Genomic DNA, 230686 nt, shown 5'->3' with positions numbered 1-230686 from the left:
GACCGCCAGCGCCCGCGCGCGGGCCCAGGATCTCGGCCTTCACGGCCTCGTTGCGGGCGCCGGGGGTGAAGCGGCCCTTGTCGACCCCGAAGGGGAGGTACGTGACCCCGCGAACGCCGTGGGCGGTCAGCTTCTCCGCCTGCCACCGCGATGCCGCGAAGGTGGCGTCGCAGCCGTTCGCAATGGTACGCACCCACGCCCAGAGCGGCTCCACCACGACGTCCACCGTCGACGGAGAAAGCCGGCGCGTGAGAGCACCGCGCAGGTACGTGTCGATGAAGTCTGCATGCCAGACGAAGGTGCGGATACCGAAGTACTTACGCGGAAGGGAGAGCGACGACCCGGCCGCCACGTAGGGTGAGTGAATCTCTAAGACGTCGGGCCGCTCTTGACGAACGAGACGGTGAACCGCATCCACCCGCCACAACAAATGGTACGTGGGGTCGTAAGGTAGCGCAGGTCCGCCTACATACTGTAGTCTGCTCTGCCCGGTTGCATTTTCATCTTTCTCCACTACCTGGAGCGTGGTTTTCTCCCCCGGCGCGACGACCCAATGGTCGTGGCCCAGCTGGCACGAAATATGTCCCTTCTCCGAGAGATGGCTTCGAACTCCGCCTCCCCTTATCGAGTAGAACTCGGTCACGTCGACGACCTTCATGCCCACGACTCCGCAAGTGAAATGCCGCGTTCTGCAACCGGCATCGCCCAAAGCGGCGAGCCGGCGGCCGCAGCAGTCCGGCCGGTCGATGCGAGCGCAACCGTGGTGCGATTGCACGGGAAAACGGCAGCGAAGGGCGAGGCATCTAAAGCGCCAATTCCTGCTGGTAACGCGAGAAAGCAGGAGGAAACGGTCCTCGAGGACCTGCCTCCATTCGCGCGCTTGGCCGCGCGACAGGGGCGTCCTTTGAGGGTAGCGATTCTCAGTGACTTCACTCGGATCCCGTACGCCAACGGTGCAGCGTTTCAGACACGCTTTCTGTATCAGGAATTGCGTCGGTGTGGTCACGAAGTCACAGTCATCGGTCCACACGATCCGGATGCCAGACCGGAGGAACTCGCGCCGGGCACGGTGTCGCTTCCGAGTCTTCCACTGAAGACGTATCCGGGAGTGCACATCCCACTTCCACTCGCATCGTGGGTGTACGATGCGGATCGTTGGAATTTCGACATCGTCTTCGCGCAGACCACGTCGCTGCTGGTCGAATTCGGCCTGTGGCTGCGTCGCATGAAGGGCATCCCGCTCCTCATCGTGAATACGACGCACCTGGCGGCCGCGTACGACGTGTTGCTGCCCGAGAAGCTCTCGAAGATCGAGGCGGTCCACGGAGGCCTGGAGATGTTCCTGCGCCGCCCGTACGAGGAGCTTTTCGCGAGCATCTACAACGAGAGCGACGGCCTCGTGGTGCTCTCCGAGGGGCTGCGCCGCTACTGGCGTGAACGCGGGGTCACGGCGCCAATTCACGTCATCCCCCGCGCCGTCCAGCCGGACATGTTCGACAAGCCCCTCGGGGCCGACCCGTACGAGCACCTCGGCAGCGGCCGGCTTTCGCGTGGTCCGCGCCTCCTGTGCGCTGGGCGCCACACCCGTGAAAAATCGCAGGACCGGTTGATTCGCATCTTCGCGCGGCACATCGCCAAGGCGGAGCCCGATGCGACGTTGACCTTGCTGGGGCAGGGGCCCGACACGGAGTACTACAAGCGCGTCGCCGTCGAACAAGGCGTGGCCGACCGGGTGTTCTTCCCGGGCGAGGTGCCCTTCTCGAAGATGGCCGACTACTACGCGTACACCGACTTGTTCGTGCACGCGTCGCTCAGCGAAACCTACGGCAACGTCATGGGCGAGGCCCTCTGGTGCGGCACGCCGACCGTCGCGTTTGCGGACGGCATGGGCGTGAGCTCGCAGATCCAGGACGGCGTCAACGGCGTGCTCCTCGCCCCGGGCCACCGCGGTGCGAGCATCGACGAAGCCGACGAAGCCTTCGCCCGGGCCACCCTCGGCTTGATCCGCGATCCGAAGCGGCGTGGCCGCCTCGGTCAGACCGCCGCCAAAGTGGCGCGCGAGCGGGCGCACCCGCGCATCGTCGAAGAGCGCATCGCCGACGCGTTCCAGCACGCGCAGGATCACGCGGCCGCGTGCGGCCTCCGCCCCGTGGCCGAGCGCCCGAAGGCCCTGCAGTGGTACACGACCTTCCGCTATTTCCGGCCGTGGACGACGTTCATGGGCGGCATCTACCTCTTCGGCCATCTCCGTCCGGCGAAGGACAGCGAGAAGAACAAGAAGGCCGTGAAGCACCCGCAGATCAGCACCTGAATGGATCGCCGGCGCCTATGGAGCGCCGGCGCTCCATAGCGCGATGGCAAGATGCCGGCGCTCCATGTGGCGCTCGGCGCGTCTACAGCGTCTTGTACAGCCACCAGCCGCCGCGGTGCTCGGCCAGCGATAGCTGCTCGGGCGTGGCGGGGGCCGAGGACTCGGGGCGCGTGCGGATCAGGACGTAGTCCCAGTCGCCGAGGCGATAGGACGGCCAGTCGACCCCGTGCAGATCGCTCTCGCTGTAGCTCGAAGGAAGGCGCAGCGACGGGTTCTCTTTCGTCGGGTAGAGCGCGGAGCCCTGGTGGAACCAGATGTCGCTCACGACGGCGGGGCGCTCGGTCAAGAGCAGTTTGTCGTAGTGGACGAAGGGGTGGGCCGTGAAAATGTCGCTGTTCGGATCGAGCGGCACGTTGAGCACCCGCGCCTCGCTGGGCACGGCCGCCAAGATCTCATGGTAGCCGCGCGCCTCGTTCTGAAAGCGGTACGACGCCACCAGTGCTACCAGCGCCATCCCCGTCGCAAGGGCTGGCGCCATCCAGTCCAACGAGGTTGCCAGCAAGCGATCCAGAGAGCGGCGACGAATCGCCATCAGACAGAGGAAGAGAACCAGTGGCACCAGCCGCCCATCGACGAAACCGAACCAGCCGATGGCATGGGGAAGCACCAGGAACATTGCTCCGATGACGATGGCTCCGGCCACGAGCGCGCGCGTATGGGCGCTGCTCCCATCGGTGTCCACGCCCGCGGCGCGGGGAAGCTTCCGCACCGTGGCGACGGTACAGAGGACCACCAGCAGCCAAACCACGCAGCCAATGACGAAGTCGATCCCGGTGCGCGTCATCAACGTGGGCGTGATGAGCAGGGTGAACTTGTCGTACGGCCCTTGAAAATGCGGCTCCAGGCTCTTCGCGCTGACGTGGACGGAGCCAGCCGGCATCGTCGACGCGCGCTCCAACCAGGCCACGTAGGCCGCGAGGGACAGCGCTGGAACGAGGGTGCGCAGGCGCAGCAGACGCTGACGCCGGTGGCCGGTCACGATGGTGGCGAGGCCAGCCAGCACGAGGAACAGGATGAACGCGTGGCCGTGCGCGATGAAGATGAGGGGCGCGGCGGCCAGCATGACCAGCTCTTTCGCCGTCGTGTTTTCACCCCGGTCGGCGGCGAGCAGCAGCTCGAGCCACAAGGTCAGGCCGAAAAGCATGACCGCCAGACCGAGCAGGTAACTGGCAAAACCGAGAAGGGTCATCAGCCCGAACGAGAGGACGATGCCCATGAAGCCCATGGTCGGCGACATGTCGCCGTGCAAACGCCTACGCGCGAAAAGGAGCGCCGCGGGGGTCGCCACCAGGGGCAAGGTCCCGAGCGTCCGCACCGCCGCCAGGGGGCCGAACATGGACGTGACCTGTTCGCCGATGAAGCGAAACAGCGAATAGGGCCCGAGGTGGGGGGCCAATACGAAGAAGCGCTGGTCGAAGGGCGACTCGGCGAAACGATGACGCAATGCGATGAGGCCCGCGTGCGCCGGCAGATCCTGGAAGGGGAGCGCGTCGAAAGCCCAGAAAACGAGGATGCTGACCACCCCCACCAGCCCGAGGCCCGTCCACGCCCAACGGCTCTTCGTCGCGGGCTCCGCCGGACTCGACGAGCGCGCAAGGGCGTCCAGGTCGGCAGCATCGAGGCCGGACTTGGGGACTGCGGAGGCTTGCGGTGTGGCGTGCGTCGTCATCGGTTCAACGCGGACGCGAGTGTAGCTCGCGCCGGAGCGCAAGCCAGAGCAAAGACTGTGCGCACATCTTCGGATTTTCGGGCTTCAATGGTCGCGTAGGTTGCTTTCTTTGGCTTCGACCGCCTGCCCGAAAAGCTGCATGTACTGGGCGGCGCTGGCGACCGAAAAGACAAGCGAAAGATACACGAGCAAACGCCCGACGTGGACCAGGTCGACTACGCCGAGATCGATACCCAAGTATGCCAGATGATAGGGGTAACCCAGAACGAGGGCGATGATCCCAATCATTTGGAGCGCTGTTTTTGTTTTGCCTTCGCGGCCCGCCGAGATGACTACGCCCGAGTTGGCTGCGACGCTCCGCAGGCCCGTGACACTGATTTCACGCCCGAGCAGCACGACGACCACCCAGGCGGGGATTCGGCCCATGGGGACCATCCAGACCAGTCCGGCCATGACGATGAGCTTGTCGGCCAGGGGGTCGAGAAACTTTCCGAGGACACTAACAACCCCCATTTTTCGCGCCAAATAGCCGTCGAGCGCGTCGGTCAGGGCGGCCAGGGTGTAGACGATGGCTGCCCAAAAACAGTCGACCGGGGTCTGACGATCCAGCAGCACGAGAAAGACGGGGATCATCACGATGCGGGCCATCGTGATGAGGTTCGGAAGGTTCACCGCATCTTGCGCCAGGGTGCGGCGAAGCTCTTTCCGGTGCTCCTTCGTGTCCCGCGGCGCCGTCGGCTGGCCAGGAGTCCGAGGGTTGGCATGTTCGACCGTCATCGTCCGGCGACCAATACGGTTCCCGTGCCCGAGAAGCTGATGAGACCCCGCACGCCGCCCGGTGCTTCCCCGGGCGCGATGCTCTCGGGGGCGAGGCGGCCCATCCAGCCGAGAACCGAAGGGCCACGCACAGTCGCCGGCTGCGAAGGGGTGACCTCCAAGGTGGTGAGGGGCTCGATGTACTCGAAGGCGATGGGGCCCGGGCCCTTCAACTGCGCGACGAAGATGGGATCCTGCAGGATCTTTCCGTTCTCGAAGGGCATGGTGAGATCGAAGGCAAGGATCGCATCCTCGCGCAAGAAGAGGACGTCGTCCTCGCCGAGGGTGGAGGCGAGGGCGCTGCGTCCCGCGCGTGGGGCGAGGACGAGAAGGCCGTCGCCGGTGACCTGCATGACGGTGGCAGAGATCCCGCCGAAGGCATCGCTCGAGCCGCGACCGCGCCGTTCGAGGACGCTCGCGGAGAGCGCGCCCGTGTAGCTTCGCAGTGCGTCGAAGCGGATCGCGAACGGGGGCGCGGTCTCTTCGTTCTCGCGCTTGGCGAGGGAAACCACGACGTGCCCCGCATCGCGTGCGGCGGCCATGCTGCGATCGACCGGGGCCCCGATGCGCGCGGCGGCGAGGATCTGCGGCACCGTTCTCGGCGCCGGTGCCGGGGCGGATGCAGGAGCGGGAAGGCTCGATGCCCCGGGCATGTGCGCGGGAAAGCGAATGGCTTCGCCGATTTCCACGGGGTGCCACATTTCGCCGTCGGGCCGGCGCGTCTCGGCTTGGGCGAGCACAAACGAGAGCTCGCCCGCGTCCAGCTCTTCGAAAGCCTCTGCGGCGGCCGCGCGCACGTCCTCGATGGCTTCGCTGTGGGGGACGGGCGTGACGGTGGCGCCGAGGCTCGGCGGTTTGCCACTTTCGCTGTAGCGCCTCGGCGGCTCGCGCGAATCCCGCGCGGGATCCGAAGGTCGTATCGAGTACCCGAGCTCCGGGGAGACGGACACGATGGACGGCCGCCCGCCGCGGCGCTGCATCATGCGGCGAACCATGGCGGAGTGTCCGCCGCGTTCGAACGAGAGCTCGGCTTTGTCGTAGTCGCCGAGGCGCTCGTAGGCGAGGCCGAGGTAGCCCCACGCGCGGCGGTGATCGGGCGAGAGGCGCACGACCTCCTCGAGCTCCTCGCGGGCGAGCTGCGCCTGGCCGGTTTTCAAGTAGCAGAGCGCAAGGTTGAGGCCGAGCGAGGCGCGCCCGGGATGGTCGCGTTTGAGCTGCTCGTAGATCTGAATGGCCCGGGGGTAGTGGCCGATGCGGAAGTAGACGACGGCAAGGAGATCTTGCCCTTTGGGATCGCGCGGCTGGAGGAGGAGGGCTTGCTCGAGCTCTTCTTTGGCCTCGTGAACGCGGCTGTCTTGGAGCAGCTCGCTGCCGCGGAAAAGATGGAAGAGGAACTCCTCGCCCCCGGGATCGTGCGTATGGTCGGAGCGCTGCTGCGCGGACGCGCGACGCTCCGGCGTGAGCGATCGGGGGCTGCGTCGTCCAACGCTGTCGTCCATGACGGGGGGATCCTACCCTTAGAGGACGGCCTGCGCCCAGCTACCTTGCGCAACGCGAACATCGAAAACGGCGCCGTGCGTTAGGGTCGTCATGACGTAATGGAACGTGGCGTTGGCCCCCCAGGCCATCCAGGCCCCGCGGTCCATCTTCCAAAGCACCGCGAACCCTGCGCCGAACACCCCGGCGGCCACGATTTCGAGCGCCGGCGCGGCGCCTTCCTTCGATCCCCAGACCGCCGCCGCAGCCACCAGGCCGCAAACGACGAGCTCGACCGCGCGCGGGACGGCGCCGTCGAGGGCGCGCAGCACCATGCCGCGCAAAATGAGCTCGTCACGGACGGCGAGGAGCACGGAGACAATGAGCCCGTTCACGAGGGGAAGAACGCCAACGTGGGCCGCGCCGTGAAAGGAGGCCGCACGGGTGAGCAGGGCCGACCCCACGAGGAGCACGGCCAGGCCGAGCGCATAGCCCGCACCGCGCAGCGCCCGCAGGACGATGGCTTTCGACGTGGGGGCCTTCTGCAGCGGATCCGACCAGGCGACTCCGAATTGCCCCGCGCCGAATTCGGCGGCCGCCGCCTGCACCGCGGAGGCGCCCATGGCGTTGCGATGGAGCAGGGCGCCGACGAGCAGGATGCCCGCCTGCAGCGCCAGGGCCGAGGCGAGCGGCTTGGCCACCTGCGCGAGCGGCTTGGTGGCCTTCGCCGCCGTCATATGGCGCCTTCGAAGTTGGCCCCTTGCGCGAGGAGACCGGGGAGGCCGCCGGTGTGGATGAAGAGAACGCGCGCCCCACGCGGAATGGCACCGCGGGCAACGGCTTGTGCAAGGCCGAACAGCGCTTTGCCGCTGTAGACCGGGTCGAGCAGGATGCCGCCCGTCCGCGCGACGCGGATCAAGAAGGCGCGCTGCTCTTCGCTCATGACGCCGTAGGCCGGGCCCTTGGCGCTGTCGTCGACGGTGAGGGGCGCCTCACGGGTCAACGACGGCTCGAGCGTGCGCGCTTCGCCGACGATGCGGGCGATTTCTCGCTCGAAGTGTACGCGGTCGTCGCAGACGGCGAAGGTCCACACGTGTTTGGCGACCTCGTATTCCGCGGTGCCCAGAACGACGCCCGCCGCGGTGCCGCCGGATCCGCAGGCGTGGGCCACCAGGTCGAAGGCCGCCGCGCCACCGGCGATGCCGTGATCGAGCTGCATGCGCGTCTCGTGCATGGCCTCCACGTAGCCGAAGGCCCCGAGTCCGTTGGAGCCGCCCTCGGGGATGACGTACGGGCGCTCGCCGTCCTCGGCCAGGGCCTCGGCCGCTTCGCCCATGATGCGTGTGCGATCGCGGTAGTCCTCCGGCGAAATGGGGCGAATTTCTGCGCCGACGAGGCGATCGAGCAGGACGTTGCCCGTGTAGTCCCGGCGGAGCGCGTCGTGGTTTTCGCCGGTGCGGAGGTAGAGGATGCTGCGCAGGCCGAGCATCGCCGAGGCGATGGCGGTGCTGCGGGCGTGGTTCGATTGGGCGCCGCCGCAGGTCATCACGCAGGTGGTGCGATGCTCGAGGGCGTCGCCCAGGAGATACTCGAGCTTGCGCAGCTTGTTGCCCGATTCGGCGCCGCCGGTGATGTCGTCGCGTTTGATGTACAGCTCCACGCCGAGCATCGACGAGAGCGCCTTGGAGCGCACGATGGGGGTCGGCGCGTGAACCAGAGGGATGCGGGGCCTCACGCGAACGTGACCAACTTGGCGCCGCCTTCGACGGCGGTTCCCGGGGTAACGTGCACGTCGGCCACGGTGCCGGGCGCCTTGGCGCGGAGCTCATTTTCCATTTTCATGGCCTCGATGATCAGCAGCGGCTGGCCTGCGGCGACCTCGTCTCCTTTTTGGACCAGCACTTTCACGACGCGGCCCGGCATCGGCGATTTGAGGATTTTCTCGCTGGCCCCACCGCCCGTCTTTTTCGCCGCGTCGGCGGCGCGCTGGCGCTCGCTGACCACGCGTACGTAGGAGCGGTGCCCGCTGGCCACGACGCCGACGTCGGGCGGGGACCCTTCGGTCGTGAGATCGACGACCTGGCCGTCGACGCGCACGGAGATGAGCCCGCGGCCGGGGAGCGAGACACGGTCGACGTCGACGAGCTCGCCTCCGATGCGAACCTGCAGCTCGCCGCTGGGCAACTCCGTGACATCGACCTCGACGGGTTGGCTGTCGGAGGACGCCGCAGAATCGAGGGAGACGTAATAACGCATGCGCGGACGGACGTTACCCGAACTTTGCCGGGGGAAGTTACGTTTCGAATCAAGAACGCCCCTTAAGTCGAATCGCGGCAGCGCGACCATCCCGGCGAGACCGGCGCCTCTCTCCTGTCAAAGCGGGCATAGCGGCGGCCCCGCCGCGATTGTCGCGTTGCCGCGGTTCGAGATTCCACGAGAGTTTTGGCTCGGAACGTAACCTCACGCACAAGAGCGAAGGAGTCTTTGTCGGCCAGCGTTGCCTGCGCTATTGGGCTGTCCATGTCCGCTGTCCTCGTCGGCAAACCCTTTTCTCTGCGAGACCTGGAAGACGTAGCCCTCCGGGGCCGCGCCGTGGAGTTCCACCCTGAAGCCCGCGCAAAAGTCATTGCATCGCGCGCGGCCATCGACCGAGTTGCCCTTCAGGGCGACGATGCGCCGAGTATCTACGGCGTCAACACCGGTTTCGGTGCGCTGAGCGAAACGCGCATCGGTGCCAACGACATTCGCGCGCTCCAGCGAAACCTGGTGCGCTCCCACGCGACCGGCCTCGGCCCCGATCTGTCGATCGCCGAAGTGCGCGGCATGATGCTCCTGCGCGCGCAAGTGCTGGCCATCGGGCACTCGGGCGTGCGTCCGGTGCTCGTCGAGCAGCTGCTCGAGATGCTGAATAAAGGCGTGCACCCACGCATTCCGTCCCAAGGATCGGTGGGCGCCTCCGGTGACCTCGCACCGCTCGCGCATCTGGCGCTGGCGATGATTGGGGAAGGGGAGGCGTCGGTCGAGGCCTCGGTGCGCGCGAGCGCGGACCCGAAGGCGGGCTACCGGCCCGTGTACATCCCGGGCAGCGACGCGCTGGGCATGGCGGGCATCACGCCGCTGTCGCTCGAGGCCAAGGAAGGGCTCGCGCTCATCAATGGGACGCAGTTCATGGCGTCGCTCGGCACCTTGATGCTGCTCGAGGCCGAGCGTCTATGCACGGCGTCGGACATCGCGGGGGCGATGAGCCTGGAGGCGCTGAAGGGGACGAGCCGTCCCTTCGACGATCGGCTGCAGGCCGCGCGTCCGCATCCGGGGCAGGCCGCGGTGGCGAGCAATCTGCGCGCGCTTCTGACCGACAGCGAAATCATGGAGAGCCACCGCGACTGCGGCAAGGTGCAGGATGCCTACAGCCTTCGCTGCATGCCGCAGGTCCACGGTGCATCGCGCGATGCGCTCGGCTGGGCGCGCACGGTGCTCGAGCGCGAGGTGAACAGCGTGACGGACAACCCGAGCGTCTTCCTGGACGAGAAGGGCGAGCCGGACATCATCAGCGGCGGCAACTTCCACGGGCAGCCGCTGGCGCTGGCGCTGGATCTCGCGGCGATGGCGGTGGCCGAACTGGCGAACATCAGCGAGCGCCGAGTGGAGCAGCTGGTGAACCCGGCGTTTTCGACGGGCCTTACGCCGTTCTTGGCGCCGGGCAGCGGGCTTCACTCGGGCTTCATGATCGCGCAGGTGGCCTCGGCGTCGCTGGTGAGCGAGAACAAGGTGCTGTGCCACCCGGCGAGCGTGGATTCGATTCCGTCGTCGGCGGGCAAGGAAGACCACGTGAGCATGGGGAGCGTGAGCGCGCGCAAGCTGCGAGAAGTCGTGACGAACGTGCGCAACGCGATTGCCATCGAGACGATGGTGGCTGCGGCCGGGCTCGATCAGCGAAAGCCGCTGACCCCGAGCCGCGGCGTGCGCGTCGCGCATTCCAAGGTACGCGAGCTGGTGGCGCCCCTCACCGAGGATCGGCCGCTCTACAAAGACATCGCGGCGGTGTCGGCGCTCATCGCGTCGGGCGAGCTGGCCCGCGCGGTCGAGTCGGAGATAGGGACGCTCCAGTGACGTCGCGGACGTCCCACGCGACGGCGCCGTCCTTCATGACGAAGGTGACGTGACCGAGGGCGTGGATGTCCTTGGTCGGGTCGCCTTCGACGGCGACCAAGTCGGCGATTTTGCCCTTCTCGATCGAGCCGATGCGGTCGTCCCATCCAACGAGCTCCGCGCCGCGCAAGGTGGCGGCGCGGAGGGCTTCGACGGGTGAGAGTCCGTAGGCCACGAGGGTGATGGCCTCCATCGCGTTGTGACCGTCGTCTTTCGAGGTCGCGGCGTCGAAGCCGGTCGCGATTTTTACGCCGGAATCGCGAGCAGCGCGAACCAGTCGTTGTCCATCCGTGACGCGCTTGATGAGGCGATCGCGCTGTGGACCCGTTTTCGCCTCGGCGAGGAAGATGGTGAGGACCGCTTGGGTGGGGACGAGGAAAACACCGCGGTCGCGCATGAGGCGTAGGATTTCGGCGTCGGCGTCGGAGCCGTGTTCGATGGAGTCGACGCCGGCGGCGATGGCGTTGCGGATTCCCTGCTTCGACTGGGCATGGGCGGCCACCTTGCGACCGGCCGCGTGCGCGATGTCGACCGCGGCCTTCATCTCGTCAACGCTGAGGGTGGTGTGGACGGGTTGGCCCGGCCCGCCCGGAAAATCCGCGTAGAGCTTGAGGAGGTCCGCCCCGTGTTGAATTTGCTCGCGTGCGGCGCGACGCGCCTCTTCGACGCCGCTGACGAATTGAGCACCGGACGGTGGCTGCGCGAGATCGGGCGATACGCCAAAGGGCATGTACCCGCCGACGGCGGCGATGGCGCGCGTGGCAACGAACATGCGCGGTCCCTCGACGAGCCCTTTGGCAATGGCATCGCGGAGCGAGACGTCCGCCCATTGGAGCCCTTCGTTGCCACAGTCCCGCACGGTGGTGAACCCGGCCCGCAGCACGTTGCGCGCGTTGGCTGCGCCCTCGAGGGTGCGGTACGACTCGGACTTCTCGACGAGCATCTCCAGGTACGACTTCTCGTGGTTGGCGAGGACGTGCGAATGCGCATCGATCATCCCTGGGATGAGCGTGACGTCGCCCAAGTCAACGACAGTGGGATCGGGCGGTGCTCCTTCGCTCACCGACACGATGCGGTCGCCCTCGATCCGAACCACGACGTTGAGCACGATGCGTCCCGCCTTGGCATCGAACATCCGCGCCGCCCGAACCCCTCGAACGCGCCCCGGCGGGGGATCGGGCGCTTTGGCTGCTGCCACGTGCGCTTGGCAGCCCCCCAAGAGCCCCGCAAGCAGCAACATCCCGAACAAAAGTCGCCGCACGCCCTTCGAACAAGCCGTTCCCATGGGGCGAAGAAGCCCGCGATCTCGCCTCGCCGTCAACAGTCGTGACGGCTCGCGACACCACGAGCAACAGTGACTCATCGCGTCGGGTGAGGCCCGCGCGGTCGAGTCGGAGATAGGGACGCGCCAGTGACGTCGCGGACGTCCCATGCGACGGCGCCGTCCTTCATGACGAAAGTGACGTGACCAAGGGCATGGATTTCCTTGGTGGGGTCGCCTTCGACGGCGACCAAGTCGGCGATTTTGCCTTTCTCGATCGAGCCGATGCGGTCGTCCCATCCAATGAGCTCCGCGCCGCGCAAGGTGGTGGCGCGGAGGGCTTCTACCGGTGAGAGTCCGTAGGCCACGAGGGTGATGGCCTCCATGGCGTTGTGCCCGTCGTCTTTCGAGGCGGCGGCATCGAAGCCCGTGGCGATCTTGACTCCGGCATCGCGAGCGGCGCGCACGAGGCGGGGCTGGTCAGCGACGATCTTGAGCAGGCGATCGCGTCGCGGGCCAGGCGGGAAGTCTGTGAGCAGCCCGGCGTACGCCGCCACCGTGGGAACGAGGAAAACGCCTCGATCGCGCATCAGGCGGAGAACCTCCGCGTCGGCGTCGTGCCCATGTTCGATCGAGTCGACCCCCGCCGCGACGGCGTTGCGGATCCCCTGCTTGGAGGTGGCGTGGGCGGCGACTTTGTGCCCTGCCGTATGGGCGATATCGACGGCGGCTTTCATTTCGTCGACAGTGAGCGTAGGGCGGACCGGCAAGCCGCCAGGCCCGCCGGGAAAATCCGCATAGAGCTTGAGCAGATCTGCCCCATGTTGAATCTGTTCACGTGCGGCGCGCCGCGCTTCTTCGATGCCGCTGACGAGCTGCGCGCCGGAGGGCCGCTGCACGAGATCGGACGATACGCCAAAGGGGAAATACCCGCCGACGGCAGCAATGGCACGGGTCGCAACGAACATGCGCGGCCCTTCGACGAGCCCCTTGGCGATGGCGTCGCGCAGCGAAATGTCGGCGTACATGAGCCCTTCGTTGCCGCAGTCGCGTGCGCTCGTGAACCCGGCCCGCAGCATGTTGCGCGCGTTGGCGACGCCTTCGAGCGTGCGGTACGACTCGGATTTCTCGACGAGCATCTCGAGGTACGATTTGTCCCCGTTCGCCATGATGTGCGAATGCGAATCGATCATCCCTGGGATGAGCGTGACGTCACCCAAGTCGACGACAGTGGGATCGGCTGGTGCTCCTTCGCTCACCGACACGATGCGGTCCCCCTCGATCCGAACCACGGCGTTGCTCATGATGCGTCCCGCCTTGGGATCGAACAGCCGCGCCGCCCGAACCCCTCGAACGCGCCCCGGCGGCGGAGCCTCGGGCGCTTTGGCCGCGGCCACCGGCGCCTGACAGCCACCCAGGAGCCCTCCAAGCAGCAACATCCCGAACAGCAGCCGCCGCACACCCTTCGAACGAGCCGTCACCATGCGGCCAAGAAGCCCGCGATGCCCGCCACCGTCAACAGTCGCGACGAGTCGCGACAACTCCGACCAACATGGACGCCCGCGGTCCTGCTATAGGAGAAGGCGACCTCCAAGGCCCCTTGGCGGAATGGCATACGCAGTGAATTTAAAATTCACGGCTCGAAAGGGCGTGCGGGTTCGAGTCCCGCAGGGGCCACCGCCGCAAAGGCGGAATACGCCGACGTCAGATCACGTCGAGGTAGTCGCTCACGGCATACACGCGCCGACGTTTGAGCGGTTCCGGAGCGTTACGCTCGAGCGAAAGGCGAAGTTTCGCGCTTTTGGCCGCGTCGCCATCCAGGTAAACGGGAGATTCGGCGGGGCCTACACTATAGAGAGCGAACGTCCTCGGTGACTTGAGTCGGAAGGAGGTTCGCGTGCTTGGCGCGTTCGTTCAGCCATCCAGGAGGCAACTGAAACTCGGGAGCAATCGCGTCGGCTGCAGAAAAGGATGCGCGCCGCCTCTGGAGGCTCGAGAACGGCGTCCAAGTCCTTGGTCGTTCTGCGCGAGCCCAGCGCGAGCGCAAAGGCCACCCCGCCGATGACGATGATCCGGACGGGAGGACCATCTCCAAGTCTTTCGGCGAGCCTTTCGAGACGCTTCGAGCGAACTACGTGCGAAAGATCCTATCCACCCGTGCGGTGCGCGGAGCCAGCGTTGTGCGTCTTGCTTCGGAGCCAGGAGAGGGCTTGCGATAGGAACGTCGGGTCCACCGTGTGGCCGGCGGGGCGTTCTTCGACGCGGTGGGGCCAGCCCATGGCGGCGAGGGCGTGGGCGTAGTGGCGGGAGTCGTCGGCGGTTTGGCGATCGGAGGCGGAGACGCCAACGAAGATGGGGGCTCGGTTTTTCGTCGCGGCGAGGTGCTGGCCCGGGGAGGCGCCGCCCGCGAGGATGACGTAGCCGTCGACGTCGGAGAGGGCGCCGCGGACGGCGACGCCGCTGCCGTAATAGGCGCCGCTCGAAAAGCCTACGACGAAGGTCTCGTCGAAGTCGTGGCCTATGCGCTGCGCGAGCTCTTTGCGTTCGCGTTGGATGTCGGCGAGGACCTTGGCCTCGTGTTCACGTTGGGCGGGGATGGACGTGGGCCACAAGTAGCCGTTGCCCGCGCCGTTCTTCGGCGACGTCGGGAGAAGAACGGTGAAGCCGTGTCGCTTCGCGTAGTTCGCCATCGAGCGCTGTTGGAGCCAGGCAAAACCGGGCGTCGTGGCGAGCGAGCCATGGAGATAAATCACGAGCGTGTGGCGTCCCTCGGACTTCGCCGGGTCGTCTCCGTCGAAGTAGCAGACGTGCTCTTCCAGCTCCGTCACCTCGGGGGCGCACCAGGGCTTTGGCCCTTCGGGATCGCTGTTCGGCTTGCTCGAAGCGTGCTTTGCGCTTTTCGTCTTCGGTGCGTTGGTCGCGTTTTTAGCGCTTGCCGGTACCGCGAAGGCACACGTCGCGAGAGCCAGTCCCAGCCATATCGGACGCATTGGCACACCTTGTATCACGAACCGGGCCGCCCATGCCGCTTTGCATCCCACGGAATAGCTGACCCCGGCCATACGCTTTTGGTCACCGATGAACCGACGCACGTGGATCGCTTTGGGCGTCCTGGCAGCAGCGCTGTTCGCGTTCGCCGTGTACCGCTTCCGACACCGCGGTGACGTGGCGGCTTCGGGCGAGCGAGGCGATCCTGCGGTGTCCGAGTCCACCGCTTCCGAAGTCACCGCGAGCGATCGCGATCTTCCGCGCGGCAGCGTTTCGGGCCGTGTGACCGACACCGCGACGAAGCCCATCGCCGGAGCCCAGGTCTGTGCCTTCGCTTCGTCGGATCGGCTCGTGTCGATCGACAAACGCGTCCCGCGTTGCGTGACTACCGGCGCCGATGGCCGCTACCGCATCGAGGACCTGCTCGTCGCGAGCTACGAGGTGACCGCGTCGGCGACGAATTACCAGCCGGCGCGCTGGGTCAACCCGGAGAAGACGGGACGCGCGCTCACCCTTGCCTCCGGCGAGGCTCGTGAGAACGTCGACCTGGTTCTCACCGCCGGCGGCGTCGAAGTGCGCGGCCGCGTGCAGGACATCGGCGGCGGCCCCGTCGTGGGGGCGCTGGTGACCGTGCTGTCGACGGAGCAAGCCATGTTCGGTCCAGGCGGCGCCGCCAACGCGGTGGCCCAAAGCGACGGCAAAGGCGAGTGGCAAGTCTGGGTCGCGCCGGGCCGAATCGCCGCGCAGGTCACCGCGGAAGGCTACGCGGATGGCTCGAAGGATGGCATCGCACCGGGGCAGTTCATCGAGATCTCGCTGACCCCGGAATCGGTGCTCCAAGGCCGCGTCGTCGAGGCAGGCACCGACACCCCGGTGGCCGGGGCGCGCGTCGCCGCGAGCGGAGACTCCATGGGGTTCGGCCCGGGCGGTGGAGGCGAGCACACCGCGCTCACCGATGCGGAAGGGCGCTTTCGCATCGCGCGCCTCGAGCCCGGTCGTTACAAGCCGGACGCGAAAACGCCGCATCGATGGGGAACCGCCCGGGAGAGCGTCCTGCTCGGCGTCGGCGAGACGTCGGGCGAGGTGCTCATCGAAGCCCACCCGGCGGCCACCGTCAGCGGCCGCATCAGCTTCCGCGACGGCAAAGACGGAAAGGGCTGTGCACAAGGCGCGGTGAATCTCTCGGAGAAGGGCAAAAGCGAATTCCGCTGGGCGAAGGCCGACGACGAGGGCAAGGTGCGCGTCGAGGGCATGCTTCCCGGCACGTACCAGGTGGAAGTCTGGTGCAAGGACGCGGCCCTCGAAGAGAAATACGAACCGGTCACGCTCGCTGACAAAGACGTCGATGGTCTCGTGTGGAAGGTCAACGGGGGGCTTTCCTTGAGCGGCGTCGTCGTCGATGCCAAAGGCGCGCCCGTCGCTGGCGTCACGCTTTTCGCGCGCACGCGCGGAGGCGACGGCCGCGATCCGCGCAGCCGCACCGGGTGGGGCAACACCGAGAGCGAGAAGGACGGGACCTTCCGCATCCGCGGCCTGCTCGCGGGAACGTACAGCGTCGATGTTCGGCGTGAGGGTATCGCCTCTCCGAAGGAGCCCACCGAGGTCAAAGTCGATCGCGACGTCAGCGGCGTGCGCATCACGCTTCCGGCCGGCGGCTCCATCGAAGGCACCGTGGTCGATGGCTCGGGTGCCCCCGTGTCGGCGGCCAACGTGCAGGCCAAGGGCGGCACCTGGGGCTGGAACCAGACGACCACGCGCGACGACGGCACCTTCGCCATCAAAGGCGTGAATCCCGGCGACTACCGCGTTTCGGCCTCCCACGGCTGGTCGGCCATGCGCGCGCCCGGCACCAAGGACGACGACGTGCAAGGCGTCTCCACGGCCGTGAAGGCTGGGGAAACGGCCCGCGTGAAGGTCATCGTCGAGTCCCAACGCGACGAGATCCGCGGGCGCGTCGTCGACGACGGCGGCCAACCGGTCACCGACGCCTTCGTCGACGCCGAGCGCGAATCGGACAGCGCGAGCAAGGCGCAGGGGCAGGCGGGGCGCGCCATGCGCTGGGCGTGGGGGCGTCGCACACCGGTCCTCACGGAGCTCGACGGGCGCTTCACCCTGACGAAGCTCTCTCCGGGTACGTACACCGTGCGGGCGTTTCGCAAAGGGGGAGGCGAGACGATCTCGGAGAAGATCCGCACGGGGACGGAGGTCACGCTGACCATTCGCCGCACGGGATCCATCTCGGGCACCGTCGTCGGAAGCAAAGGCGCGTCGCCCGAGCGCTTCTCGGTGACGTTGCGCGACGAGAAGACGGGCGTCTCGCGCGACGAGAGCTTTTTCCGCACGGGTGGCAGCTTCGTGCTGCGCGACCTTCCCGCGGGCGACTTCATCCTCTCCGCCGAAGCGCCCGATGGCCGCGCGCAAACCAAGGTGCAACTCGAGCAGGGGGCCAAGCGCGAAGGCCTACGCCTGGAGCTCGAAGGCAACGCCAGCCTGCGCGGCCGCATCGTTGCGCTCGACAACGGGCAACCCGTGCCGGGCATGGTCGTCATGGTGCGCCCGGCGAAAGGAGGCTCCGGAATGATGGCCATCGGCGGCTCGATGGGGGACCAGGACCGCAAGAATGTCACCGATGCCGAGGGCCGCTTCGAGGTGGAGCGCTGTCCCGCGGGACGGGTCACCTTGAGCGCGTACCCCAACGACTACCGCGGCTCGGAGTTCTCCTCCATCTACCTGCCCCTCACCGTCGACGCGGGACGAACCACCGAGCTTGCCCCGCTCCGTGCACCGCGCAAGCGCACCAAGGGATTCGACGTGGGCGGCGATCTGGGCTTCGTCCTTCAAGAGCGATCGCCGGACGCCGACCTCGAGCAGGCGCGCAACATCGTGAGCGTGGTGCGACCGGGCAGCGCCGCGGCGAAGGCGGGGCTCGTGGTGGGCGACGAAATCGTGAGCGTCGACGGGCAGGACGTCGTCGGCGCGAACGGCTACCTCTATCGCTCCTTGAGCAACGTCCCCGAGGGAACGAGCATAGCGCTCGGGCTAAAGCGCGGTGGCCAAGTGGTCATTCAGGCGGCGAAGCCTCTGTAGGATCACCGAGCGCGGCCGTGACCAGTGCGGTGTCGGCGTATTCGACGAGCTCGCGCACCTTGCCCCCGGCCAGGCGGTACACGAAGCAGTAGGCATTGTTGTAGGGCATGTTGCGCTTGGTCATCACATCGCCGCGCGCCTCCACGACGACGAAATCGCCTTCGGCGATGACGCGAATCGCCGTGGATTTGTAGGAGGTGGCGAATTTCGTCCGAAGTGGCGCGAGGAGATCGCGGAGCGCGGATTCCTTTCCCTCGTAGGTCTTGGACCATGGCGTCGTGCCCGTCACCGTCCAGCGCACGTCGTCCGCCAGGCACTCCACGAACGGCCGCGAGTTGCCCTTGGCCATCTCCGAAAAAACATGCTGCAAGAGACGCTTGTTCTCGTTCGATTCCATGCGGGCAAGCATGGACAACGGGCGCCCGCGGCTCCAATCCATAGGTGGCATAGAGTCCTTTCGTCCCATGAATCTTGCTTCGCTCGACCTGAACCTTCTCGTGGCCCTCCAGGCGCTCCTCTCGGAGGAAAGCGTCAGCCGCGCTGCACAGCGCGTGGGTCTTTCCCAGCCGGCCACCAGCCACGCCCTGCAGCGGCTGCGCGACATCATGGGCGATCCTTTGCTCGTGCGCGTGGGCTCGCGCATGGAGCTCACTCCGCGCGCACTGGCGCTGCGGGCGCCGTTGGCCGACGCGCTCGCGCAGGTGCAGGGGCTCTTCGTGGCCGACACCTTCGACCCCGAGGTGAGCCAGCGCCGGTTCAGCGTGATGATGCCCGACCACGTTCTCAACTTGCTCGTGCCGCCGCTTCGCGAGCGCATTCGCACCGAGGCGCCCGGTGTCCGCGTGGACGTGGCGCCTTGGCGCGGCCCCGGCGTGATGACCGCGGATTTCGCGCGCACGATCGACTTGGTCATCGCCTGTACCGGGTCGGAATTTCCAGGCTTCCACGGCCAGCGCCTCTTTTCGGATACGGACGCCATCGCCATCCGGAAGGACCACCCGCAGCGCGCCTGTATCGGGCAGATGGAGCCTTTTCTCACGACGCCGCACGTGGCCGTCTTCGGCCGCGGCCAGCGCGAAGATCCCGTGGACACGTGGCTGCGCGAGAACGGCGTCGAACGGCGCGTCGCACTCGTGGTGCCGAGCTACCTGCAGGCCCTGCACATGGTCTCGTGCTCCGATCTCGTCGCCGTCGTTCCCCGCCGGCAGATCGAGGTGCTCGGGGGCGTGCTCTCACTCGATGCCGTCCAGCCGCCGCTCGATCCGGGGTCGTTCGAAGAGATCATGTTCCACCCGACCCGGGCGCAGGTCGATCCGGGATCGATCTGGCTGCGCAAGCACGTGCTCGCGATTGGTGGGCGGTTCGGCTAATTCTCGATGCTCGGGAGGTACGTCGGCTTCGTGCGAAGGTGCGTCGCTTGCTCGTACGCGTAGGCGATGCGCAAGAGCGAAGGCTCGGACCACGCGGGGCCGAACAAGAGAACGCCCGCCGGCAGGCCATGCACCGCGCCGCACGGGACGGTGATGCTCGGGTAGCCGGCGACCGCGGCCAAGGTGGACATCGAGCCGGTGATGGCGTCGCCGTTCACCAGATCCGTGGCCCAGGCCACCCCGCCGGTGAGCGTCATGATGGCGTCGAGCTTGTTCTCGCGCACCGTGCGATCGATCCCTTCGTCGCGTGCGAGCTTGCGGCACGCGGCCAAGGCTTCGCGGTACGCCGGCGTGTCGAGCGGGCCCTTTTTCAGGGCGCGGTCGAAGAGATCCTGCCGGAACCAGGGCATCTCCTCGCGGGCGCGCTGCACATTGAACTTCACGAGATCGTCCAGGGTGCGCAAGGGCTGGTTCGTGCGCGTGGCCAGGTACGCGGCCATGTCGGCCTTGAGCTCGTAGAGCAGCACCTCCACCTCGGGGTCTTCCACGGCCTTGGCGATGTCGCCCAGGGCACGGGCGCCCGCGCGTGCGGCCTCCGCCGGAGCGTGCGCTTCGATCTCGACGACCGTGGCGCCGAGCTTTCGCAACGCGGCGACGGCGTCATCCAGGGTGGCCATCAGGGGCGGCGTCATCCAGCGTTCACCGCGCAGCACACCGATGCGTGCGCCGCGGGCACCGTCTTTCGAGAGGAAGCGCGTGTAATCGCGCTCGACGCGGGCGCCGCTCGTCGCCGGATCGCGTGCGTCGGCGCCGGCGATGGCGCCGAGCACGATCGCGGCGTCGGCGACGGTGCGGGTCATGGGGCCCGCGGTGTCCTGCGAGTGCGCGATGGGGATGATGCCCGCGCGGCTGACCAGGCCCACCGTCGGCTTGAGCCCCACGAGCCCGCAGAGTTGCGCCGGGCTCACGATGGATCCGTCCGTCTCGGTGCCGAGGGCTGCGGCGGCGAGGTTCGCGGCGATGGCGGAGGCGGAGCCCGAGCTCGAGCCGCTCGCGTTTCGATTGAGCACGTACGGATTCTTCGTGAGCCCGCCGCGGCCGCTCCACCCGCTGACCGAGTGCGAGTCGCGCATGTTGGCCCACTCGCTCAAGTTCGTCTTGCCCAGGATGACCGCCCCGGCCTCCCGCAAGCGCGCCACCACGTGCGCGTCGCGCAAGGCGGGCGTGCCGAGCAGCGCCAGAGAGCCCGCCGTCGTTTGCATGCGATCGCCCGTGTCGATGTTGTCCTTCACCAGCAGCGGGATGCCATGCAGCGGGCCCCGCGCGCCCTTGCTGCGGCGCTCTTCGTCGAGGCGGGTGGCGATGGCCTGGGCATCGGGGTTGATCTCGAGCACGGACTTGAGCGCCGGCCCTTTGCGGTCGATGGCCTCGATGCGCGCGAGGTACGCGTCGACCAGCTCGCGTGACGAACAGTCGCCCCGTGCCATGCGTCCGGAGAGATCGGCGATGGTGGCCTCCTCCAGCTCCTCCAAGCGGAGCGCGCGCGGGCGCGGGGCGCTCGTCAAATGGGGCGCGGCCCCTGGGTTCCGGGCACAGCCACTGCCAAATTGGGCCAAAATGCCGGAAATCGTCGCACCGAGGAACGCACGTCGATCCATGGGGTCGGCACGATACCAGATCCGGCTTTGGACCGAACCTCGGGCAGGCCATACTGCGCGCCATGCTCCGTCGCATCTTCGATCCCACTCGCTGGGCGCGTACTGCGCTCGCCGCGGTGACCGCCTCCGTCACCCTGGTGGCCGCACCGACTGCCCAGGCCGAGCCGCCATCGTTATCGCTCGAAAAGACCCACCTCGCGAACGGTCTCGAGGTCATCCTGCACGAGGACCACCGGACGCCGATCGTCACGACCAACATTTGGTACCACGTGGGCTCGAAGGACGAGCCGGCGGGCCGCAACGGCTTCGCGCACCTCTTCGAGCACCTCATGTTTCAAGGCTCGAAGCACGTTCCCGAGGATGCGTACTTCCGCTTTTTGGAGCGTGTCGGCGCGACCGACGTGAACGGGACCACCAGCACGGATCGAACGAACTACTACGAGACGGTGCCGAAAAATCGGCTGAATCTGGCCCTATGGCTGGAGAGCGACCGCATGGGATTCTTGCTCTCGCACGTCGACGAGTTGACCTTCACCGGCCAGCGCGACGTGGTGAAGAACGAGCGTCGCCAGAACTACGAGAATGCACCGTACGGCTTGGTGGGGCAGTACATCTACGAGCGGCTCTACCCCGTGGGGCATCCGTACCACTTTCTCACCATCGGCACGCCGCGCGATCTCGATGCGGCGTCGCTCGAGGACGTGAAGGCCTTCTTCCGCACCTGGTATGCGCCCAACAATGCGACGTTGGTGATTGCCGGCGACTTCGATCGAACGAAGACGCTGGAGCTCGTGGGAAAGTACTTCGGGCCGATCCCGTCGGGGCCTGTCCCGGCGCGTGGCCCGGTGCCTCCGGTGACGTTGGCCAAGGAGGTGCGGCTCGACGTGTCCGCCGGGGTGGAGCTGCCGCGCGTCTACATCACGTGGCCGACGCCGCCGATGTTCGCGCCCGGCGATGGGGATTTGGATTTGCTGTCCCATGTGCTTTCCAGCGGAAAGACGAGCCGGCTGTACAAGAAGCTCGTCTACGATCTTCAAATCGCGGCGGACGTTTCGGCGTCGCAGGACTCGAGCCAGCTCGGCTCGACGTTCGGGATCGTGGCCACGGCGCAGCCCGGGCATACGGCGCAGGAGCTGCTCAAAGCCATCGACGAGGAGCTGGCCCTCGTGCGCTCCGGCGGTGTGAAGGGTGAGGAGCTTGCGCGGGCCAAGACGTCGGTGCTCTCCGGGCTCACGTTCAGCCTGGAGCGGACCGCGTCACGGGCCGATCGCATCAATCTGTACAACCAATACATGAGCGATCCGCGGTACCTCCCGAAGGACATCGCCCGCTACGAACAAGCGACGGCGAGCACCGTGCAGGACGTCGCGCGCCGGTACCTTCCGGCGGACAAACGCATCGTGACGGTGGTGACACCCGAAAAAGGGGCGCCGGTGGCGGGCCGCCTTAAAGGAGGTTCGTGATGAGGCGCGTTTCGTTGGGGGCCGTCGTGCTTGCGGGTTTGGTGGGCGTCATGGGGGCGGCCTGCGGTGGCACGCCGAAGCTTCCTCCGGCGCCGCCAGCACCGTCGCCCGTAGAGCCTCCCAAGCCACTCGAGCCGAGTTCACCGGTGGCCCCACGCGGGGAGACACCCGATGCGGCATTTCGCGAGAAGGCCCCGGACGAGGACGGCACCGTGGTCTTCACCCCGCCCAAGGTGGAGTCGTTTCGCCTGAAGAACGGGGTGCGCGTTCTCTTCGTGGAGCGGCGTGATCTGCCCATCGTGAGCGTGCGTCTGGCGCTGAAGGCCGGGGCGGGGGACTACCCTGCGCTCAAGCCAGGGGTTGCATCGTTCATGGGCTCGATGCTGGAGCAGGGAACGAAGAGCCGCAGCGCACTGCAGCTGTCGGACGACTACGAGGAGATTGGCGCGCAGCACGGGGCGTGGTGCGGGTGGGACTCGTGCGGTGGTTCGGTGAAGACGCTGTCGCAGCATCTCGATCGGGCGCTGCAGCTGTTGGCCGACGTGGTCACGCACCCGACGTTCCCCGATGCCGAAATCGAGCGGTTGCGCGCGCGGCGTTTGGCGGGGCTCGCGCAGGAGAAGACGCAGCCCGGTGCCATGTCGCAGAACGCGGTGTCCGCGGCGCTGTACGGGCGCAACCATCCCTACGGGAACGCGCTGGGCGGACGGGCGGAGGACGTGAAGGCGCTCGCGCGCAAGGATCTGCTCAAGGCTTACGAGACGATGTTTTCGCCGAAGAATGCGACGTTGGTGGTCGCGGGCGACATCACGCAAAAGGCGCTCGTGGACAAGCTGGAGTCGTCGTTCGGCGGGTGGACGGCGGCCGGTGCGGCGCAAGCTCCGAAGACGCCGGCGGTGCCTGCCGCGTCGAAGGGGCCGCGGCTCGTGCTGGTGGACAAGCCGGGGGCGGCGCAGTCGCAGGTGGCGTTGGTCGAGGTGGGAGTGCCGCGTCGCAATGCCGATCGCGATGCCATCACCGTGATGAACGCGATTTTGGGCGGCATCTTTTCGAGCCGCATCAATTTGAACCTGCGTGAGGCGAATCACTTTACGTACGGTGCGGGGTCGCGCTTCGCGATGCGGCACGGTGCGGGGCCGTTCTTGGCCGGTGGTGCGATGGTGGCCGAGAAGACGGCGGCATCCGTGGGCGAGCTGTTTCGCGAGATCCGGCGGATGATCGACGAGGACGTGAAAGACGAGGAGCTTGCAGACGCCAAGTCGGACATCAAGCATGGCCTGCCCGGGCGGTTCGAAACGGTGAGCGCGGTCACGTCGGCGGTGGAGGACATCTCCATTTACGACCTTCCGTTGGACGAGTTCGTGACCTTGCCCAAGCGGATTGATGCGGTGACGGCGAAGGACGTCCGCCGGGTGGCCAAGAAGTACCTCCACCCCGAGGCGCTGAAGGTCGTCATCGTGGGCGATCGCGCGAAGCTCGAGTCGGAGTTGACGCAGACCCTGCGGCTCGGCGCACCCGAAGGGCGCGACGCGTACGGGGATCTCGTGCAGTAGGCGGCGATCACTCGCGCACGGCGTACGTGACGGGGGGGAGTGTCCCGAGGGTGAACCGGTCCGCCCCCCCGAGCACCTCGATGTCGTAGCGTCCTTTGGCGTTCGCGAAGTCGGGGGATGCCCAGTCCGTCTTTCCGCCGACGGCGCCCAGATGGAGCGTGTCGATGGTGAGGCCGGAGGCGCCGCTCTTGACGACGAGCCGCGCGGGCACGCCCTCGGGCCGCAAGAGCGTGACCCTCTGGACACCGCCGCGGATGCGGACGATGATCGTGTCGGCGGGGCAGGGGAGCTCCAGGGTGACGTCCACCGCGCCGCCCGAGATTTCGAGCTCGCGCAGGGTGAGGGCGCGCAGGTCCGCGTCGACCTTGGTGACGCCGCCGCGAATGAGGATATGCCACGGAATGGACGGGTGGATGGCAAGCTCCGAGGGGCCCCGCTTCGACATCAGGCCGCGCAGCGTGGACCGCGCGGGCTCGACGACGATGTGACCTTCGTGGGCGGTGATGCGGGGTTCCGCTCCGGCGAACCGCGCGCGGTAAAGATACGGGCCGACCTCCGCGCGGAGCTTCCAGTCGGAGCACCCGCGCAGGAACTCCAGGTAGCCCACGCGGTCGCTCGAGAGCGGCGCGGAGAGCTCCGTCGTGTCCTGTGCCGGCGGGCTCGTTTCCGTGGCGGGGCCCATGGCCCGTACGCGCTCCGTTTCTTGGCGCATGAAGTCGAGCGTCGTGCGGAAGAAGTCGTGCACACGGGCGAGTTCTTCCACCGTGTAACGTGAGCACATCTCCTCCCAGGCCTTGGCGAAGGGGGCGAAGACGGCCATCAGCTCGGGTACGCGGTCGGGAAGCAGGCGGACGAGCACCTGCCGGCGATCGTCGGGATCTTTTTCGCGGCGGACGAACCCTGCCTTCTCGAGCCGATCGAGCACGCCGGTGACGGCGCCCGTGGTGAGACCCGTGAGCTCGGCCAGGCGCCCCGCGTTGAGTGGCCCCTCCATGGCCGCACGACTCGCGATGTCGAGGCACTTGTGATCGGTGACGCTGAGCCCCACGCGCTCCGCGATCGCCTGATGGAACAGGATGGTTCGTGCACTGAGCTCGCGGCCGAGCTCCTCGCCGATCGTGCGCGCCCAGTCCGCGCTGGTCACGGCGGAGGTTGGGGCTCTCTTATAGATGGGGTCGGTTGTCCTGTTGGCCACGAAGGATCTCCATGGATGCCTTAGTCGCTAAGATATATAGGCCGCCGAGATGAACCTGTCGACGTTTGTGCGGATTTTTCGACTATGGATATTAACTTAGTAACTAAGACACTTGACTAGTCAGATAACACGGTCCATTAGATATCTACCTTAGATACTAAGACAATTCGCTTTCGACGGCCGGCGTATTGAATTTCTCAAAAGTTATATTACCAATGGGTGATATTAAAAAGAAGGGAGCGCCCATCGTGGCACGCGTCCAAAACGATTCTCTTTCCGCGGAGCTGGCGTCGCTTCGCATCGATCGCGCCGACCGCAACGGCGTTTCACGGCCCACGTCTTCTCCCTCACCCCCGGCAGGCCGCGCGCGCCGCGGCCTTTCGAAACGTTGGATCGCACTGCTCGCGATGGTGGGGGTCGGCGCGGTCTCGGCCGTGTCGGCGCGTCCGCTGCTCGCGCGCGTGCAGCGCCCCGTCGTGCGCGCGACCGAGATTGCGCAGGTGGCCCCGTCGCAGGCCTCCGTCGAGCTCACCGCCACCGGGTACGTCGTCGCCCAGCGCACGGCCAAGGTCGGCGCCAAGGTGCAGGGCCGCATCACGAAGACCAACGCCCGCGAGGGCGATCGCGTCCGCCAGGGCGATGTTCTCTTCGAACTCGACCCCACGGATCAACGCCGCGAGCTGGCCGCCGCACGGGCGCGCGTCGACGTTGCGCGCGCCAAAGTGCAGGTGGCCCGCGCCACCCTCGCCGAGACCGAGCGCTCCTTGGCCCGCGAAAAGAAGCTCGCCGCCAGCGGCGCGGTGGCCGCCGCCACCGCGGAGGACATGGAAACGCGCTCCACGTCGCTCTCGGCGGCCGTTTCGGCGGCCGAGGCGGAAATCAGAGCCGCATCGGCCGACGCCGCCCGCATCGAAGCTGCCCTGCACGACATGCGCGTCCTCGCCCCCATCGACGGCGTGCTCACGACCAAGCCCCTCGAGGTGGGCGAGGTCGTCACCAACGAGACCCCGCTGGTCGAAATCCTCGATCCGGCTTCGCTCCTCGTCGAGGTCGACGTGCCCGAAGGTCGCGCGGGTGCCGTGGCCACCGATGCCCCGTGCGAAGTCGTGCTCGACGCCTTCCCGAACGATCGCCACCGCGGCCAGGTCGTCATGGTCGGACCGCGCCTGAATCGCGCGAAGGCCACGGCCATGGTCAAAGTGAAGTTCCTCGACACCGTTCCACAGCTGCGCGCCGAAATGGCCGCGCGCGTGGGCTTTCTGCGCGAAGCGCTCGACCCGGAGAAGCTTCACGCGGCGCCCAAGTCGGTGGTGCCCAAATCGGCCGTCGTCGAGCGGGGCGGGCAAAAGGTCGTCTTCGCCCTTCGGGGCGATGCCGTGCACCTCGAGCGCGTGACGCTCGGCGAGGCATTTGGCGCGGGATTCGTTCTGGCGGAAGGCCCTTCGCCGGGAACGCGCGTCGCGGAGAACCCGGGCCCGGATCTCGTGGATGGCCAGATGGTCAAGGAAAGCGAAGCCAAGTGATGGAACTGGAACTCGAACGACAACGAATGAACAACGCGCAGCCGAAGGCCGCCAACTCGGTGCGCATCGCACCCTTTGCCGACGGCCCTCCGGTCATCCAACTGCGCGGCGTCGCCAAGGAGTACCAGCGTGGAGGCGAGACCTTGCGCATCCTGAGCGATCTCGATCTGGACGTCGGCCAAGGCGCCTTCGAAGCCCTCATGGGCCCGTCGGGCTCGGGCAAGACCACCTTGCTCAACCTCATCGGCGGCCTGGATCGCCCCACGCGCGGCACCTTGGAAGTCGCCGGCGTGCGCCTCGACCAATTGAGCGACGCCGAACTCTCCGAGTGGCGCGCGCAGACCCTGGGCATCATCTTTCAGGCGTACAACCTGCTGCCCGTGCTCACGGCGCTGGAGAACGTCGAGCTGCCGCTGCTCCTCACGTCGCTCCCTTCGTCCGAGCGGCGCAAGCGTGCGCAGACGGCGCTGAAAATCGTAGGGCTCGAGCAGCGCATGGACCACTACCCGCGTCAGCTCTCCGGAGGGCAGGAGCAGCGCGTGGCCATTGCGCGCGCCATCGTCAACGATCCCCTGGTCATCATCGCCGACGAGCCCACAGGCGATCTCGATCGGCAGAGCGCCAACGAGGTGCTCGAGATCTTCGAGAAGCTTTACCGCGAGATGGGCAAGACCATCGTCATGGTCACCCACGATCCCACGGCCGCCGAGCGCGCATCGGTCATCCGCCGCCTCGACAAGGGAGCGTTGATATGAACCTCGGGCACTTGGTCGTGCGGAACGTGTTCCGCAACAAGGTTCGTCTCGGCCTGACCGTCCTCGGCGCGGCCATCGCGGTGATGACCTTCATCACCCTGCGCACGGCGCTGCGCTCGTGGACGGTGGCGCAGGAGTTCGCGCAGAAGGATCGCCTGATGACCCGGCACAAGGTTACCTTCGTTTTGCCGCTGCCCAAGCGCTACGCCGAGGACGTCGCCCATGCCAAAGGCCCCGACGGCCGGCCTCTCGTGCGCGCGGTGACCTACGCCAACTGGTTCGGCGGCCGCGAACCGAACCACCCGAACGACTTTTTTGCCAGCATCGCCGTCGACGGCAAGACGTACTTCGATGTCTACGACGACGTTCACGTGCCCAAGGACGAGTACGACGCGTTCCTGAAGGATCGCTCGGGGGCCATCGTCGGAAAAGGCCTGGCCGACAAGTTCGGCTGGAAGGTGGGCGACCGCATCAACCTGGAAAGTCCGCTGTATCCCGCGCCGGAAGGGGCAGGGTGGACGTTTACCGTCTCGGGCCTCTACACCGCGCCAGCACACGTCGGGCAGCAGACGTTCCTCTTTCACTGGCAGCGACTCGACGACACCTTGCGGCCCGAGCAGCGCAACATGATCGGCTGGATCACCAGCCGCACCACGGATCCCGACGGCGCGGTCAAGGCCAGTGTGGCGCTGGACCGCATCTTCGGCGAGCGCGACGTGCAGACGGTGAGTCAGGACGAGCGGACCTTCAACACGGGCTTCGTCGGCATGATCTCCTCCGTGCTCGACGTGCTCAGCGTGCTTTCGCTGGTCATTCTGGCCATCATGGGGCTCATTCTGGCCAACGCCGTGGGCATGAGCACCCGCGAGCGAACGGGCGAGTATGCTGCGCTCAAAGCGGTGGGCTTCAAGCCGCGCCACATCGCCTTCATCGTGGCCGGCGAGGCGGCGCTGATCGGCTTTCTCGGGGGGCTGGTCGGTCTCGTGCTCTCGTACCTGGTCGTCGACCGCGGTGTGGGGAGGTTCTTCGAGGAGAACATGACCCAGTTCTTCCCCGTCTTCCGGGTCGACGGCAGCACCCTCGCCATGGCGCTGGTCGTTGCCATCGCGCTGGGCCTCTGCGCGTCGCTCCAACCGGCGATCCGCGCGTCACGTTTGCGTGTCACCGAAGCGCTCCGGCGCGTGGCTTAGAGGAGCTGACCATGCTCATTGCCAAGTACAATCTTCGTAGTTTGTTCGCGCGCAAGACCACCGCGGTGGCCACGGCGCTCGGTGTGGCCCTGGCCACGTTGGTGTTCGCCGCATCGTGGATGCTTGCGGCCGGCGTGACCAAGACGCTGGGCGAAGGGGGAAGGGACGATACGGCGGTCGTGCTCCGAAAGGGGAGCGATGCGGAGTTGAACAGCAGCTTCGACGCGCAGGTTCTCGGGCTCCTTCTCTCCGCGCCCGGTGTGAAAAGCGAGGGCGGTGCGCCGCTCGGTGCCGCGGAAACGGTGGTGGTGGCCGCCGTGCCCAAGGTGGGGGCCGCGGGGATGAGCAATGTGACCCTGCGCGGTGTGGATCCGCCGTCGTATGCGCTTCGCTCGGATCTCGTCATCGTCGAAGGGCAGAAGCCGCGACCGGGCACCGACGAGGCGATCATCGGTGCGCGCCTGCGCGGGCGCTTCGAGGGGCTCGATCTCGGGAAGTCGTTCGAGCTGAGGAAAAACCGCCCGGTCACCATCGTCGGCGTCTTCGAGGATCGCGGACACGCCTCGGAGTCGGAGGTGTGGATCGATCGCGCGGTGCTTTCTGCGGCCTTCGGGCGTACGGCCACCGTGTCGTCGGTGCACGTGCGTCTGACCGACAAGTCGCAGTTCGCGGCCTTCGAATCGGCGGTGGAGCACGACAAGCGGCTCGCGCTGGATGCCATCGAGGAGCCGGTGTTTCTCGAGCACCAGTCCGAAGGCCTCAGCTTGTTCTTACGGGTCATGGGCACATTGATCGGAGTCTTCTTTTCGCTGGGCGCCATGTTGGGCGCCACCATGACGATGCATGCCGCGGTGGCCAACCGCGAGCGCGAGATCGGCACCTTGCGCGCCCTCGGATTCCCCAAGCGGCAGATCCTCGCCGGCTTCCTCGTCGAGGCGATGACCCTGACCGCCGCAGGCGGCGCCGTCGGTGTGCTTCTCTCGACGTGCCTCTCGCGCGTGAAAATCTCGATGATCAACTACGCCACGTGGTCCGAGCTCGTCTTCACCTTCTCACCGACCACGGAAATCCTGGTGAAGGCCGTCGTATTTGCCGCGCTCATGGGCCTCGTCGGCGGCTTCTTCCCCGCTTACCGCGCCTCGCGGATCTCACCTCTCGCAGCACTCAAAAGCTAAGAGAGAGAGTCACAGGAAGACGGGAAGACGGGAAGATTTTTTGTTGTTGGAGCAGTACCTTCGGAAAAAGATCGCTGCTCAAAAATACAAAAAAACTCCGGCCTTCCCGTCTTCCCGTCTTCCTGTGAATTTCTGGGAGGGCTTAGAGGGTGCCGATGGTTGCGTTCGTGCAGACCGAGGGGCAGTTTTCGCCGTTTGGGTGCGTCTCTTGGTAGTTGGCGCGCTCGGAGAGGCCTTTGACCTCGGTGCTGCCGCGTCGGACGCGAAGCTCGTACTTGTCGTTGGCCTTGTCGACCTGGAAGTCGTCGATGGGGATGATGGCCTCCACCGAGTACGATTGGCCCGCCTCCGCCACATCGAGCGTGGTGTCGTTCGGAACGCCGCCCGCGAGGAGCACCGTGCGCTTCTCTCCGCGGACGGTGGGCACGGCGTCCACCTTGCCCTCGCTGCATGAGCCGTTGCGGCACACTTGGAGTGACGTTCCCGTCATCTGGTCCGCGGGCAAGGTGACACGAAGACGCAACGTCACGTTGTTGATGCACTGGAGCTCGGTGCAGTCGTTGTTTTCGGAGGAGCACGCCCCCGCACCCGGGATGAGCAGGAGCCAACCTGCCAAGAGAACCAACCCAGCAAAACCATAGCGACGGGGAACGATCGGCGAGCGCATCTTCGACGAACTCTACGGAACTTCGATCGCGATTTGTATGGAGCACGGGATATCCATGGGATCCCGATGTCCCAGGCCGTTTCGGGGCGTGCAATCGGACCGCGCGAGAGGGCCGCAATTGGACGGCGTGTCATCGGGGCTCCCCATCAGGAAGAACCCTGGTACTCTGCCAACCTACCGGCGGGTGAACGCCCGCTTCCCACACGCATGGCGGCCGCCCTCGAGAACCAGTCCCTTCACGTTCGTCTCGCCCAAATCGCTCGTACGCTCGAAGGATTTTTCCTCGGCAAGGAAGAGGTCATCCGGCTTCTCCTGATTTCGACGCTGGCGGGTGAGCATGCCGTGTTGGTCGGCCCGCCCGGCACCGCGAAGAGCGCGTTGATCCGCATGTTCGCGCGGCTCATTCACGCGAACTACTTCGAGTACCTGCTCACGCGCTTCACCGAGCCGAACGAGATTTTCGGTCCGGTCGACATCGCCGCCTTCCGGGAAGGCCGCTACGAGCGGCGCATTGATGGCATGCTTCCGCGCGCCGAGATCGTCTTTCTCGACGAGGTGTTCAAGTCGAATTCGGCGATCCTCAACGCCCTGCTCACGTTGCTGAACGAGCGGCGCTACACCAGCGGCGGCACTGTGCTGCGCTGCCCGCTGCTCTCGTGCTTCGGCGCCTCGAACGAGGTGCCCACCGACGAGACGCTCACCGCGATCTTCGATCGGTTCATCCTGCGCATCCGCAGCGACAACCTCGACGCGTACCACTTCCAAGATTTGCTCGAGAAGGGCATCCGCAACGAGGCCTACGCCGACGCGCCCATTCAGCCTTTGGCCAGTGCGCAGGAGATGGCCCAGTTCCATCGCACGTTCGCGCGCAATCTGCAGTTTTCCGAGGAGTTTCTCTCGGCGTACAAAGGCTTGGTCTTCCAGATCCGCGCCGAGGGCATCACCCTTTCCGATCGCCGCGTGGTGAAGATCCTCAAGTTGTTCGTCGCGAGCGCGTTTCTCGATGGGCGGCAGCAGGCCGACGCGTCGGATTTCTTCGTGCTCAAGCACATCTGGAACAACCAGGACCAGGCGGCGATCCTCGAAGGCATCGTGACGCCCGTGCTGGAGGCGCACTACCGCGACCACCCGAACCTCAAACGGGTCGGGGCCATGGGCATCGGCATCGAGGCGCTCGCCGGGGAGATCGACCGCATTCGCCAAGTGCTCACCGGCAGCGCGGGCCTCGGCGACGTGCAGCTCTTCAGCCAGCTGAAAGCGCTCAACGAGATCAAGGTCGCCCTCGGGCAGTCGCCCGATCCGCGTGCCCGCGAGCTCACCGCGCGCGTGGATCAATTGCTGGAGGCGGCGTTTCGCAGCGGCCGCTTCGCCCAGCTTTGACGGTGGGCATGCGCATCGTGGCCGTCGATACCTCCACCGCCCTCGGGTCGGTGGCGCTGCTCGAAGGGGAGCGCATCGTCTTCACCTCGGAGCGACGGCTCTCGAATGCCCATGGCGAATCGCTGCTCTTGGCCATGGATGAGGCCATGCAGCACGCGGGCTGGACGCCGCGGGACGTCGAGCGGTGGGCCGTGGGCATCGGGCCCGGTTCGTTCACCGGCACGCGCATCGGTGTGGCGACGGTGAAGGGGATCGCACTAGGGACCGGGCGCGAAATCGTCGCGGTCACGTCGTTCGAGGCGGTGCGCTGGGGGCTCGACATCGCGCCGGACGAAACCGCGGTGAGCGTGCTTCCGGCGATGCACGGCGAGGTCTTCGTCCAATGGGGCGACGCCGAGCCGTTGCACCTGCCGCAGGCCACGGCGGCGGCGCGCATCGTGGAGCTCGTGGGGGGCGCGGGGCCGCTGCTCATCGTGGGAAGCGGAGGCCCGCTCGTCGATTGGGGCGGGGCCTCCGTTCGCCTCGTGAACGAGGCCCCCCACGACGTGCCGCACGCCGCATCGATTGCGCGCATCGCCGGGCAACGCGCGCCATCGACGGAATCGGAGCCTTCGCAGCCTTCGCAAATCGAGCCGCTCTACGTGCGGCCGCCGGATATCACGCTGCCTAAAGGCTCGTCGTAAAGGCGCGCTCGGGGCTCGAGGGCGCCGCGACGAAGAGTTGCAGCGCCGCACCGCCGACGCCGCCTTGGAAATAGTCGAGCCGGATCCGGTGCGTGCCGGCATTGAGGTTCATGTTGCGCGCACCACCGCCGACGCCGTGGAGGCCGTCGTTGTCGAGCTGCTTCACGTCGTCGATGTACAGGTTCGAGCCGTCGTCCGAGAGCATTCGGAAGCTGTAATTCCCGGTGCGGGCGACGGTGAACGTGCCCTCGTAGCGGATGGCGAACCACTCGTTGCGCGTGTTGTCGATGCCGGGGAAGCCGTCGCGGAAACTGCGGCTCGGGACGTCGATCGAGCGCGTGTAGAGGACGCCGATGGGGCGCATGCTCGAGAGATCGGGAAGGCGAGAGGTCCCCACCGGGAGGGCGTAGACGAAGCCGCGCAGCGAATCGGCCGATGCCTGGCCGTTGCCAAACGCGTTGCCCGAGGTGGCGATGGGCACCGAGTCGCCGCCCGGCAAGGTGTAGCGCGGCGCCTGCGGCCCGGGGTTGTACGGAGGCGGATTGTACGGCGGCGGGTTGTTCGTCGTCGGCCCGCCGTAACCCGGCATGGGCGCACGGCGCGGACCGCGACCACCCTCCTGGGGCGGCTCGTTGTACGAAGGCGGCGGGTTGTAATTCGAGGGTTGCCCGCTGCCTCCGGTGGTTGCCTTGAAAGACGCTTGACATCCCGTGGTCGCAACCAGGGCAACGACCCCAGCAAACGCGACGACGCACCTACGGCCAATATTCAATTCGTATCGCATGGACTCTCCAGGGGCAGCCTATTCGCCGCGTTGGACGGGTCATCCCCGCCGATCAGTCAATTTCCGTGCGTCCTCAGTCGAAGTCCTCGATTTTCCAGAGCCCGTGCTCGCGCACGAGCTGCATGGTGCCTGCCCCGTAGGGCATGGTCGCTCGGTCGCCCGCCTCTTCGATGGACGCGGCCGGGAGCGCTTGCCGGAGGGCGGCAATGAGCTGGGCCATCTCTTCCTTGTCGTAGCCCTCCCAGGCCTGTTTCAGCTTGGCGCCGTCAAGCCCCTCTTTGTGGCCGTCGGGCACGTAGCGCAAGATGACGTCGTAGCGCCGCCGCTCGAGCGCGCGCACGAAGCCTTGCACCGCGTGGCGGGGCGTGTCTTGTGCGTAAAGGTCGATGGCGTTGGACTCGACCTTCCACTTGCCCTTTTCGAGGACCAGCTCCAGCTCCTGGCCCGACGGGCTCGTTACCACGGCCGTAACCACCGGCGGGGCGGTGGGGCGTTGCAGCGCCCGACCGATTTCGCGCACCTCTTCCGGGCTGTCCTTCAGCATGCGGCGGAAGGCGTCGGGCGAGATGCCGCGCCGTGCTTCATCGCTCAGCATGCGGTAGGCGTCGTCGGAGCGGCCTTCTTCGAGGGCGCGGGCGTACCCGCGCAGGGCGCTTTCCGGGTCTTCGGCTTGGCCCGCACCACAAGCCGTGAGGGCCGAGACAGCCGCCGCCCACGCAACCATGGCCAAGAAACGGGACTTCGTCCGCATTGGCGCGAAGGAGTACCACGACCGGCCTCCACTGTCATCGCCTCGCGCTTTTCCGTTCGTTACGTTTGTCGCTAAGATCCTCGATTCGCGGTATCACCAGAGTGTGAGCGAAACGCGTTCGAGCGAAGGCGAAATGGTCCCGATTCTGCCGCTGAGGAACAGTGTCGTGTTCCCAGCGAGCGTGGTTCCCATCAACGTGGGGCGTGCGCGAAGCGTGCGACTCGTCGAGGATCTGCTCGGCCAAGAGCGCGCGGTCGTCGGCATCGTCAGCCAGCGCGACGCCGAGGTCGACGAGCCCGCGTTCGGCGACCTGTACGACGTCGGTACGGTCGCCCGCGTGGTGAAGGTCATTCGCTTGGGACCGAGCAACTACTCCGTCGTGCTTCATGGGGTGTCGCGGCTGAAGATGGTCGCCCCGCTGGGGCTCGAGCCGTACATGCGGGCGCGCATCCGCCGCATCCCCGAGAACCTCGAGCGCGACGTGGAGCTCGACGCCTTGGGCGCGAGCCTGCGCGAATCGATGCGCGAGGCCCTGGCGCTCATGCCCAACCTGCCCAAAGAGACGGCGGGCATTTTGGACAACGTGCGCGAAAGCGGCGCCCTGGCCGACTTGATCGCCTCGAACCTCGCGGCCGAGCAGGCCACGGTGGCGGACAAGCAGCGCATCTTGGAGACCTTCGACGCGAAGGCGCGCGTGCGGGCCGTCGCGGCCATCGTGGGCAAGCAGCTCGAGCTTCTGCGGGTGCGCCGCGAGATCTCGACGATGGTGGCCGACGAGGGCAAATCCCAGCGCGAGCTCATCCTGCGCCAGCAGATGAAGAGCATCAAAGAGGAGCTCGGCGAGGGCGGGGAAGACGACGAGGTGGAGGAGCTGCGCGAGCGGCTGCGCCTGGCCCAGCTTTCGGAAGACGCGCAAAAGATCGCGAAAAAGCAGCTGTCGCGGCTCGCAGGCATGCAGCAGCAGTCGGCCGAGTACAACGTCACCCGCAGCTACCTCGAGTGGCTGGCGGACATGCCGTGGAACAAGACCACGCACGACAAGCTCGACGTGGCGGACGTGCGCCGCTGCCTCGACGAAGATCACTTCGGCCTGGAAAAGGTGAAGAAGCGCATCGTCGAGTACATCGCCGTGCGCAAGCTGCGGGCCGACAAGAAGGGGCCGATCCTCTGCTTCATCGGCCCGCCCGGCGTGGGCAAGACGTCGCTGGGTCGGTCCATCGCGCGCTCGATGGGGCGCCGCTACCACCGCATTGCGCTCGGCGGCGTGCGCGACGAGGCGGAGATCCGCGGGCACCGGCGCACCTACGTGGGTGCGCTCCCGGGCCGCATCGTGCAAGGCTTGAAGAAGGTCGGCGTGCGCAACCCCGTGTTCGTGCTCGACGAGGTCGACAAGCTTGGCGTCGACATGATGGGCGATCCGGCGGCGGCCCTGCTCGAGGTGCTCGATCCGGCACAGAATGGGACCTTCCAGGATCATTACCTGGACACGCCGTTCGACCTTTCGCAGATCACCTTCCTGGCGACGGCGAACAACCCGGACACCATTCCGGCGCCGCTCTGGGACCGCCTCGAGGTCATCGAGGTGCCCGGCTACACGCGCATGGAGAAGCGCAGCATCGCGCGTGAGTTCTTGGCGCCGAAGCAACTCTCCGCGCACGGGCTGACGCCCGAGCGGCTCGAGTTCACCGAGCCAGGTATCGAGACCATCGTCGACAACTACACGCGCGAGGCCGGAGTTCGCGGGCTCGAGCGCGAGATTGGTGCGGTGTGCCGCCACGTGGCCATGCGCCTGGCCGAGGGCGAGGACGTGCACGAGGTGGCGACGACCGAAATGGTCGAGAAGGTGCTCGGCGCACCCCGCTACTCGCGGGAAACGGCGGAGGATCAGCTCGTCCCGGGTGTGGCGACGGGGCTCGCATGGACGCCGTCGGGGGGCGACGTGCTCTTCATCGAGGCGACGCGCATGCCCGGCAAGGGATCGGTGGTGGTCACGGGCAACCTGAAGGCGGTGATGCAGGAGTCGGCCACCGCCGCGGTGACGTTCGTGCGCAGCAAGGCGTCGTCGCTCGGGCTGGAGCAGGAGTTCCTGCGCTCGATCGATCTGCACTTGCACGTGCCGAAGGGCGGGACGCCGAAGGACGGGCCCAGCGCGGGAATCACCATGTTTTCCGCGGTGGCGTCGCTGCTTCTGCATTGCCCGGTGAAGCGCGATGTGGCCATGACCGGCGAGATCACGCTGCGCGGGAACGTGCTGCCCGTCGGCGGCATCAAGGAGAAGCTCCTCGCGGCGCACCGCGCGGGCATGAAAGAGGTGCTCATCCCGGCGCGCAACGAGCGCGATCTGGACGATGTGCCGAAGGACGTGCTGGCCGAGTTGCATATCCACTTGGTGAAGCGGGTGGACGAGATTCTGCCCCTGGTGCTGGAGCCCCCGGTGGCCGCACCGCCCGAGACTCCGAGCACCCCGCCGCCCGAAGGCGACGACGGCGTCCACGCGGTGTAACTGCGCGGCGATGCCGTCGATCTGGCGTTCGCGCCCGCAGCGCATGGCGGCCGCCGTGGTGGCGGTGCTGCTCTTCGCGGTGGGCTTTTTGCCGCTGTTCGGCGGGCCAGGGTACGAGCATGCCCTGGCCAGCGGCATCCTCGTGCCCAACGCGGCCGCCATCGCGACGGCGCTCGAGTCGAGGCGGTGGCGGCCCCCGCCCGTACAGGCGGCCGTGCGGGGGGTGGCCAGTGGCCTCGGGCTCGCACTCATTGCCTGGGCAACGGCCATCGTGCATGGCTTGCGTGTCGGCTTTTGCGATGCGGCACGCGGGACCTTGGGCTTCGTTCTGACGGCGGCCATCGGGGCGGTGCTCGGTGGCGTGTGGGGCGCGTGCGCGGCGGAGGTGACGCGAACGCGCTCGCGCAGCGGGGTCGTGGTGGTGGCGGCCCTCGCGGGGCCCCTTTCGGGCGTGGTGGTGAGCCTGTGGCGCTTCTACGCCTCGCCCATGGTGTTCGCCTTCGATCCGTTCGTCGGGTACTTCAGCGGCACGCTGTACGACACGGTCATCGACTCGGGGGCCGCGCTGCTCACGTACCGGCTGGGCAGCCTGGCGAGCCTCACGGCCGCGCTGTTCGGCGCATCGCTGCTCGCGCGAAACGACGATGGATCGCTGGCCTGGGCTGCGAAGGATGGCACGAGCATCGCGCGGGCCGCGTGTGGGGCGCTGGCATTGGCCGCGAGCGTGGCGGTGACGGCGTTCGGTCCCGAGCTGGGGCACTGGCAGACGCCGGCCACCATCGCGCGCGAGCTCGGTGACAAAAAGAGCGGGCCGCGCTGCGACGCCGTCTATCCGGACGACCTTCGCGAGGAGGAGGCGCTGCTCGTGCTCAAGGACTGCGAGGAGCAAATCGCCAGTGTGGAGCACACGCTGGGCGCGCGCGGGCCGGAGCGCATCACGGCGTTCTTCTTTCGGGATGCCGGCGAGAAAAAGCGCCTCATGGGGGCAGGGGACACGTACATCGCCAAACCCTGGCGGCACGAAGTTTATCTGCAGATGCACGGATACCCGCACCCCGTGCTCGGGCACGAGATCGCCCACGTCATTGCGGGAAGCTTCGGCCGCGGGCCCTTTCGCATCGCCGGTGCGTGGGGTGGCCTCTGGCCGAATCCCGGGTTGATCGAGGGCGTCGCCGTCGCCGCATCGCCCGACGAGGACGAGCTCACCGACGAGAGCTGGGCGCACGCCATGCTGGATCTCGGCATTTTGCCGCGGGCGCGGGCGGTGTTTTCCATCGATTTTCTCGGGCAATCGGCGGCCAAAAGCTACACCGTTGCGGGCGCCTTCATCCGCTGGATGATGCAGCGCTACGGCGTCGACAAGGTGCGCGCCATTTACGGCGGGGCGCGTGTCGAGGATGCGGTGGGCAAAGGGTGGGATGCGCTCGACGACGAGTTCCGCGCGTCGTTGGCCGCCGTTCCTTTGGCGCCGGAGACGCAGGCGTACGCCAAGGCCAAGTTCGATCGGCCGGCCATTTTCGGCCGCCGGTGCCCCCACGTCGTCGACGCACTGCTCCACGAGGCCGACGCCTGCCGAGACTCCCACCGCGAGGAACGGGCCCGGGAGCTCTACGACGACGTGCTCCGTCGCGATCCCGAATCGTACTCGGCGCGCTACGGGCGCGGGCTGCTCGAGCTTCGGGAGCCGGCCCATCGCGGTGAGGGGCGTGCGGCGTTGGAGCGCATGGCCGCCGATCCGGCGACGCCGCGGACCTTTCGCGATCGCGCCGAGGAGGCCGTCGCCGACTGGGACTTTCTCTCCGGCGCCTACGACGCCGCGTCCGATCGCTATCGGGCTCTTGCTTCGCGCACCGTCGACGAAGATCTGGCGCGGACTCTGGAGGTGAAGGCGCTTGCCGCGCACGAGCCTGCGGCCCGCGAGCCGATGGCCACGTTCCTGCTCGGCACGAAGACGCGGTCTCCGGAGCCGCTGCTCGCGGGTGCGAGAATCGGCGCCTGGTCGGAGCGTACGCACGATGCCCTTGCCGATTACATCCTCGGCAAGAACCTCGCGCAGCGCGGCTGGCACGAGGAGGCCCTGGCCTACCTCGATCGCGCCCTTGCTGCGGGGCCGCCCACGGTCCGCATCCACCGGGAGACGCTGCGGTCGATGGCCCAGTGCGCGTGTGCCCTCGGCGATCGCGCACGCATCGACCGCGTGCGCGCACAGCTGGCGGCCCCCACGAGCCCCTTTCCAAAGAGCGGAAGCGGCCGCCTCGAGTCGGTGGAGATGCTGCTCACTCGCTGCGCGCCGCCTTAGCGGCAGGATCGACGACGGCCATGAGGTCGATCTCGATGAGGAATCCGGGTTGCGAGAGTCGCGTGACACCGATCAAGGTGCTCGGCGGGCGGCCGTCGCCGTACTTGGGCAGCTCGGGATCGTGGAAGACTTTGAGAAACTCGTCGACGTCGCGCACGAAGGTGCGGCGAAACACGACGTCGTCCCAGGTGGCGCCGGCTGCCTTGAGTTGAATGTCGAGGTTGTTCATCACCTGCAGGTACTGCCCGCGGTAGTCGCCGGCGGCGACGCACTTGTAATTCTCGTCGGACGGCGTTTGGCCGGCGATGAATACGAACTTCACATCGCCTTGCACGGTGACGACACGCTTGAAACCGGGGTGCGCGTAGATGCCCGGTACATCGAAGTCTTCGCGTTTCATGAGGATTCCTCGGTGCGCAGAACGGCGGTGGCCTCCACCTCGAAGAGCATTCCCTCGAGCGCGAGCCTCGGAACGGGGATCAAGGTGCAGGTCGGTTTCATGTGAGCTTCCCACACGCGATCCAACTCGGCGCCCAAAATGTGCAGTTTGTCCTCGGTATGGTCGACGATCAACACGGTGAGCTTGGCCACGTCGCGTGGGGCTGCGCCCGCAGCCGCCAAGGCCGTGCGCACGTTGTCGAGCGCTTGGCGCACCTGCCGCTGAAAATCGGGTTCGAGTTTTCCTTCCGCGTTCTCGCCGCCCTGACCGGCGACGAACACGAGGCGCGCGTTGGGCGCAACCAGCGCCAAATGCGAATAGCCATTGGGGGTCGGATCGTAGAGGCCGGCGGGATTTTTGAGCTCCAGATTCGTTCGGCTAGTGGACATGGTTCTCCTCGACAATACGGATACGTATTGTCCGTAGAGCCGAACGCCCCGATGTCGAGCCCCGCGAACGCGTTACGCTACGCGAGCAGTTCGCTCGCGAGCTCGCGCAAGATGGTGCCGGCGCCGCGGTGGCGGTGCCAGTTGCAGGCGATGCAGACGGCGGCCGTGCGCCCCGTGGCGAGGACGCGACGAAGCGCAGACCGCACGGCGGTGAGCGAGGGGCCGTCGTTGGCGGGAAACGTCAGCCCGGGGAGGTCGCCGGGATCGATGACGTCGACGTCGAGGTGCAGGTAGATGGGGCCGTCGGGGAGCTGCGCTTCGTCGAGGTCTTCCACGGTGCAGCGCCGGATTTCCGAGTTTGCGAGGTAGGTGACCTCGGGCGGATCGAGATCGCGGGCGCCGACGAGGCGGATGCGGCTTTCGCGCACGGTGCGCAGGCCCAACGGGTCTGCGAGGTAGGGGCGCCCATAGCCGGCTAGCATGCGGAGCGGCATCCCCGCCAGGTAGCCCGAGGTGCTGGTCTCTAGGGTTTGCACGTCCCCGTGTGCGTCGAACCAAACGACGCTCGGGTCGAGGCCGCGGCGTTGCAAGCCCGCGACGATGCCAAGGGAGGCCATGCAGTCGCCCGCGACGACCGCAGTTCGCCCGGTCTCTTGCGCGACCGCGGAGGCCACCTGCTCATAGAGCGCACGGAGCGGCTCCCACGTCGTGGCGCCGGGCGGGCTTTCGGGGCGCGTGACCGTGCGCGTGGCCTCGGCGGGCCAGTCGAAATCGGCCAAGTGCTCGTCGAGATGGTACGGAACGAGGAGGGGCATCGTGGCAACGATAGTGCGATTTCGCCCGTCGCGACGTCGCGAAATTCGTATCGGCGTCCCGTGATATCACGAGAAAGCGATCCATGCTCGTGACGTGATGCCCCATGCTCGTGACGTGATGGCTGAGGGATAAAGGGGGTTACGGGCCATTCGCGATTCGCGATTCGCGATTCGCGATTCGCGATTCGCGATTCGCGAATTGCGAATCCATGAATCCCCCTCCGGCCGCGACGTTGGCGCTTTCAATGCGACCCGGGGGGCCCGCCCCTGCGGGCGCGGAATGCCATGCGGAAGGGGCGGTGTGCGATGAATCGGGGAAGCATGGCATGAGCACCCGCTTTGGGGCGGGCAGCAGCGCGAAATGAGGACATGGAGAACACCGGAGAGCGCTGCCGGGTGGGGCAGCATCTCCTCTTCGAAGGACTCTAGTGGCGGAGGCGCTGGGGCGTGATGCCCTGGTGCATCCAGTGTTCGTCGGTGGTGACGTGGTCCTTGCGGACCCACTTGGCGAGATTCCGAGGGAAATCCGTGTTGGCGAAGGAGGCGGCGCGGCGGACGACCACGCCCTCGCGCGTGCCGCCGAAGGTGGAGGGCTGGGCTGCCAAGTCGCCGGTGAGCTCCTGGAGCTGGCGCTCGGTTTCGACCGCGCCGCGGAAGAGAACGGGCACTGTGGGAAGGCCGAGATCGGCCGCTTGGGTTGCCACCATGTCCCATTCCCACCAGATGCCGGCTTCGTCGTCGCGAACGCCGAAAACCAGGGAATGGTTGGGGAGTGCCTCGTATTCGATCGAGTGCACAGCGTAACAGTATTCGCAAAAGATGGAGGTGCCCTCGGAAATCAAATAGCTCAATCGCGCGTGCGTGGCCTTGGCCAGGTCGAAGCTCGGGTGCGAAGGCGGGCCCGCGTGCGAGCGCGAAAAGACGCTATGGCGCGTGTACGTGAGGTTGCTGCCATCGCATTTCTCGGTCACCACCAATTCGACGCCGAGCAAACCGGAGACGTCGCGCAGACGTTTGTCGTCCGACGTGCCCCCGGGCGACCAGGGGAGGTGAAATGAGCGCGGATACTTGGAAGACACGGCCCGGAACGGTAGCAGATCGCGCCCGTGGATTCGCCCGGTGCGCAGGCTGGCGCTATAGAGACGGCATGGTTCCCATCGATCTTCCCCAAGCACCCGATTACCGCGTGCCGTGGGACGCGCTGCAGGTTTTTCCCTGGGTGCGTGCGCTGGAAGCTTGTCCGCAGGATCCGATTCACCACGCCGAGGGCAACGTGTGGATTCACACGCGCATGGTGTTGGAGACGCTCGCGGGGATGACGTCTTGGCGCGAGTTGCCCGAGGAAGACCGCCGCGCGGTGTACCTCGCGTGCCTTCTGCACGACGTGGCCAAGCCGGCCACCACACGCACCGAGGACGACGGGCGCGTGACGGCCAAAGGGCATTCCCGTCGCGGTGAGCTCATGGCTCGAAAGATCCTATGGGAGCTCGGCGAGCCGTTCGGCCTCCGCGAAAGGGTGTGCGGCCTGATTCGTTATCATCAGATTCCCTTTTATCTCATCGAACGCGAGGACGCGCGCCGCATGGCCGCCGAAATAAGTCTCGTGGCCCGCTGCGATCTGCTCTCGTTGGTGGCCGAGGCGGACATCCGTGGGCGGGTGTGCCAGGACTTGCAACGCATTTTGGACAATATCGATTTGTACCGCGAATATTGCCGCGACGAAGGCTGTTTCAATGGCCCGCGCACGTTCGCGTCTCCGCACACGCGCTATACGTTCTTTCATTCCGAGGGCCGCCATCCCGACGTGGAAGCGTGGGACGACACCAAGGTGAATGTGGTGGTCATGTCGGGCCTTCCGGGCTCGGGCAAAGACACGTACGTTAAAACGCATTTCCCGAATTGGCCCGTCGTATCCTTGGATGGATTGCGCGAAGAGCTCGATATCGATCACTCCGACAATCAGGGCCAGGTGGTTCAAACCGCGCGCGAGCGTGCCAAGGAGCATTTGCGGCGCGGTGAGCGGTTCGTATGGAATGCGACGAACATCTCGCGGCGTTTTCGCGCGCCGTTGTTGTCGCTGTTGGCCGATTACCATGCGCGAATCACCATCGTGTACGTCGAGGCGCCGCGCGAGGCGCTCTGGTCGCAGAATCGCTCCCGCGACGCCGTCGTTCCCGAGCGGGTCATTCGAGCCATGATGGATCGCTGGGAGGTGCCCGACGGCACCGAGGCCCACGAGATCGTGTACGCGGTGCCGTCAGGGCACGGGGCGTAAAAGGTGTAGAATGCATACGGCCGCATTGGCGGCCATCAGGGTGAAGTCCACGGCGAAAATGAGCCGCATGGGGCCGCGCCACACGGGCCAAAGCGAGCTTCGACCGAGCGCGATGGGGACGTTGCCGGCAAATTGTGTCCCATGCCCCATCGCAAAGACGGCGGCGAACAGCGCGCGCTGAACGGGCAGGGGAAACAGGTGTCCGAAGAGCAGGAGAAGGACCGCGAACAGGGCCATCGCCAGGTTCATCCCCCCGAGGAAGCGGAGCGATGCGGCGACGATCTCGAACAGCGGTGATGAGCGCGTATGCGGCGGGACGAGCAACTTGGCCGCAGGCAGCGGCCGCAGGGAAAAGGAGCCGAAGGCAATGCCGAACCAGAGCGCGTTCAACCCGAGGACGGTGTTGAAGAGGAAAGCGTGCATCCTCGGCGCAAATTAGCACCGTGCGCTCTCAGGTCAATATGATTGACCTGAGGATGGCAGGGCGAAAGGCTACGCGCGGCGGGCCAGCACGGCCATGATCTCGAACCATGCGCGGCGATGGCTCGGTTTGACGACCTTCAGGGCTTCGCCAATGGCCTTTCGTTCGCGTTTCGACGCGGCATTCTCGATGCGCGCGCCCTTCGCGGTGAGCCGCAGGATCTTGCTGCGATGTTGCGCGGGGTCTCTCTGCGCAACGACATAGCCTTCGTCCTGAAGCTGTTTGAGCGGTTTGTGCAGCGCCTGCTTGCTGACGCCGAGAAGCTCCAGCAGCGCGCCGACGGACAGGCTTTCGCTGCGGGCGATCGCGTAGAGCACGCGGTGATGCACCCGCGACAGGCCGTGGTGCTGCAGAAAAAGGTCGGCCTCGGCGACCAGGCCGCGAAAGCCGAAGTGCATGAGCAGCAGCGCGCCGTCGAGCGAATGAAGCTCCCGCATGCCCGAGCTTTTGACGGGGGGCAGCTCGAACGCGGGGTTCTCCCCGACCTTCTTCTTTTTCATCGACGTGAGGATTAGCCGCTGCAGGCGAAAAATTCACGGAATCGAGAAGTCCGAGATGCCTTCGTCCCGCGCGATGGTTATTGAAGTGGGATGATCCTGCGCGATGTGACGGAGGACGACCTACCCACCCTGTTCGAACACCAACGCGAGCCGGAGGCGCAGCGCATGGCGCAGTTTCCCGGGCGCGAGCGCGAGGCGTTCATGGTGCACTGGCGGGACAGGATCCTGGCCAACCCCGCCAACACCAAGAAGGTCATCGAGGTCGGCGGCGTGGTGGTCGGCAACATCACGAGTTGGGACGGGGAGGGCATGCGCCTGGTCGGCTACTGGCTGGGCAGCGCCCACTGGGGCCGAGGCCTCGCCTCCGCCGCCCTGGCCGACTTCGTGGCCCACCACGAGCGGACCCGCCCCCTGCACGCCTTCGTGGCCGTCCAAAACATCGGCTCCATCCGCGTCCTGGAAAAGGCCGGCTTTCGCCCCGTCGGCGCCCCCACCACGGGCTCCGACGGCGTCACCGAGCTCCTGATGCAGCTCGAGAGCTCGCCACCCGCCTGACGCCCGACCCCGCCTCGAAAATGTTTGGGTCGCTGCGCGATCTCGTTGACAAGGGGTCCCACGCTCGGGCATGAATCGCAGCCCGGAGCCCAGGTAGCTCAGTTGGTAGAGCAGGGGACTGAAAATCCCCGTGTCGGCGGTTCGATTCCGTCCCTGGGCACTACGATGTGCGCGTGATCTCCCCCCGCGGACCGTGGTGTGTGATGAAGGGCACGAAGGTTGCTGTTCGTGTCCTGGATGGCCTGGTTTGCCTCCGTCACCATACAGATTCGACACAGGCTCCGCGTCGCTAGTGGCGGCGTGCTCGGTGGCTGGTCACGAGTGCGATCGACGAGCGGTCAAGGAAGAGAAGGAGGTTCGGCGCAAGCTCGAGGTATCTCGCGTCGACCTTTCGGCTTGCGAGGCTCGGCGGGTGTTTCCCGTCGAGCCGGGCGGCGATGTCTCGCAAGCGCGAGGAAGACGTTTCAAGTCTGAATCTCGACGTCGATGTAAGATGGGAATTTTTGCACATTGGAAAAGTCGTTTTCCAAAATAGAACGATTCCCGTTACGATCCACTTCGCGAAAGCCCGCGAATTTGTAGGTGATGTACATTTGCCGATTGCGGTTGGTGGCGACGAACTCGGCGCGTAAGAGGGCGCCGGCATCTCGCGCCCGTTCGATGATGTGGTTCAAGAGGACGGTGCCCACGCCGCGGGACATCACCCGGCAGGACATCAAGAGCAATTTGAGCGTCCACACCGCGGCGGTTTTCTCGAGCAGGGCGAGTCCAATCTTTCCGTAAGTTCCGTATTTGTCGGTCAAGCTTGCGATGAGCAAGTCGTGATTCGTTGATTGCCGAAATGCGGCCAATTCGTCGTACGAATAGGTGTAGCCCGTTGCGTTGAGTTGGTTGGTGCGCACGGTGAGCTCTTCGGCGCGTTTCAAATCTTCTTCCTGGGCGCTGGCAATGACGAATTGCATGTCCAGCGAGGCGAGGAATTCGTCCGGGCTGCCCTGGTGGGCATCCTCCACGGTTTTACGTTCGATGTCCGCCTGGTACATCTTGCGCCGCACGCGCGAGTCGTCGGTCACGAATCGCGGATTCATTTCAGGAAGATCGGCCATTTTGGCCACGTCGGCGGCGTCGATGCACCGGACCTGGGGGTGGGCGAAGCTCACCTCGTCGCGCTCGAAGGGCTGGTCGTCGACGAAGGCGATGGCATCGATTCCGAAGTTCAGGGCCTTGGCAATTTCCTGAATGGAGGTCGATTTGCTTCCCCAATGGATCTGCGGATACAGAAAATACTCCGCCAAGCCGAGCTCGCGCAGTTTGGCCATGGCCGTCGCCGGATCGTTGCGGCTGGCGATGGAGTGCAGAATGCCACGTTCATCCAAGGTGCGGATGACGCGGATGGCTTCTTCGCGCACCCGGACGTTCACATCCTCGAGCAAAATGCCGTCCCAGATGGTGTCGTCGAGGTCCCACACGACACACTTGACGGTCTTCTTCTCGTCATTCCGCGCTTTCGATTCCACCGCCGCGCCGGTCGTCATCACTTCCTCCACGAGTCCGTTCCGCTGGGGATTCCATGGCTGCGAGCGTGCTCTTGGTAGGCATACTCGGCGATGGTGATTTGCTGAATTTGTGAGCTTCCTTCGATGATTTCCATGATCTTCGCATCGCCCAAGTAACGCTGGAGCGGGTAATCGCCCGCCGCGCCGTTGGCGCCATGGAGCTGCAGTGCGTCGTTGGCCGTGCGCACGGACGCCGTCGATGCGAAATATTTCGCCATCGACGTGGCGGCGAGGGCCGCGGGATCTTTGCCGTCGCGCAGGCGGCCCGCCTCCATGCAGAGCAGCTCGGAGGCGTGCAGATCGGTGAACATGTCGGTCACCTTCTGGCGTACGAGTTGATGCTCTTTGAGAAGCACGCCGAACTGCTCGCGCCGGCCGGTGTACGCGATGCATGCTTCCACGCACGCCCGCTGGATGCCGACGCAGCCCCAAGCGACGGTGTAGCGTCCCGAATCGAGCGCCATGGAGGCCACTTGGGAGATGCCCAGCCCGCGCCGGCCCACGATGTTGTCCGCGGGCACGCGGCAGCCTTGGAGGCGCACGCTCGCGGTCATCGAGGCGCGGATGCCGACGAGATCCATGATGGGATCCGTGCGAAGGCCGGGCCGTTCGCGTTCGACCAGCAAGGCGGTGGGCCCTTCTTCGGTGCGCCCGAAGACGAGAAAGAGATCGGCCACGGACCCGTAGGTAATCCACGTCTTGTGCCCGTCGACGATGAAGGCATCGCCCTCGCTTCGCATGGTGGTCGTGACGCTTTTGGCGTCACTTCCCACGTCCGGCTCGGAGAGCGCGAGCGCGCCGATTCGCGCCCCCGAGGCGAGCTGGGGAAGCCACGTTTCCTTCTGCGCGCGGCTTCCCCAGCGCAGAACGGCTTGCGCCACCATGGTGTGAACCGTGAGAAGGCTGCGCAAGGACGAGCAGCCGCGCCCGAGCTCGGCGGCCAAAAGGCCCAGGGTGACCGCGTCATTGCCTCCACCGCCGAAGCTCGCGGGAATGGACAGCCCCAGGTAACCACGCTCGGAAAGCCGCCGGATGATCTCGGGCGGGGTGGCCTGGGCGCGATGCCAATCGCCGGCGAAGGGCGCGATGTGGTCGTCGACGAAACCGCGAAATTCGGCGTGTGCCGCCTCGTGCGCTGGGGTCAAGGAAAGCGTCATGCGGCTTTCTTTTGCACGAGGGCCACCAGGGCCCGAACCGAGCGAAAATTGTCGAGTTCCATGTCCTCGTTGTCGATCTCGATGCCAAACTCGTGCTCGATGAAGTTGACGAGCTGAATGGCGAACATCGAATTGACGAATCCCAGACTGAAGATATCGTCCTCGTCCCGGAGCTCGTGCCCGGGGAAGAATTTGGTCAAGTAATTGCGGATCTTCGTTTTGCGGTCATCCGACGTCATGGCTTTCCTCAGGAGTAATCGTAAAACCCGCGCCCGGATTTGCGGCCGTGCAGGCCTGCGTCCACCATCTTCTTGAGGAGCGGACAAGGTCGATATTTGTCGTCGTTGAAGCTCTCGTAGAGAACCTCGATCGAATAAAGAATGGTATCGAGCCCAATGAGGTCCGCCGTCTCCAGCGGACCCATTTTGTGCTCGAAGCAGCCTTTGAAAATCTTGTCGACGTCGGCCGCGCTGGCCACGCGGTCCTGCACGAGGAAGACCGCCTCGTTGATGGTCAGCATCAGGACGCGGTTGGAGACGAATCCGGGAACGTCTTCCACGACGACAGCCGCCTTGTTCATCTCGGCGAGCAGCCGCTTGCCGGTGTCGATGGTCTCCGGGGTCGTGTGAAATCCGCGAATGACCTCGACCATGGGCTTGAGTGGCACCGGGTTCATGAAGTGCATACCCAAGACCTGCGAGGGGCGTTTGGTGACGGAAGCGACGCGGGTGATGGATATGGCCGACGTATCGACGGCGAAGACCACCTCCGGCCGGCAAATGGGATCGATGCGCTCGTAGACCTCTTTTTTGATGGGCCACTTCTCCGTCACGTTTTCGATGACGAAGTCGACATCCGACAAGCGTGCGTAGTCGGTGGTAAAGGTGATGCGCTTGAGCACTTCTTTGACGTCGACCTTCTGGGCCGACTTGCCAAAAAGGGCGAACGCACGAACCCCGTTACGTATTTCTTTGCGGGCGCGTTCGAGCACGTTGTCGGAGATGTCGACCAGCACCACGTGGTGGCCCGTCTGTGCGAGGTCTTGCGCGACGCCGACCCCCATGACGCCGGCGCCCACGACGCCGACGGAGGTAAATTCCAATGTGCGCGTCGGGGCCATCACGATCCTTTGCGAATGGCGTAAATGTTGAAAATGTTGGTTCCCACGTACAGTGCGTCCTGCTCGGCGATCACCGAGAAGCCGCGGCGCTCGAACAGTTCGACGAGCTTGCCGACGCGACCGCCCTCGTCGTGGGCTTCGAGGACGATCTGCGAGAATTTCGGCCAGTCGGCATCGTCGATGCCTTCGATGACCTCGAGCTCGCACTTTTGCACGTCGACCTTCATCAGGTCCACGCGCTCGATGTTCTGCTCGCGCAGGACGTCGCTCAATCGGCGCAGCTTAGCGTCGAAGGTCGTGGCGGCAAAGCGCACGTCCAGAAGCTCGCTCGCGTGTTCGCCGATCTGGTCCACCGCGGCGTCGCCACTCCGGCGTTGATTCTCGATGATGGTCTGGAGGTTGTGCCGTTCTTCCGCTTCGTTCGGGTGGAACGACGACATGCCGGCGCTGTGCGGATAGAAGGTGAACGGAGCTTCGCACTCGAGATTGGACAATCCAACATTGAATACGGTGGCTCGGATCCCATGTTGGGCGACGTTGCGCTGGATGATCTCGAACAGCGGTGGTGCGGGTTCGAAGGTGAAGATGCGGACGTTCTTCGCTTCGGTGTGGGCAAACACCGTAAAGAGGCCAATGTTGCCTCCGACGTCGAGCACGCAACCGCCATCGGGGATTCGAATGCCGTGTTTGACGTAGGACCGATGGGCGAAGATATCGTCGTAGAAATGCCGCGTCTCGGCTTCGTTCTGGTGCGCGATCGACAAGCCATTGGGCAGCCGGAAAAGCGAGCCATTCACGGATTTGGGCGAGGCGGACGACCGAGTGGGGAACGACCCACTGCGCGGGGCGTCGAGGGCCGCGGCCATGAGCTCGAGGGTTGGCACTTCGTAGATGCGCCGGAGCGGGAGTCGAACGCGGAAGGTTTTGGAGAGACGATCGAGAAGCCGGGTGGCCTGCAGTGAGTTGCCGCCCAATTGAAAAAAGTGTGCATCGAGGGCGGGGGCCTCGCATTTCAATACAGCCTGCCAAATGGCGGCGAGCTCCTGCTCCGTCTTCGTGAAGGGCCGCTTCGCCGTTGATTCCTTTTCGAGCCCGTCGAGACGCGCGGTGGCCTTCTGGAGCACCGACGTATCGGACTCTGGATCCAAGGCGTGGCGCATCGAAGGAACGACGATGCGTGCCGGGGCGGGGGAGACGAGGCTGCTCAAGGTCTGTCCGGGGCCGACTTCGAGCAGGGCCTGCGACGTCAACGCACCGAGGCCCTCGGCGAAGCGCACGGGGCGGCAGAGATGCGCGGCCCAGTAGGCGGGATCCGTGGCTTGCGCGGCCGTAATCCATGTGCCGGTGACGTTGGAGACGTAGGGGATCTTCGGAGCGTGACGCGCGAATCCCCGCACCAGATCGGTGACGCGTCCGGCGATGGGCTCCATCATGTTGGAGTGGAAGGCATGCGACGATTGGACGCGCCGGAACGCCGCACCGCGATCGCGCAGGCGCGTTTGAAGTTCCTGCACGGCCTCGGGTGAGCCCGATGCGACGCAAAACTCCGGACCATTGACCGCCGAAAGCGACACGTGTCCGCCGAGAAGCGGCTCGAGCTGCGCTTCGGAGAGCATGACCGCGAGCATGGCGCCCGCCGGGAGGGACTCGACCAGGAGCGCGCGCCGGGCCACCAGGGTGAGCGAGTCTTCGAGCGAGAGCACGCCCGCGAGGCACGCGGCGACGTATTCCCCGAGGCTATACCCGATCATGGCCTCCGGCTCTGCACCCCACGCTTGCCATTGCTTGGCCAGTGCGTATTCGAGGACGAAGAGCGCGGGGTGCGCATTCCGCGTTTCATTGAGCCGGCTCTCCTCGGGGGTCGGTGCGCGGCCGTCGCGCCCGAGCATCCTTCGAAGATCGAGCTTCTTGCCCGCGCTAGCTGGCAGCGGCGGCGGCGCACTCTGTGGATGCATGAGCGTGCGGATATCGACGCCGAGTTCGGGCTCGAGGAACGCGGCGCAGCGATCGATCTGCTCACGGAAAACGGGGAGCGTGCGATACAGCTCGAGCCCCATGCCGACATGGTGATCGCCGAGGCCGGGGAACATGAACGCGATGGATCTCGTACTCATTCGAGAAGGTCCTCGTTGACGGTAAAAATGGGAAAATACGAATCAAGACGCCCGTGCGCATATTCTTCCGCCAGTTCGGGAATCCGATCCCAAGGGTATGCCTCCTCGGGAACCGGCGGGAGCCACCCGTTCTCGTGGGCAAACCGGACGGACTCGACGCCCTCTTCGTAGCGTGCGTAATGCGTATGCACGTGAATGTGGCGGCCGATGCATTCCATGGCGCGCGAGTTCGCAAACGTGGCGCCGTGCTTCCAGCCCGAGGTGGTGATCACCCCTTGCCGCGCCAGCGCTTTGAGCGCTGTCTTGTACGCGATACCGAGATTGTCCACGAAGATGGATACCCCGAGGCCGCCGCTTTTCGCCTCGACGGCTTTCAAGAACTCCTTCTCGAAGCTCGCGTCGGACCATCCGCTGCGGTCGATGGGGTCGATTCCCAGCTCGCTCAGGAGCGCGAGCCGGCTTGCCTTCGACGTGACCATGGCCACCGAGCAGCCCATCGCCCGGGCGAGCGAGAGCTCGGCGAGCGCGACGCCGCCACCCCATGCACACACGAACTGGTCCTTCGGCGGCGAGCCATCCATCTGCGATTTCCAGCAGGCGTACGCCACGCGCCAGTTGGCCCATGCCGTCACGTAGCGTAGGGAGAAGGCGGCCCATTGCTTCAAGGAAGCGCGCGACTCCTTCGGGATGGGAACGAGCTGCCGGTGGTGCATCTTGGTCGTCTTGGCGAGCACGCCCACCGTTCCCGGTGCGTCGTAACCAAGAATGCGCACGGGATATCCGTGGGCATCCCACGTCCCGTTGCAAAAGACGATGCAGTCATCGCCGGGCTGAAGGGTCGATACGTTCTCGCCAACCTCGACGACCCGAACCACGCCAGCATTGCCGATGACGACGGCGTCTTCGCCGCGAAGGGTGCAAATGTCCACCGGACTCCTTCGCAGCGCGTGATCCATATTTCCCTCCCAGCAGCCGTAGATCGGCCGGACGAGCACCTCGTCGGGGGAAATGGGCGGCAAGGTGAAGGTCTCGAGGCGCAAGGGGTCAAAGCTCCTGCTCTCGTCACCTTTTCGCAAAACCCAGGCTTCGGTCGTCGTGGGGGTCATCTCGCGTTCGCGGCACGACCCGCCGTACGGGCGCTGGCGCAGTCGATCATGTCCTGAAGGGTGCGCAGCCGGCTGGCCTCCGTGGGAGAAATGGAGAATTGGTAGGACTGCTCTAGCTGAAAGAGCAGATTCGCCATATCGAGCGAGTCCAGCCCTTGCTGCGCCAGGGGCGCGTGATCGTCCAGCTCGGACCCGGTGACGTGAATTTCGGCTGCGATGAACAATCGAAGAATGTCGTCTCTCGTAATCATGTTGACTCCATCATGGTTGCAACTCGATCAAATTGGTTCCCCACGAGAAACCGACCCCGAATCCGCTCAATACGACTCTTGCGTCCCGGTTCCGGCGCAGGTTTTCCTTCAGCAAGATAGGTATGGACGACGATACGGTGTTGCCGTACCTCTCGATCTCGAACGGGACCTTCGTCGCATCGAGCCCCAGCGCCCCGCGCAGAAAGTCGATGATGTATTTGGACCCGGGGTGCAGAAGAAACCGGTCGACCTCGCGGGTGCTGAGGCCATTTCGCTCGAGCACGCGCTGGATGCTTTGCGGCACCTCGCGGGCGGCATGAGAGAAGACTTGGCGCCCATCCATGTTCAGCCGTTGGCCGTCGTGGATCAGGCACTCGTAGCTATTGGGGGCCGTGCCGAAGTCCGAATCGATCAGGGCGTACCCCGGTTCGTCCTTGGAGAGAACCGAAACGGACGCCGCATCTCCGAAGATGAGCGCCGTTCCTTTGTCGTTCGGGTCCACGATGGTCGAATAAGGATCGCAGGTGAAAAGCAGCGCTTTGCCCGGGGCCAGCGTCTCGAGAAGGGCCGTGGTGATCGCGAGCCCGTGCGTATAGCCCGCGCACCCTTGGGAAATGTCGAACGTCGCGCAGGACTTTTCGAGTCCGAGCTTTTGATGAACGATGGCGGCGGTGTGCGGGACCCTGCGGTCCGGATTCTGGGTGACCACGCACGCGAGCTTGATCGAGCCGAGATCGATGGGAGTCTTCTCGGTCAGGTCGTGGAACGCCTTGACGCAAAGGTCGCTCGCGGCCTCCGATTCGTCTTTGATGGATCGCTCCAGTACGCCGATTTTGTTCTCGAGGAATGTCGGGTCTATTTTGAATGCAGGCGCCCGTTCGACGTTCGAGATTCGGCGCGACGGAATGTGCGTGCCAATGGCGACGATGCGCGCGCGGTCTTTCGGTGCGTTCATAGGTGATCGACCTTGGCTGAAATCAAGTCGCGCATCTCTGTCCGTCAGCTTCTAACGTGGATGGGGTCCCATGAGCGTCTGCGGCGCTGGCAGTGTTTCGCTGCCGGCGGCGGCTTTGGACGGAGTGGCGACAGCGGCTTTGAATAAAGGTAGAGCAAACGAGTAACGCGTCTTCTCGAGATCGAGACGTGCTCGAACGTGATGGTGCGAGGCCTCCTGCTCGTCAGTGCAAGCGACGCTTGGCTTCAATCCTCGATGTGATTTGTCTGGCCAAAATCCGAACGTGAGGATTCTGGAGCATCGATAGGTGATCCCCGTCGGCCTCGACGACTGTAAGTTGTCCTTCGACGAGCGGCGCCCAATCCCGCTCGGGGGCCTTCGACAAGGACCGCCCCCTGTCCACGGGGCGGAAGAGGATCGTGTCTGCCGCGTACGGCGTGGGCTCGTACGTGATCATCAGCTTCTCGCACTCCTGGAAGTTGCGGAGAAACTCCGCAGTGTCGGGCGTGAGCTCTTCCAAGCCGAGCGACTGCATCATGACCTCGGTCGTCAGCCGAGACTTCGCCGTCGGATCGGGAAGCTCGCTGTCGAACAAGAGAACGGCTTCGACCAGCTCGCCGCGTTCCGCCAGATATCGCGCCATCTCGTGCGCCACGATTCCACCGAACGATGCGCCGCCGAGGAGATAAGGACCCTTCGGAATACGCGCGCGCACCGTTTCGACGTAGCGCGCCGAAAGGCGCGCGATGGAATCGTCCATCGCGTCATAGGCCGCGGTTATCCCATAGACGGGTTGATCGGGCGGGAGGTGCGCCGCGAGGGCATAATATTCGGCGCCCGTGCCTCCGGCTCGGTGAACGAGGATCAGCGGCACGCGCGTCGGGCTGCCTCGCTTGATCTCGATGAGCTGGGGCGAGCGGTGGCCGGCGCCGACCGGGCGCACGTGGCTGTCCGAGGCGCCCGAACGGCAATGCGTGACGATCGCTCGCAGTGCGGCCACGAATGCGCCGGCGACGCTCTCGATCGTCGATCGGTCGTGGAGGTGCTCGCTGTAGGACCAGACGAATCGGAGGCTCCCCGCGGTGACCCACCCGTCGATCTCCAGCAGATGCGTCCTCCGGTCGACAGGGCTTCTCCATGGGCCGGTCGACTCGCTCGCCGCAGCGAACGGCGACGAGGCGGACGCGATCCCATCGATTTGGCCGAGGTAGTTGAAGCTCATCTCCGCTCGCGGAAGGGCGGCGAGCTCCGTGCGCATGTCTGCCTCGCCACCATCCCGCATCGGGTAGCGCAATAGGCCGTATCCGAGCCCGCGACGCGGAATGCGCCGTAGCTGCTCCTTGATCGCCTCGAGGGACTCGGCCATCGACGTCTCTGGCGACTCCAGCACCACGGGGAACATCGTCGTAAACCAGCCCACCGTGCGCGATACGTCGACCTCCGCCCCGATCTCTTCGCGACCGTGGCCTTCCAAATCCACGCAGATGCGGCGCGTCCCGGTCCAGGCCGCGACCGCTTGCGTCAGCGCCCAAAGCAGCACGTCGTTGATGTGTGTGCGGTAGGCTTCGGGCACCTCGCGCAGCAGGGTGCGGGTATCTTCGTCGTTGAGGGCGACGTCCACGGTTTTCGTGGAAGCCACCGTGTTCTCGCCGCCGTCGCGGTCCAACGGAAGGCGATCACGCGGATGAGACGATCGCCAATAGGCGAGCTCCTTCGCCACGTCCTCCGACTGCGCATACGTCGACAGCTGCTCCGCCCACTCCTTGAACGACGTTGTCTTTCGAGGCAGCGCGAGGCTTTCTCTCCGACGCGCTTGCCCATAGACGGTTGCCAGATCTTCGAGGAGAATTCGCCACGAGACGCCGTCCACGGCGAGATGGTGAATGACGATCAAGAGCCGGTTCGTGCGCAGTGGTCCAAGGTTCATCACCGCGACACGGAGCAGCGGTCCAGTCTCGAGGCACAAGCTGGCTTGAGCCTCGGCGGCGGCCTTTTCGATTGCAGGTGCTAGGTGCTTGTCGGGGATGGCCGACAAGTCCGTCGTGGCGACCGTCACCTCGTCGTCCGCCGCGGCGTTGATCTGCGACATGCTGGCTCCGTCTCGCACGAAGCGCAGCCTAAGCGCGTCATGGTGCTGCACGAGGTGGCCAATCGCGCGCTGGAGTGCGTCCACGTCGAGGGGCTTGCGAACCTCGAACATGAACGCCTGATTGTAGTGATGCGGTTCGGCGAGATCTTGCTCGAAGTACCACCGCTGGATTGGCGTCAATGGCACGGGGCCGGTCACAACGCCTTGCTCTGCCGGGCAGGGCGCGCCCCCAGCGGCCCGAGTGGCCAAGCCGGCAATCGTCTGGTGTTCGAAGAGGTGCCGCACCGACAGGGTGAGTCCAGCGTGCTGCGCCTTGCTGATGACCTGAATGGCGAGGATGGAATCGCCGCCCAAGGCGAAGAAGTTGTCCTCGACACCCACGCGATCGAGCCGGAGCACCTCCGCCCAGATCCGCGTCAGCTCCGCCTCCACCGGTGTGCGGGCTGCCACGAAGTCGTGCTCCTGTTCCGGCCTCTGGCCATTCGGTGCGGGCAACGCACTCCGATCGACCTTGCCGTTCGTGGTCAGCGGCATGGTGTCCAGCCACACGAATGCTGACGGGATCATGTAAGGCGGCAGCTTGCTCCCAAGGTAGTCTCGCAGATCGGCCGCCCCCGGCACGGTCGCGTCTTTCCGCAACACGAGGTAGCCCACTAGGCGCTTGTTCCCCGGCGTATCTTCTCGCGCCGTCACGACCGCGTCCCTCACCGACGGGTGCTTTCCGAGCACTGCCTCGATCTCTCCGAGCTCGATCCGGAAACCTCGGATCTTCACCTGATGATCCGCGCGACCCAGGAATTCGATGCTCCCGTCGGGCAGATAACGGCCCAAATCGCCGGTCCGATACAGTTTTCCTTCCCCGAAGGGGTTCCGAAGGAAGCGCTCGGACGTCAGTGTTGGTTCGTTCAGATAGCCCCGCGCCACACCGTCGCCACCGATGTAGAGCTCCCCGGGCACGCCGATGGGCACCGGCTCGAGAGCGGCATCGAGCAGGTAGATCTGCGTGTTGGCGATGGGGCGCCCGATGGTCGGGTCCGCGCTCGTGAGGCGCGCGAGGGTCGACCAGATGGTGGTCTCCGTCGGGCCGTAGAGGTTCCACACCTCGGGGACCTCCTTCAGGAGCTGCTCGGCCAGGCTTACGGGGAGCGCTTCACCGCCGCAGAGCACCTTGAGCGCGTGCGGCAACGACGGCCACGGCTCCTGGGTGAGCATGCGCCAGGTGGAGGGCGTGGCCTGCATCATGGTGACCCCAGCGCGCTCGAGCAACGCCTTCAACAGCTCGGCGTTGGCGGCCTCCTCGCGCGTGGCGACGACGATGCGTGCGCCGCAGACCAGGGGCAGGAACATTTCCAGCGCGGCGATGTCGAACGACAGCGACGTGACCGCGAGCAGCACGTCGTCGGCGGAGATGCCCGGTGCCTCGCGCATGGTCCACAAGAAGTTGACCACGTTGCGATGCTCGATCATCACGCCCTTGGGCCGCCCAGTGGAGCCCGAGGTGTAGATGACGTACGCGAGCTGCTCCGGCTTATGCCCCGCGGAATCGGGGTTGTCGCTGGGGTACGCCTCGAGCTCGATCGCGCGGAGATCGGCCTCGCGGAGCACGCAGGTCGGCTCGGCGTCGGTCAGCATGTACGCCACGCGCTCCTCCGGATAGGAGGGGTCGAGCGGTACGTACGCGCCACCGGCTTTGAGAATACCCAGGAGGCCAATCACCATCTCCAGCGACCGCTCCACGCAGATGCCGACCAAGGTCTCCGGCCCCACGCCGAGTGTTCGCAGGTGGTGCGCCAATTGGTTGCTGCGACGATTCAGCTCGCCGTACGAGAGGCTCTCGTTTCCGAACACGACGGCATCCGTGCCGGGCGTCCGCGCCGCCTGCGCTTCGAACAGCTCGTGAACGCAGCGCGGTTCGCGCGGGGCCGAGGTCGCATTCCATTCGACGAGGAGCTTTTCGCGTTCGGCGTCCGAGAGGATCGACAGCTCCGAGATCGGCGTATCCGGGCGCGCCGCGAGATCGTCGAAGAGCCGAGCGAGGTGGCCGGCCATGCGCTCGATCGTCGCGGCATCGAACAGCGCTGTCGAGTATTCGATGAACGCGCCGATGGCGTCCCCCTCTTCTTTCATGACGAGGCTGAGTTCGAATTTGGCCGTTCCTTTTATGCTTGCATCGAGCAGATCGACGAGCAGCCTTCGATTGTCGGACCCGAGCCCCGCGTCCAGAACCGGGGCATTCTCGAAGACCAGCGTGGCCTGAACGAGCGGGTTGAGGCTCAGCCCTCGGGGAGCACCGACGGCGTTCACCACGTCGATGAAAGGTAGCTCGTTCTCGAGCGACGACTCGGCCTCGTCGCGCAAGCGTCCGATCGCCGCCGCGACCGTGGGATCGCCGGACAGATCACACCGCAGCACGACGGTGTTAGCGAAGAGGCCGATGAGATCGCGCAGCTCGCTCCGATCGCGACCGGCGGAGACCGTGCCAATGGGGAAGTCGGTCTGGCTTCCATAGCGGTGCAGCAGGATCGCCCATCCGGTGAGGAGCACGGCGAACAGCGTGCACCGCTCTCGGTCGGCAAGGGCCTTGAGGCGCGATGTCGTGGTAGGGGATAGCGAGAAGGCGTGGATGTCCCCTTCGTCGCCTCCAACGCCCGCCGGCGCACGGTCATACGGCAGCTTGAGTCGAGGTAGTTTCTGGAGGTGTTCTTTCCACCACGTGAGCGATTGCTTGTAAGTCTCTTGGGTTCGGCGCTGATCCAGCCAGCGAGCGTAGTCGGAATAGCGCACCTCGGGTTCGATCGGGGACGGGAGCTCGCCTTGCGCGAAGGCGTGGTAATTGCGACTGAGCTCCGTCATGAAGATCCCGATAGACCATGCGTCCGTGATGATGTGATGCTGGGTGACGAGAAGGATGTGCTCGTCGTCGGCGATCGTGATCACCTGCGCGCGCAGGAGCGGGCCGCGCGCCAGATCGAAGGGCGTATCCCGATGGACTCGGATCAAGCGCTCTGTTTCGGTCGCCCTCCGCTCGGGTGAGGCATCGCGCAAATCGACGTGAGGCAGTTCGACCGTCGCCTCAAGTCGGGTGATCGCGCACGGCTTTCCGTCGATCTCGGGGAACGTCGTCCGCAGTGCGGTATGGCGGGAGACGATCGCCTCGAGGCTGCACGTGAGAATTCTGCGGTCGAGAAGGCCCTTCCATTGCAGACCGATGTGGACGTTGTACATCGAGCTTTGGCCGACGACGCGGTCGACGAGCCAGAGCCCCTTTTGACTCGGAGAGAGCGGCGCGGGCTCTGTCTCCGGGACGGTCGCGCGCGGGATCGGTGACGCGGTCGCATGGAGACCGCCCCGCTTCAGGACGGCAATCAGGTCCTTCTTGCGCGCCACGATGGCGTCGCGGAGCTCTTTGGTCATCGCGCCTTTCGGCGCGCGGTAGGTGAGATTTTCGCCGTCGACGGAGAGTTTTACGCCGTTTGTGACGGAGAGAGAGAGGATGTCTTGAAGGTTCACAGCGTCTCCTGTTCGTACGCGTCGCCGGCGAGAGGTCCGGTCGGCGCCGCGTTGGCACGGAGCGACATCGCTTCGCGCAGCAGCCACTCCCCGAGGACGTACCGGGAGAGCGCGTCTACGGTGTCGTGCTTCCAGACAGCATCCGCCGGGAGCTGCAGTCCGACGACGGTGCCAAGTCGGTTTCGCAGCTCCACGCCCATCAGGGAGTCGAGTCCGAGCTCACGGAGAGGCCGGTTGACGTCGAATGTGCTGGGAGACGGAAAGTCGAGGATGGAGGCGACCGAGGTGCGCACGAAGTCGAGCATGAAGGTCCCGCGCTCCTCGGGAGACAGGGCGAGGAGTCTCTGCTTGAGTATCGCGGCGTTCATCGTGTCGGCGCGCGTGCTGCGGGCTCGGACGAGCCCGCGGAGCATCGGGGGCAAGGCGTGGCCGTGAGCTTGGAGGCGGACGAGGTCGAACCGTACGGGAGCAAGGCCGGCTTCGGAGCGAGCCAGCGCCTTGTCGAAGAGCGCGAGGCCCTTTTCCGCGGAGAGGGGGAGGACTCCAGCGCGGCGCATGCGTGCGGTGTCGGCGTCGCGGAGGTGGGCGGTCATGGCCGATGAGTCGGCCCAAAAGCCCCAGGCGAGGGAGGAGGCGGGCAGGCCGATGGCGTGGCGATGCTGTGCGAGGGCATCGAGGAAGGCGTTGGCGGCCGCGTAGTTGGATTGACCGGCGCCCCCGAGGACGCCCGCGACGGAGGAGAAGAGGACGAAGGCGGAGAGGTCCTTGTCTTTTGTGAGCTCGTGCAGGTTCCAGGCGGCATCGACCTTGGGGGCCAAGACGCGGTCGATGCGCTCGGGGGTCATGCCGGAGAGAATCCCATCGTCAAGGATTCCGGCGGTGTGGACGAGGGCGGTGAGGGGATGGGCCTCGGGGATGGCGTCCAACAGAGCTTGCAGAGCGGAGCGATCCGCGACGTCGCATGCCACGAGGGTGACGGAGGCGCCAGCGACTTCGAGCTGGCGTCGCAGGTCCTCGGCACCGGGAGCAGCCGGTCCCTTACGGGAGGTCAAGAGCAGGTGCTTGACGGCGTGGTTTTCGACGAGATGCCTCGCGACGAGGGCGCCGAGGGTTCCGGTCCCTCCGGTGATGAGGACGGTGCCTTGGGGATGGATGGGGCGGGAAAGCGCGGGGAGCTGACGCGGGCGCATCAATCGAGGAGCGAGTCGTTGACCGTCGCGCAGAGCGAGCTGCTTGTCGTCGAGGGGGAGAGAGTCGAAGAGAGCCCGCTGGGAAGCGTCGGATTGGTCGGAGTCGAGGAGGAAGAGAGGGAGGTTGGGGTATTCGTTCTGAGCGGAGCGGACGAGGCCCCAGATGGGAGCATGAGGGAGGTCGAGGACGTCTTCGTCGGTGTGGGTGGCGATGGCCCGGCGTGTGAGGAGCACGAGCGGAGTGGAAGCGAGGCGCTCGTCGCTTACCCAGGCCTGCAAAAGGGCGAGAGCGAGTGCAGTCGCGTCGTGGGCGCCAGCAACGACGTTTGCCGACGCGCGGGAGATGAAGGGAACGACGACGCCGTCGGGAGGGGAGGCACCTTGGTCGAGCGCGTGCCTTAGCGCATCGAGGTCGGGGTAGCGTTGGACGTGCTGGACTTCGAGCGCGGAGTCGACGTCGGCGGTTCCGAGGCGGGCCCAGGTGAGGGACTTGCTAGGCGAAGCGCTCGGTAGCGGAGTCCAGGAGACGTGAAACAGTGCATCGCGATGGGCGTCGAGGTTCCCGCGCAGTTGCTCGGCGGAGACCGGGCGCGCGGCAAGGGCCTCGACGAAGGCAACGGGCTCGCCGGTGGCATCGGCGATGGCGAGGGAGACGCCGCCTTCACCTTGCTGAAAGCGCACGCGGAGCGTGGATGCCCCCACAGTCCGTAGGGAGACGTCGCTCCACGAGAAAGGCAGTGCGACATCGCCCGAGTGCGCTGCACTCGCGTGCGCCGCAAACGCGTGGAGAGCAGAGTCGAGGAGGGCGGGATGGATGGCGAAGCGAGAGGCATCCTTGGCGATGGTTTCGGGCAGCGTGGCTTCGGCAAAGAGCTCGTCGCCGCGTTTCCAAACGGCGCGCAGGCCTTGAAAATCGGGACCGTAGGCGAGCCCGGAAGCCGCGAGGGTTTCGTAAAGCCCATCGAGCGGGACGGCGATGGCGCCCGGAGGAGGCCAGGCGCGGAGGTCGAAGCCCATGGAATCGGTGCTGCCGGGAGCGAGAGTGGCGCGAGCATGGCAGGTCCAGGGCACATCGTCGGAGGCGTCGTGGGGGCGGCCATGGATGGTCAAGGGCCGTCGACCCGTATCGTCGAGGGAACCGACGGACATCTGAATCAGGACCGCTCCGCTTTCGGGAAGCGAGAGGGCCGTTTCGAGGGTCAACTCCTCGAGGAGGTCGAGACCGACGCGGTGAGCGGCAAGAAGCGCGAGCTCGACGAAGGCGGTGCCGGGTAAGAGCACCGAGCCGAAGACAGCATGGCCGGCAAGCCATGGGTGCTCGGCGAGGGAGAGCTTTCCCGTGAACAAGAACCCATCGTTCTGCGCGAGCGAGATGGCCGCTCCGAGGAGTGGATGCTCGGCGGAGGATTGGCCGATGGAATGGACGTCGGCGCGATGGGCGGTGTTCTCGAGCCAGAAGCGCTCACGCTGAAAGGCATAGGTGGGCAAGGAAACACGCCGCGCGGCATGCGGTGCGAAGAATGCAGACCAGTCGAGCGCGACGCCGCCGGTGTGCAGCGCCCCGAGCGCCGAGGTGAGGGATTCGACCTCGTCGCGCTCCTTGCGCAGTGCCGTCACGAAGATGGGCGAGGGGCTGTCCTCGGTCAGAATATCGTGAGCGAGAGCCGACAGTTGAGCGACAGGACCCAGCTCGACAAATGTGCGTCCGCCCAAGCCGTGCAACGTCTGAACCGCGTCGGAGAAACGCACGGTCTGGCGAACCTGCTGGACCCAATAATCGGGGGAGCCGAGCTGCTGGTCCGTAGCGAGTTGGCCGGTGACATTGGAGACGATGGGGATGCGTGCAGGATGGAAGGAGAGAGTTTGTGCGACGCGGCGGAAGTCTTCGAGCATGCCGTCCATAAGCGGTGAGTGGAAGGCATGGCTGACGCGCAGGCGAGAGGTCTTACGCCCGAGAGCCTCGAAGTGACGCGCGATGGCCGAGATGGCGCCGTCGTCGCCCGAGACCACGACCGAGTGGGACCCATTGATGGCGGCGAGGCTGGCGCGGTCTTGGTGAAAAGCCATTAGCTCCCAGACTTCGAGTTCGGAGGCCTGAATGGCGAGCATGGCGCCGCGTTGCGGGAGCGCTTGCATGAGGGAGGCACGCGCGGCAACGAGCGAGCAGGCATCCTGGAGGGACAACACACCCGCAACGTGCGCGGCGACGACCTCGCCGATGGAGTGACCGACAAGAAATTCGGGGCGCAAGCCGAAGGATTGAAGGAGGCGGAAGAGCGCGACTTCGAGAGCGAAGAGAGCGGGCTGAGTATAGCCCGTTTGGTGGAGGAGAGGAGAGCTCTGGAGCCCGAAGGTGACGTCGCGAAGAGGGACGTCGAGCCGAGGGTCCAAGAGGGCGCAGACGGAGTCGAAGGCAACACGGAAGGCCGGGAAGGCCTGGTAGAGGGCGGAGCCCATGCCGGAGCGCTGGCTACCTTGCCCTGTGAAAAGCACGGCGAGTTTGCCGTCGGTGCCGCGGCGCCCGAGGACGGTATGCGGTGTAGATTGAGCGAGAGCGACGGAATGGAGGGAATCGAGAAGCACGTCGCGGTCATAGGCGACGAGAGCCGCGCGATGGTCGAAGTGAGCGCGCGAGGTGGCGAGGGAATAGGCGACGTCGTGGAGGAGGAGATCGGGATGCTTGAGGAGGTGGTCGCGGAGGCGCTCGGCCTGCGCCCGCAAGGCCGTCTCGGACTTAGCCGATAGGAGCAAAGGCAAAGGCTGCGGTACGGGGGCCGAGGAGGCCTTGGCTGCGAGCGAGCTTTCGAGGTGCGGGGCCTCTTCGAGAATGAGGTGGGCGTTGGTGCCGGAGATGCCGAAGGACGAGACTGCCGCACGGCGCGGGTGCCCATTCGTGGCCCATGGAATCGGCTCGTTGAGGAGGCGGATGGATCCGGAAGACCAATCGATGTGCGGAGATGGAGTTTCGGCGTGAAGGGTCCTTGGCAAAAGCCCGTTCTGCAGCGCGAGCACCATCTTGATGACGCCACCGACGCCTGCGGCTGCCTGCGTATGGCCGATATTGGATTTGAGGCTTCCGAGCCAGAGTGGGTTGTCTTCGGAATGGGCCTGGCCGTACGTCGCGAGAAGCGCGTGCGCCTCGATGGGATCACCCAAGGTGGTGCCGGTTCCGTGAGCCTCGACGGCATCGACATCTTGGGGAGAGAGACAAGCGCTGGCGAGCGCCTGCCGAATGACGCGCTCTTGGGAGGGACCATTGGGAGCCATGAGGCCTTGGCTCTTGCCATCTTGATTGACGGCGGAGCCCTTGATGACGGCGAGGACGGGATGCCCATTGCGGACGGCATCGGAGAGCTTCTCGAGGAGCAACATGCCCGACCCCTCGGCCCAACCCGCGCCATTGGCGTCGGCGGAGAAGGACTTGCAGCGCCCATCGGGGGCGCCCGCGCTCTCGGAATCCATCATCACGAAGATGGCGGGAGTAGCCATGACGGTAATACCGCCTGAGAGAGCGAGGGAGCATTCACCGAGACGGAGTGCTTGGCAGGCGAGATGAATGGCGACGAGCGAGGAGGAGCAGGCGGTGTCGACGCTGAGAGTGGGGCCTTGAAGGCCGAAGGTGTAAGCGATGCGTCCGGAGGCCACGCTGGCGGCACTACCGGTCCCGAGGAAGGTTTTGAGGTCATCCAGAGCAGGGGAAGAGGAGGCAAGGCGAGCGGCGTAATCGCTGTACATGATGCCGACGAAGACGCCTGTAGGAGAGCCGTGGAGAGAGGCGGGGTCGATGCCGGCGCGTTCGAAGGCTTCCCAGGAGTTTTCGAGTAAGAGTCGTTGCTGGGGATCGATAGTGAGGGTTTCGCGGGGACTGATGCCGAAGAAGGCGGGGTCGAAGCGATCGGCATCGAGGAGGAAGCCACCATGGAGGGCGTGGCGAGATGCCGCCTCATCGAGCGCATGGAGATCCCATCCGCGGTTTTGAGGGAAGGCGGAAATGGCATCATGGCCTTTGCTCACCAGGCTCCAAAGGTCTTCTGGGGAGGAGACGCCACCAGGGAAGCGGCAACTCATGGCGACGATGGCGATGGGGTCGAGGCCCGAAGCGGGCTCGAACCGCACCGCGGGTTGCTCGGGGATGCGTCCGAGGACCTTGGTGGTCAAGAACTGCGAGAGGGTGGTCGGCGTGGGGTAGTCGAAGAGGAGAGTGGGTTGGAGCTTCAGGCCGGTGGTGGCGGCGAGCCGATTGCGGAGCTCGACGGCCATGAGGGAATCGAGCCCGAGCTCCTGCAGAGGGCGATGGGTTTCGAGCGCAGCGGGTGATGGCAGTCCAAGGACGGCCGCCGTCTCGGCGCGTACGAGCCCGAGGACGAAGGCATGTTGCTCCGTGGGAGAAAGCCCGAGGAGGTGGTGGGCGAGTGAGGAAGCGGAGGCCTGGGCGGCGGTAGGACGTGCCGAGTGCGCGTGAACGAGGCTGCGGAAGAGAGACGGGAGGGAGGGAGCTTGAGCCTGAAGAGCGGAGCGATCGAGGAGAGTGGTGACGAGAGCGGGCTCGGAGCGAGCAAGTGCCTTATCGAGGAGCGCGAGCCCCTTTTCGGCGGAGAGGGGGAGGACTCCAGCGCGGCGCATGGGTGCGGTGTCGGCGTCGCGGAGGTGGGCGGTCATGGCCGATGAGTCGGCCCAAAAGCCCCAGGCGAGGGAGGAGGCGGGCAGGCCGATGGCGTGGCGATGCTGTGCGAGGGCATCGAGGAAGGTGTTGGCGGCCGCGTAGTTGGATTGACCCTGGCCACCGAGGACGCCTGCGAGGGAGGAGAAGAGGACGAAGGCGGAGAGGTCCTTGTCTTTGGTGAGCTCGTGCAGGTTCCAAGCGGCATCGACCTTGGGGGCAAAGACCCGGTCGATGCGCTCGGGGGTCATGCCGGAGAGAAGCCCATCATCGAGGATGCCGGCGGAGTGGACGACGGCGGTAAGGGGATGGTCGTGGGAGATGGTGTCCAACAGAGCTTGCAGAGCGGAGCGGTCACTGACGTCGCAGGCGGCGAGGGTGACGGAGGCGCCAGCGACTTCGAGCTGGCGTCGCAGGTCCTCTGCACCGGGAGCAGCCGGTCCCTTACGGGAGGTCAAGAGCAGGTGCTTGACGGCGTGGTTTTCGACGAGATGGCGGGCGACGAGGGCGCCGAGGGTTCCGGTCCCTCCGGTGATGAGGACGGTGCCTTGGGGATGGATGGCGCGGGAAAGCGCGGGGAGCTGACGCGGGCGCATCAATCGAGGAGCGAGTCGTTGCCCGTCGCGCAGAGCGAGCTGCTTGTCGTCGAGGGGGAGAGAGTCGAAGAGGGCCCGCTGGGAAACGTCGGATTGGTCGGAGTCGAGGAGGAAGAGAGGGAGGTCGGGGTATTCGTTTTGCGCCGTGCGGACGAGGCCCCAGAGGGGAGCATGAGCGAGGTTGAGGACATCTTCGTCGGCGTGGGTGGCGATGGCCCTGCACGTGAGGAACACGAGCGGCGTGGACGCGAGGCGCTCGTCGTTCACCCAGGCCTGCAAAAGGACGAGGGCGCGGGAGGTCGCTTCGTGGGTGTCTGCAACCACGTCCGTGGTTGTCGGCGCGATGCAGGGAACGATGACGCCGTCGGGCGCGGAGGCACCTTGGTCGAGCGCGTGCCTTAGTGCATCGAGATCGGCGTAACGTTCAACCTCGAGTGTAGGGTCGACGTCGCCCGTACCGAGGAGTGCCCAAGCCAAGGATTTGGACGGGGTTGCGGACGAAGCGTTCGGCAGCGGAGTCCAGGAGACGTGAAGCAATGCATCGCGGTGGGCGTCGAGGCTCCCGCGTAGTTGCTCGGCGGAGACGGGGCGGCTGGTAAGGGCCTCGACGAAGGCGACGGGCTCGCCGATGGCATCGGCGATGGCGAGCGAGACGCCGCCTTCACTTTGCCGAAAGCGCACGCGGAGCGTGGAGGCGTAGGCCGTTCGCAGAGAGACATCGTTCCACGAGAAAGGCAGTGCGACATTGCCCGAGTGAGCTGCACTCGGGTGCGCCACAAAAGCGTGGAAAACGGAGTCGAGGAGGGCGGGATGGATGGCGAAGCGGGAGGCATCCTTGGCGATGGTTTCGGGCAGCGTGGCTTCGGCAAAGAGCTCGTCGCCGCGTTTCCAAACGGCGCGCAGGCCTTGAAAATCAGGACCGTAGGCGAGCCCGGAAGCCGCGAGGGTTTCGTAAAGCCCATCGAGCGGGACGGCGATGGCGTCCGGAGGAGGCCAGGCACGGAGGTCGAAGCCCATGGAATCGGTGCTGCCGGGAGCGAGAGTGGCGCGAGCATGGCAGGTCCAGGGCACATCGTCGGTGGCGTGGTGGGGGCGGCCATGGATGGTCAAGGGCCGTCGACCCGTATCGTCGAGGGAACCGACGGACATCTGAATCAGAATGGCGCCGGTTTCGGGAAGGGAGAGGGGGGCTTCGAGAGTGAGCTCCTCGAGGAGGTCGAGACCGACGCGGTGAGCGGCAAGAAGTGCGAGCTCGACGAAGGCGGTGCCGGGTAAGATCACCGAGCCGAAGACAGCATGGCCGGCAAGCCATGGGTGCTCGGCGAGGGAGAGCTTTCCCGTGAACAAGAACCCATCGTTCTGGGCGAGCGAAACGATGGCACCGAGGAGCGGATGCTCGGCCGAGGACAGCCCGGCGGCGGAGACGTCGGCGCGATGGGCCGTGCTTTCGAGCCAGAAGCGCTCACGCTGGAAGGCGTACGTGGGCAAGGGGATGTGTCGTGCCTTAGGGAGGACGAGGTTCCAGTCGAGCGAGCGCCCACGCGTGTAGAGCTCCCCGAGCGAGAGAAGGAAGCGAGCGAGATCTCCTTGATCGCGACGTAGGGAGGAGACGAGCACGGCGTCCGTGCCAGAGCGCTCGAGGGAGGCGAGCAGTGGGACGTTGAGGACGGGATGTGGGCTGACCTCGACGAAGAAACGATGGCCGTCGTTGAGGAGCTTGTCGGCGGCCTCGACGAAGCGGACGGTTTGGCGGAGATTTTGAAACCAATACGCAGCGTCGAGCTCGGACCCGTCGAGGGTGGCGCCGGTGACGGTGGAGTAGAGAGAGATGCTGGAGGAGCGAGGGGAGATGGGAGCGAGATTTTGGAGCAGCTCGTCCTTGATGGCGTCTACGTGAGCGCAGTGGGAGGCGTAGTCGACCCGGACTTTGCGAGCGAAGATCTGAGCGTCGGAGAGCGATTGGAGGAGGGCGTCGATGGCGTCGACGTCACCGGAGACGAGTGTGGCGTGAGGGCTGTTGATGGCGGCGATGGCGATGCGCTGCCCGAAGGGAGCGAGAAGGGGCTGGAGAGCGTCGACCCCCCGCTCGATGGCAGCCATGGCACCAAGGCCTGCGAGTTTGACGAGCGCGCGGCTACGGACGGCGACGACGGAGGCGGCATCCTCGAGGGAGAGAGCGCCAGCGACGAAGGCGGCGGCGACTTCACCTTGGCTGTGGCCGACAACGGCGTCGGGGACGATGCCGAAGGAGCGCCACAAGGCGGCCAAGGAGACCATGACGGCGAAGAGAGCCGGCTGGACGACGTCGATGCGATCGAGCCAGTCGGAGCCGAGCTCGCCGCGCAGGAAAGGGAGAAGAGAGAAGGAGAGGTGGTGGGAGAGCGCTCGGTCGCAGGCTTCGAGCTGTTCGCGGAAGGGCGCGGACGTCTCGAGCAGGGAGCGGGCCATGCCGTCCCATTGCGAACCTTGTCCAGGGAAGACGAAGACGAGTTTGCCGTCGGAGGTGTCGCGGCGCCCGAGAACGGCGTGGTGTGTGGATTGAGCGAGAGCGACGGAATGGAGGGAATCGAGGAGCTGGTCGCGATCGTGCACGATGAGAGCGGCGCGGTGGTCGAAGTGAGCGCGCGTGGTGGCGAGGGAATAGGCAACGTCGTGGAGCTCGAGCTCCGGATGCTCGAGGAGGTGGTCGCGGAGCCGCTCGGCCTGAGCGCGCAAGGCCGTCTCGGACTTGGCCGACAGGAGCAAAGGCAAAGGCTGCGGCACGGGTGGAGCCGAGGAGGCCTCGGGAGTGAGCGAGATCTCGACGCGCGGAGCTTCTTCGAGAATGAGGTGGGCGTTCGTACCGGAGATTCCGAAGGAGGAGACGGCCGCGCGGCGACGCCGTCCATTCGGAGCCCAGGAAACGGGCTCGTTGAGGAGGCGGAGGTAGCCGGAAGACCAATCGATGCGCGGGGAAGGATTTTCGGCGTGAAGAGTCTTCGGCAAGAGCTCGTTCTGAAGTGCGAGGACCATTTTGATGACCCCACCGACGCCGGCGGCTGCCTGCGTATGGCCGATATTGGACTTGAGGCTCCCGAGCCAAAGAGGATTGTCTTCGGAATGGGCTTGCCCGTACGTCGCGAGAAGCGCGTGCGCTTCGATGGGATCGCCCAAGGTGCTGCCAATCCCGTGGGCTTCGACCGCATCGACATCTTGGGGAGAGAGGCAAGCACTGGCGAGCGCCTGCCGAATGACGCGCTCTTGGGAGGGACCATTGGGAGCCGTGAGGCCTTGGCTTTTGCCATCTTGATTGACCGCGGAGCCCTTGATCACGGCGAGGACGGGATGCCCGTTCCGGTGGGCATCGGAGAGCTTCTCGAGAAGCAGCATGCCCGCACCCTCGGCCCAACCCGCGCCATTGGCGTTGGCGGAGAAGGACTTGCAGCGCCCATCGAGCGCACTTGCGCCCTCGGAATCCATCACCATGAAGACGCCGGGAGTAGCCATGACGGTGACACCGCCTGCAAGAGCGAGCGAACATTCACCGAGACGGAGTGCTTGGCAGGCGAGATGAATGGCAACGAGCGAGGAGCTGCACGCCGTGTCCACACTCAGGGCGGGACCCACCAAGCCCAAGGTGTAGGCGATACGGCCCGAGGCAACGCTCGCCATATTGCCTGTGGCGAGGTAGTACCCTACCTCATCGAGGGACGTGGCGGACCGCCCCAGCCGGCTGGCGTAGTCACTTTGGGTAATACCGACGAAGACCCCGGTGGGGCTCGAGTGGAGGGATGCGGGATCAATTCCTGCACGTTCAAGAACTTCCCAGGAGGTTTCGAGAAGCAAACGTTGCTGAGGATCGAGTGCGAGGGTTTCGCGCGGGCTGATGCCGAAGAAGGCGGGGTCGAAGCGATCGGCATCGAGCAGGAAGCCACCGTGGAGGCCGTGGTGAGGAGCCGCCTCTTCGAGCGCATGGAGATCCCATCCGCGGTTTTGAGGGAAGGCGGAAATGGCATCTTGGCCTTTGCTCACCAGACTCCAGAGGCCTTCTGGGGAGGAGACGTTACCCGGATAGCGGCAACTCATGGCGACGATGGCGATGGGCTCGCGATCGCGCTGCTCGGCGGCGCGCAGGCGCTGCTCGGACGCCTGTGCCTCGAGCAACAAGAGCTTTAGATGTTCACGGAGTTTCGATTCGATGGTTGTCATGTGGACCCGCGGGAATTGGTGCTGTTGGAGAGGCGTGGTCGTGGCGTGGCGCTATCGGAAGGTTCTGTCCCTGATCATCTCGAACAACTCCTCATCCGTTGCTGTATCCAATCGGTTCGCCAAACTCTGACCCGTCGTCGGTTCTGCAGACGGAGCCGAAGCGTCCTCCAACGGATTCACGAGGCTCAACAAGATATCGACCAAACCCGTCTCTCGAAGACGGCTCGGAGAAATCGAAGCCAGTGCGCTGCGTATTTGGATGTCGCTGATATGGGGTTTCGATTTGGTGGATTGTGAATTCGCTAGCTTCGTGAGTAGGAAGCCTGCGAGTTCACGTACCGTCGAATAATCGAATAGCAGAGTGGTTTGGAGTTTCAAGCCGGTGGCGTTTGTAAGTCGGTTGCGTAGCTCGACGGCCATGAGGGAATCGAGCCCGAGCTCCTGCAAAGCGCGCTGGGGCTCGAGCGCACCCGGCGAGGAAAGTCCAAGGACGGTCGCTGTCTCGGAGCGAACGAGATCGAAGACGAGCGTGTTTTGCTCGGCGGGGGCAAGGGAGAGCAGGCGCTGGACGAACGACGACGATGCGGCATTCGGCGTGGCAGCGCCGGGGCCGTGCAAGTCGGCCACGGCGGCCTCGGGCAAATCGAAGAGCAAAGGCCGGGAGCGCATCGCGGAGAAGGTCGTGGCAAAGCGCGGCCAATCGATGTCGGCAACCACGAGGGACGTCTCGTCGTCATCGAGCGCCTGTTGCAACGCAGCGATCGCACGGTGGGGTGACATCGGAGCCATCCCTCGACGGCGAAGCTCGCGGTCGGCGTCGGAATGCTCGGCCATGCCACCGCCGGCCCAGGAGCCCCAGGCGATGGAGGTGGCGACGAGACCGCGAGTGCGGCGGTGGTCGGCGAGTGCATCGAGGAAGGCGTTGGCCGCGGCATACGCGGCGTGTCCACCGCTCCCCCAAGTGCCCGCGCCGGAAGCGAAGAGGACGAAGGCATCGAGGGGACGAGTTCCAAGCAACTCGTCGAGGTGTCGAGCGCCGAGTGTTTTCGCGGCGGCGGTGACGGCGAGGTGGTCGAGGTGGAGATGGGAAAGGGGCTCGAGCGGCAAGGCGACACCGCTGGTATGAAAGACGGCGCGGAGTTCGTCGCCGCGGGCCTCGAGCTCGTCGAGTAGATTGGCAAGCGCGGAGCGGTCGGCGACATCGCAAGCCGCGAGGGTCACGCGGGTACCGCGCGCCGTGAGCTCGTCGTGGAGTTGGCGAGCGCCGGGAGCATCTGGGCCGCGTCGGCTGGTGAGGACGAGGTGTTGGGCTCCGAGGTCGGCGAGCCAGCGGGCGACATGGCCTCCGAGGGCGCCGGTGCCGCCGGTGACGAGAATGGTACCGCGGGGGCAAAACGCCGACGGTGGCGAGTTGGTGCGTCGCGGAGCACGCACGAGGCGCCGGGCAAAGAGCCCTGCGGGTCGGAGCGCGAGCTGATCTTCGGCATCGCGTTGGGCGAGTGCCGGAAGGAGGAGGGAGAGATCGGAGCGAGAGAGGGTATTGGAGATATCGACGAGGCCTCCCCACAGGGCGGGCAACTCGAGGCCGATGACGCGTCCGAGCCCCCAGGTCAGCGATTGGAGCGGCGTGAGGAGCGGATCGGAGTCTCCGATGGAGACGGCATCGCGAGTAAAGAGCCAAAGAGGAGCCATGGAGTCACGGAGCGCTTGGACGAGAGAGAGCGAGAGGGCCAGGCCCGCGGGCAAGGCCTGGTGTGCAGGCAGAGGAGACTCGTCGAGTGCGAGAAGGGAGAGCACGCCGCGCCAGGTCGACTCGGGGCAAGGCAGCGCGTGAATGCGCTCGGCGATGGACGCAGGGGTGTCGTCGTGGCGCAGCGCGAGACAAACGACGGATGCACCGTGCTCGGTGAGGGCGCGGGTCAGGGTCTGTGCAAAGGCCTGTTCCGGCGCGGCTTCGGAAGTGACGAGGAGCCAAGAGCCGGAAAGATCGAGAGCGGAGGCCGATATCGAAATAGGCTTCCAGGTAATCCGGTATCGGAGTAAATCGAGTGCACGCAGCTCTGTGCTCTGACGGTGCCAGTTGGAAAGCGAGGGAAGGAGGGTGGCCAGTGCGGAGTGAGCGTCGCCTTGGTCGAGCTGGAGAGTGGAAGCGAGGGAGGAGAGATCGGCCCGTTCGACGGCGTTCCAGAAGTTCGTTTCGTCGGAGGAGGCGGATGCGAGGCGATGGTCGGCCGCCCGGGGAGCTTCGAGCCAGAAGCGCTCACGCTGAAAGGCGTACGTGGGCAAGGGGACGCGGCGCGGGGCATAGGGTGCGAAAAAGGATGGCCAGTTGAGCGTGGCGCCGGCGGCATGCAGGGCACCGAGAGCGGAGGTAAGCGATTCGACGTCGTCGCGGTCTTTGCGCAGCGATGTGACGAAGACGGGTGAGGACTCGTCCTCGGACAGGACGTCGTGAGCGAGGGCGGACAGTTGACCGACAGGACCCAGCTCGAGAAAGGTGCGCGCGCCGAGGGCGTGTAGAGTGCGAACGGCGTCGGAGAAACGGACCGTCTGGCGAAGCTGCTGGACCCAATAATCGGGCGAGCCGAACTCTTTGTCGGTGACGAGTTGGCCGGTGACGTTGGAGACGATGGGGATGCGTGCAGGATGGAACGAGAGAGTATGTGCGACGCGTCGGAAGTCCTCGAGCATGCCGTCCATGTGCGGCGAGTGGAAGGCATGGCTGACGCGCAGCCGAGAGGTCTTTCGCCCGAGAGCCTCGAAGTGATGCGCGATGGCGGAGACAGCTCCGTCGTCGCCCGAGACCACGACCGAGTGTGGCCCATTGATGGCCGCAACGCTGGCGCGGTCTTGGTGAAGAGGCAGTAGCTCGAGAAGCTCGAGTTCGGAGGCCTGAATGGCGAGCATGGCGCCACGTTGCGGGAGCGCCTGCATGAGAGAGGCGCGCGCGGCGACGAGCGAGCAAGCATCCTGCAGGGACAACACGCCCGCAACGTGCGCGGCAACGATCTCGCCGATGGAGTGACCGACAAGAAACTCGGGGCGCAAGCCGAAGGATTGCAGGAGCCGGAAGAGGGCGACTTCGAGTGCAAAGAGCGCGGGCTGGGTATAGCCCGTTTGGTCGAGGAGAGACGCGCTCTGGAGCTCGAATGTCAGCTCGCGAAGAGAGACGTCGAGCCGAGGGTCCAACAGGGCGCAGACGGAGTCGAAGGCCTCTCGGAAGACAGGAAAACCGTCGTAAAGGATGGAACCCATGCCGGAGCGCTGGCTGCCTTGGCCCGTAAAGAGGATCGCGAGCTTGCCGGCATGGGAGCTGCGGCCGACGGTCGCGGCCGGAGATGCCTGGGCAAGTGCGAGAGACTGCAGGGAGGAAAGCAGCTGGTCGCGGTCGCGCGCGACGAGAGCCGCGCGATGCTCGAAGTGGTGGCGCGAGGTCGCAAGCGAATAGGCGACGTCCGAGAGGACGACATCGGGATGCTCGAGCAGATGCTCACGGAGCCGTCCGGCCTGCGCACGCAACGCCGTCTCGCTCTTGGCCGACAGGAGCAAAGGCAAAGGCTGCGGCACGGATGCCGAGGAGGCCTCGGGCGCGAGCGAGCTTTCGAGGTGCGGGGCCTCTTCGAGAATGAGGTGGGCGTTGGTGCCGGAGATGCCGAAGGAGGAAACCGCCGCACGGCGCGGGTGTCCATTTGCGGCCCAGGGAATCGGCTCGTTGAGCAGGCGAATGTGGCCGGAAGACCAATCGATGTGCGGAGATGGAGTTTCCGCGTGAAGGGTCTTCGGCAAGAGCCCATTCTGGAGCGCGAGGACCATCTTGATGACCCCGCCGACGCCGGCAGCCGCCTGCGTATGCCCAATATTGGACTTGAGGCTCCCGAGCCAAAGCGGATTGTCTTTGGAATGGGCCTGCCCATACGTGGCGAGAAGCGCGTGCGCCTCGATGGGATCGCCCAGGGTGGTGCCAGTCCCGTGAGCCTCGACGGCATCGACGTCTTGTGGAGAGATCCGAGCGTTGGCGAGAGCCTGCCGAATGACACGCTCTTGAGACGGCCCATTGGGAGCCATCAGTCCTTGACTCTTGCCGTCCTGATTGACGGCGGAGCCTTTGATGACGGCGAGGACGGGGTGCCCGTTGCGAACGGCATCGGATAGCTTCTCGAGAAGCAACATGCCTGCACCCTCACTCCAAGCGACACCGTCGGCGTCGGCGGAGAAGGACTTGCAGCGGCCATCGGGCGAAAGCCCGCGCTGCCTGCTGAACGCGATGAAGGCGCCTGGAGTGGCCATGACGGTAACGCCGCCTGCGAGAGCGAGGGAGCATTCGCCGTGGCGAAGTGCCTGGCAGGCGAGATGCATGGCGACGAGGGACGACGAGCAGGCCGTATCGATGGTGACACTAGGCCCGTGCAAGTCGAAGGTGTAGGCGATACGGCCCGAGGCGAGGCTGGGCGAGCTGCCCATGCCGACGTAGCCTTCGAGGTCGTCGGGAGCATCGAGCAAACAGACCCCGTAGTCGCTGTACATCACGCCGACGAAGACACCGGTCTGAGAGCCGTGCAAGGAGGCCGGGTCGATGCCAGCTCGTTCCAGGGACTCCCAGGAAATCTCGAGCAAGAGGCGTTGCTGGGGATCGACGGCGAGCGCTTCACGCGGACTGATGCTGAAGAAGGTTGGGTCGAACAAGTCAGCATCGAAGAGGAAACCGCCTTCACTCGTGTAGACCTTGCCTTTTTGATCGGGGTCAGAGTGATAGAGCGAGGAGACATCCCATCCGCGGTTTTGAGGGAAGGCGGAGATGGCATCCTGGCCTTCGCGCACCATGCTCCAAAGGTCTCCCGGGGAGGAGACGCCGCCCGGAAAGCGGCAACTCATGGCGACGATGGCGATGGGTTCGTGCTGCCTATCCTGAGCTTCAATCAACGATCGTCGTTGCTTGCGAATCTCGATCAGCAACTGTTCGAGGCGTGTGCGGAGCTGAGTTTCAATGATCGTCATGGTGAGGTTTCCTCGGCTTTCACGAGTTCGTTGTCGATCAGAGCCAAAAGCTCCTCATCGGACACAGCCGTGATCGTGCTCGTCATGGCCTCGTCGACGAATGCATCTCTGGATGTCCACTTCGTGAAAAGCGCTTGCAGGCGCCCCAAGAGCGCTTCACGGATGCTTTCGTTTTTATGGAGAGATGAAAGCGTCGCTTCGATTTTGTCGAGTTCGGCCGAGACATGGAAAGCGTCGCGCTCTCCTTGCTTCAGCAACCGTCCTTCGAGGAATTCGGAGAGCGCCGCGGGAGCTGGGTAATCGAATAGGAGCGTAGTTTGGAGTCTTAGGTCGGTGGCGGCCGCGAGCCGGTTGCGGAGCTCGAGGGCCATGAGGGAATCGAGCCCGAGCTCGTGCAACGGTCGATCCGGCTCGAGCGCATCGGGCGAGGGGAGTCCAAGGACCGTCGCGATCTCGGCGCGGACGAGATCGAAAACGAACGCGCGTTGGTCCGTCGGCGAGAGGGCGAGTAGGCGCTGGGCGAGGGAGGAAGCGGAGGCATGGGCAGCGGCAGGACGTGCCGAGCGCGTGTGAACGAGACGCCGGAAGATGGCGGGAAGTGCGTGCGCATTGGCGAGAAGCGCGGTGCGGTCGAAGAGAGCGGTGACGAGAGCGGGCTCGGAGCGAGCTAGCGCCTTGTCGAAGAGGGAGAGGCCCTTTTCGGCGGAGAGGGGCAGGACGCCTGCGCGTCGCATGCGGGCGGTATCGGCGTCGCGGAGGTGGGCGGTCATGGCCGATGAGTCGGCCCAAAAGCCCCAGGCAAGGGACGACGCGGGCAGGCCCATGGCGTGGCGATGCTGGGCGAGGGCATCCAGGAAGGCGTTGGCGGCGGCATAGTTGGATTGACCGGCGCCTCCGAGGACCCCCGCGAGCGACGAGAAGAGGACGAAGGCGGAGAGCTCCTTGTCTTTGGTGAGCTCGTGCAGGTTCCAGGCGGCATCGACCTTGGGGGCAAAGACGCGGTCGATTCGCTCGGGGGTCATGCCGAAGAGAAGCCCGTCATCGAGGACACCGGCGGTGTGGACGACGGCGGTGAGGGGATGGTCGTGGGGGATAGCGTCCAACAGCGCTTGCAGCGCGAAGCGGTCGCTGACGTCACACGCCGCGAGGGTGACGGAGGCGCCAGCAACTTCGAGCTGGCGTTGCAGATCCTCGGCACCGGGTGCTGCCGGTCCCTTACGGGAGGTCAAGAGCAGGTGCTTGGCGGCGTGGTTTTCGACGAGATGCCGCGCGACGAGGGCGCCGAGGACGCCCGTCCCTCCGGTGATGAGCACCGTGCCTTCGGGACGCATCCGGTGGGAAGACGCGGGGACCTGACGCAGACGCATCAATCGAGCAGCGAGGAGTTGACCGTCGCGCAGAGCGAGCTGCTTGTCGTCGAGGTCGAGCGGGGCGAAGAGAGCACGCTGGGAAGCGTCGCTCCGGTCGGAGTCGAGGAGGAAGAGAGGGAGGTCGGGGTATTCGTTTTGTGCCGTGCGGACGAGGCCCCAGATGGGAGCATGAGCGAGGTCGAGGACGTCTTCGTCGGCGTGGGTGGCCATGGCCCGGCACGTGAGAAACACGAGCGGCATGGACGCGAGGCGCTCGTCGTTCACCCAGGTCTGCAAAAGGACGAGGGCGTGGGAAGTCGCTTCGTGCGCGTCTCCAACCACGTCCGTGCTCGCCGGCGTGATGAAGGGAACGACGACGCCGTCGGGCGGGGAGGCTCCGTGGTCGAGCGCATGCCGTAGCGCATCGAGGTCGGTGTAGCGTTGGATCTGGAGCGCAGGGTCGACGTCGGCGTTTCCGAGGAGAGCCCAGGAGAAGGACTTGCTCGGCGAAGCGCTGTGCAGCGGAGTCCAGGCGACGTGAAGGAGTGCATCGCGGTGGGCGTCGAGGCTCCCGCGCAGTTGCTCGGTGGAGACGGGGCGCGTGGCAAGGGACTCGATGAAGGCGACGGGCTCGCCGATGGCATCGGCGATGGCGAGGGAGACGGAGCCTTCACCTTGCAGAAGGCGGACGCGGAGTGTGGAGGCTCCCGCGGTCCGCAGGGAGACATCGTTCCACGAGAAAGGGAGTGAGATCGGGATGTCCTCGCTCGAGTGGGCCGCAAGCGCGTGGAGAGCGGAGTCGAGGAGGGCGGGATGGATGGCGAAGCGGGAGGCATCCTTGGCGATGGATTGGGGGAGTGAGGCTTCGGCAAAGAGCTCGTCGCCGCGTTTCCAAACGGCGCGCAGGCCCTGAAAATCCGGACCGTAGGCGAGCCCGGACGCCGCGAGCGTTTCGTACAGCCCTTCGATGGGGACGGGGACGGCACCCGGAGGAGGCCAGGCGCGGAGGTCGAAGCCCATGGAATCGTTGCTAGCGGGAGCGAGTGTGGCCCGCGCATGGCAGGTCCAGGGCGCATCGTCGGGGGCGTCGTGCGCGCGCCCATGGATGGTCAAGGCCCGCCGACCGGCATCGTCGAGGGGGCCGACGGACATTTGAATCAGGACCGCTCCGCTTTCGGGAAGCGAGAGGGGCGTTTCGAGGGTCAGCTCCTCGAGGAGGTCGAGGTCGACGCGATGCGCGGCAAGAAGCGCGAGTTCGACGAAGGCCGTGCCGGGCAAGAGCACGGAGCCGAAGACCGCATGGCCGGCAAGCCATGGGTGCTCGGAGAGGGAGAGTCGCCCCGTGAACAAGAACCCATCGTTCTGCGCGAGCGCGATAACGGCACCGAGGAGCGGATGCTCCGCCGATGATTGGCCGGCGGCGGAGACATCGGCGCAACGGGCGGTGCTCTCGAGCCAAAAGCGCTCACGCTGAAAGGCATACGTGGGCAAGGAAACACGCCGTGCAGCATGCGGTGCGAAGAAGGCAGTCCAATCGATGGCGACGCCGCCGGTGTGCAGCGTCCCGAGCGCCGAGGTGAGCGATTCAACCTCGTCGCGCTCTTTGCGCAGCGCCGTCACGAAGACGGGCGAGGGGCCGTCGTCGGACAGAATGTCGTGAGCGAGCGCCGACAATTGACCGATAGGCCCCAGCTCGACGAACGTGCGCGCGCCCAAGTCGTGCAACGTCTGAACCGCGTCGGAGAAACGCACGGTCTGGCGAACCTGCTGGACCCAATAATCGGGGGAGCCGAGCTGCTGGTCCGTCGCGAGTTGGCCGGTGACATTGGAGACGATGGGGATGCGTGCAGGAAGAAAAGAGAGAGTATGTGCGACGCGTCGGAAGTCCTCGAGCATGCCGTCCATGTGCGGCGAGTGGAAGGCATGGCTGACGCGCAGCCGAGAGGTCTTTCGGCCCAGTGCCTCGAAGTGGCGTGCGATGGCGGAGACGTCGCCGTCGTCGCCCGAGACCACGACCGAGTGCGGCCCATTGATGGCGGCGAGGCTGGCGCGGTCATGGTGAAGAGCCGGTAGCTCGAGAAGCTCGAGTTCGGAGGCCTGAATGGCGAGCATGGCGCCGCGTTGCGGGAGCGCCTGCATGAGAGAGGCGCGCGCGGCGACGAGCGAGCAAGCATCCTGCAGGGACAACACACCCGCAACGTGCGCGGCGACGATCTCGCCGATGGAGTGACCGACAAGAAATTCGGGGCGCAAGCCGAAGGATTGCAGGAGCCGGAAGAGGGCGACTTCGAGTGCAAAGAGGGCGGGCTGGGTATAGCCCGTTTGGTCGAGGAGAGACGCGCTCTGGAGCTCGAACATCAGCTCGCGAAGAGAGACGTCGAGCCGAGGGTCCAAGAAGTTGCAGACGGAGTCGAAGGCCTCTCGGAAGACAGGAAAACCGTCGTAAAGGGCGGCCCCCATGCCGGAACGCTGGCTGCCTTGGCCGGTGAAGAGCACGGCGAGCTTGCCGGCATGGGAGCTACGGGCGAGGACTGCGTGGTGTGTGGATTGAGCGAGTACGACGGCCTGGAGGGAAACGAGCAACTCGTCGCGGTCACGCGAGATGAGAGCGGCACGGCGCTCGAAGTGGTGGCGCGTGGTCGCGAGCGAATAGGCGACGTCGTGGAGGGGGACGTCGGGATGCTGGATCAGATGCTCACGGAGCCGTCCGGCCTGCGCACGCAACGCCGTCTCGCTCTTGGCCGACAGGAGCAAAGGCAAAGGCTGCGGCACGGATGCCGAGGAGGCCTTGGGTGCGAGCGAGCTTTCGAGGTGCGGGGCCTCTTCGAGAATGAGGTGGGCGTTGGTGCCGGAGAGCCCAAAGGAGGAAACCGCCGCACGGCGCGGGTGTCCATTGCTGGCCCAGGGAATCGGCTCGTTGAGCAGGCGGAGGGAGCCAGAAGACCAATCGATGTGCGGAGATGGAGTTTCCGCGTGAAGGGTCCTCGGCAAGAGCCCATTTTGGAGCGCGAGGACCATCTTGATGACCCCGCCGACGCCGGCAGCCGCCTGCGTATGCCCAATATTGGACTTGAGGCTCCCGAGCCAAAGCGGATTGTCTTTGGAATGGGTCTGCCCGTACGTCGCGAGAAGCGCGTGCGCCTCGATGGGATCGCCCAAGGTGGTGCCGGTGCCATGGGCCTCGACAGCATCGACGTCTTGTGGAGAGAGCCGAGCGTTGGCGAGAGCCTGCCGAATGACACGCTCCTGAGAGGGCCCATTGGGAGCGGTGAGGCCTTGGCTCTTGCCGTCCTGATTGACGGCCGAGCCCTTGAGCAGCGCGAGGACGGGGTGAGCACGGCGTTGGGCATCGGAGAGGCGCTCGAGGAGCAACATGCCCGCGCCCTCACCCCAAGCGACACCGTCGGCGTCGGCGGAGAAGGACTTGCAGCGGCCATCGGGCGAAAGCCCGCGCTGCCTGCTGAACGCGATGAAGGCACCGGGCGTGGCCATGACGGCAACCCCGCCGGCAAGAGCAAGAGAACACTCCCCGGATCGAAGGGCCTGAGAGGCGAGGTGGATGGCGACAAGCGAAGAGGAGCAGGCCGTATCGACAGTGACCGTGGGCCCGTGCAAGCCGAAGGTGTAGGCGATACGGCCCGAGGCGAGGCTGGGCGAGCTACCCATGCCGACATAGCCTTCGAGATCGTCGGGCGCATCGAGCAAACGTGCGCCGTAGTCGTTGTACATCACGCCGACGAAGACGCCGGTCTGAGAACCGTGCAAGGAAATCGGGTCGATGCCGGCACGCTCGAAGGACTCCCACGAGGTTTCGAGAAGCAACCGTTGCTGAGGATCGATGGCGAGCGTTTCGCGGGGACTGATGCCGAAGAAGCCGGGGTCGAAGAGGTCGGCGTCGAGGAGGAAACCTCCGTGGCGGGTGTAGACCTTGCCTTTTTGGTCGGGGTCGCGGTGGTAGAGAGAGGAGAGATCCCATCCGCGGTTTTGGGGGAAGGCGGAAATGGCATCTTGGCCTTCGCGCACCAGGCTCCAGAGGCCTTCCGGAGAGGAGACGCCACCCGGAAAGCGGCAACTCATGGCGACGATGGCGATGGGCTCTTGGTCGGAGGCGGGCTCGATCCGCACCGCAGGTTGCTCGGCGGTGCGTCCGAGGATCTTGGTGGCCAAGAACTCCGAGAGGTCGGCCGGCGTCGGGTAGTCGAAGAGGAGCGAGGCTTGGAGTTTCAGGCCACAGGCAGCGGCGAGCCGGTTGCGGAGCTCGACGGCCATGAGCGAGTCGAGCCCGAGCTCCTGCAGCGGGCGATGGGGCTCGAGCGCAGCAGGTGATGGGAGCGCGAGGACGGCCGCGACTTGGAAGCAGACGAGATCGAGGACGAAGGCGTGTTGCTCAGGGGGGGCGAGTGTGAGTAGGTGGTGGGTGAGTGAGGACGCGGAGGCCTGGGCGGCGGTACGTCGTGCCGAGCGTGTGTGAACGAGACCTCGGAAGAGAGAGGGCAGAGAAGACGCCTGAGCGTGCAGAGCGGAGCGATCGAAGAGCGCGGTAACGAGAGCGGGCTCCGAGCGAACTAGCGCCTTGTCGAAGAGCGCGAGGCCCTTTTCGGCGGAGAGGGGCAGGACGCCTGCGCGCCGCATGCGTGCGGTATCGGCATCGCCGAGGTGGCCGGTCATGGCGGACGAGTCGGCCCAAAAGCCCCAGGCCAGGGAAGATGCGGGGAGGCCCATGGCGTGGCGATGCTGGGCGAGGGCATCGAGGAAGGCGTTGGCGGCCGCGTAGTTGGATTGACCAGCGCCTCCAAGGACCCCCGCGAGCGACGAGAAGAGGACGAAGGCGGAGAGCTCCTTGTCTTTGGTGAGCTCGTGCAGGTTCCAGGCGGCATCCACCTTGGGAGCAAAGACGCGGTCGATGCGCTCGGAGGTCATGTTGGAAAGAAGCCCATCGTCGAGGACTCCCGCGGTATGGACGACGGCGGTGAGCGGATGGGCCTCGGGGATGGTGGCCAACAGGGCGCGGAGGGCGGAGCGATCGGAGACGTCGCAGGCGGTGAGCGTGACGGAGGCCCCGGCGACTTCGAGCTGGCGACGGAGGTCATCGGCACCGGGAGCAGCCGGTCCCTTACGGGAGGCCAAGAGCAAGTGCTTGACGCCGTGGTTCTCGACGAGATGCCGCGCGAGGAGAGCGCCGAGGGTACCGGTGGCTCCGGTGATGAGCACGGTGCCTTCGGGATTCATGGTTCGGGAAGATGCGGGGACAGGTTGATGCGGGCGCATCAATCGCGGGACGAGTCGTTGACCGTCGCGCAGCGCGAGCTGCTTGTCGTCGCTGGGGAGAGGGGCGAAGATTTGAGACAGGGAAGCGTCGGTTTGGTGGGAGTCGAGGAGGAAGAGAGGAAGGTCGGGGTATTCGTTTTGCGCCGTGCGGACGAGTCCCCAGATGGGTGCGTGAGGGAGGTCGAGGACGTCTTCGTCGGTGTGTGTGGCGATGGCACGCGACGTCAGGAAGACGAGCTGAGTGGACGCGAGGCGCTCGTCGCTTACCCAGGCCTGCAAAAGAGCGAGTGCGAGAGCGGTCGCGTCGTGGGCGCCTGCAACGACGTTCGCCGATGCGCGGGAGACGAAGGAAACGACGACGCCGTCGGGCGGGGAGGCTCCGTGGTCGAGCGCATGCCGTAGCGCATCGAGGTCGGTGTAGCGTTGGATCTGGAGCGCAGGGTCGACGTCGGCGTTTCCGAGGAGAGCCCAGGAGAAGGACTTGCTCGGCGAAGCGCTGTGCAGCGGAGTCCAGGCGACGTGAAGGAGTGCATCGCGGTGGGCGTCGAGGCTCCCGCGCAGTTGTTCGGCGGAGACGGGGCGCGTGGCAAGGGCCTCGATGAAGGCGAGGGGCTCGCCGATGGCATCGGCGATGGCGAGGGAGACGGAGCCTTCACCTTGCAGAAGGCGGACGCGGAGTGTGGAAGCGCCCACGGTTCGCAGGGAGACATCGTTCCACGAGAAAGGGAGTGAGATCGGGATGTCCTCGCTCGAGTGGGCCGCAAGCGCGTGGAGAGCGGAGTCGAGGAGGGCGGGATGGATGGCGAAGCGGGAGGCATCCTTGGTGATGGATGGGGGGAGCGTGGCTTCGGCAAAGAGCTCGTCGCCGCGTTTCCAAACGGCGCGCAGGCCTTGAAAATCCGGACCATAGGCGAACCCGGAAGCCGCGAGCGTTTCGTACAGCCCTTCGATGGGGATGGCGACGGCACCCGGAGGAGGCCAGGCGCGGAGGTCGAAGTCCATGGAATCGTTGCTAGCGGGAGCGAGTGTGGCCCGCGCATGGCAGGTCCAGGGCGCATCGTCGGGGGCGTCGTGCGCGCGCCCATGGATGGTCAGGGCCCGCCGACCGGCATCGTCGAGGGGGCCGACGGACATTTGAATCAGGACCGCTCCGCTTTCGGGGAGTGAGAGGGGCGTTTCGAGGGTGAGCTCCTCGAGGAGGTCGAGGTCGAGGCGATGAGCGGCAAGAAGCGCGAGCTCGACGAAGGCCGTGCCGGGCAAGAGCACGGAGCCGAAGACCGCATGGCCGGCAAGCCATGGGTGCTCGGAGAGGGAGAGTCGCCCCGTGAACAAGAACCCATCGTTCTGCGCGAGCGCGATAACGGCACCGAGGAGCGGATGCTCCGCCGATGATTGGCCGGCGGCGGAGACATCGGCGCGACGGGCGGTGCTCTCGAGCCAAAAGCGCTCACGCTGGAAGGCATACGTGGGCAAGGAAACATGCCGTGCGGCATGCGGTGCGAAGAAGGCAGGCCAATCGATGGCGACGCCGCCGGTGTGCAGCGTCCCGAGCGCCGAGGTGAGCGATTCAACCTCGTCGCGCTCTTTGCGCAGCGCCGTCACGAAGACGGGCGAGGGGCCGTCGTCGGACAGGATGTCGTGAGCGAGCGCCGACAATTGACCGACAGGCCCCAGCTCGAGGAACGTGCGCGCGCCCAAGCCGTGCAACGTCTGAACCGCGTCGGAGAAACGCACGGTCTGGCGAAGCTGCTGGACCCAATAATCGGGGGAGCCGAGCTGCTGGTCCGTCGCGAGTTGGCCGGTGACATTGGAGACGATGGGGATGCGTGCAGGAAGAAAAGAGAGAGTATGTGCGACGCGTCGGAAGTCCTCGAGCATGCCGTCCATGTGCGGCGAGTGGAAGGCATGGCTGACGCGCAGCCGAGAGGTCTTTCGGCCCAGTGCCTCGAAGTGGCGTGCGATGGCGGAGACGGCGCCGTCGTCGCCCGAGACCACGACCGAGTGCGGCCCATTGATGGCGGCGAGGCTGGCGCGGTCATGGTGAAGAGCCGGTAGCTCGAGAAGCTCGAGTTCGGAGGCCTGAATGGCGAGCATGGCGCCGCGTTGCGGGAGCGCCTGCATGAGAGAGGCGCGCGCGGCGACGAGCGAGCAAGCATCCTGCAGGGACAACACACCCGCAACGTGCGCGGCGACGATCTCGCCGATGGAGTGACCGACAAGAAATTCGGGGCGCAAGCCGAAGGATTGCAGGAGTCGGAAGAGGGCGACTTCGAGTGCAAAGAGGGCGGGCTGGGTATAGCCCGTTTGGTCGAGGAGAGACGCGCTCTGGAACTCGAACGTCAGCTCGCGAAGAGAGACGTCGAGCCGAGGGTCCAACAGGGCGCAGACGGAGTCGAAGGCCTCTCGGAAGACAGGAAAACCGTCGTAAAGGGCGGCCCCCATGCCGGAACGCTGGCTGCCTTGGCCGGTAAAGAGGATCGCGAGCTTGCCGGCATGGGAGCTGCGGCGGACGGTCGCGTCCGGAGATGGCTGGGCAAGTGCGAGAGACTGCAGGGAGGAAAGCAGCTGGTCGCGGTCGCGCGGGACGAGAGCCGCGCGATGCTCGAAGTGGTGTCGCGAGGTCGCAAGCGAATAGGCGACGTCCGAGAGGGCGACATCGGGATGCTCGAGCAGATGCTCACGGAGCCGCCCGGCCTGGGCACACAACGCGGTCTCGCTCTTGGCCGACAGGAGCAAAGGCTGCGGCACGGATGCCGAGGAGGCCTCGGGCGCGAGCGAGCTTTCGAGGTGCGGGGCCTCTTCGAGAATGAGGTGGGCGTTGGTGCCGGAGATGCCGAAGGAGGAAACCGCCGCACGGCGCGGGTGTCCATTTGCGGCCCAGGGAATCGGCTCGTTGAGCAGGCGAATGTGGCCGGAAGACCAATCGATGTGCGGAGATGGAGTTTCCGCGTGAAGGGTCTTCGGCAAGAGCCCATTCTGGAGCGCGAGGACCATCTTGATGACCCCGCCGACGCCGGCGGCCGCCTGGGCATGTCCAATATTGGACTTGAGGCTCCCGAGCCAAAGCGGATTGTCCTTGGAATGGGCCTGCCCATACGTGGCGAGAAGCGCGTGCGCCTCGATGGGATCGCCCAAGATGGTGCCCGTCCCGTGGGCTTCGACCGCATCGACGTCTTGGGGGGAGAGGCAAGCACTGGCGAGAGCCTGCTGAATGAGGCGTTCTTGAGAGGGCCCATTGGGAGCGGTGAGGCCTTGGCTCTTGCCGTCTTGATTGACGGCGGAGCCCTTGATCACGGCGAGGACGGAATGCCCGTTCCGAAGCGCATCGGATAGCTTCTCGAGAAGCAACATGCCCACACCCTCGGCCCACCCCGCGCCATTGGCATCGGCGGAGAAGGACTTGCAGCGTCCATCGGGCGCACCTGCGCTCTCGGAATCCAGCAGCATGAAGGTGGCCGGGGTGGCCATGACGGTGACACCGCCTGCGAGCGCGAGCGAACATTCACCGTGACGGAGTGCCTGGCAGGCGAGATGAATGGCGACGAGCGAGGAGCTGCAAGCGGTGTCCACACTCAGGGCGGGTCCCACCAAGCCCAAGGTATAGGCGATGCGGCCCGAGGCGACGCTCGCCGTGTTGCCGGTGGCGACGTAATCCCCTACCTCTTCGAGGGACGTGGCAAATGGCCCGAGCCGGCTCGCGTAGTCACCTTGGATGATGCCGACGAAGACTCCGGTGGGGCTTGCGTGGAGCGATGCGGGATCGATGCCTGCGCGTTCGAGAGCCTCCCAGGTGGTTTCGAGAAGCAAACGCTGCTGAGGATCGAGTGTGAGCGCTTCGCGGGGACTGATGCCGAAGAAGGCGGGGTCGAAAAGGTCGGCATCGAAGAGGAAGCCCCCCTGGTGCGCTTGATGATCGACACTCTTCCTATCGATATCCCTCGTCCAATCGCGGTTTTCGGGAAAGCTCGCGATCGCATCCGATCCATCGCGCAAAAGCTCCCAGAGCTCCTCTGGTGTGCAAACGCAACCCGGGTAGCGGCAACTCATCGACACGATCGCGACAGGTTCCGCCTTGTCGATCTCCAGATTGCGAAGTCGTTCCTTCGTGCGTTTGAGCTCGAGAGCCGTCTCTTTGAGAAATTTGCGCAGTTTTTCTTCGATGTTCGACATTTTCATTCCTTTAGCGACTGGACGAACTCGAAGAGTTGATCGTCCGAAAAGGTATCGACGGTCGCGTCGAGATTGCCGTCGGGCGTTGCTCGTTCCGCATCGCCCCACTCCGCGAGTAGCCCTTGCAAAAGCGTCCTCACCGATCTGCGCGTCTGCGCATTCGAATAGACGCGAAGCAGTGCATTCTTGACAGCAACGAGATCGGACGCGTCGCCCTTCGGCAGTGAGTTTGCGTTCGATTCCGGCGAAAGCTTCTTCGCGAGCATCGTTGCCAGGGCTTCAGGGGTTGGATAGTCGAAGAGGAGCGTGGCTTGGAGCTTCAGGCCGGTGACGGCGGCGAGCCGGTTGCGGAGCTCGACGGCCATGAGGGAATCGAGCCCGAGCTCCTGCAGCGGGCGATGGGGGTCGAGCGTTGCGGTCGAGGGGAGTCCAAGGACCATCGCCGTCTCGGCGCGTACGAGATCGAGGACGAAGGCGTGTTGCTCGAGGGGAGCGAGTGCGAGCAGGCGCTGGGCGAGGGAGGAAGTAGAGACCTGGGCGGCGGTAGGACGTGCCGCGCGCGCCTGAACGAGACCTCGGAAGAGAGACGGGAGGGAGGGAGCATGGGCCTGAAGAGCGGAGCGATCGAGGAGAGCGGTAACGAGTGCGGGCTCCGAGCGAGCGAGCGCCGTATCGAGGAGCGCAAGCCCCTGTTCGGAGGACAGGGGGAGAAGTCCTCCGCGTCGCATGCGTGCGGTATCGGCGTCGCGGAGGTGGCCGGTCATGGCGGACGAGTCGGCCCAAAAGCCCCAGGCCAGGGAAGAAGCGGGGAGGCCGATGGCGTGGCGATGCTGGGCGAGGGCATCGAGGAAGGCGTTCGCGGCCGCATAGTTGGCTTGACCGGTGCCTCCGAAGACGCCCGCGAGCGACGAGAAGAGGACGAAGGCGGAGAGCTCCTTGTCTTTGGTGAGTTCGTGCAGATTCCAGGCAGCATCCACCTTGGGGGCAAAGACGCGGTCGATGCGCTCGGGGGTCATGCTGGAGAGAAGCCCATCGTCGAGGACTCCCGCGGTATGGACGACGGCGGTGAGGGGATGCTCGTCAGGGATGCTGTCCAACAGGGCGCGGAGAGCGGAGCGATCGGAGACGTCGCAGGCGGTGAGCGTGACGGAGGCCCCGGCGACTTCGAGCTGGCGACGGAGGTCATCGGCACCGGGAGCAGCCGGTCCCTTACGGGAGGCCAAGAGCAGGTGCTTGACGGCGTGGTTCTCGACCAGATGCCGCGCGAGGAGAGCACCGAGGGTACCGGTGGCTCCGGTGATGAGCACGGTGCCTTCGGGATTCATGGTTCGGGAAGATGCGGGGACAGGTTGATGCGGGCGCATCAATCGCGGGACGAGTCGTTGACCGTCGCGCAGCGCGAGCTGCTTGTCGTCGCTGGGGACAGGCGCGAAGACTTCGGGCGAAGCGACGCCTTGGTCGGAGTCGAGGAGGAAGATGGGGAGGTCGGCGTATTCGTTCTGAGCGGAGCGGACGAGACCCCAGATGGGCGCGTGAGGGAGGTCGAGAACGTCTTCGTCGGGGTGGGTGCCGATGGCACGCGACGTCAGGAAGACGAGCTGTGTGGACGCGAGGCGTTCGTCCCTTACCCAAGCCTGCAAAAGAGCGAGGGCGAGGGAGCTCGCATCGTGGGCGTCTACAACGACGTCCGTGGTATTTGCCTCGATGAAGGGAACGACGACGCTGTCGGGAGGGGAGCCACCTTGGTCGAGGGCGTGCCTTAGCGCATCGAGGTTTTCGTAGCGTTGGACGTGTTGGCCTTCGAGCGCGGAGTCGACGTTGCCGGTTCCTAGGAGAGCCCAGGTGAGGGACTTGCTCGGCGAAGCGCTGGGTAGCGGAGTCCAGACGACGTGAAGCAGCGCATCGCGGTGGGCGTCGAGATTCCCGCGCAGTTGCTCGGCGGAGACGGGGCGCAAGGCAAGGGACTCGACGAAGGCGACGGGCTCGCCGATGGCATCGGCGATGGCCAGCGAGACGGAGCTTTCACCTTGCTGAAAGCGGATGCGGAGTGTGGATGCTCCCACGGTCCGCAGGGAGACATCGTTCCACGAGAAAGGCAGTGCGACACCGCCCGAGTGAGCCGCACTCGCGTGCGCCGCAAGCGCGTGGAGAGCGGAGTCGAGGAGGGCGGGATGGATGGCGAAGCGGGAGGCATCCTTGGCGATGGATGGGGGAAGCGTGGCCTCGGCAAAGAGTTCGTCGCCGCGTTTCCAAACGGCGCGAAGGCCTTGAAAATCCGGACCGTAGACGAGCCCGGAATCCGCGAGGGTTCCGTAGAGTCCCTCGAGCGGAACCGATTCCGCACCCGGAGGGGGCCAGGCACGAAGGTCGAAGTCCGTGGGTTCGGAGGTGCTGGGAGCGAGTGTGGCCCGCGCATGGCAGGTCCAGAGCGCATCGTCGGAGGCGTCGTGCGCGCGCCCATGGATGGTCAAGGCCCGTCGACCGGCATCGTCGAGAGGGCCGACGGACATCTGAATCAGAACGGCGCCGGTTTCGGGAAGCGAGAGGGGAACTTCGAGCGTGAGCTCCTCGAGGAGGTCGAGACCGACGCGGTGAGCAGCAAGAAGCGCGAGCTCGACGAAGGCGGTTCCGGGCAAGAGCACCGAGCCGAAGACCGCATGACCGGCAAGCCAGGGGTGCTCGGCGAGGGACAGTCGACCCGTGAACAGGAGCCCATCGTTCTGCGCGAGCGCGATGGCCGCTCCAAGGAGCGGATGCTCGGCGGGCGATAGGCCGGCGGCGGAGACGTCGGCGCGTTGGGCCGTGCTCTCGAGCCAGAATCGCTCACGCTGGAAGGCGTACGTGGGCAAGGGGACGCGACGTCCCTTGGGGAGAACGAGGCTCCAATCGAGCGAGCGCCCGTGCGTGTAGAGCTCCCCGAGCGAGAGAAGAAAGCGCGCCAGCTCCCCTTCGTCGCGACGGAGCGAGGAAAGGACAACGGCCTCCGTGGCAGAGCGTTCGACGGAGGCGAGCAACGGCACATTGAGGACGGGATGTGGGCTGACCTCGACGAAGAAACGATGCCCGTCCTCGAGAAGCTTGTCGGTGGCCTCGGCGAAGCGCACCGTTTGGCGGAGATTTTGGTACCAATACGCCGCGTCGAGCTCGGAGCCCTCGACCGTCGTAGCCGTGACGGTGGAATAGAGCGGGATGCTGGCAGCGCGAGGCGTGATGGGAGCGAGCTCTTCGAGCAGCTCGTCCTGGATGGCGTCCACGTGGGCGCAGTGGGAGGCGTAGTCGACGCGAATTTTGCGAGCGAAGATCTGAGCGCCGGCGAGAGATAGGAGGAGCTCGTCGATGGCCTCGACGTCACCGGAGACGAGGGTGGCCTGGGGGCTGTTGATGGCGGCGATGGCGATGCGCTGCCCGAAGGGAGCCAGGAGAGGCTGCAGAGCATCGACCCCCCGCTCGACGGCGGCCATGGCGCCAAGCCCCGCGAGTTTGACGAGCGCGCGGCTGCGGACCGCGACGACGGAGGCGGCATCTTCGAGGGAGAGCGCTCCGGCGACGAAAGCGGCGGCGACTTCACCTTGGCTATGGCCGACGACGGCGTCGGGGACGATGCCGAAGGAGCGCCACAAGGCGGCCAAGGAGACCATGACGGCGAAAAGAGCAGGCTGGACGACGTCGATGCGATCGAGCCAATCGGAGCCGAGCTCCCCGCGCAGAAAAGGAAGAATCGAGAACGAGAGATGCGGCGCGAGTGCTCGGTCGCAGGCTTCGAGTTGCTCGCGGAAGGGCGCGGACGTTTCGAGCAGAGAGCGGGCCATGCCATCCCATTGGGAACCTTGGCCAGGGAAGACGAAGACGAATTTGCCACCGGTGTCACGTCGACCGAGAACGACGTCGGGTGTGGATTGAGCGAGAGTGACGGCTTGGAGGGAATCGAGGAGCTGGTCGCGGTCGCGCGCGACGAAAGCGGCGCGGTGATCGAAGTGAGCGCGCGTGGTGGCGAGGGAATAGGCGACGTCGTGGAGCTCGAGCTCCGGACGCTCGAGGAGGTGGTCGCGGAGCCGCTCGGCCTGGGCGCGCAAGGCCGTCTCGGACTTGGCCGAGAGGAACACGGGCAAGGGCTGCGCTGCGGGTGGAGCGGAGGCCTCGGGCGCGAGCGAGCTCTCGAGGTGTGGAGCCTCTTCGAGAATGAGGTGGGCGTTGGTGCCGGAGATGCCGAAGGAAGAGACGGCCGCACGACGAGGGCGCCCGTTGGTGGCCCAGGGAACGGGCTCGTTGAGGAGGCGGATGTGGCCGGAAGACCAATCGATGTGTGGAGATGGAGCTTCGGCGTGAAGGGTCCTTGGCAAGAGCTCGTTCTGAAGCGCGAGGACCATCTTGATGACCCCACCGACGCCGGCGGCTGCCTGCGCATGCCCGATATTGGACTTGAGGCTCCCGAGCCAAAGCGGATTGTCTTCGGAATGGGCCTCTCCATACGTGGCGAGAAGCGCGTGCGCCTCGATGGGATCGCCCAGGGTGGTGCCGGTGCCGTGAGCTTCGACGGCATCGACGTCTTGAGGAGAGAGGCGAGCGCTGGCGAGCGCCTGTCGAATCACGCGCTCTTGAGAGGGCCCATTGGGAGCGGTGAGTCCTTGACTCTTGCCGTCCTGATTGACGGCGGAGCCCTTGATGACGGCAAGGACGGGGTGCCCATGGCGGAGCGCATCGGAGAGCTTCTCGAGGAGCAACATTCCCGCCCCCTCGGCCCAACCGGCGCCATTGGCATCGGCGGAGAAGGACTTGCAGCGGCCATCGGGTGCGCCTGCGCTCTCGGAATCCATCACCACGAACATGGCGGGAGAGGCCATAACGGTGACGCCGCCGGCAAGAGCGAGCGAGCATTCGCCGAGGCGGAGTGCTTGGCAGGCGAGATGAATGACAACGAGGGAGGAGCTGCAAGCCGTGTCCACGCTGAGGGCGGGACCTACCAAGCCCAAGGTATAGGCGATGCGGCCCGAGGCGACGCTCGCCGTGTTGCCGGTGCTGAGGTAGTCCTTAAGCTCATCGAAGGATGTAGCGGATGGCCCCAGCTGGCTGGCGTAGTCACTTCGGAAAATACCGACGAAGACCCCCGTGGGACTCGCCTGGAGGGATGCCGGATCGATTCCTGCGCGCTCCAAGGCTTCCCAGGAAGTTTCGAGAAGCAAACGTTGCTGGGGATCGAGTGCGAGCGTTTCGCGCGGACTGATACCGAAGAAGGCGGGGTCGAAGCGATCGGCATCGAGGAGGAAGCCACCATGGAGGTCGTGGTGAGACGACGCCCCATCGAGCGCATCGAGATCCCAGCCGCGGTTCCGAGGGGCGGCGGAAATGACATCCTGGCCTTTGCGCACCAGGCTCCAGAGGTCTTCTGGGGAGGAGACGCCACCCGGAAAGTGGCAACTCATGGCGACGATGGCGATGGGCTCTTGGTCGGAGACGGGCTCGATCCGCACCGCAGGTTGCTCGGCGGTGCGTCCGAGGATCTTGGCGGCCAAGAACTCCGAGAGGGCGGCCGGAGTGGGGTAGTCGAAGAGGAGCGTGGCTTGGAGCTTCAAGCCGGTGACGGCGGCGAGCCGGTTGCGGAGCTCGACGGCCATGAGGGAATCGAGCCCGAGCTCCTGCAGCGGCCGATGGGGTTCGAGCGCTGCGGTCGAGGGGAGTCCAAGGACCGTCGCCGTCTCGGCGCGTACGAGATCGAGGACGAAGGCGTGTTGCTCGAGGGGAGCGAGTGCGAGCAGGCGCTGGGCGAGGGAAGAAGTAGAGACCTGGGCGGCGGTAGGACGTGCCGCGCGCGCCTGAACGAGACCTCGGAAGAGAGCGGGAAGGGCATTCGCGTTGGCAAAGAGAGCGGAGCGATCGAGGAGAGCGGTGACGAGTGCGGGCTCTGAGCGAGCCAACGCCTTGTCGAAGAGCGCGAGCCCCTTCTCGGCCGAGAGAGGCAGGACACCTGCGCGGCGCATGCGTGCGGTATCGGCGTCGCGAAGGTGGCCGGACATGGCCGACGAGTCGGCCCAAAAGCCCCAAGCAAGGGAAGAAGCGGGGAGGCCGATGGCGTGGCGATGCTGGGCGAGGGCATCGAGGAAGGCGTTGGCGGCCGCGTAGTTGGATTGACCGGCAGCCCCAAGAACGCCCGCGAGCGAAGAGAAGAGGACGAAGGCGGAGAGTTCCTTATCTTTGGTGAGCTCGTGCAGGTTCCAGGCGGCATCGATCTTGGGGGTAAAGACGCGGTCGATGCGCTCGGGGGTCATGCTGGAAAGAAGCCCATCGTCGAGGACTCCCGCGGTGTGGACGACGGCGGTGAGGGGATGCTCGTTGGGGATGGCGTCCAACAGCGCTTGCAGGGCGGAGCGGTCACTGACGTCGCAGGCGGCGAGGGTGACGGAGGCGCCAGCGACTTCGAGCTGGCGTCGCAGATCCTCGGCGCCGGGAGCTGCGGGTCCCTTACGGGAGGTCAAGAGCAGGTGTTTGGCGCCGTGGTTTTCGACGAGATGCCGCGCGACGAGGGCGCCGAGGGTGCCCGTCCCTCCGGTGATGAGCACCGTGCCCTCTGCGCGTAGAGGCCGAGGGAGGGAAAGGACGAACTTTCCGACGTGATGTGCGCGAGCGAGAGCTCGGAAGGCATGCGGAGCTCGGCGAACATCCCAGACCGTGATGGGAGGAGGGTGCAAGACGCCGCGCTCGAACAGAGCGAGAAGGTCGGTGAGCATCTGGTGAATGCGTTCCGCCCCTGCTTCGATGAGGTCGAAGGCGCGGTAGAAGACCTCTGGATGGGCGAGGCGGACCGCGTTGGGATCGCGGACGTCGGTCTTTCCCATCTCGATGAAGCGCCCCCCGCGTGGCAAGAGGCGCAACGAGGCGTCGACGAACTCGCGGGTCAGCGAGTTGAGTACGACGTCCATCCCGCGGTCTTGGGTGGCATCGAGAAAGTGAGCTTCGAAGTCGAGGGTGCGGGAGGAGGCGAGATGCGCGTCATCGAATCCGAGAGCGCGCAGGTGGTTCCACTTTGCCGGGCTCGCCGTGGCGAAGACTTCGGCTCCGAGGTGGCGAGAAATCTGGACGGCGGCCGTACCAACGCCACCGGCAGCGGCGTGGACGAGAACGCGCTGACCTGGCTGGAGATGCGCGAGGTCGACCAGTCCGTAATAGGCAGTGAGGAAGACAATCGGGACGCTGGCGGCTTGGGTGAAAGACCACCCCTCGGGCATAGGGACGAGCATGCGCGCATCGGCGATGGCGGTGGGCGCGAAGGCCGAGTAAAACAGCCCCATGACGCGATCGCCGACGGCGAAGTCGAGGACGCCGGGTCCTACTTCGGTGACGACGCCAGCACCTTCGCCACCGAGGGGCCCCGAATCGCCGGGGTACATTCCGAGCGTGCCGAGCACATCGCGGAAATTGAGCCCCGCGGCATGCACGTCGATGCGGACTTGGCCCTCGGCGAGAGGCGGCAGGGGCTGAGCGATGAACGCGAGTGCGTCGAAACTTGCCTTGGTTGGAATGTGCAGGCGCCAGTAGGCATCGTGCGGAATGACGAGCGCGCCGCCAGCGCGGGGGTTGGTCAATCGAGGAACGAGTCGTTGCCCATCGCGCAGAGCGAGCTGCTTGTCGTCGCTGGGGAGGGAGGCGAAGACTTCGGGCGAAGGGACGCCTTGGTCGGAGTCGAGGAGGAAGAGAGGGAGGTCGGGGTGTTCGTTTTGAGCGGAGCGAACGAGGCCCCAAATGGGAGCATGAGCGAGGTCGAGAACGTCTTCGTCAGGGTGAGTGGCGATGGCGCGTGAAGTCAGGAAGACGAGCTTTGTGGAAGCGAGGCGCTCATCGCTTACCCAGGTCTGCAAAAAGGCGAGGGCGAGCGCGGTAGCGTCGTGGGCGTCTGCAACGACGTCTGTGGTTGCGGAGGAGTCCGTGTTCTTTTTAGAGTTGAAGGGAACAACGACGCCGTCGGGAGGGGAGGCACCTTGATCGAGCGCGTGCCTTAGCGCATCGAGGTCGGGGTAGCGTTGGATCTGAAGCGCGGAGTCGAGGTCGGCGTTTCCGAGGAGAGCCCAGGAGACGGCCTTGCTGGGGGAAGCGCTCGGTAGCGGAGTCCAGGAGACGTGAAGCAGTGCATCGCGGTGGGTGTCGAGATTCCCGCGCAGTTGCTCGGCGGAGACGGGGCGCAAGGCAAGGGACTCGACGAAGGCGACGGGCTCGCCGATGGCATCGGCGATGGCCAGCGAGACGGAGCTTTCACCTTGCTGAAAGCAGATGCGGAGTGTGGATGCTCCCACGGTCCGCAGGGAGACATCGTTCCACGAGAAAGGCAGTGAGACCGGGATGCCCTCGCTCGAGTGGGCCGCAAGCGCGTGGAGAGCGGAGTCGAGGAGGGCGGGATGGATGGCGAAGCGGGAGGCATCCTTGGCGATGGATTGGGGAAGGGAGGCTTCGGCAAAGAGCTCGTCGCCGCGTTTCCAAATGGCGCGCAGGCCTTGAAAATCAGGACCGTAGGCGAACCCGGAAGCCGCGAGGGTTTCGTAGAGTCCCTCGATCGGGACGGCGACGGCACCGGCAGGGGGCCAGGCACGAAGGTCGAAGCCCATGGAATCGGTCGTGCCGGTAGCGAGAGTGGCGCGAGCATGGCAGGTCCAGGGCACATCGTCGGAGGCGTCGTGAGGACGGCCATGGATGGTCAAGGCTCGTCGACCGGCATCGTGGAGAGGGCCGACGGACATCTGAATCAAGACCGCTCCGCTTTCGGGAAGGAAGAGGGGTGTTTCGAGCGTCAGCTCTTCGAGGAGGTCGAGCCCGACGCGGTGAGCGGCAAGAAGCGCAAGCTCGACGAACGCAGTACCGGGCAAAAGCACCGAGCCGAAGACAGCATGGCCGGCAAGCCATGGGTGCTCGGCGAGGGACAGCCGGCCCGTGAACAGGAACCCACCGTTTTGCGCGAGCGCGATGGCGGCACCGAGGAGCGGATGCTCGGCCGAGGATTGGCCGATGGAATGGACATCGGCGCGATGGGCCGTGCTCTCGAGCCAGAAGCGCTCACGCTGGAAGGCGTACGTGGGCAAGGGGATGCGGCGCGGCTTTGCGGACTGAAAGAAGGCGTTCCACTCGAGGCGCAGGCCGCGCGTGTGGAGTTCGCCGAGCGAGAGCAGCAGACGTTCGAGCCCGCCTTCGTCTTGCCAGAGTGAGCCCACGGCGACCGCCGTCTCGCTCGAGGAGGCTTCGAACGTCTCTTGCAAGGGCAGCCCGAGCACGGGATGCGGACTCACCTCGACGAAGAAGCGATGCTCTTCTTGAAGGAGCCTCAGGATGGTGTCGCCGAAGAGCACGGGGTGGCGAATGTTGTCGAACCAGTAGGCGGCATCGAGTTCGGCGCCATCGAGCCGCGTGCCGGTGACGGTGGAGTAGAAGGGGACGAGGGCCTTTTGGGGTCGAATGTCGCCGAGCTCACGCAATAGCTGCTCGCGGATGGAGTCGATTTGAACGGAGTGAGAAGCCACGTCGGAGCGAAGCTTGAGGGCGAAAATCTGACGAGCCCGGAGTTGGCGAAGCAAGGCGTCGATGGCGTCAGGCTCCCCGGCCACGGTGGTGGCACGGGGACTGTTGACGGCGGCAACGGCGATGCGGTGTCCGAACGGAGCGAGGTAGGGCTCGAGCTGGTCTCGCGATAGTTCGACGGCGGCCATGCTTCCCAGGCCGACGAAGGGCACCAGAGCGCGGCTTCGCAGGGCGATGATCTTGGCCGCGTCGACGAGCGATAGGGCACCGGCGACGAAGGCCGCGGCGACCTCCCCCTGGCTGTGACCGACGACGGCGTCGGGGGAGACCCCGAAAGAGCGCCAAAGCGCGGCGAGGGAGACCATGACGGAGAAGAGGAGGGGCTGGACGACGTCAACACGGTCGGTGGAGGGCGCGCCGTCGTCTCCGCGAAGCGCCGCGAGGATGGATCCATGGAGGTAGGGAGAAAAGACGTGGTCGCAAGCCTCGAGCTGCTCGCGGAAGACGGAGGACGAAGCGAGAAGCGAGCGGGCCATGCCGACCCACTGGGAACCTTGGCCAGGGAAGACGAAGACGACTTTGCCAACGGTGTCACGGCGACCGAGGACGGCGTCGGGTGTGGATTGAGCGAGAGCGACGGCATGGAGGGAATCGAGGAGCTGGTCGCGATCGTGCGCGACGATGGCGGCGCGGTGGTCGAAGAGTGTGCGCGTGGTGGCGAGGGAATAGGCGACGTCGTGGAGGTGGAGGTCGGGCCGTTCGAGGAGATGCTCGCGGAGGCGCTCGGCCTGAGCGCGCAAGGCCTGCTCGGACCTGGCCGACAGGAGCAAAGGCAAGGGCTGCGGCACGGATGCCGAGGAGGCCTCGGGCGCGAGCGAGCTTTCGAGGTGCGGGGCCTCTTCGAGAATGAGGTGGGCGTTGGTGCCGGAGATGCCGAAGGAGGAAACCGCCGCACGGCGCGGGTGTCCATTCGCGGCCCAGGGAATCGGCTCGTTGAGCAGGCGAATGTGGCCGGAAGACCAATCGATGTGCGGGGAAGGATTTTCGCCGTGAAGGGTCTTCGGCAAGAGCTCGTTCTGAAGCGCGAGGACCATTTTGATGACCCCGCCGACGCCCGCGGCTGCCTGCGTATGGCCGATATTGGACTTGAGGCTTCCGAGCCAAAGAGGATTGTCTTCGGAATGGGCCTGGCCGTATGTCGCGAGAAGCGCGTGCGCTTCAATGGGATCGCCCAAGGTGGTGCCGGTTCCGTGGGCTTCGACCGCATCGACGTCTTGGGGAGAGAGACAAGCATTGGCGAGTGCCTGCCGAATGACGCGCTCTTGGGAGGGACCATTGGGAGCGGTGAGGCCTTGGCTCTTGCCATCTTGATTGACGGCGGAGCCCTTGATGACGGCGAGGACGGGATGCCCGTTCCGGTGGGCATCGGAGAGCTTCTCGAGGAGCAACATGCCCGCCCCCTCGGCCCAACCCGCGCCATTGGCGTCGGCGGAGAAGGACTTGCAGCGCCCATCGGGCGCACCTGCGCTCTCGGAATCCATCACCATGAAGGTGGCCGGAGTGGCCATGACGGTGACACCGCCTGCGAGCGCGAGCGAACATTCACCGTGACGAAGTGCCTGGCAGGCGAGATGAATGGCGACGAGCGAGGAGCTGCAAGCGGTGTCCACACTCAGGGCGGGTCCCACCAAGCCTAAGGTATAGGCGATGCGGCCCGAGGCGACGCTCGCCGTGTTGCCGGTGACGACGTAATCCCCTACCTCTTCGAGGGACGTGGCAAATGGCCCGAGCCGGCTCGCGTAGTCACCTTGGATGATGCCGACGAAGACTCCGGTGGGGCTTGCGTGGAGCGATGCGGGATCGATGCCTGCGCGTTCGAGAGCCTCCCAGGTGGTTTCGAGAAGCAAACGCTGCTGAGGATCGAGTGTGAGCGCTTCGCGGGGACTGATGCCGAAGAAGGCGGGGTCGAAGCGATCGGCATCGAGGAGGAAGCCACCGTGGAGGGCGTGGTGAGGTGCCGTCTCATCGAGCGCATCGAGATCCCAGCCGCGGTTCTGCGGGAAGGCGGAAATGGCATCTTGGCCTTTGCTCACCAGGCCCCAGAGGTCTTCTGGGGACGAGACGCCACCCGGAAAGCGGCAACTCATGGCGACGATGGCGATGGGCTCTTGGTCCGAAGCGGGCTCGATCCGCACCGCAGGCTGCTCGGCGGTACGTCCGAGCACGAGCGTCGTCAAGAAGCGCGAGAGGGCGAAAGGCGTTGGGTAATCGAAGAGGAGAGTCGTTTGGAGTTTCAGGCCTGTGGCAGCGACGAGCCGGTTGCGGAGCTCGACGGCCATGAGAGAATCGAGCCCGAGCTCCTGCAGGGGACGATGGGGCTCGAGCGCCGCGGGCGTGGGGAATCCAAGGACCATCGCGGCCTCGGCGCGGACGAGATCGAGCACGAACGCGTCTTGCTCAGCGGGTGCAAGTGAGAGCGCGTGCTGGACGAACGACGAAGGCGCGGCATTCGGGGAGACAGCGCCGGCGCGGTCCGAGTCGGCGATGGTGGCTTCCGGCAAATCGAAAAGCAAAGGCCGGGGGCGCATCGCCGAGAAGGCGGCCGCAAAGCGCGGCCAATCGATGTTTGCGACAACGAGGGAAGTCTCGTCGTCATCGAGCGCCTGATGCAGAGAGGCGATGGCGAGCTGGGGAGGCATCGGGGCCATCCCACGACGGCGAAGCCCGCGGTCGGCGTCAGGATTGTCGGCCATTCCACCGCCGCTCCAGGAGCCCCAGGCGATGGACGTTGCGACAAGCCCGCGAGCGCGCCGCTGCTCGGCGAGGGCATCGAGGAAGGCGTTGGCGGCGGCGTAGGCGGCTTGTCCGCCGCTACCCCAAACGCCCGCACCGGAAGCGAAGAGGACGAAGGCATCGAGGGGACGAGTGCCGAGCAACTCGTCGAGGTGACGAGCACCGAGGGTTTTCGCAGCGGCTGTGAACGCAAGGTCGTCGAGGTCGAGATCGGAAAGTGGCTCCATGGGCAAGGCGACGCCGCTCGTATGAAAGACGGCGCGAAGCTCGTCACCCCGCGTATCGAGGTCGGCGAGCAAAGCGGCAAGCGCCGAGCGGTCGGCGACATCGCATGCGGCGAGGGTAACGCGCGTGCCGCGCGCGATGAGCTCATCGCGAAGTAGGGACGCGCCTGGTGCATCGGGTCCGCGCCGGCTGGCGAGAACGAGGTGTTGGGCACCGAGATCGGCGAGCCAGCGTGCGACATGTCCTCCGAGAGCGCCGGTGCCTCCGGTGACGAGAATGGTGCCGCGCGGGCAAAACGTCGACGGGCTCGAGCCCGGGCGTCGGGGTGCATGCACGAGGCGACGGGCGAAGAGTCCCGTAGGCCGGAGAGCGAGCTGGTCTTCGTCGTCGCGTTGGGCGAGGGCAGGAAGGAGATGCGAGAGATCGGAGCGCGTAACGACATTCGAGATATCGACGAGGCCACCCCACCGAGCAGGGAACTCGAGACCCACGACGCGCCCGAGCCCCCAGGTAAGCGATTGGAGCGGAGCGAAGAGAGGATCGGCGCGACCGATGGAGACCGCACCCCGAGTAAAGAGCCAAAGGGGTGCCAGCGAGTCATGGAGCGCTTGGACGAGAGCGAGAGACATCGCGAGGCCCGCGGGCAAGGCGGTGTGGTCGGGGAGTGGAGTCTCGTCGAGTGCGAGAAGGGAGAGCACGCCGCGCCAGGTGGTATCGGAGCCAGGCAGGGCGCGAATGCACGCGGCGACGGAAGCGGGCGTGGCCTCGTGGTCGAGCGCGAGGGAGACGACGGTTGCCCCGTGCTCGGAGAGAGCGTGCGTCAGGGTCTGTACGAAGGCTTGGTCCGACGCGCGTTGGGAAGAGACCAGCAGCCAGGTACCCGAGAGACTGAGTGCGGTGGGGCGTGAGGAGAGAGGCTTCCAGCAAACCCTGTATCGGAAGGAGTCGAGAGCGCGAAGCTGTTTGCGATGACGGTGCCAGTTGGAAAGCGAGGGAAGGAGGGAGGCAAGAGCGGACTGTGCGTCGGGTTGGTCGAGAAGGAGAGTGGAAGCGAGGGAGGAGAGATCGGCCTGATCGACGGCGTCCCAGAAGCTGATTTCGTCAGCAGAAGCGGAGTCGAGGCGGTCGTCGGTCGCCGGGGGAGCATCGAGCCAGAAGCGCTCACGCTGGAAGGCGTACGTGGGCAAGGGGACGCGTCGCGCCTTGGGGAGGACGAGGGACCAATCGAGCGAGCGTCCGTGCGCGTAGAGCTGCCCGAGTGAGAGAAGGAAGCGATGGAGATCTCCTTCGTCGCGACGGAGGGAGGGGACGACCACGGTCTCCGTGGCGGAGCGCTCGAGGGAAGCGAGGAGAGGGACGTTGAGGACGGGATGGGGGCTGACCTCGACGAAAAAGCGATGCCCGTCGTCGAGAAGCTTGTCGGTGGCCTCCGCGAAGCGCACCGTTTGGCGGAGATTTTGGAACCAATAGGCGGCGTCGAGCTCGGAGCCCTCGACCGTCGTAGCCGTGACGGTGGAATAGAGAGGGATGCTGGCAGCGCGAGGCGTGATGGGAGCGAGGTATTGGAGCAGCTCGTCCTGGATGGCGTCCACGTGAGCGCAGTGGGAGGCGTAGTCGACGCGAACTTTGCGAGCGAAGATCTGAGCGTTGGCGAGAGATAGGAGGAGCTCGTCGATGGCCTCGACGTCACCGGAGAGGAGGGTGGCCTGGGGGCTGTTGATGGCGGCGACGGCGATGCGCTGCCCGAAGGGAGCCAGGAGAGGCTGGAGAGCATCGACCCCCCGCTCGATGGCGGCCATGGCGCCAAGCCCCGCGAGTTTGACGAGCGCGCGGCTGCGGACCGCGACGACGGAAGCGGCATCTTCGAGGGAGAGAGCGCCCGCGACGAAGGCCGCAGCGACTTCACCTTGGCTATGGCCGACAACGGCGTCGGGGAGGATGCCAAAGGAGCGCCACAAGGCGGCCAAGGAGACCATGCCGGCGAAGAGAGCAGGCTGGACGACGTCGATGCGATCGAGCCAATCGGAGCCGAGCTCCCCGCGCAGGAAAGGGAGAAGGGAGAAGGAGAGGTGTGGAGCGAGAGCGCGGTCGCAGGCTTCGAGCTGCTCTCGGAAGACGGAAGACGTTTCGAGCAGGGAGCGTGCCATGCCGTCCCATTGCGAGCCTTGTCCCGGGAAGACGAAGACGAGTTTGCCGTCGGAGGTGTCGCGGCGCCCGAGGACGGCGGAGTGCGAGGATTGAGCGAGAGCGACGGAATGGAGGGAATCGAGGAGCTGGTCGCGGTCGCGCGCGACGATTGCGGCGCGGTGGTCGAAGTGAGCGCGTGTGGTGGCGAGGGAATAGGCGACGTCGTGGAGAGGGACGTCGGCCCGCTCGAGGAGGTGGTCGCGGAGGCGCTCGGCCTGAGCGCGCAAGGCCGGTTCGGACTTGGCCGAGAGGAACACGGGCAAGGGCTGCGCTACGGGTGGAGCGGAGGCCTCTGGAGCGAGCGAGATAGCGGACTGCGGAGCTTCTTCGAGAATGAGGTGCGCGTTGGTGCCGGAGATGCCGAAGGAAGAGACGGCCGCGCGACGAGGGCGCCCGTTGGAGGCCCAGGGGACGGCCTCGTCGAGGAGGCGGATGTGGCCGGAAGACCAATCGATGTGCGGAGATGGAGATTCGGCGTGAAGGGTCTTCGGCAAGAGCTCGTTCTGGAGCGCGAGGACCATCTTGATGACGCCACCGACGCCGGCGGCTGCCTGGGTATGCCCGACATTGGACTTGAGGCTTCCGAGCCAAAGCGGATTGTTTTTGGAGTGTGCCTGCCCATACGTGGCAAGAAGCGCGTGCGCCTCGATCGGATCGCCCAAAGAGGTGCCGGTCCCGTGAGCTTCGACCGCATCGACGTCTCGAGGAGAGAGGCGAGCGCTGGCGAGCGCCTGCCGAATCACGCGCTCTTGAGAGGGCCCATTGGGAGCGGTGAGCCCCTGGCTCTTACCGTCTTGATTGACGGCGGAGCCCTTGATGACGGCAAGGACGGGGTGCCCATGGCGGAGCGCATCGGAGAGCTTCTCGAGGAGCAACATGCCCGCGCCCTCGGCCCAACCGGCGCCATTGGCGTCGGCGGAGAAGGACTTGCAGCGCCCATCGGGGGCGCCTGCGCTCTCGGCATCCATCATGACGAACATGGAGGGAGAGGCCATGACGGTAACGCCGCCTGCGAGAGCGAGGGAGCATTCGCCGAGACGAAGAGCCTGAGAGGCTAGATGAATGGCAACGAGGGAGGAGGAGCAGGCGGTGTCGACGCTGAGGGTGGGGCCTTGAAGGCCGAAGGTGTACGCGATGCGTCCGGAGGCAACGGAGGCGGCGCTACCGGTACCGAGGAAGCTTTTGAGGTCATCCTGAGCAGAGGAAGAGGAGGCAAGGCGAGTGGCGTAATCGCTGTACATGATGCCGACGAAGACACCTGTAAGAGAGCCGTGAAGAGAGGCAGGGTCGATGCCGGCGCGTTCGAGGGCTTCCCAGGAAGTTTCGAGCAAGAGTCGTTGCTGAGGATCGACGGCGAGGGTTTCGCGGGGACTGATGCCGAAGAAGCCAGGGTCGAAACGGTCCGCATCGAAGAGAAAGCCCCCCTTGTTGACCTGCCCCTGTGCGGCGTCGAGTGCATCGAGCTCCCATCCGCGGTTTTGGGGGAAGTGGGAGATGGCGTCCTGGCCATCGCGGAGCAAGTTCCAGAGATCGGCCGGAGAGGAGACGCCACCTGGGAAGCGGCAGCTCATGGCGACGATGGCGATGGGGTCGAGGTCCGAAGCCGGATCGAGCCTCATGGCGGGTTGCTCGGCGTTGCGTCCGAGGACCTTGGAGGTCAAGAAGTGGGAGAGTGCGGCGGGCGTGGGGTAGTCGAAGAGGAGCGTGGCCTGGAGTTTCAGGCCGATGGCGGAGGCGAGCCGATTGCGGAGCTCGACGGCCATGAGGGAATCGAGGCCGAGTTCGAACAGCGGGCGTTTCGGCTCGAGGGCATCGGGCGTTGGGAGTCCAAGGACCGTCGCGGTCTCGGCGCGGACGAGATCGAGGACGAAGGCATGTTGCTCGGCGGAAGGAAGTGCAAGCAGGCGATGGGCGAGGGAGGAAGCAGAGGCCTGAGCGGCGGCGGGACGTGCCGAGCGTGTGTGAACGAGACCCCGGACGAGAGCGGGAAGTGCATTCGCGTTGGCAAGGAGAGCGGAGCGATCGAAGAGAGCGGTGACGAGAGCGGGCTCGGAGCGAGCGAACGCCTTATCGAAGAGCGCGAAACCCTTTTCGGCGGAGAGGGGCAGGACGCCTGCGCGCCGCATACGCGCGGTATCGGCGTCGCGGAGGTGGCTGGTCATGGCCGACGAGTCGGCCCAAAAGCCCCAGGCCAGGGAAGATGCGGGCAGGCCGATGGCGTGGCGATGATGGGCAAGGGCATCGAGGAAGGCGTTGGCGGCGGCGTAGTTGGCTTGACCCGGGCCACCGAGGACGCTTGCAAGGGAGGAGAAGAGGACGAAGGCGGAGAGATCCTTGTCCTTGGTGAGCTCGTGCAGGTTCCAGGCAGCATCGACCTTGGGGGCCAAGACGCGGTCGAGGCGCTCGGGGGTCATGCCGGAGAGAAGCCCATCGTCGAGGATGCCTGCGGAGTGGACGACGGCGGTGAGGGGATGCTCGTCGGGGATGGTGTCCAACAGCGCTTGCAGCGCGGAGTGATCGGAGACGTCGCAGGCGGTGAGTGTGACGGAGGCGCCGGCGTCTTCGAGCTGGCGACGGAGGTCATCGGCGCCGGGAGCAGCAGGGCCCTTACGGGAGGTCAAGAGCAGGTACTTGACGGCGTGCTTCTCGACGAGATGCCTGGCGAGGAGAGCGCCGAGGGTACCTGTGGCTCCGGTGATGAGCACCGTGCCTTCGGGATTCATGGTTCGGAAAGATGCGGGAACGGGTTGATGCGGGCGCATCAATCGCGGGACGAGTCGTAGTCCGTTGCGCAGAGCAAGCTGCTTGTCGTCGAAGTCGAGAGAGGCAAAGACTCCGGAGAGAGAAGCGTCGGTTTGGTCGGAGTCGAGGAGGAAGAGAGGGAGGTCGGGGTATTCGTTCTGAGCAGAGCGGACGAGACCCCAGATGGGGGCGTGAGGGAGGTCGAGGACGTCTTCGTCGGGCTGGGTGGCGATGGCGCGAGACGTCAGGAAGACGAGCTGTGTGGACGCGAGGCGCTCGTCGCTTACCCAGGCCTGCAAAAGGGCGAGTGCGAGTGCGGTCGCATGGTGCGCGCCTGCAACGACGTCCGTGGTATTTGCGTTGATGAAGGGAACGACGACGCCGTCAGGCGGGGAGCCACCCTGGTCGAGCGCGTGCCTTAGCGCATCGAGATCTTCGTAGCGTTGGACTGCGGGGAGGATGCCGTCGTTTCCGAGGAGAGCCCAGGAGAGGGACTTGCTCGGCAAAGCGCTGGGTAGCGAAGTCCAGGAGACGTGAAGCAGCGCATCGCGGTGGGCGTCGAGATTCCCGCGCAGTTGCTCGGCAGAGATGGGGCGGGTGGCAAGGGACTCGATGAAGGCGACGGGCTCGCCCATGGCATCGGCGATGGCGAGGGAGACGGAGCCTTCACCTTGCAGAAGGCGGACGCGGAGTGTGGAAGCTCCCACGGTCCGCAGGGAGACATCATTCCACGAGAAAGGCAGTGAGACCTGGGTGCCCTCGCTCGAGTGGGCCGCAAGGGCGTGGAGAGCGGAGTCGAGGAGTGCGGGATGGATGGCGAAGCGGGAGGCATCCTTGGCGATGGATGGTGGGAGAGAGGCTTCGGCAAAGAGCTCGTCGCCGCGTTTCCAAACGGCGCGCAGGCCTTGAAAATCGGGACCGTAGGCGAGCCCGGAAGCCGCGAGGGTTCCGTAGAGTCCCTCGAGCGGGACGGCGCCGGCACCCGGAGGGGGCCAGGCGCGGAGGTCAAAAGGCGTGGGCTCGGAGGTGCTGGGAGCGAGTGTGGCACGCGCATGGCAGGTCCAGAGCGCATCGTCGGTGGCGTCGTGGGGACGGCCATGGATGGTCAAGGCGCGTCGACCGGCATCGTCGAGGGGGCCGACGGACATCTGAACCAGGACCGCTCCGGTTTCGGGAAGGGAGAGGGGGGCTTCGAGGGTGAGCTCCTCGAGGAGGTCGAGGCCGACGCGGTGAGCGGCAAGAAGCGCGAGCTCGACGAAGGCGGTGCCTGGCAAGAGCACGGAGCCGAAGACCGCATGGCCGGCAAGCCAGGGATGCTCGGCGAGGGAGAGTCGACCCGTGAACAAGAGCCCATCGTTCTGCGCGAGCGCGATGGCGGCACCGAGGAGCGGATGCTCCGCCGAGGATTGGCCGATGGAATGGACGTCGGCGCGTTGGGCCGTATTCTCGAGCCAGAAGCGCTCGCGCTGGAAGGCGTACGTGGGCAAGGGGACGCGACGACCCTTGGGGAGAACGAGGCTCCAATCGAGCGAGCGCCCCCGCGCATAGAGCTCTCCGAGCGAGAGAAGAAAGCGAGAGAGAGCCCCTTCGTCGCGACGGAGGGAGGGGACGACCACGGTCTCCGTGGCGGAGCGCTCGAGGGAAGCGAGGAGAGGGACGTTGAGGACGGGATGGGGGCTGACCTCGACGAAGAAACGATGCCCGTCGAGGAGAAGCTTGTCGGTGGCCTCCGCAAAGCGCACCGTTTGGCGGAGATTTTGGAACCAATAGGTGGCGTCGAGCTCGGAGCCCTCGACCGTCGTAGCCGTGACGGTGGAATAGAGAGGGATGCTGGCAGCGCGAGGCGTGATGGGAGCGAGGTTTTGGAGCAGCTCGTCCTGGATGGCGTCCACGTGAGCGCAGTGGGAGGCGTAGTCGACGCGAACTTTGCGAGCGAAGATCTGAGCGCCGGCGAGAGATAGGAGGAGCTCGTCGATGGCCTCGACGTCACCGGAGAGGAGGGTGGCCTGGGGGCTGTTGATGGCGGCGACGGCGATGCGCTGCCCGAAGGGAGCCAGGAGAGGCTGGAGAGCATCGACCCCCCGCTCGACGGCGGCCATGGCGCCAAGCCCCGCGAGTTTGACGAGAGCGCGGCTGCGGACCGCGACGACGGAAGCGGCATCTTCGAGGGAGAGAGCGCCCGCGACGAAGGCCGCAGCGACTTCACCTTGGCTATGGCCGACAACGGCGTCGGGGACGATGCCGAAGGAGCGCCACAAGGCAGCCAAGGAGATCATGACGGCGAAGAGAGCAGGCTGGACGACGTCGATGCGATCGAGCCAGTCGGAGCCGAGCTCGCCCCGCAGGAAAGGGAGAAGCGAGAACGAGAGACGCGGCGCGAGTACTCGGTCGCAGGCTTCGAGCTGCTCTCGGAAGACGGAAGACGTTTCGAGCAGGGAGCGTGCCATGCCGTCCCATTGCGAGCCTTGTCCCGGGAAGACGAAGACGACTTTGCCGTCGGAAGCGTCGCGGCGCCCGAGGACGGCGGAGTGCGAGGATTGAGCGAGAGCGACGGAATGGAGGGAATCGAGGAGCTGGTCGCGGTCGCGCGCGACGAAAGCGGCGCGGTGATCGAAGTGAGCGCGTGTGGTGGCGAGGGAATAGGCGACGTCGTGGAGCTCGAGCTCCGGATGCTCGAGGAGGTGGTCACGGAGGCGCTCGGCCTGAGCGCGCAAGGCCGGTTCGGACTTGGCCGAGAGGAACACGGGCAAGGGCTGCGGCACGGCGAAAGGCGAGACCTCGGGCGCGAGCGAGCTCTCGAGGTGCGGGGCCTCCTCGAGAATGAGGTGTGCGTTGGTGCCGGAGATACCGAAGGAAGAAACGGCCGCGCGACGCCGGTGCCCGTTGGAGGTCCAGGGGACGGCCTCGTCGAGGAGGCGGATGTGGCCGGAAGACCAATCGATGTGCGGAGATGGAGCTTCGGCGTGAAGAGTCCTTGGCAAGAGCTCGTTCTGAAGCGCGAGGACCATCTTGATGACGCCACCGACGCCGGCGGCTGCCTGGGTATGCCCGACATTGGACTTGAGGCTCCCGAGCCAAAGCGGATTGTCTTTGGAATGGGCTTCCCCATACGTGGCAAGAAGAGCGTGCGCCTCGATCGGGTCGCCCAAAGAGGTGCCGGTCCCGTGAGCTTCGACCGCATCGACATCTTGAGGAGAGAGGCGAGCGCTGGCGAGCGCCTGTCGAATCACGCGCTCTTGAGAGGGCCCATTGGGAGCGGTGAGCCCCTGGCTCTTACCGTCTTGATTGACGGCGGAGCCCTTGATGACGGCAAGGACGGGGTGCCCATGGCGGAGCGCATCGGAGAGCTTCTCGAGGAGCAACATGCCCGCGCCCTCGGCCCAACCGGCGCCATTGGCGTCGGCGGAGAAGGACTTGCAGCGCCCATCGGGGGCGCCTGCGCTCTCGGCATCCATCATGACGAACATGGAGGGAGAGGCCATGACGGTGACGCCGCCTGCGAGAGCGAGGGAGCATTCGCCGAGACGAAGAGCCTGAGAGGCTAGATGAATGGCAACGAGGGAGGAGGAGCAGGCGGTGTCGACGCTGAGGGTGGGGCCTTGAAGGCCGAAGGTGTACGCGATGCGTCCGGAGGCAACGGAGGCGGCGCTACCGGTACCGAGGAAGCTTTTGAGGTCATCCAGAGCGGAGGAGGAGGAGGCAAGGCGAGCGCCGTAATCGCTGGACATGATGCCGACGAAGACGCCCGTGGGAGAGCCGTGAAGAGAGGCAGGGTCGATGCCGGCGCGTTCGAGGGCTTCCCAGGAAGTTTCGAGCAAGAGTCGTTGCTGAGGATCGACGGCGAGGGTTTCGCGGGGACTGATGCCGAAGAAGCCAGGGTCGAAACGGTCCGCATCGAGAAGGAAGCCCCCCTCGTTGACCTGACCCTGTGCAGCGTCGTCGAGGGCATCGAGCTCCCATCCACGGTTTTGGGGGAAGTGGGAGATGGCGTCCTGGCCATCGCGGAGCAAGTTCCAGAGATCGGCCGGAGAGGAGATGCCACCTGGGAAGCGGCAGCTCATGGCGACGATGGCGATGGGGTCGAGGTCCGAAGCCGGATCGAGCCGCACGGGGGGTTGCTCGGCGATGCGCCCAAGGACCTTGGAGGTCAAGAAGTGGGAGAGCGCGGCAGGCGTGGGGTAGTCGAAGAGGAGCGTGGCCTGGAGTTTCAGGCCGATGGCGGAGGCGAGCCGATTGCGGAGCTCGACGGCCATGAGGGAATCGAGCCCGAGCTCCTGCAGAGGGCGATGGGTTTCGAGCGCAGCGGTCGAGGGGAGTCCAAGGACCGTCGCGGTCTCGGCGCGGACGAGATCGAGGACGAAGGTATGTTGCTCGGCGGAAGGAAGTGCGAGCAAGCGCTGGGCGAGTGAGGAAGCCGAGGCCTGGGCTGCAGTAGGACGTGCCGAGCGCGCGTGGACGAGAGCCCGGAAGAGAGCGGGAACGGCATTCGCGTTGGCAAGGAGAGCGGAGCGATCGAAGAGAGCCGTGACCAGAGCGGGCTCGGAGCGAGCAAGGGCGTTGTCGAAGAGCGCGAACCCCTTTTCGGCCGAGAGAGGCAGGGCTCCTGCGCGCCGCATACGTGCGGTATCGGCGTCGCGGAGGTGGCCGGTCATGGCGGAGGAGTCGGCCCAAAAGCCCCAGGCGAGGGAAGATGCGGAGAGGCCGATGGCGTGGCGATGCTGTGCAAGGGCATCGAGGAAGGCGTTGGCGGCCGCATAGTTGGCTTGAGCGGCGCTTCCTAGGACGCCCGAGAGCGACGAGAAGAGGACGAAGGCGGAGAGATCCTCGTCTTTGGTGAGTTCGTGCAGGTTCCAGGCGGCATCTACCTTGGGAGCAAATACGCAGTCGAGGCGCTCGGGGGTCATGCCGGAGAGAAGCCCATCGTCGAGGATGCCTGCGGAGTGGACGACGGCGGTGAGGGGATGCTCGTCGGGGATGGTGTCCAACAGCGCTTGCAGCGCGGAGCGATCGGAGACGTCGCAGGCGGCGACCGTGACGGAGGCGCCGGCGTCTTCGAGCTGGCGACGGAGGTCATCGGCGCCGGGTGCTGCCGGTCCCTTTCGTGAGGTCAAGAGCAGATGCTTGACGGCATGGTTTTCGACCAAATGCCGCGCGACGAGGGCGCCGAGGGTCCCTGTGGCGCCGGTGATGAGCACGGTGCCTTCGGGATGCATTCCGTGGGAAGACGCGGGGACCTGACGCAGACGCATCAATCGCGGGACGAAGCGTTGCCCATCGCGCAGAGCGAGCTGCTTGTCGTCGCCGGGGAGAGGGGTGAAGACTTCGGGCGAAGCGACGCCTTGGTCGGAGTCGAGGAGGAAGAGAGGGAGGTCGGGGTATTCGTTTTGGGCCGTGCGAACGAGGCCCCAGAGGGGCGCATGAGGGAGGTCGAGGACGTCTTCGTCGGAGTGGGTGGCGATGGCGCGCGAAGTCAGGAAGACGAGCTGTGTGGACGCGAGGCGCTCGTCGCTTACCCAGGCCTGCAAAAGGGCGAGTGCAAGGGCGGTCGCATGGTGGGCGTCTGCAACGACGTCCGTGGTATTTGCGTTGATGAAGGGAACGACGACGCCATCGGGCGCGGAGGCACCCTGGTCGAGCGTGTGCCTTAGCGCATCGAGGTCGGTGTAGCGTTGGATCTGGAGCGCAGGGTCGACGTCGGTGTCTCCGAGGAGAGCCCAGGAGAAGGCCTTGCGAGGCGAAGCGCTGGGCAGCGGAGTCCAGGAGACGTGAAGCAGCGCATCGCGATGGGCGTCAAGGTTCCCGTGCAGTTGCTCGGCGGAGACGGGGCGGGTGGCAAGGGACTCCACGCAGGCGACGGGCTCGCCGATGGCATCGGCGATGGCGAGGGAGACGGAGCCTTCACCTTGCAGAAGGCGGACGCGGAGGGTGGAAGCGCCCACGGTTCGCAGGGAGACATCGTTCCACGAGAAAGGCAGTGAGACCTGGATGCCCTCGCTCGCGTGGGCCGCAAGGGCGTGGAGAGCGGAGTCGAGGAGAGCGGGATGGATGGCGAAGCGGGAGGCATCCTTGGCGATGGATGGTGGGAGAGAGGCTTCGGCAAAGAGCTCGTCGCCGCGTTTCCAAACGGCGCGCAGGCCCTGAAAATCGGGACCGTAGACGAGCCCGGAAGCTGCGAGCGTTTCGTAGAGTCCCTCGATCGGGACGACGATGGCGCCCGGAGGAGGCCAGGCGCGGAGGTCGAAGCCCATGGAATCGGTGCTGCCGGTAGCGAGAGTGGCGCGAGCATGGCAGGTCCAGGGCACATCGTCGGTGGCATCGTGGGGGCGGCCATGGATGGTCAAGGCGCGTCGACCGGCATCGTCGAGAGGGCCGACGGACATCTGAATCAGGACGGCGCCCGTTTGGGGAAGGGAGAGGGGGGCTTCGAGGGTCAGCTCCTCGAGGAGGTCGAGCCCGACGCGGTGAGCGGCAAGGAGCGCGAGCTCGACGAAGGCGGTGCCTGGCAAGAGCACGGAGCCGAAGACCGCATGGCCTGCAAGCCATGGGTGCTCGGCGAGGGAGAGTCGACCCGTGAACAAGAGGCTATCGTTTTGTGCGAGCGAAACGACGGCCCCGAGGAGCGGATGCTCGGCGGAGGATAGGCCGGCGGCGGAGACGTCAGCGCGATGCGCCGTGCTCTCGAGCCAAAAGCGCTCGCGCTGGAAGGCGTACGTGGGCAAGGGGATGCAACGCCCCTTGGGAAGAAGGCTCCAATCGAGCGAGCGCCCATGGGTGTAGAGCTGGCCGAGGGAGAGAAGAAAGCGAGGGAGATCCCCATCGTCTCGCCGGAGGGATGGGACGACCACGGCCTCCGTGGCGGAGCGCTCGAGGGAAGCGAGGAGAGGGACGTTGAGAACGGGGTGGGGACTGACCTCGACGAAGAAACGATGGCCGTCGAGGAGAAGCTTGTCGGTGGCCTCTGCGAAGCGGACGGTTTGGCGGAGATTTTGGAACCAATAGGCGGCGTCGAGCTCGGAGCCGTCGAGCGAGGTGGCGGTGACGGTGGAATAGAGAGGAATGGTGGAAGAGCGAGGGGAGATGGGCGCGAGGTTTTGGAGCAGCTCGTCTTTGATGGCGTCGACGTGGGCGCAGTGGGAGGCGTAGTCGACGCGAACTTTGCGAGCGAAGATCTGAGCGTCGGCGAGCGAGAGGAGGAGCTCGTCGATGGCGTCGAGGTCACCGGAGAGGAGTGTGGCGTGAGGGCTGTTGATGGCGGCGATGGCGATGCGCTGCCCGAAGGGAGCCAGGAGAGGCTGGAGAGCGTCGACCCCCCGCTCGACGGCGGCCATGGCACCCAGGCCTGCGAGTTTGACGAGAGCGCGGCTGCGGAGGGCGACGACGGCTGCGGCATCTTCGAGGGAGAGGGCGCCCGCGACGAAGGCAGCAGCGACTTCACCTTGGCTGTGGCCGACGACGGCGTCGGGGAGGATGCCAAAGGAGCGCCACAAGGCGGCCAAGGAGACCATGACGGCGAAGAGAGCCGGCTGGACGACGTCGATGCGATCGAGCCAGTCGGAGCCGAGCTCGCCGCGGAGGAAAGGGAGAAGGGAGAAGGAGATATGGGGGGCGAGAGCGCGATCGCAGGCTTCGAGCTGTTCGCGGAAAGGCGGGGATGTTTGGAGCAGGTCTCGGGCCATGCCATCCCATTGGGAACCTTGACCCGGGAAGACGAAGACGAGTTTGCCGTCGGAGGTGTCGCAGCGCCCGAGGACGGCGTGGTGTGTGGATTGAGCGAGAGCGACGGAATGGAGGGAATCGAGGAGCTGGTCGCGGTCGTGCGCGACGAGGGCGGCGCGGTGGTCGAAGTGAGAGCGCGTGGTGGCGAGGGAATAGGCGACGTCGCGGAGCTCGAGCTCCGGATGCTCGAGGAGATGGTCGCGGAGGCGCTCGGCCTGAGCGCGCAAGGCCGGTTCGGACTTGGCCGAGAGGAACACGGGCAAGGGCTGCGCTGCGGGAGCGGAGGGCTCTGGAGCGAGCGAGCTCTCGAGGTGTGGGGCCTCTTCGAGAATGAGGTGCGCGTTGGTGCCGGAAATGCCGAAGGAGGAGACGGCCGCACGACGAGTGCGCGCGTTGGCGGCCCATGGAACGTGCTCGTTGAGGAGGCGGAGGGAGCCGGAAGCCCAATCGACGTGGGGCGATGGATTCTCGGCGTGAAGGGTCCTTGGCAAGAGCTCGTTCTGAAGCGCGAGGACCATCTTGATGACCCCGGCGACGCCGGCGGCCGCCTGGGTATGACCGAGATTGGACTTGAGACTCCCGAGCCAGAGAGGGATGTCTTTGGAGTGTGCCTGCCCGTAGGTGGCGAGAAGCGCGTGGGCCTCGATGGGATCGCCCAGGGTGGTGCCGGTGCCGTGGGCTTCGACGGCGTCGACATCTTGAGGAGAGAGTCGAGCGCTGGCGAGCGCCTGCCGAATGACGCGCTCTTGAGAGGGCCCGTTGGGAGCGGTGAGGCCTTGACTCTTGCCGTCCTGATTGACGGCGGAGCCCTTGATGACGGCGAGGATGGGATGCCCATTGCGGATGGCATCGGAGAGCTTCTCGAGGAGCAACATGCCCGCGCCTTCGGCCCAACCGGCGCCATTGGCGTCGGCGGAGAAGGACTTGCAGCGTCCATCGGGGGAGCCCGCGCTCTCGGAATTCATCACCACGAATATGGCTGGAGTAGCCATGACGGTGACGCCACCTGCGAGAGCGAGGGAGCATTCACCGTGACGGAGCGCTTGGCAGGCGAGATGAATGGCAACGAGGGAGGAGCTGCAAGCGGTGTCCACACTCAGGGCGGGACCCACCAAGCCCAAGGTATAGGCGATGCGGCCCGAGGCGACGCTCGCCGTATTGCCCGTGGCGACGTAGTCTCGTATCTCTTCGATGGACGTGACGTAGGGCCCTAGCCGGCTGGCGTAGTCACCTTGGATGATGCCGACGAAGACCCCCGTGGGGCTTGCATGAAGCGATGCGGGATCAATGCCTGCAAGCTCCAGAGCTTCCCAGGAGGTCTCGAGCAGGAGGCGCTGTTGAGGGTCGAGAGAGAGGGTTTCTCGGGGACTGATGCCGAAGAAGGCGGGGTCGAAAAGGTCCGCATCGACGAGAAAACCTCCTTCGCGCGCCTGGCAATCGCCCGCTCCGCCGAGCGCATCGAGATCCCAATCGCGGTTCTCTGGAAAGGTCGATATCGCGTCTTGCTCTTCGCGCAAAAGCTTCCAAAGGTCTTCTGGAGAGCGAACGCCGCCCGGAAAGCGGCAACTCATCGACACGATCGCGATGGGTTCGTGCTGCCTATTCTCGGCTTCGGTCAATGATTGCCGCTGCTTACGAATCTCGAAAATCGACTGTTCGAGGCGTGTGCGAAGCTGAGTTTCAATGTTTGTCATGTCGAGATTTCCTCGCTGCGCAGGATTTCGCTGTCGAACAGGGCCAAAAGTTCCTCATTGGTCACGGTTCCGAGCTCGCTCGTCACGGCCACGTCGGTAGACGCATCTCTGGACTTCCACTTCGTGAAAAGCGTTTGCAGGCGCGCCATGAGCCCTTCACGGGTATTTTTATTTTCATAGAGCGACGAAAGCGTGGCTTCGATTTTGTCGAGTTCGGCCGGGATTTGAAAAGCGTCGTGTTCCCCCTGCTCCAACAGCCGTTGTTGGAGGAACCCAGAGAGCGCCGCAGGAGCTGGATAATCGAACAAGAGAGTGGTTTGGAGTTTCAGGTCGGTGGCGGCGGCGAGCCGGTTGCGGAGCTCGACGGCCATGAGGGAATCGAGCCCGAGCTCCTGCAGCGGTCGATGAGGTTCGAGCGCTGCGGTCGAGGGGAGTCCAAGGACCGTCGCCGTCTCGGAGCGGACAAGATCCAAGATAAAGGCATGTTGCTCGTGCGAAGAGAGTGCGAGCAGGCGATGGGCGAGTGAGGAAGTAGAGGCCTGGGCGGCGGTAGGACGTGCCGCGCGCGCCTGAACGAGACCTCGGAAGAGAGCGGGAAGGGCATTCGCGTTGGCCAGGAGAGCGGAGCGATCGAAGAGAGCGGTGACGAGTGCAGGCTCCGAGCGAGCCAGCGCCGTATCGAGGAGCGCGAGACCCTTTTCGGAGGACATCGGGAGGAGTCCTCCGCGGCGCATGCGTGCGGTATCGGCGTCGCGGAGGTGGCCGGTCATGGCCGAGGAGTCGGCCCAAGAGCCCCAGGCTAGGGAAGAAGCGGGGAGGCCGATGGCGTGGCGACGCTGCGCGAGGGCATCGAGGAACGTATTGGCCCCCGCGTAGTTGGACTGACCGGCAGCCCCAAGAACGCCCGAGAAAGAGGAGAAGAGGACGAAGGCGGAGAGATCCTTGTCCTTGGTGAGCTCGTGCAGGTTCCAGGCGGCATCGACCTTGGGGGCCAAGACGCGGTCGAGGCGCTCGGGGGTCATGCCGGAGAGAAGCCCATCGTCGAGGACGCCCGCGGTGTGGACGACGGCGGTGAGGGGATGGGCCTCGGGGATGGCGTCCAACAGCGCGTGCAGCGCGGAGCGATCGGAAACGTCGCATGCCGCGAGGGTGACCGAGGCGCCGGCGTCTTCGAGCTGGCGACGGAGGTCATCGGCACCGGGGGCCGCCGGTCCCTTTCGTGAGGTCAAGAGCAGGTGCTTGACGGCGTGGGCATCGACCAGATGCCGCGCGACGAGGGCGCCGAGGGCGCCCGTCCCTCCGGTGATGAGCACCGTGCCCTCAGGATGTAGAGGCCGAGGCAGGGAAAGCACGAACTTTCCGACGTGGTGTGCGCGGGCGAGAGCTCGGAAGGCATGCGGTGCGCGACGAACATCCCAGACGGTGACGGGAGGCGGATGCAAGATCCCGCGCTCGAACAGAGCGAGAAGGTCCGTAAGCATCTGGTGAATGCGTTCAGTCCCTGCTTCCACGAGGTCGAAGGCGCGGTAGAGGACATCTGGATGGGCGAGGCGGACCGCGTCGGGATCGCGGATGTCGGTCTTGCCCATCTCGATGAAGCGCCCCCCGCGGGGCAAGAGGCGCAACGAGGCGTCGACGAACTCGCGCGCCAGCGAGTCGAGTACGACGTCCATCCCGCGGCCTTGGGTGGCATCGAGAAAGTGTGCTTCGAAGTCGAGGGTGCGGGAGGAGGCGAGATGAGCGTCATCGAACCCAAGGTCGCGCAGGTGGTTCCACTTTGCCGGGCTGGCCGTGGCGAAGACTTCGGCTCCAAGGTGGCGAGCAATCTGGACGGCGGCCGTACCAACGCCACCGGCGGCGGCGTGGACGAGAACGCGCTGACCTGGCTGGAGATGCGCGAGGTCTACCAGCCCGTAATAGGCAGTGAGGAAGACAATCGGGACGCTGGCAGCTTGGGTGAAGGACCACCCATCGGGCACGGGGACGAGCATGCGCGCATCGGCGATGGCGGTGGGGGCGAAGGCCGAGGGAAACAGACCCATGACGCGATCGCCGACGGAAAGGTCGAGGACGCCGGGACCCACTTCGGTGACGACGCCAGCACCTTCGCCGCCGAGCTGCCCCGGGTCGCCCGGGAACATGCCGAGGGAGACGATGATGTCGCGGAAATTGAGTCCAGCAGCGCGCACGTCGATGCGGACTTGTCCCTCCGAGAGAGGCGTCGGAGTCTGAGGGATGAACGCGAGAGCGTCGAAGCTCCCTTTGGGATGAATGTGCAGGTGCCAGGAGGAATCGGGCGGGATGACCAGCGCCTGGTCGGCGCGCGGTTTGGCCAGTCGCGGGACGAGTCGTTGGCCGTCGCGCAGAGCGAGCTGCTTGTCGTCGCGGGGGAGAGGGGCGAAGACTTCGGAGAGGGAAGCGTCGGTTCGGTCGGAGTCGAGAAGGAAGATGGGGAGGTCGGGGTATTCGTTCTGAGCGGAGCGGACGAGACCCCAGATGGGCGCGTGAGGGAGGTCGAGGACGTCTTCGTCGGTGTGGGTGGCGATGGCACGCGAAGTCAGGAAGACGAGCTGAGTGGACGCGAGGCGCTCGTCGCTTACCCAGGCCTGCAAAAGCGCGAGTGCGAGTGCGGTCGCGTCGTGGGCGCCTGCAACGACGTTCGCCGATGCGGGGGAGATGAAGGGAACGACGACGCCGTCGGGCGCGGAGGCACCCTGGTCGAGCGCGTGCCCTAGTGCATCGAGGTCGGGGTAGCGTTGGACGTGGTGGACTTCGAGCGCGGAGTCGACGTTGCCGGTTCCCAGGAGAGCCCAGGTGAGGAACTTGCGAGGCGAAGCACTGGGTAGCGGAGTCCAGGCGACATGAAGCAGTGCATCGCGGTGGGCATCGAGGCTCTCGCGCAGTTGCTCGGCGGAGACGGGGCGGGTGGCAAGGGACTCCACGCAGGCGACGGGCTCGCCGATGGCATCGGCGATGGCGAGGGAGACGGAGCCTTCACCTTGCAGAAGGCGGACGCGGAGGGTGGAAGCGCCCACGGTTCGCAGGGAGACATCGTTCCACGAGAAAGGAAGTGAGAGCTGGATGCCCTCGCTCGCGTGGGCCGCAAGGGCGTGGAGAGCGGAGTCGAGGAGAGCGGGATGGATGGCGAAGCGGGAGGCATCCTTGGCGATGGATGGTGGGAGAGAGGCTTCGGCAAAGAGCTCGTTGCCACGTTTCCAAACGGCGCGGAGGCCCTGAAAATCGGGACCGTAGACGAGCCCGGAAGCTGCGAGCGTTTCGTAGAGTCCCTCGATCGGGACGACGATGGCGCCCGGAGGAGGCCAGGCGCGGAGGTCGAAGCCCATGGAATCGGTGCTGCCGGTAGCGAGAGTGGCGCGAGCATGGCAGGTCCAGGGCACATCGTCGGTGGCATCGTGGGGGCGGCCATGGATGGTCAAGGCGCGTCGACCGGCATCGTCGAGAGGGCCGACGGACATCTGAATCAGGACGGCGCCCGTTTGGGGAAGGGAGAGGGGGGCTTCGAGGGTCAGCTCCTCGAGGAGGTCGAGCCCGACGCGGTGAGCGGCAAGGAGCGCGAGCTCGACGAAGGCGGTGCCTGGCAAGAGCACGGAGCCGAAGACCGCATGGCCTGCAAGCCATGGGTGCTCGGCGAGGGAGAGTCGACCCGTGAACAAGAGCCCATCGTTCTGCGCGAGCGCGATGGCGGCACCGAGGAGTGGATGCTCGGCCGAGGATTGGCCGATGGAATGGACGTCGGCGCGTTGGGCCGTATTCTCGAGCCAGAAGCGCTCGCGCTGGAAGGCGTACGTGGGCAAGGGGACGCGACGACCCTTGGGGAGAACGAGGCTCCAATCGAGCGAGCGCCCCCGCGCATAGAGCTCTCCGAGCGAGAGAAGAAAGCGAGAGAGAGCCCCTTCGTCGCGACGGAGGGAGGGGACGACCACGGTCTCCGTGGCGGAGCGCTCGAGGGAAGCGAGGAGAGGGACGTTGAGGACGGGATGGGGGCTGACCTCGACGAAGAAACGATGCCCGTCGAGGAGAAGCTTGTCGGTGGCCTCCGCAAAGCGCACCGTTTGGCGGAGATTTTGGAACCAATAGGTGGCGTCGAGCTCGGAGCCCTCGACCGTCGTAGCCGTGACGGTGGAATAGAGAGGGATGCTGGCAGCGCGAGGCGTGATGGGCGCGAGGTTTTGGAGCAGCTCGTCCTTGATGGCGTCGACGTGGGCGCAATGGGAGGCGTAGTCGACGCGAACTTTGCGAGCGAAGATCTGAGCGTTGGCGAGAGATAGGAGGAGCTCGTCGATGGCCTCGACGTCGCCGGAGAGGAGGGTGGCCTGGGGACTGTTGATGGCGGCGACGGCGATGCGCTGCCCGAAGGGAGCCAGGAGAGGCTGGAGAGCGTCGACCCCCCGCTCGACGGCGGCCATGGCACCCAGGCCTGCGAGTTTGACGAGAGCGCGGCTGCGGAGGGCGACGACGGCTGCGGCATCTTCGAGGGAGAGGGCGCCCGCGACGAAGGCAGCAGCGACTTCACCTTGGCTGTGGCCGACGACGGCGTCGGGGAGGATGCCAAAGGAGCGCCACAAGGCGGCCAAGGAGACCATGACGGCGAAGAGAGCCGGCTGGACGACGTCGATGCGATCGAGCCAGTCGGAGCCGAGCTCGCCGCGGAGGAAAGGGAGAAGGGAGAAGGAGATATGGGGGGCGAGAGCGCGATCGCAGGCTTCGAGCTGTTCGCGGAAAGGCGGGGATGTTTGGAGCAGGTCTCGGGCCATGCCATCCCATTGGGAACCTTGACCCGGGAAGACGAAGACGAGTTTGCCATCGGAGGTGTCGCGGCGCCCGAGGACGGCGTGGTGTGTGGATTGAGCGAGAGCGACGGAATGGAGGGAATCGAGGAGCTGGTCGCGGTCGTGCGCGACGAGGGCGGCGCGGTGGTCGAAGTGAGCGCGCGTGGTGGCGAGGGAATAGGCGACGTCGTGGAGAGGGACATCGGCCTGCTCGAGGAGGTGGTCACGGAGGCGCTCGGCCTGAGCGCGCAAGGCCGGTTCGGACTTGGCCGAGAGGAACACGGGCAAGGGCTGCGGTGCGGGTGGAGTGGAGGCGTCTGGAGCGAGCGAGCTATCGGAGTACGGAGCTTCTTCGAGAATGAGGTGCGCGTTGGTGCCGGAGATGCCGAAGGAGGAGACGGCCGCGCGACGCAGGTGTCCGTTCGCGGTCCAGGGAACGTGCTCGTTGAGCAAACGGAGAGAGCCGGAAGCCCAATCGATGTGGTGGGAAGGATTTTCGGCGTGAAGGGTCCTTGGCAAGAGCTCGTTCTGAAGCGCGAGGACCATCTTGATGACACCCCCGACGCCGGCGGCTGCCTGCGTATGTCCGATATTGGACTTGAGGCTCCCGAGCCAGAGTGGCGTGTTCTTGGAATGGGCCTCTCCATAGGTCGCGAGAAGCGCGTGGGCCTCGATCGGGTCGCCCAAGGTGGTGCCGGTGCCGTGGGCTTCGACGGCGTCGACATCTTGAGGAGAGAGTCGAGCGCTGGCGAGCGCCTGCCGAATGACGCGCTCTTGAGAGGGCCCATTGGGAGCGGTGAGCCCCTGGCTCTTACCGTCCTGATTGACGGCGGAGCCCTTGATGACGGCAAGGACGGGGTGCCCATTGCGGATAGCGTCGGAGAGGTTCTCGAGGAGCAACATGCCCGCGCCCTCGGCCCAACCGGCGCCATTGGCATCGGCGGAGAAGGACTTGCAGCGGCCATCGGGTGCGCCTGCGCTCTCGGAATCCAACACCACGAACATGGCGGGAGAGGCCATGACGGTGACGCCGCCGGCAAGAGCGAGCGAGCATTCACCGTGACGGAGCGCTTGGCAGGCGAGATGAATGGCGACGAGCGAGGAGCTGCACGCCGTGTTCACGCTGAGGGCGGGACCTACCAAGCCCAGGGTATAGGCGATGCGGCCCGAGGCGACGCTCGCCGTGTTGCCCGTGCCGAGATAGATCTTAACGTCCTCCAGGGACGTGGCGGATGGCCCCAGCCGGCTGGCGTAGTCAACTTGGCTAATACCGACGAAGACCCCCGTGGGACTCCCTTGGAGAGATGCGGGATCGATTCCTGCGCGCTCCAAGGCTTCCCAGGAAGTTTCGAGAAGCAAACGTTGCTGAGGATCGAGTGCGAGCGTTTCGCGTGGGCTGATGCCGAAGAAGGCGGGGTCGAAAAGGTCGGCATCGAGGAGGAAGCCACCGTGGAGGGCGTGGTGAGGTGCCGTCTCATCGAGCGAATCGAAATCCCAGCCGCGGTTCTGAGGGAAGGCGGAAATGGCATCATGGCCTTTGCTCACCAGGCTCCAGAGGTCTTCTGGGGAGGAGACGCCACCCGGAAAGCGGCAACTCATGGCGACGATGGCGACGGGCTCTTGGTCCGAGGCGGGCTCGATCCGCACCGCCGGTTGTTCGGCGGTGCGTCCCAGGATCTTGGTGGTCAAGAACTGCGAGAGGGTCGCCGGAGTGGGGTAGTCGAAGAGGAGCGTGGCTTGGAGCTTCAGTCCGGTGGCGGAGGCGAGCCGGTTGCGTAGCTCGACGGCCATGAGGGAATCGAGCCCGAGCTCCTGCAGCGGTCGATGGGGTTCGAGCGCAGCGGTCGAGGGCAGTCCAAGGACCGTCGCCGTCTCGGTGCGGACGAGATCCAAGACGAAGGCATGTTGCTCGGGGGGAGCGAGTGCGAGTAGGCGGTGGGCGAGTGAGGAAGCAGAGGCCTGGGCGGCGGTAGGACGTGCCGCGCGCGCGTGAACGAGTCCTCGGAAGAGAGAGGGCAGAGAGGAAGCCTGAGCGTGGAGAGCCGCGCGATCGAAGAGAGCGGTGACGAGAGCGGGCTCGGAGCGAGCTAGCGCCTTGTCGAAGAGCGCGAGTCCCTTTTCAGCCGAGAGAGGCAGGACTCCTGCGCGGCGCATACGTGCGGTATCAGCGTCGCGGAGGTGAGCGGTCATGGCGGAGGAGTCCGCCCAAAAGCCCCAGGTCAGGGAAGAAGCGGGGAGACCGATGGCGTGGCGATGCTGTGCGAGCGCATCGAGGAAGGCATTGGCGGCGGCGTCGTTGGCTTGACCGGCGCCTCCGAGGACGCCCGCGAGCGACGAGAAAAGGACGAAAGCGGAGAGCTCTTTGTCTTTGGTGAGCTCGTGCAGATTCCAGGTGGCATCGACCTTGGGGGCGAAGACGAGGTCGACGCGCTCGGGGGTCATGCTGGAGAGAAGTTCATCGTCGAGGATGCCGGCGGTGCGGACGACGGCGGTGTGGACGACGGCGGTGAGGGGATGCTCGTCGGGGATGGTGTCCAACAGGGCTCGGAGAGCGGAGCGATCGGAGGCGTCGCAGGCGGTGACCGTGACGGAGGCGCCGGCGTCTTCGAGCTGGCGTCGGAGGTCATCGGCACCGGGAGCAGCAGGGCCCTTACGGGAGGCCAAGAGCAGGTGCTTGACGGCGTGGTTTTCGACGAGATGCCGCGCGACGAGAGCACCGAGGGTACCGTTGGCGTCGGTGATGAGCACGGTGCCTTCGGGATTCATGGGTCGGGAAGATGCGGGGCCGGGTTGATGCGGGCGCATCAATCGCGGGACGAGTCGTTGACCGTCGCGCAGAGCGAGCTGCTTGTCGTCGCCGGGGAGAGGGGCGAAGACTTGGGGCGAAACGACGCCTTGGTCGGAGTCGAGGAGGAAGATGGGGAGGTAGGGGTATTCGTTCTGAGCGGAACGGACGAGTCCCCAGATGGGCGCGTGAGGGAGGTCGAGGACGTCTTCGTCGGTGTGGGTGGCGATGGCACGCGAAGTCAGGAAGACGAGCTGGGTGGACGCGAGGCGCTCGTCGCTTACCCAGGCCTGCAAAAGCGCGAGTGCGAGTGCGGTCGCGTCGTGGGCGCCTGCAACGACGTTCGCCGATGCGCGGGAGAAGAGGGGAACGACGACGCCGTCGGGCGCGGAGGCACCCTGGTCGAGCGCGTGCCCTAGTGCATCGAGGTCGGGGTAGCGTTGGACGTGGTGGACTTCGAGCGCGGAGTCGACGTTGCCGGTTCCCAAAAGAGCCCAGGTGAGGGACTTGCGAGGCGAAGCACTGGGTAGCGGAGTCCAGGCGACGTGAAGCAGTGCATCGCGATGGGCGTCGAGGCTCTCGCGCAGTTGTTCGGCGGAGACGGGGCGCGTGGCAAGAGCCTCGACGAGGGCGACGGGCTCGCCGATGGCATCGGCGATGGCGAGGGAGACGGAGCCTTCACCTTGCTGAAAGCGGACGCGGAGCGTGGAGGCACCCACGGACCGCAGGGAGACATCGTTCCACGAGAAAGGCATTGAGATCTGGATGCCTTCGCTCGAGTGGGCTGCAAGCGCGTGGAGAGCGGAGTCGAGGAGAGCGGGATGGATGGCGAAGCGGGAAGCATCCTTGGCGATGGATGGTGGGAGAGAGGCTTCGGCAAAGAGCTCGTTGCCACGTTTCCAAACGGTGCGGAGGCCTTGAAAATCAGGACCGTAGGCGAACCCGGAAGCCGCGAGGGTTTCGTAGAGTCCCTCGAGCGGAACGGGGACGGCACCCGGAGGGGGCCAGGCACGGAGGTCGAAGGGCGTGGACTCGGCGGTGCTGGGAGCCAGCATTCCGCGCGTATGACACACCCAGGGCACATCGTCGGAGGCGTCATGGGCACGGCCATGGATGCTCAAGCCCCGTCGACCGGCATCATCGAGGGGGCCGACGGACACCTGAATCACGACGGCGCCCGTTTGGGGAAGCGAGAGGGCCGTTTCGAGGGTGAGCTCCTCGATGCGCTCGAGCCCGACGCGATGTGCGGCGAGAAGTGCGAGCTCGACGAAGGCGGTGCCTGGCAAGAGCACAGAACCGAAGACGGCATGCCCAGCAAGCCAGGGATGTTCGGCGAGAGAGAGCTTCCCTGTGAACAAGAAGCCATCGTTCTGGGCGAGCGAAACGACGGCCCCGAGGAGCGGATGCTCGGCGGAGGACAGCCCGGCGGCGGAGACATCGGCGCGTTGCGCCGTACTCTCGAGCCAGAAGCGCTCACGCTGAAAGGCGTACGTGGGCAAGGGAACACGGCGCGGCTCGAAGGAACCGAAAAGAGCGCCCATATCGAGGCGGTAGCCGCGGGTATGAAGCTCGCCCAACGCGAGCATGACGCGCTCCAAGCGCCCGTCACCCCGCCGCAGAGAACCGACGACAGCTCCTTCGAGGTGCGCGCTCTCGAGCGTCTCGTGCAACGCGAGCGCGAGCACCGGGTGAGGACTGATCTCTGCGAACAAGCGATGTCCGTCGCTCAGAAGACAGTCTGTGGCGTCCCAAAAGCGAACGGGTTGCCGGAGATTGCGGAACCAATAGCCTGCATCGAGGTCGGTTCCGGCGATGGGGGCGCCGGTCACCGTGGAATAGAGGGGGATGCTGCACGGACGGGGGCGGATGGTGGCGAGAGCCGACACAAGCTCGCCTTCGAGCGAGTCCACCAGAGCGCAGTGGGAGGCGTGATCGGCGCGAGCTTTCTGTGCATAGACGTGCGCGGTCGCGAGGACCTTCAGCAGCGCATCGATGGCCTGTGGATCGCCCGAGAGCAACGAGGCGCGGGGGCTGTTGATGGCGCCAACGGAGAGCCGCTCGCCGAACGGCTCGAGATAAGGAGCCAGCTCGCGCACGCCGAGGTCCACGGCAGCCATGGCGCCTTTGCCGGCAAGATCGAGCAGAGCGCGGCTGCGCAGGGCGACCACTTTGGCGGCATCCTCCAGTGAGAGCGCGCCGGCCACGCAGGCGGCGGCGACCTCCCCTTGGCTGTGACCAACGACCGCGTCCGGCTGAACACCGAGCGAGCGCCACAAGGCGGCCAGCGACACCATGACCGCGAAAAGAAGGGGCTGTGCGACATCGACCCGGTCGAGGGACGCACGAGAGCCTTCGTCCGCCGTCCCATCTCCGCCGGATGCGCGGAGCAACGAGAGCAAAGACCAATCGACGTAGGGAGCGAGAGCACGTTCGCAGGCTTCGAGTTGCTCGCGGAAGACGCAGGAGGTTTCGAGCAGGTCTCGGGCCATGCCGTCCCATTGCGAGCCTTGACCCGGGAAGACGAAGACGAGCTTGCCGTCGGAGGTGTCGCGGCGCCCGAGGACGGCGGAGTGCGAGGATTGAGCGAGAGCGATGGATTGGAGGGAATCGAGGAGCTGGTCGCGATCGCGCGCGACGATCGCGGCGCGGTGGTCGAAGTGAGCGCGCGTGGTGGCGAGGGAATAAGCGACGTCGTGGAGAAGGACGTCGGGATGCTCGAGGAGGTGGTCGCGGAGGCGCTCGGCCTGAGCGCGCAAAGCCGGCTCGCTCTTGGCCGACAGGAGCAAAGGCAAAGGCTGCGGTACGGGGGCCGAGGAAGCCTCTGAAGCGAGCGAGCTATCGGAGTGCGGAGCCTCTTCGAGAATGAGGTGCGCGTTGGTGCCGGAGATGCCGAAGGAGGAGACGGCGCCGCGACGCGGGTGTCCGTTGGCGGTCCAGGGAACGGGCTCGTTGAGCAAGCGGAGAGAGCCGGAAGACCAATCGATGTGCGGGGAAAGATTTTGCGCGTGAAGGGTCTTCGGCAAGAGCTCGTTCTGGAGAGCGAGAACCATCTTGATGACGCCCCCGACGCCGGCGGCCGCCTGGGTATGGCCGATATTGGACTTGAGGCTTCCGAGCCAAAGCGGATTGTCTTTGGAATGGGCCTCTCCATAGGTGGCGAGAAGCGCGTGGGCCTCGATGGGATCGCCCAGGGTGGTGCCGGTGCCGTGGGCTTCGACGGCATCGACATCTTGAGGAGAGAGGCGAGCGCTGGTGAGCGCCTGCCGAATGACGCGCTCTTGAGAGGGCCCGTTGGGAGCGGTGAGGCCTTGGCTCTTACCGTCCTGATTGACGGCGGAGCCCTTGATGACGGCAAGGACGGGGCGCCCATGGCGGAGCGCGTCGGAGAGCCTCTCGAGGAGCAACATGCCCGCCCCTTCGGCCCAACCGGCGCCATTGGCATCGGCGGAGAAGGACTTGCAGCGGCCATCGGGTGCGCCGGCGGACTCGGAATCCATCACCACGAACATGGCGGGAGAGGCCATGACGGTGACGCCACCTGCGAGAGCGAGGGAGCATTCGCCGAGGCGGAGTGCTTGGCAGGCTAGATGAATCGCAACGAGGGAGGAGGAGCAGGCGGTGTCGACGCTGAGGGTGGGGCCTTGAAGGCCGAAGGTGTACGCGATGCGTCCGGAGGCAACGCTGGCGGCGCTACCGGTGCCGAGGAAGTTTTTGAGGTCATCCAGAGCGGAGGAAGAAGAGGAGGCAAGGCGAGCGGCGTAATCGCTGTACATGATGCCGACGAAGACACCTGTAAGAGAGCCGTGAAGAGAGGCAGGGTCGATGCCGGCGCGTTCGAGGGCTTCCCAGGAAGTTTCGAGCAAGAGTCGTTGCTGGGGATCGAGAGCGAGGGTTTCGCGGGGACTGATGCCGAAGAAGGCCGGGTCGAAACGGTCGGCATCGAAGAGAAAGCCCCCCTTGTTGACCTGCCCCCGTGCGTCGTCGTCGAGTGCATCGAGCTCCCATCCGCGGTTTTGAGGGAAGAGGGAGATGGCGTCTTGGCCATCGCGGATCAAGTTCCAGAGATCGGCCGGTGAAGAGACGCCACCCGGGAAGCGGCAGCTCATGGCGACGATGGCGATGGGGTCGAGGTCCGAAGCCAGTTCGGGCCGCACAGCGGGTTGCTCGGCGATGCGTCCGAGGACCTTGGAGGTCAAGAAGTGGGAGAGTGCGGCGGGCGTGGGGTAGTCGAAGAGGAGCGTGGCCTGGAGTTTCAGGCCGGTGGCGGAGGCGAGCCGATTGCGGAGCTCGACGGCCATGAGGGAATCGAGCCCGAGCTCGAACAGCGGGCGTTTCGGCTCGAGGGCATCGGGCGTTGGGAGTCCAAGGACCGTCGCGGTCTCGGCGCGGACGAGCTCGAGCACGAACTCGTTTTGGCCGGCTGGAGAGAGAGAGAGCAGGCGCTGGGCGAGGGAGGAAGCGGAGGCCTGGGCAGCGGCGCGACGTGCCGAGCGCGCGTGAACGAGACCCCGGAAGAGAGCGGGAAGGGCATTCGCGCTGGCAAGGAGAGCGGAGCGATCGAAGAGAGCGGTGACGAGAGCGGGCTCGGAGCGAGCAAGGGCGTTGTCAAAGAGGGAGAGTCCCTTTTCGGAGGACATGGGGAGGGCGCCTGCGCGCCGCATGCGTGCGATATCGGCGTCGCGGAGGTGCGCCGTCATGGCGGAGGAGTCGGCCCAAAAGCCCCAGGCGAGGGAAGTGGCGGGGAGGCCGATGGCGTGGCGATGCTGTGCGAGGGCATCGAGGAAGGCATTGGCGGCGGCGTAGTTGGCTTGACCCGGGCCACCGAGGACGCCCGCGAGGGAGGAGAAGAGGACGAAGGCGGAGAGCTCCGTGTCTTTTGTGAGCTCGTGCAGGCTCCAGGCAGCATCGACCTTGGGGGCCAAGACGCGGTCGATGCGCTCGGGGGTCATGCTGGAGAGAATCCCATCGTCGAGGACACCCGCGGTGTGGACGACGGCGGTGAGGGGATGCGCGTCGGGGATGGTGTCCAACAGCGCTTGCAGCGCGGAGCGATCGGAGACGTCGCAGGCGGTGAGTGTGACGGAGGCGCCGGCGTCTTCGAGCTGGCGACGGAGGTCATCGGCGCCGGGGGCTGCCGGTCCCTTTCGTGAGGTCAAGAGCAGGTGCTTGACGGCGTGGTTTTCGACCAGATGCCGCGCGACGAGGGCGCCGAGGGTGCCGGTGGCGCCGGTGATGAGCACGGTGCCTTCGGGATTCATAGTGCGGGAAGATGCGGGGGCGGGTCGATGCGGGCGCATCAATCGGGGAACGAAGCGTTGCCCATCGCGCAGAGCGAGCTGCTTGTCGTCGCTAGGGAGAGAGGCCAAGACTTCGGGCGAAACGACGCCTTGGTCGGAGTCGAGGAGGAAGATGGGGAGGTCGGGGTATTCGTTTTGGGCCGTGCGAACGAGGCCCCAGAGGGGCGCGTGAGGGAGGTCGAGAACGTCTTCGTCGAGGTGTGTGGCGATGGCACGCGAAGTCAGGAAGACGAGCTGTGTGGACGCGAGGCGCTCGTCGCTTACCCAGGCCTGCAACAGGACGAGGGCGTGGGAAGTCGCTTGGTGCGCGTCTGCAACGACGTTCGCCGATGCGCGGGAGAAGAGGGGAACGACGACGCCGTCGGGCGTGGAGGCACCCTGGTCGAGCGCGTGCCTTAGCGCATCGAGGTCGGGGTAGCGTTGGATCTGGAGCGCAGGGTCGACGTCGGCGTTTCCGAGGAGAGCCCAGGAGAAGGACTTGCTGGGGGAAGGGCTGGGTAGCGGAGTCCAGGAGACGTGAAGCAGAGCATCGCGATGGGTGTCGAGGTTCCCGCGCAGTTGCTCGGCGGAGACGGGGCGCGTGGCAAGGGCCTCGACGAAGGCTACGGGCTCGCCGATGGCATCGGCGATGGCGAGGGAGACGGAGCCTTCACCTTGCAGAAGGCGGACGCGGAGTGTGGAGGCACCCACGGACCGCAGGGAGACATCGTTCCACGAGAAAGGCAGTGAGAGCTGGATGCCCTCGCTCGAGTGGGTCGCAAGGGCGTGGAGAGCGGAGTCGAGGAGTGCGGGATGGATGGCGAAGCGGGAGGCATCCTTGGCGATGGATGGTGGGAGAGAGGCTTCGGCAAAGAGCTCGTTGCCACGTTTCCAAACGGTGCGGAGGCCTTGAAAATCAGGACCGTAGGCGAACCCGGAAGCCGCGAGGGTTTCGTAAAGTCCCTCGAGCGGAACGGGGACGGCACCTGGAGGGGGCCAGGCACGGAGGTCGAACGGCGTGGGCTCGGAGGCGCTGAGAGCGAGAGTGGCGCGAGCATGGCAGGTCCAGGGCACGTCGTCGGTGGCCTTGCGTGCGCGTCCATGGATGGTCAAGGCGCGTCGACCGGCATCGTCGAGAGGGCCGACGGACATCTGAACCAGGACCGCTCCGGTTTCGGGAAGGGAGAGGGGGGCTTCGAGGGTGAGCTCCTCGAGGAGGTCGAGGCCGACGCGGTGAGCGGCAAGAAGGGCGAGCTCGACGAAGGCGGTGCCTGGCAAGAGCACGGAGCCGAAGACCGCATGGCCTGCAAGCCATGGGTGCTCGGCGAGGGAGAGTCGACCCGTGAACAAGAGGCCATCGCTTTGTGCGAGCGTGATGGCGGCACCGAGGAGCGGATGCTCGGCGGAGGATTGGCCGGCGGCGGAGACATCGGCGCGATGCGCCGTGCTCTCGAGCCAGAAGCGCTCACGCTGAAATGCGTACGTGGGTAGAGGGATACGGCGAGGCTTGGCGGACGGAAAGATGGAGTTCCACTCGAGGCGCAGGCCACGCGTGTGGAGTTCGCCGAGCGAGAGCAGCAGACGTTCGATCCCTCCTTCGTCTTGCCAGAGTGAGCCCACGGCAACGGCCGTCTCGCTCGAGGCGGCGTCGAACGTCTCTTGCAAGGGCAGCCCGAGCATGGGATGCGGACTCACCTCGACGAAGAAGCGATGCTCTTCTTCAAGGAGCCTCAGAATGGTGTCGCCGAAGAGTACGGGGTGGCGAATGTTGTCGAACCAATACGCGGCATCGAGTTCGTCGCCATCGAGCCGCGAGCCCGTGACGGTGGAGTAGAAGGGGACGAGGGCCTTTTGGGGTCGAATGTCGCCGAGCTCGCGCAAGAGTTGCTCGCGCAAGGAGTCGATTTGAACGGAGTGAGAAGCCACGTCGGAGCGGAGCTTGAGGGCGAAAACCTGACGAACCCGGAGTTGGCGAAGCAAGGCATCGATGGCGTCAGGCTCCCCGGCTACGGTGGTGGCACGGGGACTGTTGACGGCGGCAACGGCGAGGCGGTGTCCGAACGGAGCGAGGTAGGGCTCGAGCTGGTCTCGCGATAGTTCGACGGCGGCCATGCTTCCCAGGCCGACGAAGGGCGCCAGAGCGCGGCTTCGCAGGGCGATGATCTTGGCCGCGTCGACGAGCGATAGGGCACCGGCGACGAAGGCCGCGGCGACCTCCCCCTGGCTGTGACCGACGACGGCGTCGGGGGAGACCCCGAGGGAGCGCCAAAGCGCGGCGAGGGAGACCATGACGGAGAAGAGGAGGGGCTGGACGACGTCAACACGGTCGGTGGAGGGCGCGCCGTCGTCTCCGCGAAGCGCCGCGAGGATGGATCCATGGAGGTAGGGAGAAAAGACGAGGTCGCAAGCCTCGAGCTGCTCGCGGAAGACGGAGGACGAAGCGAGAAGCGAGCGGGCCATGCCGACCCACTGGGAACCTTGACCAGGGAAGACGAATACAACTTTGCTACCGGTGTCATTTTGTCCGAGGACGGCGTGGTGTGTGGATTGAGCGAGAGCGACGGAATGGAGGGAATCGAGGAGCTGGTCGCGGTCGCGCGCGACGAAGACGGCGCGATGGTCGAAGAGTGCGCGCGTGGTGGCGAGGGAATAGGCGACGTCTTGGAGGTGGACATCGGGATGCTCGAGGAGATGGTCGCGGAGCCGCTCGGCCTGCGCGCGCAAGGCCGGTTCGGACTTGGCCGAGAGGAGCACGAGGAAGGGCTGCGGTACGGATGGAGAGGAAGCCTCGGGAGCGAGCGAGGTCTCGACGCGCGGAGCTTCTTCGAGAATGAGGTGCGCGTTGGTGCCGGAGATGCCGAAGGAAGAGACGGCCGCGCGGCGCACGTGTCCGTTCGCGGTCCAGGGAACGGGCTCGTTGAGGAGGCGGATGTGGCCGGACGTCCAATCGATATGGTGGGAAGGATTTTCGGCGTGAAGGGTCCTCGGCAAGAGCTCGTTCTGCAGCGCGAGGACCATCTTGATGACACCCCCGACGCCCGCGGCTGCCTGCGTATGACCGATATTGGACTTGAGACTCCCGAGCCAAAGAGGCTGGCCTTCGGAATGGGCTTGTCCGTACGTGGCAAGAAGCGCATGCGCCTCGATGGGATCGCCCAGGGAGGTTCCGGTCCCATGGGCCTCGACGGCACCGACATCTTGAGGAGAGAGGCGAGCACTGGCGAGCGCCTGCCGAATGACGCGCTCTTGAGAGGGCCCGTTGGGAGCGGTGAGGCCTTGGCTCTTGCCGTCCTGATTGACGGCGGAACCTTTGATGACGGCGAGGACGGCATGCCCGTTCCGGAGCGCGTCGGAGAGCTTCTCGAGGAGCAACATGCCCGCGCCTTCGGCCCAACCGGCGCCATTGGCATCGGCGGAGAAGGACTTGCAGCGGCCATCGGGTGCGCCGGCGGACTCGGAATCCATCACCACGAACATGGCTGGCGTAGCCATGACGGTGACGCCGCCTGCGAGAGCGAGCGAGCATTCGCCGAGGCGGAGTGCTTGGCAAGCTAGATGAATGGCAACGAGGGAGGAGGAACAGGCGGTGTCGACGCTGAGAGTGGGGCCTTGAAGGCCGAAGGTGTACGCGATGCGTCCGGAGGCAACGCTGGCGGCGCTACCGATACCGAGGAAACCTTTGAGGTCATCCAGAGCAGAGGAAGAGGGGACAAGGCGAGCGGCGTAATCGCCGGACATGATGCCGACGAAGACGCCTGTAAGAGAGCCGTGAAGAGAGGCGGGGTCGATGCCGGCGCGTTCGAAAGCTTCCCAGGAAGTTTCGAGCAAGAGTCGTTGCTGGGGATCGAGAGCGAGGGCTTCGCGGGGACTGATGCCGAAGAAGGCAGGGTCGAAACGGTCCGCATCGAGAAGGAAGCCACCATGGAGGGCGTGGTGAGGTGCCATCTCGTCGAGCGCATCGAGATCCCAGCCGCGGCTCCGAGGGAAGACGGAAATCGCGTCTTGCTCTTCGCGCAATAGACTCCAGAGATCTTCCGGCGAGGAGACGCCCCCTGGAAAGCGGCAACTCATCGAGACGATGGCGATGGGGTCTTGATCCGAAGCGGGTTCGACCCGCACGGCGGGTTGCTCGGCGATGCGCCCGAGGACCTTGGAGCTCAAGAAGTGAGAGAGTACGGCGGGAGTGGGGTAGTCGAAGAGAAGCGTGGCTTGGAGTTTCAGGCCGATGGTGGCAGCGATCCGGTTACGGAGCTCGACGGCCATGAGGGAATCGAGCCCGATCTCCTGCAGCGGTCGATGGGGGTCGAGCGCAGCGGTCGAGGGGAGTCCAAGGACCGTCGCCGCCTCGGCGCGTACGAGCTCCAAAACGAAGGCGTGTTGCTCGGCGGAAGGAAGCGCGAGCAGGCGATGGGCGAGGGAGGACGCGGAGGCACGGGCGGCGGTAGGACGTGCCACGCGCGCCTGAACGAGACTTCGGAGGAGAGAGGGCAGAGAGGAAGCCTGCGCCTGAAGAGCGGCGCGATCGAAGAGAGCGGTAACGAGAGCGGGCTCCGAGCGAGCTAGCGCCTTGTCGAAGAGTGCGAGGCCTTTTTCGGCGGAGAAGGGCACGACTCCTGCGCGCCGCATGCGTGCGGTATCGGCGTCGCGAAGGTGAGCGGTCATGGCCGACGAGTCGGCCCAAAAGCCCCAGGCCAGGGAAGATGCGGGCAGTCCCATGGCGTGGCGATGCTGCGCGAGGGCATCGAGGAACGTGTTGGCGGCCGCATAGTTGGCTTGACCGGCGCCTCCGAGCACACCCGCGAGCGACGAGAAGAGCGCGAAGGCGGAGAGCTCCTTGTCTTTGGTGAGTTCGTGCAGGTTCCAGGCGGCATCGACCTTGGGAGCAAAGACGCGGTCGACGCGCTCGGGGCTCATGCCGGAGAGAAGCCCATCGTCGAGAACGCCTGCGGAGTGGACGACGGCAGTGAGGGGATGAGCCTCGGGAATGGTGGCCAGCAGCGCTTGCAGCGCGGAGCGGTCGCTGACGTCGCAGGCTGCGAGGGTGACGGAAGCGCCAGCGTCTTCGAGCTGGCGTCGCAGATCCTCGGCACCGGGTGCTGCCGGTCCCTTTCGTGAGGTCAAGAGCAGGTGCTTGACGGCGTGGGTTTCGACCAGATGCCGCGCGACGAGGGCGCCGAGGGTGCCGGTCGCGCCGGTGATGAGCACCGTGCCTTCGGGATGCATGGTGCGGGAAAGCGCGGGGCCCTGACGCAGACGCATCAATCGAGGAGCCAGGCGTTGTCCATTGCGCAGAGCGAGCTGCTTGTCGTCGTCGGGGAGAGGGTCGAAGAGAGCACGCTGGGAAGCGTCGCTTCGGTCGGAGTCGAGGACGAAGAGAGGGAGGTCGGGGTATTCGGTTTGTGCCGTGCGGACGAGGCCCCAAAGGGGGGCGTGAGCGAGGTCGAGGACGTCTTCGTCGGCGTGGGTGGCCATGGCCCGGCACGTGAGAAACACGAGTGGCGTGGAGGCGAGGCGCTCGTCGTTCGCCCAGGCCTGCAAAAGGACGAGGGCGCGGGAAGTCGCTTCGTGCGCGTCTGCAAGCACGTCCGTGGTTGTCGGCGCCATGAAGGGAACGACGACACCCTCGGGCGCGGAGGCACCTTGGTGGATCGCGTGCCTTAGCGCATCGAGATCGGCATAACGTTCGACCTGCAGCGCCGGCTCGACGTCGCCCGTTCCGAGGAGTGCCCAAGCCAAAGACTTGGGCGGGCTCGCGGGGGACGCACCTGCCAGCGGAGTCCAGGCGACCTGAAGCAGTGCATCGCGGTGGGCATCGCGTGCCCCGCGCAAATGCTCGGCGGAAACCGGGCGTGACGTAAGGGACTCGATGAAGGCGACGGGCTCGCCCGTGGCATCGGCGATGGCGAGCGAGACGGAGCCTTCACCTTGCTGAAGGCGCAGCCGGAGTGTGCAGGCTCCCACGGTCCGCAGGGAGACATCGTTCCACGAGAAAGGCAGTGCGACATCGCCCGAATGAGCTGCATTCGCGTGCACCGCAAGTACGTGAAGAGCAGCGTCGAGGAGGGCGGGATGAAGCGCGTAGCGCGAGGCTTCCTTGGCGATGGTTTCGGGCAGTGTGGCTTCGGCAAAGAGCTGGTCGTCTCGTTTCCAAACCGCGCGAAGACCCTGAAAATCTGGACCGTACGCGAGCCCGGAAGCTGCGAGCGTTTCGTACAGCCCTTCGATCGGAACGGGGACGGCACCCGGAGGGGGCCAGGCACGAAGGTCGAAGTCCGTGGGTTCGGGCGTTCTGGTAGCAAGCGTGGCGCGAGCATGGCAGATCCAGGGCACATCGTCGGTGGCATCGCGCGCGCGCCCATGGATGGTCAAGGGCCGTCGACCGGCATCGTCGAGAGGGCCTACGGACATCTGAATCAGGACCGCTCCGCTCTCAGGAAGCGAGAGGGCCGTTTCGAGGGTCAGTTCTTCGAGATGCTCGAGGCCGACGCGGTGAGCGGCGAGAAGTGCGAGCTCGACGAAGCCCGTGCCGGGGAAGAGCACCGAGCCGAAGACCGCATGCCCGGCGAGCCAGGGGTGCTCGGTGAGTGAAAGCTTTCCCGTGAACAAGAACCCATCGTTCTGCGCGAGCGGGATGGCGGCACCGAGGAGCGGATGCTCCGCCGACGACTGGCCGATGGAATGGACGTCGATGCGTTGGACCGTGCTCTCGAGCCAGAAGCGCTCACGCTGGAAGGCGTACGTGGGCAAGGGCACGCGACGCCCATTTGGCGCGATGAGGCGCCCATCCAGCGAGCACCCACGTGCGTAGAGCTCCCCGAGCGAGAGAAGGAAGCGAGTGAGATCGCCTTGGTCGCGACGGAGCGAGGGGACGACACTGCCCTCCGTGACCGAGCGCTCGAGGGACGCGAGCAGGGGCACGTTGAGGACGGGATGGGGGCTCACCTCCACGAAGAAACGATGCTCGTCCTCGAGAAGCTTTTCCGTGGCCTCCGCAAAGCGCACCGTTTGGCGGAGATTTTGGTACCAATAGGCCGCGCCGAGCTCACGACCCTCGACCGTGGTGGCCGTGACCGTCGAATAAAGAGGGATGCTGGCCGCGCGCGGCGTGATGGGAGCGAGCTTTTCGAGCAGCTCGTCCTGGATGGCCTCCACGTGGGCGCAGTGGGAGGCGTAGTCGACCCGGACTTTGCGGGCGAAGATCCGAGCATCGGCAAGTACTTGGAGGAGGGCATCGATGGCCTCGACGTCGCCAGAGACGAGGGTGGCATGCGCGCTGTTGATGGCCGCGACGGCGATGCGCGGTCCGAAGGGAGCGAGGAGCGGTTCGAGGGTGTCGAGGCCCCGCTCGATGGCCGCCATCGCGCCAAGCCCCGCGAGTTTGACGAGTGCGCGGCTGCGGACCGCGACGATCGTTGCGGCGTCTTCGAGCGAGAGCGCTCCGGCGACGAAGGCCGCAGCGACTTCACCTTGGCTATGGCCGACGACGGCGTCGGGGACGATGCCGAAGGATCGCCACAAGGCGGCCAAGGAGACCATGACGGCGAAGAGAGCAGGCTGGATGACGTCGATGCGATCGAGCCAGTCGGAGCCGAGCTCCCCGCGCAGAAAAGGAAGAAGAGAGAACGAGAGATGCGGCGCGAGTGCTCGATCGCAGGCTTCGAGTTGCTCTCGGAAGGGCGCGGACGTCTCGAGCAGGGAGCGGGCCATGCCGTCCCATTGGGAACCTTGGCCAGGGAAGACGAAGACGATATTGCTACCGGTGTCACCACGGCCGAGGACGGCGTCGTGTGTGGATTGAGCGAGAGCGACGGCTTGGAGGGAAACGAGCAGCTGGTCGCGGTCGCGCGCGACGAGCGCAGCGCGATGCTCGAAGTGATGGCGCGAGGTGGCGAGGGAATAGGCGACGTCGTGGAGGCCGACATCGGGATGCTCGAGCAGATGCTCACGGAGCCGTTCGGCCTGTGCCCGCAAGGCCGTCTCGGACTTGGCCGACAGGAGCAAAGGCAAAGGCTGGGGTACGGGTGCCGAGGACGCCTCGGGCGCGAGCGAGCTCTCGAGGTGTGGGGCTTCTTCGAGAATGAGGTGGGCGTTCGTGCCGGAGATGCCGAAGGAGGAGACGGCCGCGCGGCGACGCCGCCCCTTCGCGACCCAGGGAACGGGCTCGTTGAGCAGTCGGACGAAGCCGGAAGCCCAATCGATGTGCGGAGATGGAGTTTCGGCGTGAAGGGTCTTCGGCAAGAGCCCATTCTGAAGGGCGAGGACCATCTTGATGACGCCGCCGACGCCGGCGGCTGCCTGCGTATGGCCGATGTTGGACTTGAGGCTCCCGAGCCAAAGAGGATGGTCTTCGGAATGGGCCTGCCCGTAGGTGGCGAGAAGTGCGTGGGCTTCGATGGGATCGCCCAAGGTGGTGCCGGTCCCGTGGGCTTCGACGGCATCGACGTCTTGGGGAGAGAGGCAAGCACTGGCGAGCGCCTGCCGAATGACGCGCTCTTGGGCGGGGCCATTGGGGGCGGTGAGTCCTTGGCTCTTGCCGTCTTGATTGACGGCGGAGCCCTTGATGAGGGCGAGGACGGGGTGCCCATTGCGTAGAGCGTCGGAGAACTTCTCGAGGAGCAACATGCCCGCGCCCTCCGCCCATCCCGCACCATTGGCCTCGGCGGAGAAGGATTTGCAGCGACCATCGGGCGCGCCTGCGCTCTCGGAATCCATCATCACGAAGAGGCCCGGAGTGGCCATGACCGTGACGCCACCCGCGAGGGCGAGAGAACATTCACCGTGACGGAGCGCTTGGCAGGCGAGATGAACCGCGACGAGCGAAGAGGAGCAGGCGGTGTCCACGCTGAGCGCGGGACCTTCCAAGCCCAAGGTATAGGCAATGCGCCCCGAGGCGACGCTGGCCGTGTTGCCCGTGCCGACGTAATCTCTTATCTCTTTGAGGGACGCGGCGTATGGTCCGAGCCGGCTGGTGTACTCACCCTGGATGATGCCGACGAAGACGCCCGTGGGGCTTGCGTGGAGCGATGCGGGATCGATGCCTGCCCGCTCCAGCGCTTCCCAGGTAATCTCGAGCAAAAGCCGCTGCTGAGGATCGAGTGCGAGGGTTTCGCGCGGACTGATGCCGAAGAACGCAGGGTCGAAGCGATCCACCTCGAAGAGGAAGCCGCCCTCATGGGCACGGTGAGCGGCGGTCTCGTCGAGCGCATCGAGATCCCAGCCACGATCCCGAGGAAAGGCGGAGATGGCGTCGTGACCTTCACGCACCAGGCTCCAGAGATCTTCCGGCGAAGAGACGCCGCCCGGGAAGCGGCAACTCATGGCGACGATGGCGATGGGCTCTTGGTCCGAAGCGGCTTCGAGCCGCACCGCGGGCTGCTCGGCGATGCGTCCGAGGACGAGCGTCGCCAGGAAGCGCGAGAGGGCCAAAGGCGTGGGGTAGTCGAAGAGGAGCGTGGTTTGGAGTTTCAAACCGGTGGCCGCAGCGAGCCGGTTGCGGAGCTCGACGGCCATATGGGAATCGAGACCGAGCCCCTGCAGCGGGCGATTCGCCTCGAGCTCACCCGGGGCCGCAAGTCCAAGGACCGTCGCCGCCTCGGTGCGGACGAGATCGAGCACGAACGCATTTTGCTCGGCGGGCGAGAGCGCGAGCAGACGCTGGGCGAGCGAGGACGCGGAGGCCCGAGCCGCTGCAGGTCGAGCGGCGCGCGCGTGAATGAGGCCTCGGAAGAGCGACGGGAGGAACGAAGCGTTGGCGTGGAGCGCCGCGCGATCGAGGAGAGCGGTGACGAGTGCGGGCTCGGAGCGAGCAAGGGCCTTATCGAAAAACGCAAGCCCCTTTTCGGCCGGCATGGGGAGGATGCCTCCGCGCCGCATGCGGGCGATATCGGCGTCGACGAAGTGGGCGCTGATGCCAGACCTATCAGCCCAAAAGCCCCACGCCAGGGAGGAAGCGGGCAGTCCCATGGCATGGCGACGCTGTGCCAGGGCGTCGAGGAAGGCATTGGCGGCCGCATAGTTGGCTACTCCCGCACCTCCGAGAATGCCTGCGAGCGAGGAGTAGAACACGAAAGCGGAGAGCTCCTTGTCCTTGGTGAGCTCGTGCAAGTGCCAGGCGGCATCCACCTTGGGGGCAAAGACCCGGTCGATGCGTTCGGGGGTCATGCCCGAGAGAACCGCATCGTCGATGACGACGGCGGCGTGGACGACCGCCGTGAGGGGATGGGCGTCGGGAACGCTGTCCAACAGCGCTTGCAGCGCGGAGCGATCGGCGACGTCGCACGCCGCGAGCGTGACGGAGGCGCCGGCGTCTTCGAGCTGGCGTCGCAGCTCCTCGGCACCAGGCGCAGCGGGCCCTTTCCGGGAGGTCAGGAGCAGGTGCTTGACGGCATGATTCTCCACCAGATGCCTAGCGAGCAAAGCGCCGAGCGTGCCGGTGGCGCCAGTGATGAGCACCGTGCCTTCGGGATGCATGGCCCGGGGAGATGCGGAGACCACCTGACGCAGGCGCATCAATCGAGGAACGAGGCGCTGTCCGTTGCGCAGAGCGAGCTGCTTGTCGTCGACGGCAAGAGAGGCGAAGACGTCGGGCTGGAACGCGGCGTGTTGGTCGGAGTCGAGGAGGAAGATCGGCAGATCGGGGTATTCAATCTGGGCGGATCGGACGAGGCCCCAGAGGGGCGCGTGAGCGAGATCGAAAACGTCTTCGTCGGGATGGGTGGCGATGGCGCGACACGTGAGAAACACGAGCGGAGTCGACGCGAGGCGCTCGTCGTTCACCCAGGCCTGCAAAAGGGCGAGCGCCAGCGCGGTCGCTTGGTGGGTACCTGCAACCACGTCCGTGTTCTTGGGGGCGATGAAGGGAACGAGAACCCCATCGGGCGCGGAGGCACCTTGGTCGAGCGCGTGCTTCAGCGCATCGAGGTCGGAATAGCGTTGGACCCGGAGCGCCGGGTCGACGCCATCGGTCCCGAGAAGAGCCCAGACGACGGTCGGCGAGGTCGCGGGCGAATCACTGGGCAGCGGAGTCCAAGCGACGTGATGCAGTGCATCGCGATGGGCATCGAGGGCCCCGCGCAGTTGCTCGCGCGAGACGGGGCGCGAGACAAGGGATTCGACGAAGGCGACCGGCCCGCCCATGGCATCGGCGATCGCGAGGGAGACGCCGCCTTCTCCTTGCCGATAGCACACGCGGATCGTCGAGGCTCCCACGGTGCGCAGGGAGACGTCGTTCCACGAGAAGGGCATCGCGATCTGGACGTCCTCGGCCGAGCTGGCGATGAGCGCATGCAACGCAGCGTCGAGGAGGGCAGGATGAAGCGCGTAGCGGGAAGCCTCGTTGGCAAGGCTTTGCGGGAGCGTGGCCTCGGCAAAAATCTCGTCGCCACGTTTCCAAACCGCGCGAAGACCCCGAAAATCGGGACCATAGGCGACCTCGAAAGCTGCAAGCGTTTCGTAGAGCCCATCGATCGGAACGGGGACGGCCCCCGGAGGCGGCCAGGCGCGTAGGTCGAAGCCCATGGATTCGCCGCTGCTGGGAGCGAGCGTGGCACGGGCATGGCACGTCCAGGGCACATCGTCCGAAGCATCGCGGGCGCGCCCATGGATGCTCAAGGCCCGTCGACCGGTATCGTCGAGCGGACCGACGGACATCTGAATCAGGACCTCGCCGCTTTCGGGAGGAGCGGGAAGAGAGAGAGCCGCTTCGAGGGTCAGCTCCTCGATGTGCTCGAGCCCGACGCGGTGAGCGGCGAGAAGTGCGAGCTCGACGAACGCCGTGCCCGGCAAAATCGCAGAACCGAAAACCGCATGCCCGGCGAGCCAGGGATGCTCGGCGAGCGAGAGCTTTCCCGTGAACAAGAGCCCATCGTTTTGCGCAAGCGAGATGGCTGCACCGAGGAGCGGATGCTCCGCGGACGATTGGCCGATGGAAAGCACATCGGCGCGTTGGGCCGTATTCTCTAGCCAGAAGCGCTCGCGCTGAAAGGCGTACGTGGGCAAGGAAACGCGTTGCGGAGCATAGGGAACGAAGAAGGCAGACCAGTCGAGCGCAACGCCGGCCGTGTGGAGTTCGCCGAGGGAGAGCAGCAGGCGCTCGAGCTCGCCTTCGTCTTGCCAGAGAGAGCCCACGGCGACCGCCGCCTCGCTCGAGGAGGCTTCGAACGTCTCTCGCAAGGGCAGCATGAGCACGGGATGCGGGCTCACCTCCACGAAGAAGCGATGCTCCTCTTCGAGGAGCCTCAGGGTGGCATCGCCGAAGAGCACGGGGCGGCGAATGTTGTCGAACCAATAGGCGGCATCGAGTTCGGAGCCATCGAGCCGCGTGCCGGTGACGGTGGAGTAGAAGGGTACGATGGCCCTTTGGGGCCGAATGTCGCCGAGCTCCCGCAAAAGCTGCCCGCGCATGGAGTCGATTTGGACGGAGTGAGAAGCCACGTCGGCGCGGAGCTTCAGCGCGAAAACCTGACGAGTCTCGAGTTCGCGAAGCAAGGCGTCGATGGCGTCGGGCTCGCCGGCAACGGTGGTGGCATGGGGACTGTTGACGGCGGCAACGGCGACGCGGTGACCGAACGGAGCAAGGTAGGGCTCGAGCTGGGCGCGCGGAAGTTCGACCGCGGCCATGCTTCCGAGGCCGACGAAGCGCACCAGAGCGCGGCTTCGCAGAGCGATGATCTTGGCGGCGTCGTCGAGAGAAAGAGCACCCGCGACGAAGGCAGCCGCGACTTCACCCTGGCTATGCCCGACGACGGCGTCGGGGGCGATGCCGAAGGATCGCCACAAGGCGGCCAAGGAGACCATGACGGCGAAGAGAGCGGGCTGGATGACGTCGACACGATCGAGCCAATCGGAGCCGAGTTCGCCGCGCAGGAAAGGAAGAAGCGAGAAGGAGAGGTGAGAGGCGAACGCGCGGTCGCAGGCCTCGAGCGTTGTGGCGAAGACGGGCGACGATTGGAGCAGGGCTCGGGCCATGCCGTCCCACTGGGACCCTTGACCCGGGAAGACGAAAACGACTTTGCCATTGGCGGAGCTGCAGCCGAGAACGGCGTCGTGGGTGGTTCGAGCGAGAGCGACGGATTGGAGGGAATCGAGGAGCTGGTCGCGGTCGCGCGCGACGAGGGCGGCGCGGTGGTCGAAGTGGTGCCGCGTGGTCGCCAGGGAATAGGCGACGTCCGAAAGCTCGAGCTCCGGATGCGCGAGGAGATGATCTCGGAGCCGCTCGGCCTGCGCGCGCAAGCCCGTCTCACTCTTGGCCGAGAGGAGCACGGGGAGGGGCTGTGACACGGATCGATCCGAGGCCTCGGAAGCGAGTGAGCTATCGAGCCGTGGGGCTTCCTCGAGAATGAGGTGGGCGTTGGTGCCGGAGACGCCGAAGGAAGAGACGGCGGCCCGACGCGGTTGCCCGTTGGCGGCCCATGGAACGGGCTCGTTGAGGAGGCGGAGGGAGCCGGAAGACCAATCGATGTGCGGGGAAGGATTTTCAGCGTGAAGGGTCCTTGGCAAGAGCTCGTTCTGAAGGGCGAGGACCATCTTGATGACCCCGCCGACGCCTGCGGCCGCCTGCGGATGACCGACGTTGGACTTGAGGCTCCCGAGCCAGAGTGGTTTGTCTTTGGAATGAGCCTGCCCGTAGGTCGCGAGAAGCGCGTGGGCCTCGATGGGGTCGCCCAAAGAGGTGCCCGTCCCGTGAGCCTCGACCGCATCGACATCTTGGGGAGAGAGGCGAGCGGAATCGAGAGCTTGCTGAATGACGCGCTCTTGAGAGGGCCCATTGGGGGCCGTGAGTCCCTGGCTGCGGCCGTCTTGGTTGACGGCGGACCCTTTGACCAATGCCAAGACGGAGTGCCCGTTCTCGAGTGCGTCGGAGAGGCGCTCGAGCAAGAGCATGCCCACGCCCTCGCCCCAACCCGCGCCATTGGCATCGGCGGAGAAGGACTTGCAGCGCCCATCGGGGGCGCCTGCGCTCTCGGAATCAATCACCACGAACGTGGTGGGCGTGGACATGACGGTGACGCCGCCGGCGAGAGCGAGTGAACACTCGCCATTGCGCAGCGCTTGGGAGGCGAGATGGACGCAAACCAGGGACGAGCTGCAGGCGGTATCGACGCTGATGGCGGGGCCTTGGAAGCCGAACGTGTAGGCGATACGCCCGGAGGCAACGCTCGCGTAGCTGCCGGTGCCGATGTATCCTTTCAGATCCTCGAGGGAGTCCGCCGATGGATCCAGTCGAGCGCCGTAGTCGTTGTAGCTGATGCCGACGAAGACGCCGGTGAGACTCCCCTGAAGCGAAGAAGGCGTAATGCCCGCGCGCTCGAGAAGTTCCCACGAGGTTTCGAGCAAGAGGCGTTGCTGGGGATCGAGGGCGAGGGTCTCGCGAGGGCTGATGCCGAAGAAATGTGGGTCGAAGTCGGCGGCGTCGTGAAGAAAGCCTCCCTCGTGACCGGAATGGCCCTGGATCGATGGCTCCCAACCACGATTGACGGGGAAGGGGGATATGGCGTCTTGGCCATCGAGCAAAAGTTGCCAGAGATCTTCCGGCGTGCGAACGCCACCGGGAAAACGACAACTCATCGACACGATGGCAATCGGCTCGTGCGCTTTGGATTCGGAGTCACGCAACCGCGATTCGGTATCGGCCAGGCGCCTATCGGAACGGTGCAACTCGGAGAGAAGCTGCTGCAAATGTTGCAAAAGCTCTTGTTCGCTCATTGGATATCTCCGTTTTCCACGATGCCGAGGCGCCGTTGCACCATCGCAAGCAATTGATCACGACCGACCGCCTCCGGTTCATCGGAAGGTGCGGCTCGCGTCCGCAGCCAGTTGGACAAGATATCCTTCAGGCGGACCGTGAGCGCGTCGCCCGCGCGCTCGTCATCTCGGACCTCCTCGAGGAGCGTCTCCAGGTGCCCCATGACGGTTAGCAATTTCTGGATCGGATCGGGAGCCGCTTGCCGGCCACGGTATGCCTGGAGTTTACGTGCAAGCGCCGCGGTCGTGGGATGATCGAATACCAGCGTAGCAGGCAATTTGAACCCCGTGGCTTTTTCCAATCGATTGCGCAGTTGCTGCGCTGCGAGCGATGTAAGTCCCAGCTCGGCGAGGGGACGATTCGAATCCAGACACGACGAAGGATGCAGTTCGAGCACCGCTGCCGCTTCCTCGTTCACGAGGTTCAGTAAATCGTCACGTTCATCCAACTTCACCGTGGACTGCACGGAAGCGGCTATTGGATTGGGCAGGGCGCCGCGATCGATCTTCCCATTCGAGGTTAGCGGTAAAGCGTCCAACACGAGGACGTGTGCGGGGACCATGTACGTCGGAAGATCTCGGCGCAGCCAAGTGCGAATTAGCTCCGGCCCGATCTCGGAATCGCTCGATGATTCCGTATCACGCCGCAAGACCACGTAGGCAGCCAATTGTCGAGCACCGCGTGGATCTCCGACGGTACTGACGAATGCCCGCTGCACGAGCGGATTCTGTTCGAGTCGAGCCTGGATTTCACCGAGCTCGACGCGATGACCGCTGATTTTGACCTGACCGTCGTCCCGTCCGAGAAACTCGATGTCTCCGCTCGGCAGGTACCGACCGAGATCTCCAGTTCGGTAGAGTCGCTCTCCGGTACGCGGATGGACGAAAAACCGCTCCGCGGTTCGTGCGGGATCTCCGTAGTACTCGCGGGCGAGTCCGATGCCGCCGATGAAGAGTTCACCGGTGACGAAGTCGGGCCGGGGTCGCAGTTGGTCATCGAGAACGTGAAACGTTTGGTTCTGCATCGGGCGCCCATAAGGAATGCTCGTCCAATCCGGATTCACCGACTCGATGGGATACGTGATGGACCAAATGGACGCCTCGGTGGCGCCTCCGAGGCTGATCACCTGGCAATCGGGAAGGAGTGCGCGAACCGCGTCGGGGAGGGCGACGGGAATCCAATCCCCAGAGAGCAGGCTCAATCGGAGGCTACGCGGAAGGTGGTCCCCGCGGCTGCGTGCGTGCTCCACCAGCATCTGCAAGAGCGTCGGTACCGAGTTCCACACGGTGATCCCTTCCGCCTGGAGCCACGCGACCCATCGCTCGGGATCTCGCATGGATCTCGGCTCGGGCAGAACGAGGGTGCCCCCCGCACCGAGCACTCCGAAGATGTCCCACACGGATAGGTCGAACGAGAGCGACGAGATCCCGAGGACGCGGTCTCGCTCGGTGATGGCGAAGCGTTCGTTCATGTCGACGACGGTGTTGAGCGCTGCGCGGTGTTCGATGGCCACACCTTTGGGAACCCCGGTGGAGCCCGACGTAAAGATCACGTAGGCAAGGTCGTCCGGCGTGCCGAGGGGCTCGAGTGGAGCATCCGGAAGGGCGAGCCAGGGTCCTTCGGCATCGATGACGAAAGTCTGCACGTCGTCCATCTCGGGCCAATGCGCCGCGCGCACCGCTTGCTGCGTGAGTGCAAATCGAACATGACCGAGCGACATGAGCTCGCGCCGGCGAGCGAGGGGTAGCTCGGCGGCGATGGGCAGATAGGCGCCGCCTGCGTAGAGAACCGCAAGGGCACCCACGATCTGGGCCCACCCCTTGTCCATCACGATAGCGACCAGCTCGTCGCGACGGACACCGACCTCGCGCAACCGGCGCGCTACCCGTCGCGCCAGGCCCGTCAACTCCGCGTACGTGAGGCGGCGGTCGACATCGATCACCGCCATGGCGTCCGGCCGTTCTCGCGCCTGTCGGTCGAGCGGAGAGTGCAGGAACCCGAGCGGCGCAGGAGCTCTCGTGGCATTGACGGCTGCGCGCCGTTCGAGCTGTTCGGATGGCAGGTGCAGAAGCGCATCCCGCGACGTGAAGACGTCGTCCGAAGCCGCCAGCCCGTTCAGCAGGCGGCTGTACGCGTCCGACATGGCCGCGATCACACCTGGAAGGAACAACCCTTCCACGACGTCCCAGTTGTAGAAAAGTCCTTCGTCGGTCTCGATCACCTGATGATCGAGCCACACTTGGGGTGTTTGGGTTTTGATACAGGACTTGCCGATCGGCTCGAGACCGGGCGGATATTCGAGTTGCGTCACATTCGACAGCCCGATGCCGCTCGTGAACACCACCGGGAAACCGGTTCGGTCGCCACGCCGGTTGAACACCTCGCGCATGACGTCCACGCCATCCAAAAGGTGATGATCCAGATCGTCGTGCATCTGTTTCTGATGGCGCCGTGCACGGTCGGCAAACGTGGTTTCCTGCCCGAGATCGATCTCGACGAGCGCAAGCGAAGTGAAGTCTCCAATGACTGCGCGAAGCTGGGGGTGAATCTCGGGTCGCTGGAACAGCGTAAGATTCAGCGTGAAACGATTGCGACGGCTCCACGCGCCGACCACTTCGGCGAATGCAGCAAGAAGAATCGCCGAGGGCGATAGCCCAAATGAACTAGCGCGCGCTTTGAGCTGCTTCCAGGTTTGGGCGTCCAAGCAACCGGGATGGCGCTTGAACGACGGAACTCCGAGCGAGTCCGGGCTTACCGCCAGCGGAAGCTCCGGTGGCGGAGGCAGATCATCGACGCGTTCGACCCAATAGGTGCGGGCCCGTTCCAGCGCCGGCGATCCGGCAAGGCTGCGCATCCAGAGCACATAATCGCGAAACGTGACCTGCAGTGGTGCGAGAACGCGCTCGGGATGGGCGTAGAGCTGCAGAAGGTCCCTGGCAAAGGTGAACGCGCTGTGGAGGTCGACGAGGAGCATGTCGATGCCGATGTGCACTCGGACCGCCCCACCTGGGAGCCTCGTCGCGCGCAGGGCGAAGAGCGGCCACACATCGGAGCGCCGGGCGCGCTGCCACACTTCCTCGCGGACCACGTTGGCGCGTGCCTCGGCTTCGTCCTCGGCCAGGTGCGAAATGTCGAGAACGTCGAGCTCGAACGGCGGCACCTGCGCCAAGACCTGCTGCTGCCCGTCGGTCCGTACGATCGCCCGGAGCATGTCATGATGGGCGATCAGGCGACGCAGAGCCGTCTCGAGACGAGACGTGTCCAATTCGGCGAAGTCCGTCTCGTAGTACAGACTGGTCGCCACTCCACCGAGCACATGGGATGTCGTTTGCCCCACCCAATAGGCCGCTTGGACGGGGGTTAGCGGAAACGGATCGTTGCGACGGTCGAGCGTCGCGACGAAGGGAGGCGCGGTAACGTCTTCTCGCGTTGTGAGGAGGAGCGAATCGAGACGGTTCACGAGTGTGAGCAGGCTATCGTTGAAGATCGTGGAGACTGGCAAGATTTGGCCGGTGACGCCACGCAGACGATTGCGCAACTCGAGGGCCGTGAGGGAGTCGAGTCCGAGTTTGTGGAAGGGGCGGTGAGGCTCGAAGGACGCATCCGACGGAAGCCCGAGCACGGTGAGGGCCTCGGTGCGTACGAGGTCGAGCAGGGTGTGTTCGCGCTCGGTTGGAGACAGCGCGAGGAGTCGCTGGGAGAGCGAGGAAACGGTGGCGGTGTTGGACGCGAGCGGACGTGGAGGGCGAGAGCGGGCGGAAGGATGCACGAGAGAGAGCGCGTGAGCCTGGGCGGCCAAAGCGTCGCGCAGTTGCTCGACGGTCGATGAACGCGTTTCGAGTGTTTGGACGGAGCCAACAGGCTCGCCCGCGGTATCGGCAAAGGTTAGTGCAACGGTGTTCTCAGCGTGCTGTGGAGTGATGCACACACGCAGCGAAGTCGCGCCAACGGAGCGCACGGAGAGACCGGACCAGGAAACGGGAAGCGCGATGGCAGCGCAGGAGTCGGATTGCAGGGTGAGGGCGTGGAGCGCGGCATCGAGAAGGGCCGGGTGCAGAGCAAATCGGCCGGCGTCTTTGGCGGAAGTTTGGGGGAGGTGTACCTCGGCAAAGAGCTGGTCGCCGTGTTGCCAGAGTGCGCGCAGGCCTTGGAAGCTTGGTCCGTAGGCGAGCCCCGATGCGGCGAGGTGTTCATAGAACCCGTTGACGGGTACGGAGACGGCAGCAGGGGGAGGCCAGGCGCGCAGATCGAAGGAGGGCGCGGGGATGCACGGTGCCAGTGTGCCGTTGGCATGACGCGTCCAAGGTGCGTCGTCGGATGCGTCGCGAGGGCGGCTATGAAACGAGAGCGCACGTCGTCCGGCACCATCACCGGGAGCGAGGGACAATTGGACGACGATAGCGCCCCGTTCGGGCAGAGCGAGGGGGGCCTCGAGTGTGAGCTCTTCGATGCCGTCGAGACCGACGCGGTGCGCGGCGAGGAGAGCGAGTTCAACGAACGTGGTGCCGGGTAAACTCACCGTTCCATGAACGCAGTGATCGGCGAGCCATGGATGCTCTGCCAAGGAGAGGTTGCCGGTGAAGAGAAGGACACCGCTTTCCGCCAGTGTGACCGCTGCACCAAGCAGCGGGTGGTCGGCGGACGTCAGCCCCGCAGAGGCCACATCGCCGTGGTGGCCTTTTGGGTCGTCGAGCCAGAAGCGGTCGCGTTGGAAAGCGTAGGTGGGAAGAGGAATTCGACGGGGCGAGAGTGGAGCAAAGAAGGCATTCCAGTCGAGGGCGACGCCGGAGGTGTGGAGGGACGCGAGTGCCGTAATGAAGCTTTCGACGTCGTCTTTGCCTTTACGAAGGGTGGAAATGAACGAGAGGTCTTCGTCGTGAGGGAGAGCCTCTTGAGCCATGGCGCAGAGGGCGGCGCGAGGGCCGAGCTCGAGGAAGGTCCGGACGCCTTCGTGGTAGAGCGATTGAACTCCGTGTCCAAAACGGACGGCGTGCCGGACGTGTTGGACCCAGTAGTCGGGGGAGCGCAGCTCGTCGTCGGTAGCGCGTGAGCCGGAGAGATTGGAGATGATGGGGATACGCGCCGAATGAAAGGTTACCGATTGTGCGACGCGGCGGAAGTCGTCGAGCATTCCGTCCATGTGATGGGAGTGGAAGGCATGGCTGACGCGCAAAGGAGAGGCCTTGCGCCCGATGGACTCGAAGTGACGAGCCAGGAGAGAAACGGCATCGGGGTCGCCGGCGACGACGGAAGAGTCGGGGGAATTGAGCGCGGCGATGGAGACGCGGCCATGAAAGGGGTCGAGGAGGGGAAGCAGCTCGTTCTCGGATGCGGGGACGGCGAGCATGGCGCCGTGCAAGGGGATGGCTTGCATGAGGCGAGAGCGAGCGGAGACGAGGGAGCAAGCATCTCGGAGAGAGAGCACTCCTGCCACGTGAGCGGCGACGAGCTCTCCGATGGAGTGACCGAGGAGGAAGTGTGGCTGGAGGCCGTAGGCTTCGAGAAGGCGGAAGAGCGCGACTTCGAGAGCAAAGAGCGCGGGTTGGGTAAAGCCGGTTTGGTGAAGGCGAGAATCGAGATTGGAATCCAAAGGCGCGAAGAGGACGTCTTTGAGCGAGATCTCGAGGTCGGGGTCGAGAAGGGAGCAGACAGCATCGAGGGCGAGACGAAAGAGAGGAAAGGCTTGGTAGAGCGCCCGGCCCATTTCGGGGCGCTGGGTACCCTGCCCGGAGAACAGTAGAGCAATCTTTCGGTCCGCGGTGACAGGCGCAGTGAGTGCGTTGGGGGAGGACCCCGCCGGGGCAATCGAGGCGAGGGACGCGAGGAGATCGGCGCGGTCGCGAGCGATGACTGCGGCGCGATGCTCGAACTGCGCTCGCGTGGTGACCAATGAATGGGCCACATCCGCCAGGGCGATCTCGGGCCGCTGCTCAAGATGCGCGCGCAACTTCTCGGCCTGAGCGCGCAGGGCCGCCTGGGTGCTTGCCGACAAGAGAATCGGGAGGGGTAGCACTGCTTCTTGGGCAGCGTTTGGCGCGCCGAATGCGGCCTCCACCTCTTCGAGCAGTCCCGCCGGCAGCGGCTGCCACGCGGCGTTGTTACTGAGGACTTTCCTCCAGTCTGGCGTGAATCCCAGCTCATAGAGGGTCGCCAGTGTCGTGAGCAACGAGCTGCGCTCGTCTTCTCCTCGCCAGCACGACGCCAGACCCCATGACGTGGCGCCTCCTGTCTTCAGCGTATCCTCGATGGGCCCCAACAGTGCCGGATGCGGACCCAATTCGAGGAAGACCGTTGGTCCCTCGTTGGCCAGCGCTTCGACCGCATGACGGAATCGTACCGGCTGACGCAAGTTGTCGACCCAATGATCGGGGCCACATTCGGGGCCCCGTAGCCATGCGTCGCGGACCGTGGATCGAACGGGAATTCGTGCGAACTGAGGCGATAGACCCTGCAGGGCGTCGCGCAAGGGGTCGAGGACGGGGGCCATCTCGGGGCAGTGGCTCGCGAAGTCCACGTTCACACGGCGGAACTGCCACCCATCATCTCGGAGGCGGGCCTCGGTGCGTGCGATGGCGTCGAGGGAACCCGCGAGCAAGACGGACGAAGGGCTATTGCTGCCGGCGATCCACAGCTCGTCCACGAGGGGAAGAAGCGTCTTCTCGATATCCCCCTCGGGCAACGAGACCAGCAGCATCGCGCCGCGCCGTGCCACCTTGTCACGCACCAGCCGCGCGCGCTCAGCAACGATTCGAACGCCCTCGTCGATTCGCAGGACACCGCCAAGTACGCAGGCGGCCACCTCGCCCACACTGTGACCGACGAGCGCATCGGGCTCGATTCCCCATGATCGCCATAGCTCCCCGAGTGCGATCGCGATACTGAACATCGCAAGCTGCGAAACATCGGTTTCCTGCAAACGAGATTGCTTCGGATCGGCCAACAGCTCGCCCATGAGCGACCACCCGCACCGCGCTTGCACCTCGCGCTCGCAGATCGCGATGTTGGCGCGAAAGACGGCTTCCGAAGCCAGCAGCGAGCGGGCCATTCCCAACCACTGCGCGCCCTGTCCGGGGCACACGAAAACGAGGCGAGGGCGGGGAGTTCCCCACCGCCCGACCATCGCGGATTCTAGGGATAGTCGCGCGGGCAGCACCCCGGCCATCGCGCTCGCATTTGGAGCGGTCAACACCGTACGATAGACGCCACCATCATCGCGCGCGGCCAGCTCTCGACACAAGGTGGCGGCTCGGCCCCCACCCTTTGCGCGAGAGAACAACCCGAGCGCATCGAGCAGTCGTCGGCGGAGTGCCTTCTCGGAGGGAGCTGATACTGGTATCGCAACGGCCGTGCTTGCAGGTGCAGCCTCGAGCACGATGTGACAATTGGTACCGCCGAAACCAAACGAGCTGACCCCGGCGCGAGGAAGCTCCTCGGGGCAAGGCCAATCCTCAATCTCAGTTTGGACTTTGAGGTGGAGTTCGTCGAAATCGATGTAAGGATTGGGCCGCTCGAAATGCAAGTTCGGGACGAGTTGCCCATGATGTAGGCAAAGCGCGACCTTCAGTAGCCCTGCGACTCCGGCCGCCGCCTCGGTATGGCCAACATTGGTCTTGATCGAACCAATTCGAAGTGGCCGCTCCGCCGTATGACAGGGGCCGAGCACGGAGCCGAGCGCCTCGGCCTCGAGCGGATCTCCCAAAATCGTGCCCGATCCGTGTGTCTCCACATAATGGATTTTGATCGGATCCAAACCCGCATTGGCATACGCCTTCGCCAGTACATCTTTTTGCGCTTCGGGATTCGGTGCGGTCAATCCATTGGAGAACCCATCATTGTTAACCGCGCTACCACGGATGACGCAGTAAATGCGATCGCCGTTCGCAACCGCATCGCGGAGACGCTTTAGTACGATGATACCGACGCCTTCGCCCCGTACATAGCCGTTGGCGGATGCATCGAACGCTCGGCATTCGCCAGCGGGGTTCATCGCTCCGATCTTGCTCATCGCAACCGTGCTGTGCGGTGACGACATCAGGTGAACGCCGCCGGCGAGTGCCATGTGGCTTTCGCCGCAGCGCAAGCTCTGACAGGCGAGATGGACAGCCACCGCGGACGACGAACTGGCGGTGTTCACGGTGAGGCTGCCGCCCTGAAGACCCAAGAAGTAGCTGACGCGCGCCGATATGATGGACGTGTCTTGACCCGTGGCCGTGTGCGCATCGATGGCCTCGGCGTTACCGTACGTCAGTCGGGCGTAGTCGCTCCACATCGCGCCGAGGTACACGCCGACCGCAGAGCCGCGCAGGCTGCGGGGATCGATGCCGGCGTCTTCGAGGGCCTCCCACGACACCTCGAGTGCGAGCCGTTGCTGCGGGTCCATCTGCCGCGCCTCCCTGGGAGAGATCCCGAAGAAAGCCGCATCGAAGTTCGCAGCATTCTCGAGAAATGCGCCCCAGCGCGTCGTCATCTTACCGGGACAGCCAATGTCGTCGTCGAGGTATTGGGATGCATTCCACCGATCGGCGGGAACTTCGCGGACGCCATGGCGTCCTTCGCAAAGCATGGCCCATAGAGCATCGGGGGAATTGACGCTGCCGGCGAATCGACAGCCTAGTCCGACGATGGCGATTGGTTCCAACGGAGACTCGACACGGTCCTGACCCTCGTCGATAGCCGCTAGTTGCGAAGTGCCGCCGCCTTGGGCCAGGGAGGCGACGTGTCGAACCAGTGCAGCGGGGGTGCGCAGCTGCCATGCGACGGTGGGCAATACCCTATGCCCAATTTGCTCGGACAGTAGAGATACGAGGGTTGAAACTTGTAGACTGCGAAGACCGAGGTCCCAAAATCGAATATCGAGATCAACGGTTTCCGGACAGACGCTCGAGAGCTCGCCGATGATTCTCCCCATCCACGCACAAAGCGAAGCCTCGACATTTCTGGTATCTGAGTCGAGAGGCTTTTTCATCCGTGGGTACCCTTTTCTCCGCGCGCCATGATGTGTCCGGTCGGTGATTTATTGTTGCGCCTTGGCCCCGCTTGCAGCGCAGGTACTTCCGTGTGCCACAAAATCCGTGGGTATTCGTCGTGCGTTATGAGAGAACAGATAGCATGCGGTCCGACATCTCCCGGACTGCCTGGTCCGAGTTGCCCGGTTTGCCAATTGACGACTAATTTGAAGTCTTCCTCACGTAGTGGCCCTACGGTCGATATGGACCAAGGCGAAGCGAACGACGCTGATGCTCAGCGTTGATAGTGCGAGTGGCGCAACGTTATATGAAATATCCAATTTCCAACTAGTCGATATGGCGAATGTTTGTTGCCTATGTTGGTTTCCGATGCAGCCATGACCGCGCGTCCATGACCGCCGGCAACACTGCCAATGTCATATTGGTAAGGAGATGATGTTTGGCCAACCGTTCGGATAAAGAGACTGCCATCATCTGGCCGCTGATGACGACAAGTGACTATAATCGCGCCACCGCGATGTGTTTCGTAGAATAGCGGAAGGCAGATGATATAGTCTATTTCGTTAAATTGCCAAGCACATTTGGTTAATTCGTTTTGATGTATGCGTGTTCGCTATAGCGGACGATCGACGGCGTGGGCACTCGTTTCGCCCGGTGCGCTCGAAGCGGCGCGAGCTGGGCATCTCAACGTATTCGGTATCCAGCGATGTGAATTCGGGTGCAGCAAACGCTCATGGCAACTCATGGATGCGATTTGCTGTTTGCTACTCCTGCAGCGCGTGAATCTTGCTGTCCGGGACGACGGGGATAGTTGCATTTGCTCGAAAAGGCTCTGCTGGGCGCGGGAATCGGCATATCCGAGCCACGCTCATGACTTCCAACTGGTTGCTCGTTGATTCCGCAGCGAGATATCCCAGTTGACGCACCTTATGGTAGCGAGGATCGATGGCATCAGCGGCATACGCGAACTTGACGTGCGACCGTTGGCAACCCGGCGATCAAGTGCGGACTCCGAGGACGAATGGCTATGTCCTTCCCCGACCGCACGGGCAGGTTCGCGAAATTCGTTCTTGCCCCATCTCTTCTCATTATCCATTTCGGGGCCGTGGTTCCGTTCACCGCGGAGCGTCTCCTTCAAAGAATGGACGCACCCCCGCGTGTCTTGGTGCACACAAAGTCCGCTCGAAATGGCAGTAGCCATCTCGCACGACTCGGGGCATCGTCCGGCTCGACCAAGAAATGGAGGCGGTGCCGTGGTGACTCTCGTGCACCTCGGCGCCCGAGGGCAGCTCGGGTCGTGGGTCGCAACGATTCCGTTCGTTGCAATGCGGATCCGATGGACGCCCCGACGCAGAGTTAGTTGTTCACCTGCTTCGACGGACAAAAGAATCGATCGAGATTTTCGCACGGGGAGCAGCTGGCAAGTGCCGACGTTACAACGAAGCGCTCACGGCGAAATGGTGCAACGCATGGCAGGATCACGGACCCGCCAAGTGCCTGCGTGAAGCAAAACAGAGGTCGATGGTCGACCGGACGAAGCCCGCCAAGAAGGGAATGCGCCCAGAAGACGTGGACCCCGGAGCGGAAGTTTGCCGCCGTCATCGAGGGGGGCGCGACTCGGTGCGCCATGACGCTGCGGCCCCTACCTGTAATCGGACGATACCACCGTGTTGCGAGCGCACGAAGGTTGGCTATGCAGAAATGAAATACGGAGATCGACGATTTTTGGCGAGCCTTCCGCCAGTACGCGGATGCTCCCCCCATCCGCGTAGAGCGAGGCGTCGCCGTTGCTGGTATTCGAGTCGAGAGCTCGCTCGCGAACAACGTGTCGGTGGGCTTCTCGATACGCATCTAGTTGTTGCCATTACATACGAACCTTGTAACGAGGATCCACCTCCGCGAAACCGGTGCAAGAAAGACCAGCATTCGCCACCGTCCCCGTTCTTGGCATTGCACTCTTCGCTGGAACCTCGTTGTTGTGTGAGATGCAAACATCCGATGTCTCGAGAGTCTCCTCGTTGAGTCCTCCTCGCAGTCAGCTAGGATTGGATCAAAGGAAACCGGTGTCAAACGCCAAATCTGCTTTGCATTCACTTTGTCAAGCTCTCCGTTCCAACCGGTCGTACATGATAGACATAGCGGCCGCAACGGACGAACAGTCATCCGATGATGCCTGTCATTATTGTGACGTTCGTGAAGGCGAAGTGGCGGCAAGAAATGCCTAGAAAGGATTACTGCGCGAGCGCGTTGCTCGTTCCAATTTTGAAATCGCGCGTCACGCTCAAGCAGCATTGGCACAATGAGCCATCTTCAACAGCGGTTGCTGCTTACATCGGAGCAGTTTCCGCATGGCGTGTGGGGTGCGGTGCTGCTCGTGCAGCGGATACTGGTTCGCGTTCAGCCCGCGGAAGGTGCAATCGAAATGCGTACCAGCCGAAGCATACGAGCGACGCGGTTTCCGGCGATATTGCGAGACCTATCCGGCTACATCCAAGCGGATGCTCATTGTGTATGATTCACGTTTCGAGAGAGGCTCGCGCCCACCCGGAAGACAACGCTCCCGAGGAGGTTGCCGCCACCAAGTAACGTCTCCGGTCGGCCTTCTTCGCATGAAGAAGAAAGCGGTGCCGGGAGCGATCGAATGACATGGGACTCATATTCCGTGTAGCTCGACGAGCGAATCGCCGAACTTCACAATTGGGTTCATCGAGGATGCGTAGGCGCGCGGGCGTAGCAGCCGAATGAGCACCACGGTCACGCGGAGCATGTCGCCGCCATCGCGCACGCCCAAGTGCCGTCCTGCGGGTGACCACGGCGTGCAACGTGGCGCGCCGACGAGGAGATCGAGCCCGGCCCGGCGACCATCCATGTCGGACCTCCCGGTTGCCCATAGGCGCGGCAGGCGAACGCGAGCGCCGCCCGTGCGCTGGAGAACGCGTCTTGTCAAGGTTGCCGGCATCGATGGCAAGCCCTCTTCGGGGGCGCTCTCCGCCGCCCTCGGTGGCCATGGAGGCCGTCCAAATACAGCACAGCCCCGCAAAATTTGGCTCTTCTCCCGGCGAAATTCGCACCTCCTCGGGGACTGAAAATCCCCGTGTCGGCGGTTCGATTCCGTCCCTGGGCACTACGAGGTCGGCGTGATTTCCACCGCCGACCGTGGTGTGTCGCGAAGGGGCACGAAGGTCGCTGCTCGTGGCCTGGTTTGCTTCCTGTGCCGCACGAATTGGTCCTGCGCCCGCAGGATCTAGCCTGGCGAGATCATCGTCGTGCGCCTGGAACCTTGGCATGTGGGTCGACCATGTTGTTGCGCAGCACAATCGCGTGACCCGCAGGGTCGTAAAATCCCCAGCCATCGAAGAGGATCGCGTCGAGTGCGCGCGCTGCCTTCTTTGACGCTGCGAGCTGCCTAGGCTCCAAAGGACGCGTCGTTGCGATTCGTAGAGCCGCCTCGGATGCAACGAACGGCTCGATGGCCGCCCGGCGATAGCGGCCCTTGCCGACCTTCTTCACCGCGTCGAAGACGTCAAGCTCTCGCGCCAAGCGCTCGTCCCGGCGAGCGCCGTGCAATTCTACGACGGAGACCTCCGTTTCGTCGTCGATGACCAAGTTTTTGGCAGCGTCGCGTAGATCACTTGGTGACGATTTTGCCGAAAGGAGCCAAAGCGATCGCGGGGTAAGTGCGCGCGGGTCGAAGTCGCGTGAGGCGGAGAGGACGAGGCGGTCCACCTCATCTCGGATCTCCGTCTTCGAAACGACGATGCCGTGGATCACACGAGCAACCGTGCGCAACATGGATCCGTCACGATCCCCGAATGAGCCGCGGACTTCGACGGACACTTTCGAACTCGACAAGGCGAACAGGACTTTGTCGCGGCGCTCTTGGGCCTCGGGAGGCACACCCACGGCGAGCAGCTTGTCTCTCAAGTCGAGCACGCGGTCCGTTAGCTCGGACGCCATGCTCTCGGTCGACGTGTCGAGGATCACGAGGTTGCGGTGTGCGGACGCGATCGCCGAGCGGATGGCGTCCGGCCGCTCCCCCGACAGCACGAACCCCTTTTCGGTCCAGCTCCCTGCGGGGCCTGGCCGCGCGGGTGGCGATGGGAGGTGCGGAGAACCTGCTTGATGAAGTAACGGTTTTGCTCGCGTCAGCATTGGTCTCCCTGTTTCTGTGTCCGTCGCAACATGCGCCTCGCGCTTGGATTTCTACGGCTTCCGGTCCAGTGCGCTTGCAATGTTGGTTCGCCTATCATGCGCGGAAGTGAGCTCCGAGCCAATCCGTGTTGCGAAGCCCAGTGTTTTCCCGAGCGCAGCACACCACGGACGTGCGGCATCGCTTGCCTCCCACGCCGTAAACGCTCCCGTGGCACCGTCCGCGGCCGGGCCAAGGGAAACGTAGCAACTGTATTCGCCGGACCGACCGATGTCGAGAGCATGAGGCAGCAGCGGCGCAACGCCGTGCGGTAGATCATGGACGCTGTCCGTCGAGCCTTGGGCACCCAGAGAAGGTTAGACGGAACCGCTGGAACTTGCACTCATGCGTTGCCGCCGTGGCCTCTCACGCACGAGTGCGGCGACTCCGAGGCCATGACCGCGGAAGAGCGCGACTTGGCGAAAAGAGGCGGCGTGCCCGGCGGGACCGAGCGCGAAGGAATGGCGCCCGACGCGGGCTTCCTTCGCCCGACGCTTCCAACGAAGTTCCCCTCCGACGCCGCGCAACGATCCACCACCACCTTCCGGCAGGGTGCAGCTGAGCCTCCGATAGCCCGCCCGACACGCGGCGACTCGCTCGATGTCGTCCGCGGTGGAGAAGCGCAGTTGATGGATGGTGGCTCTCAAGGTCGAAGAGCGGCTATTCCCTCTCGAGCAAAATGTCAGCGAAAGCAGAAATTCGATATCGCGGTTTGAGTCACCCGCGGGTAGGTCGGCGGGAACCAAGCCCGCCTGGAGAATGAGCAGGCACCGCGAGCGGCCGTCGATTGTATCGGATGGACCGCTCGTGCGCCGGCTCGTCATCTTCCGACGTCCACCAATATATTACCTATCGCATTGATCGGCCTCGCCGGCTACCACGGTTTTCCCGTTGCTGCAGGCACACTCGTAGCGGCAGATTCCATGCGAGAAAGGCGGTTCATTGCTCCAATTGCACCAGTGGATTCCTCTGCTTCCTACGCCCGCGCCATAAATCTGTGGGCAATCCCAAGTCCGGCAGTTTCTCTGAACCGTCCGAATCTCCGCATTGGAACATCCGGACAAAAGGGCTTCTGTCGACGACGCGGTTTGGTCGGGTTCCTCGATTCGACTCGATTCGGCGGTATTCTCCTCATCGAGTTCGGTCGCGGCGCAACCAGCCAGGGGAAGCGAGAGCAGCATAGCGGCGATGATGGCTTTTGCGAATTTCATGGGTACCTCCCAGTTCGTCAATAGGCGGCGCTCCTCGAACAGGCTGCCGCGAATGGTTCGACGGATGCCGACAGCAATCGACGTGCCGGTGCACGAGACCGCCGTCAGGGTGGAAGGCTTCCAGGTGGAGCATGAAGAAGGACAAAAAGCGGCCTGTCGGACGCAGACCGCGTCAACGCCGTGTACCGCTACGGTGTACCGTCTGTCCCAGCCCGTCGGTACATCGAACCATGGTGGTACACCGACGTGCGGGGCACCGAGATTCTGAATCGGATTTAGAACTCGTGCGAGGGGGTCGCGAGGCCGGGTTTCGATCCCGGAATGGTGGTGCGCCCCTTCTCTTCGGGAACCCCATTGCCTCCCGGGCCAACCTTGATGACGGTGTCATTCAAAATCGGCGATAGTCCTCTGTAAAGAACGCCGATCGAAGGGCCACCACCGCCACTGCCACTCGCGCCGGCCAAGCCGCCGGCGCCGCCGGCGAATCCGCGGAGGGCATCTCCAAAAAGTGGAAGTGCCGGACCGGCCTCGCCTCCGGCCGTGGGCGCGCTTCCAAAGGTGCCTCGGCCTCCGGCGCCGCCGGAGGATGTCTCGACGGAGGCGTTACGAAGTTGAAAGGGGCTGTTCAGCGACACGATGGCCAAACTTGCGCCGCCGCCCTGGCCGGGCATACCGGCGATGCCCGGGCAGCCGCCGGCGCCCCCGCCGGAACCGGGTGGGCCCATGGCGATGGTTCCCTGCTTCGGGGTCAAGCCATTGCTCGTGGCGTTGCGGCCGCCGCCGCCGCCGCCCGCTTGGCCAGGCCGCCCATCCGTTCCAGGGGAGCCGTCGCTTGTGACGTACACGCTGTTTGGCGTCAGGAGGATGCCGCCGAAGTCACGACCACCGGACCCGCTCGTTCCCGGATCGCCGGGGTGTCCGTCGCGCCCGTTCGTGTTCGTATTGGCCTGGCCACCGGAGGCACAGGCTTCCGTTCCTCCGCCGAATGGCCGTCCGTCTTCCACCCATCCGTCCGTCCGTCGCCAGCCGGATAGGAGGTCGTACACGAACCAGGCGCTTCCCCCCGAAATCCCGCCCGAAGGCGTACCGTAGGTACGGCCATTGTCGTCGACGCATCCGCCGACTCCCCCGGGGCGGCTCGAATGCGTGGCCTCACAACTCGTCTTACGACCCGAGCAGGCACCGGTGACGTCGTAGAGGCAGCAGTCTTCCGTGCTCGGGGCACCGGCTCCGTCCATATTGGCCGCGGGCCGCAGGGTGGGACCTTCTTTGCCGTCGGCTCCGTTGCCCCCCACGCCTGCGTGAATCTTCGTGTTGACGATGGAGAGGCCCATCGAATCCGTGGCCAGGAGTCCGACCGAACTTCCCCCGGGCTCCCACGCGTCGGGCGCGACGATCTCGAAGCCATCGAAGTAGACGTTTTCAGCCAACACGGCGCGCACGGCAGGGCTCGTACGGGGCGCAATTTTCGCTCGCTCTTGGGTGACCTTCCAATGGCCGCCCGCGCAATCGAAGTAGCCAAACAACGAGACCTTGCCCGAAAGTACGATCGGCTCGACGTATTTTCCGGAGCACACGTAAACGCGCCGCCCTGTGTCCAGCGCGGCATAGATCGCCTTCTGCAGCGAGCCATACGGACGCGCCATGGTGCCATCCCCGGCGTTCGCCGCCGCACCGGCCGAGACGAACAATCCGCACCGATCGCTGATGCCCATCGGATCGTCGGCCGGGAACGCCGCCGGGCAATTCTCGGGAACTGGCCCGGGGTTGCCATCCGGTGCGTCGATCCCCCCGTCGGGCGGGGCAGCGCCCTCCTCCGAATCGGAGTTCCCACAGCCGTAAGCGAGAAACCAAGCTACCGAAAACGACGCAAGAAGGGCGACGTGTCGCATAAGAATTCTCCAGGGTTGCGTTGCAGCACCCTCGATATCGACCGCCACCCCCGAGCCGTTGCCAAAAATCGACGCCGTGTGTTGTCGAAAGTGGGTGTTCAATTTTGGCGCCACCGCACACGAGATCGCCTCGGTTGAAACGTTTTGTCCGGGGCCAGCGGTCGCTCGAAACACTGTGCGACGGCATGGCTGGGTTTGAAACGCATCTCATGCCACCATGGAGCTCGGGGGAGAGATGGTGGAAGGATTCACGATCGAGGCGACGATCTCCGCGAGCACGCGCTCCGTCGTTTATCGTGCGCGCCGTGCAGCAACGAGCGCCTCGGAATCCGGAACGGTCGTCCTGAAGGTGCTGCAAGGAACGAGTGCGCGCCGCGAAGACCGTGCGCGCTACCGCCACGAATTCGAAACGGTTCGGCGCGTTCGCTCCTCTTCCGTCATACGAGCGCACGAGCTTCGCACCGACGAAGGGACGACCTTTCTCGTGCTCGAAGATTTCGGCGCCACGTCCCTCGACAAACTTGCAGCCGAGCGGGCGTTCTCCCTCGAGCAGACGCTTCGAATCGTCGCCCAAGTCTGCTCGGCGCTCGATGCGATCCATGGCGCCCAAATCGTTCACAACGACGTCAAGCCGGCCAACATCGTATTCTGCCCCCAGTCGGGCGAGGCCAAACTCATCGACTTCGGAGCCAGCACGACGCTCACCACACCCGTCTCCAGCGATGCGAACCAGCAGGTCCCGCTGGAGCGTGAGTTCACGCTTGCCTATATTTCGCCCGAGCAGACGGGGTGTATGAATCGGGCCATCGATCACCGGACCGATTTGTATTCACTGGGGGTGACGCTGTACGAGCTCTTGACCCACCGCGTCCCGTTCCTCGGCAGCGATGCGCTCGAATGGGTGCATGCCCACCTGGCGCGACGCCCAAAGCCTCCGGCCGACGTCGACCCGACCATTCCGCGGGCCGTTTCCGAGGTCGTCATGAAGTTGCTCGAGAAGAATCCCGAGGACCGATACCAGAGCGCCATCGGCGTCAAGGCGGACCTCGAGCGCTGCATCGCCATCGGGCTCACGAACCGCGAGCAGTGTTTTCCGTTGGGGGAGGACGACATTCTCGACGCCTTCTCCATCCCGCAAAAGCTGTATGGGCGCGAATGGGAGATTGCGCGGCTGGTGGCTGCGTTCGAGCGTACGGTGGATGGGCCGTGTGAGTTGGTCCTCGTTTCAGGTTATTCGGGAATCGGAAAAACGTCGCTCATCCGCGAGCTTCACGTACCCGTCGGCCGCCGCCGCGGCTACCTCATCTCGGGAAAATTCGATCAGCTCCGCCGCAGTGTTCCGTATGCGGCCATTTCCGAGGCGTTCCATGAGCTGGTCCAGCAGCTCCTGTGCGAACCGCAACAGAGCCTCACGAGGTGGCGCAGCGAGATCCTCGGCGCCCTCGGCAACAAGGCGCGCGCGCTCTTCGACGTCATTCCCGATCTCGAACGGCTGCTCGGCCCGCAACCGGAGGTGCCGAAGCTCGGCACCATCGAGACGCAAAATCGCTTCGACCTCGTTTTTGGCAGCCTTCTCGACGTGCTTTGCCGGCCCGAGCATCCGCTCGTGCTCTTCATCGACGACCTCCACTGGATCGACTCTGCGTCGCTCCACCTTCTCGAGATGCTCGTGGCCGCGGGCGAGCGGCGCAATCTCTTGGTCATCGGTGCCTATCGCAACAACGAGGTCGGCCCTGCCCATCCGCTCAAGGGGTTCATCGACGGCAGAAGGGCCGCACAACTCGTTTTGGAGGACATCGCACTCGGTCCCCTCGAGCCGGCCGACATGGGCGCGCTTTGCGCCGACGTGTTCCATCGCAGCAAGGACGACGTCGAGCCCCTCGTCGAGCTGCTGCGGCAGAAAACCGATGGCAATCCCTTCTTCGTCAATCAGTTCCTCCGCGCTCTCCACGCCGACGGCGTGCTCACATTCGATGCGTCGGCACGCCATTTCACCTGGACAGCCGAGGCCATTCTCGAGCGCAACGTCACCGAGAACGTCGCCGATCTGTTGGCCCGTCGTCTCTGCTCCCTTTCGCCCGAGTGCCTTCGTACCGTGCACCTCGCCGCCTGCATTGGCAATCAGTTCGACATCAAGACGCTGGCCTGGATTTGCGATGCATCCGAGGAGGCTGCGTACGCCAAGCTCCTGCCGGCGCTCCACGACGGCTTCGTTCTCCCGACCTCCGGTCTCGAAACCACCACGGGCGATACCACTCCCGTACTCGTGCACCGCCAATTTCGCTTCTTGCACGACCGCGTCCAGCAGGCCGCTTACGATGCCGAGGACGTCGAAGCCCGAAAGCAATCGCATCTGCGCATCGGTCGCCGGTTGCTCGAGCACGCCGGGGCCGGCGAGGAGCACATCTTCGCCATCGCCGACCATCTGAACGCGGCCCGGGAGCTCGTCACCCCCGCCGAGCGACCCACGCTCGCGCATCTCAATTCGTTGGCCGGGCAGCACGCGAAGCGCGCCAATGCCTATGCTGCGGCGAGTGCTTATTACCAAGCGGGCTTTGCATGCGTTGGCCCCTGGGAACGAGAGCACGAGGCCAACATGAGCATGCGCCTCGAGTTGGCGGAGATCGAATACCTACTTGGCCACTTCGAGCTCTCCGAAAAGATCAGCCTCGAGCTCATGGATCGCGCGCGCACGCCGATCGAACGTGCCGAAGTTTGCAAATTGCTTTTGTGGCTCTATACACTCGAAACGAAGCATCGAGACGTTCTCCGATGGGGCTGCACTGGATTGCGCGCGCTCGGCATCGACATCGACGAAGATGGGGATCTGGACGCGGCACTCGACATCGAATTGACGGGAATCGAACGCGGCAGGGCCGGGCGCCCCATTGCCTCTCTCATCGATCTGCCGGAAATGACGGAACCCGCGATTCTCGTTGCGATGCGACTGCTCGTGGGCATGCTCCCGAGTTCGTACATGACGAACCAAGAGCTCGACGGAGTTCTGGCCGCCAAACTCGCCAATCTGTCGATCACTCATGGGAACTGCCCGGAGTCGTCGACCGCATATGCCATGTTCGGCATTTTCCTGAGTTCACGATGCGATGCTTACCGCGCGGGCTACGAGTATGGCATGCTCGGCTGGCGACTCAGCGAAAAACACGGCGAGCGCTCGCACACGTGCAAAGACGGCACGCACATGGGGGCATTTCTCTCGCCGTGGATGGAGCACCTTCAAGCGAGCCTGCCTTTCTTCGACGAAGGGTATCGCTGCGGGCTCGATGCTGGCGAATTGCAATGGGCCGGGTACAATCTGATGTTCCGGGCCATCAATCTTCTTCATCTCGGGGAACCGCTCGCGGAGGTCAATCGAGAAATTGGCGAAGCTTTGCGCTTTTCGGTCCAAACACGCAACGACGTGGCGCGCAGCTTTCTCGAAGCCATTCAGTTCCGGGTTCTCAATCTTCTCGGCAAAACCTCGGGCGAGAGCGTCTTCTCGCTCGGCGACGTCGATGTCACGTCGTGGTTGAAGAAGAACGAAGGGCAGGGGACCCAAGTTACGATTCTCCATATCGAAATAGCGCAGGCGCTGTACATTCATGGTGATGTCCCGCGCGCCCTCGAATGGTGCCGGAAGGCCGAGGAAAATCTGCCCTACATGCGGGGCCTCGTTCAAAACGCCCCGCACGCGCTCTTCCATGCGCTCGCATGGCTCGATGTCGGGGCCGCCGGGGAAGGTGCGGAGGCCATCGAGCAGTGCCGGCAAAGGCTTTCGCGCTGGGCCGAGACATGCCCGGCCAACTTTCGGCACATGCACTGGATCCTCGAGGCCGCCCTGGCGCGCGTGGCCGGCGATTCATGGCGCGCGCTCACCTTGCTCGACGATGCGAGCCGCGCGGCGAGCCGGCAAGGCTTTCGGCAGTACGCCGCGCTCGCATCCGAGCTCGCGGGCAAGCTCCTGATCGAGTCCGGCCGGCGCGAGATGGGCCTCCCCTACATCACCGAGGCGCGCGAGGCCTACCAGGCCTGGGGCGCCACGCGCAAAGTGGCACAACTCGATCGCATGTATGCACAAGTGTCGATACCTCGGCCGAAAGATAGCCGTCCCTCCGCGCCCTCGGCGGAGTGGAGTAGCTCGGGAAACCTCTCCGAGTCGATCGATCTCGCGGCGATTTTCAAGGCTTCCCAGACGATTTCCAGCGAAATGGAGCTCGATCGCGTCTTCGGCGTGCTTCTCGAAATGTGCCTCGCGGCCGCCGGCGCCGAAGCCGCCGTCTTAATGCTCGCCGAGGAGCGGGCCAGCGTTTCCTCCGGAGACCTGGAGCTTCGGGTCGTCGCCCGCGCCCGCGCGTTCGAGCAAGCCGAGGTTCGAGCCATCCCGCTCGAGGAGTGCTCCGACCTGGTCCCCGCCGTTGTCCATTTCGTCGCGAGAACGGGCGAGCCTCGCGTGCTCCACGACGCGATCTCCGACCCCATGTTCGGACGCGACGAGATCGTCCAGCGGCGCGTCCCCAAGTCCATTCTGTGCGTCCCCATCATGCGCGGTGGCGGTCTGATCGGCGTCCTTTATTTGGAGAACAACCAGACCACCGACGCCTTCACGGTGGCTCGAGTCCGGGTGCTCACCGTCCTCGCTTCCCAGGCCGCCATCTCCCTGGACAACGCCCGCTTGTATTCTGCACTGAAAGACAACAACGAGAAGCTCACCGTCGCACTCGACGCGGCGCGGGAGAGCGCTCGCCTCAAAACCGAGTTTCTCGCCAACACGTCGCACGAGCTCCGTACGCCGCTCAACGCCATCGTCAACATCCCCAACGGCCTCGCGGCCCGCCTCTCCGAGCGGGTCGCGTGGACGTGCTCCTCGTGCCACCAGCTCCTCATTGCACGAGCTCTTCCCATGGGTGAGGCCGCGTCGGGCTCGGGCGACGCGAATTGGTCACCGGATCATTGCCCCCGGTGCGGCGCCGTCGCAGCCTTTTCCAAGCAGAAGGTGTGCCTGTATCGCGGACAATGGGCGGACGCCATCGGATATCTCCGTGTCGTTCGCACCAACGGCGAGCAACTCATTGGCCTCGTGGAAGATCTGCTGGACATGAGCCGCCTCGATGCCGCGCGCATGCGCATCGAGCCGACGGAAGTCGATGCGCAAGACGCCGTACGCCAGGTGGTCGACAAGATGCGCGGGCTTGGCGAAGCGCGGCACATCGTCGTTCGACGCAGCGCGGACGGGAGCGCGTCCATGCTCGAAGCCGATCCGGGCAGGCTGCAGCAGGTGCTCATCAACCTGGTGGACAATGCCATCAAGTTTTCCCGCGAAGGGAGCACGGTCGAGGTCGGGGTCTCCAAGGAGCATGGCTTCGTGGTCTTCCGCGTTCGCGACGAGGGGATAGGTATCGCCGCGTCGGAGCAGGAGAAGATCTTCCAGAGCTTTTACCAAGTCGATGGAACGAACACGCGTCACGCGGGCGGCGCTGGACTGGGGTTGGCGATCTGCCGGGAAATCGTGCACCTCCATCACGGCAAGATATGGGTCGAGAGCTCGCCCGGACAGGGGTCGACCTTCTTCGTCCGACTCCCTTGCATCGAGGAGGCCCAGCGTGCCCGACGTCCCTGAAAGCATGCCCGCGCCGCGACCACTCGTGCTCTACGTGGACGATGATGCGGGCAACCTCGCGGCGGCTCGACTGCTTCTCGAGGATCACTATGAACTGCTCGAGGCTGAAAATGACGAGCAGGCGTGCACGTGCCTGAAACGCGAAGGCGAGCGCCTCGACATGATCCTGATGGACATCCAGTTGAAACGCTCGCACCTCGATGGCGTCGGGCTGGTGAAGTTGATACGTGGCACCCTCGATCGCGCCGGTCTCCCTGGGTACACACTCGACGTACCGGTTCTTGCGACGCCGGTCATCTTTCTCACCGCCTACGGTCGTCTGTATCCGTCCGACGAATTGTTTCGCGCCGGAGGGGCCGACATCGTCATCAAGCCGGTCGACTTCATCAAGCTCTCCAACGCCATGGCCCGCTACTTGACCCACCGGGCACTGTCCCGTCTCGGTTAGGCATCGAACGATGGGCTCCCTCGCAGGATTCACGATCGAAGCGGTGCTTTCCGAGAGCGCACGCTCCGTCGTTTGTCGCGCGCGCCCCGCGGCAAGGGGGACCATCGAATCCGAAACGGTCGTCCTAAAGGTCCTGCAAGGGGCGAGCGCGTGCCGCGAAGACCGTGCGCGCTACCGTCACGAATTCGAAACGGTTCGGCGCCTTCGCTCGTCGTTCGTCATTCGAGCTCACGGGCTCCGCACGGACGAGGGAACCACCTTTCTGGTGCTCGAAGATTTCGGCGCCACGTCCCTCGACAAGCTTGCAACCCAGGAGGCGTTCTCCATCGAGCAGACCCTTCGAATCGCAGCCCAAATCTGCACGGCGCTCGATACGATCCATGGCGCCCAAATCGTTCATAACGACGTCAAGCCGGCCAACATCGTCTATTGCCACAGATCGGAACGGGCGAAGCTCATCGACTTTGGGGCCAGCACCACGCTCAGCGCGCCGGTCTCCAGCGATGCAAGCCAGCAGGGCACCCTCCGGCGCGAATTTACACTTGCCTATATTTCGCCCGAGCAGACCGGGCGCATGAATCGGGCGATCGATCATCGGACCGATTTGTATTCGCTGGGGGTGACGCTGTATCAGCTCCTGACGCGGCGCCCCCCGTTCACGTGCAACGACGCGCTCGAATGGGTGCACGCACACTTGGCGCGACGTCCCATGCCGCCGGTCCAAGTCGATTCGAACATTCCGCGGTCCGTTTCCGACGTCGTCATGAAGTTGCTCGAGAAGAACCCCGAGGACCGATACCAAAGTGCCATGGGCGTCAAAGCGGATCTCGAGCGCTGCCTCGCGATCGGCCTCGCGAACCGCGCGGCGTGTCTCTCGCTGGGAGAAGATGACGTTCTCCAGGCCTTCTGCATCCCGCAAAAGCTCTATGGACGCGCCCGGGAGAGCGCGCGCCTGGTCGCCGCGTTCGAGCGCACGGTGGATGGCCCGTGCGAGCTCGTGCTCGTGTCGGGTTATTCGGGTATCGGGAAAACCTCGCTCATCCGAGAGCTTCACGTGCCGGTTACCCGCCGCCACGGATATTTCATTTCGGGGAAATTCGATCAACTTCGTCGCAGCGTCCCGTATGCGGCCATCACCGAAGCGTTCCACGAATTCGTTCAGCAGCTCCTGTGCGAGGCAGAACAACACTTGGCCAAATGGCGGAGTGAGATCCTCGGGGCGCTCGGCGACAAGGCGCGTGCGCTCTTCGACGTCATCCCCGATCTCGAACGACTCCTCGGGCCGCAGCCCGAAATGCCGAAGCTCGGTACCATCGAGACGCAGAATCGCTTCAACCTCGTTTTTGGCAAATTTCTCGATGTGCTCTGCCAACCCGAGCACCCGATCGTGCTCTTCATCGACGACCTCCAGTGGATCGATTCCGCTTCGCTCCGCCTTCTCGAGATGTTCGTGCCCGCCGAGGGGCGCCGCAATCTCTTGGTCATCGGCACCTACCGCGACAACGAGGTTGGCCCGGCCCATCCCCTCAAGGCATTCATCGAAAACAGGAGAGCGCAGCAACTCGTCTTCGAGGACGTCTCACTCGGCCCCATCGAGCCTGCCGACATGGCCGAGCTCTGCGCCGATGCCCTTCATCGCAGCAAAGACGATGTCGCGCCCCTCGTCGAGCTGCTGCGGCAGAAAACCGATGGCAATCCCTTCTTCGTCAATCAGTTCCTCCGGGCCCTCCACGCCGACGGCGTGCTCTCCTTCGATTCCAGTGCACGCCATTTCACCTGGACACCCGCGGCCATTCGCGAGCGGAGCGTGACCGAGAACGTCGCCAATCTCCTGGCACGACGCCTTTCCTCGCTTTCGCCCGATTGCCTTCGCACCTGCCATCTGGCGGCCTGCATCGGCAATCAGTTCGACCTCCCGACCCTGGCCTGGATTTGCGACGCAACCGAGGAGGCCACCTACGCCAAGCTCTTGCCCGCTCTCCACGCTGGCTTCGTTCTGCCGACCTCCGGCCTCGAGAGCACCGCGGGCGATGCCGCCCCCTCGCTCGTCCACCGTCAATTCCGCTTCCTGCACGACCGTGTCCAGCAGGCCGCCTACGACTCGGAGGAGGTGGAAGCGCGCAAGCAGTCGCACGTGCGCATCGGGCGACGTTTGCTCGAACGCGCCGGGGCCGACGAAGATGGCATCTTCGCCATCGCCGACCATTTGAACACCGCGCGCGAGCTCCTCACCCCCGCCGAGCGCGGCACCCTCGCGCACCTCAATCTCTTGGCCGGGCGTCGCGCCAAGCACGCCAATGCTTACGCGGCCGCAGGCGCCTATTACCAATCTGGGCTCGGCTGCGTCGACGGTTGGGAGCAAGAGCACGAGGCCAACATGAGCATGCGCCTCGAGCTGGCCGAGATCGAATACCTGCTCGGCCACTTCGAGATCTCCGAGAACATCAGCCTCGACCTGATGAATCGCGCCCGCACCCCCATCGAACGGGCGGAGGTTTGCAAGCTCCTCGTCTGGCAGTACACGCTCGAAATGAAGCACGAAGATGTCATTCGCTGGGGCCAGATCGGCTTGCGGGCGCTCGGCATCGACGTGGATGAGCGAGGCGATCTCGCTGCGGCGCTCGCCGCGGAGATGGCCGAGATCGAACGCCGGGTTGGCGGGAGGCCGATTCGGTCGCTCATCGACCTGCCGCAGATGACCAACCCTACGATCATCGCGGCCTTGCCCTTGCTCGTCGGCATGCTCCCGAGCGTGTACACGGCGAGGCAGCCGCTCCATCCGCTGCTCACGGCGACGTTGGCCAGATTGTCGATCACCTACGGCAATTGTCCGAAATCGGCCAATGCCTACACGGGATTCGCCTCATTCCTCGCCTACGGGCCGGGCGACTACCGCACCGCCTACGAATACGGCATGCTCGGCTGGGAACTCGGCCGGAGGCTCCACGGACTTGCGGAGACCTGCAAGGACGCGGTCATGTTCGGTGCATTCGTCTTGCCGTGGGTGAACCACCTTCAGGCGAGCCTGCCGATCTTCGACGAGGGTTACCGTTGCGGGCTCGATGGTGGAGACCTGCAATGGGCGTGTTACAATCTGCAGTTCAAGATCGAGTTGACGTTTCATCTGGGCGAGCCACTCGAGAAGTTCAATCGGGAGATCGGCGAGGCCTTGCGCTTCATCAAGCAGACGCGAAACGCTATCGCCATCGCGTTGACCGAGGCCGTCCAGTTTCCGGTCGTCAACCTGCTCGGGGAGACCGCCTCGGAGACGACGTTCACCCTCGGCGACGTCGACGTACCGTCGTGGTTGAAACAGAACGAGTCGCAAAAGAACCAAATCGTCATTCTGTACGTCGGTCTCGCACAAGCGCTGTACATCCATGGCCACGTCGAGCAGGCCATCGCGTGGTGCCGAAAGGCGGAGGAGATGCTGACCTTCGTGCGGGGTCTCATCACGAGTGCCGCGCACGAGCTCTTCTTCGGCCTCTGCCTGGTCGACACGGGCGCGGACGATGCCGTCTCCACGGCACGGCTCGAGGCATGCCGCGCGAAGCTCGCCCGTTGGGCCGGATCGTGCCCGGCCAACTTCCGGCACATGCATGGGATCCTCGAGGGCGCCGTGGCGCGTGCCGCGGGCGATTCATGGCGCGCGCTCACCCTGCTCGACGATGCGAGCCGCGCCGCGAACGACGAGGGCTTTCGCCAGTATCTCGCGCTCGCGTCGGAGCTCGCGGGCAAGCTTCTGATCGACTCCGGCCGGCGTGAGATGGGCCTGCCCTACATCGCCAAAGCGCGTGACGCGTACCGCGCCTGGGGCGCGGAGCGCAAAGTGTCGCAGCTCGATGGCATGTGCCCGCGGGGTCCGTCGGTCGCGCCGCGGCCCATGGAAAGCCAACCGTCGGTGACGACGTGGAGTAGCTCCGACAAGCTGGGCGAGTCGCTCGATCTCACGGCGATCTTCAAGGCTTCTCAGGCCATTTCCAGCGAGGTGGAACTCGATCGGGTCTTCGGCGTGCTTCTCGAAATGTGCCTCGCGTCGGCGGGCGCCGAGACGGCGGTCCTGGTGCTCGCCAACGGCGGAGATCTGCGCGCCGTTGCTCGTGCACGCGCCTTCGAGCGAGCCGAGATCCGATCCGTACCCCTCGACGAATGCCCTGACGTCGTGCCGGCCGTCGTCCGGTTCGTCGCGAGAACGGGCGAGTCCCGCGTCCTGCACGACGCGATCTCCGACCCCATGTTCGGGCGCGACGAGATCCTGCAGCGCCGGGCCCCCAAGTCCGCGCTCTGCGTTCCCGTCATCCGCGGCGGAAGCCTCATCGGCGTTCTCTATTTGGAAAACAACCAGACGACCAACGCCTTCACCGTCGCTCGCGTCCTTATCCTTTCCGTCCTCGCTTCCCAAGCCGCGATCTCCCTGGACAACGCTCGCTTGTACTCTGCACTGAAAGACAACAACGAGAAGCTCAGTGTCGCACTCGACGCGGCGCGCGAGAGCGCTCGCCTCAAAACGCAATTTCTCGCCAATACGTCCCACGAGCTCCGCACGCCCCTCAACGCCATCGTCAATATCCCCAACGGCCTCGCCGTCCGCCTTTCCGAACACGCCGCCTGGGCCTGCTCCTCCTGCGAGTCCCTCGTCGTCTCCACACCTTCGGAATCCGGCGAGGTGACTTGGTTACCCGAGCGTTGCCCACGCTGCGGTGCGGTCGGGCTCCTTTCCAAGCAGAAGGTGTGCCTGTATCGCGGACACTGTGCGGACGCGATTGGATATCTCGGCGTCGTTCGCACCAACGGCGAGCAACTCGTTGGCCTCGTCGAAGATCTGCTGGATATGAGCCGCCTCGATGCCGCGCGCATGCGCATCGAGCCGACGGAAGTCGATGCGCAGGACGCCGTGCGCCAAGTGGTCGACAAGATGCGTGGGCTTGGCGAAGCGCGGCACATCGTCGTCCGATGCCGCGCGGACGGGAGCGCGGCCAAGCTCGAAGCCGATCCGGGCAGGCTGCAGCAGGTGCTCATCAATCTCGTCGACAATGCCATCAAGTTTTCCCACGAAGGGGGCACGGTCGAGGTCGGGGTCTCCAAGGAGCATGGCTTCGTGGTTTTCCGCGTTGGCGACGAGGGGATAGGTATTGCCGTGTCGGAGCAGGAAAAGATCTTCCAGAGCTTTTATCAAGTCGATGGAACGAACACGCGTCACGTGGGCGGCGCTGGACTGGGGTTGGCGATCTGCCGAGAAATCGTGCACCTGCACCGCGGCAAGATCTCGGTCGAGAGCTCGCCCGGACAGGGGTCGACGTTCTTCGTCCGACTCCCTTGCGTCTAAGGCAACGGTCGATTGAATGTGTCAGGTATCACATGACCTGATCCATGAACCGCGGCAGCGGAACAAAACCGGCGAGCCCGGAGCGATGTGTGGTTCAGAAAATCGGGATCGCCATATCTTGGCGATCCTGGCGCTGGGCACGGACTAAGGCGCCGGTCTCGCCGGGAGTGTCCCGCTGCCGCTGCTCGCCAGCTAGCGACGCGCGAGTCCGCCATAATCAATCGACTTTTGCGTTAGGCGGGCTGGCTCGGCGCCGGGATGGTTTCCCGGCGGCGCACGCGCACCCGAACCCCCACCGGCTGCAGCGCAATCACCGGGCGCGGGCGAACGGCGGACGGGTCGACGAGCTCGAGTCGAAAGCGGCGGTTGATCTCCGCGAGGAGGATCACCGCTTCGGTGGTCGCGACGGCGGCGCCGATGCAGGCGCGTGGACCCAGCCCAAACGGGAAATACGAGCCACGAATCGGTGGATTCGACGAATCGAGCCACCTTTCGGGGACGAATCGATGGGCATCCGAAAAGAAGCGCGGATCGCGATGGGTGACCCATTGGCTCACCGTGACGGTGGTCCCTCGGGGGATGCGATGGCCTGCGTATTCGACATCGCAAAGGCAATCGCGGCTGGTGATCCAGACCGGAGAATACAGACGCATCGCCTCCTTCAGCACGGCGTGCGTGTACCGGAGCGATTCCATTCGTTCGACGCTCGGCGCCTTCTTCTGCGTCGCCGCGTCGGCTTCTTCCGCGACGCGCTGGGCGGCGTTTGGATGTTGTGCGAGCAGATAGGATGCCCAAACGACGGCGTCGTTGGTGGTCTCGTATCCGGCCATCACCAGCGTGGCGAATTCGTCCCGCAGCTCCGCACTGGAGAGCTTGGGCGTTGCGCTCATCAGCGCGTGAAGTACGGGAGCCCGCTCGCGATCGCGCGCGAGTGGCGATGTGGCGACCCGGGCCAGGACTTCGTCGAGCTGCCGCAGTGAGCGGCGGATGCGCACGACCTTCGGCGTCGGCACCCACTCGGGCAAAATGATGGGGGTGGTGGCCAAATCCATCACGGCGGCGACCAACTTCGCGACAATCTCCACGTCGGAAGACGAAAAGGACTCCCCGAACAGAAGCCGCGTGACCACGCGCAAGGTAAGCCGAGCCACGTGCTCTTGCAGATCCTGCACGCTCCCCAATGCCCAGCCATTCAGCGTCCGTTCGGCCTCGACCCGCACCACCTCGGCGGCGGTCGTGGTCATATGGCGCGAAAAGGACGGTTGCAGACGGTCGCGTTTGGTGCGCCAGTCGTCTCCGTCGCTGTTCATCATGGCGTGGGGAAAGCCCTGGCCACGACGGCCCTCGCTGCTGCCCGGCACCCTCGCCTTCGAAAAGCGGCCCTCGCGGTCGACGAGCATATTTTCAATGTCGCGTGGGTGGGTGAGCAGCACGTTGTGCGAGCCGATGGCGACGACATCGCCATGTTCTCGCGCCGCGTGCGTGAGAAATGTCAGCGGGTCGGACGAAAAATCGAAGAGATTACCGAGCACCCGGCGCCCGGTGGGCCCAGGAATGGAAAGCTTTTCAACGGTATCGGTGGCGTTGTTCATAGGCCGGTTGCCTCTTTCCCGGAGCGTAGGAAGCCCCTCGAATGGGAGAGAGGCGACCGGGTTTACGGTTTCAGCGACAGGTCATCTCAATAGTACATGTACGGCAGCGTGAGGCGGTCCTTGCGCGCATGACCAGTGAGCACCGCGGCAACGAGAACGATTTTGCGGATCATGTATGACTCCTTGAGGATTTTAGGTGTCGCGCGCTTCATGATGCAAAGCGCGTTGATCGTTAATACGAAAAGAGATTGAGCTATTTTCGAACGGTGGATCAAATGATGATTATGGCGCGCGAAGTCCCAAAACGAGCTGCAAGTTGGCTGGATGCCCTACGCGTCGCATCATTTCGAGCGGTTTTCGTTGCTCACGTTATTTCGTTGTCCGGTACACTCATTGCCCAAGTGGCCCTCTCCGTGAGAATCCACGAGCGCACGGGCTCGTCTTTTCTCTCCGCGCTCACGTTCGGCCTTGGACTGTTGCCCCACGCCCTGGCGGGTGCACTGTGGTCTCGATGCCGTCTACCGGCCCGACGCACGTTGATCGGGTGCGAGCTCCTGGCAGGGGCCCTGATCGCGGGCATGGTCGTGCCGGAGCTCCCTGTCGCGATGCTGCTCGCCGCGACATTCGTCGCGGGCACGTTCGGATCGCTGTTTGCGGTGACACGCGCTGCGAGCCTTCCGGATCTCGTGCCTCCCGGGGTTTATCCATTGGCGCATTCGATACTGCGAATGTCTTCGAACTCGGCGCAGATCGCGAGCTATGCCTTTGGCGGCTTTCTTCTGACGCAATGGTCCAGCGGTACCATTCTGCTCTTCGATGCCGCGACGTTCTTGCTCTCGGCCATCATCTTGTGTCGCGGATTGCCGGTCGCCCAGGTGCCCGCGGCGCGTCGCCCGGCCGCATCGCCGGCGATCCATCGCGGCGTAAGGCAACGGTCGATTGAATGTGTCAGGCTCGAACCTGCCTGGTGCTGGGACCGCGGCAGCGAGAGGAAACCGGCGGAACCGGCGCGACGTGTCAGGGTTGAACGCCAGGGTCGCCACTCTGCCTGGCGATCCTCTCCTTGGAGACGGACTAAGGCGCCGGCCCCGCCGGGGTTGTCCCGCTGCCGCTGCTCGACTGCGAGGCAATCGTCGATCTGCCACGTTCAATCGACTTTTGCGTTAGGGGTGGCTCTTCGCACACCGGAGCTGCGAGCGTTGCTCCTGTTGGGATGGTTGCTCCCGGTCCTCTGTGTGGTGCCCGAGGCCCTGGCGGTTCCCTATGCGCGGCAGATGAACGGAACGGGATGGGATGTCGGTGTGCTTCTTGCGGCATTGCCGGCCGGCTCGGTCGTGGGCGAACTCTGGGCGGGTCGCGCGCTCGGCGAACGCGCGCGGGTCGCCGCCATCTTGCCGCTCGGGCTGATGCAGCTGGTTCCTTTGCTCGTGTATGCGATGGCCCCCGTCGTGCCGATCGCGGCGGTTGCGCTCTTCGTCTCGGGTCTCGGTGCCGGTCATCGATTGGGGCTCGATCAGCGCGTCCTCGAATTGACCGACCCGCAAACGCGGGGACCAGTCCTCGCGACCGCCACCGCCGGATTGATGCTCGCCCAGGGAGCGGCCTTTGCCGTGGCAGGGGCTCTTGGCGACGGCTTCACCCCTCACGGGGTCGTTGCAGGCAGCGCCGTCGCCGGAATTCCCTGCGCACTGCTCCTCATGGTGGCGTCTCGCCCGCGTCGTTCGCGCTGAAGGCCTCACCAGCTCGTGCCGTTGGCGCGTTTGCCGGCGGAGCTTGCGCGGCTGGCGAGGGTCGTGTGGAGCGCGTAGGTTCCCGGGGTGCCGTCGGGGGACAGGTTGAACGAGACGCCGTCCGCTCCTGCGAGGGAGGCCGGGTAGGTGACGGCTTGGACCGTGGCGCCGGTTGCGTCTTTGAGGATGACACGGTCGCCGCCGTTGCCGAGGCTCAAGGTGCCGTCGGAGGCTGCGACAGCGTCCGTCGAGCCGCTCGGGATGGCGGAAGGCCCCCCGAAGACGGTGATGGCCCGACCCGCGCCGAGGGTGGTGGTGCGCGCGAAGACATGGCGCACGCTCGCAGTGTCCGAGAGGGTCCAGCCGCTCAAGTCGACCGCCTCGGACCCAATGTTCACGAGCTCGATGAACTCGGCGGCGGTGTCCGAGCCGCGTTCGTTGGCGAGGACTTCATTGATGACCACTTTTCCCGTGCCGCCGCCGCCCGAATCCGTACCCGCGTCCGTACCGAGGGAGCCCCACGCGATGCGCGTGAGCACCGGGTAATGGTCACTCGTGGTGTTCGCGTAGTTCGTCACGTATTGGTCGACGCGGTATACCTGCGCGGAGCCCGCGAGGTATTGGGCCCGTAGCTCGTTGGTGTAAAGGTGGTGATCGATGGCGTCCGAAAATCCGGTGGTGGTCGATGTGTTCGAATCGGAGAGTGCCTTCGTCGGGAAGTCGTAGCGCTCGGTGTCGCCCACGAAGTTGACATAGGGACTGGTGCTGCCGGATGTGATGGAGGTATCCACATCGTCATTGAAGTCGCCGAGAACGACGACGCGTTGCGTGGGATAGGTACCATCGAGATACGACTTTAGTGCGTGCGAGCCCGCGAGGCGTCTGTCGTAGCTATTCCGATCGGCCCCGGCTTTCGCGTGCAGGACGATGGCTACGAGATCTGCGGTATTACCATTGAGTGTCACCTCGAAGGTCGCCTCCAATGGCGGGCGCCCCCCGAAGCTCGACTCGTTGGCGGTGAGGATCACCCTGGCGCTCTTGAGCTGAAGAACGCTGCTCTTGTAGATGAAACCGACCTTTTGCTCGCTGGCTCCGTAATACGAGGAACCATTGGCGACCGAATCTTCGTCGGCGAGAAATCCAGAGTAGCCTGGAAGTTGTGATTTGAGCTCTTCGAATTGAGCGTGCGCGACGATTTCGGCGACGCCCCACATGTCGAAATCGGTTCCTTTGATGATGTCCCGCGCATTGTTTAATTGAAGTACTTCGTTGGCGGGGCCCGACGAGGTGTGTCCAAACCATTCGATGTTCCAACTCGCGATATCCAACGATGCTTCGTTGCCTCGCGTAGGAATGTTCACCAGCGCGCGCGCTTGCGGCGCACCGGCACTCTCGACTTCGCCGGTGCGTGAGGCGCTGCACGCGGCAAAACATGCGGAAATCAACAGCGAAAGCGATACGAGACTGCGCGCGACCACGCGATGTTTTGATGGAAACATGGGCAACTCCCCTGTGCGGAACTCGACGTTCCGACATGTGGGCAAGGAGCGCGCCTTGCGCGAAGTTGCGTGTTTCCGGGCTGGCACCGGGTTGCTGCCGTCGCACGCCGCAACACGCAACGTTGCGAATGCATCAGCCGCCCCAGAGTCGTGAGCTTCTAGGCCTTCTTGTAAAAGGAAGGATCTTCGCCAACGTGGATGTGAATGTCGCCTTTGGCAACACGTTTGATCCCCCCACCACGCGACCACGGTAACTCGTCCGCAATTGCAACTTGGGCGGTGCATTCTTTTGCGCAATCCGCCTCTGGCGAACGAAGTAAATGACCGCGCCAATCGCAAGGGCGACGACGGGAGTCCAATCAGCCATCGAAGCGGCTCTTATGAAAATCGTGGTATTTCGAGTTCATTGGCCCATCGCAGCCCGCATGCCCGCGAGCCTTGCAGCCATTGCGTCGAGATTGGCGCACGCATCGTTCGAGGGCAGGGGACCCGCTTCCACGTGCCCTTGCATGCCCTGACTGTTGAGGCGACTCAAATCAATGGCGCGATCGAACATGACGACGGAAGGCTGCTGCGCGGCAAACGGAGATGCCAGACTGGTACGATCCACCAGAACGCGGCAACGCCCGTCCGGAGCGGAGAGATCCGAGAGTTCCACGGCCCGGCGTGATGCGAGCTCCGCCGATGCAGCGCTTTCGTGCTCCGCCCGGCTGGCATGTCGCGCTGTGGCGCACGCGCACGTCGCCAGCGCGCAGCACGCCCCTAGGAGTCGCAAGGCAACCATCGAACGCTGCATCGTTGCATCATACCCCCGTGGACCGTGTGCGCCACCCTTGGCCGGATTGGAATGGCCAGGGGCAAGGCGCGTTGCATCATGGTGCGCCGGTTTCGCGACGCGCAGGCTGGATTCTGCCGGACCCAAAGGATTTCGATCCGCCATCGTAGAGGCATTGGGCAATGATCAAGCGTCAGTATACGCCCGTCTCCAAGGAAACCAGTGCAGCGTGTGCGGACGACTTGATCGGGTGGATACGTGGCTATGCCGAGCGGCGGATCAATTCCCGACTCATCGACGAGCGGCGATGCATCCCGCCCTACATCGTGCTCGACTTTGCGAACCGCGGATTGTTGGGCATTCAGGTCGAGAAAGAGTATGGCGGTCTTGCGCTCTGGAATCGGGATATTGCACGCATTCTCGAACAGGCGGCGGCCATCGATCTCGGACTGGGCACCTGGCTCACGACGTCCGTCTTCCCCGGGATCCGGCCCATTGCCACCTTTGCCCGCGAACCGTTCAAGGGGGACGTCCTGCCCCAGCTCGCGCGGGGGCGGATGCTCGGTGCGTACGCACAAACGGAGGTCGGTGCGGGCTCCGACTTCACGAAGATTTCGACGAAGGCCATTCCAACCTCCGGTGGCGGGTGGAAACTCTCGGGCGACAAGGTGTGGATTGGAAACGGTTCATGGTCCGGTGTCATGACCGTGATGGCCCACGTTTGCGACAACGAGGGTAACCCAGGCGAAATGGGCGCGTTCGCAGTTCGAACCGAGCAACCCGGCGTCGTCTTGGGAGAAGAGCTGCTTTCGATGGGGTTGCGCGGTATGGTGCAGAGCAAGGTCCACTTGCGGGACGTTCATGTCGAAGGTTCGCAGGTGTTGGGCGAGGTTGGCGATGGTCTTCGCGTGGGCGTGGATTCCATGATGCTCACGCGCTTCGCCTTGGGCGCGTGTGCGGTCGGAGCGATGAAGCGCTGTCTGCAACTCATGAATCGATATGCCACGCGGCGCCCTATTGGGTCCGGCAAACTCAATGAGAATATCGCTTATTCGATGAGTTTGGGCGAGCTGGTGGCCAAAACGGCCGCGGCGGACGCATTGCTGTACGCCGTGGCGGATCTCCTCGATTCCGGCAATGCCGTACCCCTCGAGGCCTTCGTTGCGTGCAAGATGGTGTCCTCCGAGTTCCTTTGGAAAGCGGCGGATCGTTTGATTCAGGTGCTTGGCGCACGCGGGTACGACGAAGCCAATCTGGCGCCGCAGATCCTTCGGGATGCGCGCGTCTTTCGCATCTTCGAGGGCCCCACGGAGGTGCTTGCCGAGTTCTTGGGCTCGCGGGGCCTTTTGGCGGGATCGCCCGGGGTCTATGGCTTCCTTCGAAACGAGCTTGCGAGTCCCGAGGTTGCGGCCAAGGTTGCCAGCTGCATGGATGCACTCCGTGTTGCCGAGTTGGGGCCGCACGTTCCGGCAACCGGAAGCGTGGCGTACTCCTGGCGGTGCGCCTTGGCCGGGGACGTCGTGGCGTGGGCACTTCTCGTCGGAAGTCTAAACCGACGCCGGGCGACGACGCAGCCGCAGATTCTCGAGTGGGCACGCGCCTCGCTGGATACCGCCATGGCGCGAGCCTTGGGCGGACGTTCTTCTCGGTCGGCGCTGTCCTCACCCTCGGACCTGTCGGCGGCGATTTCTCACTATGGCCGAGACATCGGGCGGGTGGAGCAATCTCTCGCCGGCGAATCGCGAGAGATCGATCCATTGTTGCGTCTCACGTGAAGGCGACGATGCCTCCGAACAGGAGCTCGGGGTGGCGTTCCGCTTCGGGATAGACGTGATACTCCTGAAACCCCGCGTCGCGGAGCGAGAGCTGCCACTCTTCGAGGGTCAGGTACCCGTAGTTGACCCTCCGAGGCGGATCGAGCTTCGCGCGATAGAAGCTGTGAAGCGTGGATTGGAGTATTTCGGCCGGGAAAAACAGCGCCGGGCGCTGACGATGCGCCATCGTGAAGATCAGGCGTCCACCCGGCCGCAGCATCCTCCGGAACGTGGTCAACACCTCGTGCAGGTCGATGACGTCGTAGAGAACGTACTCGAGGATGATCACGTCGACGGATTCGTCCCGCGTATAGGGCAATGCCTGAAGCACCGTCCGATCGAGATCGTGGATCTCGAAGCGCATTCGCCGTGTCAGCTCGGGGGGAGCGTTCGCGCGGAGCCACTTTTTGCCGATGTTCAATAGGAGCGGGCTGATCTCCGTGAAATAGTATTGTTCGATATTCGTGATAGCGGTGCGGAAGCGCGGCATCGACAGCGCGTGTCGAAGCACGGCACCGACGCCGGCCCCACCTTCCAGGACGACGCACGGCCCACGCTCCAGCCGCTGCAGGAGCGCGCGTGCGGTCATCGCGATCCCCGGTACCCGCACCGGCAGCTCGACCATCGCCGAGCTCCAATGCTCGAGCGCGGCCTCCATGCCGTATTTCTGTCCGATCGCTTGAAAGCCATCCGTGCCCGATAGGACCGCATCGACGACGTCGGTGAGCTGCGTGAGCAGAAGGTAGCCCTGGCAACTCGGCTCTTCCACGGGTTCGTCCCCGATCGGCACGCTCAGCTCCGGAGACGCGACGAGCGTGCCATCCTCCTGCAGGAGGAGATCGCCTTTGTCGATCAGATACTCGAATAGCCGCTTCTTGAAGTGATACGCGCTGCGTCCGGTCGCCGCCGCGGGCTCTTCACCCAGGATGGTGCGAAGAGGGCGCCGATCCCGTGCGAAGTGCCGCTGGTAGGCTTGCCTCGCCACGCGTTCGGCCAAGCGTGCCCCCTCCGCGACGCCGCGCAGAAAAGCCTCGCCGTACAACTCCTGAAGATCCAACGGTTCGCGCATTTCTCTTTTCTTTTCAGTACGTGTTGCGGATGGACGCGAGAACGTCGGAGACACGGCTCGCGGCGAGTCCCGAAAGGCGCTCCAAGAGATCGCACGTGCTGGCAACCAAGGGCAGAATCACATGGTCGGGCAATTCGAACTCGTAATGGAAGAACTGCAAATCGAGCGTGGGACGCAATGCGATGCAGACGAATCGAATCGGGTGCTCGGTTTGCGTCTGGCCATCGATGAAGTCGGCGGAGGTGCGCTGCCGCGGGCCTTGGTCGCCGAGGCCGACATCGGCGCTCATGGGCCAATTGATGAAGACCAGGGACGAATCGAACAGCGATGTGTCCTCCGTGCGGCGGGACCAGCGCCGGATATCCGGAAGGGAAGCGTGGTGGTGCGCCGTCAGATCGGCCTGGATGCGCGGGATTTCCTGCACCCAATCGATGAGCCGTTGCTCGCCGGCGATGGGCACGTTCATGGGGAGAACGTTGGTGAAGATCCCCACCATGCGCTCGTAATCCAAGAGACTGGCCGAGCGACCCGACATCATGCTTCCGAACGACACGTGCGAGCGGCCGGTGTATCGGGCCAAAATGAGGCACCAGGCAGCCTGCACCAGGTTGTTCAACGTGACGCGCGCTCGTTTGGCCAGCGCGCGCAGCGAAGTGGTGGCCTCGGCCGAGATCGAGCGATCCTTGCGCAGGTAGGCACCGGCCTGCGCTGGGGGCAATCGCCTGCCACCGAGCGATTCGACGAGCGGCGTGACGCCGTCGAACGAGAGCATGGTGCGACGCCAAAAGCTCTCCGTCGCGGTGAGGTCGAGGGAACGCTGGTATTCGATGTACCGCCGATAAGGATTGGCCGGCGGCAGCCCGGAGGGGGCACGCCGAAGCATGGCATCGTAAAGGGTGACGAAATCCCCGAGAACGAAGGAGGCGCTCCACCCGTCGGAGAACATATAATGATAAAGCCAGACCATGACGACGTCGTCGGGTGCGGTTTGGAACAGGGCAATTCGGACGTGCCCCGGGCGCTCCAGGACGAAGCCTTCCTGTCGCAGTTCTTGGACCCACCGCTGGATCGTTTCGGTGCGCTCGGCCGCGGTCAATGCCGATACATCGTGGCGTTCGACGCGGAGGGGTGCGGGCGGATGGACGACCTGAAACGGCTCCGGCAGGTCCTGCCAGTGAAGCGACGAGCGAAACGAGGCGTGGCGCTCGGCGACGGCTTGCCAGGCGGCTTCGACGAGGTCCAGATCGATGGACCCGGGCGCGCGAAGCTGGGTCGTCATGTTTTGGACGTAGAGCCCCACGGGCGGATTCGATAACCGATTTCGAAGTTGCTCGCGCTGATACGCGGACAGCGGATACGCATCCTCGATGGGCGCCCCGGCGCGCGCGGCGATTCGTTCGAGCAGGGCAGGCGAGAGCTCGGGAATCGGCCGCGAGGGAACGACCGGCTCCTTTGCCGTGCCGCCATCCCGCATCGCGGCCGCGAGGGCGCGAATGGACTGGTGGCGCACGATGTCCTGGGGCGTGACGCGCAGGCCCGCCTCGTTGGCGCGTGCGACGACTTGGATGCTGAGCACCGAGTCACCGCCCAGCTCGAAGAAGCTGCTTTCGATGCCGACGCGTTCGAGGCCGAGAACCTGCGTCCAAATGGTGGCGAGCTCCCGCTCGGCCGCGGTGCGCGGTACGTCCTCCTCGGCAACCTCCGCCACGATGTGGACGGGGGGAGGCAGTGCATCGCGATCCAGCTTTCCGTTGGGCGATACCGGCAGCCGATCCAGGATCATGAAGGCGTGGGGGACCATGAATTCGGGAAGCTTGTCCCCGAGGTAGCTGCGCAGCTCGGGAACGAGCTTGCGCGCGAGCTTCGCGTGGAGCGGGTCGTTGTTGCGTGGGATGCCCGCCGTGTTCTCGTGGCCGAGCGCAGCGAGCACGCACGACGGCACGACGCTCGCGGCCCCGGCGCCCCCGTGCGGGGTGAGCACGACGTCGAAGTACTCGGGGTCATCGAACCCCGTCCAGAGCACGTCGATGTCGTAGGGAAGGCGCTCCGCGAGCGCGAAGAAGGACTCCGGACTTTCGCCGTCGTCGCCGCCTCGTGCTCCATCGACGATGGCGCCGAGGGGCTCGCCGTCGGGCGCCCTCCGCAGAGCCTTGAGCCGACGTGCGGCGGTGGTCAATCGACGATTTGGCACGCGCCGCACGTGAATCGGGCTGCGTTCGTGGCCCGGGAGTCGCTCCACGAGCCTTCCAAGGCTCTGCACATCGGTCGCCCAATCGAGGGTGACGGCGTTCTCGGAGGAGGCCCGCGGGGGGCGGCCGACATGCAGCCGCACGTCGTAGCGGAATCGTGTGAGCTCGTTGTCGGCGCGACCCCGCTTGAGCAGAATGCGCACGCCGGCGATGCGCGGAAACACCTTCTCGAGCTCGAGGAAGAACAGGGGCGAGAGCGCAAGCTCGTTGTCCTGGAACGTGCGCCGATCGATGCGCTGGCGGATTTGCGCCGCGGTCGCATCCGGGGCGGCATTCGCCATCTCCACGGAGGCGTGGAACGTCTCCAGCCGCGCATGATCGCGGATGTCTCCGAGAAAGATGGTGCCGCCGTCCTCGACCAGGGTCAGGCAACCGGCGATCACGCGCGCAAGGTAATCCGCGCTGGGAAAATACTGTGCGACCGAGTTCAGCACGACGGTGTCGAAGCTCCCCGGCTCGAGCCCATCGAAGCGCTCGGCGGAGCGCTTCTCGAGCGTGACGTTCCCGAGGTCTGCGGTGTGCGCGCGCAGGTAGCGCAACGCCGTTTCGGACGTGTCCGTGCCCAGGAACGACTCGCAATGCGGCGCAATTCGCTGGAGCAAAAGGCCCGTGCCGCATCCGATTTCGAGCACGCGGCGCGGTTTGGTCTCCAAGATACGCTCGACGGTGTGGACGGTCCACTCGAGCATCTCGTCCTTCGGAATCGGCTTTCCGTCGTAGCTACTGGTCCATCCCGCCAGGTTCAGCGCGGGATCGAGCTCGGCGTCGGGCGCGTCGTAGGCTCGATCGAAGACGTGCTCCCACTGGGATACGTGGTCGTCGGAGGCGGCCATGCCTTCGCGCGTGTCGCGCGTCGGGACCACGTACGCTGCGAGCTGTTGGCGCTCCTCGCCCGATGCATCTTGCGTCGGGCGCACCAGCACCGCCGCATTGGCGACGAGATCGTGCATGCGCAGCGCATGTTCGATCTCCTCGAGCTCGATGCGCAGGCCACGCAGCTTCACCTGCGAATCCAAGCGCCCCATGAAATCGACATCGCCGCTCGGCAGCCACCGCGCGCGATCGCCCGTTCGGTACATCTTCCGGCCCGGCGTGTCCGCGAACGGATCGCGAACGAATCGCTCGGCATCGAGCTCGGGGCGATTCAGATAGCCGCGCCCCACGTTGGTGCCGCCGATGTAGAGCTCTCCCGGGACGCCGATGGGGGCAGGCTGGCCGTGCACGTCGAGGATGTAAATCTGCGTATTCGCGATGGGCTTGCCGATGGGAACGGTCGGCGACGTATCCTCTTTTCGGCACTGCCAAAAGGTGACATCGACGGCGGCCTCGGTGGGGCCATACAGGTTGTGCATCTCCGCCGCCGGCAGCTTCGTGAAGAATCGGTCGCGAAACTCGGCCGGCAGCGCCTCGCCGCTGCAGACGACGCGCGTCAGCGAGGTGCACCTTGCGAACCCGGGATGATCGAGCATCAGTTGAAGCATCGACGGCACGAAGTGAATCGTGGTGATGCCCTCGCTCGTGATGGTCTCCGCGATGTACGCGGGGTCCTTGTGCCCCTCGGGGCGCGCCACCACGAGGCGCGCGCCGGTCATCAGAGGCCAGAAGAACTCCCACACCGACACGTCGAAGCTGAAAGGCGTCTTCTGCAGCACGCGATCGCCCGCCCCGAGCCCATAGGCGTCCTGCATCCAGAGCAGGCGATTGCAGATGCCTCGGTGCGTGTTCATCGCCCCCTTGGGAAGCCCCGTGGAGCCCGAGGTGAAGATCACGTAGGCCAAGTGCTCCATGCCCATGGCCACGGCCGGCCTTCGCGTCGGATACCCCGCCAGCTCCGACCCATCGTCCAGCTTCACGGTGCGCGTCGCGACATCGGAGAGCCGCGCGGTCAATCGCTCCGGAAGCCCCCGGTCCGTGAGCAACACCGGCACCGCCGTATCGCGGATCATGTGCTCCACGCGCCCGTCCGGATACGAGGGATCCAGCGGAACGTACGCGGCGCCGCTCTTCAGGACCCCCAGCAGCGCCACCACGAGGTTCAGCGAGCGCTCCGCGTAGACGCCCACGAGCGTATCCGGCCTCACGCCCGCGTCGACGAGCAAGTGAGCGAGCTGATTGGCGCGCGCATCGAGCTCGGCATAGGTCAAGGTTCGACCTTCGAACGACACCGCCACGGCATGCGGCGTCCGGTCGACCTGCGCTTCGATGTGCTCGTGGAGCGGGCGCGCCGGCCCGTAATCCTTTGCCGTATCGTTGAATCGGGTGAGCACGTCGAGGCGCTCCTCCGCGTCGAGCAGCGGGATCGCCGAAAGCGTGAGCTCGGGGCTTTCGGTGACCGACTCGAGCACCTTCACCAGATGCTTCGACATGCGGGCGATGGTCGCTTCGTCGAAGAGATCGGTGGCGTATTCGAAGGTCGCTTGCCACCTAGTGCCGATTTGCATCCATTGAAGCCAAATATCGAACTTGGATGTTCCCGAGGGGATCTCTCCAAAGGTCGACACGAGGCCCTCGATGGGCGTTTGCGTGATCGTATTTTGCAGCACCATCATGACCTGGAAGATGGGATTGCGGCTCGTATCCCGCTTGATCTCCAGCTCGTTCACCAGCCATTCGAAGGGCAGCTCCTGGTGCTGGAACGCCGCCAGCGAGCGGACGCGGATGCGGCCGAGCAATTCACGGAACGACGGATCGTTCGATAGATCGGTGCGCAAAACGATGGTGTTCGAAAAAAAGCCGATGAGCCCTTCGGTTTCGACACGGCCTCGATTCGCGATGGGCGAGCCCACGGCCACGTCGTCCTGGCCCGAATAGCGCGCGAGGAGCGTGGTGAACGCGGCCAGGAAGAACATGTACGGCGTGACGTCTTCGCGCAGGCAGGCAGACTGGATCGCGGGCGTCAGGGCCTCGGGCAACGCGAACTCCACGCGCGCCCCGCGGAAGGTCTGCACGGGCGGTCGCGGACGATCCGTCGGGAGCGCGAGGGGCGAAAGGCCGGTGAGTTCGCGCCTCCAGAAATCGAGGTCGGGCTTGCATGCGCCCTCCGCCAGCCGTTGCTGCTGCCACGTGGCGAAGTCGGCATATTGAATGGGAAGCTCCGGCAAGGGGCTGGGCTTGCCCGCGGCGTACGCGGCGTAGAGCGCGGCGAGCTCGCGGTTGAAGACACCGAGCGACCAGCCATCGGACACGATGTGGTGGATCGTGAACAGGCAAAGGTGCTCGTCGTCGGCAAGGCGCAGAAGCCGCGCGGCGAACAGCGGTCCGGATTCGAGCGGGAGGAGCTGCCTGGACTCGGACTGCAGCGCCTGGGAGGTTCGCGCGTCTCGTTCGGCCGGGGGCACGCCGCGCAGATCCTCGAACGCGATTTGGACTTCGAACGGTGCAGTGAGAATGGGCTTGGCGCGCCCTCCGGCGGTCGGGAAAATCGTTCGCAGCGTCTCGTGGCGGCGCACGATTTCGGTGAGCGCCCGCTGGAGTGCGGGCACATCGAGCCGGCCTTCGAAGCGTGCGAAGAAGGGGACGTTGTACGCGGGGCTTCCGGGGACGAGTTGATCGAGGTACCAGAGACGCTGCTGCATCGACGAGAGCGGTGCGCCGTTTTCCGTACGGGTCGCGCGCGGGATGTCGACCTTCGTCGCCTCTGCACCGCCGCGTTTCCATCGTGCAAGGAGTGCGCGTTTCGCGGAGGACATGTCATGGGAGCGCGTCGCCCCGGCGTCATCATCGGGCATGGATTCCTCGGTTTGCTTGGGCGTAGGTCGAAAGGAGCCGCTCGGCCTCCCCGTCGGATAGCTCGTCGAGCGCGGCAACGAGGTGCTCCTCGATGCGAGGTGCCAGGGCCGCGATGGTGGGGTTTCCGAAGAAGAGATCGAAACGGATCGGAACGGGAAACGATCGTTTGAGGCGTGCGAGCACTTGGCCTGCAAGGGCGGAGTTGCCGCCGAGCTCGAAGAAGTCGTCATGGATGCCGACCTCGCGAATGCCGAGCACCTGTCCCCAGGCCTCGGCGAGGACGCACTCGATGTCCTCCTTGGGGGGCACGTAGGGCGTCGAGAGCGGCGGTCGCGGATGCAGGGGCGCTCCGGAGGGACCACTGGATGCATCGGTGGCCTGGGCCGCGTCCGTCGCGCCGTCGTGGGAGAATCGCCGGCGCTGGAAGGCGTACGTCGGAAGCGGGATCGCTTTCGCGGACGGGAGAACCTTGGACCAGTCGAGCGCGTGACCATGGGCGTGGAGCTTCCCGAGCGAGAGAAGCCATCGCTCGAGCGTGCCGTTGCCCCGCTCGAGTGAATCGACGACGGCGCCTGCCACACCGCGGGTGTCGAGCGCCTCTTGCAGGAGCAGCTCGAGCACGGCGTTCGGGCTTACCTCGACGAAGAAGCGATAATCGTCGGTGAGGAGCCTTTGCGTGGCCGCCGCGAAGAGCACCGGCTGGCGCAGGTTCCGGTACCAGTACGCGCCGTCGAGCGTGTGGCCTTCGACCGGTTCGCCGGTCACGCTGGAGTAGATCGGCACCGTCGCCGCGCGCGGCGAGAGCCCGCGGAGGTGCTGCGCGAGCTCCTCGCGAAACACTTCGACCTGAGGGCCGTGGGAGGCATAATCCACGCGGATTTTGCGCGCAAAAATGGGAGGCGTCGAAGTTTCCGCGAGCCCCGCAAGAAGCGCGTCGACGGCCTCGGGATCGCCCGATACCAGCGTGGTGTGCGGGCCATTGATGCCGGCGATGGTGATGCGTCGCTCGAGACGCGACAGCCGCGCTTCCAGATCGTCCGCGGGCAGCTCGATGGACGCCATGGCGCCTTTTCCTCGAATGGCGCAGAGGGTACGGCTTCGCAGCGCCACGACCTTGGCGGCATCCTCGAGCGACAAGGCCCCTGCGACGTAGGCCGCCGCGATTTCGCCTTGGCTATGTCCGACGACGGCATCGGGCTCGACCCCGGCCGCGCGCCACATGGCGGCGAGCGACACCATGACGATGAAAAGCAGCACTTGCGCGACGTCGACCCGATCGAGCGATGGGGCTTCGCTGTCCGCATCGCCGCGCAGAATCGCCAGAGGTGACCAGCCCGTGTGGGGCAAGAGCGCGCGATCGCATGCTTCGACGCACGCGCGAAAGGCGCTCTGCGCCGGAGCGTGCTCGCCCGGCGCGAGCAGAGCACGCGCCATCTCGGTCCATTGCGAGCCCTGGCCTGGAAAGACGAAGACCACTTTGCCTTGCGGTATTCGCCGGCCCACCCGCACCTGGGGTACGATTTGGTCCTGCGCAATGGCTCGAAGGCCTTGCACGAGCGAATGGCCATCACGTGCCACGACGACGGCGCGATGCGCGAAGTGCGTTCGCGTCGTGGCCAGCGAGTACGCGAGATCGGCCAAGGTGGCGTCAGGTGTCGATGCGACGTGCGCGGAGAGACGCTCGGCTTGCGCCCGCAACGCCGTCTCGGACGGGCCCGAGAGCACGAAAGGAAGCGCGGCACCTTCGCTGCTCTCCTCGGGCGCGGGAGCGGGAGGCGGCGCTTCCTCCAGCACGACGTGGGCATTGGTCCCACTGACGCTGAAGGAGGACACGCCGGCGCGCCGCGGCCGCCCGTGCATCGTCCAGGGCAAGGCCTCCTTCAGCAAGCGGACGGTCCCAGGCGACCATTCCACGTGCGGCGAGGGCGTGTCCGCATGCAGCGTCTTCGGCAGCAGCCCGTGCTGCATGGCGAGCACCATCTTCATCACGCCGCCGACGCCCGCGGACGCCTGCGTGTGCCCGATGTTGGACTTGAGCGAGCCAAGCCACAGCGGATTCTCCTTGGAATGCGCTTCTCCGTAGGTGGCGAGCAACGCGTGCGCCTCGATGGGATCCCCGAGCGCGGTGCCCGTGCCATGGGCCTCGACCGCATCGACCTCGCTCGCCGAAATGCGCGCGGCCTCGAGCGCCTGGCGGATCACACGCTGCTGCGCGGAGCCGTTGGGCGCGGTAAATCCCTGGCTCTTGCCGTCCTGATTCACCGCCGAGCCGCGAAGGACGGCCAGCACCGGGTGCCCGTTGCGCTGCGCATCCGAGAGCCGCTCGAGGAGAAGGAGCCCGAGTCCGTCGGCCAACCCCGTCCCATTGGCATCGGTGGAAAATGCGCGGCTGCGGCCATCGGGCGAGAGCGCACCCAGTCGGCAGAACTCGAGGAACATGACGGGCGTGGCCATCAACGTGACCCCCCCGGCGAGGGCAAGCTGGCAGCTACCATCGCGCAGCGCCTGGCAGGCGAGGTGGATCGACACGAGCGACGAGCTGCACGCGGTATCGACGGTGATGGCTGGCCCTTCGAGCCCGAACTTGTACGCGATGCGCCCGGAAGCTGCACTGCCGGCGCTGCCGAGAAGCGATTGCGTCTCCGGGGCGAGGCGGCGAAGGTAATCGTTGGCGAAGATGCCCACGAAGACACCGGTCGGCGATCCCTGGAGGCTCGAAGGAACGATGCCGCCACGCTCGAAGGCTTCCCACGCTGCTTCCAGGAGCAGCCGCTGTTGTGGATCGATGCTCGTGACGTCTTGTGGGGCGATCCCGAAGAAGGCGGCGTCGAACGCGTCGGTATCCTGGACGAAGGCACCCCGGCGCACGTACGACTTGCCGGCCTTTCCCTGCTCCGGATCGTAGATGGTCTCCACGTTCCATCCGCGGTCGTCGGGGAAGTCGGAGGTGGCGTCGCGTCCCTCGCGCAAGACCTCCCAGAGGCCCTCGGGCGACTGCACGCCGCCGGGAAAACGGCAGCTCATGGAGACGATGGCGATGGGCTCGTTGCGACGTTCTTCGAGCTCGTGCAGTTGCGTCTTGAGCGTATGAAGCTCGTGGGTAAGCCGTTTCAGATACTGGACGAGTTTTTCCTCACGATCCGCGGACATCGGGCTCGCCTCCAAATTGCTGGTCCAGGATGTGAAAGAGCTCGTCGACGTTGGCGGAATCGAGCTTCTCCGCGAAATCGGGCGCGCCCCGTTCGCTCGTCCACTTCGTCACGAGCGCCCGCATGCGAAGCGTAAGCATCTCCCGCGCGGCCTCGTTGGCATGGAGCGCCATCAGGGCGCTCTCGAGCTTGTCGACCTCCGAGGCGATGGTGTGCGAGCTCGAGGCGGCGCCCGCGTCCACGAGCTGCGCGAGAATGAATTTCGTGAGCGCGGCGGGCGTCGGCTGCTCGAAGAGCAAGGTGGCGTGAAAGCGCAGCCCGGTGGCAGCCCCGATCCGGTTTCGCAGCTCCAGCGCCATGAGCGAATCGAGCCCGAGCTCCTGGAGCGGACCATCGGCCTCGATGGCGTGGGTCGACGCGAGCCCCATGACGCTGGCGATCTCGCCGTACACGACGCTGGAGAGCGCTCGCTCACGCTCGGCCGGAGGCAGTCCGGCGAGGCGTTGTGCGAGCGAGGACGACGGCGTCGACGTCGAGGATGGCACAGCGCGGTTTCGAACGAGCCCCCGGAACGCCGGTGAGAGGGCCGCGGGCACGAGGGTGGCGTCCGGACGAACGAGCGCGGCGTCGAAAAGGGCGAGCCCTTCGTCGCTCGAAAGCGCGCGAACGCCACTGCGCGCGATGCGCTGGCGGTCGGCCTGGCCGAGGTGCGAAGTGAGGCCCGATGGCTGGTCCCAGTAGCCCCAATCGAGTGCGATGGCAGGTAGATCGCTCGCCTTGCGATGGTGGGCGAGTGCGTCGAGGAAGGTGTTGGCGGCCGCATAGTTGGCCTGGCCCGGACTTCCGAGGACGCCGGCAAGCGAGGAGAAGAGAACGAAGGCGTCCAGATCGCGCTCGCGGGTCAATTCGTGCAGGTGGAACGCCGAATCGAGCTTCGCGCGCAAGACGTGGTGCAGTCTCTCCGGCGTGAGCGCGGTGACGAGGCCATCGTCGAGCGCACCGGCGGCATGGATGACCGCGGTGAGCGGGCGGCCGGAGGGAATGGCGGCGAAGAGCGCTTCGAGCGCGGCGCGGTCGGAGGCGTCGCAGGCGGCGATGGTAACGGTCGCCCCGGCGGATTCGAGCTCGCGCTGGAGTGCCTGCGCCCCGGGAGCCGCCAAACCTTGGCGCGAGACGAGGAGGAGGTCTTCGACCCCGTGGTTCTTGACGAGATGCCGTGCGACAAGCGCGCCGAGCGCTCCGGTGCCCCCGGTGACGAGCACCGTGCCTTCCCGGAAGAAGGGGCCGCTCGGGATGTTCTCGGAGGCGACGCGTGCGAGCCTCGGAACGAGGCGCTGGCCATGCCGGAGGGCGAGTTGGGGCTCGCTGGAATCGAGTGCGCCGTGGAGAGCGCGGCGTGAGGCATCGGTGTCGTCGGTGTCCACGAGCAGGATGGTTCGCTGCGGGTGTTCGGCTTGCGCCGAGCGGACGAGTCCCCAAAGAGGCGCGTGGACGAGATCGCGCACGTCTTCGTCGGGGCGCGCGGCCATCGCACAGTGGGTGAGCAGCACCAGGGTGCCCGAGGCCGAGCGCTCGTCGGCCAACCAGGCTTGAAGCTGTTCGAGCGCGTCTTCGGTGGCACGGTGCGCATCGACCACGATGTTGGCGGAGGACATGGGGTCGAAGCGAAGGAGGGTGACCTCCGAAGGCGCCTCGGGTGGCGGCGAGGGGGCCTCGACCCATGCCACGCGGTGGAGGTCACGGGCCGTGGCGCTTGGGAGGAACCGCTCCGCGGGCGCGCGTCGCCCGGTCAGGCCGACGATGGCGGCCACCGGAGCACCGTTCGCGTCCCACAATGCGAGATCGCCCACCGAACCGTCCGCATCGAGGCTGGCGTCCTCGCGTCGGACGAATTCCGCCCAGCACGGCATCGCACGATGTCCGTGCCAGACGACCCGCTCGATGGCGAAGGGCAAGAGTGGCGTACGGTTCGAGTCTTCCGCGCGACTTGCGGCGGCACCGATGACGCTGCCGACCCCGAATGCATTGTCGAGGAGCCCGCCCGGAAGGGGCGCATCGTCCGAGGGCACGCCTTCGGGGGCTTCCAAATAGCCGAGCCCTGTCCGTTCCCGCACCTGGGCGAGGCGACGAAGCCATTGCCATTGCGGCCCCCAATCCACGGAGAGCTCGCGCAACGTTTCGAGCATGCCTGCGACCCCGGCGGAATCGTCGCCCAGGGTGAGCGCATGGTTGGCCGCCGGCCGCTCCACACCGCGGGAAAGCGTGGCGGTGGCGTGCGTCGTCCACGCGGCGTCGTAGGAGGTGGAGACCGTGGCCGAGAACGCAGGGGCATCGCCCTCGCACGGCGTGAGATGGACGTGGAGGGTGACGACGTCGGAAGGTGAATCGAAGGTCAGGGCGCGGACGAATTGGACATCGCGCAGCTCGAGAGGTTGCCCCGGCCAGTGGGACTCGGCGACCGCGAGAAGCACGGCGACATGAAAGGCGCCCGCCGCGACCAGATGTCCGTGAACGGCGTGGTCGACGAGGTAGGGTTGAGCGCCCGGCCCGACGTCGACGACGTGAAGAACGGAGCCATCGGGAAGATCGAGCCGGCGTCCCGCGAGCGGGTAACGCCCCGCGGGTGCTTGGTTTCGAACGGGCTTCGGGGCATCGAGCCAGAAGCGCTCTCGTTGGAAGGCATACGTGGGAAGCGGCACGCGCTGCGGATGGAACGGTGCGAAGAAGGCCGGCCAATCGACGGGGATCCCGCGGGTGTGCAAGGCGCCGAGCGCGGACACCAGAGCGTCGACGCCGCGTTGCTCGTGCAGGGTGTGAACGAAGGAGAGCTCTCCCTCGAGGCAAGCTTGCGCGAGCGGCGAGAGGATCCCGTGCGGGCCCACCTCCAGGAACGTGGTCACGCCCTCGGAATGGAGGGTGCGCACGCCCTCGAGGAAGCGAACGGCGTGACGGGCATGGCGCACCCAGTACTCGGCCGAAGCGATATCGGACGGGTCGATGCGGCGTCCCGTGACGTTGGAGACGATGGGGATGCGCGGAAGCGCGTAGGAGAGCTTTTCGGCCTCGCGACGGAAGTCGTCCAGCATGGGCTCGACGCGCGCCGAGTGAAAGGCGTGGCTTACCCCCAGCCGCGAGGTTTTTCGTCCGAGGCCCTCGAAGTGCAGGGCGATGGCTCGAACGGCCTCATCATCGCCAGCGATGACCGTGGAATTCGGAGCATTGACCGCCGCCACATCGACGCGGGGGTCGAGGTGAGGCCGGATCTCGTCTTCCGATGCCTGCAGGGCCACCATCGCACCGCCCGGGGGAAGCGCCTGCATCAACCGCGCGCGCGCGGCCACGAGGGTGCATGCATCCCGAAGGGACAGCACGCCGGCAACATGGGCGGCCACGAGCTCTCCAATCGAGTGACCGAGGAGGAAATCGGCACGAAGGCCCCAGCTCTCGAGCAGCCGGAAGAGCGCCACCTCGAGGGCAAAGAGAGCCGGCTGCGTGAAGCCCGTCTCGTGGATCGGCGAGGCCTCCGGCGAACCCGGGATCGCGAAGAGGACATCGCGCAAGGGTCGAGCGAGGTGCGGGTCGAACTCCGCGCAAACCGCATCGAGTGCATCCCGAAAGACCGGGAAAGCCTCGTACGGAGCGCGCCCCATGCCGGGGTGCTGGCTGCCCTGGCCGGTGAAAAGCATGGCGAGCTTGCCGGTCGCAGAGGCGCGGCCTTCCGTGGCGGAAGAGGGGAGAGCTCGCGCGAAACCATCGAGGGCCGTGAGCAACGCATCGCGGCCGTCGGCGACGAAGGCGGCGCGGTGCTCGAAGAGGGAGCGCGTGGTGACGAGCGACGAGGCGACATCCGCGAGGGCGAGCTCGGGATGCGTCAAAAGATGCGCGTGCAATCGATTCGCCTGCGCACGCAGCGCCGCGTCGCTCTTGGCCGAGAGGAGCATCGGCATGGCGATTTCCGGCGCCGCCGCAGGTGTCTCTGGCCGCGCCGGCGCGTGAAGCGGCGGAGCTTCCTCGACGATCACGTGCGCATTGGTCCCCGAGATGCCAAATGAGGACACGCCGGCGCGTCGTGGCCGGCCGTGCGGGGCTTGCCCCGCCGGCCCTTCAACGCAGCCGTTGCTGGTCCACGGGACGGCTTGCTGCAGCAGGCGGACGGTTCCGTCGGACCAATCGATGTGGGGCGACGGCGATTGCGCGTGCAAGGTCTTCGGCAAGAGCGCGTGCTGGAGCGCGAGGACCATCTTGATGACGCTGCCGACGCCGGCGGCGGCCTGGGCATGGCCGAGATTGGACTTGAGGCTCCCGAGCCAAAGCGGCGTTTCCCTGGAATGCGCCTGTCCGTAGGTGGCAAAAATGGCCTGGGCCTCGATGGGATCGCCCAAGCGGGTGCCGGTGCCGTGCGCTTCCACGGCATCGACGTCGGCGGGTGAAAGGCTGGCGTGGCTCAACGCCAGGCGAATGACCCGCTGTTGCGCGGGGCCATTCGGAGCGGTCAGCCCCTGACTCTTTCCATCCTGATTGACGGCCGAGCCGCGGAGCAAGGCCAGAACGGGATGGCCATGTTTCTGGGCATCGGAGAGCCGCTCCAAGAGAAGCATCCCCGCGCCCTCGGACCATCCCGTCCCATCGGCGTCGGCGGAGAACGACTTGCATCGCCCATCGGGGGACATGGCACGCTGGCGGCTGAATCCGACGAACATCCCCGGCGTGGCCATGACGGTGACACCGCCAGCGAGTGCGAGGGCGCACTCCCCTTGACGCAAGGCTTGGCAAGCGACGTGAATGGCCACGAGCGACGAACTGCACGCCGTGTCGACGCTGATGGCAGGTCCCTCGAGCCCGAGTGCGTACGCGATCCGCCCCGAGGCGGCACTCGGCGCGCTTCCAATGCCGACGTACCCTTCGAGGTCGTCCGGCGCCTCGGTCAGTCGCGCACCGTAGTCGCTGTGGCAGATGCCCACGAAGACACCGGTTTGCGATCGCGGAAGCGACCTGGAATCGATACCGGCCCGCTCCAGCGTCTCCCAGGAAAGCTCGAGCAAGAGTCGCTGTTGCGGATCGATGGCGAGCGTCTCGCGCGGGCTGATGCCGAAGAACGCGGGATCGAACTGGTCCGCGTCGTGGAGAAAGCCGCCCTCGCGGGCATAGGTCTTCCCCACGGCCTCCGGATCCGGATCGTAAAGCTCGTCGAGGTTCCAGCCTCGATTGTGGGGGAATCCCGAAACGACGTCGCGCCCGTCGCGCACGAGTTCCCAGAGATCGTCGGGCGTGCGGACACCGCCCGGAAAGCGACAACCCATGGCCACGATGGCAATCGGGTCACGCGCTTTTTCTTTCGCGTCTTCCGCCTCCTTCGCGCTTTGCCGCCGCTGTTGCAGTTCGACGACGGCTTGTTCGAGGCGTTGGCGAAGCTTGGCTTCCATGGCAGTCATGCGGCGGATCCTTGGCCGGTGGCGAGTTCTTCATCGAACATGTTCAAGAGCTCCTCATCGGTGAGCGCGCGCAGCTGGCCGGCGAGTCCGGCACCATCGGATGCGGCCTCCGCGTCACCTCGTCGAACGAGCTTTTCGAGCAGCAGTTTCGTCAGCGCCCTCGGGGTGGGGTAATCGAAGAGCAGGGTGGGCGGCAGCCGCAATCCCGCGGCGGCACCGAGTCGGTTTCGCAAGTCCACGGCCATGAGCGAATCGAGCCCCAGCTCGTGCAGCGGACGCTCGCCGTCGAGGGCCGCCGTTGCCGGAAGCCCCAAGACGATCCCCACCTCGCTGGCCACGAGCTCGAAGAGCGTCCGCTCGCATTCCCCCGACGGCATCGTGGCAAGGCGCTGCTCGAGCGTCGAGGCGGCGGCCGGAGGCGCCGACCTCGCCCGAACGAGCCCTCGGAGCATCGGAGCAAGCGCGTGGCTGCGAGCCGCGCCCTCGATCCGATGGGCATCGATCGGCGCCGGCACGAGTGCCGCGTCGGTGCGACCGAGTGCGGCATCGAAGAGGGCGAGTCCCTCGTCGTCCGAAAGGGCACGGAAACCACTGCGGGCGATGCGCCGGCGATCGGCTTCGCCGAGGTGCGCCGTGAGGCCGGAAGCCTGGGCCCAATAGCCCCAATCCAGTGCGAGCGCGGGCAGGCCGCTTGCCTTGCGATGGTGCGCGAGGGCGTCGAGAAAGGCGTTGGCCGCCGCGTAATTCGCTTGCCCCGGACCACCGAGCACGCCGGAGAGCGACGAGAAGAGCACGAAGGCATCGAGGTCGAGCTCGCGCGTCAGCTCGTGCAGGTGGAAGGCGGCATCGAGCTTGGCGCGCAAGACGGGGTGGAGTCGTTCGGGCGTGAGCGCGGCCAGAACGCCGTCGTCGAGCGCGGCGGCTGCATGCACGACGGTGGAGAGCGGGTGCTCGGGTGCGATGGACGCGATGAGCGTCCGGAGGGCGTCGCGGTCGGCGACGTCGCAGGCGGCGAGGGTGACGGCGGCGCCGGCGGATTCGAGCTCCCGTTGGAGGAGCGCGGCGCCCGGCGCGGAGGGACCGTGCCGCGAGACGAGGAGAAGGTGTTTCACCCCATGGCTCTCGACGAGATGCCGCGCGAGCAGCGACCCGAGGGCACCCGTTCCACCCGTGATCAGCACGGTGCCTTCGGGACGGAAATCGCGCCGCGTGGACTCGGCGGTGGCACGCGCCAGCCGAGGGACGAGGCGCTGGCCATCGCGAAGGGCGAGCTGCGGCTCGGTGGAATCGAGTGCCCCATGGAGCGCGCGGCGCGAGGCCTCGGTGTCGTCCGTGTCGACGAGGAGAATCGTGCGGTCGGGGTTTTCGGCTTGTGCAGAGCGGACGAGCCCCCACAGTGGGGCATGGACGAGATCGCGAATGTCTTCGTCGGGGTGCGCGGCGATGGCGCGGTGGGTGAGCATCACGAGGGTGGCCGAGGCCTGTCGCTCGTCTGCGAGCCACGCTTGGAGCTGCGCGAGGGCAAGCTCGGTAGCCTGGTGTGCATCGGCCACGACGTGCGCGGACGACGTGGCGATGAAGGGGAGGACGGTGACCTCGGAATGGGCCTGCGATGAAGGCGGCGGTGCCTCGACCCACGTCACACGATGAAGGTTGCGCGCGGGCAGGTTTGGAAGAAATCGCTCCGCGGGCGCCCGGCGGGACATGAGGCCCGTGATCGTCGCGACGGGCGAGCCGTCGGCATCCCATAGTGCGATATCGCCCACGGAGTGCTCCCCGCGCAGGGCGAAATCGGCCCAGCACGCCGTGCCGCGGTACCCGTACCAAACGAGCCGCTCGACACCAAAGGCCAACAGGGGAGCGGTGCCTGCGCCTTGATTCGGGTGTGCACCGAGAAGGCACGGGAGCCCCACACCGAAGGCGCTGTCGAGGAGCCCGCCGGGGAGGGGCGCATCGTCCGTGGATGCGCCCTCGGGTGCTTCCAAATAACCGAGCCCGGTCCGCTCCTGCGCGGACGCGAGGCGACGGATCCAGTGCCATCGGGGCCCCCACTCCACGGAGAGCTCGTGCAAGGACCCGAGCACGCTCGCCACATCGGAGGCATCCCCCGCGATGACCCGAGGCTGCGGAGACGCCGATGGCCGTCGGGCGGTGGATTCAACGGGGGCGAGGGTTGCCGTGGCGTGGGTGGTCCAAACGTGGTCGCGCTGGGTGGAGACCGCTGCGGAGAACGCCGGCCGATCGCCCGCGGACGGCGTGAGTTGGACGCAGAGGGTCACGACGTCCGACGGTGCGTCGAAGATCAGCGCCCGAACGAATTGCACATCGCGCAGCTCGAGAGGTTGCCCCGGCCAGTGCGACTCGGCGATGGCGAGCAGCACGGCGACGTGAAAGGCCCCCGCCGCGACCACGTGACCATGAACGACGTGATCGGCCAGGTAGGCCTGGGCGCCGGGGCCGACATCGACGGAGTGAAGGATCGAGCCATCGGGAAGATCGAGCCGCTGTCCGGCGAGCGGGTACCGTCCGGCGGGGGCGTGTTTCTTGGCGGGCTTCGGCGCATCGAGCCAAAAGCGTTCCCGTTGAAAGGCATAGGTGGGAAGCGGGACGCGCTGCGCCTGGAACGGCGCGAAGAAGGCCGGCCAATCGAGATGGTGTCCGCGCGTATGCAGCGTGCCGAGCGCGGAGAGGAGCGACCCCACCTCGGATCGATCGCTGCGCAATGCGGGGGCGAAGCAAGCGCGGTCCTGTACTTCGCCCGACAGGGCGTCGTGTGCCAGGGCGCAGAGAACGCCGCTGGGCCCGAGCTCGAAGAAGGCGGTGACCCCGTCGTCTTCGAGGGCACGCACGCCGTCGAGAAAGCGGACGGCATCACGGACATGGCGCACCCAGTAATCCGGTGAGGCGAGCTCGGCGTCGGATGCGTGTGCGCCCGTCAGGTTGGAGATGATGGGAATGCGCGGAGCGTGGAAGGAGAGGCCGCGCGCAACGCGGCCGAAGTCGCCCAGCATGGCGTCCATGCGATGGGAGTGAAAGGCATGGCTCACACGCAAGCGCGACGTCTTGCGGCCGAGGCTCGAGAAGTGAGCGGCGAGCTCGAGCACCGCATCTTCATCGCCGCTGATGACGGTGGAGGCAGGGCCGTTGAGTGCGGCGATGGAGACACGGCCCTGGGCCGCCTCCAGCTGCGCGGCGATCTCGCCCTCGGAGGCTTGCACGGTGACCATGGCGCCCCCGGGCGGAAGGGCTTGCATGCATCGAGCGCGGGCCGAGACGAGTGCACACGCATCCTCGAGGGAGAGGACCCCGGCAACGTGGGCCGCGACGAGCTCACCGATGGAGTGGCCGAGGAGGACGTCGGGCCGAAGACCCCACGACTCGACGAGGCGAAAGAGCGCCACCTCGAGCGCAAACAAGGCCGTCTGCGTAAAGGCGGTGTGATGCAGGCGAGCATCGTCGGGCGCGAAGAGCACCTCGCGCACCTCGGGCAAATGCGGATCGAAGTGGGCCATGACGGCGTCGAGCGCATCGCGAAACCGTGGAAACGCGTCGTACAGCGCACGGCCCATCGCATGCCGCTGGCTGCCCTGGCCGGTGAAAAGCACGGCGAGCTTGCCGGTCGCAGAGGCGCGGCCTTCCATGGCGGAAGAGGGGAGAGCTCGCGCGAAACCATCGAGGGCCGTGAGCAACGCATCGCGGCCGTCGGCGACGAAGGCGGCGCGGTGCTCGAAGAGGGAGCGCGTGGTGACGAGCGATGAGGCGACATCCGCGAGGGCGAGCTCGGGATGCGTCAAAAGATGCGCGTGCAATCGATTCGCCTGCGCACGCAGCGCCGCGTCGCTCTTGGCCGAGAGGAGCACCGGCATGGCGATTTCCGGCGCCGCCGCAGGTGTCTCTGGCCGCGCAGGCGGGTGAAGCGGCGGAGCTTCCTCGACGATCACGTGCGCATTGGTTCCCGAAATGCCAAATGAGGACACGCCGGCGCGTCGCGGCCGGCCGTGCGGGGCTTGCCCCGCCGGCCCTTCAACGCAGCCGTTGCTCGCCCACGGGACGGCTTGTTGCAACAGGCGGACGGTTCCATCGGACCAATCGATGTGGGGCGAGGGTGATTGCGCATGCAAGGTCTTCGGCAAGAGCGCGTGCTGGAGCGCGAGGACCATCTTGATGACGCTGCCGACGCCGGCGGCGGCCTGGGCATGCCCGAGATTGGACTTGAGGCTCCCGAGCCAAAGCGGCGTTTCCCTGGAATGCGCCTGCCCGTAGGTGGCAAAAATGGCCTGGGCCTCGATGGGATCGCCCAAGCTGGTGCCGGTGCCGTGGGCCTCTACGGCATCGATGTCGGCGGGTGAAAGGCCGGCATGGCTCAACGCCAGGCGAATGACCCGCTGTTGCGCGGGCCCATTCGGAGCGGTCAGTCCCTGACTCTTTCCATCCTGATTGACGGCCGAACCGCGGAGCAAGGCCAGAACGGGATGGCCATGCTTCTGGGCATCGGAGAGCCGCTCCAAGAGAAGCATTCCGGCGCCCTCCGACCACCCCGCGCCATCGGCGTCGGCGGAGAACGACTTGCATCGCCCATCGGGCGCCCCCGCGCTGTCCACACTCATCTCGAGGAAGGTCGACGGGGTGGCCATGACCGTGACGCCACCCACCAAGGCCAGCGAGCATTCCCCTTGCCGCAAGGCCTGGCTCGCGAGATGAATCGCCACGAGGGACGAGCTGCACGCCGTGTCGACGCTGATGGCCGGCCCCTCCAGCCCCAGGGTGTACGCGATCCGGCCCGAGGCGACGCTCCCGAAGCCTCCAATGCTCACGTAGCCGCGCAGGGCCTCGAGATCGGCCGGCGACACCCGTTGGGTGACGTAGCCGTTCTCGAAGAGCCCCACGAAGACGCCGCATGACGTCCCTTGGAGCGAGGCCGGATCGATGCCCGCACGTTCCAGTGCCTCCCACGAGAGTTCGAGCACCAGTCGCTGCTGCGGATCGATGGCGAGCGTCTCGCGTGGACTGATGCCGAAGAACTCCGGATCGAACCGATCGGCATCGTGAAGAAAGCCTCCTTCGCGCGTGTAGCGCTTTCCGCAAGCTTGGCCCGAAGCAAAGAGCTCGTCGACGTCCCACCCGCGGTTGTCGGGGAACGCCGAGATGGCATCCCTTTCCTGGAGCAGCAGCTGCCAAAGATCCTCGGGTGTGTCGACGCCGCCAGGGTAGCGACACGCCATGGCCACGATGGCGATCGGATCGTCTTTCACCGAGAGGGGCAGCGAGACCGCGTCCGCCTTCGGCGCGGTTTGGTCCGTGTCGTCGCCCCGAAGCTGCCGGGCCAGAAAGCGCGCCAGGGCGTGGGGCGTCGGGTGGTCGAACAGCAGCGTGGCGGGCAGTCTCGAACCGCAGTGGGTCGCAAGCCGGTTTCGCAGTTCGACGGCCATGAGGGAATCGAGCCCGAGCTCGCGGAGCGGCCGCCGTTCCTCGAGAAGGCCCGATGCGGGAAGCCCCAGAACGGCGCCCACCTCCGCACGAAGGATCTCGAGCAGCTTCTGTTCGCAGTCGGCGGCGGGCAGGGCGCGAAGGCGCTGTTCGAGTGTTGCGTCACCCGCTGCAGCCGCAGCGCGCCGCAGCCGGTTCGGAGCGCGGCCGAGACCGCGCAGCATCGTCCCCAGCGATTCGCCCCGCGCCGCACGCACCCCGAGCGCGGCCACATCGATGGCCGCCGCGACCAGCGCCGCATCGGGACGCGCGAAGGCCGCATCGAAGAGCGCGAGCCCTTCGTCCGATGCGAGCGCACCGAGCCCGTCGCGCGCCCATCGCTGCAGATCGGCCTCGCGAAGGTGCGCGGTCAGGCCCGTCTTCTGGGCCCAGTAGCCCCAGTCGATCGACACGGCGGCAAACCCCTGCGCGCGACGATGGTGCGCCAGCGCGTCGAGAAAGCTGTTCGCCGCCGCATAACTCGCTTGACCGGCGCCGCCGAGGATACCCGAGAAGGAGGAAAAGAGGACGAAGGCATCGAGGTCGAGCTCGCGCGTGAGCTCGTGCAAATGGAGCGCACCATCGAGCTTGGCGCGGAGCACGGCGTGGACCCGCTCGGGCGTGAGGGACGTCAGCACGCCATCGTCGAGCGCCGCCGCGGTGTGGACGACGGCCGTGAGGGCGCGCTCGCGCGGAATGCTCGCGAGGAGCCCTTCGAGCGCACCTCGGTCGGCCACGTCGCACGCCGCCAAGGTCACGGAGGCACCGGCCGATTCCAGCTCGCGCTGCAGATCCTCCGCCCCCGGCGCCGCGGCGCCCTGCCGTGACGTCAGGAGCAGATCCCGCACCCCGAGCTCGTGCACGAGGTGCCGTGCCAGCAGCGCACCCAAGGTACCCGTCCCGCCGGTCACGAGAACCGTTCCCGCCGATGCCGTGATCGTGCGCGGAAGCGTGAGGACGACCTTCCCGACGTACTTCGCCTGGGCGAGCCCGCGAAAGGCTTGCAGCGCATGCCGAACGTCGTACGCCGTGATGGGCGGCGGACGAAGGATGCCGCGTTCGAACAGCGCCAAGAGCTCGCCGAGCATTCGCTGGATGCGATCGGGGCCCGCCTCGAAGAGATCGAACGCGCGATAGGCCACGCCCGGATGCTCGGCGGCGACCGCCTCCGGATCGCGGATGTCGCTCTTCCCCATTTCGAGAAAGCGCCCGCCCTCGGGTGACACCAGGCGAAGCGACGCATCGACGAACTCGCGCGCGAGGCAGTCGAGGATGACGTCGAAGCCTCGTCCTCGAGTCGCCACGCGGAAGCGCGGCTCGAAGTCGAGATCGCGCGAGGACGCGATGTGCGCATCGGAAAGCCCGAAGGCGCGAAGCGTCTCCCACTTGCCGGGGCTCGCGGTGGCGAAGACTTCCGCTCCGAGGTGGCGAGCGATCTGCATCGCCGCCGTGCCCACCCCGCCGGCGCCGGCATGGATGAGCACACGCTCGCCCGGCTGAAGGCGTCCCAGGTCGACGAGCGCATAGTAGGCTGTCAGAAAGACGATGGGGACGCTCGCAGCCTCGGAGAAGGACCAGCCGGGCGGCATGCGAACGAGCATCCGATGGTCCGCCACCGCGACGGGGCCGAAGGCGGCGTCGAACACGCCCATGACGCGCTCGCCGACGGCGATGCCGGAGACGCCGGGCCCGATCTCGAGGACGATGCCCGCTCCCTCCGATCCCAGAGCTCGCACGTCGCCTGGCAGCAAACCAAGGGCCGCGACCACATCGCGAAAGTTGAGCCCTGCCGCGCGCACGGCGACCCGGATCTGTCCGTGGGCAAGCGGCGCTTGGGGATGCGGCGCGAGCACGAGGCTCTCGAGGGTCCCCTTGGCCGGAATGTCCAGACGCCACTCCGAATCCGCCGGTGGAACGAGAGCGTCGTGCACCCGAGCGCGCTCCAATCGCGGAACGAGCGTGCGGCCCTGGCGCAGGGCGAACTGGGGCTCCGTGGCATCGAGCTCGATTCCCCGATCGAGCGCGCTGCGCGATGCCTCATGGTCATCGGTGTCGACGAGAAGCAGGGCGCGGTCCGGGTTCTCCGATTGGGCGGAGCGAACGAGTCCCCAAAGTGGGGCATGGACGAGGTCTTGAACCGCTTCGTTGGGATGCGCAGCCATCGCACGCCGCGTGAGCACGACCAGCGCGCACGAAACGAGTTGCTCGTCGGCCAGCCACGCTTGCAGAAGGGCGAGGGCGCGCACCGTGGCTTCGTGCGCCGCGCGAGCCAAATCCGCCGCCTCGGACGGGCGCGTCGCCACGAACGAAGCCACGATGACGTCCGGCACGGGCGCGCCCTTGGCGAGCGCATCGCCGAGGGCTGCAATGTCCGCATAGCCATCGTCCGTGCCGAGCCACACCCAGTGCCCGGCCCGTGCCGGCGCCATGGGGATCTCGGACCAGTCGACTCGGAAAAGCGCTTCCTTTCGCGTCTGCAGAATCCCGCGAAGCTTGTCCCCGGACACGGACCGCACGGTGAGCGACTCGATGGCGGCCACCGCCTCGCCCGTGGCATCCGCGATGTGGAGCGCGACGCTTTCGGGAGAGCGTCGCTCGATGCGAACACGCAACGCGCAGGCATGCGTCGCGTAGAGGGAGACGCCCGACCAGGAAAAAGGCATCGTCACGCCGCCGGCACCGGAGCGCTCGAGCGCCAGCGCGTGCAGCGCCGCGTCGAGCCGCGCCGGATGCAGCATGAAATGGCCGCTCGAAGACCGATCTTCCGGAAGCTCCACCTCGGCAAAGAGGTCTTCTCCACGCTCCCAGGTCGCCTTCAGCCCTCGGAATTCGGGGCCATACGCGAGCCCCGCGGCCGAGAGGCGCTCGTACAGCCCATCGAGAGACACCGGTGTCGCGCCTGGCGGTGGCCACGCGCGCAGCTCGTCACGCGAGGGCAGGGCCGACGTGAGCGTGCCCGTCGCGTGCCGCGTCCACGCCGCATCGCCCTCGTTCGAGCTTTCCGGGCGAGCATGGATGGCGAGCGACCTTCGTCCGGCTTCGTCCGCCGCGCCGACCGACACCTGCACCCGCACCGCACCGTGCGCCGGCAGTGCGAGGGGCGTCTCCAGCGCGAGCTCTTCGACGCCATCGAGCCCCACGCGCTGCGCCGCCAGCAGCGCAAGCTCCAGGAACGCCGTTCCAGGTAGAATCACGGTACCAAAGACCTGGTGACCGGAAAGCCACGGCTGCTCCGACCGCGATACGCGACCGGCCAGCAGATACCCTCCGCTGTCCGCGAGCGGTGTGGCTGCACCCAACAGCGGATGGTCCGCCGAGCCCAGACCCGCCGAGGCCAGGTCCGCAACGTGTGCCTTCGGGCGATCGAGCCAGAATCGTTCCCCCTGGAACGCATACGTCGGGAGGTCCACACGTCGCGGACGTACCGGTCGAAAGAACGCCGCCCAGTCGACGCGATGACCGCGCGCATGCAGCTCACCGAGCGACAGAAGAAGCCGCGCGAGGTCCCCTTGATCGCGGTGGAGCGAGGCGACCACGGCCGATGGCGCGTCGGCCTCCTCGAGGGTCTCGGTCAACGCGAGCGTCAGAACGGGATGGGGACTGATCTCGACGAAGTAGCGGTGCCCGTCTCGAAGCAGCCTTCGCGTGGTGTCTTCGAAGTGCACCGTTCGTCGAAGGTTTCGAAACCAATACGCGGCATCGAGCTCGGTTCCCTCGAGCGTGCCGCCCGTGACGGTGGAGTAAAATGGGATGTGGCTCGGGCGCGGCACGATGCCGGCCAGCTCGGAGACGAGCTCGCGCTCGAGAGGCTGCACGTGCGCGCCGTGCGACGCGTAGTCGACGCGGATCTTTCGAGCAAAGACCTGGGCCGTGGTCAGCTCGCGCAGCAACGCATCGATGGCCTCCGGATCGCCCGAAACCAACACCGCGCGCGGACTGTTCACACCGGCGATGGACAATCGTTCCCCAAAGGGCGCGAGGTAAGCTTGCAGTGCGGGCTCCCCCAGCTCCACGGCGGCCATGGCCCCCGTGCCCGCCAATCGCCGGAGCAGCCGGCTCCGCAGGAGCACGACCTTGGCGGCGTCCTCGAGAGAAAGGGCTCCTGCGACGAAGGCTGCCGCTATCTCGCCCTGGCTATGGCCGACCACGGCGTCGGGCACGATTCCCATGGATCGCCAGAGCGCGGCCAGGGCGATCATCACCGCGAAGAGCGCGGGCTGAACGACATCGACGCGTTCGAGCTGCGCACCATCGCCCTGGAGAACCGCGAGCAGCGACCAGTCGACGTGCGCCGAGAACGCGCGCTCGCAGGCTTCGATCTGCTCGCGAAAGATGGGAGCACCCTCGAGCAGCGCCCTCGCCATGCCCTGCCACTGCGAACCTTGTCCTGGAAAAACGAACACGACGAGACCGTCGCCGGCCGGACTCCCCGTGACCGCACCCGACGTCGGCAAACCGCGGGCGAAGGACGCGAGCGCGGCGATCAGCTGCGCGCGATCGCGGGTGACGAACGCGGCGCGGTGCTCGAAGTGGGAGCGCGTCGTCGCGAGTGAATAGGCGACGTCGACCCGTGCTCGATCCGGGTGGGCGACGAGGTAGGCATGCAGCCGATCGGCTTGCGCCCGCAGCGTCGCTTCGCTCTTCGCCGAAAGCAGCATGGGCCACGGTGACCCTTCGTCGAGGGGGCTCGCTGACTCGGCGCCCTCGACCTGCGCGGGCGCTTCCTCCAGAATGATGTGGGCATTCGATCCGGAGACGCCGAAGGACGACACGCCCGCACGGCGCGGCCTCCCTTTCGGGGGCCACGGAACGGCCTCGGTCAAGAGACGAACGGTACCCGGCGACCAATCGATGTGCGGCGACGCCGTTTCCGCGTGCAGCGTCTTGGGCAAAAGCTGGTGCTGCAGCGCGAGCACCATCTTGATCACGCCGCCGACCCCGGCGGCCGCCTGCGTGTGCCCCAGATTGGACTTCAGACTTCCCAACCAGAGGGCCTCGTCCCGAGAACGCCCCTCGCCATAGCTGGCCAAGAGCGCGTGCGCCTCGATGGGATCGCCGAGGCTCGTCCCCGTGCCGTGGGCTTCCACGGCATCGACGTCGTGCGCACCGAGTCGAGCATTCTCCAGGGCCTGACGAATGACGCGCTCCTGCGCGGGCCCATTCGGTGCCGTCAGTCCTTGGCTCTTGCCATCCTGGTTGGTGGCCGACCCGCGGACCACGGCGAGAACGCGATGTCCGTTTCGCGTGGCGTCCGAAAGCCGCTCCAGCAGCAGCACGCCGACGCCCTCGCTCCAACCCGCGCCGTTCGCCTCGGCCGCGAACGCACGGCAACGCCCATCGGGCGCACCGGCCCCCAGATCGGCCGGTCCATCGAACGCGCTTTGCGTCGCCATGACGGTGACGCCCCCCGCCAGGGCCAGCGAGCACTCGCCTTGGCGCAAGGACTGGCACGCCAGATGAATCGCCACCAACGACGAACTGCATGCCGTGTCCACGCTGATCGCCGGACCTTGCAGCCCGAACGCGTACGCGATGCGACCGGAAGCCACGCTCGGGGAACGGCCCGTGAGCAGGTGGCCCTTCGAATCGACGGCCCCGCTCTCGGAAAGGCGCCGGTCTGCGTTGTAGTGGTTGCCGAAGATGCCGATGAAGACCCCCGTCGGGCTGCCTTGCAGCGAGGAGGCATCGAGGCCGGCACGCTCCAGGACTTCCCACGACGTTTCGAGCAGCAGGCGCTGCTGCGGATCGATGGTCAGTGCCTCGCGCGGGCTGATGCCGAAAAATGCCGCGTCGAAACGGCCCGCATCCTCGAGAAAGCCACCTTGCCGGACGCGCGGTGTCGCATCGTCGTCGAAACTCCACCCGCGGTCTTCGGGAAAGTCCGCGATCACGTCTTCACCGTCGCGCAAGACCCTCCACAGATCGTCCGGAGAGTTCACGCCACCCGGAAAGCGACATCCCATGGCCACGATGGCGATCGGTTCCCGCGCGGCCTTGACGAGCTCGCGATTTCGCTCGCGCATCTTTTCGTAGTTCGTCACCGCGCTGCGGAGCGCCTCGACGAGATCGTCTTGGGAATGACTCATGGGTTGCTTTACGCGTCGTCGGACGACGATTGATTGAGAACCAATTTGATGAGCTCACTGGCGTTCATCGCCTCGACCGCCTTGGACGGAATCGCGGGGCGAACCTCGTCGTCGTGCATCCGCGGTGGTTGTTCAGCGGGGCGCGAACCATCGATGCGAGACGAAAGAAATCCGGCGAGTGCGTTTGCTGTCGGATAATCGAATAGCAAGTTGCTTTGGAGGCGCAATCCCGAAGCGGCGGCAAGTCGATTTCGCACTTCGACCGCCAAAAGCGAATCGAGACCGAGTTCCCGGAGCGCGCGATCGGTCTGGACGGCCGCCGCCGACGGCAACCCCAACGCCGTGGCGACCTCGGTGCAAACGAGATCGAGCATGGCGCGCTCACGGCCTTTGGGTGCGAGGGACGGAAGCCCTTGCTGGAGCGTCGAGGTGTTGGTCGCCGCCCGTCGCATCGCCGCGCCGCGCGCGAGCTTGCGTGTCATGGGGGTCGCCGAGGCTGCCAACGCGGCAGGATCGGGGGTCGCGAGCACCAAGGCCGATTCGGGTCTCAGGAGCGCCGCATCGAAGAGTGCGAGTCCATCGCGGGAGGAGAGCGGACGGAATCCGCCGCGTCGCAGGCGCGAAAGGTCGGCCGCGCCCAGATGCCGTGTGAGGCCGCTTCGCTCGGACCAATAGCCCCACGCGAGCGACGTGGCCGCCAAGCCGCGTGCGGTGCGGTGATGGGCGAGGGCGTCGAGAAAGGCGTTTGCGGCGGCATAGTTGGACTGCCCCGGATTGCCGAGGACACCCGCCAGCGAGGAGAAGAGAACGAACGCCGCGAGATCGCGGTCTTTGGTGAGCTCGTGCAGATGCGCGGCGGCGTCGAGTTTGGGCGCGAAGACCGCGCCCATGCGCTCTTCCGTCATCGCATCGAGCACGCCATCGTCCAGCGTGCCTGCTGCATGAACGACCGCCGTGAGGGGATGCTCGGCTCCCATCCCATCGAGCAGCGCCCGAAGCGCTTCCCGATCGGCGACGTCGCATGCGGCCAACGTGACGCGAGCACCGGCCGCTTCCAGCTCGAGCTGCAGGTCTCGGGCCCCCGGCGCCGAGGCCCCCTGTCGAGAGACCAGCAGCAGGTGCTTTGCACCATGGGTCTTCACCAAATGCTGCGCGACGAGGGCGCCGAGCGTGCCCGTTCCCCCGGTCATGAGCACCGTGCCTTTCGGGTCGAGCCGTTGCGGGACGGTGAGTACGCATTTTCCGACGTGCGCGGCGCGGGCCAATGTGCGGAACGCCTCGGGCGCACGGCGAACGTCCCAGCACGTGATCGGCGGCGGGCGAAGCACGCCGCGATCGAAGAGCGCGCCGAGCTCGGCGAGCATCTGCTGAATGCGATCCGGCCCCGCCTCGAGAAGGTCGAAGGCGCGGTAGACGACCCCCGGGTGCTCTTCGGCGATGCGATTCGGATCGCGGATATCGGTTTTGCCCATTTCGATGAAGCGACCGCCTCGGGGCAAGAGGCGCAGTGAGGCATCCACGAACGCGTGGGCGAGGCTGTCGAGCACGACGTCGAAGCCGGCTCCCTGGGTGGATATCCGAAACTGGTGCTCGAACTCGAGGGTGCGTGACGACGCCATGTGGGGATCGTCGAACCCCAGCGTGCGCAGCGTGGTCCATTTGCCGGGGCTGGCGGTGGCAAAGACCTCCGCACCGAGATGGCGCGCGAGCTGCGTCGCGGCCATCCCGACGCCTCCCGCCGCGGCGTGAACGAGGATGCGTTCGCCGGGCGCGAGGCGCGCAAGATCGACCAACGCGTAATAGGCCGTGAGAAAGATCACGGGGACGCTCGCCGCTTGGGCGAAGGACCAGCCGGCCGGCATGCGGATCAGGGTCCGAGCATCGGCCACGGCCATCGGTCCAAAGGCGGCCGACACCACGCCCATCACACGATCGCCCACGGCAAGCGCCGTCACGTCGGGACCTACCTCGGTGACGACACCGGCAGCCTCGGTGCCGAGCGGTCCAGGGTCGTCCGGGTACATGCCCAGCGTATCCAGCACGTCGCGAAAGTTCAGCCCTGCGGCGTGCACCGCGAGGCGTACCTGGCCGCGGGCGAGCGGCGCCGTCGCCTCGGGGGACGCGATGAGCGTGAGATCTTCGATGCTCCCTTTGGTGGGGATATGCAGCCGCCAGGCGGGGACTTCGGGCGGTCGCAGGCTGTCGGTCGGGCGCGGGCGCGACAGGCGAGGAACGAGGCGGCGCCCATCGCGCAACGCGAATTGCCGTTCGTCGTCGGAGCTCGCGAGTGAATCCCGAAGGGCGTCGCGCGAAGCGTCGCTATCGTCGATGTCGATGGCGTAGAGGTGGCGGTCCGGGTTCTCCGTTTGCGCGGAGCGAACCAGACCCCAAAGCGGGGCATGGGCAAGGTCCTCGACGTCTTCGTCGCCATGGGTGGCCATGGCCCGCCGCGTGATCACAGCGAGGCGCGTCGAGGCGAATCGCTCGTCCGCGAGCCAGGTCTGCAGCAGCGCGAGTGCCCGCGCGGTGGCTCGATGCGCGGCGGCGGGGAGATCCCCTTCGGTGTGCTCCGTGAACCGCGCAACCAGGACATCCGGCGAGGCGACCCCCTGCTCGAGCGCCACCTGGAGATCGGCCAGGCTCGGGTACGGGGTACCATCGCCGAGCAGTGCCCAGTTCGCGCCGGCGTTCGCAACTGAGGCCGCGGGCGTTACCTCGCTCCAGTCGACACGGAGAAGCGCCTGATCGTGCGAGGAGGCGCGCGAGTGAAACTTTTCGGCGGAGACGGGGCGGCAGGTGAGCGCATCGATGCGGGCAAGCGGATCGCCGGCCGCATCGGCGAGCACCATCGAAACGGTGCTCCGCTCCTCGCGGTAGCGGAAGGACACCCTCGCGAGGGAGGCTCCCACGGAGCGCAGCGAAACGTCGCTCCAGGTGAAGGGGAGCACGACGTCGCCCGTGCGCTCGACGGATTCGACGGCCAGCGCATGCAACGCGGCATCGAGGAGCGCGGGATGGATGGCGAAGCGAGGTGCGTCCTTGGCGGCATCGTGGGGCAGAGCCACCTCGGCGAAGAGCTCGTCGTTGCGCCTCCACATCGCGCGCAGGCCTTGGAAATCCGGACCGTAGGAGAGCCCGCTGCGGGCGAGACGTTCGTAGACACCGTCGAGTGAAACGGGCGTCGCATCGCGGGGCGGCCAAGTACGGAGACCGCCATCGACGGACGCGGAGGCCGGGGCGAGCGTGCCGGTGGCGTGCCTCGTCCACGGAATATGCTCGTCGGAGACGAGATCGGCAGAATCCGCCGCGCGGGTGTGGACCGTCAGGGAGCGCTTGCGGTCGTTCACCGGGCCGAGCGCGAGCTGCACCCACGTCGCGCCGTGCGGGGGCAGGGCGATGGGGCTCTCCAAGGTGAGCTCTTCGATCCGGTCGAGCCCCACCCGGTGCGCCGCCGCCAGCGCAAGCTCGACGAACGCGGCACCGGGCAAAATGACCTCGCCGAAGACTTGGTGGCCGGCGAGCCAGGGCTGCTCGGCGAGGGACAGACGGCCGGTGAAGACGACGCCTTGGCCCTCGGGCAAGGGCACCGCGGCGCCAAGCAAGGGGTGATCCATGGTCGCCAACCCCGCGGAGGCCACATCGGCGCTGGTCTTGCTCACGCTCGAGGCGTCGAGCCAATGGCGTTGCCGTTGAAAGGCGTAGGTTGGCAGATCGGTGCGCCGGCCCGATGGCACGAGACGCGTCCAATCGAGGGGCAGTCCTCGCGTATGGAGTTCGCCGGCCGCGAGCAGGATCCGTCCGAAGTCGCCTTCATGGCGGCGGAGCGTTCCGACGACGACGGGCTCCGAGTCGCCTGCGTGCTCGCGGGGGCTCTGCATGGCGAGGGTGAGCACGGGATGAGGGCTCACCTCGACGAAGTAGCGAAATCCCTCACGACGCAGCGACTCGGTGACGTCGGCAAAGCGGACGGTTCGACGAAGATTCTGGAACCAATACTCGGCATCGAGCTCCGGTCCTTCGAGCGACGTCGCCGTCACGGTCGAACGCAGTGGGATCGCGCAGCGGCGTGGGGTGATGGTGGCAAGTCCCGAGACGATGTCCTCGCGGACCGCTTCGACGTGGGCCGAGTGGGAAGCGTAGTCGACCTGCACCTTTCGCGCGAACACGCCGGACTCGAGGTTCTCCAAGAACGCATCGACGGCATCGGAATCGCCGGAGACGAGGGTGGCGGTGGGGCCATTGATGGCGGCGACGGCCAGCCGGTCCCCGAAGGGGGCCAGGTTGGAACGCAGCTCGGCGACGCTCGACTCGACGGAAGCCATGGCGCCAGCGCCGGCCAGACGCCTGAGCGCGCGACTGCGCCATGCGACGATCTTGGCCGCATCCTCGAGGGAGAGCGCGCCTGCGACGTGGGCGGCGGCGATCTCGCCCTGACTATGGCCCACGACCGCGTCGGGCTCGACGCCGAGCGATCGCCAAAGGGCGGCGAGTGAGACCATGACGGCGAACAGGGCCGGCTGGACCACGTCGACACGATCGAGCGACGGGGCGCCGTCTTCGCCGCGGAGCACGGCGAGAAGTGACCAGTCGATGTGCGGCGCGAGGGCTCGTTCGCACGCCTCGAGGTGCTGGCGAAAGAGCGGTGAGGTTCGGAGGAGCTCGACGGCCATGCCAGGCCATTGCGATCCCTGCCCGGGAAAGACGAAGACGACCTTGCTGCCCGCCGCGCTACGTCCAACCGCGGCGCGAGGGAATGGGCGTCCCTCCGCGAGCGCATCGAGGGCGTCGAGGAGCTGAGCGCGCTCGTTCGCAACGAAGCTGGCGCGATGCTCGAAGTGGGTCCGCGTGGTGGCGAGGGAAAAGGCGAGATCCTCCAACGCGCGATCGGCATGTCCCGCCACGTGATCGCGGAGGAGTGCGGCCTGGGCACGGAGCGCGGCCTCGGTTTTCCCGGAGATGGGAAACAACATGCCCCGCACGGGCGAGGGCTCCACCCGCAGCTGCGCACCGTGCGCGACGAGGGTGTCCAGCGATGCGAGGAGGCTTTCCCGCTCCTCTTCGTCGCGGTGGCACGACGCGACCGCAGCCCCGCTCACCGAACCGGCCGCAATCATCGCTTGGATGGACCGCACGAGAACGGGGTGCGGGCCGAGCTCGACGAAGAGGGCAGGCCCCTCGGATCCCAGGCGCTCCACGGCCTGCTGGAACCGCACCGGCTCCTGCAGGTTCCTGACCCAGTAGCGCGGACCACATTCGCTGCCCGCGAGGTCCTCGCCGCCGAGCACCGTCGAGACCATGCGCACGGTGGCAGGGCAGGGGGTCAATCCGGCGAGCCGCGCCGAAAGCTCGCCCTCCAAAGCCTTCATCGCCGGGCTGTGCGACGCATAATCGACATCGATCCGTGCCGCGCGTAGCCCGTCCGCGTCCAGTCGGAGCAGCGCGCGCTCGATGGCGGAGACCTCGCCACTCAGCACCGTGGCGGCAGGCCCGCTATGCGCCGCGACGACCAGCCCGTCTTCACCTGCGGCGCGCAGGGCGTCGCCGGCAGGTAGCGCGACGGAGAGCATGCCACCGGGTGGCGCCTTGTCGTAGAGAAGCGCGCTGCGTACGCAGACGATCCGCGCGGCATCCTCCAGCGACAGGATCCCGGCAAGATGGGCCGCCGCCATCTCGCCTTGGCTGAAGCCCACCAAGGCGTCGGGGCGAATCCCCCAACTCTCCCAGAGCCGGGCCATGGCGACCTGCATCGCAAAGAGGACCGGCTGCACGACATCCGTTCTTCCCAGTCCCGTGGTGCCCGTGAGTCGTTCGAGGACGCTCCATCCCGTGTGCGCTCGAATGGCGCGATCGCAGGCTTCGAGCGCAAACCGAAAGACGGCTTCCTCGCGCAGCAGCGCCACCCCCATGCCCGACCACTGACCGCCTTGCCCAGGGCACACGAACACGATGCGCGGCGGCACGGAGGGCACGGGCGGGCGGGCCTCCCGCCAGACGTCGGCCGGGCGACGGGGGGCGGGATATCCGCGCACGACGAGGTGACAATTCGTGCCTCCGAAGCCGAACGAACTCACCCCGGCGATCCGCGGATCCCCCGAATCCGAGTCCTTGGAATCGGCATCGTCCATGCTCGGCCACGGTTCCAGCGTGCTTTGCACCTCGAGCCGCAGCGACTCGAAGTCGATATGTGGATTGGCCGTCTCGAAATGAAGATTCGGCGGGAGCCGATCGTGCTCGAGCGCGAGCAGGACCTTGAGCAGCCCGGCAATCCCCGCGGCGGCCTCGGTGTGCCCCAAGTTGGTCTTCACCGACCCGATGCGCAGCGGCCGATCGGCGCGCCGGCCTGCGCCGAGCACCTTCCCGAGTGCGCCGGCCTCGATGGGATCGCCCAGCAGCGTTCCCGGTCCGTGCGTTTCGACGTACGCCACCTTTCGTGGCGCGATGCGCGCGCGCGCATACGCCGTGCGCAGCATCTGCTCCTGCGCTTTCGGATTGGGCGCGGTGAGGCCATTGGAGAAACCATCGTTGTTGACCGCGCTCGCGAGCACGACACCGCGAATCCGGTCGCGGTCCGCGATCGCGCGCGACAACCTTTTCAGCACGACCAAGCCGCCGCCTTCGCCGCGCACATAGCCGTCGGCGCGCAGGTCGAACGCTTTGCATCGCCCGTCGGTCGAGAGCGCACCGAATTTCGTCATCGCGATGGTGCTCAGCGGCGAGAGCACCAGGTGCACGCCGCCCGCCAGTGCCACCTCCGATTCCCCGTCCCGCAGGCTCTGGCACGCCAGGTGAACCGCGACGAGGGACGAGGAGCACGCCGTGTTGATGGACATCGCCGGGCCTTGCAGACCGAACGTGTACGCAACGCGCGCCGCGATGATGCTCGTGTCATGGCCGGTGGCGGTGTGCTGCTCGATCCGCTCGGGCTCCGTTCCGAACATGCGCGCGTAGTCGCTACCCATGACCCCGACGAACACGCCCGTAGCGCTCGACTGGAGTGCCTCGGGAAGCGTCGCGGCGTCCTCCAGCGCTTCCCACGCAAGCTCGAGAAGCAAGCGCTGCTGCGGGTCCATCTGCATGGCCTCGCGTGGCGAGATGCCGAAAAACTCTGCATCGAAGCGATCGACGCCATCGACGAAGCCCCCCCGCCGGGTGTTCATTTTTCCGGGCGTGGTCCGGTCTGCGTCGAAAAATGCATCGACGTTCCAGCGATCCGCGGGCACGTCGGAGATGGCATCGCCCCCGCGTTCGAGCAGCTGCCAGAACGATTCCAACGAACGGACCCCGCCGGCAAACCGGCACGAGGCGCCCACGATGGCGATCGGCTCCTCGGCATTCCGCGCCCGCGCCAGGGGAATGGGCTCTTCTCCCGCCGCACCATGGTCCGCCGCCGTCGGAGACACGAGATGCCGGGCGACCGCCTCCACGGTGGCGTATTCCCAAAAGAGGGTTACCGGGAGAGGCCGCTGCAACCGTTGCCCGAGTCGGGCGATGATGGCGGTCGCGTGCGCGGAATCCAAACCGAGTTGCTTGAATCGTGTGCGCACGTCGATTCGCTCGACACCCACATCGAGCGCCGCGGCCAGCTCGCGGCATAACCATGCCTCGACGCCAGAAGTATCCATTGCAGGCGCAGGGCTCTCGTTTCGCGGGCCATTCATTGGTTCCATTGCGATATCTCCCGATTCAGAGCCAATGCGTCGCCCTCTCCAATCTGCTTACGCAGCGAGGGGCGAGTTCATTTGAAGTTCGGCTCTGGGCACGTCGCGCCAGTGACGTGGCGGAATAGTTACATCGACGAGCCGGCGCGCCGCATAGGCAGCGTCACGCGCCACGAGGCGACATCGCTTATCGATGATTCAATGAATTGGATTGTCGCTACATCGTAATGAATCGGGCGACGAAAGGCCGAGTTGATTCGGCTACTTCGGGAAACGCAAAGCCTCGAGCTCGCGCAGGATCGCGTCGACGTCCGCGTGCTCCTTTGGCGTCTTCGCGTATCGGCGCGCGAGCTCGAGGTGCTCCTTGCCGCGGGGTTGGTCACCCGCGCGCCAGAATACCTGACCGAGGTTGAAGTGCTGTTCGTGGCTCTCGCCGATCGCGCGGGCGACGATCTCGGCGTGTTCACGCGCACGCTCGACGGCACCGCACATCGAGAGCGCAAACGCATAAGCAAGGCGGTATCCCACATTGTCGGGTGCCCCGGCAACGATCCGGGCCAGGTCGTCCAAGGCGGCCTGCCGGCCCGCGCCGGAGCCCTTCATGGCGGCCACCACCAGCTCGTCCGCCCGCGCCTGACGTTGTCGAACGAAATCATTGTCCTTCGCGTCGGCCGCCGATTCGGCAACGATCGAAAGCAGCCGCGACTGCGGTGCGATGCGCTCCAGCTTTTCAAGCGCCGCATCGAGACGCGCGTGCGGGCCGGTTCGCAGATAACAGGCAATGAGGTACTCGAGGACGGTTACGTCACTCGGAAACGCGGCGTGCCCGTCTTCGAGGACGGCAATGGCTTCATCCAGTGCGCCCTGCAGGGGTTCGAGCTTCTCTTCACGGAGCAGATGCCTCCCTAGAGCGGCATAGTCCTCGGGGCGTTCGCGGCGCGCGACGGCGCTTCGGAGGGCTTCCATTTGATGTTCGCGAAGCGCTCTTGCGTCCGGGGTAAGGCCGAGCATCTCCTCGTAGCCTCTCAGCTGTTCCTGCGCGCTCCGGCGAATGTCCGGACTGCTGCCCTTCTCGGCGAGAAGACTCAAATGGTGTCGGCATCCCGCGACTTCTTGCGCCTGGGACAGCGATATGGCCAGGTTCATTCGATACGCGTCACCATTCGGGTGCGCTCGAACGAGGCGCTCGAAGATGGGCCGTGCGATGGAATGCTGCCCTGCTCGCGAATACGCAATGCCCGCCGTATTCCAATGGTCTGCGTCTTTCGTCATTTCCGCGCGCTTGCGCAATGCCATGAGCGCTCGTTCGCGCTCGTCATCCGTCCCATGCTCGACGCGCTCGAGGAGCGCCTGGGCATCTGGATCGCTGCGCGCGTGAGTGAACGTCATCCTGAACTCGGACATGCCCGTACCCTCTCATGCCAGCACAGCATAGGACTGTCTGTCTGCACACGTTGAATGCGAATCGGCGCGCCGCTGGCGCAGTTCGTCCTAGAACGTCGCCCCCCCGTGTGCCGCGCTGGCACCGAGTGTGCTTGAACGTGGGACGGATGTCGCTATGACTTCGCTTGCGGGCAACGCGCAGCTAGGGGCCGTGCGCGGTCGATGTGTCGGGAAGGAGACCGACGCATGAAGACGCGGGCATGGGCTTGCATCCAGAATGGGATGGCGAGCCTCTCCCTTCCCGCGCCGGAGGGAGGAAAAGTGAAGGTCGTCTACCCTCTCATCTTTTCCCCACGCGGCGACTAAGTCAGACCGTCGCCCAGGGCGGACCCTCGCTCCAAAGCCAAATGGCCGTGGTTCCATATGCAAGTATCACGGCCGGGAAGTAGGCGCGGTCATTGAATGGCTCCAGCCACGCGAGCCCCGCATATCCGCCGAGGATGCGCGCCAGCACGGTTGTCCCATAGAGACTCCATCCCAGCGCCGGCACGCGAACCTTCCACCGAGGCTCCGTTCCAAGCGCGAATGCAAAGCAGATGACGGCCACGAGAAGCACGAGCAGCAGTGGGAAGTAGAGTGCCGTGACGATGCCGTCCCACTGAATGGTGCGTTCCAGGAGTTGCTGCTCGAGCGCATCGTCGGTCGCCACGCGATAGGCACGTGCCCATTGCAGGCTGACGACGAAAAGATCGATCGAGCGATACCAAAGCTCCAGCGCGACCCAGAGTACCGCAAAGGGAAGCCCGAGCAGTACGGCTCCTGGTGAACTTCTCACCCGATGGGCGGCGATGGCCACGAAGACCACCATGCCCATCAGGATGGCCAATAGGATGAGGGTTGCGCGGAGCAGGTCGATGGTCTCACACCGAATGAGAAGCGCCTGCGCCGGCGATGGATGGGCGGGAAAATGGCCCAGGATGACCTGTTGCACACCTGCCGCAAGCACGTAGATGAATGCGCAGGCCGCGCCAAGGTGCGAGAGCCGAAGGCGCGATTGCTCGAACCTCTCGCGAAAGTGTTCCACGGTCGATTCCCTTGCGCGTCGATTAGCGGTGGTCGCTTGCGGGCATATGGCTCTCGAACCAATCCAGCATGGGCTTTGGCCGCCGCTGGAATTCGAGGTAGCCATCCCAGCGGGCCGATGTTTCACGGATCCAGTGGAGCTTTTTGTCGGCCACGGGAATGTTGTCGAACATGGTCTGCACGTCGCTGGGCTTGGTCAGCACGTCGTCGTGAACCTGGTAGAGGAAGGTCGGGACGCACACGCTCTTGGCCCAGTCTTTCGTATCCCTGGCCGCGAATCCAATGCCCGTGCGACGCAGGACGTACGTGTCCAAGTCCTCGATGCGCTCGGCCGGTACGCCCGCGCGCACGAGGAGCTGTTCGGAAATGGTTTTCGGCGTGACCGGCTGCGGCCCGAGCAAACAGCGTACGCCGTCGAAAGCTTGCGGCTCCTTGGTCATCGCATGGAACGTGGCATTGCAACCCAGGCATCGGCTGAAGAGCGCCATGCGCATGCCGCGCGTGTCTTTGCGATCGCGTGCGTACCGCAACGAGCCGAGGACATCGCGCGATTCGAAGATTCCGCTCGAGGCGATGCCGCCGTTGGCGGCGCCACTGAGCCCGGCGTTGCGCAAGTCGTAGGCGAGAACGTTGTAGCCGGCGTCGTGCAAGATTTTGTAGTCCACGACGAAGTCCACCTCGGCGGTGTTGCCGCTCGGACCCCAGATGGACTTCCACGGCTCGAGGTGCGTGGGCAGCCCGGCGCGGGTGAACCCCATAGGGTGATTGGCGATGATGAGGCGGTCGGAGCCCGGGGCGGGGATGAACCACCCCTCGAGGGGCACGCCGTCCAGAGAAGGGAAGGAGACGTCTTCGTAGCTCAGTCCGTGCTCCGACGGCGAATGCAGAATGGGCGATCGAAGCTGCAGACCATATCGGTCGGCCATTCCCTGCAAGATGCGGTCAATCTGCTCTTCGGTGAGATGCATGCAACGCAGAATGCACGTTCGTCGTCGATGCGGCCAACGCATCTTCGTCATCGTTACAATGATTTTGTGTCATCATGCGCTCATGGACGCGCGGTTGCTCGGTGGGCTCGAAGTTCTGGCGGCGGTTGCAAACGCGAAAAGCTTCGTTCACGCAAGCGAAGCGCTCGGGTTGACGCAGTCCGGTGTCAGTCGGGCGATTGCGCGGCTCGAAGCGCGGGTAGGGGTGCGCCTCTTCGACCGCACGCCGCGCTCGGTCGAGCTCACCGACGAAGGGCGCCGCTTCTATGCGCAGGTCATGCCGCTGTACGCGGGCATCGAAGAAACGGTGAACGAGATCGGCCGCGCGCGTTCCACACCGCGAGGGCGGCTGCGGGTCAACACGGATTCGGCGGCCGTGCGCCTGCTGCTCGCGCCGCTCATGGGCGCGTTTCTGCGCGCGCACCCGGAAGTGACGGTCGAATTGGTGGTGCGCGATCGGTTGCCGGACCTCGTCGCCGAGGGCTTCGACGTGGCGGTTCGGTTTGGCGACCCGGAGCCATCATCGGCCATTGCCCGTCGCCTGCTCGAAACGCGCATTCTCACGTGTGCCGCACCGGCCTACTTGGCGCGCCACGGAACGCCGAAGCACCCGCGCGAGCTCGGTCATGGGCGACGCGAATGCATTCTGTTTCGCGATCCGACGACGGGCCGCCCCTTCTCGTGGGAATTTCACCGTGGAGGTCGGATCCTGCGTGTGCCCGTCTCGGGGCAATTCACGGTGAATGATCTCGCGACGGGCTTATCCATGTGCACCGAGGGGTTCGGGATCGCCCAATTCTTCGAGCTTGGACTCGATGATCTCTTGCAATCGGGGGCACTCGTCGAGCTATTCCCGAATTGGGCGGAGGAGCGGTTTCCCGTCTACAGCCTCCACCCGTCGCGGCATCTGCCCTCGGCCAAGGTGCGAGCCTTCGTGGACTTCCTCGCCTCGTCGCTTCGCACGAAAACCTAGCTCGCGCCGTGTCCCATCAAAGCGGCTTCTCGGCTTTGACGACGATCGACGCCCCGCGGCGAACGCCGAGCGTCACCGTGGAGCCTTCCGGCGCTTCGGCGAGTGTATGGTACATGTATCCGAGAGCGCCCACCACGTCTTGCCCCTCGACCGAGACGATCTCGTCGCCCATGACGAGCCCCGCTTTCGCGGCCGGGCCGTTCGGCCGCACGGTGCTCACCATGAACCGCGTTTGCTCGAGATCGGCGTCGGGGGGCATTTCCTGGATGAGAAAACCGAGGTCGCCGCCTTTGCCGAATCCCTTCGTCCGACGCCGCGGAGCGCGGAGCGGCGGTGCTTCATGGCTTTGGCCGGCCTCGAGGGTAAGCGGCACCTCCGCAAAGCCGTATTCGGATACCGCATAGTCTCCCGGAAAGGCATACAGGTTTACGCGGCCCGGCGGACAATGCTGGATCTCGAAGCGGCCGTCCGCATCGGTCACATTCTTTCGGTCCCCCTCGTCCATCACGCCCATCGGCCGTCCACGTCCGCCCTTGGCCGCTTCCACGAACACGACCATCCTCGCGATGGGCTGCCCGCTGTCGAACGCCACGACGCGGCCTCGGAGCGATGCGCCTCCTTCGAGCGTCAACGCGAGCCCGTCGTACTTCTCTCCCTGTGCGAGCGGAACTTGTGCGAGGGCGCGCCCCTCGGTGGCCTCGGCGGAGACCTCGAAGTCGCCGGGTGGCAAATCGCGCATCTTGAACGCCCCGCCGGTTCGGAAGAACGACTCCTGCCGCTCGAAGCCCTTCTTCTTGTCGACGACCGCCACGGTGAACCGCTCGGGGGGCTTTCCTCGGGCGCCGGTGACGGTTCCCGCGATGGAGCTCGCCCGGCGGATCGTCAGGGTGACGTTGCCGCCCACTTGCACTTCCTTGGCCACCGCCTCGCCGCCGCCCTTTCGGTGGGCGCGCACCGTATACGTTCCGGGGGAAAGCTTCTTGACCGTGAATTTGCCGTCGAGATCCGTCAGCGCGGGCGTCTCATGGTTCCACTCCCACCGCGTCTCGCGTTCCGCATCCCCCGGAGACCGGCCCGCGCTGTCCGATTCGCGCGCGGCTTCGATGAAGGCGTCGGTCACCGGTTGGCCGCCGTCATCCACCACGCGCCCGCGGATTTCACCGCGCTGGGCCTCCACCACGAGCTTCGCGCGCGTCGTGCTTCGAACGCGCACCGTCACCAGGATGCCCTGCACGTCGTCGTCTTTCGTTCCGGGCGCTCGCACGGCCCCCCACCAACGATGGGTGGCCCGCAAACGGTATTCACCTGGGTGCAGGCTCTTGAGCACGAAGGTTCCATCGTCCAGCGCGAACGTCTCGCCCCCGAGGTCGAAGCGGTCGCCCTGCGCTTCGACGCGTAGCTTCGGAACGGGGGCGCCGGTGCCATCGACGACGGTTCCCTCGATGGATCCGCTGGCAGGGAGCACGATGCGAAGGCCGTCGATGTTGCGATCGACCTTCACCTCCAAAGGCTCTTTCATCGCCGTGGTTCCTTGGTCGTCCACGTGCACCCGGTACGTCGCCGGCGCGAGGCCTCGCAGGCGAAACGCACCGTCCTTCTCCGACCTCGCGTCTTTCCAGGCGACCCGCGCACGCGGATCGCGCCCCTGGCCAACCGTTTGCGCCAAGACCGTTGCTCCAGCAACGGGTTGGCCCGTGGCGTCCACGATCTTGCCCTGCACGGTGAATCCCGACTTCACGTTCCACGTGGCCCCCGTCACGTCTTCGGTGGCCACGGTGATCGGCGGGTAGCTGTCCTCGAGTGCGGCATCGGGGCACGTGATGGCGACGTCGTAGCGACCTGGCAGTACGCCTTCGATCCGCACGTGCCCATCGTGGTCCGGCTTCGCACCGCGTCGTTCGCCGGTGGTGACCTCGACCAAGTCCACCGAGCCTTCGCTGCAGGCCGGAGCCTTGCTGTCCGCGAGCTCGACGCGGCCGCTCACCAGGAGCGCCGGATGCACCTCGATGATCACTTCGCTCGAGGACTCGCCCACGCCGAGAAGAACGCTCTCGCGGGCGATTCCCCAGCGGTGCGCGCTCCGTGCTTCCGGCTTGTAGCGCCCGGGCTCGAGCCCCGAAATGCGAAAGTGCCCTTCCGCGTCGGTGAGCGCCGTGGCCCGCTCGGCCGAGACGCGCGCCCCTGCCACCGGGGTATCCGTTCCAGCCTCCACGACGCGGCCCTCCAATACGGATTCGGGCGTCAGCGATATTTCGATGAACTGGCCCGGGGCGATTCCCTCCGCGGAGCCTTCCGTGTAGCCCGCCGCCGTGGCGCGCGCTTCGATCCGTCCCGGTGCGGCCCAGGCCACCCACTCGCCCTTGGCATCGCTCTCGGCGACCGATTCGTTGCCCACGGTCACCACCGCGCCCGTGATGATGCCACCGGCAATGTCATTGACCCGGCCGCGCACCTCGACGCCGCCTGGAAGCAAAACGACGTCGACGCCGTCGCGCGTTTCGCCAGCCGCCAACTCGAGGGTGTGGCCGCCCGTCGTGGGATCCCGCCATCGTCCCGGTCGGTATCGCGGCGCCGATGCGCTGATTTCGTAGTTCGCCACGAGGAGCCCCTCGATGCGGTAGCGCCCATCGGCACCGCTCGTTGCACAGTGGGGCGTCCGCGTTTCGGCCGAGACGAGGCGCTCCGACGATGCAAACGCGCAAACCGAGGCCCCCGCGATGGGCTTCGACGTGGGATCGGTGACTTTGCCCGCGAGAATGGCGCGGGCCAAGGCCGCGTCGCTGCTTGGTTCGTCGGGCGGAAGCATGTCCCCCGAACGGGTGACCGATTCGACGCCCGCGGCGTCCGCCACGTGCGCCACGCCTCGGGCTGCGCGATGGCGAAAGGCCAACCATGCCGCCAGGGCCATGACGAGCACGACCAGTGCCCAAGGAAGCCGTCGGATCGGGGATGCGCGCATGCTCTCGAAGGGAAGACGCCTGGAGGGCGCCTACCGTGCAGTCGTCGTGAGCGATTTTTCGAGTGGCCCGCTCAGAATGCGACGGTTGCCGAGCGCAGGCTCGCCTGCCAAGAATCGTCGTGTGCCGTTCCGGTGATGCGCAGCATACCGTCGAACGCGGCACGTACATGACCGCGCACGGGGATTCGCATTTCGACATCCTCGTGACCGCCGCCGGCCAAGGCCATGGGGCCTTTGTGCGGAAAGCCGGCCTCGATGCGCACGCCCGTATCGCGTTCGAGGAAAGGCGGATCGTCGTTGTCGAGCAGCACGGTCAGCGTTCGTGTTCCCGGGTTCGCGAATCGAATCGCGGCCCGCCCCGGAGTTTTCCCCGGCACGAGCTCGAGCCGAAGCGCGGCACGCGGCGACGCGCGTGTGGCCGCAACGGCGTCGTTGACGTGCCGAACGAAGTCCGCACCCACCGTCGACGGCAGCGGCGAAGTCCATTCCGCAGCGCGCGCACCGCTGCGTAGTTTGGCGTGGATCGTGGGCATGTCGGGCCTTGCCCCCTGCGCAGATGCCTTGGGAAAGGTGCCCTCGAGGGTGCGCACCGCGTCGGCCGAGAGGCAGGCAGCAAACTCGCCGACGGCATCGCCGGGGGCGGGGGCCTCGCGACGAAGGGTCACGGCGCTGTTGCCGTCCACGAACAATGTCACCGGGGCCGGCGGAAAGCCGGAGCCGATCACGACCTCGAGATGAACGTCCGGCGCAGGCTCCCCGCATCCGCCCTTCGGGTCCATGGCCGGAGGCGCGGCGTCGCCCGTGCTCGACGGCGCGGGCAGCTCCGTTCGTGCACGAGGCGCGCTGGCCTCTTCGCGCGGGGCCGACGACGTCGTGGTCACACCGCGGCCTCGATCGCAGCCCGCGCACGCAAACACCGCCATCAACCATGCCGCGGTCTTCATGGAATTTCCACGACCACGTCGGGCGAAATCGCGCAGCCGCGGAACCGGCGCCGGCCGGCCACGGACCCCGGCTGGGCGTAGGTGGAATAGAGCACGTGGAAACGGTATATGCCCGGACCCGTCGTACAAAGAGCCGTTCCCGCGACCGTGTCGCTTCCACCGGCTGCAAGCCAGCGCAGAGGCGCACCGTCACGCCCGTCACGCATGCCGCGCGTGTCGATAGGCGCCGTCAAATACGTGATGGGCAGAGGGCTCTCGTTGGGGCGGACGGGCATCTGCCTTCCGTATCGAAGGAGGAGCCCTTCGTAGGGGGCATCCTCGTCATCGTACGCGAGCGACGAAGGGGCGGGGAGCCACAGGCCTTCGGTCCCGGCATTTCGCAGGGCAACGCTCGCATTCACCGCCGCGTCCCCGCGCCCCACGGGGCCAAGCTGGAGCTGCGCGTCGAGCGTCGCGACCGGGTGCTGCCGCACCAGCTCTTTGATCCGACCAAGTTCCGCCAAGAGTTCTTGCGCCGCTGCGCGTGTTTGCGGCTGCGAGCCGCCGAGATGCCAGCGATGCTCCGAGCCGCCGAGCACCATCGATAGGGATAATTGCATATCGTGAAGCCCGGCGCGGCCTTGCCCGAGAGCCTCGAAATCCGTGCGCGCGAGCCTTTGGAGCAATCGAGAAATATCTCCCTCGGAAAGTCGCGCGCGGAATTCCCCGACCGGCTCGCCGCCCAAGTCCGCGGCCGAACGCAGCGTCGTGAGCTTTGCGTCCCCGGTGCCTTCGAGCAAGAGCGTCTCGTGCCAAATCGGCGGGGAAATTGCGGCAAATTCGAGTCCGAAGCCGCCGAGTAGTGGCGTGTCTCCTCGAAGGGCGAGCTCGATGGTCGTTCTTAGCGTATCCATGCCAGGTTCCTCAGGTAATGGCCACGGCTTCGTATTTGTCGTCGCGCCCGTATTTCGTTTTTAGCAGCCGCTGCACCATGGCCGCGAAGGCATGATAGTGACGCTTCTTCACGGTGTTGCCGCCGCCCATGATCGTGCTGCTATCGAGCCCGTTGGTCGCGCCGTCGGTATTCACCGAGGGGTCGATCGCACCTTTGTCGTATTCGTCGGGGCAGTCCATATGGTGCCCCGCCTCGTGCGCAGCGAGCGAAGGCCGATTGTCCCCCATGCAAAAGACCCCCGCGTGGGAGCGTTGATTGCCAGGCGCGAGCACGACGACGCCCTCGCCCGGCGCCGTCACGAGCTTGAACCGCAGTTCGACATCCACGTCGTAGCGGCAGCAGCGGACGGTCTTGTCGGAATGGCACGCCTTTCGATGAAGGTGCCACTTTCGAGACCATATTTTCTTTGCGACGGATATCCATCGTTTTCGCACCGCGATGTACGTAGGGTCATCGAAATTGTAATCGGGAAAGGCCTCGGGATAAACGAACGACGCCCCTTCGGGTGAGACGAAGGTCGTGCCAGAACGGTAAAAACTCCGGCTGAAGAAGTTCCCCGCCCCGGGGACGAACCCGGTCGGAAGCGGCTGCCACGCCGTGCCGTCGTGGTATTCGTCGGGGGCCATGGCGCCGGTGGTCGAACGCGCCCAGCGCATGTTGTTGCCCGGCCCACCCGTTACGGCTCCCGTCACCGGCGTGCCCGTGAGATCGACGTACGTAGCCGCCCAACCTTTGAGCACCGAAATGGTCACGACGACCTTGGCGATGTACTTCTCGATCTTTTGGTCGAACTTCGGCTTCATGGCGAAGTTGTTCCAATTGCGGGTTGCCGTGAACGTGCCCACCGGGGCATTGGGCATGCCTCGCGCGCGGTAGAACGTGGGCAGGTTCGACGGCGGCACGGGGGCGCTTTCGCTTTCGACCTGCACCTGCACGTCTTCGAAGGCTTTGCGATCTTCCGGCTTCTCCCCAAGCTGCAGAAAGGGGACGTTCTTGATCTCCATCGACTTGGGCGTGGCGATATCCACGTCCAAGGTCGTGAGCTTGGGCGTCTCGAGCTCCACGCCTTTGAATTTGAGCTTTACGGTGCCGCTCGTGACCGTCCCGTCGCAGGTGATGGTCAGCTTCTCGCCACAATACCCCGTGCTTGGATTGAATTTGACATTGAGCACCTCGTCCTTCCGGGGCGTTGGCGGAGGAGGTTTCGAGGGCGGTTGATCGGGAACGAAGGGCGCGAGGCCGGGCGTAGGCAAGCGCAGGGCCACGAGCTCGTTGGAGCGGAGAGCACGGAGGATCGATTGCACGATGGCGTCGTCACGGTCTTCACCGGCTTCCCGCATCGCATCGAACGGGACCCATCGCGGCGCGCCGGCCAACTCCCGGTGCAGGTCGAGGAGAGGTTCGCGCGTCCATGCGCGCTTGAGCCAGCGCTCCACGTCCCATGGCGCGATAGGTTCGGCGGCGGCGCCTTTGATCGTGGAAGCTTCCGCCGCGCGAACGAACACGATGTCTCCGAGCGGCTCATGGACCACCCACCGGACTTCAGGGGTGCTCCTGCCTCGTTTCGGTTCGGACCGGTTCATGCCTCGTCGACGATACACCCTACGGGTCCCTGGTTCGAAGTCCTCGGCATGGATAAGTTGGTCGTCCATTTGGTTCGCGTCGACCCGACGCACTATGGTGAGATCGTGAATAACTTGATGTCCATGTTCGACGGCGCGGTGGACACGCTCGCGTTCGAACTCCAGGCCGGGCCGCACGACAAGGCATCCCTGGTGGTCGCTGGCTTCTCGGCGACGGAAAAACTTTCGGAACTGTTCCGTTTCGACATCGACGTGGTCGTCGACCCCGACAAGATTTCCACGCTCGACGATACCCTCGGCCTCGATGCCGAGTTCCAAATCTTGCGGAACGACACCGTGCTTCGTGTGGTTCGCGGCATCGTCGAAGAGGTGACTCCACGGCGTGCGGGGGCTCGTCAACGGCTGATCACCCTCACGATCGTGCCCAAGCTCGCGGAGCTGCAATACACCTCCGACTCTCGAATCTTCCAGGATTTGCCCGTTCACGAGATCGTGGCGGACCTGGTGAAGCCGCACAACATCGAGCTCGAATGGCGGGTGGACAAGCGACCGGACCCGAGACCCTACCGCGTCCAGAAGGACGAGAGCGACTACACCTTCCTTTGCCGGATTCTTGCAGATGCCGGCATCCACTTTCACGTCGTGGCCGACGACAAGAGCACCAAGCTGGTCTTGGTCAATCACCCGAAGGGGTACACCCCCATCGACGGAGAGCTCGAGATTCCCTACAACGAGACGGCCGGGGCGGTCACCGTCGACCATGTCGGAAGTATGGTGCGGCCGCGCCTCCTTCGTCCGGGATCCGTCGTGATGCGCGATTACGACTTCAAACGGTCGCGCGCCGACCTCACGACCAAGACCGAGCTCGACGGGCCGCACAATTCGGAAATGGCGCCCAAACGGGAACTGTACCTGCACCCCGGCGACTACACGGATGCTGCGGGAGAAGGAAAGATGCTCGCGAGCCGGCGCCTGCAGGAATCGCGCTCGGATGCCATCTCGTTTCAAGGAAATACGTCGTGCATTCGCTTCCAAGTGGGGCGCAAGTTCAAGCTCGATGGGCATCCCGACGAGTCGTTCAACCAGGAGCTCACCATCACCGAATTGAAGCTTGGCGGGCGCAAAGCTGGCGTGCTTGCCGATACGGGGCATGGCGGCGGCGGACCTGGCTTCACGGCGGTCTTCAGCGCCGCGCCGAGTGGCACGCGGCTCCAACCGGTGCGGGCAAAGCTGCCCTATGCGCCGCCCGAGTCGGCTCGCGTCGTCGGGCCAGAAGAGGGCACGCCCTTCGTGGACGAATTTGGCCGCGTCAAGGTGCAGTTCGTTTGGGATCGCGAGGGCAAGTGGGACGAGAAAAGCTCGTGTTGGCTCCGGGTGATGACGCCCGCGGCCGCAGCGGGGCGTGGCATTTGGTTTCCACCGCGCGTGGGGGACGAAGTCATCGTGCAGTATTTGAATGGCGATATCGATCGACCGTTCGTAGCCGGTACGATTTACAATGCCCAGGAGGCGCAGCCCAATGCCCTGCCGGCCGATGCTTCGAAGAGCACCATCAGAACGTTGACCATTCCCGGCGGGAAGGGATTCAACGAGCTTACCTTTCAGGATCGGGCCGGACAGGAAGAGATATTCCTGCACGCGCAAAAGGACCGCAAGACGGTGGTTCTGCACAACCACAACGAAACGGTGGGCGCCAATCAGACGTCCTCGATAGGTGCCAATCAGACCATTTCCGTCGGCGCCAATCAGACCGTCTCCGTCGGTGCGAATCAGACCGTGTCCGTGGGGGCGAACCGCACGTTGTCCGTTGGCGCCAACGAGACGACCAGCATTACCGCAAAGCGTACGGAAACCGTTGGCAACGGTGAAGACGTGACCGTGACCGCGGGCCGCTCGCACACCGTCTCGACGGGCGACGACAAGCTCACCGTGTCCGCGGGCAACCGCGCGGCGACGGTGGCCCTGAAGGATACCCTCGGTGCGCAGTCGAAGGTGGATACCATTGGCACGACGTTCGAAATCAGCGTGGGAACGTCGATGACGATCCATCACGGGGGCGACGCCACGCTGCTGCTCGAGGCCGGGAAGGCGTCGCTCAAGACTTCGACGGAAATCGAGACCTCGAATCCTTCCGGTTCGCTCAAGCTCAAAGACAGCAAGGTCGAAATCGTCGCGACCAGCGAACTCGTTTTGAGATGCGGAAGTGCATCCATTTCGCTGTCGAAGGATGGGAAAATAGCCATCAACGGGGCGACGGAGGTCGGCATCGGTTGCCAGTCGTCGACGGTGAAGCTCGAGCCGTCGCAGGCCACCGTCAATGGCGCCGCGGTCACCACCACAGCGTCGGGCATGATGCAAATCTCCGGGGCGCTCATCAAGATCAATTGAGGACGGCATGGTCCAGCCGCTGGAAGAACTGAACGAAGCGCTCGGGTCGTTCGTCGAGCAGGGCGAGCGATTCGTGCTTCTCCTTACGTCGCAGGACGAGGAGATCCCTTTGATCGTCAAAGCGCTCGACGCGCTCGATGGGGAGTCTCCGTCCGACGTCTTTTTCACGGACGTGACGCCGGTGCGGAATGGCAAGCAGTATGCCGACGAGGTGATTCGCAATGCCTGGAACCAGCTCGCCGAGGTCAATGCCGAGCGGCAGGAGAAGGGGATGCCTCCCCTGGCGGAATTCCCGCCGGGCTGCTGGGCGCCTGAATGGACACCGGCGCAGAGGCTTGCCACGCTGATTCGGCACATGACCTCGTGGTTGCCTGCCGGTGAGGATGGGGCGCAGCACCGCCTCGTGTTCACACTGCTCCCGGCGGACATTCAGGATCGCGAAGCGCACGCCCAGATCCTGGGCTCACTCGTGCCGTTCCAGGACTACGAACCGTGGATGAGCAGCATCCGGCTCGTTCTGCGCGACGATGCCGTCGCGCCGTTTGCCCAGAGTGCGTTGCGAAAGGCCGGCGTGCGCAGCGTTTACATGTACAATACACGCCTCACCGTCGCTGCCATTGCCGACGCGACCGCGCAGCAAGCCGAGAATACCGAGCTGCCGCCCGCCATCCGCATCAATGCCTTTTTGCAATGTGCCACGTTCGACGTGGCCATGGGGCGATACGATGCGGCGCTTCAGAAATTTGGTCAGCTCTATCTCTATTACGAGCAGTACCAATTGACCGAGATGAAAGCGCTCGTCACCCATGCCGTGGGCGACATCCTGATGCGCGTAGCTCGGTTTCCCGCGGCGCGTGACAAATTCCTTCAGGCGTTGGATCTCGCCTCGGATGCGAAATCGCTTGCCCTGATCATGCAAATTGCAGCGTCGCTTGGCGATGTCGACATGCAGATGCGCGCATTTCCCGAGGCGGCGAAGAGTTACGGTATCGGCGCGAATGCTGCAGAGAAGATTGGAAACAGCTACGCGCGCGCAGACTTGCTCGAGAAGTGCGGCGTGGCGCACGCGTCGCTCGGCGATCTGCGTGGGGCGGTCGAGGCGTGGACTGCGGCCGCCGTGGCGGCACGAAGCTTCTTCTACCATCAGCGCCTGTCGAGCGTACTCGAGCGGCTGCGTGACGTATCGGCGCAGGGCGGCTACCGCGATGTCGCGGCCAACTACGAGCGTGAATTGCGCGAGGTGCGGCAGCGTCTCTCGGCGCCGGTATGACCGAGCCGGTGACGGTGGTAGAAAGGAACGCCAATGACTCAGCCCGGAAATGGTGAAGGACAAGCAGGACCGCCGCAGTGGCAACCGCCGCCGCCGCTCATGCAGGCGGAGTCCGGAAATGCCGTGACCAACGCGGTCGCCGACATCGTCAATCAGAGCGCACAGCCCTTTCAAAGTCTGAGCAACCCGAACGCGAGCACGCTCGACAAGGCTTCGGCGGTGGTCAACGGCGTCATGGGACTCGCTCAGGCGCCAACGGCCTTTCTGGACAACGCGTTCGCAAGGCTGACCGATCCGCTTGCGAAGATTCTTCCATCGTTTCCCGCTGCAGTCATGGGCATGCCGGTCCTGGGGATCCCGCACACCCATACTCATCCGCCCGCGATGCCGGTTCCTCTTCCCGCGCTCGGAGCGATCCTCACCGCGTGCCCCACGGTGCTCATCGGCGGGCTGCCTGCGGCTCGCTCGGGCGATTACGGGCTTGGGCCAACGTGCGGATCCGTCGCCCCGGTGTTCGAGATTTTCACGGGCTCGAGCAAAGTCTTCATCGGCGGCTCGCGCGCCGCGCGCATGCTCGATCTGACGCGCCAGTGCATGCCGGCGCCGCCCCCCGCGGCTGCAGCGGCCATGTCGAAATTGAAGAAGGCGATGAGCGTCGCGCAGAAAGCGGCCCCGTTCGTGGCCATGGGCATGGGCCTCGCGGGCTCGGTGGGGCAAGCGGTGAGTGCCGATGACGCGGCCGATGCCGCTGCGGATGGCGCGGCGTCGGCGGCGGAGGCCCAATCGGCCGCGGCGGAAGCCGCGGGGGCTGCGCTTGGCGCGGCGATGATGGGTGCGGACACGGCCATGAGCCTGGTGCAAATGGCGATGGGGGCACTCATGGGGAAGGACCCAGGCGCGCCGCCCTGCATTGGTGTCGTGATGCTCGGGGTGCCCAACGTGCTCGTGGGCGGATTTCCCATGCCATCGTGGAGCGATATCGCGAAGGGGTTGAAGAAGCTCGTCGCGGCCTTGAAGAAAGGGCGGCGGATGGGCAAGGAGCAAGGTAAGGCATTTTGCTTTAGGTGCATGTGATGACGGTTTCTACATCTATCGATGACCTGTTCGCGGCTCTCATGGGGGAACTTGGGAAATTGGGCGCGCTGAATCCAACCGCCACCCAGCGGCGCAAGCGCGAGGAGACGATTCGGAATTATATCGCGAGCTCCGAGACCAATCCTGAGTTGAAAACTTGGACGCGATTTCTAAAATCGATAGGCGCCGAGGTGGGGCCAGGGGGTGACGCTGCCTTGTTGCAGAAGGCGCTGGCGCAAGCCGACGAGCATCCGGTCACGCTCGCCGCCGAGCGGTGGCTCTCGGAAGTGGGATTCGACAAACCGTATTTTCGTTTGCTCAATCGCCCTGCGGGCACCGGGCCTCGCCAACCTCGTACAATCCTTTCCAAGCATTGCAAAGAGGCCGTCGCCGTGGGCCCGGACGGCTGCACCGTTGCCGTGGCCGACGGGAATCGCGTGGCCATCTACGACGCCGTGAAGGGGACCCTGCGCAAGAAATTCAAGACGAAGCATCCAGAGGAGATTCGAAGGCTTGCAATCCACCCCGACGGTCGCCAGCTGATTAGCGGTCGCGGGCTCAACGATTCGGTCGTACGCATCCATGACATGGATACGGGCAAGCAAGTTCGGACGCTCGGTGGCCGCGGCGATACGCAAGATTTTGCTCTTTCCCCCGACGGGCAACACGTCTTGGGCGGGGACGAAGCGTTGCGATTGTGGGCTGTCGACGGGACGGCGGCGAAGCCCGAGTGGGCGGCGGGCGACGGGGAGGGTTACTACACACCGGCGCTTACCCCGAATGGGCGGGAGTGCGTGGTGCGAGTCGGAGAACGCCTCAAGGTCTACACGGTAGGGGATGGCTCGCTGGCGCGGACGGTTCTACTCAAGTTTTCCAATACGCGGCTGGAAGACTCCGACCGGGAAGCGCTCGTTCTCGCCGATGGGAAGCGTGGCCTCTTCGCGGTCGACAACGGAAAGCCGGTGGTCGAGGTCTTCGATCTCGAGACGGGTGCGCACCTAAAGACGCTCGAGGGGCATTCGAAACCCGTCAACGATTTGGCGCTCTCCCCCGACGGCAATCGCTTCGCGACGGCCGCGGACGACGGCTACGTGCGCATTTGGAAAGCGCAATCGCTCGAGTGCGTCTGGGCGGAGCGCGCGCACCGAGGCGCTGCGTTGGGAGTCGCATTTCTCACGAACGATACCGTGGTGAGCACCGGCAACGACGGCGTCGGGCGCGTTTGGGATATCGATGAGGGAGCACCGCCAGCACGCTCCACGGAACCGACCGACAACGTCCTCGTCATGCAGACCATGCCGGATGGCAAGCACGTATTGGTGCTCCACGATGACGGGGTCCTGCGCGAGTGGGAGATCGCCACAGCGACGTGCTCGCGACGGTTCGATGCTTCCAAGATTCCGCCGGATGGCAACTTTCGGCTCTGGATCGCGTCCGATGGGGCCACGGCCTTGATTACGCGCGATCGCAACTCGTGGAGCCTCGACAAGATCAAGCCGCCTAGCACGGCTTCGGTCTTCCGCTTCGACTTGCAAACGGGCGAATGCAGGCTGTTTTACAAGTCGAAGGAGCCCTCCGTCGATGCGCCAGCCGTCATCATCGACCAAGCGCTCTACCTCACCACCGCGGATCGCGGTCTCGTTCGGTTTCCGCTCTCGCCGGACGGCGAGGTCCAGGCGGAGAGCCGACAGAAGCTATCGGACTGGAGCTTCTTCAACCACGTCGTCGTCGCGGACCGCTGGCTTCTCGCTTGCGCGAACACGAACATCATGAGCCTCTTCGATACGAAGATGCCCGAGGCGTCCAACATCAGGCTGGCTTCGACGACCCCCGGTTTCTCATTTACGGCACTCTGCGAGCGAAAGGAACAAGACCGCACCCTCGTCGCCGTCGCCTCGAGCGACACGCAGGCACTCCTCTTGGCGTTCCCGGAGGGTAAGATCCTTCGACGATTCGGAAGTCCGGCGCCGGATATCGAAGTCGACCCTTCCGGTATCGCCTTTTCCGTGGATGGTCGGACCCTCTACACCAGCGGCATAGGTCCGAATCTCGTGGAATCCGCGCTGGATGGCGAGGCAAGCGAATCTTGGGCACTGCCCGATGGTCCCGTCCACGCAATTTACGCGCATCCATCTTTGGGAAAGCAACTCGTCGTCCAGACGTGGCCCGCGATGATGCTCGTCGATGCGAGGGAACGAGCTGTTTGGGCACGTTGGGGATATTCACTCGCCCCCGCGTCGGATTTCGAGCCGTCAAGTCTTCAAGATCGCTACACCGCGATCGACGACGGCGTGCAGGCGATGTGGCTTGGCGAGGAGCTCCTGTTCCTCAAGTCAATTCGGAATTAGCTCTCACCAGCGCATGGCGGATACGCTGTCCTCTTCCTTCCGGGGGGATGTACGAGGATGACCGTTCGCTTTGCCTTGTCGGCGAGCTCCTGTGCGAGGCCGGCGACAACGGTAGAGCATCCCCGCACATTCTTGCCGCACGGTGGCCGGCAGATTGTTATCCGAATGGGTTTACTTCGATTCCCTTTGTTAGGATCTGCATGGTCGATCAAGTGCGTAAACGCCCACATTTCCGAATGTGACCAGTGATCGTTGCCAATTTGACCGAATTTATCTGGGTCGTGACGGCTCCCTCCTTCTCGCCAATCCCCATTGAAGAAAGCCATCTCGCGTTTTTCGTCGTTGAAACCGGTCACCCTCGTCGCCGTCACCCCACCTTCCGCGGTCGTACTCGCGTAGAGTCCGCGTTCGTTATTTTCAATTTGCTGATCGGTCCTGAACGTATAACCCTTCCCGCTTCTACTTCGAGTTGCATTGAGGTCGGACTTGCTGGGATCATCCGGCTCGTAGTGGCGGGATCCACGCTTGTTTTGATAGTACGGCCCCGAGTATCGGCCCGAGGGTTGGCGAGGGGCCAGTCCAAGCTCGTCGTACTCGTCGATCGGAGACCGAATCGCCGCGTACACGTTCCAACCACCCGCAATATCGGCAGGATCCGGCGAGATGTACCGTCCGATGTCGGGATCGTAGTAACGAAAGACGTTGTAATGAAGCCCCGTTTCCTCATCCAGGACTTGTCCGAAGAAAGGGGTACCACCGGGGCCCGAGCGAAAACCTTCGCCCCAAGTTCCCTTGGAGGCCGCCCATTCGAGCTCGCCCTTCGCGTTAACCATCTCGCTCGTCCCGCAGATCTGGTCGGGGAGAAGGTAATGGACCTCACCGTCGTCACGCACGATCGCTGGGCCGCCCGAGGGATCATAGGCACATCGCTCCACCACCTCGTCATCGCAGAGCACCTGCACGACCTGGCTGCAGTTCCATACGTAACGCCAGACTCGCCCTTCGGGCGTGCGCTTCTCGATGCGCCTGCCGCACCCGTCATATCGGTAACGCCAGGTTCTCCCGTCGGGCGGCGTCGCCTCTACCAGCTGGCCACGCGCATTCCAGGCGAGGCGAAGCGTTCGTACGCCGTTGGCGTCGGTCTCCGTTTTGCTGATGACGCAGCCGTTGGCGTCGTATTCGTATTCGAGCTTGTGACCGATCGCCTCGACGCACACCAGCCGTCCATTCTGGTCGTACGTGGTTGTGGCGAGTGTGGCGCCGCCGTGGGCCGCGGCCTGCGGCAGCCTTGCTCCCGTCCGAAGTGCCGCCAGCACTTCGTCGCCGCGAGAGCCGTGCGCCTGATTGTAACGATTACCCTCGCCATCAACCTCGTAGAAGTCCGAAATGCCATTTTGACGAAGCGCCGCGAGCAAGCTTCCATTGGGATCGTACAGGAAGGCCGTTTGCCCGCGCAGTGAATCGTCGATGCCGGCGATCTTCCCGCGAGCCTCATAGGAATAGCTCCGCGAGAACACACCAGCCTGTGAGGACCGCTGACTGGGGGTGAACGTTTGCGAGAGCAACCTGCCCACGCGATCATAGGTCTGGGCAAAGACGCCCGCACCCGGGAGGGTCCGTGAGAGCTCGTTGCCCATCGCGTCCCGTTGAAAGGTCACCTGAAGAGCGCCGCGGGACAACGTCATCAAGTCGTTGTTCGACGACCATTCGTAGCGGGTCTCGTCGCCTGCAGCCTCGAGCTTCAGCAACCTTCCCAGGTCGTCGAACTCGCGCACCAGGCCAATCCCGTCCTGGTCTTCCGTGACGCATAGGCCGCGTTCGTCGTAACCGAGCTTGACCACCCCGTCGGGCCCATTGATCTCTGCCAGCTCACCGCGTGCGGTGTACACATATTCCGTTTCACCGTCCGGACATGTTCGCTTCACCACTCGCCCCGCGGCGTCGTGCTCGAACTCGAACCGCTGGCCCTTGGCGTCCGTGAACGCCTTCATGAGCTCCGCTTTCCATTCGATCAGAATGCGTCGACCGTCGAACGTGCACCGCTCGACGAGGCGGCCATCCATGTCGTACCGAACCGTGTAGTCGTCACCGCGGGAATTTCGCAAGGCAACGAGCTCCCCCGGCTCGCGCCCCCAGAACACCTGAAGGTGACGGCCATCGGGCAGTTGAACGTCGGTGATTTGACCACAAGAATTCAGCTGGAACATGGTCACGGACCCGTCGGGGCGGACCTTGCGAACGGTGTTTTCGTGCGGATTGAAATAGCTCTCCCACACCCGTCCATCGAACCCGATATTCCGGATCGGACGTCCGGATACGTCGTATTCGGTTGTCGTCGTGCCACCCAGTGGATTCGTCGTCGCGATGATCTGGCCCAGGGCGTTGTACTGATATTGCCAAACTGCGCCAGCGCCGGTTGTTGCGAATGTGATGTTTCCGTAAATGTCGTAGCCGATGGTTTCTCGTATTCCGAGCCCGTCTTCGACCTGTGTGAGCTCGGCGTACTCGTTGTACGCATATCGCCACGGCTTGGAGCTTCCCGTGAGCACTTCGGTCAAATTGTGCTCGTTGTCATACGAGAGCGATACGCGAAGACCGCTGGAGTCGACAATCGAGACCAGGCGATGCTCGGCGTCGTAGGCATAAGTCTCGGAGCGTCCACCCGGGAAGCGACATGCGGCCACGCGTCCGATTTCGTCGTATTCGGTCCTGATCATGATGCCGCTGGCGGAGGTCTCGGCTATCGGTCGCCCGAAGTCGTCATATTCGAAGCGCTTGCAGTTTCCGAGCGGCGATGTTTCCTGGAGCACCTGGCCGCTCTGGTTCCATTCGTAGATCGTACGGGCGCCATGGCTGTCGTAGACCGCGGTGGCTCGTCGGGCCAAATCGAATTGGAGGGTCCGTTCCTGATAGCGGTCCGTCCCGCTCACGTAATAACAACGGCCGTCTCTTCGATAGCGGACCGTATAGATCGAGCCCCCTCGTTTCGTCTCGCGAACGATGCGCCCTTGCTCGTCGTATTCGTACGAGGCGACGGGGCCGTCGAAATCGTGGACCTCAACCAGCCGCCCCGCGCGGTCGTAGACGTAACCGGCCGCGAAGCGCGTCGAGCGATCGGGAAAGCGCAAGTCCGCTCGCACGACATGGCCCCAGGCGTCGTATTGAAGCAGGAGTTCGCGCTGCTCCCGGCACTGAATCATACTGGTGACGCGGCCTGCTGCGTCATAGACGAAATCGAGACGCGCGGCCGAGGTACGCTCGATGGACATCAGATGATATCTGTTTCCGGTGCCCTTTCGAAATACCAGTGCGTACGGCGCACGCTCTTGTCCGTATCCAATGATACGAACACGCTCCTCATCGATTCGCCGCAGCTCCAATCCGTCGGCCGGCGACAGGAGCCGCCCGTTCTGCTCGAACCGCACGTCTCGCCGTTCCACGAACGAAAATACGGCTCCGTCGTTGCGCGCGTATTTGAAGCCATCCAGCGTGCGATGCAACTCGCTTTGCCAATCGGCTCGCCATCCCGGCCCAAAAGGAAGCAAGCGCGCGTCCTCGGCGGCCGCCATCAACGGTCCGGCTTCGCTCGCTAAAAAATCTGTATTGTAGGTTCGTCCCAACACCAGGGGTACGGCGCCAGGAAGCGCGATGTCCTCCACGCTATCGAAGAATGCTCCGCTCGCGACGTCGACCGGGTGTCCCACCGCGACCCGTCCGGACCTCGTTCCCAATCCCCAAGACATGTCGCCCATTCAGTAGCGCAAAGCCTGCCAGACGCATCCTTCGTTGGGAAAGGTTTTCACAATGAGAGCGACAGTTCCCGCAGGCGCGAACGCCCCTCCGTCGTTTCGCCCGGAATGCGACGGAGGCATGTCGCCAATGGTGCATGGAGGCACCAGTAGCCGGCCGAAGGTTTGCGTGTCTTTA

Annotated in this window: 84 protein-coding genes, 2 tRNA genes and 1 pseudogene (2 of these 87 only partly in view); 28 read left to right on the top strand and 59 right to left on the bottom strand. The window is 65.5% G+C overall.

Annotated elements, in window-relative coordinates:
• Positions 1-658, bottom strand: partial view of a glycosyltransferase gene (locus tag LVJ94_21885; protein WXB09866.1) — the 5' portion only. 617 nt of this gene lie to the left of the window's left edge; the window shows 658 of its 1275 coding nt (coding positions 1-658); its start codon is at positions 656-658; its stop codon lies beyond the left edge, outside the window.
• Between the two features lie 21 nt (positions 659-679).
• Between LVJ94_21885 and LVJ94_21880 the strand changes: the two genes are divergently transcribed.
• Positions 680-2311: a glycosyltransferase gene (locus tag LVJ94_21880; GenBank protein ID WXB09865.1), complete on the top strand. Its 1632-nt coding sequence runs from the start codon at positions 680-682 to the stop codon at positions 2309-2311.
• Between the two features lie 82 nt (positions 2312-2393).
• On the opposite strand, the gene LVJ94_21875 is transcribed toward LVJ94_21880, so the two are convergent.
• The 6 genes and pseudogenes from LVJ94_21875 to LVJ94_21850 form a co-directional block, all read right to left on the bottom strand.
• The gene (locus LVJ94_21875; protein WXB09864.1) at positions 2394-4040 is read right to left on the bottom strand and encodes a hypothetical protein; all 1647 of its coding nucleotides are present in this window, start codon (positions 4038-4040) and stop codon (positions 2394-2396) included.
• 84 nt (positions 4041-4124) lie between these two features.
• Positions 4125-4817 (bottom strand): CDP-diacylglycerol--glycerol-3-phosphate 3-phosphatidyltransferase, encoded by a 693-nt coding sequence (gene pgsA / locus LVJ94_21870; protein ID WXB09863.1) that lies wholly within the window; start codon positions 4815-4817, stop codon positions 4125-4127.
• Positions 4814-6355 carry a tetratricopeptide repeat protein gene (locus LVJ94_21865; protein WXB09862.1) on the bottom strand — a complete coding sequence of 514 codons (1542 nt, stop codon included), beginning with the start codon at positions 6353-6355 and terminating at the stop codon, positions 4814-4816. The genes pgsA and LVJ94_21865 overlap by 4 nt, the downstream gene beginning before the upstream one ends.
• 18 nt (positions 6356-6373) lie before the next feature.
• Positions 6374-7069 carry a hypothetical protein gene (locus LVJ94_21860; protein WXB09861.1) on the bottom strand — a complete coding sequence of 232 codons (696 nt, stop codon included), beginning with the start codon at positions 7067-7069 and terminating at the stop codon, positions 6374-6376.
• Positions 7066-8067 carry a D-cysteine desulfhydrase family protein gene (locus tag LVJ94_21855; protein ID WXB09860.1) on the bottom strand — a complete coding sequence of 334 codons (1002 nt, stop codon included), beginning with the start codon at positions 8065-8067 and terminating at the stop codon, positions 7066-7068. Before LVJ94_21855 ends, LVJ94_21860 begins: the two co-directional genes overlap by 4 nt.
• A pseudogene (locus LVJ94_21850) lies at positions 8064-8261 on the bottom strand (acetyl-CoA carboxylase biotin carboxyl carrier protein subunit). Before LVJ94_21850 ends, LVJ94_21855 begins: the two are co-directional and overlap by 4 nt.
• 591 nt (positions 8262-8852) lie before the next feature.
• Here LVJ94_21850 and hutH point away from each other — a divergent pair.
• Entirely contained in the window at positions 8853-10442 is a 1590-nt protein-coding gene (gene hutH, locus LVJ94_21845) for a histidine ammonia-lyase (protein WXB09859.1), read from the top strand.
• Here the strand turns inward: hutH and LVJ94_21840 are convergent.
• A complete protein-coding gene (locus LVJ94_21840; protein WXB09858.1) occupies positions 10384-11766 on the bottom strand; it encodes an amidohydrolase family protein in 1383 nt (460 codons plus the stop codon). The genes hutH and LVJ94_21840 overlap by 59 nt on opposite strands.
• A gap of 74 nt (positions 11767-11840) precedes the next feature.
• Positions 11841-13226 (bottom strand): amidohydrolase family protein, encoded by a 1386-nt coding sequence (locus tag LVJ94_21835; protein WXB09857.1) that lies wholly within the window; start codon positions 13224-13226, stop codon positions 11841-11843.
• Positions 13227-13336: 110 nt separating this feature from the next.
• On the opposite strand from LVJ94_21835, the gene LVJ94_21830 reads away from it, so the two are divergent.
• Positions 13337-13419: transfer RNA gene (locus LVJ94_21830), tRNA-Leu, on the top strand.
• Positions 13420-13889: 470 nt separating this feature from the next.
• Here LVJ94_21830 and LVJ94_21825 read toward each other — a convergent pair.
• Positions 13890-14732 carry a hypothetical protein gene (locus LVJ94_21825; GenBank protein WXB09856.1) on the bottom strand — a complete coding sequence of 281 codons (843 nt, stop codon included), beginning with the start codon at positions 14730-14732 and terminating at the stop codon, positions 13890-13892.
• An 88-nt stretch (positions 14733-14820) separates the two neighbouring features.
• Here LVJ94_21825 and LVJ94_21820 point away from each other — a divergent pair, with 88 nt between their 5' ends.
• Complete coding sequence (locus LVJ94_21820; protein ID WXB09855.1) at positions 14821-17817, top strand: carboxypeptidase regulatory-like domain-containing protein; 2997 nt, start codon at positions 14821-14823, stop codon at positions 17815-17817.
• On the opposite strand, the gene LVJ94_21815 is transcribed toward LVJ94_21820, so the two are convergent.
• Positions 17792-18214 (bottom strand): nuclear transport factor 2 family protein, encoded by a 423-nt coding sequence (locus LVJ94_21815; protein ID WXB09854.1) that lies wholly within the window; start codon positions 18212-18214, stop codon positions 17792-17794. The two genes, LVJ94_21820 and LVJ94_21815, sit on opposite strands and share 26 nt — an antisense overlap.
• Before the next feature lie 67 nt (positions 18215-18281).
• Between LVJ94_21815 and LVJ94_21810 the strand changes: the two genes are divergently transcribed.
• Positions 18282-19187: a LysR family transcriptional regulator gene (locus tag LVJ94_21810; GenBank protein WXB09853.1), complete on the top strand. Its 906-nt coding sequence runs from the start codon at positions 18282-18284 to the stop codon at positions 19185-19187.
• On the opposite strand, the gene LVJ94_21805 is transcribed toward LVJ94_21810, so the two are convergent.
• Positions 19184-20845, bottom strand: a complete 1662-nt coding sequence (locus LVJ94_21805) for an amidase (GenBank protein ID WXB09852.1) — start codon at positions 20843-20845, stop codon at positions 19184-19186. The genes LVJ94_21810 and LVJ94_21805 overlap by 4 nt on opposite strands.
• 62 nt (positions 20846-20907) lie before the next feature.
• On the opposite strand from LVJ94_21805, the gene LVJ94_21800 reads away from it, so the two are divergent.
• Both LVJ94_21800 and LVJ94_21795 read left to right on the top strand, forming a co-directional pair.
• A complete protein-coding gene (locus LVJ94_21800) occupies positions 20908-22308 on the top strand; it encodes an insulinase family protein (GenBank protein WXB09851.1) in 1401 nt (466 codons plus the stop codon).
• Positions 22308-23861 (top strand): insulinase family protein, encoded by a 1554-nt coding sequence (locus LVJ94_21795; GenBank protein WXB09850.1) that lies wholly within the window; start codon positions 22308-22310, stop codon positions 23859-23861. The genes LVJ94_21800 and LVJ94_21795 overlap by 1 nt, the downstream gene beginning before the upstream one ends.
• A 7-nt stretch (positions 23862-23868) precedes the next feature.
• On the opposite strand, the gene LVJ94_21790 is transcribed toward LVJ94_21795, so the two are convergent.
• Positions 23869-25056, bottom strand: a complete 1188-nt coding sequence (locus LVJ94_21790; protein ID WXB09849.1) for a MarR family transcriptional regulator — start codon at positions 25054-25056, stop codon at positions 23869-23871.
• Positions 25057-25304: 248 nt separating this feature from the next.
• Between LVJ94_21790 and LVJ94_21785 the strand changes: the two genes are divergently transcribed.
• The 4 genes from LVJ94_21785 to LVJ94_21770 are packed head-to-tail and all read left to right on the top strand — an operon-like array spanning position 25305 to position 29699.
• A complete protein-coding gene (locus LVJ94_21785) occupies positions 25305-26579 on the top strand; it encodes an efflux RND transporter periplasmic adaptor subunit (protein ID WXB09848.1) in 1275 nt (424 codons plus the stop codon).
• 26 nt (positions 26580-26605) lie between these two features.
• A complete protein-coding gene (locus tag LVJ94_21780; protein WXB09847.1) occupies positions 26606-27334 on the top strand; it encodes an ABC transporter ATP-binding protein in 729 nt (242 codons plus the stop codon).
• Positions 27331-28524: an FtsX-like permease family protein gene (locus tag LVJ94_21775; protein ID WXB09846.1), complete on the top strand. Its 1194-nt coding sequence runs from the start codon at positions 27331-27333 to the stop codon at positions 28522-28524. Before LVJ94_21780 ends, LVJ94_21775 begins: the two co-directional genes overlap by 4 nt.
• A gap of 11 nt (positions 28525-28535) precedes the next feature.
• Positions 28536-29699 (top strand): ABC transporter permease, encoded by a 1164-nt coding sequence (locus tag LVJ94_21770; GenBank protein ID WXB09845.1) that lies wholly within the window; start codon positions 28536-28538, stop codon positions 29697-29699.
• Between the two features lie 142 nt (positions 29700-29841).
• Here LVJ94_21770 and LVJ94_21765 read toward each other — a convergent pair whose 3' ends face one another.
• Positions 29842-30366 (bottom strand): hypothetical protein, encoded by a 525-nt coding sequence (locus tag LVJ94_21765; protein ID WXB09844.1) that lies wholly within the window; start codon positions 30364-30366, stop codon positions 29842-29844.
• Positions 30367-30573: 207 nt separating this feature from the next.
• On the opposite strand from LVJ94_21765, the gene LVJ94_21760 reads away from it, so the two are divergent.
• Both LVJ94_21760 and tsaB read left to right on the top strand, forming a co-directional pair.
• On the top strand, positions 30574-31746 hold the full coding sequence (locus LVJ94_21760; GenBank protein ID WXB09843.1) for an AAA family ATPase: 1173 nt from the start codon (positions 30574-30576) through the stop codon (positions 31744-31746).
• Positions 31747-31754: 8 nt separating this feature from the next.
• Complete coding sequence (gene tsaB / locus LVJ94_21755; GenBank protein WXB10741.1) at positions 31755-32429, top strand: tRNA (adenosine(37)-N6)-threonylcarbamoyltransferase complex dimerization subunit type 1 TsaB; 675 nt, start codon at positions 31755-31757, stop codon at positions 32427-32429.
• On the opposite strand, the gene LVJ94_21750 is transcribed toward tsaB, so the two are convergent.
• Both LVJ94_21750 and LVJ94_21745 read right to left on the bottom strand, forming a co-directional pair.
• Complete coding sequence (locus LVJ94_21750) at positions 32413-33213, bottom strand: PA14 domain-containing protein (protein WXB09842.1); 801 nt, start codon at positions 33211-33213, stop codon at positions 32413-32415. The genes tsaB and LVJ94_21750 overlap by 17 nt on opposite strands.
• Positions 33214-33286: 73 nt before the next feature.
• Positions 33287-33964 carry a hypothetical protein gene (locus LVJ94_21745; protein ID WXB09841.1) on the bottom strand — a complete coding sequence of 226 codons (678 nt, stop codon included), beginning with the start codon at positions 33962-33964 and terminating at the stop codon, positions 33287-33289.
• A 166-nt stretch (positions 33965-34130) separates the two neighbouring features.
• On the opposite strand from LVJ94_21745, the gene lon reads away from it, so the two are divergent.
• Both lon and LVJ94_21735 read left to right on the top strand, forming a co-directional pair.
• A complete protein-coding gene (gene lon / locus LVJ94_21740) occupies positions 34131-36467 on the top strand; it encodes an endopeptidase La (protein ID WXB09840.1) in 2337 nt (778 codons plus the stop codon).
• A 10-nt stretch (positions 36468-36477) separates the two neighbouring features.
• Complete coding sequence (locus LVJ94_21735) at positions 36478-38766, top strand: hypothetical protein (protein ID WXB09839.1); 2289 nt, start codon at positions 36478-36480, stop codon at positions 38764-38766.
• Here the strand turns inward: LVJ94_21735 and LVJ94_21730 are convergent.
• From LVJ94_21730 to LVJ94_21715, 4 genes are all read right to left on the bottom strand, one after another.
• A complete protein-coding gene (locus tag LVJ94_21730; protein WXB09838.1) occupies positions 38744-39166 on the bottom strand; it encodes a RidA family protein in 423 nt (140 codons plus the stop codon). The genes LVJ94_21735 and LVJ94_21730 overlap by 23 nt on opposite strands.
• The gene (locus LVJ94_21725) at positions 39163-39594 is read right to left on the bottom strand and encodes a RidA family protein (protein ID WXB09837.1); all 432 of its coding nucleotides are present in this window, start codon (positions 39592-39594) and stop codon (positions 39163-39165) included. Before LVJ94_21725 ends, LVJ94_21730 begins: the two co-directional genes overlap by 4 nt.
• Before the next feature lie 77 nt (positions 39595-39671).
• Positions 39672-40409 (bottom strand): arginase family protein, encoded by a 738-nt coding sequence (locus LVJ94_21720; GenBank protein WXB09836.1) that lies wholly within the window; start codon positions 40407-40409, stop codon positions 39672-39674.
• A 425-nt stretch (positions 40410-40834) separates the two neighbouring features.
• A complete protein-coding gene (locus LVJ94_21715) occupies positions 40835-41488 on the bottom strand; it encodes an RNA ligase family protein (protein ID WXB09835.1) in 654 nt (217 codons plus the stop codon).
• Positions 41489-41556: 68 nt separating this feature from the next.
• Between LVJ94_21715 and LVJ94_21710 the strand changes: the two genes are divergently transcribed.
• Positions 41557-42684 (top strand): AAA family ATPase, encoded by a 1128-nt coding sequence (locus LVJ94_21710; GenBank protein WXB09834.1) that lies wholly within the window; start codon positions 41557-41559, stop codon positions 42682-42684.
• On the opposite strand, the gene LVJ94_21705 is transcribed toward LVJ94_21710, so the two are convergent.
• Positions 42667-43107 carry a hypothetical protein gene (locus LVJ94_21705; protein WXB09833.1) on the bottom strand — a complete coding sequence of 147 codons (441 nt, stop codon included), beginning with the start codon at positions 43105-43107 and terminating at the stop codon, positions 42667-42669. The two genes, LVJ94_21710 and LVJ94_21705, sit on opposite strands and share 18 nt — an antisense overlap.
• Before the next feature lie 69 nt (positions 43108-43176).
• A complete protein-coding gene (locus LVJ94_21700; protein ID WXB09832.1) occupies positions 43177-43665 on the bottom strand; it encodes a MarR family transcriptional regulator in 489 nt (162 codons plus the stop codon).
• A 90-nt stretch (positions 43666-43755) separates the two neighbouring features.
• On the opposite strand from LVJ94_21700, the gene LVJ94_21695 reads away from it, so the two are divergent.
• On the top strand, positions 43756-44220 hold the full coding sequence (locus tag LVJ94_21695) for a GNAT family N-acetyltransferase (GenBank protein WXB09831.1): 465 nt from the start codon (positions 43756-43758) through the stop codon (positions 44218-44220).
• Positions 44221-44307: 87 nt separating this feature from the next.
• Positions 44308-44380 (top strand) — tRNA-Phe (locus tag LVJ94_21690).
• A gap of 304 nt (positions 44381-44684) precedes the next feature.
• Here LVJ94_21690 and LVJ94_21685 read toward each other — a convergent pair.
• From LVJ94_21685 to LVJ94_21600, 18 genes are all read right to left on the bottom strand, one after another.
• Positions 44685-45755 carry an HAD-IIIC family phosphatase gene (locus tag LVJ94_21685; protein WXB09830.1) on the bottom strand — a complete coding sequence of 357 codons (1071 nt, stop codon included), beginning with the start codon at positions 45753-45755 and terminating at the stop codon, positions 44685-44687.
• On the bottom strand, positions 45755-46933 hold the full coding sequence (locus tag LVJ94_21680; protein WXB09829.1) for an acyl-CoA dehydrogenase family protein: 1179 nt from the start codon (positions 46931-46933) through the stop codon (positions 45755-45757). Before LVJ94_21680 ends, LVJ94_21685 begins: the two co-directional genes overlap by 1 nt.
• Positions 46930-47172: a phosphopantetheine-binding protein gene (locus LVJ94_21675; protein WXB09828.1), complete on the bottom strand. Its 243-nt coding sequence runs from the start codon at positions 47170-47172 to the stop codon at positions 46930-46932. Before LVJ94_21675 ends, LVJ94_21680 begins: the two co-directional genes overlap by 4 nt.
• An 8-nt stretch (positions 47173-47180) precedes the next feature.
• Positions 47181-48053, bottom strand: a complete 873-nt coding sequence (locus tag LVJ94_21670; GenBank protein ID WXB09827.1) for a 3-hydroxyacyl-CoA dehydrogenase NAD-binding domain-containing protein — start codon at positions 48051-48053, stop codon at positions 47181-47183.
• The gene (locus LVJ94_21665) at positions 48053-50167 is read right to left on the bottom strand and encodes an FkbM family methyltransferase (GenBank protein ID WXB09826.1); all 2115 of its coding nucleotides are present in this window, start codon (positions 50165-50167) and stop codon (positions 48053-48055) included. The genes LVJ94_21670 and LVJ94_21665 overlap by 1 nt, the downstream gene beginning before the upstream one ends.
• Positions 50164-51207 carry a zinc-binding dehydrogenase gene (locus LVJ94_21660; GenBank protein ID WXB09825.1) on the bottom strand — a complete coding sequence of 348 codons (1044 nt, stop codon included), beginning with the start codon at positions 51205-51207 and terminating at the stop codon, positions 50164-50166. The genes LVJ94_21665 and LVJ94_21660 overlap by 4 nt, the downstream gene beginning before the upstream one ends.
• A 62-nt stretch (positions 51208-51269) precedes the next feature.
• Positions 51270-51524: an acyl carrier protein gene (locus LVJ94_21655; protein WXB09824.1), complete on the bottom strand. Its 255-nt coding sequence runs from the start codon at positions 51522-51524 to the stop codon at positions 51270-51272.
• Positions 51525-51534: 10 nt separating this feature from the next.
• Entirely contained in the window at positions 51535-52479 is a 945-nt protein-coding gene (locus tag LVJ94_21650) for a ketoacyl-ACP synthase III (GenBank protein ID WXB09823.1), read from the bottom strand.
• 223 nt (positions 52480-52702) lie between these two features.
• A complete protein-coding gene (locus LVJ94_21645; GenBank protein ID WXB09822.1) occupies positions 52703-58078 on the bottom strand; it encodes an amino acid adenylation domain-containing protein in 5376 nt (1791 codons plus the stop codon).
• Complete coding sequence (locus LVJ94_21640) at positions 58075-68712, bottom strand: SDR family NAD(P)-dependent oxidoreductase (protein WXB09821.1); 10638 nt, start codon at positions 68710-68712, stop codon at positions 58075-58077. The genes LVJ94_21645 and LVJ94_21640 overlap by 4 nt, the downstream gene beginning before the upstream one ends.
• 51 nt (positions 68713-68763) lie before the next feature.
• Positions 68764-73707: a type I polyketide synthase gene (locus tag LVJ94_21635; protein WXB09820.1), complete on the bottom strand. Its 4944-nt coding sequence runs from the start codon at positions 73705-73707 to the stop codon at positions 68764-68766.
• Positions 73704-84494, bottom strand: a complete 10791-nt coding sequence (locus tag LVJ94_21630; protein ID WXB09819.1) for a type I polyketide synthase — start codon at positions 84492-84494, stop codon at positions 73704-73706. The genes LVJ94_21635 and LVJ94_21630 overlap by 4 nt, the downstream gene beginning before the upstream one ends.
• Positions 84495-84496: 2 nt before the next feature.
• On the bottom strand, positions 84497-111223 hold the full coding sequence (locus LVJ94_21625) for an SDR family NAD(P)-dependent oxidoreductase (protein WXB09818.1): 26727 nt from the start codon (positions 111221-111223) through the stop codon (positions 84497-84499).
• Between the two features lie 119 nt (positions 111224-111342).
• The gene (locus LVJ94_21620; protein WXB09817.1) at positions 111343-138900 is read right to left on the bottom strand and encodes an SDR family NAD(P)-dependent oxidoreductase; all 27558 of its coding nucleotides are present in this window, start codon (positions 138898-138900) and stop codon (positions 111343-111345) included.
• Entirely contained in the window at positions 138897-147848 is an 8952-nt protein-coding gene (locus LVJ94_21615; GenBank protein WXB09816.1) for an amino acid adenylation domain-containing protein, read from the bottom strand. The genes LVJ94_21620 and LVJ94_21615 overlap by 4 nt, the downstream gene beginning before the upstream one ends.
• Before the next feature lie 2711 nt (positions 147849-150559).
• Positions 150560-150775: a hypothetical protein gene (locus LVJ94_21610; GenBank protein ID WXB09815.1), complete on the bottom strand. Its 216-nt coding sequence runs from the start codon at positions 150773-150775 to the stop codon at positions 150560-150562.
• Between the two features lie 389 nt (positions 150776-151164).
• A complete protein-coding gene (locus tag LVJ94_21605; protein ID WXB09814.1) occupies positions 151165-152058 on the bottom strand; it encodes a hypothetical protein in 894 nt (297 codons plus the stop codon).
• A 1523-nt stretch (positions 152059-153581) separates the two neighbouring features.
• Positions 153582-155198, bottom strand: coding sequence for a hypothetical protein (locus LVJ94_21600; protein ID WXB09813.1), 1617 nt, complete (start codon positions 155196-155198; stop codon positions 153582-153584).
• Between the two features lie 217 nt (positions 155199-155415).
• On the opposite strand from LVJ94_21600, the gene LVJ94_21595 reads away from it, so the two are divergent.
• The 3 genes from LVJ94_21595 to LVJ94_21585 are packed head-to-tail and all read left to right on the top strand — an operon-like array spanning position 155416 to position 166586.
• The gene (locus LVJ94_21595; GenBank protein ID WXB09812.1) at positions 155416-160812 is read left to right on the top strand and encodes an AAA family ATPase; all 5397 of its coding nucleotides are present in this window, start codon (positions 155416-155418) and stop codon (positions 160810-160812) included.
• Positions 160796-161260, top strand: coding sequence for a response regulator (locus tag LVJ94_21590; protein ID WXB09811.1), 465 nt, complete (start codon positions 160796-160798; stop codon positions 161258-161260). The genes LVJ94_21595 and LVJ94_21590 overlap by 17 nt, the downstream gene beginning before the upstream one ends.
• A 10-nt stretch (positions 161261-161270) precedes the next feature.
• Positions 161271-166586, top strand: a complete 5316-nt coding sequence (locus LVJ94_21585; protein ID WXB09810.1) for an AAA family ATPase — start codon at positions 161271-161273, stop codon at positions 166584-166586.
• A 233-nt stretch (positions 166587-166819) separates the two neighbouring features.
• Here the strand turns inward: LVJ94_21585 and LVJ94_21580 are convergent, their stop codons facing one another.
• Positions 166820-168178, bottom strand: coding sequence for a cytochrome P450 (locus tag LVJ94_21580; protein WXB09809.1), 1359 nt, complete (start codon positions 168176-168178; stop codon positions 166820-166822).
• An 86-nt stretch (positions 168179-168264) separates the two neighbouring features.
• On the bottom strand, positions 168265-168390 hold the full coding sequence (locus LVJ94_21575) for a cittilin family RiPP precursor (protein WXB09808.1): 126 nt from the start codon (positions 168388-168390) through the stop codon (positions 168265-168267).
• A gap of 957 nt (positions 168391-169347) precedes the next feature.
• Between LVJ94_21575 and LVJ94_21570 the strand changes: the two genes are divergently transcribed.
• Entirely contained in the window at positions 169348-169908 is a 561-nt protein-coding gene (locus LVJ94_21570; protein ID WXB09807.1) for a hypothetical protein, read from the top strand.
• A gap of 5 nt (positions 169909-169913) precedes the next feature.
• Here the strand turns inward: LVJ94_21570 and LVJ94_21565 are convergent, their stop codons facing one another.
• Positions 169914-171407 carry a lamin tail domain-containing protein gene (locus tag LVJ94_21565; protein WXB09806.1) on the bottom strand — a complete coding sequence of 498 codons (1494 nt, stop codon included), beginning with the start codon at positions 171405-171407 and terminating at the stop codon, positions 169914-169916.
• 403 nt (positions 171408-171810) lie between these two features.
• Positions 171811-172203, bottom strand: a complete 393-nt coding sequence (locus tag LVJ94_21560) for a hypothetical protein (GenBank protein WXB09805.1) — start codon at positions 172201-172203, stop codon at positions 171811-171813.
• 161 nt (positions 172204-172364) lie between these two features.
• Here LVJ94_21560 and LVJ94_21555 point away from each other — a divergent pair, with 161 nt between their 5' ends.
• Positions 172365-173957 (top strand): acyl-CoA dehydrogenase, encoded by a 1593-nt coding sequence (locus tag LVJ94_21555; GenBank protein WXB09804.1) that lies wholly within the window; start codon positions 172365-172367, stop codon positions 173955-173957.
• Here the strand turns inward: LVJ94_21555 and LVJ94_21550 are convergent.
• The 9 genes from LVJ94_21550 to LVJ94_21510 form a co-directional block, all read right to left on the bottom strand.
• On the bottom strand, positions 173950-175065 hold the full coding sequence (locus LVJ94_21550; protein WXB09803.1) for a class I SAM-dependent methyltransferase: 1116 nt from the start codon (positions 175063-175065) through the stop codon (positions 173950-173952). The genes LVJ94_21555 and LVJ94_21550 overlap by 8 nt on opposite strands.
• Positions 175066-175078: 13 nt before the next feature.
• Positions 175079-181042 carry an amino acid adenylation domain-containing protein gene (locus LVJ94_21545; GenBank protein ID WXB09802.1) on the bottom strand — a complete coding sequence of 1988 codons (5964 nt, stop codon included), beginning with the start codon at positions 181040-181042 and terminating at the stop codon, positions 175079-175081.
• Positions 181032-184193, bottom strand: coding sequence for an acyltransferase domain-containing protein (locus tag LVJ94_21540; protein WXB09801.1), 3162 nt, complete (start codon positions 184191-184193; stop codon positions 181032-181034). Before LVJ94_21540 ends, LVJ94_21545 begins: the two co-directional genes overlap by 11 nt.
• Complete coding sequence (locus LVJ94_21535; GenBank protein ID WXB09800.1) at positions 184177-189624, bottom strand: SDR family NAD(P)-dependent oxidoreductase; 5448 nt, start codon at positions 189622-189624, stop codon at positions 184177-184179. The genes LVJ94_21540 and LVJ94_21535 overlap by 17 nt, the downstream gene beginning before the upstream one ends.
• Positions 189621-201176 carry an SDR family NAD(P)-dependent oxidoreductase gene (locus LVJ94_21530; protein ID WXB09799.1) on the bottom strand — a complete coding sequence of 3852 codons (11556 nt, stop codon included), beginning with the start codon at positions 201174-201176 and terminating at the stop codon, positions 189621-189623. Before LVJ94_21530 ends, LVJ94_21535 begins: the two co-directional genes overlap by 4 nt.
• 8 nt (positions 201177-201184) lie before the next feature.
• Positions 201185-208798 carry an SDR family NAD(P)-dependent oxidoreductase gene (locus LVJ94_21525; protein WXB09798.1) on the bottom strand — a complete coding sequence of 2538 codons (7614 nt, stop codon included), beginning with the start codon at positions 208796-208798 and terminating at the stop codon, positions 201185-201187.
• A 297-nt stretch (positions 208799-209095) separates the two neighbouring features.
• Positions 209096-210238, bottom strand: coding sequence for a hypothetical protein (locus tag LVJ94_21520; protein ID WXB09797.1), 1143 nt, complete (start codon positions 210236-210238; stop codon positions 209096-209098).
• Between the two features lie 346 nt (positions 210239-210584).
• Entirely contained in the window at positions 210585-211301 is a 717-nt protein-coding gene (locus tag LVJ94_21515; GenBank protein WXB09796.1) for a hypothetical protein, read from the bottom strand.
• 22 nt (positions 211302-211323) lie between these two features.
• Positions 211324-212268, bottom strand: coding sequence for a lysophospholipase (locus tag LVJ94_21510; GenBank protein ID WXB09795.1), 945 nt, complete (start codon positions 212266-212268; stop codon positions 211324-211326).
• 82 nt (positions 212269-212350) lie between these two features.
• Between LVJ94_21510 and LVJ94_21505 the strand changes: the two genes are divergently transcribed.
• On the top strand, positions 212351-213259 hold the full coding sequence (locus LVJ94_21505) for a LysR family transcriptional regulator (GenBank protein WXB09794.1): 909 nt from the start codon (positions 212351-212353) through the stop codon (positions 213257-213259).
• Positions 213260-213275: 16 nt separating this feature from the next.
• On the opposite strand, the gene LVJ94_21500 is transcribed toward LVJ94_21505, so the two are convergent.
• From LVJ94_21500 to LVJ94_21485, 4 genes are all read right to left on the bottom strand, one after another.
• Entirely contained in the window at positions 213276-216218 is a 2943-nt protein-coding gene (locus LVJ94_21500) for a carboxypeptidase regulatory-like domain-containing protein (protein ID WXB09793.1), read from the bottom strand.
• A gap of 71 nt (positions 216219-216289) precedes the next feature.
• On the bottom strand, positions 216290-217162 hold the full coding sequence (locus LVJ94_21495) for a hypothetical protein (GenBank protein WXB09792.1): 873 nt from the start codon (positions 217160-217162) through the stop codon (positions 216290-216292).
• A complete protein-coding gene (locus LVJ94_21490; GenBank protein ID WXB09791.1) occupies positions 217159-218055 on the bottom strand; it encodes a hypothetical protein in 897 nt (298 codons plus the stop codon). The genes LVJ94_21495 and LVJ94_21490 overlap by 4 nt, the downstream gene beginning before the upstream one ends.
• 10 nt (positions 218056-218065) lie before the next feature.
• A complete protein-coding gene (locus tag LVJ94_21485; protein ID WXB09790.1) occupies positions 218066-219601 on the bottom strand; it encodes a hypothetical protein in 1536 nt (511 codons plus the stop codon).
• Between the two features lie 126 nt (positions 219602-219727).
• Between LVJ94_21485 and vgrG the strand changes: the two genes are divergently transcribed.
• Genes vgrG through LVJ94_21465 form a run of 4 tightly spaced genes read left to right on the top strand, consistent with a single transcriptional unit; the run spans position 219728 to position 226759 of the window.
• Positions 219728-222067 (top strand): type VI secretion system tip protein VgrG, encoded by a 2340-nt coding sequence (gene vgrG / locus LVJ94_21480; GenBank protein ID WXB09789.1) that lies wholly within the window; start codon positions 219728-219730, stop codon positions 222065-222067.
• A gap of 7 nt (positions 222068-222074) precedes the next feature.
• On the top strand, positions 222075-223337 hold the full coding sequence (locus LVJ94_21475) for a hypothetical protein (GenBank protein WXB09788.1): 1263 nt from the start codon (positions 222075-222077) through the stop codon (positions 223335-223337).
• A 33-nt stretch (positions 223338-223370) separates the two neighbouring features.
• On the top strand, positions 223371-224411 hold the full coding sequence (locus tag LVJ94_21470) for a PAAR domain-containing protein (protein WXB09787.1): 1041 nt from the start codon (positions 223371-223373) through the stop codon (positions 224409-224411).
• Positions 224411-226759, top strand: a complete 2349-nt coding sequence (locus LVJ94_21465; protein WXB09786.1) for a WD40 repeat domain-containing protein — start codon at positions 224411-224413, stop codon at positions 226757-226759. Before LVJ94_21470 ends, LVJ94_21465 begins: the two co-directional genes overlap by 1 nt.
• On the opposite strand, the gene LVJ94_21460 is transcribed toward LVJ94_21465, so the two are convergent.
• Positions 226756-230463, bottom strand: coding sequence for a DUF6531 domain-containing protein (locus LVJ94_21460; GenBank protein WXB09785.1), 3708 nt, complete (start codon positions 230461-230463; stop codon positions 226756-226758). The genes LVJ94_21465 and LVJ94_21460 overlap by 4 nt on opposite strands.
• A gap of 95 nt (positions 230464-230558) precedes the next feature.
• On the bottom strand, positions 230559-230686 hold the 3' portion of the coding sequence (locus LVJ94_21455; GenBank protein ID WXB09784.1) for a tetratricopeptide repeat protein. It continues 1561 nt past the right edge of the window; the window shows 128 of its 1689 coding nt (coding positions 1562-1689); the start codon falls outside the window, past its right edge; its stop codon occupies positions 230559-230561.

The organism is Sorangiineae bacterium MSr11367, assembly GCA_037157805.1.
In the GTDB taxonomy this organism is placed as follows: domain Bacteria; phylum Myxococcota_A; class Polyangia; order Polyangiales; family Polyangiaceae; genus Pendulispora; species Pendulispora rubella.
The sequence above is the reverse complement of the archived record's forward strand: the minus strand, read 5'-3'. Positions and strand labels throughout refer to the sequence as shown.

What these genes read in the sequence shown, in the direction of transcription:
- LVJ94_21880 (WXB09865.1), top strand. Translation starts at nt 680, where the DNA reads ATGCCGCGTTCTGCAACCGGCATCGCCCAAAGCGGCGAGCCGGCGGCC.
- LVJ94_21875 (WXB09864.1), bottom strand. Translation starts at nt 4,040, where the DNA reads ATGACGACGCACGCCACACCGCAAGCCTCCGCAGTCCCCAAGTCCGGC.
- pgsA (WXB09863.1), bottom strand. Translation starts at nt 4,817, where the DNA reads ATGACGGTCGAACATGCCAACCCTCGGACTCCTGGCCAGCCGACGGCG.
- LVJ94_21865 (WXB09862.1), bottom strand. Translation starts at nt 6,355, where the DNA reads ATGGACGACAGCGTTGGACGACGCAGCCCCCGATCGCTCACGCCGGAG.
- LVJ94_21860 (WXB09861.1), bottom strand. Translation starts at nt 7,069, where the DNA reads ATGACGGCGGCGAAGGCCACCAAGCCGCTCGCGCAGGTGGCCAAGCCG.
- hutH (WXB09859.1), top strand. Translation starts at nt 8,853, where the DNA reads ATGTCCGCTGTCCTCGTCGGCAAACCCTTTTCTCTGCGAGACCTGGAA.
- LVJ94_21840 (WXB09858.1), bottom strand. Translation starts at nt 11,766, where the DNA reads ATGGGAACGGCTTGTTCGAAGGGCGTGCGGCGACTTTTGTTCGGGATG.
- LVJ94_21835 (WXB09857.1), bottom strand. Translation starts at nt 13,226, where the DNA reads ATGGTGACGGCTCGTTCGAAGGGTGTGCGGCGGCTGCTGTTCGGGATG.
- LVJ94_21825 (WXB09856.1), bottom strand. Translation starts at nt 14,732, where the DNA reads ATGCGTCCGATATGGCTGGGACTGGCTCTCGCGACGTGTGCCTTCGCG.
- LVJ94_21820 (WXB09855.1), top strand. Translation starts at nt 14,821, where the DNA reads ATGAACCGACGCACGTGGATCGCTTTGGGCGTCCTGGCAGCAGCGCTG.
- LVJ94_21815 (WXB09854.1), bottom strand. Translation starts at nt 18,214, where the DNA reads ATGGAATCGAACGAGAACAAGCGTCTCTTGCAGCATGTTTTTTCGGAG.
- LVJ94_21810 (WXB09853.1), top strand. Translation starts at nt 18,282, where the DNA reads ATGAATCTTGCTTCGCTCGACCTGAACCTTCTCGTGGCCCTCCAGGCG.
- LVJ94_21805 (WXB09852.1), bottom strand. Translation starts at nt 20,845, where the DNA reads ATGGATCGACGTGCGTTCCTCGGTGCGACGATTTCCGGCATTTTGGCC.
- LVJ94_21800 (WXB09851.1), top strand. Translation starts at nt 20,908, where the DNA reads ATGCTCCGTCGCATCTTCGATCCCACTCGCTGGGCGCGTACTGCGCTC.
- LVJ94_21795 (WXB09850.1), top strand. Translation starts at nt 22,308, where the DNA reads ATGAGGCGCGTTTCGTTGGGGGCCGTCGTGCTTGCGGGTTTGGTGGGC.
- LVJ94_21780 (WXB09847.1), top strand. Translation starts at nt 26,606, where the DNA reads ATGAACAACGCGCAGCCGAAGGCCGCCAACTCGGTGCGCATCGCACCC.
- LVJ94_21775 (WXB09846.1), top strand. Translation starts at nt 27,331, where the DNA reads ATGAACCTCGGGCACTTGGTCGTGCGGAACGTGTTCCGCAACAAGGTT.
- LVJ94_21770 (WXB09845.1), top strand. Translation starts at nt 28,536, where the DNA reads ATGCTCATTGCCAAGTACAATCTTCGTAGTTTGTTCGCGCGCAAGACC.
- LVJ94_21765 (WXB09844.1), bottom strand. Translation starts at nt 30,366, where the DNA reads ATGCGCTCGCCGATCGTTCCCCGTCGCTATGGTTTTGCTGGGTTGGTT.
- LVJ94_21760 (WXB09843.1), top strand. Translation starts at nt 30,574, where the DNA reads ATGGCGGCCGCCCTCGAGAACCAGTCCCTTCACGTTCGTCTCGCCCAA.
- tsaB (WXB10741.1), top strand. Translation starts at nt 31,755, where the DNA reads ATGCGCATCGTGGCCGTCGATACCTCCACCGCCCTCGGGTCGGTGGCG.
- LVJ94_21750 (WXB09842.1), bottom strand. Translation starts at nt 33,213, where the DNA reads ATGCGATACGAATTGAATATTGGCCGTAGGTGCGTCGTCGCGTTTGCT.
- LVJ94_21745 (WXB09841.1), bottom strand. Translation starts at nt 33,964, where the DNA reads ATGCGGACGAAGTCCCGTTTCTTGGCCATGGTTGCGTGGGCGGCGGCT.
- LVJ94_21735 (WXB09839.1), top strand. Translation starts at nt 36,478, where the DNA reads ATGCCGTCGATCTGGCGTTCGCGCCCGCAGCGCATGGCGGCCGCCGTG.
- LVJ94_21730 (WXB09838.1), bottom strand. Translation starts at nt 39,166, where the DNA reads ATGAAACGCGAAGACTTCGATGTACCGGGCATCTACGCGCACCCCGGT.
- LVJ94_21725 (WXB09837.1), bottom strand. Translation starts at nt 39,594, where the DNA reads ATGTCCACTAGCCGAACGAATCTGGAGCTCAAAAATCCCGCCGGCCTC.
- LVJ94_21720 (WXB09836.1), bottom strand. Translation starts at nt 40,409, where the DNA reads ATGCCCCTCCTCGTTCCGTACCATCTCGACGAGCACTTGGCCGATTTC.
- LVJ94_21710 (WXB09834.1), top strand. Translation starts at nt 41,557, where the DNA reads ATGGTTCCCATCGATCTTCCCCAAGCACCCGATTACCGCGTGCCGTGG.
- LVJ94_21705 (WXB09833.1), bottom strand. Translation starts at nt 43,107, where the DNA reads ATGCACGCTTTCCTCTTCAACACCGTCCTCGGGTTGAACGCGCTCTGG.
- LVJ94_21700 (WXB09832.1), bottom strand. Translation starts at nt 43,665, where the DNA reads ATGAAAAAGAAGAAGGTCGGGGAGAACCCCGCGTTCGAGCTGCCCCCC.
- LVJ94_21695 (WXB09831.1), top strand. Translation starts at nt 43,756, where the DNA reads ATGATCCTGCGCGATGTGACGGAGGACGACCTACCCACCCTGTTCGAA.
- LVJ94_21685 (WXB09830.1), bottom strand. Translation starts at nt 45,755, where the DNA reads ATGACGACCGGCGCGGCGGTGGAATCGAAAGCGCGGAATGACGAGAAG.
- LVJ94_21680 (WXB09829.1), bottom strand. Translation starts at nt 46,933, where the DNA reads ATGACGCTTTCCTTGACCCCAGCGCACGAGGCGGCACACGCCGAATTT.
- LVJ94_21675 (WXB09828.1), bottom strand. Translation starts at nt 47,172, where the DNA reads ATGACGTCGGATGACCGCAAAACGAAGATCCGCAATTACTTGACCAAA.
- LVJ94_21670 (WXB09827.1), bottom strand. Translation starts at nt 48,053, where the DNA reads ATGGCCCCGACGCGCACATTGGAATTTACCTCCGTCGGCGTCGTGGGC.
- LVJ94_21665 (WXB09826.1), bottom strand. Translation starts at nt 50,167, where the DNA reads ATGAGTACGAGATCCATCGCGTTCATGTTCCCCGGCCTCGGCGATCAC.
- LVJ94_21655 (WXB09824.1), bottom strand. Translation starts at nt 51,524, where the DNA reads ATGATTACGAGAGACGACATTCTTCGATTGTTCATCGCAGCCGAAATT.
- LVJ94_21650 (WXB09823.1), bottom strand. Translation starts at nt 52,479, where the DNA reads ATGAACGCACCGAAAGACCGCGCGCGCATCGTCGCCATTGGCACGCAC.
- LVJ94_21640 (WXB09821.1), bottom strand. Translation starts at nt 68,712, where the DNA reads ATGACAACCATCGAATCGAAACTCCGTGAACATCTAAAGCTCTTGTTG.
- LVJ94_21635 (WXB09820.1), bottom strand. Translation starts at nt 73,707, where the DNA reads ATGACGATCATTGAAACTCAGCTCCGCACACGCCTCGAACAGTTGCTG.
- LVJ94_21630 (WXB09819.1), bottom strand. Translation starts at nt 84,494, where the DNA reads ATGTCGAACATCGAAGAAAAACTGCGCAAATTTCTCAAAGAGACGGCT.
- LVJ94_21625 (WXB09818.1), bottom strand. Translation starts at nt 111,223, where the DNA reads ATGAGTTGCCGCTTTCCGGGCGGCGTTCGCTCTCCAGAAGACCTTTGG.
- LVJ94_21620 (WXB09817.1), bottom strand. Translation starts at nt 138,900, where the DNA reads ATGAGCGAACAAGAGCTTTTGCAACATTTGCAGCAGCTTCTCTCCGAG.
- LVJ94_21615 (WXB09816.1), bottom strand. Translation starts at nt 147,848, where the DNA reads ATGGGGAGAATCATCGGCGAGCTCTCGAGCGTCTGTCCGGAAACCGTT.
- LVJ94_21610 (WXB09815.1), bottom strand. Translation starts at nt 150,775, where the DNA reads ATGGATGGTCGCCGGGCCGGGCTCGATCTCCTCGTCGGCGCGCCACGT.
- LVJ94_21605 (WXB09814.1), bottom strand. Translation starts at nt 152,058, where the DNA reads ATGCTGACGCGAGCAAAACCGTTACTTCATCAAGCAGGTTCTCCGCAC.
- LVJ94_21600 (WXB09813.1), bottom strand. Translation starts at nt 155,198, where the DNA reads ATGCGACACGTCGCCCTTCTTGCGTCGTTTTCGGTAGCTTGGTTTCTC.
- LVJ94_21595 (WXB09812.1), top strand. Translation starts at nt 155,416, where the DNA reads ATGGAGCTCGGGGGAGAGATGGTGGAAGGATTCACGATCGAGGCGACG.
- LVJ94_21585 (WXB09810.1), top strand. Translation starts at nt 161,271, where the DNA reads ATGGGCTCCCTCGCAGGATTCACGATCGAAGCGGTGCTTTCCGAGAGC.
- LVJ94_21580 (WXB09809.1), bottom strand. Translation starts at nt 168,178, where the DNA reads ATGAACAACGCCACCGATACCGTTGAAAAGCTTTCCATTCCTGGGCCC.
- LVJ94_21575 (WXB09808.1), bottom strand. Translation starts at nt 168,390, where the DNA reads ATGAAGCGCGCGACACCTAAAATCCTCAAGGAGTCATACATGATCCGC.
- LVJ94_21565 (WXB09806.1), bottom strand. Translation starts at nt 171,407, where the DNA reads ATGTTTCCATCAAAACATCGCGTGGTCGCGCGCAGTCTCGTATCGCTT.
- LVJ94_21560 (WXB09805.1), bottom strand. Translation starts at nt 172,203, where the DNA reads ATGCAGCGTTCGATGGTTGCCTTGCGACTCCTAGGGGCGTGCTGCGCG.
- LVJ94_21555 (WXB09804.1), top strand. Translation starts at nt 172,365, where the DNA reads ATGATCAAGCGTCAGTATACGCCCGTCTCCAAGGAAACCAGTGCAGCG.
- LVJ94_21550 (WXB09803.1), bottom strand. Translation starts at nt 175,065, where the DNA reads ATGCGCGAACCGTTGGATCTTCAGGAGTTGTACGGCGAGGCTTTTCTG.
- LVJ94_21545 (WXB09802.1), bottom strand. Translation starts at nt 181,042, where the DNA reads ATGCCCGATGATGACGCCGGGGCGACGCGCTCCCATGACATGTCCTCC.
- LVJ94_21540 (WXB09801.1), bottom strand. Translation starts at nt 184,193, where the DNA reads ATGTCCGCGGATCGTGAGGAAAAACTCGTCCAGTATCTGAAACGGCTT.
- LVJ94_21535 (WXB09800.1), bottom strand. Translation starts at nt 189,624, where the DNA reads ATGACTGCCATGGAAGCCAAGCTTCGCCAACGCCTCGAACAAGCCGTC.
- LVJ94_21530 (WXB09799.1), bottom strand. Translation starts at nt 201,176, where the DNA reads ATGAGTCATTCCCAAGACGATCTCGTCGAGGCGCTCCGCAGCGCGGTG.
- LVJ94_21525 (WXB09798.1), bottom strand. Translation starts at nt 208,798, where the DNA reads ATGGATACTTCTGGCGTCGAGGCATGGTTATGCCGCGAGCTGGCCGCG.
- LVJ94_21520 (WXB09797.1), bottom strand. Translation starts at nt 210,238, where the DNA reads ATGTCCGAGTTCAGGATGACGTTCACTCACGCGCGCAGCGATCCAGAT.
- LVJ94_21510 (WXB09795.1), bottom strand. Translation starts at nt 212,268, where the DNA reads ATGCATCTCACCGAAGAGCAGATTGACCGCATCTTGCAGGGAATGGCC.
- LVJ94_21505 (WXB09794.1), top strand. Translation starts at nt 212,351, where the DNA reads ATGGACGCGCGGTTGCTCGGTGGGCTCGAAGTTCTGGCGGCGGTTGCA.
- LVJ94_21500 (WXB09793.1), bottom strand. Translation starts at nt 216,218, where the DNA reads ATGCGCGCATCCCCGATCCGACGGCTTCCTTGGGCACTGGTCGTGCTC.
- LVJ94_21495 (WXB09792.1), bottom strand. Translation starts at nt 217,162, where the DNA reads ATGAAGACCGCGGCATGGTTGATGGCGGTGTTTGCGTGCGCGGGCTGC.
- LVJ94_21490 (WXB09791.1), bottom strand. Translation starts at nt 218,055, where the DNA reads ATGGATACGCTAAGAACGACCATCGAGCTCGCCCTTCGAGGAGACACG.
- vgrG (WXB09789.1), top strand. Translation starts at nt 219,728, where the DNA reads ATGGATAAGTTGGTCGTCCATTTGGTTCGCGTCGACCCGACGCACTAT.
- LVJ94_21475 (WXB09788.1), top strand. Translation starts at nt 222,075, where the DNA reads ATGGTCCAGCCGCTGGAAGAACTGAACGAAGCGCTCGGGTCGTTCGTC.
- LVJ94_21470 (WXB09787.1), top strand. Translation starts at nt 223,371, where the DNA reads ATGACTCAGCCCGGAAATGGTGAAGGACAAGCAGGACCGCCGCAGTGG.
- LVJ94_21465 (WXB09786.1), top strand. Translation starts at nt 224,411, where the DNA reads ATGACGGTTTCTACATCTATCGATGACCTGTTCGCGGCTCTCATGGGG.